Origin of the sequence: Streptomyces sp. Y1, assembly GCF_041053115.1 — a bacterium.
In the GTDB taxonomy this organism is placed as follows: domain Bacteria; phylum Actinomycetota; class Actinomycetes; order Streptomycetales; family Streptomycetaceae; genus Kitasatospora; species Kitasatospora rubellomurina.
In genome coordinates, this window is sequence record NZ_CP163445.1 from 6,468,761 (window position 1) to 6,694,887 (window position 226,127).

The 226,127-nt window shown below is 74.4% G+C and carries 191 protein-coding genes, 2 pseudogenes and 2 riboswitches (2 of these 195 running past the window's edge); of the genes and pseudogenes, 111 read left to right on the plus strand and 82 right to left on the minus strand.

The features are described from left to right. From AB2U05_RS28395 to AB2U05_RS28405, 3 genes are all read left to right on the plus strand, one after another. Positions 1-549, plus strand: partial view of an ABC transporter ATP-binding protein gene (locus AB2U05_RS28395; RefSeq protein WP_045694546.1) — the 3' portion only. 138 nt of this gene lie to the left of the window's left edge; 549 of the gene's 687 nt are visible here — the last part of the coding sequence; its start codon lies off the left edge, out of view; it ends in the stop codon at positions 547-549. After that, on the plus strand, positions 546-2,951 hold the full coding sequence (locus AB2U05_RS28400; protein WP_369184616.1) for an FtsX-like permease family protein: 2,406 nt from the start codon (positions 546-548) through the stop codon (positions 2,949-2,951). The genes AB2U05_RS28395 and AB2U05_RS28400 overlap by 4 nt, the downstream gene beginning before the upstream one ends. Before the next feature lie 149 nt (positions 2,952-3,100). Continuing rightward, entirely contained in the window at positions 3,101-3,847 is a 747-nt protein-coding gene (locus AB2U05_RS28405) for a hypothetical protein (RefSeq protein WP_369184617.1), read from the plus strand. 22 nt (positions 3,848-3,869) lie between these two features. Here the strand turns inward: AB2U05_RS28405 and AB2U05_RS28410 are convergent, their stop codons facing one another. Then, on the minus strand, positions 3,870-4,367 hold the full coding sequence (locus AB2U05_RS28410; RefSeq protein WP_052706894.1) for a hypothetical protein: 498 nt from the start codon (positions 4,365-4,367) through the stop codon (positions 3,870-3,872). A 334-nt stretch (positions 4,368-4,701) separates the two neighbouring features. Between AB2U05_RS28410 and AB2U05_RS28415 the strand changes: the two genes are divergently transcribed. Both AB2U05_RS28415 and AB2U05_RS28420 read left to right on the plus strand, forming a co-directional pair. Beyond that, complete coding sequence (locus tag AB2U05_RS28415) at positions 4,702-4,881, plus strand: hypothetical protein (protein ID WP_045694552.1); 180 nt, start codon at positions 4,702-4,704, stop codon at positions 4,879-4,881. An 85-nt stretch (positions 4,882-4,966) separates the two neighbouring features. After that, positions 4,967-8,164, plus strand: coding sequence for a type 2 lanthipeptide synthetase LanM family protein (locus AB2U05_RS28420; RefSeq protein WP_369184618.1), 3,198 nt, complete (start codon positions 4,967-4,969; stop codon positions 8,162-8,164). Here AB2U05_RS28420 and AB2U05_RS28425 read toward each other — a convergent pair. Both AB2U05_RS28425 and AB2U05_RS28430 read right to left on the minus strand, forming a co-directional pair. Beyond that, positions 8,161-8,661 (minus strand): DUF6193 family natural product biosynthesis protein, encoded by a 501-nt coding sequence (locus AB2U05_RS28425; protein WP_369184619.1) that lies wholly within the window; start codon positions 8,659-8,661, stop codon positions 8,161-8,163. The genes AB2U05_RS28420 and AB2U05_RS28425 overlap by 4 nt on opposite strands. Before the next feature lie 102 nt (positions 8,662-8,763). Further along, positions 8,764-10,995: a collagenase gene (locus tag AB2U05_RS28430; protein ID WP_369184620.1), complete on the minus strand. Its 2,232-nt coding sequence runs from the start codon at positions 10,993-10,995 to the stop codon at positions 8,764-8,766. A gap of 255 nt (positions 10,996-11,250) precedes the next feature. Here AB2U05_RS28430 and AB2U05_RS28435 point away from each other — a divergent pair, with 255 nt between their 5' ends. After that, positions 11,251-11,856 carry a superoxide dismutase gene (locus AB2U05_RS28435; RefSeq protein WP_045694558.1) on the plus strand — a complete coding sequence of 202 codons (606 nt, stop codon included), beginning with the start codon at positions 11,251-11,253 and terminating at the stop codon, positions 11,854-11,856. A gap of 54 nt (positions 11,857-11,910) precedes the next feature. Here AB2U05_RS28435 and AB2U05_RS28440 read toward each other — a convergent pair whose 3' ends face one another. Then, complete coding sequence (locus AB2U05_RS28440; protein ID WP_369184621.1) at positions 11,911-12,348, minus strand: NADAR family protein; 438 nt, start codon at positions 12,346-12,348, stop codon at positions 11,911-11,913. A 52-nt stretch (positions 12,349-12,400) separates the two neighbouring features. Then, entirely contained in the window at positions 12,401-13,420 is a 1,020-nt protein-coding gene (locus AB2U05_RS28445; RefSeq protein WP_369184622.1) for a tetratricopeptide repeat protein, read from the minus strand. A gap of 530 nt (positions 13,421-13,950) precedes the next feature. Between AB2U05_RS28445 and AB2U05_RS28450 the strand changes: the two genes are divergently transcribed. After that, entirely contained in the window at positions 13,951-14,493 is a 543-nt protein-coding gene (locus AB2U05_RS28450; RefSeq protein WP_369184623.1) for an ATP-binding protein, read from the plus strand. A gap of 115 nt (positions 14,494-14,608) precedes the next feature. Here the strand turns inward: AB2U05_RS28450 and AB2U05_RS28455 are convergent, their stop codons facing one another. Next, on the minus strand, positions 14,609-15,382 hold the full coding sequence (locus AB2U05_RS28455) for a glycosyltransferase family 2 protein (protein ID WP_369184624.1): 774 nt from the start codon (positions 15,380-15,382) through the stop codon (positions 14,609-14,611). Between the two features lie 203 nt (positions 15,383-15,585). On the opposite strand from AB2U05_RS28455, the gene AB2U05_RS28460 reads away from it, so the two are divergent. Further along, entirely contained in the window at positions 15,586-15,744 is a 159-nt protein-coding gene (locus tag AB2U05_RS28460; RefSeq protein ID WP_369184625.1) for a DUF6087 family protein, read from the plus strand. 55 nt (positions 15,745-15,799) lie between these two features. Then, positions 15,800-16,372, plus strand: coding sequence for a class IV adenylate cyclase (cyaB, locus tag AB2U05_RS28465; RefSeq protein ID WP_369184626.1), 573 nt, complete (start codon positions 15,800-15,802; stop codon positions 16,370-16,372). Positions 16,373-16,379: 7 nt separating this feature from the next. On the opposite strand, the gene AB2U05_RS28470 is transcribed toward cyaB, so the two are convergent. Both AB2U05_RS28470 and AB2U05_RS28475 read right to left on the minus strand, forming a co-directional pair. Continuing rightward, positions 16,380-16,898, minus strand: coding sequence for a hypothetical protein (locus tag AB2U05_RS28470; protein ID WP_369184627.1), 519 nt, complete (start codon positions 16,896-16,898; stop codon positions 16,380-16,382). Positions 16,899-16,932: 34 nt separating this feature from the next. Further along, the gene (locus AB2U05_RS28475; protein ID WP_045694571.1) at positions 16,933-17,712 is read right to left on the minus strand and encodes a helix-turn-helix domain-containing protein; all 780 of its coding nucleotides are present in this window, start codon (positions 17,710-17,712) and stop codon (positions 16,933-16,935) included. Between the two features lie 263 nt (positions 17,713-17,975). Between AB2U05_RS28475 and AB2U05_RS28480 the strand changes: the two genes are divergently transcribed. Further along, complete coding sequence (locus AB2U05_RS28480) at positions 17,976-18,971, plus strand: hypothetical protein (RefSeq protein ID WP_369184628.1); 996 nt, start codon at positions 17,976-17,978, stop codon at positions 18,969-18,971. On the opposite strand, the gene AB2U05_RS28485 is transcribed toward AB2U05_RS28480, so the two are convergent. Continuing rightward, positions 18,943-20,241, minus strand: a complete 1,299-nt coding sequence (locus AB2U05_RS28485; RefSeq protein WP_369184629.1) for an MFS transporter — start codon at positions 20,239-20,241, stop codon at positions 18,943-18,945. The two genes, AB2U05_RS28480 and AB2U05_RS28485, sit on opposite strands and share 29 nt — an antisense overlap. A gap of 173 nt (positions 20,242-20,414) precedes the next feature. Further along, positions 20,415-21,659 (minus strand): MFS transporter, encoded by a 1,245-nt coding sequence (locus AB2U05_RS28490; RefSeq protein ID WP_369184630.1) that lies wholly within the window; start codon positions 21,657-21,659, stop codon positions 20,415-20,417. Between the two features lie 74 nt (positions 21,660-21,733). Between AB2U05_RS28490 and AB2U05_RS28495 the strand changes: the two genes are divergently transcribed. Beyond that, positions 21,734-22,615, plus strand: coding sequence for a winged helix-turn-helix transcriptional regulator (locus AB2U05_RS28495; RefSeq protein WP_045694581.1), 882 nt, complete (start codon positions 21,734-21,736; stop codon positions 22,613-22,615). Here AB2U05_RS28495 and AB2U05_RS28500 read toward each other — a convergent pair. The 4 genes from AB2U05_RS28500 to AB2U05_RS28515 are packed head-to-tail and all read right to left on the minus strand — an operon-like array spanning position 22,605 to position 28,228. After that, positions 22,605-23,084 (minus strand): SRPBCC family protein, encoded by a 480-nt coding sequence (locus AB2U05_RS28500; RefSeq protein ID WP_369184631.1) that lies wholly within the window; start codon positions 23,082-23,084, stop codon positions 22,605-22,607. The genes AB2U05_RS28495 and AB2U05_RS28500 overlap by 11 nt on opposite strands. Before the next feature lie 25 nt (positions 23,085-23,109). Continuing rightward, positions 23,110-24,102: a methylmalonyl Co-A mutase-associated GTPase MeaB gene (gene meaB / locus AB2U05_RS28505; protein WP_045694584.1), complete on the minus strand. Its 993-nt coding sequence runs from the start codon at positions 24,100-24,102 to the stop codon at positions 23,110-23,112. A gap of 17 nt (positions 24,103-24,119) precedes the next feature. Continuing rightward, on the minus strand, positions 24,120-26,324 hold the full coding sequence (scpA, locus tag AB2U05_RS28510) for a methylmalonyl-CoA mutase (protein ID WP_045694586.1): 2,205 nt from the start codon (positions 26,322-26,324) through the stop codon (positions 24,120-24,122). Then, positions 26,321-28,228: a methylmalonyl-CoA mutase family protein gene (locus AB2U05_RS28515; RefSeq protein ID WP_369184632.1), complete on the minus strand. Its 1,908-nt coding sequence runs from the start codon at positions 28,226-28,228 to the stop codon at positions 26,321-26,323. The genes scpA and AB2U05_RS28515 overlap by 4 nt, the downstream gene beginning before the upstream one ends. Positions 28,229-28,643: 415 nt before the next feature. On the opposite strand from AB2U05_RS28515, the gene AB2U05_RS28520 reads away from it, so the two are divergent. After that, positions 28,644-29,720 (plus strand): NlpC/P60 family protein, encoded by a 1,077-nt coding sequence (locus AB2U05_RS28520; RefSeq protein WP_369184633.1) that lies wholly within the window; start codon positions 28,644-28,646, stop codon positions 29,718-29,720. Between the two features lie 22 nt (positions 29,721-29,742). Here the strand turns inward: AB2U05_RS28520 and AB2U05_RS28525 are convergent, their stop codons facing one another. Both AB2U05_RS28525 and AB2U05_RS28530 read right to left on the minus strand, forming a co-directional pair. Then, complete coding sequence (locus tag AB2U05_RS28525; RefSeq protein ID WP_045694593.1) at positions 29,743-30,072, minus strand: DHCW motif cupin fold protein; 330 nt, start codon at positions 30,070-30,072, stop codon at positions 29,743-29,745. A 47-nt stretch (positions 30,073-30,119) separates the two neighbouring features. Beyond that, entirely contained in the window at positions 30,120-31,073 is a 954-nt protein-coding gene (locus tag AB2U05_RS28530) for an NADP-dependent oxidoreductase (protein WP_045694595.1), read from the minus strand. A 113-nt stretch (positions 31,074-31,186) separates the two neighbouring features. Between AB2U05_RS28530 and AB2U05_RS28535 the strand changes: the two genes are divergently transcribed. Next, positions 31,187-32,146, plus strand: a complete 960-nt coding sequence (locus AB2U05_RS28535; protein ID WP_045694597.1) for a GlxA family transcriptional regulator — start codon at positions 31,187-31,189, stop codon at positions 32,144-32,146. Positions 32,147-32,331: 185 nt separating this feature from the next. Here AB2U05_RS28535 and AB2U05_RS28540 read toward each other — a convergent pair whose 3' ends face one another. The 4 genes from AB2U05_RS28540 to AB2U05_RS28555 form a co-directional block, all read right to left on the minus strand. After that, on the minus strand, positions 32,332-33,240 hold the full coding sequence (locus AB2U05_RS28540; protein WP_045711035.1) for a M56 family metallopeptidase: 909 nt from the start codon (positions 33,238-33,240) through the stop codon (positions 32,332-32,334). Then, a complete protein-coding gene (locus AB2U05_RS28545) occupies positions 33,237-33,617 on the minus strand; it encodes a BlaI/MecI/CopY family transcriptional regulator (RefSeq protein WP_045694698.1) in 381 nt (126 codons plus the stop codon). The genes AB2U05_RS28540 and AB2U05_RS28545 overlap by 4 nt, the downstream gene beginning before the upstream one ends. 150 nt (positions 33,618-33,767) lie before the next feature. Beyond that, positions 33,768-36,560: an FtsX-like permease family protein gene (locus AB2U05_RS28550; RefSeq protein ID WP_369184634.1), complete on the minus strand. Its 2,793-nt coding sequence runs from the start codon at positions 36,558-36,560 to the stop codon at positions 33,768-33,770. Then, complete coding sequence (locus AB2U05_RS28555; RefSeq protein WP_369184635.1) at positions 36,557-37,381, minus strand: ABC transporter ATP-binding protein; 825 nt, start codon at positions 37,379-37,381, stop codon at positions 36,557-36,559. Before AB2U05_RS28555 ends, AB2U05_RS28550 begins: the two co-directional genes overlap by 4 nt. 169 nt (positions 37,382-37,550) lie before the next feature. Then, positions 37,551-37,727, plus strand: a riboswitch (M-box (ykoK) riboswitch). Between the two features lie 366 nt (positions 37,728-38,093). On the opposite strand from AB2U05_RS28555, the gene AB2U05_RS28560 reads away from it, so the two are divergent. From AB2U05_RS28560 to AB2U05_RS28570, 3 genes are all read left to right on the plus strand, one after another. Beyond that, positions 38,094-39,749 (plus strand): NRAMP family divalent metal transporter, encoded by a 1,656-nt coding sequence (locus AB2U05_RS28560; protein ID WP_369186007.1) that lies wholly within the window; start codon positions 38,094-38,096, stop codon positions 39,747-39,749. 117 nt (positions 39,750-39,866) lie between these two features. After that, positions 39,867-40,601: an MgtC/SapB family protein gene (locus AB2U05_RS28565; RefSeq protein WP_045694605.1), complete on the plus strand. Its 735-nt coding sequence runs from the start codon at positions 39,867-39,869 to the stop codon at positions 40,599-40,601. 52 nt (positions 40,602-40,653) lie between these two features. Continuing rightward, the gene (locus tag AB2U05_RS28570; protein WP_045709692.1) at positions 40,654-41,331 is read left to right on the plus strand and encodes a YoaK family protein; all 678 of its coding nucleotides are present in this window, start codon (positions 40,654-40,656) and stop codon (positions 41,329-41,331) included. 17 nt (positions 41,332-41,348) lie between these two features. On the opposite strand, the gene AB2U05_RS28575 is transcribed toward AB2U05_RS28570, so the two are convergent. Continuing rightward, positions 41,349-42,005, minus strand: a complete 657-nt coding sequence (locus AB2U05_RS28575; protein WP_045694611.1) for a hypothetical protein — start codon at positions 42,003-42,005, stop codon at positions 41,349-41,351. Between the two features lie 275 nt (positions 42,006-42,280). Here AB2U05_RS28575 and AB2U05_RS28580 point away from each other — a divergent pair, with 275 nt between their 5' ends. Genes AB2U05_RS28580 through AB2U05_RS28590 form a run of 3 tightly spaced genes read left to right on the plus strand, consistent with a single transcriptional unit; the run spans position 42,281 to position 45,740 of the window. Then, positions 42,281-42,805: a PadR family transcriptional regulator gene (locus tag AB2U05_RS28580; protein ID WP_045694613.1), complete on the plus strand. Its 525-nt coding sequence runs from the start codon at positions 42,281-42,283 to the stop codon at positions 42,803-42,805. Continuing rightward, the gene (locus tag AB2U05_RS28585; protein ID WP_045709694.1) at positions 42,802-43,488 is read left to right on the plus strand and encodes an ABC transporter ATP-binding protein; all 687 of its coding nucleotides are present in this window, start codon (positions 42,802-42,804) and stop codon (positions 43,486-43,488) included. The genes AB2U05_RS28580 and AB2U05_RS28585 overlap by 4 nt, the downstream gene beginning before the upstream one ends. Continuing rightward, positions 43,485-45,740, plus strand: a complete 2,256-nt coding sequence (locus AB2U05_RS28590; protein ID WP_369184636.1) for an FtsX-like permease family protein — start codon at positions 43,485-43,487, stop codon at positions 45,738-45,740. The genes AB2U05_RS28585 and AB2U05_RS28590 overlap by 4 nt, the downstream gene beginning before the upstream one ends. A gap of 81 nt (positions 45,741-45,821) precedes the next feature. Here AB2U05_RS28590 and AB2U05_RS28595 read toward each other — a convergent pair whose 3' ends face one another. After that, a complete protein-coding gene (locus tag AB2U05_RS28595; RefSeq protein WP_052706476.1) occupies positions 45,822-46,274 on the minus strand; it encodes an NUDIX domain-containing protein in 453 nt (150 codons plus the stop codon). Positions 46,275-46,295: 21 nt separating this feature from the next. After that, positions 46,296-47,795, minus strand: a complete 1,500-nt coding sequence (locus AB2U05_RS28600; protein ID WP_369184637.1) for an SDR family NAD(P)-dependent oxidoreductase — start codon at positions 47,793-47,795, stop codon at positions 46,296-46,298. 309 nt (positions 47,796-48,104) lie between these two features. Here AB2U05_RS28600 and AB2U05_RS28605 point away from each other — a divergent pair, with 309 nt between their 5' ends. Continuing rightward, a complete protein-coding gene (locus AB2U05_RS28605) occupies positions 48,105-49,544 on the plus strand; it encodes a GuaB1 family IMP dehydrogenase-related protein (protein ID WP_045694618.1) in 1,440 nt (479 codons plus the stop codon). Here the strand turns inward: AB2U05_RS28605 and AB2U05_RS28610 are convergent. Beyond that, positions 49,505-50,323 (minus strand): DUF5995 family protein, encoded by an 819-nt coding sequence (locus AB2U05_RS28610; protein ID WP_063773481.1) that lies wholly within the window; start codon positions 50,321-50,323, stop codon positions 49,505-49,507. The two genes, AB2U05_RS28605 and AB2U05_RS28610, sit on opposite strands and share 40 nt — an antisense overlap. A 133-nt stretch (positions 50,324-50,456) precedes the next feature. Then, positions 50,457-50,846, minus strand: coding sequence for a DUF3224 domain-containing protein (locus tag AB2U05_RS28615; protein ID WP_369184638.1), 390 nt, complete (start codon positions 50,844-50,846; stop codon positions 50,457-50,459). 143 nt (positions 50,847-50,989) lie between these two features. On the opposite strand from AB2U05_RS28615, the gene AB2U05_RS28620 reads away from it, so the two are divergent. After that, complete coding sequence (locus AB2U05_RS28620; RefSeq protein ID WP_369184639.1) at positions 50,990-51,940, plus strand: pseudouridine synthase; 951 nt, start codon at positions 50,990-50,992, stop codon at positions 51,938-51,940. A 25-nt stretch (positions 51,941-51,965) separates the two neighbouring features. Here the strand turns inward: AB2U05_RS28620 and AB2U05_RS28625 are convergent, their stop codons facing one another. The 6 genes and pseudogenes from AB2U05_RS28625 to AB2U05_RS28650 all read right to left on the minus strand — a co-directional run bounded on the left by AB2U05_RS28625 (position 51,966) and on the right by AB2U05_RS28650 (position 56,834). Then, positions 51,966-52,451, minus strand: coding sequence for an Imm21 family immunity protein (locus AB2U05_RS28625; protein WP_045694624.1), 486 nt, complete (start codon positions 52,449-52,451; stop codon positions 51,966-51,968). Positions 52,452-52,533: 82 nt separating this feature from the next. Next, entirely contained in the window at positions 52,534-53,730 is a 1,197-nt protein-coding gene (locus AB2U05_RS28630) for an alpha/beta hydrolase family protein (protein WP_369184640.1), read from the minus strand. A gap of 152 nt (positions 53,731-53,882) precedes the next feature. Further along, on the minus strand, positions 53,883-55,067 hold the full coding sequence (locus AB2U05_RS28635; protein WP_369186008.1) for an acetyl-CoA C-acyltransferase: 1,185 nt from the start codon (positions 55,065-55,067) through the stop codon (positions 53,883-53,885). Positions 55,068-55,263: 196 nt separating this feature from the next. Beyond that, on the minus strand, positions 55,264-55,968 hold the full coding sequence (locus AB2U05_RS28640; RefSeq protein WP_369186009.1) for a serine hydrolase domain-containing protein: 705 nt from the start codon (positions 55,966-55,968) through the stop codon (positions 55,264-55,266). Further along, positions 55,968-56,345 (minus strand): annotated as a pseudogene (locus tag AB2U05_RS28645) (serine hydrolase); the annotation flags it as partial. The gene AB2U05_RS28640 and the pseudogene AB2U05_RS28645, both read right to left, overlap by 1 nt. 70 nt (positions 56,346-56,415) lie before the next feature. Then, positions 56,416-56,834, minus strand: a pseudogene (locus AB2U05_RS28650) (HIT family protein). A 95-nt stretch (positions 56,835-56,929) separates the two neighbouring features. Here AB2U05_RS28650 and AB2U05_RS28655 point away from each other — a divergent pair. After that, complete coding sequence (locus AB2U05_RS28655) at positions 56,930-57,214, plus strand: YegP family protein (protein WP_369184641.1); 285 nt, start codon at positions 56,930-56,932, stop codon at positions 57,212-57,214. 19 nt (positions 57,215-57,233) lie between these two features. Here the strand turns inward: AB2U05_RS28655 and AB2U05_RS28660 are convergent, their stop codons facing one another. Further along, a complete protein-coding gene (locus AB2U05_RS28660; RefSeq protein ID WP_369184642.1) occupies positions 57,234-57,929 on the minus strand; it encodes an MSMEG_1061 family FMN-dependent PPOX-type flavoprotein in 696 nt (231 codons plus the stop codon). A 206-nt stretch (positions 57,930-58,135) separates the two neighbouring features. Between AB2U05_RS28660 and AB2U05_RS28665 the strand changes: the two genes are divergently transcribed. Next, entirely contained in the window at positions 58,136-58,450 is a 315-nt protein-coding gene (locus AB2U05_RS28665) for an antibiotic biosynthesis monooxygenase (RefSeq protein WP_157882041.1), read from the plus strand. 68 nt (positions 58,451-58,518) lie between these two features. Here the strand turns inward: AB2U05_RS28665 and AB2U05_RS28670 are convergent, their stop codons facing one another. Further along, positions 58,519-58,764 (minus strand): SCO4226 family nickel-binding protein, encoded by a 246-nt coding sequence (locus AB2U05_RS28670; RefSeq protein ID WP_045694632.1) that lies wholly within the window; start codon positions 58,762-58,764, stop codon positions 58,519-58,521. Positions 58,765-58,971: 207 nt separating this feature from the next. After that, a riboswitch (FMN riboswitch) is annotated at positions 58,972-59,099 on the plus strand. A gap of 277 nt (positions 59,100-59,376) precedes the next feature. On the opposite strand from AB2U05_RS28670, the gene AB2U05_RS28675 reads away from it, so the two are divergent. The 10 genes from AB2U05_RS28675 to AB2U05_RS28720 all read left to right on the plus strand — a co-directional run bounded on the left by AB2U05_RS28675 (position 59,377) and on the right by AB2U05_RS28720 (position 68,058). Then, positions 59,377-60,069 (plus strand): riboflavin synthase, encoded by a 693-nt coding sequence (locus AB2U05_RS28675; RefSeq protein WP_045709701.1) that lies wholly within the window; start codon positions 59,377-59,379, stop codon positions 60,067-60,069. A gap of 56 nt (positions 60,070-60,125) precedes the next feature. Further along, positions 60,126-60,713: a nicotinamide mononucleotide transporter family protein gene (locus tag AB2U05_RS28680; RefSeq protein ID WP_078859781.1), complete on the plus strand. Its 588-nt coding sequence runs from the start codon at positions 60,126-60,128 to the stop codon at positions 60,711-60,713. After that, positions 60,710-61,990 (plus strand): bifunctional 3,4-dihydroxy-2-butanone-4-phosphate synthase/GTP cyclohydrolase II, encoded by a 1,281-nt coding sequence (locus tag AB2U05_RS28685; protein ID WP_369184643.1) that lies wholly within the window; start codon positions 60,710-60,712, stop codon positions 61,988-61,990. The genes AB2U05_RS28680 and AB2U05_RS28685 overlap by 4 nt, the downstream gene beginning before the upstream one ends. Positions 61,991-62,060: 70 nt before the next feature. Further along, positions 62,061-62,534, plus strand: a complete 474-nt coding sequence (gene ribH / locus AB2U05_RS28690; protein ID WP_045694637.1) for a 6,7-dimethyl-8-ribityllumazine synthase — start codon at positions 62,061-62,063, stop codon at positions 62,532-62,534. A 122-nt stretch (positions 62,535-62,656) separates the two neighbouring features. Next, positions 62,657-62,929 carry a phosphoribosyl-ATP diphosphatase gene (locus AB2U05_RS28695; protein ID WP_045694641.1) on the plus strand — a complete coding sequence of 91 codons (273 nt, stop codon included), beginning with the start codon at positions 62,657-62,659 and terminating at the stop codon, positions 62,927-62,929. A gap of 70 nt (positions 62,930-62,999) precedes the next feature. Beyond that, positions 63,000-63,848, plus strand: coding sequence for an ATP phosphoribosyltransferase (hisG, locus tag AB2U05_RS28700; RefSeq protein WP_045694644.1), 849 nt, complete (start codon positions 63,000-63,002; stop codon positions 63,846-63,848). Positions 63,849-63,951: 103 nt separating this feature from the next. Continuing rightward, complete coding sequence (locus AB2U05_RS28705) at positions 63,952-64,395, plus strand: PH domain-containing protein (RefSeq protein WP_045694646.1); 444 nt, start codon at positions 63,952-63,954, stop codon at positions 64,393-64,395. Positions 64,396-64,602: 207 nt separating this feature from the next. Then, positions 64,603-65,946 (plus strand): hemolysin family protein, encoded by a 1,344-nt coding sequence (locus tag AB2U05_RS28710; RefSeq protein WP_107072922.1) that lies wholly within the window; start codon positions 64,603-64,605, stop codon positions 65,944-65,946. Next, on the plus strand, positions 65,943-66,992 hold the full coding sequence (locus AB2U05_RS28715; RefSeq protein WP_045694648.1) for a hemolysin family protein: 1,050 nt from the start codon (positions 65,943-65,945) through the stop codon (positions 66,990-66,992). Before AB2U05_RS28710 ends, AB2U05_RS28715 begins: the two co-directional genes overlap by 4 nt. Before the next feature lie 82 nt (positions 66,993-67,074). Further along, positions 67,075-68,058 (plus strand): NAD-dependent epimerase/dehydratase family protein, encoded by a 984-nt coding sequence (locus AB2U05_RS28720; RefSeq protein WP_369184644.1) that lies wholly within the window; start codon positions 67,075-67,077, stop codon positions 68,056-68,058. Positions 68,059-68,079: 21 nt separating this feature from the next. Here AB2U05_RS28720 and AB2U05_RS28725 read toward each other — a convergent pair whose 3' ends face one another. Together AB2U05_RS28725 and AB2U05_RS28730 are read right to left on the minus strand one after the other, a co-directional pair. After that, positions 68,080-70,077: an AAA family ATPase gene (locus AB2U05_RS28725; RefSeq protein WP_369186010.1), complete on the minus strand. Its 1,998-nt coding sequence runs from the start codon at positions 70,075-70,077 to the stop codon at positions 68,080-68,082. Between the two features lie 415 nt (positions 70,078-70,492). After that, positions 70,493-71,071 (minus strand): uridine kinase, encoded by a 579-nt coding sequence (locus AB2U05_RS28730; protein WP_045694729.1) that lies wholly within the window; start codon positions 71,069-71,071, stop codon positions 70,493-70,495. 272 nt (positions 71,072-71,343) lie between these two features. Between AB2U05_RS28730 and AB2U05_RS28735 the strand changes: the two genes are divergently transcribed. After that, positions 71,344-72,516: an acyl-CoA dehydrogenase family protein gene (locus tag AB2U05_RS28735; RefSeq protein WP_045709705.1), complete on the plus strand. Its 1,173-nt coding sequence runs from the start codon at positions 71,344-71,346 to the stop codon at positions 72,514-72,516. 97 nt (positions 72,517-72,613) lie between these two features. Here AB2U05_RS28735 and AB2U05_RS28740 read toward each other — a convergent pair whose 3' ends face one another. Continuing rightward, positions 72,614-73,084: a hypothetical protein gene (locus AB2U05_RS28740; protein WP_157882042.1), complete on the minus strand. Its 471-nt coding sequence runs from the start codon at positions 73,082-73,084 to the stop codon at positions 72,614-72,616. Between the two features lie 238 nt (positions 73,085-73,322). On the opposite strand from AB2U05_RS28740, the gene AB2U05_RS28745 reads away from it, so the two are divergent. The 4 genes from AB2U05_RS28745 to fxsA all read left to right on the plus strand — a co-directional run bounded on the left by AB2U05_RS28745 (position 73,323) and on the right by fxsA (position 77,926). After that, positions 73,323-73,763: an Lrp/AsnC family transcriptional regulator gene (locus AB2U05_RS28745; protein WP_045694655.1), complete on the plus strand. Its 441-nt coding sequence runs from the start codon at positions 73,323-73,325 to the stop codon at positions 73,761-73,763. Positions 73,764-73,847: 84 nt separating this feature from the next. Next, complete coding sequence (locus tag AB2U05_RS28750; protein ID WP_369184645.1) at positions 73,848-75,455, plus strand: amidohydrolase; 1,608 nt, start codon at positions 73,848-73,850, stop codon at positions 75,453-75,455. A gap of 194 nt (positions 75,456-75,649) precedes the next feature. After that, positions 75,650-77,290, plus strand: coding sequence for an apolipoprotein N-acyltransferase (gene lnt / locus AB2U05_RS28755; protein WP_369186011.1), 1,641 nt, complete (start codon positions 75,650-75,652; stop codon positions 77,288-77,290). 57 nt (positions 77,291-77,347) lie between these two features. Continuing rightward, positions 77,348-77,926, plus strand: a complete 579-nt coding sequence (gene fxsA, locus AB2U05_RS28760; protein WP_369184646.1) for an FxsA family membrane protein — start codon at positions 77,348-77,350, stop codon at positions 77,924-77,926. Between the two features lie 145 nt (positions 77,927-78,071). On the opposite strand, the gene AB2U05_RS28765 is transcribed toward fxsA, so the two are convergent. The 3 genes from AB2U05_RS28765 to AB2U05_RS28775 all read right to left on the minus strand — a co-directional run bounded on the left by AB2U05_RS28765 (position 78,072) and on the right by AB2U05_RS28775 (position 80,678). After that, positions 78,072-78,446: an RNA polymerase-binding protein RbpA gene (locus AB2U05_RS28765; protein WP_045694663.1), complete on the minus strand. Its 375-nt coding sequence runs from the start codon at positions 78,444-78,446 to the stop codon at positions 78,072-78,074. 309 nt (positions 78,447-78,755) lie between these two features. Then, the gene (locus tag AB2U05_RS28770) at positions 78,756-80,372 is read right to left on the minus strand and encodes a hypothetical protein (RefSeq protein WP_369184647.1); all 1,617 of its coding nucleotides are present in this window, start codon (positions 80,370-80,372) and stop codon (positions 78,756-78,758) included. A 111-nt stretch (positions 80,373-80,483) separates the two neighbouring features. Then, positions 80,484-80,678, minus strand: a complete 195-nt coding sequence (locus AB2U05_RS28775) for a hypothetical protein (RefSeq protein WP_045702266.1) — start codon at positions 80,676-80,678, stop codon at positions 80,484-80,486. 324 nt (positions 80,679-81,002) lie between these two features. Here AB2U05_RS28775 and AB2U05_RS28780 point away from each other — a divergent pair, with 324 nt between their 5' ends. The 4 genes from AB2U05_RS28780 to AB2U05_RS28795 all read left to right on the plus strand — a co-directional run bounded on the left by AB2U05_RS28780 (position 81,003) and on the right by AB2U05_RS28795 (position 83,684). After that, positions 81,003-81,419, plus strand: a complete 417-nt coding sequence (locus AB2U05_RS28780; protein ID WP_369184648.1) for an ankyrin repeat domain-containing protein — start codon at positions 81,003-81,005, stop codon at positions 81,417-81,419. Positions 81,420-81,443: 24 nt separating this feature from the next. Further along, on the plus strand, positions 81,444-81,959 hold the full coding sequence (locus tag AB2U05_RS28785) for a GNAT family N-acetyltransferase (RefSeq protein WP_045702262.1): 516 nt from the start codon (positions 81,444-81,446) through the stop codon (positions 81,957-81,959). Positions 81,960-82,007: 48 nt separating this feature from the next. After that, positions 82,008-83,081: a serine hydrolase domain-containing protein gene (locus AB2U05_RS28790; RefSeq protein WP_369184649.1), complete on the plus strand. Its 1,074-nt coding sequence runs from the start codon at positions 82,008-82,010 to the stop codon at positions 83,079-83,081. Positions 83,082-83,159: 78 nt separating this feature from the next. Continuing rightward, on the plus strand, positions 83,160-83,684 hold the full coding sequence (locus AB2U05_RS28795; RefSeq protein ID WP_369184650.1) for an NUDIX domain-containing protein: 525 nt from the start codon (positions 83,160-83,162) through the stop codon (positions 83,682-83,684). 37 nt (positions 83,685-83,721) lie between these two features. Here the strand turns inward: AB2U05_RS28795 and AB2U05_RS28800 are convergent, their stop codons facing one another. The 3 genes from AB2U05_RS28800 to AB2U05_RS28810 form a co-directional block, all read right to left on the minus strand. Next, positions 83,722-84,369 (minus strand): vitamin K epoxide reductase family protein, encoded by a 648-nt coding sequence (locus AB2U05_RS28800; protein ID WP_369184651.1) that lies wholly within the window; start codon positions 84,367-84,369, stop codon positions 83,722-83,724. Between the two features lie 139 nt (positions 84,370-84,508). Next, the gene (locus AB2U05_RS28805) at positions 84,509-85,315 is read right to left on the minus strand and encodes a thioredoxin domain-containing protein (protein ID WP_045702257.1); all 807 of its coding nucleotides are present in this window, start codon (positions 85,313-85,315) and stop codon (positions 84,509-84,511) included. A 132-nt stretch (positions 85,316-85,447) separates the two neighbouring features. After that, positions 85,448-86,122 carry a hypothetical protein gene (locus AB2U05_RS28810; RefSeq protein ID WP_045702254.1) on the minus strand — a complete coding sequence of 225 codons (675 nt, stop codon included), beginning with the start codon at positions 86,120-86,122 and terminating at the stop codon, positions 85,448-85,450. Between the two features lie 134 nt (positions 86,123-86,256). Between AB2U05_RS28810 and AB2U05_RS28815 the strand changes: the two genes are divergently transcribed. Further along, on the plus strand, positions 86,257-87,135 hold the full coding sequence (locus AB2U05_RS28815; protein ID WP_369184652.1) for a CHAD domain-containing protein: 879 nt from the start codon (positions 86,257-86,259) through the stop codon (positions 87,133-87,135). Between the two features lie 19 nt (positions 87,136-87,154). Here AB2U05_RS28815 and AB2U05_RS28820 read toward each other — a convergent pair whose 3' ends face one another. Next, a complete protein-coding gene (locus AB2U05_RS28820; RefSeq protein ID WP_045702252.1) occupies positions 87,155-87,448 on the minus strand; it encodes a hypothetical protein in 294 nt (97 codons plus the stop codon). A 109-nt stretch (positions 87,449-87,557) separates the two neighbouring features. Beyond that, positions 87,558-88,370: a uracil-DNA glycosylase gene (locus tag AB2U05_RS28825; RefSeq protein WP_369184653.1), complete on the minus strand. Its 813-nt coding sequence runs from the start codon at positions 88,368-88,370 to the stop codon at positions 87,558-87,560. 144 nt (positions 88,371-88,514) lie between these two features. Here AB2U05_RS28825 and AB2U05_RS28830 point away from each other — a divergent pair, with 144 nt between their 5' ends. Then, positions 88,515-89,588, plus strand: a complete 1,074-nt coding sequence (locus AB2U05_RS28830) for a slipin family protein (protein ID WP_369184654.1) — start codon at positions 88,515-88,517, stop codon at positions 89,586-89,588. 132 nt (positions 89,589-89,720) lie between these two features. Next, on the plus strand, positions 89,721-90,173 hold the full coding sequence (locus tag AB2U05_RS28835) for a CBS domain-containing protein (protein ID WP_045702248.1): 453 nt from the start codon (positions 89,721-89,723) through the stop codon (positions 90,171-90,173). A 34-nt stretch (positions 90,174-90,207) separates the two neighbouring features. Here AB2U05_RS28835 and AB2U05_RS28840 read toward each other — a convergent pair whose 3' ends face one another. Next, complete coding sequence (locus AB2U05_RS28840; RefSeq protein ID WP_369184655.1) at positions 90,208-90,828, minus strand: TetR/AcrR family transcriptional regulator; 621 nt, start codon at positions 90,826-90,828, stop codon at positions 90,208-90,210. 74 nt (positions 90,829-90,902) lie between these two features. Here AB2U05_RS28840 and AB2U05_RS28845 point away from each other — a divergent pair, with 74 nt between their 5' ends. Further along, the gene (locus AB2U05_RS28845) at positions 90,903-91,415 is read left to right on the plus strand and encodes a DUF1453 domain-containing protein (protein WP_369184656.1); all 513 of its coding nucleotides are present in this window, start codon (positions 90,903-90,905) and stop codon (positions 91,413-91,415) included. A gap of 2 nt (positions 91,416-91,417) precedes the next feature. Here the strand turns inward: AB2U05_RS28845 and AB2U05_RS28850 are convergent, their stop codons facing one another. From AB2U05_RS28850 to AB2U05_RS28870, 5 genes are all read right to left on the minus strand, one after another. Then, on the minus strand, positions 91,418-91,969 hold the full coding sequence (locus AB2U05_RS28850) for a hypothetical protein (RefSeq protein ID WP_369184657.1): 552 nt from the start codon (positions 91,967-91,969) through the stop codon (positions 91,418-91,420). A gap of 145 nt (positions 91,970-92,114) precedes the next feature. Beyond that, positions 92,115-95,003 (minus strand): FAD-binding and (Fe-S)-binding domain-containing protein, encoded by a 2,889-nt coding sequence (locus tag AB2U05_RS28855; RefSeq protein ID WP_369184658.1) that lies wholly within the window; start codon positions 95,001-95,003, stop codon positions 92,115-92,117. A 160-nt stretch (positions 95,004-95,163) separates the two neighbouring features. Beyond that, positions 95,164-96,168, minus strand: a complete 1,005-nt coding sequence (locus AB2U05_RS28860; protein WP_078860710.1) for a glycosyltransferase family 2 protein — start codon at positions 96,166-96,168, stop codon at positions 95,164-95,166. 219 nt (positions 96,169-96,387) lie between these two features. Continuing rightward, entirely contained in the window at positions 96,388-97,050 is a 663-nt protein-coding gene (locus AB2U05_RS28865; protein ID WP_045702236.1) for a transglycosylase SLT domain-containing protein, read from the minus strand. 574 nt (positions 97,051-97,624) lie between these two features. Beyond that, the gene (locus tag AB2U05_RS28870; protein ID WP_369184659.1) at positions 97,625-98,689 is read right to left on the minus strand and encodes a polyprenyl synthetase family protein; all 1,065 of its coding nucleotides are present in this window, start codon (positions 98,687-98,689) and stop codon (positions 97,625-97,627) included. Positions 98,690-99,139: 450 nt separating this feature from the next. On the opposite strand from AB2U05_RS28870, the gene AB2U05_RS28875 reads away from it, so the two are divergent. The 31 genes from AB2U05_RS28875 to AB2U05_RS29025 all read left to right on the plus strand — a co-directional run bounded on the left by AB2U05_RS28875 (position 99,140) and on the right by AB2U05_RS29025 (position 150,896). Beyond that, positions 99,140-100,057 carry an alpha/beta hydrolase gene (locus AB2U05_RS28875; protein WP_369184660.1) on the plus strand — a complete coding sequence of 306 codons (918 nt, stop codon included), beginning with the start codon at positions 99,140-99,142 and terminating at the stop codon, positions 100,055-100,057. A gap of 532 nt (positions 100,058-100,589) precedes the next feature. Then, complete coding sequence (locus tag AB2U05_RS28880) at positions 100,590-101,486, plus strand: hypothetical protein (RefSeq protein WP_063773580.1); 897 nt, start codon at positions 100,590-100,592, stop codon at positions 101,484-101,486. Between the two features lie 564 nt (positions 101,487-102,050). Beyond that, the gene (locus AB2U05_RS28885; protein WP_369184661.1) at positions 102,051-102,995 is read left to right on the plus strand and encodes an ACP S-malonyltransferase; all 945 of its coding nucleotides are present in this window, start codon (positions 102,051-102,053) and stop codon (positions 102,993-102,995) included. Beyond that, positions 102,992-103,741, plus strand: a complete 750-nt coding sequence (locus tag AB2U05_RS28890; RefSeq protein WP_045710548.1) for a thioesterase II family protein — start codon at positions 102,992-102,994, stop codon at positions 103,739-103,741. Before AB2U05_RS28885 ends, AB2U05_RS28890 begins: the two co-directional genes overlap by 4 nt. A 3-nt stretch (positions 103,742-103,744) precedes the next feature. Further along, positions 103,745-104,497, plus strand: coding sequence for an IclR family transcriptional regulator (locus AB2U05_RS28895; RefSeq protein WP_045702227.1), 753 nt, complete (start codon positions 103,745-103,747; stop codon positions 104,495-104,497). A 203-nt stretch (positions 104,498-104,700) separates the two neighbouring features. Next, on the plus strand, positions 104,701-104,949 hold the full coding sequence (locus AB2U05_RS28900; RefSeq protein ID WP_045702225.1) for an acyl carrier protein: 249 nt from the start codon (positions 104,701-104,703) through the stop codon (positions 104,947-104,949). A 62-nt stretch (positions 104,950-105,011) separates the two neighbouring features. Next, the gene (locus tag AB2U05_RS28905; RefSeq protein ID WP_045702223.1) at positions 105,012-106,271 is read left to right on the plus strand and encodes a beta-ketoacyl synthase; all 1,260 of its coding nucleotides are present in this window, start codon (positions 105,012-105,014) and stop codon (positions 106,269-106,271) included. After that, on the plus strand, positions 106,268-107,407 hold the full coding sequence (locus AB2U05_RS28910) for a beta-ketoacyl synthase (RefSeq protein WP_045710549.1): 1,140 nt from the start codon (positions 106,268-106,270) through the stop codon (positions 107,405-107,407). The genes AB2U05_RS28905 and AB2U05_RS28910 overlap by 4 nt, the downstream gene beginning before the upstream one ends. Then, complete coding sequence (locus tag AB2U05_RS28915) at positions 107,404-108,351, plus strand: beta-ketoacyl synthase N-terminal-like domain-containing protein (protein WP_045702219.1); 948 nt, start codon at positions 107,404-107,406, stop codon at positions 108,349-108,351. Before AB2U05_RS28910 ends, AB2U05_RS28915 begins: the two co-directional genes overlap by 4 nt. Continuing rightward, a complete protein-coding gene (locus AB2U05_RS28920; RefSeq protein ID WP_107073127.1) occupies positions 108,351-109,205 on the plus strand; it encodes an alpha/beta fold hydrolase in 855 nt (284 codons plus the stop codon). Before AB2U05_RS28915 ends, AB2U05_RS28920 begins: the two co-directional genes overlap by 1 nt. Beyond that, positions 109,202-110,170 carry a hypothetical protein gene (locus tag AB2U05_RS28925; protein ID WP_045702217.1) on the plus strand — a complete coding sequence of 323 codons (969 nt, stop codon included), beginning with the start codon at positions 109,202-109,204 and terminating at the stop codon, positions 110,168-110,170. Before AB2U05_RS28920 ends, AB2U05_RS28925 begins: the two co-directional genes overlap by 4 nt. Next, positions 110,167-110,526, plus strand: coding sequence for a hypothetical protein (locus AB2U05_RS28930; RefSeq protein ID WP_045702215.1), 360 nt, complete (start codon positions 110,167-110,169; stop codon positions 110,524-110,526). Before AB2U05_RS28925 ends, AB2U05_RS28930 begins: the two co-directional genes overlap by 4 nt. Then, the gene (locus AB2U05_RS28935) at positions 110,526-110,933 is read left to right on the plus strand and encodes a hypothetical protein (protein ID WP_045702213.1); all 408 of its coding nucleotides are present in this window, start codon (positions 110,526-110,528) and stop codon (positions 110,931-110,933) included. Before AB2U05_RS28930 ends, AB2U05_RS28935 begins: the two co-directional genes overlap by 1 nt. Next, positions 110,933-111,346 (plus strand): hypothetical protein, encoded by a 414-nt coding sequence (locus AB2U05_RS28940; protein WP_045702211.1) that lies wholly within the window; start codon positions 110,933-110,935, stop codon positions 111,344-111,346. The genes AB2U05_RS28935 and AB2U05_RS28940 overlap by 1 nt, the downstream gene beginning before the upstream one ends. A gap of 111 nt (positions 111,347-111,457) precedes the next feature. Next, a complete protein-coding gene (locus AB2U05_RS28945; protein ID WP_045710550.1) occupies positions 111,458-112,561 on the plus strand; it encodes a beta-ketoacyl synthase N-terminal-like domain-containing protein in 1,104 nt (367 codons plus the stop codon). A gap of 81 nt (positions 112,562-112,642) precedes the next feature. Beyond that, on the plus strand, positions 112,643-112,900 hold the full coding sequence (locus AB2U05_RS28950) for an acyl carrier protein (protein WP_045702207.1): 258 nt from the start codon (positions 112,643-112,645) through the stop codon (positions 112,898-112,900). After that, on the plus strand, positions 112,900-113,310 hold the full coding sequence (locus tag AB2U05_RS28955; RefSeq protein WP_045702205.1) for a 3-hydroxyacyl-ACP dehydratase FabZ family protein: 411 nt from the start codon (positions 112,900-112,902) through the stop codon (positions 113,308-113,310). The genes AB2U05_RS28950 and AB2U05_RS28955 overlap by 1 nt, the downstream gene beginning before the upstream one ends. Continuing rightward, complete coding sequence (locus AB2U05_RS28960) at positions 113,307-113,795, plus strand: 3-hydroxyacyl-ACP dehydratase FabZ family protein (protein WP_045702203.1); 489 nt, start codon at positions 113,307-113,309, stop codon at positions 113,793-113,795. The genes AB2U05_RS28955 and AB2U05_RS28960 overlap by 4 nt, the downstream gene beginning before the upstream one ends. A 50-nt stretch (positions 113,796-113,845) precedes the next feature. Beyond that, on the plus strand, positions 113,846-114,592 hold the full coding sequence (fabG, locus tag AB2U05_RS28965; protein ID WP_045702202.1) for a 3-oxoacyl-[acyl-carrier-protein] reductase: 747 nt from the start codon (positions 113,846-113,848) through the stop codon (positions 114,590-114,592). Between the two features lie 13 nt (positions 114,593-114,605). Then, positions 114,606-115,250 (plus strand): 2-hydroxychromene-2-carboxylate isomerase, encoded by a 645-nt coding sequence (locus tag AB2U05_RS28970; RefSeq protein WP_045702200.1) that lies wholly within the window; start codon positions 114,606-114,608, stop codon positions 115,248-115,250. A gap of 33 nt (positions 115,251-115,283) precedes the next feature. Beyond that, positions 115,284-115,496 (plus strand): MbtH family protein, encoded by a 213-nt coding sequence (locus AB2U05_RS28975; RefSeq protein WP_045702199.1) that lies wholly within the window; start codon positions 115,284-115,286, stop codon positions 115,494-115,496. A gap of 339 nt (positions 115,497-115,835) precedes the next feature. Then, positions 115,836-119,774 (plus strand): amino acid adenylation domain-containing protein, encoded by a 3,939-nt coding sequence (locus AB2U05_RS28980; RefSeq protein ID WP_369184662.1) that lies wholly within the window; start codon positions 115,836-115,838, stop codon positions 119,772-119,774. A gap of 59 nt (positions 119,775-119,833) precedes the next feature. Continuing rightward, positions 119,834-132,616: an amino acid adenylation domain-containing protein gene (locus AB2U05_RS28985; RefSeq protein ID WP_369184663.1), complete on the plus strand. Its 12,783-nt coding sequence runs from the start codon at positions 119,834-119,836 to the stop codon at positions 132,614-132,616. Between the two features lie 2 nt (positions 132,617-132,618). Continuing rightward, entirely contained in the window at positions 132,619-140,499 is a 7,881-nt protein-coding gene (locus AB2U05_RS28990; protein ID WP_369184664.1) for an amino acid adenylation domain-containing protein, read from the plus strand. Then, entirely contained in the window at positions 140,496-145,910 is a 5,415-nt protein-coding gene (locus AB2U05_RS28995) for an amino acid adenylation domain-containing protein (protein ID WP_369184665.1), read from the plus strand. The genes AB2U05_RS28990 and AB2U05_RS28995 overlap by 4 nt, the downstream gene beginning before the upstream one ends. Before the next feature lie 28 nt (positions 145,911-145,938). Next, a complete protein-coding gene (locus AB2U05_RS29000) occupies positions 145,939-146,922 on the plus strand; it encodes a daunorubicin resistance protein DrrA family ABC transporter ATP-binding protein (protein ID WP_045704778.1) in 984 nt (327 codons plus the stop codon). After that, positions 146,919-147,710 carry an ABC transporter permease gene (locus AB2U05_RS29005; protein ID WP_045704781.1) on the plus strand — a complete coding sequence of 264 codons (792 nt, stop codon included), beginning with the start codon at positions 146,919-146,921 and terminating at the stop codon, positions 147,708-147,710. Before AB2U05_RS29000 ends, AB2U05_RS29005 begins: the two co-directional genes overlap by 4 nt. Positions 147,711-147,741: 31 nt before the next feature. Then, the gene (locus AB2U05_RS29010; RefSeq protein WP_052706857.1) at positions 147,742-148,599 is read left to right on the plus strand and encodes a tryptophan 2,3-dioxygenase; all 858 of its coding nucleotides are present in this window, start codon (positions 147,742-147,744) and stop codon (positions 148,597-148,599) included. Positions 148,600-148,667: 68 nt separating this feature from the next. After that, positions 148,668-149,210, plus strand: coding sequence for a hypothetical protein (locus AB2U05_RS29015; RefSeq protein ID WP_045704784.1), 543 nt, complete (start codon positions 148,668-148,670; stop codon positions 149,208-149,210). 33 nt (positions 149,211-149,243) lie between these two features. Continuing rightward, positions 149,244-150,473, plus strand: a complete 1,230-nt coding sequence (locus AB2U05_RS29020) for a cytochrome P450 (RefSeq protein WP_107073192.1) — start codon at positions 149,244-149,246, stop codon at positions 150,471-150,473. A 102-nt stretch (positions 150,474-150,575) separates the two neighbouring features. Then, positions 150,576-150,896 (plus strand): TipAS antibiotic-recognition domain-containing protein, encoded by a 321-nt coding sequence (locus tag AB2U05_RS29025; protein WP_045711526.1) that lies wholly within the window; start codon positions 150,576-150,578, stop codon positions 150,894-150,896. A gap of 88 nt (positions 150,897-150,984) precedes the next feature. On the opposite strand, the gene AB2U05_RS29030 is transcribed toward AB2U05_RS29025, so the two are convergent. Beyond that, complete coding sequence (locus AB2U05_RS29030; RefSeq protein WP_369184666.1) at positions 150,985-152,937, minus strand: ABC1 kinase family protein; 1,953 nt, start codon at positions 152,935-152,937, stop codon at positions 150,985-150,987. Positions 152,938-153,531: 594 nt separating this feature from the next. Here AB2U05_RS29030 and AB2U05_RS29035 point away from each other — a divergent pair. The 4 genes from AB2U05_RS29035 (at position 153,532) to AB2U05_RS29050 (ending at position 160,318) form a co-directional block, all read left to right on the plus strand. Continuing rightward, positions 153,532-155,073 (plus strand): acyl-CoA carboxylase subunit beta, encoded by a 1,542-nt coding sequence (locus AB2U05_RS29035; RefSeq protein ID WP_369186012.1) that lies wholly within the window; start codon positions 153,532-153,534, stop codon positions 155,071-155,073. After that, complete coding sequence (locus tag AB2U05_RS29040) at positions 155,070-155,285, plus strand: acyl-CoA carboxylase subunit epsilon (RefSeq protein ID WP_369184667.1); 216 nt, start codon at positions 155,070-155,072, stop codon at positions 155,283-155,285. Before AB2U05_RS29035 ends, AB2U05_RS29040 begins: the two co-directional genes overlap by 4 nt. 160 nt (positions 155,286-155,445) lie before the next feature. Further along, positions 155,446-158,100, plus strand: a complete 2,655-nt coding sequence (locus AB2U05_RS29045; RefSeq protein ID WP_052706154.1) for an AfsR/SARP family transcriptional regulator — start codon at positions 155,446-155,448, stop codon at positions 158,098-158,100. A gap of 244 nt (positions 158,101-158,344) precedes the next feature. Beyond that, positions 158,345-160,318: a BTAD domain-containing putative transcriptional regulator gene (locus AB2U05_RS29050; RefSeq protein WP_369184668.1), complete on the plus strand. Its 1,974-nt coding sequence runs from the start codon at positions 158,345-158,347 to the stop codon at positions 160,316-160,318. 87 nt (positions 160,319-160,405) lie between these two features. Here the strand turns inward: AB2U05_RS29050 and AB2U05_RS29055 are convergent, their stop codons facing one another. Further along, complete coding sequence (locus tag AB2U05_RS29055; protein ID WP_157882076.1) at positions 160,406-160,576, minus strand: hypothetical protein; 171 nt, start codon at positions 160,574-160,576, stop codon at positions 160,406-160,408. A 190-nt stretch (positions 160,577-160,766) separates the two neighbouring features. Between AB2U05_RS29055 and AB2U05_RS29060 the strand changes: the two genes are divergently transcribed. Then, on the plus strand, positions 160,767-162,398 hold the full coding sequence (locus AB2U05_RS29060; RefSeq protein WP_045695461.1) for a tryptophan halogenase family protein: 1,632 nt from the start codon (positions 160,767-160,769) through the stop codon (positions 162,396-162,398). A gap of 13 nt (positions 162,399-162,411) precedes the next feature. On the opposite strand, the gene AB2U05_RS29065 is transcribed toward AB2U05_RS29060, so the two are convergent. Further along, complete coding sequence (locus AB2U05_RS29065) at positions 162,412-162,618, minus strand: hypothetical protein (protein WP_369184669.1); 207 nt, start codon at positions 162,616-162,618, stop codon at positions 162,412-162,414. A gap of 148 nt (positions 162,619-162,766) precedes the next feature. Between AB2U05_RS29065 and AB2U05_RS29070 the strand changes: the two genes are divergently transcribed. Both AB2U05_RS29070 and AB2U05_RS29075 read left to right on the plus strand, forming a co-directional pair. Then, positions 162,767-163,708, plus strand: a complete 942-nt coding sequence (locus AB2U05_RS29070) for a Ku protein (protein WP_369184670.1) — start codon at positions 162,767-162,769, stop codon at positions 163,706-163,708. Between the two features lie 44 nt (positions 163,709-163,752). After that, entirely contained in the window at positions 163,753-164,040 is a 288-nt protein-coding gene (locus tag AB2U05_RS29075; protein WP_045695470.1) for a hypothetical protein, read from the plus strand. 39 nt (positions 164,041-164,079) lie between these two features. Here the strand turns inward: AB2U05_RS29075 and AB2U05_RS29080 are convergent, their stop codons facing one another. After that, complete coding sequence (locus AB2U05_RS29080; protein WP_369184671.1) at positions 164,080-165,468, minus strand: NADP-dependent succinic semialdehyde dehydrogenase; 1,389 nt, start codon at positions 165,466-165,468, stop codon at positions 164,080-164,082. Positions 165,469-165,592: 124 nt separating this feature from the next. Then, positions 165,593-165,874: a DUF6158 family protein gene (locus AB2U05_RS29085; protein ID WP_045695474.1), complete on the minus strand. Its 282-nt coding sequence runs from the start codon at positions 165,872-165,874 to the stop codon at positions 165,593-165,595. A gap of 122 nt (positions 165,875-165,996) precedes the next feature. On the opposite strand from AB2U05_RS29085, the gene AB2U05_RS29090 reads away from it, so the two are divergent. From AB2U05_RS29090 to AB2U05_RS29100, 3 genes are read left to right on the plus strand one after another with little or no spacing between them, the layout of a single operon-like run. Further along, positions 165,997-166,590, plus strand: coding sequence for an ArsR/SmtB family transcription factor (locus AB2U05_RS29090; protein WP_369184672.1), 594 nt, complete (start codon positions 165,997-165,999; stop codon positions 166,588-166,590). Continuing rightward, the gene (locus AB2U05_RS29095) at positions 166,587-167,876 is read left to right on the plus strand and encodes an MFS transporter (protein ID WP_369184673.1); all 1,290 of its coding nucleotides are present in this window, start codon (positions 166,587-166,589) and stop codon (positions 167,874-167,876) included. Before AB2U05_RS29090 ends, AB2U05_RS29095 begins: the two co-directional genes overlap by 4 nt. A 50-nt stretch (positions 167,877-167,926) precedes the next feature. Beyond that, positions 167,927-168,925 (plus strand): adenosine deaminase, encoded by a 999-nt coding sequence (locus tag AB2U05_RS29100; RefSeq protein ID WP_045695482.1) that lies wholly within the window; start codon positions 167,927-167,929, stop codon positions 168,923-168,925. A 17-nt stretch (positions 168,926-168,942) separates the two neighbouring features. Here the strand turns inward: AB2U05_RS29100 and AB2U05_RS29105 are convergent, their stop codons facing one another. The 4 genes from AB2U05_RS29105 to AB2U05_RS29120 all read right to left on the minus strand — a co-directional run bounded on the left by AB2U05_RS29105 (position 168,943) and on the right by AB2U05_RS29120 (position 171,764). Continuing rightward, positions 168,943-169,527: a dihydrofolate reductase family protein gene (locus AB2U05_RS29105; protein ID WP_045695485.1), complete on the minus strand. Its 585-nt coding sequence runs from the start codon at positions 169,525-169,527 to the stop codon at positions 168,943-168,945. Between the two features lie 65 nt (positions 169,528-169,592). Further along, positions 169,593-170,213 carry a vitamin K epoxide reductase family protein gene (locus tag AB2U05_RS29110; protein WP_045695487.1) on the minus strand — a complete coding sequence of 207 codons (621 nt, stop codon included), beginning with the start codon at positions 170,211-170,213 and terminating at the stop codon, positions 169,593-169,595. Next, the gene (locus AB2U05_RS29115; RefSeq protein ID WP_369184674.1) at positions 170,210-171,007 is read right to left on the minus strand and encodes a DsbA family protein; all 798 of its coding nucleotides are present in this window, start codon (positions 171,005-171,007) and stop codon (positions 170,210-170,212) included. Before AB2U05_RS29115 ends, AB2U05_RS29110 begins: the two co-directional genes overlap by 4 nt. A gap of 82 nt (positions 171,008-171,089) precedes the next feature. Continuing rightward, a complete protein-coding gene (locus tag AB2U05_RS29120) occupies positions 171,090-171,764 on the minus strand; it encodes a hypothetical protein (RefSeq protein ID WP_369184675.1) in 675 nt (224 codons plus the stop codon). A gap of 139 nt (positions 171,765-171,903) precedes the next feature. On the opposite strand from AB2U05_RS29120, the gene AB2U05_RS29125 reads away from it, so the two are divergent. Then, on the plus strand, positions 171,904-172,773 hold the full coding sequence (locus tag AB2U05_RS29125) for an Fpg/Nei family DNA glycosylase (RefSeq protein WP_369184676.1): 870 nt from the start codon (positions 171,904-171,906) through the stop codon (positions 172,771-172,773). A 37-nt stretch (positions 172,774-172,810) separates the two neighbouring features. On the opposite strand, the gene AB2U05_RS29130 is transcribed toward AB2U05_RS29125, so the two are convergent. Further along, positions 172,811-173,671, minus strand: a complete 861-nt coding sequence (locus tag AB2U05_RS29130; protein WP_369184677.1) for an SAM-dependent methyltransferase — start codon at positions 173,669-173,671, stop codon at positions 172,811-172,813. Between the two features lie 185 nt (positions 173,672-173,856). On the opposite strand from AB2U05_RS29130, the gene AB2U05_RS29135 reads away from it, so the two are divergent. The 5 genes from AB2U05_RS29135 (at position 173,857) to AB2U05_RS29155 (ending at position 179,172) form a co-directional block, all read left to right on the plus strand. After that, on the plus strand, positions 173,857-174,771 hold the full coding sequence (locus AB2U05_RS29135; protein WP_045695501.1) for a polysaccharide deacetylase family protein: 915 nt from the start codon (positions 173,857-173,859) through the stop codon (positions 174,769-174,771). Between the two features lie 166 nt (positions 174,772-174,937). Further along, positions 174,938-175,264 (plus strand): hypothetical protein, encoded by a 327-nt coding sequence (locus AB2U05_RS29140; protein WP_369184678.1) that lies wholly within the window; start codon positions 174,938-174,940, stop codon positions 175,262-175,264. Between the two features lie 99 nt (positions 175,265-175,363). Beyond that, positions 175,364-176,446, plus strand: coding sequence for a class I SAM-dependent methyltransferase (locus AB2U05_RS29145; RefSeq protein WP_369184679.1), 1,083 nt, complete (start codon positions 175,364-175,366; stop codon positions 176,444-176,446). 137 nt (positions 176,447-176,583) lie between these two features. Continuing rightward, entirely contained in the window at positions 176,584-177,456 is an 873-nt protein-coding gene (locus AB2U05_RS29150; RefSeq protein WP_369184680.1) for a sulfurtransferase, read from the plus strand. 207 nt (positions 177,457-177,663) lie between these two features. Continuing rightward, a complete protein-coding gene (locus tag AB2U05_RS29155; protein WP_369184681.1) occupies positions 177,664-179,172 on the plus strand; it encodes a M1 family metallopeptidase in 1,509 nt (502 codons plus the stop codon). 120 nt (positions 179,173-179,292) lie between these two features. Here AB2U05_RS29155 and AB2U05_RS29160 read toward each other — a convergent pair whose 3' ends face one another. Beyond that, complete coding sequence (locus AB2U05_RS29160) at positions 179,293-180,672, minus strand: condensation domain-containing protein (protein ID WP_369184682.1); 1,380 nt, start codon at positions 180,670-180,672, stop codon at positions 179,293-179,295. A 247-nt stretch (positions 180,673-180,919) separates the two neighbouring features. On the opposite strand from AB2U05_RS29160, the gene AB2U05_RS29165 reads away from it, so the two are divergent. After that, positions 180,920-182,218, plus strand: a complete 1,299-nt coding sequence (locus tag AB2U05_RS29165) for an MFS transporter (RefSeq protein ID WP_369184683.1) — start codon at positions 180,920-180,922, stop codon at positions 182,216-182,218. A 38-nt stretch (positions 182,219-182,256) separates the two neighbouring features. On the opposite strand, the gene AB2U05_RS29170 is transcribed toward AB2U05_RS29165, so the two are convergent. Continuing rightward, entirely contained in the window at positions 182,257-183,078 is an 822-nt protein-coding gene (locus AB2U05_RS29170) for a DUF4389 domain-containing protein (RefSeq protein WP_369184684.1), read from the minus strand. 313 nt (positions 183,079-183,391) lie between these two features. On the opposite strand from AB2U05_RS29170, the gene AB2U05_RS29175 reads away from it, so the two are divergent. Continuing rightward, positions 183,392-185,404 (plus strand): transglycosylase domain-containing protein, encoded by a 2,013-nt coding sequence (locus AB2U05_RS29175; protein WP_369184685.1) that lies wholly within the window; start codon positions 183,392-183,394, stop codon positions 185,402-185,404. A 47-nt stretch (positions 185,405-185,451) separates the two neighbouring features. Here AB2U05_RS29175 and AB2U05_RS29180 read toward each other — a convergent pair whose 3' ends face one another. Both AB2U05_RS29180 and AB2U05_RS29185 read right to left on the minus strand, forming a co-directional pair. Then, positions 185,452-186,687, minus strand: a complete 1,236-nt coding sequence (locus AB2U05_RS29180) for a hypothetical protein (RefSeq protein ID WP_244178746.1) — start codon at positions 186,685-186,687, stop codon at positions 185,452-185,454. Positions 186,688-186,923: 236 nt separating this feature from the next. Next, a complete protein-coding gene (locus AB2U05_RS29185) occupies positions 186,924-187,736 on the minus strand; it encodes a class I SAM-dependent methyltransferase (RefSeq protein WP_369184686.1) in 813 nt (270 codons plus the stop codon). Positions 187,737-187,947: 211 nt separating this feature from the next. On the opposite strand from AB2U05_RS29185, the gene AB2U05_RS29190 reads away from it, so the two are divergent. Continuing rightward, the gene (locus AB2U05_RS29190; RefSeq protein ID WP_369186013.1) at positions 187,948-188,406 is read left to right on the plus strand and encodes a DinB family protein; all 459 of its coding nucleotides are present in this window, start codon (positions 187,948-187,950) and stop codon (positions 188,404-188,406) included. A 22-nt stretch (positions 188,407-188,428) separates the two neighbouring features. Here AB2U05_RS29190 and AB2U05_RS29195 read toward each other — a convergent pair whose 3' ends face one another. Both AB2U05_RS29195 and AB2U05_RS29200 read right to left on the minus strand, forming a co-directional pair. Continuing rightward, complete coding sequence (locus AB2U05_RS29195) at positions 188,429-188,926, minus strand: hypothetical protein (protein WP_045695523.1); 498 nt, start codon at positions 188,924-188,926, stop codon at positions 188,429-188,431. Between the two features lie 181 nt (positions 188,927-189,107). Continuing rightward, positions 189,108-190,679 (minus strand): CehA/McbA family metallohydrolase, encoded by a 1,572-nt coding sequence (locus AB2U05_RS29200; RefSeq protein ID WP_369184687.1) that lies wholly within the window; start codon positions 190,677-190,679, stop codon positions 189,108-189,110. A gap of 449 nt (positions 190,680-191,128) precedes the next feature. On the opposite strand from AB2U05_RS29200, the gene AB2U05_RS29205 reads away from it, so the two are divergent. Further along, entirely contained in the window at positions 191,129-191,815 is a 687-nt protein-coding gene (locus AB2U05_RS29205) for a polysaccharide deacetylase family protein (protein ID WP_369184688.1), read from the plus strand. A gap of 37 nt (positions 191,816-191,852) precedes the next feature. Here the strand turns inward: AB2U05_RS29205 and AB2U05_RS29210 are convergent, their stop codons facing one another. The 3 genes from AB2U05_RS29210 to AB2U05_RS29220 form a co-directional block, all read right to left on the minus strand. Then, positions 191,853-192,236, minus strand: coding sequence for a barstar family protein (locus tag AB2U05_RS29210; protein ID WP_045695666.1), 384 nt, complete (start codon positions 192,234-192,236; stop codon positions 191,853-191,855). A gap of 65 nt (positions 192,237-192,301) precedes the next feature. Further along, complete coding sequence (locus AB2U05_RS29215) at positions 192,302-192,955, minus strand: 4'-phosphopantetheinyl transferase (protein WP_045695532.1); 654 nt, start codon at positions 192,953-192,955, stop codon at positions 192,302-192,304. Positions 192,956-193,032: 77 nt separating this feature from the next. Continuing rightward, the gene (locus AB2U05_RS29220; RefSeq protein WP_045695534.1) at positions 193,033-193,239 is read right to left on the minus strand and encodes a hypothetical protein; all 207 of its coding nucleotides are present in this window, start codon (positions 193,237-193,239) and stop codon (positions 193,033-193,035) included. Between the two features lie 296 nt (positions 193,240-193,535). Between AB2U05_RS29220 and AB2U05_RS29225 the strand changes: the two genes are divergently transcribed. The 5 genes from AB2U05_RS29225 (at position 193,536) to AB2U05_RS29245 (ending at position 196,974) form a co-directional block, all read left to right on the plus strand. Then, complete coding sequence (locus tag AB2U05_RS29225) at positions 193,536-194,021, plus strand: cysteine/serine endopeptidase inhibitor (RefSeq protein WP_045695537.1); 486 nt, start codon at positions 193,536-193,538, stop codon at positions 194,019-194,021. A 121-nt stretch (positions 194,022-194,142) separates the two neighbouring features. Next, a complete protein-coding gene (locus AB2U05_RS29230) occupies positions 194,143-195,105 on the plus strand; it encodes a DUF6528 family protein (RefSeq protein WP_157882078.1) in 963 nt (320 codons plus the stop codon). A gap of 333 nt (positions 195,106-195,438) precedes the next feature. Continuing rightward, positions 195,439-195,738 (plus strand): hypothetical protein, encoded by a 300-nt coding sequence (locus tag AB2U05_RS29235; protein ID WP_045695543.1) that lies wholly within the window; start codon positions 195,439-195,441, stop codon positions 195,736-195,738. Further along, complete coding sequence (locus AB2U05_RS29240) at positions 195,735-196,286, plus strand: thioesterase family protein (protein ID WP_052706161.1); 552 nt, start codon at positions 195,735-195,737, stop codon at positions 196,284-196,286. The genes AB2U05_RS29235 and AB2U05_RS29240 overlap by 4 nt, the downstream gene beginning before the upstream one ends. A gap of 292 nt (positions 196,287-196,578) precedes the next feature. Beyond that, positions 196,579-196,974 (plus strand): DUF2267 domain-containing protein, encoded by a 396-nt coding sequence (locus AB2U05_RS29245; RefSeq protein ID WP_045695544.1) that lies wholly within the window; start codon positions 196,579-196,581, stop codon positions 196,972-196,974. Positions 196,975-197,009: 35 nt separating this feature from the next. On the opposite strand, the gene AB2U05_RS29250 is transcribed toward AB2U05_RS29245, so the two are convergent. Then, complete coding sequence (locus AB2U05_RS29250) at positions 197,010-197,951, minus strand: ROK family protein (RefSeq protein ID WP_045708477.1); 942 nt, start codon at positions 197,949-197,951, stop codon at positions 197,010-197,012. Positions 197,952-198,060: 109 nt separating this feature from the next. Here AB2U05_RS29250 and AB2U05_RS29255 point away from each other — a divergent pair, with 109 nt between their 5' ends. After that, positions 198,061-198,648: a DUF1707 domain-containing protein gene (locus tag AB2U05_RS29255; RefSeq protein ID WP_369184689.1), complete on the plus strand. Its 588-nt coding sequence runs from the start codon at positions 198,061-198,063 to the stop codon at positions 198,646-198,648. Between the two features lie 6 nt (positions 198,649-198,654). Here the strand turns inward: AB2U05_RS29255 and AB2U05_RS29260 are convergent, their stop codons facing one another. Together AB2U05_RS29260 and AB2U05_RS29265 are read right to left on the minus strand one after the other, a co-directional pair. Continuing rightward, a complete protein-coding gene (locus AB2U05_RS29260) occupies positions 198,655-199,929 on the minus strand; it encodes a cytochrome P450 (protein WP_369184690.1) in 1,275 nt (424 codons plus the stop codon). Positions 199,930-200,056: 127 nt separating this feature from the next. After that, positions 200,057-203,263: a M28 family peptidase gene (locus AB2U05_RS29265; protein ID WP_369184691.1), complete on the minus strand. Its 3,207-nt coding sequence runs from the start codon at positions 203,261-203,263 to the stop codon at positions 200,057-200,059. Between the two features lie 270 nt (positions 203,264-203,533). Between AB2U05_RS29265 and AB2U05_RS29270 the strand changes: the two genes are divergently transcribed. Next, complete coding sequence (locus AB2U05_RS29270) at positions 203,534-204,937, plus strand: helix-turn-helix domain-containing protein (RefSeq protein WP_369184692.1); 1,404 nt, start codon at positions 203,534-203,536, stop codon at positions 204,935-204,937. Between the two features lie 27 nt (positions 204,938-204,964). Here AB2U05_RS29270 and AB2U05_RS29275 read toward each other — a convergent pair whose 3' ends face one another. Next, a complete protein-coding gene (locus AB2U05_RS29275) occupies positions 204,965-206,188 on the minus strand; it encodes a pyridoxal-phosphate dependent enzyme (protein ID WP_369184693.1) in 1,224 nt (407 codons plus the stop codon). A 127-nt stretch (positions 206,189-206,315) separates the two neighbouring features. Continuing rightward, positions 206,316-209,111, minus strand: coding sequence for a penicillin acylase family protein (locus AB2U05_RS29280; RefSeq protein WP_369184694.1), 2,796 nt, complete (start codon positions 209,109-209,111; stop codon positions 206,316-206,318). 211 nt (positions 209,112-209,322) lie between these two features. Here AB2U05_RS29280 and AB2U05_RS29285 point away from each other — a divergent pair, with 211 nt between their 5' ends. Both AB2U05_RS29285 and AB2U05_RS29290 read left to right on the plus strand, forming a co-directional pair. Then, positions 209,323-210,567: an SUKH-4 family immunity protein gene (locus AB2U05_RS29285; RefSeq protein ID WP_369184695.1), complete on the plus strand. Its 1,245-nt coding sequence runs from the start codon at positions 209,323-209,325 to the stop codon at positions 210,565-210,567. A 194-nt stretch (positions 210,568-210,761) separates the two neighbouring features. Beyond that, complete coding sequence (locus AB2U05_RS29290; protein WP_369184696.1) at positions 210,762-212,063, plus strand: alpha/beta hydrolase family protein; 1,302 nt, start codon at positions 210,762-210,764, stop codon at positions 212,061-212,063. A gap of 63 nt (positions 212,064-212,126) precedes the next feature. Here the strand turns inward: AB2U05_RS29290 and AB2U05_RS29295 are convergent, their stop codons facing one another. The 4 genes from AB2U05_RS29295 to AB2U05_RS29310 form a co-directional block, all read right to left on the minus strand. Then, positions 212,127-212,726 (minus strand): hypothetical protein, encoded by a 600-nt coding sequence (locus tag AB2U05_RS29295; RefSeq protein WP_369184697.1) that lies wholly within the window; start codon positions 212,724-212,726, stop codon positions 212,127-212,129. 79 nt (positions 212,727-212,805) lie between these two features. After that, a complete protein-coding gene (locus AB2U05_RS29300; RefSeq protein WP_369184698.1) occupies positions 212,806-213,495 on the minus strand; it encodes a 1,4-alpha-glucan branching protein in 690 nt (229 codons plus the stop codon). 141 nt (positions 213,496-213,636) lie between these two features. Then, on the minus strand, positions 213,637-214,506 hold the full coding sequence (locus AB2U05_RS29305; RefSeq protein WP_369184699.1) for an N-acetylglucosamine kinase: 870 nt from the start codon (positions 214,504-214,506) through the stop codon (positions 213,637-213,639). Positions 214,507-214,515: 9 nt separating this feature from the next. Beyond that, positions 214,516-214,887, minus strand: a complete 372-nt coding sequence (locus AB2U05_RS29310) for a hypothetical protein (RefSeq protein ID WP_369184700.1) — start codon at positions 214,885-214,887, stop codon at positions 214,516-214,518. Between the two features lie 443 nt (positions 214,888-215,330). On the opposite strand from AB2U05_RS29310, the gene AB2U05_RS29315 reads away from it, so the two are divergent. Both AB2U05_RS29315 and AB2U05_RS29320 read left to right on the plus strand, forming a co-directional pair. Then, entirely contained in the window at positions 215,331-218,126 is a 2,796-nt protein-coding gene (locus AB2U05_RS29315; protein ID WP_369184701.1) for an SdrD B-like domain-containing protein, read from the plus strand. A gap of 170 nt (positions 218,127-218,296) precedes the next feature. Further along, entirely contained in the window at positions 218,297-219,313 is a 1,017-nt protein-coding gene (locus AB2U05_RS29320) for a hypothetical protein (protein ID WP_369184702.1), read from the plus strand. 18 nt (positions 219,314-219,331) lie between these two features. On the opposite strand, the gene AB2U05_RS29325 is transcribed toward AB2U05_RS29320, so the two are convergent. Continuing rightward, a complete protein-coding gene (locus AB2U05_RS29325; RefSeq protein WP_369184703.1) occupies positions 219,332-219,715 on the minus strand; it encodes an ArsR/SmtB family transcription factor in 384 nt (127 codons plus the stop codon). A gap of 98 nt (positions 219,716-219,813) precedes the next feature. On the opposite strand from AB2U05_RS29325, the gene AB2U05_RS29330 reads away from it, so the two are divergent. Beyond that, a complete protein-coding gene (locus AB2U05_RS29330; protein WP_369184704.1) occupies positions 219,814-221,808 on the plus strand; it encodes a heavy metal translocating P-type ATPase in 1,995 nt (664 codons plus the stop codon). A gap of 113 nt (positions 221,809-221,921) precedes the next feature. Here the strand turns inward: AB2U05_RS29330 and AB2U05_RS29335 are convergent, their stop codons facing one another. Next, positions 221,922-222,509 (minus strand): DUF4262 domain-containing protein, encoded by a 588-nt coding sequence (locus AB2U05_RS29335; RefSeq protein WP_369184705.1) that lies wholly within the window; start codon positions 222,507-222,509, stop codon positions 221,922-221,924. Between the two features lie 97 nt (positions 222,510-222,606). Between AB2U05_RS29335 and AB2U05_RS29340 the strand changes: the two genes are divergently transcribed. After that, entirely contained in the window at positions 222,607-223,689 is a 1,083-nt protein-coding gene (locus tag AB2U05_RS29340; RefSeq protein ID WP_369184706.1) for a protein kinase family protein, read from the plus strand. After that, positions 223,686-224,405 (plus strand): DUF6193 family natural product biosynthesis protein, encoded by a 720-nt coding sequence (locus AB2U05_RS29345; RefSeq protein WP_369184707.1) that lies wholly within the window; start codon positions 223,686-223,688, stop codon positions 224,403-224,405. Before AB2U05_RS29340 ends, AB2U05_RS29345 begins: the two co-directional genes overlap by 4 nt. Positions 224,406-224,410: 5 nt before the next feature. On the opposite strand, the gene AB2U05_RS29350 is transcribed toward AB2U05_RS29345, so the two are convergent. Then, positions 224,411-224,983, minus strand: coding sequence for a cysteine hydrolase (locus AB2U05_RS29350; RefSeq protein WP_369184708.1), 573 nt, complete (start codon positions 224,981-224,983; stop codon positions 224,411-224,413). A gap of 63 nt (positions 224,984-225,046) precedes the next feature. After that, positions 225,047-226,127, minus strand: the 3' portion of a protein-coding gene (locus tag AB2U05_RS29355; RefSeq protein ID WP_369184709.1) for an MFS transporter. The gene runs 170 nt beyond the window's last position; only the last 1,081 of its 1,251 coding nucleotides appear in the window; its start codon lies beyond the right edge, outside the window; the stop codon is at positions 225,047-225,049.

A 226,127-nucleotide genomic window follows, 5' to 3' on the forward strand; every position in this document is an offset into this window, starting at 1 on the left:
ACCCTGCTCAACCTGGTCGCCGGGCTGGACCGGCCGAGTTCGGGCACGGTGACGGTGGCCGGGGTACGGGTCGACCGGCTGAACGAGACCGGCTCGGCGCGCTACCGGCGCGGCACGATCGGCATGGTGTTCCAGTTCTTCAACCTGCTGGACGACCTGACCGTCGCCGACAACGTGGTGCTGGCCGGCGAACTGGCCGGCGTCCCGCGCGGCGAGGCCCGGCGGCGGGCCGCCGAGCTGCTGGAGTCGCTCGGCATCGACCGGCACGCCCGCGCCCACCCGGGCAGGCTCTCCGGCGGTGAGCGCCAACGCGTCGCGGTGGCCCGGGCGTTGATGAACCGGCCGGCCCTGCTGCTGGCCGACGAGCCGACCGGTGCGCTGGACTCCGCCTCCGGCGAGGACGTCAAGGAGCTGTTCCGCGAGTTGCACGAGGACGGCCAGACCGTCCTGCTGGTCACCCACGACCTGACCCTCGCCCGGGACTGCGCCACCCGCACCGTCCGGATGCGGGACGGCCGGATCGAGTCGGACACGGCGGTGGCGGCATGAGCGCGCTGGGGCGAGTCGTGCGGGCGGGCGTCCGTAGGCGCCGGACGCAGTCGGTCGCGGTCGGCCTGGCCGCCCTGGTCGCCGCCACCTGCTCGGTGCTGGGCGGTTCGCTGCTGGTCGCCTCCCGGGCCCCCTTCGATCAGGCCTTCGACGGCCAGCACGGCGCCCACCTCACCGCGCGCTTCGACGGCGCCCGGACCGGCGCCGACCAGCTCGCCGCCACCGCGCACGCCGCCGGGGTGACGGCCGCCGCCGGCCCGTTCCGCACCCTCACCCTCGACCCCGAGCCGACCCCCGGCGAGCACACCCCGGCCGGGGCGCAGCTGCCGCCGATGGCTGTCACCGGGCGTGCCGAACCTGCCGGAGGTGTCGACAACGTCCAGCTGACGGAGGGGAGTTGGCCGAAGAGGCCGGGCGAGGTGGTGGTCGCCTCCGGGTACGAGACCTCGGCCGCGACGGGCGACACCCTGCGCCTGCCGGGCCTGCCCGGGGCGCCCGTGCTGAAGATCGTCGGCTTCGCCCGGTCCGTCAGCCGCACCGCCGACGCCTGGGTGACGCCCGACGCGATCGGCTCCCTCACCGCGCCCGGCAGCACCCCCGGCTACGAGATGCTGTACCGCTTCGCCGACGCCGGCAGCACCGCCGCGATGGACGCCGACCGGGCCGCCGTCGCGGCCGCCGCCCCCGCCGGGGCGCTCACCGGCGCCCAGTCCTGGCTCGCCGCCAAGGAGGGCTCGGACCGCAACACCGCGATGTTCCTGCCGTTCATGGTCGCCTTCGGCCTGCTCGGCCTGGCGATGTCGGTGCTGGTGGCGGGCAACGTGGTGGCCGGCGCGGTCGGCACCGCGACGCGGCGGATCGGCGTGCTCAAGGCGCTCGGCTGCACCCCCGCCCAGGTGGTGCGCGCGTACGTCGCCCAGGCGCTGATCCCGGCGGCCGCCGGCACCCTGCTCGGGGTCGTCGTCGGCAACCTGCTCACCGTCCCGGTGCTCGCCACCACCGGCCACGCCTACGGCACCACCGCCTCCGGCATCGCCCCCTGGGTGGACGTCGCGGTCGCGGGCGGCACCCTGCTCACCGTCGCGCTGGTCGCCTGGGCGGCCGCCGTCCGCGCCGGACGGCTGCGCACCGTCGAGGCCCTGGCCGTGGGCCGCACGTCGGGCGGCACCCGGCAGGTCGTCGCCGCCCGGATCGCCGCGCTGGCCGCCCGGCTGCCGCTGCCCCGGCCGATCGGCCTCGGTCTCGCCCAGCCGTTCGCCCGCCCGGCCCGCGCGGCCGGGATGCTCGCGGCGGTCGTGTTCGGCACGGCGGCGGCGACCTTCGCGGTCGGCATGGGCGGGACGATGAGCTGGGTGCAGGGGGCGAAGAACCACGACGCCTCGGACGTCCTCGTGCACCCGCAGCGGCCGGACCTGCCGCACGGCGCGCCCGGGTCGGCCGGGGCGGCCGGGGCGGCGGCCCCGCCGGCCCGGCCGGTCGCCGCCGACCCGGCCGCCGTCACCGCCGCCCTCGCCGCCCAGCCGGGCACCGCCGCCTACTACGGCCTCGGCGCCGTCGACGTCACCGTCCCCGGCGTCGCCGGGACGACCGCGGTGACCGCCTTCGTCGGGAACAGCGGCTGGGCCGGCTACCGGATGGTTTCCGGGCGCTGGTACCAGGGCCCCGGCGAGGCCGTCGCGCCCGCCACCTTCCTCACCGAGGCCCGGGTCGGGCTCGGCGACCGGGTGACCTTCACCAACCACGGCCGGCCGGTCACCGTCCGGATCGTCGGCGAGGTCTTCGACCCGCACATGCAGACCAACGAGCTCTTCACCGACGCCGCCACCTTCCCCGCCGGGACGGCCCCCTCGCCGGACCTCTGGTTCGTCAAGCTCGATCCCGGCACCGACCACGCCGCCTACGCCACCGCCCTCGGCGCCGCGCTCGCCCCGGTGCACATGACCGCCGAGGCCGACGCCCGGCACAGCTCCAGCGGCTCCATCGCCGCGCTGAACTCGCTCACCGCCACGCTGACCCTGCTGCTGGTCGTGGTCGCCGGGCTCGGCGTGTTCAACACCGTGGTGCTGGAGATCCGCGAGCGCACCCGCGACATGGGCGTCACCAAGGCCCTCGGCATGACCCCGGCGCAGACCGTGGGCGTGGTGCTCGCCTCGGTGCTGCTGGTCGGGGCGGTCGGCGGCGCGATCGGCCTGCCGCTGGGGCTGCTGCTGCACGGCCGGACGGTGCCCGCGATGGGCCACAGCGCCGGGCTGAACTTCCCGGACTCCGCCCTCGACGTCTTCGGCACCCCGCTGCTGCTCCTGCTCGCCCTCGGCGGGCTGCTGATCGCCCTGCTCGGCGCGCTGCTCCCGGCCGTACGGGCGGCGCGGGCGCGGACGGTGGAGGCGCTGCGGGCGGAGTGACGGCGGCTGCCCGCTGCTGTGCATGGCGGCGGCGGGGGCGGGTAGGCGGACCTGGGGGGGCCGCCTACCCGCCTACTCGCATGTCCGCCCACCGGCCTGCGCCGTCTCTCCGCTTCTCCGTCTCCCCGCCTCCCCGCCGTGGAGCGATCATGAAGTTCGAACTCCTCCACCCCAACCCGAAGTACCCCCGGGCCCGCCTGGCCGACCCGCCCCCGTACGGCTACCTGCACCTGGCCGCCGCCGTGGCGCCGCCCGGCGGGCCGCCGTTCGTGCGCACCGACGCCGTGCGCAGCGCCCTGCTCGACCGGCTCAAGCCGCTGGCCGTCGCGCTCCAGTCGGAGCCGGCCGTCCGGCGGGCCACCGTCTACCGCGCGCTCCTCGCCCCGCCGCCCGGCGGCTACGCCCGGCAGGGGCGCTTCCACCGGGCCCGCTTCGACGTCGCCGTCCTGGTGGAGACCGACACCCCCGAGGACCTCGGCCCGGTCACCGAGGGCGAGCGGTACCAGGCCCTGGCCTCGGCGCTGACCACCGCCGCCTCCGACACCCACGTGCTGCGCGCCCGCTGCACCCGCGCGCTCGCGGACGTCGACAAGAGCCGGCCCGCGCTGTTCCTGTTCAACCACTTCGTCGCCGAGGACAAGGACGTCGCCCTGGAGCTGTGGGAGCACCTGGCCGGCTGGTACGTGCGGGAGACCGGCCTGCGCGAGTCCACCCTGCTCGAACCGCTCGACGGCGCGGAGTCGGACTACGTCTTCGTCAACCACGCCCGCTGGGACAGCACGCCGCTTCGGCTGCTGCTGCGGCAGGTGAGCAAGCCGAGCTTCCGCAGCTACGTGCAGGCGAACCTGCTGGCCAACCGGGTCGGCGCGATGCCCGTCCTGTACCGGCGGACCTGAGGCGGCACGCGGACCTGAGGCGTCACGGGCGGCCCTCCGAGGCCTTCCGCTCGGCCGCCCGGACCTGTTCGGTGAAGGCCTCCGTGGCGATCCGCTCCACCGCGGCCCCGTGCCGGGCGGCCAGCTCGTCCGCCGGGCCGGGGGAGGACTCGCGGGCCTCCAGGGCGAGCAGCGCGCCGCCGTCCGGGACCCGGGGCGACAGCACGATCAGCGCGGCGCCGCCCTCCGCCGCTTGGTGTTCCTCGGCCGCGTTGCCCAGCGCCGCGCCCGCCGCGAAGCCCAGCAGCACACCGATCGGGCCGCCGAGCAGCCCGACCAGGCCGCCCAGCACGCCGGAGCCGACGGTGGCCACGCCCGCGCCCTTCGTGAAGGTGTCCCTGATCTCCAGCAGGCCCTCGGCGGTGCGCTCCATGGCCGCCGCGTAGCGCAGGCCCGGCAGGTGCTGCGCCTCCTCGAAGGCCGGGCGCCAGCCGGTGGCGTCCGGGAAGGTCAGCAGGACGACGTTGTGCTGCTCGCTCATCGCGCTCCGATCGGGTCCGGGGCCGGGGCCCGGCGGGTGGCTTCCATCCTGGCCCCCGGCGGTCGGCCCGGCCACAGGAGTCCGGGCCGGCCGCAGGGGCCCGATTCCGGCCAACCCGGCCGGCGGCCGCGCGGACGAAGCGCCCGTGACCCGCAGCCGTACGGGCCCGGCCCGCGTTCGTTCGACCGTGGCCGAAATTGCGCCCGGCGGCGGTCGGAACCCTGGTGTGCCGGGCGGGCTGTTGACAGTATCCGGACAACGGCACGACCCGTGCCGACCGAACCACAGGGATCACCGGAACCAGCTAGCACCGGACACCAGGGGAGGAACCAGCATGCCGTCCACCACCGAACAGCTCCGCGCGCTCAAGGACGAGGACTTCCGGCTCGGCCTCGTTCAGGACCACCAGCCCCACCCGGCCGGGGACCCGGCGGACGAGGTGTACACGAGCGCGAGCAAGCAGCTCAACACCTGTGAGTACATGTCCAGTTGCTGGCGAATGTGCAGCTACTGACGAACCCGCGCCACCCCCGGCGGTGCGCGTCGCGCGCCGCCGGGACCATCCCCGAGGGAACCGAGCACGAGAGGCCGTACCGCCCGTGGTAGACGCGTCCGAACTCCGCCGGGCCGCCGCCCGGGCCGTCCCGCTCGCCGACCGCGGCCGGGCCGACCCCCGCCACGACCCCGGCGCGGAGGCGAGGGCACGCGCCGGACGGATCCTCGACCGCTGGCGCGCCCAGGCGCCCTTCGACCGCCCCGGCTGGTTCGAGCGCCGCCTCGCCGCGGACGGCCTCGACCCGGACGCGCTGCACGCCCTGCTCGCCGAGGACCCGGACGCCCTCGCCGACCGCCTCGGCACCCCCGACTGGGCCGAACGCCTCGCCGCCGCCTTCGAGTCCGGGCTCACCCTGGACGTCCCCGAACGGCACGCCTTCGCCCGGCTCGCCGCCCCGGCCCTCGCCGCCGCCCGCGACCGCCTGCTCGCCGGCCTCGCCGAACTGCCGCTCGCGGAGCTCGGCACTGCGGAGGACCTGACCGCGCTCGTGCTGCCCGCGCTCACCGGGGCCGCGCACGCGAGCGCCGTCCGCACCGTCATCACCGAACTCCACGTCGCCCGGCTGAGCGGCGAGTTGACCGGCGACACCCCCGAGCAGCGCTACCGCGAGTTCCTCGACCGGCTCACCGAGCCCGCCCGGGCCGTCCGGCTGCTCGCCGAATACCCCGTCCTGGCCCGGAGGTTGAGCACCGAAGCCGAGCAGTGGGCCGACACGTGCCTCACGCTCTACCGGCGGCTCGCAGCCGATCTGCCCGAGCTCGCGGACGTGTTCGCCTCCGGTCGCCCGCTCGGTCCGCTCGGTCCGCGCGGCCGGCTCGGCCGGCTCACCGAACTCGCCACCGGGCTCGGCGACCCGCACCGCGGCGGTGCCACCGTCAGCCTGCTGCGCTTCGAGGACGGCACCCGCATCGTCTACAAGCCGCGCCCGCTCGGCGCCGAGACGCACTTCCAGCACCTGCTGCACTGGCTCAACCCGCAACTGCGGCTGCCGCTGCGCGAGCTCACCCACCTGGCCCGCGACGGCTACGGCTGGGTCGCCTTCGTCACCGCCGAACCGGCGCGCGACGCCGCCGAGTTGAGCGCCTTCTACCACCGGGCGGGCTCGCTCGCCGCGCTGCTGTACGTGCTCGACGCCGTCGACTGCCACACCCAGAACCTGCTCGCCGTCCGCGACCAGCCCGTCCTGATCGACCTGGAGGCCGTCCTCCACTCCGACCTGCCCGAGCCCGCCAAGGTCCTCTCCGAGTCCGAGCGCCTCGCCCGCCACCAGGCCCGGCACTCCGTCCTGCGCTCCGGCCTGCTGCCCGAACGGATGTGGGACGAGGGCAACGGCGGCGCCGACCTCTCCGCCCTCGGCTGGGACCCGGAGAACCTGCCGCCGCGCCCCGCTCCCGTCCTCGTCGACGAAGGCACCGACCGGCTCCGGCTGGAGTACCGGCGGATACCCGTCGCCGCCCCCGGCAGCCGACCCGTCCCGCCCGGTCAGCCGCTGCGACTCGCCGACCACGTCGACGAGTTGGAGGCCGGATTCACCGAGGCCTACCAGCTCCTCGGCGCGCGGCGCGACCAGGTCCGGGAGCTGATCCGGGCGTTCGGCGCCGACGAGACCCGGATGCTGCGCCGCGACACCCTCGAATACCGCAGCCTGCTCGCCACCGCCTGCCACCCCGACCTGCTCCGCGACGCCCTCGACCAGGACCGCCACCTCGACCGGCTCTGGGCCCTCGCCGCCTGGGAGGAACACGCCCTCGTCTACCTCGACCACGAGCGCGCCGACCTCTGGCGCGGGGACGTCCCCGTCTTCACCGTCCGCCCCGACAGCGTCGACGGCCGCTCCGCCACCGGCGCCGTCATCCCCGGCGCCACCGACCGGCCCACCCTCGAACTCGCCCTGGAGAAGGTCGACGCCCTCGGCGAGGACGACCTCGCCCGCCAACTCCAGCTGCTGCGACTCTCGGTGACCACGGCGGACGGCGCCCGCGAACCCCGCCGGGGCGAAGCCGTCGCCCCGGTCGCCGTCGCCCCGGTCGCCGCCGATCCGGTCGGCTCACTGACCGCTCGCGCCCTCGCCAAGGCCGTCGAGGCGGGCGAGCAACTGCTCCGCGAGGCCTACCGGGGCAGCGCCGACCTCGCCTGGGCCGGCCCCAACTGGACCCCGCCCGGCCGCTGGGCCCCCGCCGAACTCGGCCCCGACCTGTACAGCGGCACCGCCGGCGTCACCCTCTTCCTGCACCAACTCGCCCTCGCCACCGGCGATCCCGAGCACCGCGCGGCCGCCGGCGCGGCCGAGGCCACCCTGCGCCACCAGGTCCGGCGGCGGGCCGACCGGCTCGGCGGCGGCCTCTCCGGCACCGGCGGCGTGCTGTACGCACTCGCCCAACTCGCCGCCCACCACCCGGATCCCGAACTCGACGGGCTCGCCGCCCAGGTGCTGGCCCGGATCGCCGCCACCGCCGCCGAGGACGAGCAGCACGACGTCGTCGCCGGGAACGCCGGCACCATCGGCGGCCTGCTCGCCTGGGACGCCGTCCGCCCCGGGCCCGCCGTCACCGACGCACTCGCCCGCTGCGTCGACCGGCTGGCCGACCTCGCGGCCCCGCACCCCGAGGGAGGCGTCGGCTGGCTGCCCGCCGCGCTCGCCGGCACCGTCACCCGCCCGCTCGCCGGCTTCGCCCACGGCGGCTCCGGCATCGCCTGGGCCCTGGCCCGGGCCGGCCACCGCCTCGGCGACCCGCGCGCCGCCGAACTCGCCCTCGCCGCCGTCGCGTACGAGCGCACCCTGTACGACGCCGGGGCCGGCAACTGGCGCGACGTCCGGGAGGACGGCCCGTCCCACCCCGCGCTCTGGTGCCACGGCGCGGCCGGTGTCGCGCTCGCCCGCACCGAACTCGCCGCCCTCCTGCCGGAGGCCGCCGACGCGCTGCTCGCGGAGCGCGACACCGCGCTGGCCACCGTCCTGCGGGAGGGCTTCGGCTACAACTCCTCGCTCTGCCACGGCGATCTCGGCAACCTCGACACCCTCCGCCTGGCCGGCCCCGCCTGGCGGGACGCCGCCGACCGGCAGGCGAACGCCGCCCTCGCCGCCCTCGACACCCGCGGCTGGGCCTGCGGCCTGCCGCACGGAGTCCGCAGCCCCTCCCTGCTGGTCGGCGTCGCGGGCATCGGCCACGGCCTGCTGCGCCTGGCCGCGCCCGGGTCGACGCCCTCGGTGCTCGCCCTCCAGCCGCCGATGCTGGGCTAACGTCCCTGTTCCACAGGGTGGTTGAAGACCTCGCCGAGGTCCGCGGGCAGGCTCGCCACGATCAGCGCCACCGCCTCCTCGGCCGTCGCGGCCGGGACGGGATCCTCGTCGGTGCGGAACCGGACGAGGTAACCGCCGCCGCGCAGCGGCTCGGTGATCGTCGGCCCGGCGGCGACCGAGGGATAGGTGGTCGAGAGGCTGAACCAGAGCGAGAAGTGGCTGGTGCCCGGCATCAGCCGCCGCAGCCGCGGCTCGGCGTGGGCCGCGCGCAGCAGGCGCAGCAGTCCGGCGAGCGGGGACGCGGGGTCGCCCCCGCGCTCGCGGTGCCGCTCGCCCCAGTTCAGCATCTTCAGCTGCCAGGCGGCCTCCACGGCCGCCTCCGGCCCGCGTGCGAGGGCGGCGCGGAAGTCCGGCCGTTCGGGGGCGGGTGGTTCGGTGGTGGGTGGTTCGGGGGCGGGTGGTTCGGTGGCGGGGTTCGGTCCGGCGTCGGGTCGCATGATCGCATCCTGCCCGACCGGCCGGCGGGAGGCGAGCGGCGCAGGAGACGCCGGAGGGGCCCCGCGCCGCCGCGCTGGGCCCCTCCTCGCTGCGGGGACCTGCTAGTTGTAGCTGACGGTGACGCTCGCCCCGTCGAAGCCCTGCTGGGCGAAGAGGCTGAAGTAGACGTACCCGGCGGGCGGGTTGGCGATCGTCAGCGTCTCGCCGTTGCCGCCGTTGGTCGACTTGGCCTGGTACGAGCCGGTGGTGGCCCAGGACCCGCCGTTGTAGTACAGGTCGGCGTTGCCGGTGCCGCCGCTGCTGGTGATGGTCAGCTGCTTCACGCCGGCCGGCAGCAGGACGAAGTTGTAGCGGTAGTTGCCGGTGGTGGCGGCGAGGCCGTCGCGGCGGCAGTTCTTGTCGAACTGCCGGACGTCGGCGGCGGTGCACAGCGGGGCCTGGTTGGTAGGCAGGGAGCCGCAGTTGTCGGCGCCGCAGGCCTTCAGCCAGGTCGCGAAGTCGGCGTCGTAGCGGGTGCCGATGGTGGTCTTGAGCAGCGTGCGGGCGCCCGCCCAGTCACCGGCGCGGTACTTGGCGAGCAGCGCGTCGACGTCCTGCGGGTGCGACTGCAGCATGTAACGGACCGCCAGGTAGCCCCAGTTGTAGATCCGGGTCGAGTCGGCGTTGTCGTAGGTGCTGTCGAAGAGCGTGCTCAGCGCGTACGTGCCCAGGCCGGCCTGCTTGACGGCGTCGTCGTAGTGCACGCCCCGGTAGCTGTACGAGACGTACTCGGCCAGGCCCTCGACCCACCAGACGGTCGGGGTGGTCATGCCGGTGTCGAAGTCGCCGTACATGTCGTAGCGGCCGTCGAGGTAGTGGGTGTACTCGTGGTTGAGGTTCCAGATCTGGAAGGAGGGGCGCAGCCAGTCGGCCTGGTGGGCGATGAAGCGGGCCTGGTTGCCGGGGACGTTCGGCTTGCCCTCCTCGTACATGCCGCCGTTGTCGACGGCGATGTTGTACATCTCCCAGGCGTAGAGGCTGTAGTTGTAGTAGTCGTCGAAGACGACGACCTCCAGGCTGGTGTTGTTGTCGTTCGCCACCGGGCCGTTGTCCTTGACCAGCTTGTGGAAGAACGCGTCCTGGTTGGTCAGGCTGGTGCAGGTGTCGGCGAACTGCTGCGCCGTCATGCTCTGCGAGCGGATGCTCAGGTTGGCGCTGCAGGTGTGGTTGCTGGTGAGCACCAGCGGGACGAGCTTGGCGGGCACGTCACAGGTGCCGTAGTACGAGCAGTTGTTCGCGTCCTTCTTCTCCGCGAACCAGAGCAGGTTCATGGTGAGCGGGCCGGTGGCGCCGACCAGCGGGTAGCGGTTGATCAGGTCCTTGACCAGCGGCCGCCCCTGGGCCCGGAGGGCGTCGTTGGCGACCCAGTTGCCGAGCTCGATGCCGATCGAGGTGACCGCGTCGCCGCCGGTCATCTGGCCGGCGTTGCGGGTGACGAAGGAGACGAGCGTGGTGGCGAAGGCCGGGTCGGCCTGCAGCGCGGAGACGAAGGCCGGCAGGTCGAAGCCGCGCTCGATCACGGTCTTGGTGTTGGCGACGGCGGCGGCCATCGAACCGGTCCAGGCGGAGGTGTAGTCGCCCAACAGGCGCTTCACGACACCGGTGTAGCGGGCGTTCTCCTGCGCGCTGTCGATCAGCGTGACGGCCTCGGCGAGGGTCGCGCCGTTCGCCTCGGTGACGTCCTTGCTGTGCGGGGCGGCGAAGAAGCCGTCCAGCGCGCCGCGGATCGCGGTCTGCAGGGTGGTGCCGTACGGGCCGACGACGTCCGAGTGGTTCCACTGCACGTAGTAGCCGGCGCGCAGGAACAGCACCAACTGCCCGGCGGAGGTGGAGTCGTCGCCCGGGTAGGCGGCGGCGGTGTCACGCAGGGCGTTCGCGACGGTGGCCATCTGGGCCTCGTTGAACGCGGCCTTGGCGTTGTCGCCGGTGAGGGTGAACAGGGTGTTGACGCAGTCCGGGCTCGCGGCCTTGACCTGCTGCACCAGCGCGGCACCGGAGTTGCTGGTGAAGGCGCTCACGTCGCAGGCGGTGGCGGCGAGTTGGCGCGGCGCCTTGGCCTGACCGGTGGCGCTGCCCGCCGCCGGGGAGGTGGCCTTCGCTTGCGGGTCCGAGGCGAGCGGACGGGGGTCGCGCGGGGTGTCGGGGGACTTGGGGACGGGGATCGCGTGCGGGGCGGTTCTGGCGGCTGTGGGCGCGGGGGTGATGGGGGCCGCGTGGGCGGCCTGGGGTGCGTACAGGCCGAGCGCGAGGAAGCAGGCAGCACCGAGCGCGGGCAGTTTCCGCGCACGGGCCATCGATATCCGGGAGGGACGCATCTGTGGGGGCCTCCGGGGCCGTTGAGGGTCGCCGCGTGGTTGGGGGCACGCGGGTCCTGATGTGTGACATGTAAAATGCCACACTTTACGTAGCGGCGGGAAGCCCTTGAGACTGAATTGGTCGGAGCGTCAGGAATAAGCAGGAGCCCAGTGATCGCTGTTGCAACTCATACGCAATAGTGTTGTCCCGGCACGATCAGCACTGACCAACCCGCCGAAAGGGGCCGTGTCCTGATGGGCACCTACACGCTTCCCGACCTGCCGTACGACTACTCCGCCCTCGAGCGCGCCATGTCCGCCGAGATCCTGGAGCTGCACCACTCCAAGCACCACGCCGCCTACGTCAAGGGCGCCAACGACACCCTGGAGCAGCTCGCCGAGGCCCGCGACAAGGAGCAGTTCGGCGGCCTGGTGGGCCTGCAGAAGACCTTCGCCTTCCACCTGTCCGGCCACGTCCTGCACTCGCTGTTCTGGCAGAACCTCTCGCCCGAGGGCGGCGACCGCCCCGAGGGCGAGCTGGCGGATGCGATCACCGAGCACTTCGGCAGCTTCGACGCCTTCAAGAAGCAGCTGACGAACGCGACGACCGGCGTCCAGGGCTCCGGCTGGGGCATCCTCTCCTGGGAGCCGCTGGGCGGCCGGCTGATCGTCGAGCAGGTCTACGACCACCACGGCAACGTCGGCCAGAACACCACGCCGCTGCTGGCCTTCGACGCCTGGGAGCACGCCTACTACCTGCAGTACCGCAACGTCCGCCCGGACTACGTCACCCGCCTGTGGGATGTCGTCAACTGGCAGGACGTCTCGGCCCGCTTCGCGGCCGCCACCAAGACCGTCTGAGCACGAGCTGAGACGCGAACGGCCCCGGACCTGGTCGGGCAGGCCCGGGGCCGTTCAGCCGCGCAGTTGGCTGCGGGTGCGCATCAGGATCCGGCCGAGCATGTTCCTGCCGGTGCCGGTACGTCCGCGCCCCCAGTAGTGGTCGGTCGAGGTGTCCTCCACGATCTCCTCGTCCCCGGTGGCGAGGAGGATCTCCCGGATGTCGTCATGGGCCCGGAACTTGGCCCCGACCGCGCGCCGCATCACATCATCCTTGACCCGCTCCCAGTCCCTGCGGAGTGGCTTCGACGAATCCCGCCCCAACTCCGCTGCCCGCAGTGGTGTACCGGCCCGGCGGATGAGTTCGGCCTGCCGCGTCCCGAGGAATTTCTGGGCCTGGTAGTAGTGCTCCGACGTCGGCCAGAGAAGACCGTCGAGCACCACCTCATGCGCCGAGAAGTTCGAGAAGCACCCGTACGGCACTTCGTCGGCCCCGTAGAAGTAGATCGTCATCCCCTGCACGCTCCCAGCCACGAACCCGCGCCCGCAACCGATTTCGCCGTCACTACCCCGCGTCGCCCTGCCCCGGCGACGGCAGCAGGCTCGCCGCCCGCTCGTCCAGTTCGTCGACTCCCGGCACGTCACGGAGGCGGTAGAGGCGTGCCCGCAGATCGTCGACAGCGTCCTGGACCTTGATCGAGCGGATGCCGTCCGCGCAGTCGAGGAAGTCGTGCCACGCGGCGAGAGCGCCGTCGACGTCGTCCTGACGGAGCCGGACGGTGCCCAGGTCCGCGAGGACGATCGCGCGGGTGCGGCGCCGGTCGAGGCCGTGGATGTCGAGCGCGTGCCGGAGATGGTCCTGCGCACCGGCGTAGTCGCCGAGCCGGGCAAGGATCATGCCGGACTCATGGGCCCATCGGCCGATGCTGTAGTGCGAGGCCCAGGACCCGCCCGGCGCGTCGGTGGCGCGTTCGATCGCCGTCTGCGAGGCCGAGAGCGCGGCAGTGGCGGTGCGACGGTCGCCGTCGAGCGCGGCGGCGTTGGCGAGGGTGGCCTGGTAGTAGGCCAGAGCGCGCGGGGCATCGAGGGACTTGGCCTGGTCGACGCACTCCTCCGCTATCCGGACGGCGGTGGGTCGGAACCCGAGGTCGATGGCCTGTACGGCGAGGCCCCGGAGAGCGGTGGCGGCCAGCTCGGCGTCGCCGGCCTCGGAGGCGAGCCGGAAGGAGTGGGCGTAGTACTGCTGGGCGGCGTCCTGGTTGCCCTCGTCCTGGGCCATCCACCCTGCCAGGTGCACGAGTTGAGCGGTGGCGGCGAACAACTCCCGGCCGATCGCCTGACTCCACGTCCCGTCCAGCCAGGGCGCCACGTCGTGATGGAGGTAGCGGACTGCGAGATGCCGAGCGTGCCCGCCACCAAGCTCCGCCGCCGCATCGCCGAGCGACTTCGTCATCTGCCGGACGGCCGCAACCTCCCCCCGCCCGACCTGCACCTTGCCCCCGGCCTTCAGCCGCACCCGCCGCAACACGGCATCCGGGTCAGGCAGCCCCAGCGCCGCGAGCGCGTACGCGCCAGAGGCGGCCACGAATCCCCGGCGATCCACCACGTCCCTCCGGCTCAGCTCGATGACGGAATCCACGGTATCGCCAGTTCCGCTCTCGTCCTGACGAGCTGGCGGGCTGCTAACCGTTTCTGCTAGGTCAATGCCCAGAACCGAGATCAGGTACGGCATCCAGTACTTCGGGACGCGGCCGCCGCGCTCCCAGCGGGAGACCTGGCCCCGATCAGGTCCCGAGCCACCCTTGCCCTCGGCCTCCCCCAGCTCGCGGCCGAGTCGCGCCTGCGACCAGCCCTTCCTTTCCCGCGCAGCCCTGATCAGCTGTGCGACCGTCGCGGGTCCCCCTGGCACGGCGCCCTCCCTCGGGCCGAGAGCTGGCCCACAGTGGCCGACAACTGGCCGACATCTGGTCCACACTCTGGCACCTTATCTCTCTGCGTGCACAGCGGTTGACTGAGAGTCAACTGCCTGGACGTCATCGGATTCGTGCTCCGGGCGGCTCGTCCAGCCGATCGGCGCCCCTCTGTGGAGCGCCGCGACCAGGAACGGAGACTGCGGTGACCGCCGTCGACAATCGACCTCAACAGCGGCCGTGTGGCTTGACCGGAGTGGAAGCCCCCTTGATCGTCAGCCCGCTCGACACCGCGCGCTTCCCGGTTCCGCTGGAGTGGGGTGTGCCGCCGGGGGCCGACGACGTGCCGGCGGCGCGGCGGCTCGTGGTGGCGATCGTGCGGGAGTGGGGTGTGCCGTTCTCGGAAGATGCCCTCCAGGAACTGGAGCTCTGCGCGAGCGAGGTGATCGCCAACGCGCTGCTGCACACCAGGGCCCGCTGCGCCGTCACCGTCCGGCGCCGTGCCGACCGCGTGCGGGTGGAGGTGGCCGACCGGTGCCCGGAGCTTCCGCGACCCGAGCGCGATGACGAATCGCCCGGCGGCCGCGGCCTCCTGCTCGTCGACGCCCTGGCGCACGCCTGGGGCTGGCACCCCACCGGCGAGGGCAAGGTGGTCTGGTTCGACTACCAGGAAACCCCCGAATCGCCGTGCCCCACCCACGGCTGGGGCACGGCCCACACCCTCAACTCCCTTTCGGACGTGGCCTGATGCCGTCCCGGCTCGCCGAATCCCCGCCCCGTGGGTCCAGCCGCTGAGCACCCGGCACAGCCACGGGGCGGACCGGCCCGGTCGCGCACCAGGATCTCCGGCTCGTGACCGGGCGCTAGATGCGCGCCTTGCGGACCGAGTGCAGGGTCGCCCCGGCCAGCGCCATCGTCGACCGGACGAGCGACAGCCGCTCGTGCCGGCGGTACAGCGCCCAGTTGTGTTCCACCAGCGCCAGCTTGTTCGACGACAGGGACCCGGCCCGGCCGGACCGGTAGACCGCCAGCGGTTCCCGCAGCCCCCGGGCGGGGTGCCCGTCCCTCATGATCGACAGCCACAGCGCGTAGTCCTGCCGCTTCGGCATGTCCGGCATCAGCCGCGTCCCCAGCACCTTCCGGTCGTACATGGCCGTCAGGGCCCCGATGTGGTCCTGCACCAGCATGTCGCGGTACGTCACCCGCTCCCGCGCCTCGACCACCCGCCCGTTCGGCACGAAGTCGGCGGCCTCGCCGACGTGGTCGCCGTCGACCTTGAAGTAGGAGGTGAACGTCAGTGGCGCATCACCGCCGGCGGCGAACGCGAGCTGCCGCTCCAGCTTCTCCGGCAGCCACATGTCGTCGCTGTCCAGCAGCGCCACGTACTCCCCCCGGGCCCGCGCCATGGCGAGGTTGCGGGCCCTGGCCGCACCGCCCTGCTCGGGTGCCGCCTGCGGGAGTACACGCTCGTCCGCGCGGGCCAGCTCCTGCAGCAGGTCCATGGAGCCGTCGGTGGACGCGTCGTCGGTGACCAGCAGCTCCACATCGGCGTGGGTCTGCGCGAGCACGGAGCGCACCGACGCGCCGAGCGTGGCAGCCGAGTTGTGGACCGGCATCACCACAGAGACCAGGGGCACGGCGCTGCTCCTCACCCGGATGGGAGTCGTCATGGACGTTCTTGTCGCCGGTCAAGGGTACGTGGGTCTTGTAATCTTCCTGGCCGGAGACCACCGAGGCGAGGTGCCTCACCGGGTGGGGCACGGCGCACAACCGCAACTCGTCTCGATGACCCGGCGAACGATTGGCTCCTTCGGCGGGGGACACCCTCTGTCTTTCCGAGGTGAGGAGCGGGCGCGAGGCAGCTGCCCACGCCGAACCTAAGGAACCGAGGCTGATTCTGCGCTGGGATGGCGTGCAGTGGGTGCCCGAGACGATCGCGCCCGACTATGCGGCAGCCCAACGGCTCGTCCACGGCATCCGGGGCGACGGCTCGTTCTGACCGTCCGCCTCCTGGCGGACGGCGCCGAGCCTGTGATCTGACGGAGGGAAGCGACATGGCGATCGAAGCGGAGCTCAAGGCAGCGGTGCGCGACCCGGAGGGTGTGCTGGCCCAGCTGGAGGAGCGGCACGGTGCCGGTCGGGCCGAGGTGTACCGGGACACGTACTACGACGCGCCGGACGGCAGCCTGATGGAGGCCGACCGCGAGCTCCGCATCCGTACCGTGCACGGGCCGGACGACGACACGCGCACCATGCTCACCTACAAGGGCGCCCGGGTGGATGCGGCCTCCGGCTCGAAGCCGGAGGCCGAGACCCGGGTGGAGGACGCCGAGGCGATGCACGAGATCGTCCGGGGCCTGGGTTTCGTCCCGCGCCTCGCGTTCGAGAAGCGGTGCCGCAACTACTCCTTCGAGCGCGACGGGCGGCGCATGCTGGCCACGCTCGTCCGTGTTCCGGAGCTGGGGGACGCGACGTTCATCGAGGTGGAGACGGTGGCCGACACCGAGGTCGAGGTCGCGCCGGCGCTCGCCTCGGTCCGGGCCGTTCTGCGTGAACTCGGCATCGGTGAGGAGGAATTGACCGCCGAGCTGTACACCGATGCGGTCGCGGCGGCCCGGCGGCCATGAGGGAACGTCAGGTGGCGCCCCCGCCGTCCTGGTCGAGTTCCTCCAGGTCGCGCAGCAGCCGCTTGACCAGGTAGCGCCCGGCCTCGACGTTGAGCCTGGGGAACTCGACGCCGAGGACGCCCTCGTCGGCTATGCCGATCCGGACCCGGAGCGCCTGCGCCATGCCGGGGACGAGCTCGGGCTCGCTGATCCAGGCGATCCGGTCCAGCGGCCACGAGTGCACCAGCTTCCCCGGTGCGGCCTTCACGATCCCGCCGAGGGTGAACACGGCGACCCGCCGGGAGCTCGACGCGAGGAAGAAGCGGCTCGGCGTGCCGATCGGGACGGACGGCGCCTCGGGCCGGCCCTGCCGTGTGGCGAGCGCGAACCCCGCCGCCGCGGCGAGCCCGCCGATCCCGGCCGCGCCGACGGTCATCACCTTGCGCACCCCGCCGATGCGGAAGGCGGGCACGGCCTCGCGCACGACCTCGCCGGGCAGGAGTTCTCCCGCGAGTCGGCTTTCGACCTTCTCCCTGTACGTGCTCATGCGCGCCTCTCCCCGGGTCGTCGGTACCGGAACCCTACGGGGTGTCAGAATCGCGGTCCAGGCCCGCGCTGGCCGGAGGACGGCCGCCGCCCGGTGGGTGCGCGGAGGTGTCACCGACCACGTCACGCCAGTGCTTCTCGGCGGACCGGATGAGGTCGTCGCCGAGGCGTTCGAGGAATCGGCCTGCCAGGGCGAGCCGGGATCCGGCGGCGGTCTCGGCTCCGAAGAGTTCGGCGCCGCGCAGCGCGGTGGCGGCGAACCGCTGGTTGGCGGCGACGCTGGCCGCGACCGTCCGCAGGCCCGCCTTGTCGTCGAGGACGTACCGGTGGCGGCGGCCGCCGTCGTCGCGACCGCGGCGGATCAGTTCCTGCCCCTCCAGCAGGCGAACCGCGTGCGAGACGGTCGCCGCGCTGACTCGCAGGTGCTGCGCCATCTCGGTGGCGGTGCGACTGCCGGTCTCGGAGGTGAAGAGGCAGGCCATCACGCGGGCGGCGGTGCGCGGGAGGCCGGTTTCGACGAGCGCTGTGGTGAGGTCGGTGACGAACGCGGCCGTTGCGGCGGGGTCGGGGCCGAGTTGCTCGACGGTCCGCCGCACCGGGGCGGGGGGCTGTGGCCGGCGCCGGGCTCGGCGGGTGGTCGCGAGCTGTGCCAGTTCCGCGCGGTACCGGGCGGGTCCGCCGTTGCGCGTGACCTCGCGGCTCACCGTCGAGGCGGGGCGCTTCAGGCGTCTGGCGATGTCGGCGTAGCTCAGGCGCTGCGCCAGCCCCGCGGCGATCTGTTGCCGGTCGGCTCTGGTCAGCCTGCGTCCTGGCATCGGGTCGGTCCTCTGACTCGGTCGTCTCGGCACCCAGTGTGCGCACTGGTCGCCGATCGTTGCAACACCCGTTCCTCCGGCGTGCGTTGACCATCACTGTCATTGCACTCGACGGTTGCGTGGCTGACCAGGGCAAAGAGTCCGGTTCCGAGGAGCTGGCCGTTGACCGGCCTTTCGACTCGTGCCTAACGTTCGGCTCCGATCGGCGAACACGACTATCGCCGAACACGACTATCGCCGAACACGACTGTCGGGAGCATCCCATGCGAGCCAGAGGCATCACCTACGACACGGGCTTCACTCCGGGCGGGAGGAGTTCGCGGCCCGTCTTCGACGCCGACGCGGTGCGACGCGAGATCCGCGTCATCGCGGACGAGCTGCACTGCGACGCCGTGCGGATCACCGGCGGCGACCCCGGGCGACTGGCCCTCGCGGCCCGGCATGCCGCCGATGCCGGGCTGGAGGTGTGGTTCTCCCCGTTCCCCTGCGAGCTGTCCGCCGAGGAGCTGCTGCCCTACTTCGCCACCTGTGCCGACCACGCCCAGGAGGTGGGCGCGGAGGTCTTCGTCACCGGCTGCGAACTGAGCCTGTTCGCCGCCGGCATCCTCCCCGGAGCCGACAGCCTCGCCAGGATCGACGCCCTGGCCGGCGGTGACCCCGAGGCGCTGGCCGGGCTCGCCGAGGTGCCTGCCCGGCTGAACCCCCTGCTGGCCGACATCGCGGCGACGGTGCGCGCACGGTTCCGCGGACGGATCACCTACGCCTCCGGAACGTGGGAGCAGGTCGACTGGGCGCCCTTCGACATCGTGAGTGCGGACGCGTACGGCGATTCCAGCGACGCCTTCCGGCAGGGCCTGCGCGAGTACTTCCGGTACGGCAAGCCGCTCGCGGCGACCGAGTTCGGCTGCTGCACCTACCGGGGCGCGGCCGAGCGCGGCGGCATGGGATGGGTGGACGTCGTCGATCACGACGCCGATCCGCCCCGCGTCAACGGCGACTACGTCCGCGACGAGGAGGAACAGGCCCGCTATCTGCGCGAGATGCTCGCGGTCTTCGACGAGGAAGGCGTGGACACCGCCTTCTGGTTCACCTTCGCCGGCTACGAGTACCCGCACCACGCCGACCCGCGCTTCGACCTCGACCTGGCCTCCTACGGGGTGTGCAAGGTGATGCCGGACGGCGAGCTCGCCCCCAAGCGGTCCTTCCGCGCGATGGCCGAGGCGTACGGCGCTACCGGTGTTCCGGTACGCCGTCCGTAGTCGTCTCCAGCGGCGGGGACTCATCCGGCCGCTCCTGCACGGGAGTTCGCGCCGGCCTGGTCCGCGCGGCCCAGGCGGCGACCGGCGGCCCCGCCGCGCCCACGGTCGCGAAGAAGACGCCGAGGAGCAGCCAGCCCGCGTGCCCGAGCCCGAGGACCAGGCCCGTCAGGACGACCGGCGCCAGCGCCTGGCCCGCGTCGAAGCCGATGCCGAAGAGGCCCTGGTACTGCCCCTGGGCGTGGTCGGGCGCGAGGCCGAACGCGAGCGCGTAGCCGCCCGAGGACTCCCACACCTCGCCGACGCTGTGGACGCACACCGCGGCGGCGGCGAGCGCCGGAGCGACCCACGCCGGAACGTCGGCGCTCAGGGCCATCAGCGGGCAGCTCAACAGGAACAGCAGCCCGGCGAGCCGGAACGCGCGGCCGCCCTGGCACGGGGTCTCCACCCGTGAACCGAGCCGGCTCTGCAACAGCGCGCAGACGCCGCTGTTGATCGCGTAGACGGCGGCCACCGTCCAGCGCGGCGCGTCGGTGTGGGCGCTGAGCCAGATCGGCAGCAGCAGCGAAACCGTCTGGTACTGCAGGCCCATGGCGCTGTAGAGCGCGACGAAGGCGACGTACGGCCGGTCGGCCAGGACGGCCAGCCGGCTGTGGCCCGGGGGCCGGGGCAGCGGCCGGTGGGCGGGGATGCGGAGGAGCCCGATCAGTGCGGCGACGGCGAAGCTGGCGGCGTTGGCGAGGATCAGCGCAGTGTAGGCGGGCCGGGTGTCGATCTGGACGGCGAAGGCCGCGCCCAGGGTGCCCAGGACGACGCCGAGGTTGACGTAGGTCCGCAGCCTGGCCCGGAACGCGGCCGGCCGTTCACCGCCGATCCGCGAGACGATCGCCCCGCCCGCCGCGCCGGCGGCCGTGCCGGCCAGCCGGTCCAGGGTGGCGACGAGCGTGAACGCGAGCCAGCTGTCGATGAGGACGAACGTCGCCATGGCGACGGTCTGGACGGCGAGCGCCGTCAGCCAGACCGGCCGCGGCCCGTACCGGTCGGCCAGGTTCCCCGCCGGGATGCCGGCCGCCAGCCCGCACAGGCCGGCGATCGTCAGCCCCACCCCCACCTGGGTGGCGGGCAGGTGCACCACGAGCGTGAAGTAGAGGGCGGCCGCGGTGTTGAACAGCCCGTTCCCGACCCGGCTGACGAAACTGGCGGCGATCAGCGCCCGTTGCGGCCCGAAGTCCGGCCCACCGCGCGCCCGTTGGCTGGATCGCATCCTGATCATGTCACGCAGGCTAACAGCGGCACTTCACCGGGCTCGAACAACTGGACGGTCAAGGCGGCGAATTGGCGACGGCGCAAGCCCACGCGCGGGGTGGTGGGTGACGGCCCACCACCCCGCGCGAGCCTCCGGCCGCCGGGCCGGCCTGCCCCCCGTGCGGGCCGGTCCGGCAGCCGTCAGGCGAGCTCGCGCACCCGGCGGACCGGGCTCGCGAGCAGGATCGCGGGAGCTGCCACGCAGGCGAGCGCGAAGGCCAGCAGGGCGGTGCGCGTGCCCCAGGCCGAGGCGGCGGCGCCGGCGGCGAGGGCGCCGACCGGGATGGCGCCCCAGGAGACGAAGCGGACGGTGGCCATCACCCGGGGCAGCAGCTCCGGCGGGGTGTGGGTCTGGCGGTGGGTGCGGGTGACGATGCTGAAGATCACGACGCCGCCGGAGAACCCGGCGTTGCCGACCGCGAAGACCAGCGTCGCCCAGCCGGATCCGGCCAGCGGGAGCAGGACGGCGAAGGCGGCGGCGGCCGCGGCGCCCCAGCGGACCGCCCCGGCGCCGCCGAGCCGGGAGACGACGCGCGGGGTGAGGGCGGCGCCGAGCAGGCTGCCGAGGCCGCTGGTGGCCATCAGGGCGCCGACCGCGGCGGCGGGCGCGTCGAGGGTGCGGACCAGGAACACCGGGGTGAGGGCCATCTGCGCGCCGCAGACGAAGTTGACGGCGGTGGCGGAGGCGACGCACGGCCGGATCAGCGGGTGTCGGGCGACGAACCGCCAGCCCTCGCGGATCTGTTCGCGCATGCCGGCGCCGCCCGCGCGCGGGCCGGGGGTGCGTTCGCCGCGCGGCAGGCTGCGCAGCAGGGCGGCCGAGGCCAGGTAGCTGACCACGTCCAGCAGCATCGCGGCGGCGCCGCCGAGGAGTTGGACGAGCACGCCGCCCAGGGACGGCCCGGCGAGGTCGGTCGCCGCGTGGCTGGCGGAGTCCAGGCTGTTGCGGGAGGTGAGCTGTTCCTTGGGGACGACGGCGGGCAGGAAGGCGGAGTTGCCGACGTCGAAGACGACGTTGGCGAGGCCGACGACCAGCGCCACCGCCACGAGCTGCGGCATGCGCAGCGCGCCGAACGCGGCCGCGAGCGGCACCGAGGCGACGGCGGCGGCGCGGAGCAGGTCCATCGCGACCTGGAGGCCGCGCAGCGGCAGCCGCTGGACCAGGACGCCGGCCGGCAGGCCGATCAGCAGCCAGGCGACGAAGGAGGCGCCGGTGAGCAGGCCGACCTCGAACGCCGAGGCGTGCAGGACGACCACGGCGATCAGCGGCAGGGCGACGGTCGTCACCTGGCTGCCGAGCCGGCTGATCGTCGAGGCCGTCCAGTAGCGCCAGAACAGCCCGGCGCCGTCCGGCCGTACCGCTTCCGCCCTTGGTCTGGTCGCCACGTCTGCCACGTCCACCCCCATGTCAGCGAACTCCCGAGTGAGTTCCTTTAGGGAACTCACTATAATCGATACCCATGCGGCACAATCAAGCGGCGGACCCGGACTGCGCCATCTCCCAGGCCCTGGCCGTCGTCGGGGACGCCTGGACCCTGCTCCTGATCAGGGACGTCGCCGGCGGCATGCACCGCTTCGACGAGCTGCAGAACGCGCTCGGCATCAGCCGCAAGGTGCTCACCGAACGCCTGAAGGCCCTGGTCGCCGACGAGGTGCTGGAGAAGCGGCTCTACCACCCGCACCCGCCGCGCTACGAGTACCACCTCACCGAGCGCGGGCGCGCGCTGCTGCCCGTCCTGGTCGCCCTGCAGGACTGGGGCGGCCGCTACGTGCTCGGCGACGGCACGCTCTCGGCCACCAGCACCGCCGACTCCGCCGAGACCCGCCGGGTGTCGGCGCTGGTCGGCCACCGGCTGCCGGAGCTCGACCTCGCCGCCGCCTCCGGCGGCCGGGCCGATCCGGTCGCGGCGGGCCGCGCCTGGACGGTGCTCTACTGCTACCCCGGCGCCTACGCCCCGGGCGCCATGGGCCACCCGCCCGGCTGGGGCGAGATCCCCGGCGCGGTCGGCTGCACGCTGGAGTCCTGCACCTACCGCGACCGGATGGGGGAGTTCACCGCCCGGGACGCGGCCGTGTACGGCGTCAGCACCCAACGCCCGGACCAGCTCGCGGCGTTCGGCGAGCACGCGCGGATCCCGTTCCCGCTGCTGTCGGACGCCGAACTGCAGCTGGCGGCGGCCCTGCGGCTGCCCACCTTCCGGGCGGCGGGCGCCGAGCGCCTCAAGCGGCTCACCCTCGTCCTCGACGCCGGCCGCACCGTCCGGGGCGTCCTCTACCCGGTCACCGACCCGGCGGGCTCGGTCGAGGACGCCCTCGCGATCCTCGACGGCCTCACGCCGTAGAGTCCCGGCGCGCCGCCCGCTCCAGCGTCTCCTTCATCACCTGCGCACCCCGCTCGACCCGCAACCGCACCTGCTCCGCCATCGCGTGCGGCAGCACGTCGGTGGTCCACACCAGCCGGCAGCGGCCCGGGCCCTCGGGCACGACCTGGAACGCGGCGTGGTGGTGGGTGAGCGGGAGCCTGAACCCCTCGACGGCCGAGTACGCGAGCCGCCGCAGCCCGCCGTCGACGCCGACGATCAGCTCCCGGATGACGGCCCCGCCGGGGACGGTCAGGTAACGGACGTCGCCGTCCATCCGGGTGTCCAGCACGTATCCGGGGATCAGCCGCTCGTGCACCGCCCCGACGTCCCGTACGGCCGCCCACACCTCGTCCGCGTCGGCCTCGATCACGACGTCCTGCACGATGGTGGCGATGGTGTCCTCCGCGTGGTGGTAGCCGAAAAGGGCGGCCCGGGCGCGCAGCCGCACCCGAACCGCCCGCCGGGGCGCGCGCTCAGCCCGCCCCGAAGAACCCGTCCAGCAGCTGCTGCGCCGCCAGCCCGGCCGGCAGCGTGCCGGCCCGCACCTGGGCCTCCAACTCGGGTGCCAGCCGCCGCACTTCGGGGTGCTCGTGCAGCCGCGCGTACAGCTGGTCGTGGACCATCGACCAGGTCCACTCCACCTGCTGGTCGCGCCGCTTCGCCGCCAGCGCGCCGGTGGCGTCCAGCACCTTGCGGTGCTGCTGCAGCCGCTCCCACAGCACGTCCAGCCCGGCGCCGTCGCGCCCGCTGCAGGTCAGCACCGGCGGCGTCCAGGCCGCGTCCGGCGCCTGCAACAGCCGCAGCGCGCCCGCGAGTTCACGGGCGGCCGCCTTGGCGTCGCGCTCGTGCGGGCCGTCCGCCTTGTTGACGGCGATGACGTCGGCGAGCTCCAGCACGCCCTTCTTGATGCCCTGCAGCTGGTCGCCGGTGCGCGCCAGGCTGAGCAGCAGGAAGGTGTCGACCATCCCGGCGACGGTCGTCTCGGACTGCCCGACGCCGACCGTCTCGATGAGCACCACGTCGTACCCGGCGGCCTCCATCACCACCATCGACTCCCGGGTGGCCTTGGCGACCCCGCCCAGCGTCCCCGAGGTCGGGGACGGCCGGACGAACGCGGCCGGGTCGACGGCCAGCCGCTCCATCCGGGTCTTGTCGCCGAGGATCGACCCGCCCGTCCGGCTGGACGTCGGGTCGACGGCGAGCACCGCGACCCGGTGCCCGAGGCCCGTCAGCATGGTGCCGAAGGAGTCGATGAAGGTCGACTTGCCGACACCGGGCACCCCGGTGATGCCCACCCGGACCGCCCCGCCCGCGTGCGGCAGCAGCCGGACGAGCAGCTGCTGCGCGAGCGCGCGGTGGTCGGGCCGGGTGGACTCGACGAGGGTGACGGCCCGCGCGATCCAGGCGCGCGAGCCGTCGAGGACACCCGTCACGTAGCTGTCGAGGTCTATCGTCCGCGGTGGCATGCCCTAGAGACTCCGGCTCACAGCTCGTGGCCGAGGCCGGCCGCCAGCGACTTCAGCAGGTCGTAGGCCGCCTCCGGGATCACCGTGCCGGGCGGGAAGACCGCGGCCGCGCCCGCCTCGTACAGGGCGTCGAAGTCCTGCGGCGGGATGACGCCGCCGACCACGATGGTGATGTCCTCGCGGCCCGCCTCGGCGAGCTCGGCGCGCAGCGCGGGCACCAGGGTGAGGTGTCCGGCGGCCAGCGAGGAGACGCCGACGATGTGCACGTCCGCCTCGACGGCCTGCCGGGCGACCTCGGCCGGGGTCTGGAACAGCGGGCCGACGTCGACGGTGAAGCCGAGGTCGGCGAAGGCGGTGGCGATCACCTTCTGGCCGCGGTCGTGGCCGTCCTGGCCCATCTTGGCGACCAGGATGCGCGGGCGCCGGCCCTCGGCCTGCTCGAACCGCTCGACCAGGTCGCGGGTGCGCTGGAGGGGGACGGAGGGTCCCGCTTCGTCTCGGTACACACCGGAAATGGTACGGATCTGGCCGGAGTGGCGGCCGTACACCTTTTCGAGGGCGTCCGAGATCTCGCCGACGGTGGCCTTCGCCCGGGCCGCGTTGACGGCCAGGTGCAGCAGGTTGCCGTCCAGCGAGCCGCCGCGCTGCGGGCCGGCCTCGGCGGCGCGGGTCAGCGCGTGCAGGGCGTCCTGGCACGCGGCCTCGTCGCGCTCCGCGCGCAGCCGGCGCAGCTTCTCGATCTGCCGGGCGCGCACCGAGGAGTTGTCGACCTTGAGCACGTCGATCTGCTCGTCGCTCTCCACCCGGTACTTGTTGACGCCGATGACCGGCTGGCGGCCGGAGTCGATCCGCGCCTGGGTGCGGGCGGCGGCCTCCTCGACGCGCATCTTCGGGATGCCCGCGTCGATGGCCTTGGCCATGCCGCCGGCCGCCTCGACCTCCTGGATGTGCTGCCAGGCGCGGGCCGCGAGGTCGTTGGTCAGCTTCTCGACGTACGCCGAGCCGCCCCACGGGTCGATGACCCGGCAGGTGCCCGACTCCTGCTGCAGCAGCAGCTGGGTGTTGCGGGCGATGCGGGCGGAGAAGTCGGTGGGCAGCGCCAGCGCCTCGTCGAGCGCGTTGGTGTGCAGCGACTGGGTGTGGCCCTGGGTCGCGGCCATCGCCTCCACGCAGGTGCGGGTGACGTTGTTGAACACGTCCTGCGCGGTCAGCGACCAGCCCGAGGTCTGCGAATGGGTGCGCAGCGACAGGGACTTGGGGTTCTTCGGGTCGAACTGCTTGACCAGCTTGGCCCACAGCAGGCGGGCCGCGCGCAGCTTGGCGACCTCCATGAAGAAGTTCATGCCGATCGCCCAGAAGAACGACAGCCGCGGCGCGAAGGCGTCCACGTCCAGGCCCACGTCCAGGCCCGCGCGCAGGTACTCCACCCCGTCCGCCAGGGTGTAGGCCAGCTCCAGGTCGGCCGTCGCGCCGGCCTCCTGGATGTGGTAGCCGGAGATGGAGATCGAGTTGTACCGGGGCATCTTCTGCGAGGTGTACGCGAAGATGTCCGAGATGATCCGCATCGACGGCTGCGGCGGGTAGATGTAGGTGTTGCGGACCATGAACTCCTTGAGGATGTCGTTCTGGATGGTCCCCGCCAGCTTCTCCGGCGGCACCCCCTGCTCCTCGGCCGCGACGATGTACAGCGCCAGGACGGGCAGCACCGCGCCGTTCATGGTCATCGACACCGACATCCGGTCCAGCGGGATGCCGTCGAACAGCTGGCGCATGTCGTAGATCGAGTCGATGGCGACGCCCGCCATGCCGACGTCGCCGGTGACGCGCGGGTGGTCGCTGTCGTAGCCGCGGTGGGTCGGCAGGTCGAAGGCGACCGACAGGCCCTTCTGGCCGGCCGCGAGGTTGCGGCGGTAGAAGGCGTTGGACTCCTCGGCGGTGGAGAAGCCCGCGTACTGGCGGACGGTCCACGGCTGGTTGACGTACATGGTCGGGTACGGCCCGCGCAGGTACGGGGCGACGCCGGGGTAGGTCTCCAGGAAGTCCAGGCCGGCCAGGTCGGCGGGCGTGTACAGCGGCTTGACGCCGATGCCCTCGGGGGTCTCCCAGACCTGCTCGTCGGCGTCCTTGCCGGTGGACTCGCGCCAGGCGGCCCGCCACTGGGCCTCGGTGACGTCCGAGGGGGCGTCGCCGGTCAGCCCGATTCCGGTGAAGTCGGGGATCATCGCGCCACCTCGGTGTCGTCGGCGTTCTCGTCGGCGCCGTCCGCGCCGGTGATCTGGTCGAGCAGGGAGCCGAGGACGGCGACGGCGTCGCCGCCCGCGAAGATGAACTCGTCCACCCCTGCGGGGACTTCGCCGAGCCGGCCGGCCAGCAGGACGCGCCGCGCGCCGGCCGCCTTCAGCGCCCCGGCGATCGACGCGGCGTGCTCGCCGTACAGGGCGTCGCTGGAGCACAGGCAGGCGACGGTCGCGCCGGACTCCCGGAACGCCGCGGCGAACGCGGCGGGGTCGGTGCCCTCGGCGGCGACGGTCGCGATGCCGCCGGCCTGGAACAGGTTGGCCGCGAAGGTGGTGCGCGCGGTGTGCGCGGCGGCGGTGCCGATCGAGGCGAGGAACAGCTTGGGCCGTTCGCCCGTCGCCGCGAGGACGGCGTCCGAGCGGTCGCGCAGCGCCTCGTACGCCTCGGCCCGGCGCACCCGCGGCAGCCCGCCGCCGAGCCCGGCCGGGGCCGGCTCGCGGACCAGCGGCTGCTCGTCCAGGTGCGGGAACTCGCTGACGCCGGTGACGGGTTCGCGCCGCTTGGCGAGCTTCACGGACCGCTCGGCCCAGGTCGCGGCGATCCGCTCGCCGACCAACCCGGCGGCCAGCGCGGCCTGTTGGCCGCCAGCTCGCTCGATCTCCTGGAACCAGGCCCAGCCGGCCTGCGCCAGCTCCTCGCTCAACTGCTCGACGTACCAGGAGCCGCCGGCCGGGTCGATGACCCGGGCCAGGTGCGACTCCTCCAGCAGCACCGACTGGGTGTTGCGGGCGATCCGGCGGGCGAAGGCGTCGGGGAGGCCGAGCGCGGAGTCGAACGGCAGCACGGTGACGGCGTCGGCGCCGCCGACCCCGGCGGCGAGGCAGGCCACCGTGGTGCGCAGCATGTTCACCCACGGGTCGCGGGCGGTCATCATCACCTGGGAGGTGACGGCGTGCTGACGCTGCGCCGAGGCCTCCGGGGAGGCGCCCGACACCTCGGCGACGCGGGCCCAGAGGCGGCGCGCGGCACGGAACTTGGCGATCGTCAGGAACTGGTCGGCGTCCGCCGCGTAGCGGAACTCCAGCTGGCCGAGGGCGGCGTCCACCGACAGCCCGGCGGCGGTCAGCGCGCGCAGGTAGGCGACGCCGGTGGCCAGCGAGCAGCCCAACTCCTGGGCGGGGGAGGCGCCGGCCTCGTGGTACGGCAGCGCGTCGACGGTGAGGGCGCGCAGCTGCGGGTACTCGGCGGTGCAGCGGGCGGCGAGTTCGACGGCCGCGGCGAGCAGCGTGTCGGTGCGGTCGGTGTCGCCGGTGCGGGCCTGCAGGCCCAGCGGGTCGGCGCCGAGGTTGCCGGCGGCGGAGGCGGGGGAGACCGCGCGCTCCTCGTAGAGCTTGAACAACCGCTGGGCGGCGTCGGCGAATTCGGGTCCGGCGTCGAGGGTGACGGCGGCGAGGTCCAGGTACACCCCGGTGAGCGCCTCGGACAGCGCGGCGACGGGCAGGCCGTCCCCGCCGAGCTCCAGCCAGAGCGAGGAGACGCCGTGCTCCAGGTCGGCCAGGACGGCTTCGTTGGTGCGGGCGCGGTCCGGGTCGTTGTGGCGCTGGCGGACGTCCCACCCGGTGGCGGCGGACCCCTGGGGGCGGCCGCCACGGACGAACGGCGGGAAGCCGGGCAGGCCCGGTTCGGCCGCGGTGTCCTCGGCGGTGTACAGCGGGCGGGCGCGCAGGCCGTCCGGCAGGGTCGTGCTGAGTGCCTGCTCGGCGGCGGCGCCGTCCTCGGGTTGGGCGCCGGACTTGCGCAGCACACCCTGGACGAGCTGCTGCCACTGCTCACGATGCGCGGCCGGGAATTCGGCGGCGAGGGGGAGCCCTTCGGGCGGGACCTTCATGTGCGCAGGGTAGCGAACGCGTGTGGCGGGTTTGGAGGGGAACCCCGTGTGACCTTGCCCTCGCCACTTTCCCGGCCCGAGGTGTATCCGGCGGAACTGCCGCCCGTCGCGGGCAGCGGTCGGGCGTGGGCGAACGGGTGACACCCGAGGTCAACGGCAGTGCCACCGCGCGGGATCGGTCGTCGACGCAGGATCGGACGCGGGGCGGGGCAGGTCTGGACCAGGTCTGGACCAGGTCTGGACCGAGCCCGGATCGATCCCGGACCGGGCCCGGATCGAGGGGGATTGCGGAACCCCGCCACCCATCTATTAAGTTACTTCGAAGAAGGTGGGTCGGGGACGTCCTCCCCCCGTGCGTCTCCGCCCGCCTTCGTCGTGCCCCGTCATGCCCCGTTCCGCGAAGGAGCCCGCCGCCATGGGAAAGCGCCGCAAGCCCAGCACCCCGAGCCGGGCCCGCCTGGCGGTCCTCACCACGGCCGTGGCCGGCGGCGCCGTGCTCGCCGCCGGCACCGCCCACGCCGAGCCCGCGCCCAGCCTCGCCACCGTCAAGGAGCAGGTGGACAAGCTCAACGAGGAGGCCGAGCAGGCGATCGAGCGCTTCAACGGCTTCCAGGAGAAGCAACGCAAGCTCCAGGGCGAGGCCAACCAGATCCAGGAGAAGGTCGTCCGCGGCCAGGCCGCGATGAACGAACTGCGCACCCGGCTCGGCGCGGTGGCCGCCGACCAGTACCGCAGCAACGGCATCGACCCGTCCGTCCAGCTGATGCTCGACTCCGACCCGGCCTCCTACCTGGAGCGCGCCTCGGCGCAGAACCAGGCGGCCGGCAGCCAGGCCGCCCTGCTCAAGGAGGCCCAGGGCGAACAGCGCAAGCTCGACCAGGACCGCGCCGAGGCCACCCGCACGCTCGCCGAACTCGAAACGGTCGGCGGGCAGTTGGCGGGGGAGAAGCAGCAGGTCCAGGGCAAGCTCGCGCAGGCCCAGGCGCTGCTCAACAAGCTCAGCGCCGAGGAGCGCGCCAAGATCAACGCCCAGGAGTCCGCCGACAAGGCCCGGGCCGCCGCCAAGCAGGCCGGCGACGCCGACCGCGCCTCCCGCTCCACCCAGCGCACCGACCTCAACGCCCCGCCGCCGCCCGCCGCGAGCGGCCGCGCCGCCACCATCGTCCAGTTCGCCTACGCGCAGCTCGGCAAGCCCTACGAGTGGAGCGCCACCGGCCCCAACAGCTTCGACTGCTCCGGCCTCACCGGTGCCGCCTACCGCGCCGCGGGCGTCAAGCTCTCCCGGATGTCCCAGGACCAGTGGAACGACGGCCCCCGCGTCGCCCGCTCCGACCTCCAGGCCGGTGACCTGGTCTTCTTCTACGGCGACATCCATCACGTCGGCATCTACATCGGCGACGGCAAGATGATCCACGCGCCCCGCACCGGCAAGAACGTCGAGGTCCTCCCCATCGACGCCATGCCCTACGTCGGCGCCGTCCGCCCGGCCTGAACCAGCGCGGCCCGCCCGGGCGTCAGTCGACGATCAGCAGGCTGGCGCCGTCCGGCGCGCTGGAGCGGTGGGCCTCGGCGTCGTCGGCCACCTGGTAGCTGCCGCCCGCGCCGGTGACCACCACGCGGCCGTCGTCGAGCGTGGTGACGAGCTCGCCCGCCAGGACGTACAGCACGTGCCCCTTGCGGCACCAGTGGTCCGCGACGTACCCCGGGCTGTAGTCCACCCGGCGGACCCGGACCTCGCCGAACTGCCGCACCCGACTGGTCACCTCGCCGGCCTCGCCGGGCTTGCGCTCCTCGTCGACCTGGCTCCAGTCGGTGGCGGTGAAGGGAAAGCCGCTGAGATTCATGCGGTCACCCTACTCCCGGAAGGCCCGGGCGAGTTGGGCTCCGAGAGTCAGTCCGTGACGGACAGGACGATCTTCCCGGTGGTGCGGCCCAGCTCGCCCAGGCGGTGGGCGTCGGCGGCCCGCTCCAGCGGCAGGACGGTGTCGACCAGCACCCGCAGCCGGCCCGAGCCGACCAGGCGGGAGATCTCGCGCAGGCCCTGCTGGTCCGGTTCGACCAGCACGAAGACGGCACGGACCCCCGCGGCCTCCGCCTCCGCGAGCGGAAAGGCCTCGGTCGGCGGCTCGATGGAGACGAGCGTGCCGCCGGGGCGCAGGGAGCGCAGCGAACGGGCCCAGCTGGGGCCGCCGATCGGGTCCAGCACGACGTCCACGCCCTGCACGGCCTCGGCGACGTCGACCGTCCGGTAGTCGACGGTCTCGTCCGCCCCGAGCTCGCGCAGCAGCCCGTGCTTGGCGCCGCTCGCCGTGCCGATCACGTACGCGCCGCGGGCCTTGGCGATCTGGACGGCCAGGTGGCCGACCCCGCCCGCGGCGGCGTGGACGAGGACGCGCTGCCCGGGGCGCACGTCGGCGGTGTCCACCAGCGCCTGCCAGGCGGTGAGCGCGGCGAGCGGCAGCCCGGCCGCCTCGACGTGGCTCAGGCCCTCCGGGCGGGGCGCGAAGTGCCGGGCGGGGGCCGTGACGTACTCGGCGTAGCCGCCCGCCGGGTGCGGGAAGCGGGGCATCCCGTACACCTCGTCGCCGGGGCGGTGGATCGCCACGCCGGGGCCGACCGCCTCGACCACGCCGGAGACGTCCCAGCCGAGGGTGAACGGGGGCGTGGCGCCGTTGGCGAAGACGCCGCGCGAACGGGTCTTCCAGTCCGCCGGGTTGACCCCGGCGGCGTGCACCCGGACCAGGACCTCGCCCCGGCCCGGCTCGGGGCGGGCCGCGTCCACGAGCCGGAGGACCTCGGGGCCTCCGGCGGTGTCCTGCGAGATCGCGCGCATGGTGTCGGGCATGTCGTCCTCCTCCGATGGTCGGCCCGGTCGGTCGATCGGGCACGTCGTCAGAGTGCCGGTGCGCGCGGGCCCCTGGTGGTGGCGGGACGGCCAGGTGGTGAAAGGATCCGGCCATGCACCACGTCGGCGTACTCGCCCTGGACGGCGTCTTCCCGTTCGAGCTCGGCATCCCGGCCCGGATCTTCGGCGCCGCCCGGGACGAGGCCGGCGCCCCGCTCTACACCGTCACCACCTGCGGCCTGGACGGCGGACCGGTCCGCAGCGCCGCCGACTTCGACCTCGCGGTCTCCCGGGACGCCGGGCTGCTCGCCGCCGTCGACACCGTCGTCATCCCACCCTCGGACTCCCTCGGCGACATCCGCGAACACGGCACCCTGCCCGAGGCCCTGCGCGCCGCGCTGGCCGGGATCCGGCCCGGCACCCGCATCGTGGGCATCTGCACGGCCAGCTACGTGCTGGCCGCCGCCGGCCTGCTCGACGGGCGCCGCGCCACCACCCACTGGCGGGAGGCCGACCGGCTGCAGCGGATGTCCACCACCGCCCGGATCGACCCGGACGTCCTGTTCGTCGACGACGGCGACGTCCTCACCTCGGCCGGGGTCGCCGCCGGGATCGACCTGTGCCTCCACCTGGTCCGGCGGGATCACGGCAGCCGGGTCGCCAACGAGGTGGCCCGCTCCTGCATCGTCCCGCCCTGGCGGGAGGGCGGCCAGGCCCAGTACATCCGCCGCCCCGTCCCCGAGCCCTCCGCCACCGGCACCGCCGTCACCCAGGCCTGGGCCCTGGACCGGCTCGCCGAACCGCTGTCGGTCGCCGACCTCGCCGCCCACGCCCACACCAGCGTGCGCAGCTTCGCCCGCCGCTTCCGAGAGGAGACCGGCACCACCCCCGCCCAGTGGCTCACCGGCCAGCGCCTCGACCTCGCCCGGCACTACCTGGAGACGACGGACTGGCCCGTCCCGCTGGTCGCCCAGCGCTCCGGGCTCGGCACCGGCGCCTCGCTGCGCAAACACCTGCACGATGCCACCGGCGTGAGCCCCCAGGCCTACCGGAAGACCTTCGGCCCGAGCTGAGACCGGGCCGGGCCCGACCGGCTCGGCCAGGCCCGCCGTCGCGCCCGCGCGGAGCAGGAGGTCGGACCGGCCGACTTCCTGCTCCTCTCAGCTGCCGTCCGAGCCCGGTACGGCGATCACGGCTCACACGGTCCACAGCACGGTCCTGGCGAGCCGGGCCCCCGAGGAAGCCCCGGAGACAGGCCTCAGTACGGCTGCGGCGCGCAGGCCAGCAGGTACGGCAGCACGGGCAGTGCCGACACGGCGACCCAGGAGGCGAGTCGGCGCCGCCGCCCGCCGCCCGGCCGGGCCAGCCGGCGGACCCGGGCCAGCACCCCGGTGGCGGCCGCCGCGAGCGACCCTTCCGGGCCCGGGCCGGAGGCCAACGCGCAGAGCGCGGAGGCGAGTTCGCCCCGCGAGACCTCCGCCAGCGCGGCGTCGTCCGCCGCCATCTCCAGCAGCAGCGCCACCTCCGCGCGCCCGACCCGGGCGAGCGGCAGCGGCCCGAGCAGCAGCGCGAAGGTGTCGGCGGGCAGCCGGAACAGGTGGTGGCGGCCGCGGATGTGCCCGTGTTCGTGGGCGACGGCGGCGGCGAGCTGCCGCTCGTCCAGCAGCCGCAGCGCGCCGCGCGACAGCACGACGCGGGAGCGGCGGCCGGGGAGGCAGTAGACGGTCGGGCGGGCGTGGTCGAGCACGAGCGCGCCCCAGCGCCGGTCCCGTACGGCGACCAGGTCGAGCAGCGCCCGGTGCCGCCGCCGGGCCCGGCCGGTCCGGAGGCCGACCGCGCCGATCGCGGCGGCGAGCGCCGTGCCGGCGGCGGCCAGCTGCCACCAGTCGTGGGTGTGCGGCAGGACCGGCCCGGTGGGCGCGGCGCGGGGGAGCAGGAGCCCGGCCAGGCCGACCAGCCCGGCCGGCTCGTGGGCGAAGGGCTCGACGGCGTGGTGGACGGTGAGTAGCACGGCGACGGTGAAGGAGGCCATCAGCGACAGCCACAGCGCCGCGCCGAGCACCGGCCGGGCCTGCAGCCGGGCCTGGATCCGGGGGGAGCGTGCGAGGCGCCGGGGCAGCAGGACGCCGGTGAGCGCCAGGTAGAGGCCCAGCAGCGCGAGCGTCACTCCTCGTCCCGGGCCTTCACCTGGGCGAGTGCGCTGTCGAGGGCGGCGCGCAGCGCGGAGGCCTCGTCGCCGCTCATCCCGTCGACGAAGTGCAGCAGCGCGCCGGCCCGGTCGGGGGTGGTCTCCAGCGCCTGGTGCATCAGCTGGGCGGTGTACGCCTCGCGGGAGCAGGTCGGCTCGTACACCCAGGCGCGGCCGACCTTGTCGCGGCGCAGCCAGCCCTTGGTGTGCAGGATGTCGGCGACGGTGGTGACGGTGGTGTACGCGACGGGCCGGTGCCGCTGGAGGTCGTCGACGACCTCGCGGACGGTGGCCGGGCGGCCCCAGCCCCAGAGCCGGTCCATGATCTCGGCCTCCAGCTCGCCGAACCCGCGCAGTACCACCCTGTCTCCCTCGCCGGCCGCGGGCACCCGACCGCCCGCGGAACCCGCCCATGGTACGGCCCGCGCCGGGTGTCCGCCCCCGTCTCCGAGGGGGGCACCCGGCGCGGGCCGGGGCGGCGGGGGTTTACCGGACAGGCGGGGGTTTCAGGACAGGCGCCGGGCCAGCGCCACCCGGGAGCGGGTGAACAGCGCGGCGAGCAGTCCGGCGAGCACCGGCAGCACCAGCACGATCAGCAGTAGCTCGCCCCAGGGCGCGGTGATCAGCGCCGGCCTGGCGCCGAACCCGCTGGCCCGGGACTTCAGCAGCCCGACCGCCGGCACGAAGCCGTTGACCGCCCCGAGCAGCGCCCCGAGCAGGGCGATCAGCGCGCACTGCAGGCCGGCCATGGTGCGCCGGATGCCGGGCGGGGCGCCGACCGCGGCCAGGGTGGCCTGGTCCTGCCGGGAGTCGGCGGCGGCGAGGCCGGTGGCGATGCCGGCCGCGCCGAGCACGACCAGGGCGGCGAAGCCGCTGAGCGCCAGGGTGAGCGCGTCGCCCTTGGACTGGTAGCCGCGCTCGACCTCCAGCCGCCCGTGGTGGTCGAGCCGGACGGCGGCGGCCTCGGCGCGCTGCTGCGCCTTGCGGTCGGGCGGGGTGGCGGGCCGCCAGACGGCGCCGGTGGGCTCGGTGGTCAGGCCGAGTGCGGGCAGCGCGGTGGGCGCCATCAGGCCCTGGGCGAACCGCGCGGCGGCCGGGTTGTCGACCAGCACCGCGTCGACCGGCACTTCCTGCAGGTCCGGCTTGGGGACCTCGCCGGGCTTGAGCGGCGCGCCGCCGCCTCCGCGCAGCTGGAGCACGGCCTTGCCGTCTGCGCCGATCAGCGCCCGGTCGAAGACCAGCAACTTGCCGGCTGCCAGCGCCTGTTCGGCCGCCGGGTCGCGCAGGTCGAACAGGTTGTGCAGCAGCGTGGCGTCACCGGCGGCGAGGTGCGGCATCGCGGACAGCGTGCGCCAGTTCACCTGCCCCTTGAGCTGGACGACGCTGGAGCAGTTCGGGCAGAACTTGTAGGTCACCTCGGCGAGGTCCGCGCGCGGCCCGAGCCCGGTCAGTTGCTTCTCCAATTCGCCGCGCAGCTGGTCGAGTTGGCCGCCGTTCAGGCGGCTGTACAGCTGGACGGCGCCGTACGGGGCCTGCGGCCGGTAGTCGCGCCGGTTCTCGGCGTCGGTGCTGGTGCTGTACACCCCGATGGCGACGGCGCCGGCGACGGCGGCCAGCACCGCGGCGACGGCGGGCGCGGTGCGCGAGCGGTGCCGGGCGGAGTCCCGCAGGGCGAGCCGGGGGCCGAGCGGCAGGAGCCGGGCCGTGCGGCCGAGCAGGGCGACCAGCACCGGGGTGCAGGCGAGCATGCCGAGTTCGGCGACCACGGAGCCGCCGAGCACGGCGAGCGTGCGGGCGTCGTAGCTGCTGACCACCGGCTGACCGTGCGACAGCGCGCCGGCCCCGTACACCGCGAGGGCGCCGCCGGCCAGCACCAGCAGCAGGCCGAGCAGGGTGACCTTGCGGCTGGGCGCGCGGACGGTGTCGCGGTCGGCGAGCCCGGCGGTCACGCTGCGCCGGGCGGCCTGGAGGGCGGGCAGGGCGGCCGCGAGCAGGGCGGTGAGCAGGCCGATCCCGGCGATCGCGAGCAGGTCCAGCGGGGGCAGCGCGAAGTGTCCGAAGCGTTCGCCGCCGGCCTGTTCGATCCACGGCCGCAGGGCGGCGACCAGCCCGGTGCCGAGCGCCACGCCGAGCACCGCCCCGGCGATGCCGAGGACGACGCCGCCGCCGAGCACCACCGCGCCGACGTGGCCGCGCCGGCCGCCGGCCGCGCCGAGCAGGGCGAGCTGGCGGCGGGAGCGGCGGGCGCCGACCGCGAAGGCGGGCCCGGCCAGCAGGGCGACCTCCAGCAGGGCCATGCCGGTGACGGTGGCGACGACCACCTTGGTGCTGTTGCCGGTGGCGGGGTCGGAGTAGGTGAAGGAGTCCCGGTAGTAGGGGACGGCCCGCTCCGGCGGCGGGGCGAGCACGACGGAGCGCGCGGTGAGCGTGTAGCCGTACCGGTTGACCTCCTGGACCTTCGCCCAGTCGAGCGCGGCCCCGGCCGGGAGCTTGACCAGCCAGGCGCCGTGCTCGATGCCGGTGGCCTCGGCGGTGCCGCCGCCCGGCCGGCTGCCGCCGGACGCGCCGCCGGACGTGCTGCCCGGCTTGCCGCCGGTCCTGTCGGCGGCGGCCAGCGGGTCGAGCAACTCGCCCGGCCGGGCGACGAGTTCGGCCCGGCCGAGCTCGCCGGGGTGTTCGACGACGCCGGTGACGGTGAAGGTGGTGCCCTCCAGCCCCTGGACGGTGGTGGTGCCGCCGACCGCGAGGCCGGCGTGGTCCAGGAAGGCCCGGGTGGCGGCCACTTCGTGCGCGGCGCGCGGCGCGCGGCCCTCGACCAGGTTCAGCCGCCCGCGCCAGATCGGGTCGCCGAGGTCGGCCTCGGTGGTGAGGGTGCGGACCAGCCCTTCGGGGGAGGTCGCGCCGGTCTCCGGCCCGGGCCGGGCCGGGGTGAGCACGCTGCCGGGCGGCAGCAGGGAGCTGATCAGGGCGGCCGGGTCGGTGGAGCCGGCCTTGACCTGCTCGGGGGTGGGCTGCTCGTCGGGCTTCGACGGAGTGACGAAGGCCCCGTCCTCGGCGAGCGGTGCCTGTTCGACGGTCCGTCCGGGGGCGAGCCCGGTGACCAGCGCGTCCGCTCCGCCCACCACCCGCTCGACGCGTTCCGCGGGGGTGAGTTCGCCGCCGCGGTGGACGATGTCGGCGCCGGTGACGCCGAGGACGGGCAGGGCGATCATGGCGACGATCAGGGCGCTGCGGCCCTTGGCGCGCAGGGCGTCGCGGCGGGCGATGCGCAGGGCGACCCGCCAGGCTCCGAGCTTCACCAGGCCACCTCGCCGCTCTCGGACCCGACCGGGAAGCCGGACCCGGCCGAGAAGCCGCTCTCGGCGGCGGCCGGTCCGGGCCGGTGGACGGCGGCCGGGCAGGCGGCGGCGCGCTGCCCGCGGCTCTCCGAGGCGACCGCGCCGTCCCGCAGGTGGACCACCCGGTCCGCCCAGGAGGCGTGCGCGGCCTCGTGGGTGACCATCACGGCGGCCGCGCCGGCGTCGCAGCGGGCGCGCAGCACGGCGAGCACGGCCTCGCCGGTGGCCGAGTCGAGCGCGCCGGTCGGCTCGTCGGCGAGCACCAGCCGGCGCTCGCCGATCAGGGCGCGGGCGATGGCGACGCGCTGCTGCTGGCCGCCGGACATGTCGTCGGGGAAGCGGTCGGCGAGTTCGCCGATGCCGAGCTCCTCCAGCGCGGCCAGCGCCTCGCGGCGGGCCCGGCGGCCCGGGACGCCGTCGAGTTCGCGCGGCAGGGCGATGTTCTCGGCGGCGGTGAGCGCCGGGATCAGGTTGTAGTCCTGGAAGACGTACCCGATGGAGCGCCGCCGCAGGTCGGCGAGCCGGCGCCGGCTGAGCGTGCCGAGCGTGACGCCCTCGACCAGCACCTCGCCCCCGGTGGGGGTGTCCAGGCCGCCGGCCAGGGTCAGCAGGGTGGACTTGCCGGAGCCGGAGGGCCCCATGACGGCGACGAACTCGCCGGGACGGACGGCCAGTTCGATGCCGCGCAGGGCGTGGACCTCGGTCTCGCCGCGCCCGTGCACCCGGGTGACGCCGGAAAGGTGCAGGACGGGGCGGGGCCCGGTCGGATCGGTGAAGGACACACTTCCCCCTCGTGAGCTGTTCAGCTGCATATGTCGGTGAACTATATATGCAGAGCGGGAGGGCATCCAGGGGGCTCGGGTTCGGTCAAGGTTCTACAAAGCTGTAGAGGATCAGTCGGAAACACCGCTCGGCCCGGCCGCGGAGGGGCTATCCTGTTCGAGGTTTGAAAAGGCACCTCGTTCGGTGAGGCGTCTTCACGGACACAGGCCACTGACCCGACGACGTCGAGAGACGCCCAGGTTCAGGACAGGTCTTCCCGAGTTAAGGGTTGACCCCAAGTGGCTTCCGGCCGGCAAGGCTGGACACGCCGTGGAGTGCCAAAGCTCTGACGAGTTGGGGTGGACCGGTCCCGTCGGACCGGTGTGCTCCTTGCCGTGTCGCGATGCGGCGCACAGCGTGTGCGCCCCCGACCGGGAGGAGGCGAGAGACATGGACTGCAATAGTCCGGGCCACAGTAGCCCCTACCCCCGCATGCTCTCGATCACCTCCGGCACGCGGTAACAACCTTCCCTGCGCGTTCGCCCAGGCGCTTCGTCCCGCGCTCGACCATGCCCGGACGCAAGCCGCCTGACGCATCGTCATGCCCGTACGGCCGCCGCCGCTCAGCGCCGTCGTGCGGAGCCGATGCCGTGCTGCCCGCAGGGGGGAGCGCTGCTGCGTGCCCCCTGTCGCCCCGCCCGGGGCAAGGGAGGCCCCGCCATGACCAACGTGATGCTGGACCCGAAGGTCCCCGCCGACGCCACCACCGTTCCCGCCGCCCGCAGCGCCGTCCTCGACGACGCCCACGTGGGCGACATCAAGGGCGCGCTCGGCACCATCCGCCTCGACGACACCACCCCCCGCCACGGCCTCTCCGCCCGGCTCAGGACGCTGCTCGCGATCATCGGCCCCGGCCTGATCGTGATGGTCGGCGACAACGACGCCGGCGCGTTCTCCACCTACGGCCAGGCCGGGCAGAACTACGGCACCCAGCTGCTCTGGACGCTGCTGATGCTGATCCCCGTGCTGTACGTGAACCAGGAGATGGTGCTGCGCCTGGGCGCCGTGACCGGCGTCGGCCACGCCCGCCTGATCCTGGAGCGGTTCGGCAGGTTCTGGGGCGCGTTCAGCGTCATCGACCTGTTCCTGCTCAACGCGCTCACCCTGGTCACCGAGTTCATCGGCGTCACGCTCGCCGCGGGCTACCTCGGCCTGCCCAAGGCCGCCGCGGTGGTGCTGGCGGCCGCGATCATCATCGCCTCGGCCTTCACCGGCTCCTTCCAGCGCTTCGAGCGCGTCGCCATCGCGCTGTGCGTCGGCTCGCTGCTGCTGGTGCCGATCTACTTCCTGGTCCACCCGAAGACCTCGCAGATGGCGCACGACTTCGTGGTGCCCGGCATGCCCGGCGGCGCCGGCCAGCTGGCCGCCGTCATGATGGTCATCATCTCGATCGTCGGCACCACCGTCGCCCCGTGGCAGCTGTTCTTCCAGCAGTCGTACGTCATCGACAAGCGGATCACCCCGCGCTTCATGAAGTACGAGAAGGTCGACCTGTGGATCGGCATCGCGGTGGTCGTCGTCGGCGCCGCCGCGATGATGGGCCTCACCGCCGCGGCCTTCGCGGGCACCGATGGCTTCGGCCAGTTCTCCGACGCCGCCGCGATCGCCCAGGGCCTGGAGGACAAGGCCGGCCGCCTGGTGGGCGTGCTGTTCGCGATCGCCCTGCTGGACGCCTCGATCATCGGCGCCTTCGCCGTCTCCCTGTCCACCGCCTACGCGATCGGCGACGTCTTCGGCATCAAGCACTCGCTGCACCGCGGGGTCAAGGGCGCCAAGGGCTTCTACGCCGTGTACGCCGGCCTGGTCGTGGTCGCCGCCGCGATCACCCTGCTGTCCAACGGCTACACCCAGGGCCTGATGACGCAGTTCGTGCAGGTGCTCGCCGGGGTGCTGCTGCCCTCCGCCACGGTCTTCCTGCTGCTGCTCTGCAACGACAGGGCCGTGCTCGGCCCGTGGGTCAACGGCCCGCGGACCAACGCCTTCACCTCGGCGGTCGTCGGCGTCCTGGTGACGCTGTCGCTGATCCTGACCGCCGCCGTCGTGTGGCCGGGCATCACCTCGGACGCCATCCTGTGGATCATGGCCGGCTGCGGTGTCGCGGGCGTCCTGGTCGCCGGCTACTTCTTCCTCTTCGGCCGCCAGGGCACCAAGGAGGACCCCATCGACCGCACCGGCCGCGAGGACTGGCGGATGCCCCCGCTGGAGACGCTGGCCAAGCCGGCCATGTCGACCGCCCGCAAGGTCGGCATGGGCGCCCTGCGCGCCTACCTGCTGATCGCGATGGTCATGGTCATCATCAAGATCGTGCAGACCGCCCTCCACCACTGAGCCACCGACCGCAGCCCGTACGGACGGGCGGTGGGCCGAGTCTCACCGCCCGTCCGTACGGCTTCCCGCAGTCCCTCCGCCCGCGCGGACGGACGTTCCCGTGAAGGAGGTGCCGTCGTGCACACCCTGACCACCGTCGAATTCCTGGTCCGGCTCGCCACCGGCGTCGCCTGCGGCGCGCTGATCGGCATCGAGCGCCAGTGGCGCGCCCGGATGGCCGGTCTGCGCACCAACGCCCTGGTCGCCGCCGGGGCCACCCTGTTCGTGCTGTACAGCGAGGCCGTCGGCGACACCGGCAGCCCCACCCGGGTCGCCTCCTACGTCGTCTCCGGCATCGGCTTCCTCGGCGGTGGCGTGATCCTGCGCGACGGCGCCGGCGTCCGTGGCCTCAACACCGCTGCCACGCTGTGGTGTTCGGCTGCGGTCGGGGTGCTGGCCGCCTCCGGCAAGCTGGAGCTCGCCGTCCTCGGCACGCTCGCCGTGCTCGCCGTCCACCTGGTGCTGCGCCCGGCCGGCCGGCTGCTCGACCGGGCCCCGCAGTCCGGCAGCGACCCGGACTCCACCAGCCGCGCCACCGTCCACCTCGAGTGCGACCGCAAGTCCGAGACCCACATCCGGGCCCTGCTGCTGCAGGCCCTCACCGCCTCCGGACTGGCCCCCACCGGCCTGCGGGCCCGCCGCACCGACAGCGGCGACGCCACCAACCTGCGGGCCACCGTCGCCATCACCGGGCAGGTCGCCCCCGCCCTCGAACTGGTCGTCACCCGGCTCTCGCTGGAACCCGGCGTCCGCGACCTGCACTGGCACCTGGACGACGCGTCCGACGATCCCGGCAGCCCGGCCCTGGCCTGAGGCGGTAGAACGGAGAGGCTGCCGAACCGTCACCAGGCCCCCGGGAGGCCCGATGCTCACGCCCGACCCCAGGCACGGGCCGCTCGTGCCGATGCTGCTGGCGCTCACCGTGGTGACCGGGGTGGTGGACGCGGTCAGCTACCTCGAACTCGGGCACGTCTTCGTCGCCAACATGACCGGCAACGTGGTGTTCCTCGGGTTCGCCCTGGCCGGGGCGGCCGGCCTGTCCGCGACCGCCTCGCTCGCCGCGCTCGCGGCCTTCCTGCTCGGCGCCCTCGCCGGCGGGCACCTGGCCCGCCGGCTGCCGGGCCACCGGGGGCGCCTGCTGACCGCCGCCGTCACCGCCCAGGCCGTGCTCGTCGCGGCGAGCACGGTGCTCGCGGCCGTCGCCGGGCACAGCGCCGAAGGGGTGCGCTACACCCTGATCGGGCTGCTCGGCTTCGCGATGGGCGGGCAGAACGCGGTGGTCCGCGCACTGAAGGTGCCCGACCTGACCACCACCGTGCTCACCATGACCATCACCGCCCTGGCCGCCGACCGCACCGGCGTCCGCCGACTCGCCTCCGCCGTCTGGATGTTCGCGGGCGCGCTGCTCGGCGCCCTCCTGGTCCTGCACACCTCGGTGCCGGTCGCCCTGGCGCTCGCCCTGGCCCTGCTGACCGGCGTCGCCGCCCTCACCCGCCGGGCGTCCAGGCCCTTCCCGGCACCGGCCTGGACCGACCCGGTCTGAGGCCCTCCGCCCCCGGGTCAGTCCTCCCGGTGACGGCTGGCGCGCCCGCTCCAGAGCGGTTCGAGGCGCGCCCAGCCGGCGGCCCAGAGCTGGTCGGCGCGCCGGTCGAGGGCGCGCAGGCGCAGCCGCAACCCGACCACCAGCAGGGCGAGCAGGACGAGCAGGCCGCCGACGCCGGTGCAGCCGGCCGAGACGGCGAGGGCGGTGTGTTCGAGCGGCGGCTCGACGGCGTTGCCGGAGCCGTCGACCCAGACCGGGAGGGTGCTGCCGTCCGCGACCGGGCGCGGGGCGTCGACGACGCCGGTGTGCCGGGTGCCCCGCGGGTCCGTCCAGGCGGCCCGGACGCCCGCCCGGCCGCTGAAGCCCTCGGTGAACCGGCCGCCGCCGGCCGCCGGGTGGTCGGCCGCGCCGAGCACGAGGGCGTCGACCCGGTGCAGGCGGGCCCGGTCCGCGTCGGCCTGCGCGGTGGAGGCTTGGTAGGCGAGCAGCGCGCCGCCGGTGGCGAGGGCGGCGGCGAGCACCGCCCCGAGGAGGGTGAGCAGCCAGGCCCGGGACCGGGAGCGGTCGAGGCCGCGGGCGAGCGGTTCGTGCCGGGCACCGCAGGCCCGCCGCAGCGCGCGGCCGATTCGCCGCGGGGGCGAGGCGGGCCGGCCCGGGCCGGGGGTGGTGGACACGTCGAGGGCTCCTCAGGATGCGGGGTGCGTGCGGGAGTTCCGCCGCCGTCCGGCGCGGAAGCTCCACCAATTTCCACCCGATGACCGTCCCCGCACAAGAGCACGGTGGCCGCGCCGTTACCCCCGGGTACGACCGACCCTCCCCGCCCGGGCCCTTCGGCCCTCGGCGGGGGCCGCCGCCCGCCTGTGTCGATCCGTCAACTGTCCTCCCAGGTCAGAGCCTTCTTCTTCCCGTATATACACTCAGTATCTACTCCGGGTGTATGGTCCTCCTCATGAGTGTTCCTCTGACCCTGTTGGGGCTGCTGGAGCGGGAGCCGAGTCACGGCTACGACCTCAAGCGCGACTACGACACCTTCTTCAGCCGGGGAAAGCCCCTCCCGTACGGCCAGGTGTACTCCACGCTCGGCCGGCTGGCCCGGGACGGCAAGATCGTCGCCGGCGAGGCCGAGCCCGGCGACGGGCCCGACCGCAAGCGCTACGTGATCACCGAGACCGGGGCCACCGAGTTCGAGACCTGGCTCCAGGAGCCGGTCGCGCCCGAACCCACCCTGCAGTCCGTCCTGTTCACCAAGGTCGTGCTGGCCCTGATGCTCGGCCGCGACGCCGAGCTGTACCTGGACACCCAGCGCGCCGCCCACCTGCGCCGGATGCGCGAACTCACCGAACTGCGCCGCTCCGGACCGCTGGTGGACGCCCTGCTCGCCGACCACGGCCTGTTCCACCTGGAGGCGGACCTGCGCTGGATCGACCTGACCGTCGCCCGACTCGACGTGCTCGCCGCGGAGGTGCGCTCATGACCACCGTCATCGAGGCCCGCGACCTCGCCCTCGCCTTCGGCGAGACGCCCGCCCTGCGCGGGGCGAGCCTGTCCGTCGAGGCCGGCGAGGTGCTGGCCGTGATGGGCCCCAGCGGCTCCGGCAAGTCGACGCTGCTGCACTGCCTGGCCGGCATCCTGGTGCCCGACGCGGGCGAGGTGCTGTTCAACGGGCAGCGCATCGACACCCTGCCGGAGGCCCGGCGCAGCGCCCTGCGCCGCGACAAGTTCGGCTTCGTGTTCCAGTTCGGCCAGCTGGTGCCGGAGTTGACGGCCGAGGAGAACGTCGCCCTGCCGCTGCTGCTGAACGGAGTGCGCCGCTCCGCCGCCCTCGCCGAGGCCCGGCCCTGGTTCGCCCGGCTCGGCCTGGACGGCATGCAGGGCCGCCGCTCCGGTGAACTGTCCGGCGGTCAGGCCCAACGCGTGGCGCTCGCCCGCGGCCTGGTGGCCCGCCCGCAGGTGTTGTTCGCCGACGAGCCGACCGGCGCGCTGGACTCGCTGACCGGCGAGCAGGTGATGGAGCTGATGGTCGGCGCGGCCCGCGAGCAGGGCACCACGGTCGTCCTGGTCACCCACGAGGCCCGGGTCGCCGCCTACGCGGACCGCGAGGCGATCGTGCGCGACGGCCGGGCCCGTACGCTGCGGGCCGGATCGGTGGCCCCGTGATCCCCTTCTCGCTGCGCCTGACCGTCAGCGGCGGCCGGGAGGCCCTGGCCCGGCTGGTCACGATCACGGCGGCGGTGGCGATCGGCGTGGGGCTGCTGCTCTCCACGTTCGCCGCCGTCAACGCGCTGGACCGGGTCAACGACCGCCAGCGCTGGATGAACACGGGCGCCGCCGGCGCGACGGCCACGGCCCCGGTGGACCGCCTGTGGTGGGAAGCCCGGGAGGACTACCACGACGGCAGGTCCGTCTTCCGGGTCGAGGTCGCCGCCGAGGGGCCCACCGCGCCGGTGCCGCCGGGCCTGACCGGGCTGCCGGCCCCGGGCGAGTACGCCGCCTCGCCCGCGCTGCAGAAGCTGATGCGCGACACCCCGGCCGCCGAACTGGCGGACCGCTTCCCGGGCCGCCTGGCCGGCACCGTCGGCGACGCGGCGCTGCCCTCCCCGGACAGCCTGACGGTCGTCGTGGGCGGCACGGTCGACGAGGTGCGGGCGCTGCCCGGGGCCACGGCCGTGACCTCCATCGCGACCACGGTCCCGGCCGAGTGCGACCACGCCTGCTTCGGCGCGGGCGTGCACGGCGACTCGATGCTGCTGATCCTCACCGTGGTGGCGGGTGCGCTGATCTTCCCGGTGCTGGTCTTCATCGGCACCGCCACCCGGCTCTCCGCCGCCTCCCGCGAGCAGCGCTTCGCCGCGATGCGGCTGGTCGGGGCGACGCCGGGGCAGATCTCGGTGGTCTCGGCGGTGGAGTCCGCGGTCGCGGCGGTGGCCGGCACCCTGGCCGGCTTCGGCGTGTACTTCGCGCTGCGGCCGCTGGTCGCGGACGTGCCGTTCACCGGCGACCGGTTCTTCGTGACGGACCTCGGCCTGAGCCCCGCCCAGGCGGCCGGGGTGGCGCTGGGCGTGCCGCTCGCGGCGGCGGCGGCCGCCCGGCTGGCGCTGCGCCGGGTGGTGGTCTCCCCGCTCGGGGTGTCGCGCCGGGTGACGCCGAAGCCGCCGCGCGCCTGGCGGCTGATCCCGCTGGTGGCGGGCCTGGCCGAGCTGGGCTACCTGGTCGTCCGGCACCCGTCGACGACCAGCGGCCAGTCGGCGGGCTACCTGAGCGGCTTCGTGCTGGTGATGCTGGGCCTGGTGATCGGCGGGCCGTGGCTGACGATGGCCGCCGCCCGGGCCGTCGCCCGGCGGACCGGCCGGCCGGCCTCGCTGATCGCGATGCGGCGGCTGGCGGACGACCCGAAGACGGGGTTCCGCGCGGTGGCCGGCCTGGTGCTGGCGCTGTTCGTGACCACGGCGACGGTCGGGATCATCGGCACGATCAACGCCGAGCGGGGAACCGCCCTTGGCGGTGACGCGCTGGTACGCAAGGCGATCGTGGACGACCCGCTGCTGGCCGGGGACAGCGTGATCAACGGGGACGTCGCGGGCACGATCCCCGCGGTCTCCGCCGACGTCGCGGCGCAGGCCCGGGCCGTGCCCGGTTTCGAGGGGATGGCGCTGGCGCACGAGAACCCGGCGCGCCTGGGCGCGGTGCGCCGCGGCGACCGCCCGCTCGTCCCGGTCCTGGTGCGCTGCTCGGAGCTGGCGCAGATCCCGATGGTCGGCCACTGCGCGCCCGGCGCCGCCGTCGCGGCCGTCGACCGCTTCCAGTTCGTGGACCTCCAGTCGGACTCGGGCCACGAGTGGCCGGCGGTGCCGATCTCCCCCGAGGAGGTCGACAAGCTGCCGGTCCGGCTGATCTACGCGACCACGGACGGCTCCACGCCGGCCATGGAGCGGCTGCGGACGATCTTCAGCCGCAACTACCCGACGCACGTGGCCCGGGTGGCCGACGACTGGGCCTCCGAGGCGCAGAAGAAGCTCCAGGGCTGGCGCCAGCTGGCGAACGTCGTGCTGCTGACCACCCTGCCGATCGCCGGCTGCGGCCTCGCGGTGAGCGTGGTCGCCGGACTGTCCGACCGCCGCCGCCCGTTCGCGATGCTGCGGCTGACCGGGGCGCCGCTGCGGCTGCTGCAACGGGTGGTCGGGCTGGAGAGCGCACTGCCGCTGCTGGTGGTGGCGGCGCTCGCGATCGGGACGGGCTTCGCGTCGGCGGCGCTGTTCCTCAGGTCGCAGATGGGGTACGACCTGGCGTCGCCCGGCGCGCTGTACTACGGGCTGACGTCCTTCGGGATCGTCGCCTCGCTGGGGATCATCGCCTCGACGCTGCCGCTGCTGCGCCGGATCACCGGGCCGGAAGCGGCCCGCAACGGCTGAGCACCGTAAGGGAGGTGCCCCGCGGGGGAGTTGCCCCGTTGCCCTGTTGCCCTGTTGCCCTGTTGCCCCGTCGCCCGCCGATCAGCGGGCGACGGGGTAGCCGTGCGTGGCGGCCCGGCGTTCGACGACCGGCTCGGACAGCCAGCTGCCGAGCACCAGCGCGGACGGGTAGAACATCGGCCGCGGCAGCGCGTCCACCGGCACGCGCTCCCAGCCGGCGCAGGCGTGCGGCTCGGTGACCACCGCCTCCGCCAGGCTCGGCGGCGCGAGCACGGCGGCGGTCAGCCGGGGCCGGCCGAGCTCGTGGTCGAGGTGGACGGCGAGCACCCGCATCCGCTCGGCGGGCAGCACGATGCCGGTCTCCTCGGCGAGTTCGCGCGCCGCCGTCTGCTCGAAGGACTCGCCCGGGTCGACCTTGCCGCCGGGCAGGCTCCAGGTGGGCGGCTCGCCGGCGGTGGTGCGGCGGCCGATCAGCACCCGGCCGTCGCCGGTGGGCACGATGATCCCGGCGCCGAGCATCGGAGCGGTGGTCAACTCGGGTCCTCCTTCAGCTGGTTACCAGTTGGCGCGCTCGTAGTCCTTGAGGAAGCAGCCGTACAGGTCCTCGCCGGCCTCGCCGCGCACGATCGGGTCGTACACCCGGGCGGCGCCGTCGACCAGGTCGAGCGGGGCGTGGAAGCCCTCGTCGGCGAGGCGCATCTTGTCCGGGTGCGGGCGCTCGTCGGTGATCCAGCCGGTGTCGACGGCGGTCATCAGGATGCCGTCGGTCTGGAACATCTCCTGCGCGCTGGTGCGGGTGAGCATGTTGAGCGCGGCCTTGGCCATGTTGGTGTGCGGGTGGCCGGCGCCCTTGTAGCCGCGCGAGAACACGCCCTCCATCGCGGACACGTTCACCACGTACTTGCGGCGCGAGGCGGAGGCCGCCATCGCCGGGCGCAGCCGGCTGATCAGGATGAACGGCGCGGTGGAGTTGCAGAGCTGGACCTCCAGCAGCTCGACCGGGCCGACCTCCTGGACGGTCTGCACCCAGCTGTTGGTGTCGGCGAGGTCGGGCACCAGGCCGCCGGCGTCGATCGCGGTGCCGGCCGCGATCCGGGCGGGCGTGGCGGAGCCGGTGACCAGGGCGAGCGAGGTGACGTCCTCGGCGGCGAGGCGCTGCCCGTCGCCGCCCGCCTGGTGGGGGAGGGCGGGCAGGTCGACGCTGCCGCTGCCGAAGCGGCCGATGGTGGTGGACTGCGGCAGCTCGCCGGCCGGCAGCGGGGCGGACTCGGCGTTGACCAGCTCGCGGTAGGACTCCGGCGGGCGGCGCACGGTCTGCGCGGCGTTGTTGATCAGGATGTCCAGCGGGCCGTCCGCGGCGACCTCGTCGGCGAGCGCCAGCACCTGGGCGGGGTCGCGCAGGTCGATGCCGACGATCTTGAGGCGGTGGATCCACTCGGCGCTGTCCGGCATCGCCGTGAAGCGGCGGATCGCGTCGTTCGGGAAGCGGGTGGTGATGGTGGTGTGGGCGCCGTCGCGCAGCAGCATCAGCGCGATGTACATCCCGATCTTGGCCCGGCCGCCGGTGAGCAGCGCGCGCTTGCCGGTCAGGTCGGCCCGGGCGTCGCGGCGGGCCCGGTTGATCGCGGCGCAGCGCTGGCAGAGGTTGTGGTAGAACGCGTCGACCTCGACGTACCGCTGCTTGCAGGTGTAGCAGGAGCGGGGCCGCTCCAGGATGCCGGCGATCTCGGTGGTGGTGACGGTGGTGAGGCCGAAGGCGCCGGCCGTCTCGTCGTCGATCCGGGTGGGGGCGCCGGTGGCGGTACGGGCGGTGACCGCGCGGTCGTTGGCGGTCTTCCGGGCCCGGGTCTCCTGGCGGCGGCGCTGCTTGAGGGTGCGGAATATGCCGCCGACCGCCTGCCGGACGGTGATCGCGTCCGGGTGGTCGACGTGCAGCTCGTCGAGCTCGGCGATCACTTCGAGGCAGAGCTTCAGGCGCTCCGGGTCGAGGCCGGGGCCGTAGTCGATCTCCTCCTCGGTCGGGCCCTGCTCGATGTCCTGGTGCTGGATGTCCACGCCCGCTGCTTTCCCATTCGCCTCACCGTTACCGCGTGAATGCTACGGGAGCGGCCCGGGGCGGGGCGAAAGACCGAGTTCCGGGGCGGTCCCGATGGCCCGGAGCAGGCCTTTTGGAGGATCATCCAAGTCTACGCGCGGAGCACCGAACGCGGTTTGTGCACAGCCCCAGCAATCGCTCTCGAACTGGCATTTGCCCCGCCCCTCACGGAGAATCGAATGCTGGGTGCCGGGCGCCCGAGTGCGCCCTGACGGCCTCGCCGCCACCGCACCCGAGGTGTACCTCCCCCCAGCCAGAGAGCCCCCTTCATGCGCTTCCTGAACGACCTCAAGCCCTCGTACGACTTGACGTACGACGACGTCTTCATGGTCCCCAGCCGTTCCGCCGTGGGCTCCCGGCAGGCCGTCGACCTGTCCTCCCAGGACGGCACCGGCACCACCATCCCGCTGGTCGTCGCCAACATGACCGCCATCGCCGGTCGCCGGATGGCCGAGACCGTCGCCCGCCGCGGCGGCCTGGTCGCCATCCCGCAGGACATCCCGACCGAGGTGATCGCCGAGGTCATCTCCTGGGTCAAGCAGCGCCACCTGGTGTTCGACACCCCGATCACCCTCGCCCCGGGCGCCACCGTCGCCGAGGCGCTCTCCCTGCTGCCCAAGCGCGCGCACGGCGCCCTCGTCGTGGTCGAGGACGGCAAGCCGGTCGGCGTCGTCACCGACTCCGACTGCCAGGGCGTGGACCGCTTCACCAGCCTCGCCGACATCATGTCCCGCGACCTGCTGGTGCTGGACCAGGACATCGACCCGCGCGCCGCCTTCGACAAGCTCACCGAGGCGCACCGCAAGCTCGCCCCGGTCGTCGACGGCGAGGGCCGGCTGGTCGGCCTCCTCACCCGCAAGGGCGCGCTGCGCGCCACCCTGTACACCCCGGCCGTGGACGCCGCCGGCAAGCTGCGGATCGCCGCCACCGTGGGCATCAACGGCGACGTCGCGGGCAAGGCCAAGGCCCTGCTCGACGCCGGCGCCGACGTGCTGGTCGTCGACACCGCGCACGGCCACCAGGAGAACATGATCAGCGCGCTGCGCGCCGTGCGCGGCCTGGACCCGAAGGTCCCGATCGTGGCGGGCAACGTGGTCTCCGCCGCCGGCGTCCGCGACCTGGTCGAGGCCGGTGCCGACATCCTCAAGGTCGGCGTCGGCCCGGGCGCCATGTGCACCACCCGGATGATGACCGGCGTCGGCCGGCCGCAGTTCTCCGCCGTGCTGGAGTGCGCCGCCGAGGCGCGCCGGCTCGGCAAGCACGTCTGGGCGGACGGCGGCGTGCGCCACCCGCGCGACGTCGCGATGGCGCTGGCCGCCGGCGCCTCCAACGTGATGATCGGCTCCTGGTTCGCCGGCACCTACGAGTCCCCGGGCGACCTGCAGACCGCCGCGGACGGCCGCCAGTACAAGGAGAGCTTCGGCATGGCCTCGGCGCGCGCGGTCAGCAACCGCACCGCCCAGGACTCCTCGTACGACCGGGCCCGCAAGGCGCTGTTCGAGGAGGGCATCTCGCACTCCCGGATGTTCCTGGACCCGGCCCGCCCGGGCGTCGAGGACCTGATCGACTCCATCGTGGCCGGGGTGCGCAGCTCCTGCACCTACGCGGGCGCGGGCACCCTGGAGGAGTTCCACGAGAAGGCGATCGTCGGTGTGCAGAGCGCGGCCGGCTACGCCGAGGGCAAGCCGCTGCACTCCAGCTGGGCCTGATCGAGCCGGGCCTGATCGCCCGGCTCCGCCACCGCACCGCCGTCCGGCCGGTTCCTCGCCTCGGGGAGCCGGCCGGCGGCCGTTCCGGCCGGGCCGAGCGGGAGCAGCAGGGCGCGGCCGAGCAGCCCGACCGAGCCGTCCAGCGCGGCGGCGAACACCCGCGCCGCGCCCGGCAGGTCGCGCAGCTCCCACAGCGCCTCCACGGCCGCCCAGGCACCCTCCCGGGCCGCTTCCACCGACCAGGTGCCCAGCAGGTGGGTGAGCGGTTCGGCGCGCTCCAGCAGGTCGGGCCCGGGCATCAGCTGCTCCCGGACGGCGGCCTCCACCTCGGCCAGCACCCCGTTGATCCGGTGGTAGTCCTCCTGGACGTCGGCCGGCGCGCAGCCCCGGCGGCGGCAGGTGTCGACGACGGCGAGCGGCAGGTCGTGCTGGATGTGGGCGCCCATCCCGGCCAGGCCGAACTGCAGCGGGTGCACGCCCGGGTGGGCGCGCAGTGCGAACAGCGGCCGCCAGCAGGCGGGCGGCTCCTGCCCGGCCGCGTCGGCGGCCACGGCCAGCAGGTACCGCCCGGCGAAGACCACGTCCAGCTCCGCCACCGCCGGCGGGTCGGCGAAGTACCCGCCGCCGAGCCGGTCGCGGACGGCCTCCGTCACGGTGAGGTAGAGCCGGTTGAACACCGCCACCCCGTCCGTCGGCGGCAGCGCCGCCCCGATCCCGCGCAGCCGGTCGACCACCTCGTCGACCGTGACCGGTTCGTGCTCCACCGTCGTCCCGGGCATGTGCCACCCTCCGATGCCGATCGTGCACTGATCGCATCATCGTGACAGCGCGCTCGGGCGCTCGGCGGGTGCGGCGCCACGGCCGTCGAGGTGACGTCCGGGCCCGCGGGCCCCGCGTGGTGTCGTGTCGTCGTCAGCCCAGCTCGTACTCCAGGACGTAGGTGTGGGCACCGGTCTCGTCGACGGTCAGGTGGAACTCCCCGGTGATCCCGGCCAGCTCGCCCGAGCCCGTGCCCGGGACCACGCGGATCGTCGTCCCCGCGGTGTCCCAGGCCGTGTGCTGGAGCACGAACCCGCCCGTGCGCCCGTCCAGTTCACCCGTCACGTGCTCCACGGCGACGTAGGAGGCGGGGGCGCCGTCCGGCCCGCCCACCGACAGCATCCGCACCTCGCTCGTGCCGCTCAGGCCGCCCGTGAACGTCTTGGCGATCCTGATCCGCCCGAACGAGGCGCCCTCCCGCTCCTCCGTCTCCACCGGCTCGAACGCGGTCAGCTCGAACGACCCCGCAGTCCTGAACCCCATGGCACTGTCCCCTCGTCACCCGCGCCGTCACCCGCGCACGGCCGTCTCCCGCGCACGGCCGGGCCCCTCGCCGACCGTGGGGGAAGCCTTGCACACGGCACTGACATTGATGCCCAGCCCGGCGCACTAGGCTGGGCCGGGAGATGAGACGCAAGAGCCGCCGCCCGACCTCCCCCCTCCCGCAGCGCCACGGCGTGGACCCGGCGCACCTGCGCCTGCCGATCGAGGGCGACTGGCCCACCGTCCGGGCGTACCTGGTGGAGCGGCTGCCCGCGGTCGGCGCCGAGCGGATCGACGAGGCGCTGGCCGGGCGGGAGATCGTCGGCGAGCACGGCCCGATCGCCCCCGAGGAACCGTTCCTGCCCGGCGCGCACCTGTGGTTCTACCGGGACCTCCCCGAGGAGGTGCACGTCCCGTTCGAACTGGTCGTGCTGCACCGCGACGAGCACCTGGTCGTCGTCGACAAACCGCACTTCCTGGCCACCACCCCGCGCGGGCGGCACGTCGCCGAGACGGCGCTCTCCCGGCTGCGGCACGGCCTCGACCTGCCCGCGCTCAGCCCCGCGCACCGCCTGGACCGGCTCACCGCCGGGCTCGCCATGTTCGTGGTCCGCCCCGAGGACCGCGGCGCGTACCAGACGCTGTTCCGCGACCGGCGGGTGCGCAAGGAGTACCGGGCCGTCGCCGGGTACGACCCGGCGCTGGAACTGCCGCGCACCGTGCGCAGCCACATCGTCAAGGAGCGCGGGGTCATCGCCGCCCGGGAGATCGACGCGCCGCCGAACAGCGAGAGCCGGATCGAACTGCTGGAGCGGCGCGCCGGCCTCGCCCACTACCGCCTGCTGCCGCACAGCGGCCGCACCCACCAGCTGCGGCTGCACATGAGCGGCCTAGGCCTGCCGATCCTCGGCGACCCGGTGTATCCCGAGGTGCTGCCCGAACCCGCCCCGGACGACTTCCGCCGGCCGCTGCAACTCCTCGCCTCCGCCGTCGAGTTCACCGACCCGCTGACGGGCCGGGAGCGCCGCTTCGAGTCCCGCCGCAGCCTCGCCGCCTGGACCGACCCGCGGGCCTGGGCGGCCGGCCCGGCCTGATCTGCGGTTCGGCCCGATCGGCAGCTCAAGCGAGCGGGACGAGGCGCTCCAGGTAGCAGGGCGCGGGCCGGTCCGGCGTGATGAGCAGCGACTGCACCCGGTAGCGGCCGGGCGGGAGGTCGACGGTCAGGTACTCGCCGAGCTCGATCGCCTCCGCGCCGCCGCCCACGGTGTCGATGAGCAGGTACCGCCCGGCCGTCAACTCGGCCACCGGGCCGTCCTCCCAGACGCCGGCGCGCAGTGCCTCCGCCACCGGCGGCCGGAGGTCGTCGTCGAGGTCGAGGTCGACGGGGCGGACGAAGATCCGCTCCTGCGCCAGCCAGCGGACGGGCAGCGGCTCCGCGCCCAGGACGAGCAGGTCGCCGTGCCCGGCCACCCGGTGGACGGCCGCGTAGCCGCCCTCGAACACGTCGGCCTCCTCGCCGGTCCACCCGGCGGCGGTCGCTTCGGGGCACAGCACGTACCAACCGCTGTCCGTGCCGTCGAGCCAGGCCTGCTTCGTGTGCGTCATGAGGGCGATCCTCGCACGCGGGAGCGGGAAGTCGGCATCGTCGACCTCCCGCTCCCGCGCCCGCTCCGCTCGGGCGGGCCGGTCAGGAGTGGAACGTCACCTCCGGGTTGGCCGGCGTCGGCCCGTCCAGCAGCGGCTGGTCGATCCCCTTGAGCTGGAGGTCGAAGAAGGCCGCGACGTACGCGCGGGTGAGCTCCACGCCGCGCTGCGCGGACATCGTGCTGCCGGGCGGCGTCGGCAGGCCGAACTTCTCGGAGAACAGCATCAGGTCGGTGAAGCTGAGGTGGTTGGCGCCGTGGAAGGTGATCCACCGCTTCCAGCCGTCGAGCCGGGCCCAGGCGTCGGTCCAGGACTTGTCCTCGGGACCGTCCAGCGCGCGCCCGAGCATCAGGTACGGCTTGCCGCCGATCCCGGAGTCCGGCACCGCGTAGTCCAGGGAGCCGTCGAGGTCGGCCCCGGCCTTGATGCGGTCGTCGGTGAGCAGCGCGGGGACGGTCGCGGCGCCGCCGGCCGAGTGCCCGGCCATGCCGATGCGGTCGCGGTCGATCAGGCGGGCGTAGCGCCAGGCCGGGTGGGGGCGGTCGGTGAGCCGGTCGAGGACGAAGGAGACGTCCTTCGCCCGGCTCGCGTCCAGGCCCGCCCACGCCTTGTCGTCGTGCAGCGTGCCGCAGACGGTGCACGGCAGCGTCGTCCCGTCCGGGAAGGTGGTGCCGGAGTTCTCGTAGGTGTGGTCGACCAGGGCGACGACGTACCCGCGGCTGGTCAGGTCCTCGGCGAGGCCGGTCAGTTCGGTGCGCGGTGCGGTGAAGCCGGGGGAGAGGACGATCAGCGGGTAGTGGCCGCCCTGCGGTCGGGCGTCGGCCCGCGCCCAGGTCCGGGTGCCGGTCAGCGCCTCGGTGGGGAGGTGGTTGCCGGGGACCTTGGCGTCCAGCAGCAGCCGCGCCGCCTCGGGCGTCATGTACGGCGCGGGGCTGCCCGTGCCGGGGTGCGCGGGGTAGTACATCGAGACCATCAGCTGGCGCGGCCCGGCGGAGGGGACCCACGGGTCCGGCCGGTCCTCGTCGACGAGGTGCAGGACGTCCAACCCGACGGCGAACGGCCCGGTCGGGCGGGGGAGTTCGACGGGGGTGGTCGCCGGCGCCGCGTCGGCGACGGTGACGGTGACGGGGGCGGGGCGGCCCGGCGAGGGTGCGGCCAGGGCCGGTACGGCGGTGGCGACGGACAGCGGCAGCGCGAGCAGCAGGGCTGCCGCGGCGGCGGTGCGACGAAGTCGGCTCATGTCAGCACCGTAGGTGCGCCGCGCGGGAGTTGACGTCACCTCGGGGATGTAGTGATCCCCTCCGGGGGGTGGCCACCGGCCCCCTAGGGGCACCGGTGGCCGGGGACGGCGGGGGTCGGTGCGGGTCGGTGCGGGTCGGCGCGGGGCGGCGCTCAGGCCAGCGCCTCCAGGATCGTGGCGTTGGCCAGGCCGCCCGCCTCGCACATGGTCTGCAGCGCGTACCGCCCGCCGCGGCGGCGCAGTTCGTGGACCAGGGTGGTCATCAGCCGGGTGCCGCTGGCGCCCAGCGGGTGGCCGAGCGCGATCGCGCCGCCGTTGACGTTGAGCCGGGCCGGATCCGCGCCGGTCTCCTGGAGCCAGGCCAGGACGACGCTGGCGAAGGCCTCGTTCACCTCGAACAGGTCGATGTCCGAGAGCGACAGGCCCGCCCGCCGCAGCACCTTCTCGGTCGCGGGCAGCACGCCGGTGAGCATCATCAGCGGGTCCGAGCCGGTGACCGCGAAGGAGTGCAGCCGTGCCAGCGGGCGCAGCCCGAGCCGGGCGGCGGTCTCGCTGCTCGTGATCAGCACGGCCGAGGCGCCGTCGTTGATCGGGCTGCTGTTGCCGGCCGTCACCGACCAGTCGATCTGCGGGAAGCGCTCCGCGTAGGCCGGGTCGGTGAAGGACGGCCGCAGGCCGGCCAGCACCTCGGGCGTGGTGCCGGGGCGCACCGACTCGTCCATGGTCACCAGCCCGCCGGGGGTGCCCACGGGGACCAGCTCGTCCGCGAACCGGCCCTGCGCGTGGGCCCGCGCGGCCTTGGCGTGCGAACCGGTCGCGAACTCGTCCATCGCCTCCCGCGAGATCGACCACTTGGCGGCGATCAGCTCGGCGCTGACGCCCTGCGGGACGAGCCCGCCCGGGTACCGGGCCGCGATCTGTGCGCCGAACGGGTCGGCGCCCGGCGGCACGTTGGACCACATCGGCACCCGGCTCATCGACTCGACCCCGCAGGCCACCACCAGGTCGTACGCCCCGGCCATCACCCCCTGGGCGGCGAAGTGCACGGCCTGCTGGGAGGAGCCGCACTGCCGGTCGACGGTGGTCGCCGGGACGGACTCCGGCAGCCCGGCCGCCAGCCACGCGTACCGGGTGGTGTTCATCGCCTGCTCGGCGACCTGGTCGACGCAGCCGCCGATCACGTCGTCGACCAGGGCGGGGTCGATGCGGCTGCGGTCGACCAGGGCCCGCAGTGCGCGGCCGAGCAGTTCCACCGGGTGGACGGACGAGAGCGCGCCTCCCGGCTTGCCCTTGCCGACCGGTGTGCGGACGGCTTCGACGATCACGGCGTCGCGCATGGCGGGCCGCCTTTCCTGAGAGGGTGGTTGGAAAAGCAAACTCACTATAGGACTCGCGAGTTCGATAATCCAACCTTCTTGGGGGTGGTCGGGCTCGGAGAGGGCGCCGCCCTGCAATCCGTATACGAAGGGTCGGTGTCGCGTAGGCCACCGGCCTCGGCGCAGTGGGTGCGGCGACCCCGGCCGCCGCCTGCCCCTACGCCCCGAGCCCGTTCTGCAGGCGGCGCAGCAGGGTGGTTCCGGCCGCGTCGACCGGGCGGCGGGTGTTGGCGAGGACCACGACCCCGACCTGCTTGTCCGGGTCGAAGGCGACGAACGAGGCGAACCCGCCCGTCCCGCCGTTGTGCCAGATCTGCAGGTGTCCGCCCTGCTGGCTGTGCAGGCGGTGGCCGAGCCAGCCGAGGTGGGCCCACGCGAAGGGGTTGACGCGGTGCCGGGTCTCGCGGGTGAGCGCGACGGCCGCCGCCAGGGGGCCGTCCGGTGCGTGGCCGGCGGCCAGTTGGGCGCGGAGCAGCACGACGAGGTCGGCGGCGGTGGAGCGCAGTCCGCCCATGCCGGGCAGGGCGGCGAGGTCCCAGTAGGGCACCGGGCGCCCGCCCGGCGTGTGGCCGCGGGCGAGCCGTCCGGCCTGCTCCTCGTTCTCCCGCACGCAGGTGTCGGCCAGCCCCAGCGGTGCGCAGACCTCGCGGGCGACCAGGTCTCCGTACCCGGTGCCGGCCCGGTGGGCGAGGGCGAGACCGAGCAGTCCGGCGCCGAGGTTGGAGTAGCGGAAGGCGTGCCCGGGCTTGGCGCGCAGTCGGGTCCTGGCGAGCCCGGCCAGCACGTACTCGGTGGTGCAACGGGCGTACGGGTCGGGCCGGTTGGGGCCGATGAGGGCGCCGGCCGCGAGGCCCCGGGGCAGCCGGGGAGGCCGGAGGTGTGGGTGGCGAGCTGCCGGAGGGTGACGGGCCGTCCGTTCCTGGTCGGCACCGGGGTGGCCCCGCGCCCGGAGCCGGCCGGCAGGTCGGCGAGCGCCCCGGCGAGCACGTCGGCGAGCGGGTCGTCCAGCCCGACCGTGCCGTCCAGCGCGAGCCGCGCGAGGACCAGGGAGGTGAACACCTTGGTGACGGAGCCGATTTCGAACAGCGTGTCCGGGCCGGGCGCCGCGCCGTCCGGCCCGGTGCGCCCGGCGCCGCGGATCTCGACCTCCCCGCCGGCGAGCCCGGCGACGACCGCTCCGACGTGCCGGTCCGCGAGCCGGTCGGCGGTCTTCTGCACCAGGCGGAGGAGATCGTTCATACCGGCGAGCCTATGCACCCCACCAGCGAACTCGTCGTCCGGGTGCACGATTTCGGCCCATCGGGACGGCTCAGGCCCCGAGCGCGGCCCGCAGCCTGGCCGCGACCGCCGCCGCCTCGGCCTCGTCCGGGTACGGACGTCGTGGCCAGAAGAAGCCGCGCAGCCCGTCCTTGGGATTGCGCGGCACCACGTGGACGTGCAGGTGGGGCACCGACTGGCTGATCCGGTTGTTCGCTGCGACGAAGCTGCCCGCCGCGCCCAGCCCGTCCGCCGACTCCACCGCCGCCGCGACGCGCTGCACCGCCAGGAAGAACGGGCCCACCTCGGCGGCCGGCAGGTCGGCCAGGGTGCGGTGGTGGGCCCGCGGCACGACGAGGACGTGGCCCGGAACAGCGGTCGGCGGTCCAGGAAGGCGACCGCCGCCCCGTCGTCCAGCACCCGGTGGGCGGGTTCCCGGCCGGCCACCACCGCACAGAACACGCAGTCCATCCGTCCATTGAAGCCACCGCCGCCCGCTCCGGCACCTCCGCAAACCTCCCGCGCCCCGACGTCACCCGGACGTCACCCGGACGGCCCTCGGCCGGGTGCGTCCGCCCGGGGCCGGGCGCACGGTGCTGGCGGGGGAGGTACCCGAGCGCGCCGTCGAGCGGCGGCGCGGCCCCACCGAGGAGGTGGCCCGGATGGCGGGCAAGTTCGAGGTCTACGAGGACGCCGGCGGCAAGTTCCGGTTCCGGCTGAAGGCGGGCAACGGCGAGATCGTCGCCACCGGCCAGGGCTACTCCAGCAAGGAGGCCGCGCACAAGGGCGTCGACGCGGTCCAGCGGGCGGCCGTCGACGCCTCGGTGGTGGACCTGCCCAAGGCCGCGTGAGATCCGCTGTACCGGTGCGTCACTCGTACCGGTACAGCAGCGCCTCCCGCTCGGTCTGCTCGATCATCTCGATGGTCAGCGAGTCGTCCCGCAGGTGCGAGAGGGTGACCTCGGCGGAGCTCGGCTGGGCGTCCTTGGCGAGCCAGCGGTCCGGCTGCCACGCCGAGCCGCGCAGGAAGGCCTTCGGGCAGTGCGCGTACACCTCCTCGACGGCCACCACGATCGCGCTGCGCGGCGGCTTGCCCACGGCGGTGAGCTGCCGCAGCAGCTCCGGGTCGGCGGACACGCAGGCCCGGCCGTTGACCCGCAGCGTGGTGTCCCGGCCGGGGACGGTGAAGAGCAGCCCGACCCGGCCGTTCTCCAGGATGTTCCGCAGGGTGTCCAGGCGCTTGTTGCCGGTGGCGTCCGGTATCGCCAGGGTGTGGTCGTCGAGCACGGACACCAGGCCGGCCGGGCCGCCGCGCGGCGAGACGTCGCAGTTGCCGTCCGCGTCGGCGCTGGCCACGAACACCAGCGAGGAGCAGGCGATCAGCCGCTTCGCCACGTCGTGGAGCCGGTCCACCTGCTTGCGCCGCGCGTGGTCGCCGGGCTGCTCGTAGATCTCGCGCAGCTGCGCGGGGTCGGTGAGGGCGCCCGCGCTGAGGGCGGCGAACAGGTCGGCCGGGCGGCTCTGGGCGGCGGCTGACGGAACAGAGGATTCCGGTTCGATGGTCATGGCGGGAATGTACGGGATGCCGCCCCGCGTGCCCCAGGGCCCGCCCCGCCGTCCCGGCCGCGCACCCCGCCGTCCCGGGCGCCCGCCCGGCCGGCCGGGCCCGTCCGTCGCCCTCCGTGAAACCCTGGCCGAACCCCTCGCCACCAGCGGTTTTCCGCTGATAATGGGGCCAGGGACTCACCTGGGACCGCACGGAGGTGGTGGTCGTGATCATCAGGATCTGGGCCGGGCAGGTTGTCGCCGGCCGCCTGGAGGAGTTCTGCGCGCACCTGGCGGCCCAGGTGCTTCCGCAGCTCGGGCGGACGGACGGCTGCCTCGGCGGTGAGCTGCTGCGCTCGGTGACCGAGGACGGGCACCGGGTGCTCGTGCTGAGCCGCTGGCGCGACGAGGAGGCCCTGCGCGGGTACGCCGGGCCGATGTGGCGGATCCGGCCGGTCTGGTCGGAGGGCGAGCTGAGCTATCTCGCGCACCCCCCGGAGGTCACCCACTTCACGTCCGTCGCCACCCCCGTCACCCTCTGAGCCGCGGGCTGTCCGGCGCCCGGCGCGCGACCCACGGTCACGCGCCCCGCGCCCCGCCACCACGCGCCTCACACCGACAGCGGCACCGGATGGATCTCGTCCGCCGGGTGCCCGGTCCGGTCGTGGATCCGCTGCACCGCCTCCTTGGACGGCGCCTCGGAAAGGCAGTACACCGTGCCCGAGTCCGGGTCGGCCCAGGCCTGTTCGAACCGCACGCCCTCGTCGCCCTGGATCTCCAGGTCGGCCTGGTGGGCCTGCCGCAACTGCTCCGCCGTGATCCCGGCCATCCCGTGGTGGACGTCCATGAACTTCATGGTCCTCGCCTCCGTGCCTGCCGAAGCGTGCCTGCCGGGGCGCTGTCGGAGCCCGTGAGCGGGCCGCCGCCGACGCCCCTGCTACCAGCGTCACCCCCGGCGACCGGCTCCGCCATTCCCGCCCCGGCCGTGAAACAGGCCACAGCCGCGGCCCCTCCCTGCGCCCGCGCCGCGCGTGGCACAATGTTGCCAACAGCAGTGACGTTCAGCGCACTCCGGGGTCGGTGAAAATCCGAACCGGCGGTTACAGTCCGCGACCCGTCCGCAGCCAGCGGCCGGTTGACCAGGTGAAATTCCTGGACCGACGGTTAAAGTCCGGATGGGAGGCGTGCGCGGGCGGACGATGAGCAGTACCCGTGGTCCAGCTCCGAGAACAACGGGCGGCGAGCCTCGAAGCGAGAAGCTTCGAAGACCGGCGCACGAGGGATCGACGAGCGGCGGCCGCGGTCAGGTGAGCGGCGGGAGCGGGTCTCCCGGGCCGGGAGAGCGATCCCCCGGCGGCCTCGGCACCCCGGCGACGGGTCGTACCGGCGGCTTCGCGCACCGGTGCCCGTCCGTGTCATCTCCCTTCTGCCGCCCCGGAGTCCGCGCCCCAAGCGCGAGGAGACCCGGGTGTTCACCGGCATCATCGAAGAGCTCGGCGAGGTCGTGTCGATCGAGGAGATCGGCGACTCCTCGCGGATCCGCCTGCGCGGCCCGGTGGTCTGTACGGACGCGCGGCACGGCGACTCCATCGCGGTGAACGGCGTGTGCCTGACCGTGGTCGACACTCCCGACGAACTGGCCGCCGGCACCGGCGAGTTCAGCGCCGACGTGATGGCCGAGACGCTGCACCGCTCCAGCCTGGGCGAGCTGAAGCCAGGGTCCCGGGTGAACCTGGAGCGCGCCATGGCGCTCGGCGCCCGGCTCGGCGGCCACCTCGTGCAGGGCCATGTCGACGCCACCGGGCGGCTGCTCGCCCGCGAGCCCGGCGAGCGCGACGCGGCCGGCGAACTCCGTTGGGAGGTCCTGCGGTTCAGCCTCCCGGAGAGCATCTCCCGCTACCTGGTGGAGAAGGGCTCGATCACGGTCGACGGCGTCAGCCTGACCGTGGTGGAGGCCGCCCGGGACAGCTTCACCGTGAGCCTGATCCCGGCCACCCTCGCGCTGACCACGCTCGGCGCCAAGACGGTCGGCGAGAGCGTCAACCTGGAGGTGGACGTGCTCGCGAAGTACGTCGAGCGCCTGCTCGAGTCGCGCACCCTCCCCGCCCTGCCCGGCCTCCCGCCCCTGCCCGACGCGAACACCCCGGGGGAGACCAAGTGAACTGGCTCAGCGCGGAAGCCTTCACCGCCTTCGGCCAGCCGGTGAAGTGGGCCGACATGATCGGCAACCTGCTCGGCTTCGCCGGCCTCGCCCTCGGCTGGCGCCGCTCGGTGTGGAGCTGGCCGGTCCAGCTCCTGTCCGGCGCGGTGCTGATCGCCGCCTACCTCGGCGGGCACGTCCCGGGCCTGATCGGCAAGCAGCTGATCGTCATCGCCACCGCCGCCTGGGGCTGGTCGCAGTGGCGGCGCGGCCGCCGGGACACCGGCACGATCGCCGTCCGGTTCGCCGGCTGGTCCGAGCGGGCGGCCCTGGTCGGCGGCACCGCGGCCGGCACCGTCGCCCTGGGGCTGCTGTTCGAGGCCTACCCCAGCCTGTCCTGGAGCCCCTGGTCGGACGCCTACATCTTCGTCGGCACCCTGGCCGCGATGGTCGCCCAGGCGCGCGGCTGGCTGGAGTTCTGGTTCGCCTGGATCGCCGTCGACGTGGTCGGCGTCCCGCTCGCCTTCGACAGCGGCTACACCTTCTCCGGCCTGACCTACTCCGTCTACTTCGTCCTGGTGCTGCTCGGCCTGCGCTCCTGGTGGCTGAGCACCCGTGAGCCGCGAGTCACCTCCGCCAACGTCCCGCAGGGAGTCCCGGCATGACCGAGAACCAGACGTACGACAGCACCCCCGGCACGGAGGGGGAGGACCTCGTCCTCGACCCGGTCGAGCGGGCGATCGCCGACATCGCCCTCGGCCGCGCCGTGATCGTGGTCGACGACGAGGACCGCGAGAACGAGGGCGACATCGTCTTCGCCGCCGCCGCGGCCACCCCCGAGCTGATGGCCTTCACCATCCGCTACAGCTCCGGCGTGATCTGCGCCCCGATGACCGGGGAGGAGCTGGACCGGCTCAAGCTCCCGCCGATGACCCAGGTCAACGAGGACCGCAAGGGCACCGCCTACACCGTCTCGGTGGACGCCCGCGATGGCGTGGACACCGGCATCTCGGCCGCCGACCGCGCCCGCACCGTCCGGCTGCTGGCCTCGGCCGGCACCGAGCCCGGCGACCTCACCCGCCCCGGGCACGTCTTCCCGCTGCGCGCCGTCGAGGGCGGCGTGCTGGTCCGCCCCGGGCACACCGAGGCCGCCGTCGACCTGGCCCGGCTCGCCGGGCTCCCGCCGGCCGGCGCGATCGCCGAGGTGGTGAACGACGACGGCACCATGGCCCGGCTGCCCGAGCTGGTCGCCTTCGCCCGCGAGCACGGCCTGGCGGTCATCTCCATCGAGGACCTGATCGCCTACCGCCGGCGCACCGAGCTGCACGTGGACCGGGCCGCGACCACCTCGCTGCCCACCGCGCACGGCGACTTCACCGCGGTCGGCTACAGGGGCACCATCGACGGCGTCGAGCACCTCGCCCTGGTGGCCGGCGGCCTCGGCCCGGACGGGCGGCTGCCGGACGGCGAGGACGTCCTGGTGCGGGTCCACTCCGAGTGCCTGACCGGCGACGTCTTCGGCTCGCTGCGCTGCGACTGCGGCCCGCAGCTGGAGGCCTCGCTGAAGCGGGTCGCCGAGGCCGGCCGCGGCGTGGTGCTCTACCTGCGCGGCCACGAGGGCCGGGGGATCGGCCTGACCCACAAGCTGCGCGCCTACGAGCTGCAGGAGCAGGGGCGCGACACCGTCGACGCCAACCTGGACCTCGGACTGCCCGCCGACGCCCGCGACTACAGCATCGCCGGGCAGATGCTGGCGGACCTCGGCGTCCGCTCGCTCACCCTGCTGACCAACAACCCGCAGAAGCTCACCGCGCTGACCGACCACGGCCTCAAGGTCGAGGGGCGCGAGGCCGTGGCCACCACGCCCGGCGAGCACAACCTGCGCTACCTGCGCACCAAGCGCGACCGGATGGGCCACGACCTGCCCGGCCTCGGCTCCTGAAGCAGCCGAAGCGCCCGAAGCGCCCGAAGCACCCCAGCACCTCGACCGACAGACACAGGAAGCAGGAACCATGAGCGGCCACGGAGCCCCCGAGCTGACCATCGACCACGCCGCCGACCTCAAGGTCGCCGTCGTCGCCGCCCAGTGGCACGACACCGTGATGAACGGCCTGCTGGACGGCGCCCACCGCGCACTCAAGGAGCTCGGCGTCGCCGAGCCGACCGTGCTGCGCGTCCCCGGCACCTTCGAGCTGCCGGTCGCCGCCAAGCGCCTCGCCGAGCGCGGCTACGACGCCGTGATCGCCCTCGGCGTGGTGATCCGCGGCGGCACCCCGCACTTCGACTACGTCTGCCAGGCGGCCACCGCCGGCCTCACCCAGGTCAGCGTCGACACCGGCGTCCCGGTCGGCTTCGGCGTGCTGACCTGCGACAACGAGGAGCAGGCGCTGGACCGTGCGGGCCTGCCGGGCTCCGCCGAGGACAAGGGCCACGAGGCCGTCACCGCCGCCGTCGCCACCGCGGTCACCCTGCGCGACGTCCGCTGACCACCCGCGACCACCAGCGGCCACCCCGCGCACGCCTCCGGGCCGTGGACGTCCACCGGACCGTCCACGGTCCGGAACCGTTTACCGCCCGTCCGCCGGCACGCCGTAAGGTGAGTCCCATCATGGCTTCGAAGACATTCGAGGAGCTCTTCGCCGAGCTCCAGCAGAAGGCCGCCTCCGGCGACCCCGCGACCTCCCGTACCGCCCAGCTCGTCGAGCAGGGCGTCCATGCGATCGGCAAGAAGGTCGTCGAGGAGGCCGCCGAGGTCTGGATGGCCGCCGAGTTCCAGTCGGACGAGCAGACGGCGGAGGAGATCTCGCAGCTCCTCTACCACGTTCAGGTGATGATGATCGCCCGCGGGCTGACGCTCGACGACGTCTACAAGTACCTCTGAGCCCACCCCCCGCTCCACGTCCGAGCACACCCCTCCCCAACAGGTCCAACAGGTAAGGAAGCAACCTCCCATGCTGCGCATCGCCGTCCCCAACAAGGGTTCTCTCTCGGGTCCCGCGGCGGAGATGCTCCATGAGGCCGGCTACCGCCAGCGGAAGGACCCGAAGGAACTCGTCCTGGTCGACCCGAACAACGAGGTCGAGTTCTTCTTCCTGCGCCCGCGCGACATCGCCGTCTACGTCGGCTCCGGCCGCCTGGATGTCGGCATCACCGGCCGCGACCTGCTGCTCGACTCGCACTCCAACGCGGAGGAGGTGCTCGCCCTCGGCTTCGCCGGGTCGACCTTCCGCTTCGCCCGCCCCGAGGGCGTGGACGTGCAGGACGTCAAGGGCCTGGAGGGCCTGCGGATCGCCACCTCGTACACCGGCCTGGTCGAGCAGCACCTCGCCGACCACGGCGTGAAGGCGACCGTCACCAAGCTGGACGGCGCGGTCGAGACCGCGGTGCAGCTGGGCGTCGCCGACGTGATCGCCGACGTGGTGGAGACCGGCACCAGCCTGCGCAACGCCGGTCTGGAGGTGTTCGGCGACCCGATCCTGATCTCGGACGCCGTCGTGATCCGCCCCAAGGGCGCCGGCGAGGACGCGGGCGTCGACCAGTTCCTGCGCCGCCTGCAGGGCGTCCTGGTGGCCCGCCGCTACGTGCTGATGGACTACGACATCCGCGCCGAGAAGGTCGGCGCCGCCGTGGCGCTCACCCCCGGCCTGGAGTCGCCGACCGTCTCCCCGCTGCACACCGAGGGCTGGGTGGCCGTCCGCGCGATGGTGCTCCGCAAGGAGGCCCAGCGGATCATGGACGACCTGTGGAGCATCGGGGCCCGGGCCATCCTGGTCACCAACATCCACGCCTGCCGCCTCTGACCTGCTCGCGGGTCGGAGAGTAAAGAACGGTTCAATGGGGCGGGGACGCCGGCCGGCGTCCCCGCCCCAGCGCTGCCGAGACCAGAACCACCGGAGACCGAACGTGTCCACCCCGCCGCCCGTCGAGTACCCCGTCACCTGGGCGCCGCGCCGTACCCGCGCCGTGCTGCTGCCGGTCTGCGCGCTGCTGGTGGTGCTGTTCGCGGTGCTCGCCGTGCTGCTCCCGGCGAACTGGCAGCTCAACGACCGGATCATGATGACGGCCAGCGGCCTGCTGTTCGCCGGCGTCGGCCTGATGCTGGCCCGCCCCCGGGTGCGCGCCGACGCGGACGGCGTGACGGTGGTCAACTTCGTGCGCAGCCGCCGGCTGGCCTGGGCGGAGATCGTCCGGGTCAACTTCCGCCAGGGCGACCCGTGGGCCACCCTCGACCTCGCGGACGGCACCTCGCTCGCCGCGGTCGGCATCCAGTCCGGCGTCGGCAAGGACCAGGCGATCGCGAACGCCCGCGCGCTGCGTGACCTGGTCGAACACCACGCCGCCGGCTGACCCTCCCGGCCCGGTGGGCCGCCGGTCGGGGCCCCGAACACGTTTCCCGTCCCGGCCCCGTTATCGTCTACGCTGGTAAAAACAGGGCAAAGCCTTCCGTCGCCCTGCCCACCTTCGACCTGAGGAGTGACACACCCCCTCGATGGACGATCCGTCCGGTAGTACCTGCGCCGCCTCACTTCCGACCACCGGAAGGCGGGCGGCACTGTGATCACCGCCTGGCTGCTGTTGCTGGCGGCCCTCCTGCTGATCCTCGCCAACGGCCTGTTCGTCGCCGCCGAGTTCGCCTTCGTGACCGTCGAGCGCGGGGCCGTGGACCGCGCCGCCGAGGCGGGCGACGTCAAGGCCGGCCGGGTCTCCCGGGCCGTGCGGCACCTCTCCTTCGAACTCTCCGGCGCCCAACTGGGCATCACCGTCACCTCGCTGGTGGTCGGCATGCTCGCCGAGCCGGCGCTGTCCACGTTGCTGTCGCCCGTCATGTCGGGCCTCGGCGTGCCCGACTCGGCCGCCCGCGGCGTCGCCGTGGTCGTCGGCATGGTGGTGGCCACCGTCGTCCAGATGGTGATCGGCGAGCTGGTGCCGAAGAACTGGGCGATCTCCCGCCCGCTCCAGGTGGCCCGCGCGGTCGCCGCCCCGCACATGGCCTTCTCCTTCGTCTGCCGCCCGCTGATCAGCGCCCTGAACGGCGCCGCCGACCGTACGGTCCGGGCCTTCGGCATCGAGCCGCAGGAGGAGCTGGGGCACGCCCGCACCCCGGCCGAACTGGTCTCGCTGGCCCGCCACTCGGCGAAGGCCGGGGCGATAGACGAGGAATCGGCGACGCTGTTCGTCCGCACCCTGGGCCTGGGCGAGCTGACCGCCGAGTCCGTGATGACCCCGCGGATCGACGTCGCCGCGCTGCAGCGCCACGCCACCGCCTCGGACGTGATCAACCTGACCCGGGCCACCGGCCTGTCCCGCTTCCCGGTCTACGCCGACAGCCTGGACGAGGTCACCGGCATCGTCACGCTCAAGGACGCGCTCGCCGTCCCGGCCGCCCGGCGCGGCCTGGTCCGGGTGGCCGAACTGGCCGCGCCGCCGCTGCTGGTGCCCGAGACGCTGCCCGCCGAGCGGCTGCTGGAGCGGCTGCGCAAGCTCCAGCCGATGGCCATCGTGGTCGACGAGTACGGCGGCACCGCCGGCGTCGTCACCGTCGAGGACATCGTCGAGGAGATCGTCGGCGAGGTGCAGGACGAGCACGACCCGGACGACCACCCCGACCTGCTCCCGCTGCCCCCGGTGAACGGCCTGCCCGCCTGGGAGGCGGACGGCCGCACCCGGCTCGACCAGCTGGAGCGGATCGGCCTGAGCGCCCCGGACGGCCCGTACGAGACGCTGGCCGGCCTGGTCGCCGACCTGCTCGGCAAGCTCCCCGAGGTGGGCGAGCAGGCCGGGCTGCCCGGTTGGCGGTTCACCGTGACCGGTGTCGACCGGCACCGCACCAGCCAGGTCCGGGTGGAGCGCACCGCCGTGCCCTCCCCGTTCGGCGATGCCGGGAGGGACGCCCGATGACCGCGCTCCAACTGGCCGTCGCGCTGCTGCTCCTGCTCGGCAACGCCTTCTTCGTCGGCGCCGAGTTCGCCGTCGTCTCGGTCCGCCGCAGCCAGATCGAACCGCTCGCCGAGGCGGGCAACAAGCGCGCCCGCACCGTGCTGCACGCGCTGTCGAACGTCTCCGCGATGCTGGCCGCCGCCCAACTCGGCATCACCGTCTGCTCGCTGGGCCTCGGCGCGCTCGCCGAGCCGACCATCGCCGCGCTGCTGGAGGGGCCGTTCCACGCGATCGGCGTCCCGGCCGGCCTGATGCACCCGCTCTCGTACGGGATCTCGCTCGCCCTCGTGGTGTTCCTGCACATGGTGATGGGCGAGATGGTGCCGAAGAACATGGCCATGGCCGGCCCGGAGCGGGCCGCGCTGTGGCTCGGCCCGCCGCTGGACCGGCTGGCGCGCTGGCTCGCCCCGGTGATCCGGCTGCTGAACGCCTGCGCCAACGGCGTGCTGAAGCTGTTCCGGGTGGAGGCCAGGGACGAGGTCGAGTCGGTGTTCACCACCGAGCAGCTGCTGTACCTGCTGGCCGACTCCCGGGACGCCGGCCTGCTCGACGAGGACCGCCAGGAACGCCTGGAGGACGCCCTGGAGCTGGGCCACCGCCCGGTCACCGAGGTGCTGCTCAGGCCCGAGCAGCTGGTCACCGTGGACACCAAGGTGACCGCTGCCCAGGTCGAGGAACTGGCGCTGCGCACCGGCTTCTCGCGCTTCCCGGTCACCGACGGTGACCCGGCCGGCCAGGGCTACCTGGGCTACCTGCACCTCAAGGACATCCTCGACGTGGACGACCCGTCCGCGCCCGTCCCGGCCCGGCTGTGGCGGCCGATCACCGTGCTGCGCGGCAGCCTCCCGCTGGACGACGCGCTCGGCGCGATGCGCCGCGCCGCCTGCCACCTGGCCGCCGTGCTCGACCAGGACGGCCGCACGCTCGGCGTGGTCATGCTGGAGGACGTGTTGGAGGAGCTGGTCGGCGAGATGCACGACCCGGACCACCGGTCGACCTCCGGGTAGCCCCCCGGTTTCGCCGACGGCGATTCTGCCGACAGCAGGCAACGGTTCCCGTGCCGGCCATCCTCGGAGCAGGGTGGTCGGCATGAGACTTCTGCTGCTGGGTGGGACCGAGTTCGTCGGCCGGGCCGTCGCCGAGGCGGCGCTGGCCAGGGGCTGGGAGGTGACGGCCCTCAACCGCGGCACGCGGCCCGCCCCCGAGGGCGTGCGCGTGCTGCACGGGGACCGCACCGCCGAGGGCGGCCTCGCGGCGCTGGCCACGGGGGAGTGGGACGCGGTGGCGGACACCTGGTCCTGGGCCCCGGCGGCGGTGCGCGACAGCGCCCGGCTGCTCAACGGCCGGATCGGCCACTACGCGTACGTCTCCAGCCGCTCGGTGTACGACTACCCGCTGACCTCCGGGGCGGGCGAGGCGGCCGCCGTCGTCGACTCCTCGCCCGACCTGACCCGCGAGGTGCCGTACGCCGAGGCCAAGCGCGGCGCCGAACTGGCGCTGGAGGCGGAGTTCGGCGGCAGCGCGCTGCTGGCCCGCGCCGGGCTGATCCTCGGCCCGTACGAGGACATCGGCCGGCTGCCCTGGTGGCTGAACCGGATCGCCCGCGGCGGCCCGGTGCTCGCCCCCGGCCCGCGCGACCTGCCGCTGCAGTACATCGACGTCCGCGACCTCGCGGGCTGGCTGCTGGACGCGGTCGCCGCGCGCCTGGCCGGCCCGTACAACGTGGTCAGCCCGTCCGGCCACGCCACCATGGGCGAGCTGCTGGACGCCTGCGTACGGGCCGCCGGCCCGGCCGCCGAGCTGCGCTGGACCGACCCGGAGAAGATCCTGGCGGCGGGCGTCGCGCCGTGGACGGAGCTGCCGATCTGGCTGGCGCCCGGCGAGCTGTACGACTTCCTGCACACCGGCTCGGTCGAGCGCGCGCTCGCCGCCGGGCTGCGCTGCCGGCCGGTCGCCGAGACGGTCGAGGACACCTGGGCCTGGCTGCGCTCGATCGGCGGCGAGGCCCCGCAGCGGGCCGACCGGCCGCCTGTCGGGCTCGACCCGGAGCGGGAGGCGGAGCTGCTGAAGTAGCCTCGACGGCCGGGGAGTTGGTCAGGTGCGGCCGTCGATCAGCTCCCCGTACGCCTGCACCAGGTCCGGCAGCCGCAGCGTCGCCAGGTCCTCCCGGCCCGGCGGCTCGCGCAGCAGCGAGAGCCGCAGGTCCCGGTAGGCGCAGGACTTCTCGTACAGGGTGCGGATGAACCGGCCGTTGCCCAGCTCGTCGATCCAGCCCTCGCGGACCACGTGGGTGCAGATGCTGGCCAGCTCCTCGGCCGCGTCCTCGTCCCAGCCGTCGCCGTCCCGGCCGGCCAGCGCCGCGCCGATGGCGGTCAGCTCGTTCGGGCGGTAGCTCGGGAAGTCCACCCGGGTGGTGAAGCGGGAGTTGAGGCCGGGGTTGGTGGCCAGCAGCCGGTTCATGCCCTCGGGGTAGCCGGCCAGGATCACCACCAGCCGGTCCCGGTTGTCCTCGGCGCGCTTGAGCAGCACCTGCAGCGCCTCGTCGCCGTACGCGTCGCCCTTGGTGTAGCCGGAGTTGGAGAGGCTGTACGCCTCGTCGATGAACAGCACGCCGTCCATCGCCGAGTCGATCAGTTCGTTCGCCTTCACCGCCGTCTGGCCGAGGAACTCGCCGACCAGGTCGGCCCGTTGGGCCTCCACCAGGTGGTCGCCGGAGAGCAGGCCGAGGGCGTGGAAGACCCGGCCGAGGATGCGGGCCACGGTGGTCTTGCCGGTGCCGGACGGCCCGGAGAAGACGAAGTGCCGCTTCGGCGGCTGGACCGGCAGGCCCTGCTCGGCGCGCAGCCGGGACATCCGCAACTGGGCGGACAGTGCCCGCACTTGGCGCTTGACCGGCTCCAGGCCCACCATCAGCGAGAGTTCGGCCAGGGCGGCGTCCAACTCCCGGTCGTCACCCGCCGGTTGGGCGGACGGCCCGGGGGCGGAGCGGAGCTGCGCGGCGCCGCGGACGGGCAGCGGCCCGGCGGGGCCGGCCGGGCCCGCGGCGGGGCCCGAGCCGGAGCGCTCCCCGGCGGCCTGCGGCGCGGCGGCGCCGGCGGCGTCGACGGCCGTCCCGTCCGCCCCGGCGGGCTCCGGCGCGCCGTTCGGCAGCACGTTGTTCGGCTGGGCCGCGTTCGATTGGGCCGCGTTCGGCTGGGTGCCGTTGGGCTGCGGGGCCGGCTCCGGGAACCCGTAGCCCAGCAGGGCCTCGTCCGGGAAGCCCAGGTCCGGGTACGCCCCGTCCGGGCAGGCCGGGTCCTGGTAGCCGGCCGGCTCCGGCCCGCAGTCCTCGGCGCCGCCCGGGCGCCCGCCGGCCGGCAGCCGGTCCGTCAGCCCGTCCGCCAGCCCGTCCTCGGCGGCGATCGCCGCCAGCCGCGCCTCGGTGTCCATGAACGCCGGGTCGGCCCGGTGCACCGCCCGGTACAGCGGCAGCGCCGCCGCGCTGCGCCCGGCGCCCTCGTAGGCGCGCGCCAGCCAGTACCGCAGCTCCTTGCGCTGCGGCTGCTCGGAGCGGCAGCGGGCCAGCGAGGCGGCCAGCGGGGCCTGCGCCTGGGCGCACATGTCGAGGCGGACCCGGGCCATGCCGGCGAACAGCCCGGCCTCGATGCCGAGCATCGGGTCGTCCAGCAGCCGGTCGGTGTCCCGGATCAGCTGCTCCCAGTCCTTGAGCAGGTAGGAGCGGCAGGCGTGCAGGAACTGCACGGACGGGTCCTCGCCGGGCGGCGGGCACTGCTCCAACGCGCGGTCCAGCTCGGCCAGGTGGCGGCCGTCCAGCCAGTGCGAGGCGTGCGCGAGCGCGAGGTCGCGGGTGGTCTCCAGCACGGGCTGCACCCACCAGCCCAGCCAGTACCAGGAGCTGAGCGGGCGTCGGTGCAGCTGCCGCTGCTCGCCGAACCGCTTCTGGTTGCGGTACATGGCCAGCAGCGCGGCGGAGGTGTCGCTGCGCAGGGCGTGCAGGCCGAGCCAGGCGTCGGCCATCCCGGGGTCGAGTCTGACGGCGGAGCGGAACTCCTCCTCGGCGCGGGTGTAGGCGCCGGCCGTGTAGGCGTCCATGGCACGCTGCCAGGCGCGGTCGGCGAGCCGGTCCGGGCCGCCCGCCGTGCTGTCGGAACTGTCCACCGTCGTCACTCACGCCCCCCGCCGTGTGGCCCGGGGCCCCGGCCCTGGGGGTCGGCTGCGCGCCGCCGGGCCGGTGGTCGTGGTGCCCCCGGGGCGCATCCGCGCCTGTCAGGAATCGTACCGGCGCGGGGCTGATCCGGAAGGGTGTCGAACAGGGTCAAATGCGATCGCGCCAGCGGCCGTTGAGCGGGCGGGCGGCGGGCCGGGCGGTGCGGGGGGCGAGTTTCGGAAGGGCGGGGGACGGCGCCCCCGACTCACGGGGGAACAAGCCGGGGGCGCCGGGTCCGCAGCGGCCGGAATCTCGCGTTCCGGCGGCTGAGGAGAACCTAGATCCTGGCAACGCCGCAGGTCAAGAGCTTGTTGAAGTTTCACCCAGGGTGCTCGGCAAGATCCGCCCGGTCACCCCGTCGACCCTGGTCGCCGCGTACGGGCGGCTCGGGTCCGCGGCGAAATGCGCCGATTCGGCCCGTGCCCAGCCCGCCCAGAACTCGGCCAGTTCCGGCCCGTCCCGCAGCTCCCCGCGCCGCCGGGCGGCCGCCGCGTCCAGCTCCATCCAGATCACCCGGGCCAGCCGCGGCCGCACCGCCCGCCGCCCCGCGCCGACCCCCTCCACGAGCACCACCGGGGCGGCCGGCACCGCGGCCGAGCCGGCGAAGCGGCGCAGCGTCCAGTCGTACACCCGGTACGCCGTGTCCCGCCCGGCCGCCAGCGGCTCCAGCACCTGGGTGCGCAGCCGGTCGGTCCACTCGAAGGGCTCGCTGTGGGTCGCCAGGTCGTCGAGGTGGACCACCGGGGCGCCGCCGAGCGCCGCCGCCAGCCGGGCGGCGAAGGTGGTCTTGCCGGATCCGGCGTGCCCGTCCACCGCCACCAGCCGCACCGGCCCGCAGGAGGGCGGCAGCGCGCGCAGCTCGGCCGCGAGCGCGCCCAGCTCGTCGGCGGGCGCGGTCGAGGGCGTCGAAGGGGTGGAAAAGGGTCCGGAAGCAGCCACATCGGCAACCCTACGGTGCCGTATCCCGCCACTGCGGACAGTTGATCCGTGCTGGTCGTGACGGCAGCCCGGGTTTCCGGCATACTCGCCTTCGCCACGCCTGTGAACGGCCGTTCACCGCAACCCGGTGACGGTCGGGCCGACCTGCCACACCCGCGCCGGACCACGCCGACACCGAGGCGCGGCGCCCGATCGAGGAGGCGACCGCCGCCATGACCCCCTCCCCTGTGAAAGCCGTGGAGCGCCAGCTGCCGACCGAGGAGGCCCGCGAGCTGCTGAGCCTCACCCGGGAGCTGGTCCAGCGCGAGCTGCAGCCCCGCGCGGCGGAGGACGAGGCCGCCGGCCGCTTCCCCCGGGAGGTCTTCCGCACCCTCGGTGAGGCCGGCCTGCTGTCCCTGCCGTACGACGAGAAGTACGGCGGCGGCGAGCAGCCCTACGAGGTGTACCTGCAGGTCCTGGAGGAGCTCGCGGCCGGCTGGCTCGCGATCGGCCTCGGCGTCAGCGTGCACACCCTCTCCTGCCACGCGCTGGCCACCTTCGGCACCGAGGAGCAGCGCGAGAAGTGGCTGCCCGGGATGCTCTCCGGCGAGCAGCTCGGCGCCTACTGCCTCTCCGAGCCGCAGTCCGGTTCGGACGCGGCCGCGCTGCGCACCCGCGCCGAGCTCGACGGCGACGCGTACGTGGTGAACGGCACCAAGGCGTGGATCACCCACGGCGGGCAGGCCGACTTCTACAGCGCCCTGGTGCGCACCGGCGTCGACGGGCCGAAGGGCATCAGCTGCCTGCTCGTGCCCGGGGTCACCGAGGGGCTGTCGGCCGCGCAGCCGGAGCACAAGATGGGCATGCGCTCCTCGCCGACCGCGCAGCTGAACTTCGACGGCGCCCGGATCTCCCGCGAGCGGCTGATCGGCGAGGAGGGCCAGGGCTTCCAGATCGCGCTCGGCGCGCTGGACTCGGGCCGCCTCGGCATCGCCGCGTGCGCGATCGGCGTCGCCCAGGCCGCGCTCGACCTCGCCGTCGACTACGCCGCCACCCGGCGCCAGTTCGGCCGGGCGATCGGCGACTTCCAGGGCCTGTCGTTCATGCTCGCCGACATGGCGACGCAGATCGAGGCCGGGCGCGCGCTGTACCTGTCCGCCGCCCGCCTGCGGGACGCCGGCCGGCCGTTCTCCAAGGAGGCGGCGATGGCCAAGCTGTTCTGCACCGACACGGTGATGCGGGTGACCACCGACGCCGTCCAGGTGCTCGGCGGCTACGGCTACACGCAGGACTTCCCGGCCGAGCGCTACATGCGCGAGGCGAAGGTGCTGCAGATCGTCGAGGGCACCAACCAGATCCAGCGCCTGGTCATCGGTCGCCACCTCGCCAAGGGCGCCAAGGGCTGACCGCTCCCCGTACGGCCTCCGGCCGCCACTCCAGGGTGCGGAGTGGCGGCCGGAGGCTTCTCTGGCAGTGCGTCAAGTCGCCCGCGCGGGGCGGGAGTCAGCGCCGGACGAGACGGCGGCGCTGCTCCGGGATGGCCGCCAGCTGCGGTCGCGCGGGAGCGGGCTGGGCGGCGGCGCGCACCGGCCGGTGCAGCACCGCGTGGGAGAACGGCTGGGTGCGCCAGTCGAGTTGGCTCGGGAGCTTGAACAGCCCGGCCAGCCCGCTCTGTTCGGCGTCCGCCGGGGCCTCGACCTCGGCCAGGTCGTCCGTGGGCGTGCCCGAGCCCGGGCAGATCGCCGGGGCGAACGGGTTCCACGCGGTCGGGAGCAGCGCGTGCTGCGGCAGCCGCTCCTCGTCCGCCACCAGGGCGATCGGGCGCCGGCACTCGGGGCAGTTGACCCGGAAGATGTCCCAGGTCTCGGCCTCGCCGGGGTCGGTGCCGGGCGTGTGCTCGGCCGCGAGGCCATCGCGGCCGGTCATATCGTCGGTCTCGTCGGCGCCCAGCGCGCGCTGGTCAGTAGCAGGCATGAGGATCCCCCTAGGATCGGGCCCGGCGTTGTCATCCAGGGCCACAACCAGCACTTCCCTGCGACTCGGACTCATAACCCTGCGGCCCGGCGCACCGTGATGCACCAGGTGTGTCCTTCGCCACACCGGCCGCCCCGCCGGCTGCCATGGTCGCCCGGCATGTGCCCCGGCACCTGCGGCGGCACCGGGTGCCACCGCGTGCGCCCCCCCGTGCGCCGGAGCCGGTAGGTTGGCCGCTGTGGAGGATCTCGACCAACGCATCGTCCAGCTGCTCCTTGAGGACGGCCGGATGAGCTACACGGACCTGGGCAAGGCCACCGGCCTGTCCACCTCGGCGGTGCACCAGCGGGTGCGCCGCCTCGAACAGCGCGGGGTGATCCGCGGCTACACCGCGATCATCGACCCGGACGCCGTCGACCTGGCGCTGACCGCGTTCATCTCGGTCAAGCCCTTCGACCCCAGCGCCCCGGACGACACCCCGGAACGGCTGGCCGGCCTGCCCGAGATCGAGGCCTGCCACAGCGTCGCCGGCGACGAGAACTACATCCTCAAGGTCCGCGTCGGCGCCCCCGGCGACCTGGAGGACCTGCTCGCCCGCATCCGCAGCGCCGCCGGGGTCTCCACCCGCACCACCGTCGTCCTCTCCACCCCGTACGAGGCGCGACCCCCGAAGCTCTGACCCGGCATCCGGGCCCAGGGCTCTGGCCTGGCATCCAGGCCCCAGGGCTCTGACCTGGCATCCGAGGGGTGCAGACTTAGCCGCATGACCGAACGCACCTCCCGGACCGTCCTGCTGCGCGGCGGCGCCGTCTACAGCCCCGCCGACCCCTTCGCCACCGCGATGCTCGTCGAGGGCGAGCACGTCGCCTGGGTCGGCAGCGACGGCGCCGCCGAGGCGTACGCCGCGACCGCGGACGAGATCGTCGAGCTGGACGGCGCCCTGGTCACCCCCGCCTTCGTCGACGCCCACGTGCACGCCACCGCCACCGGGCTGGCGCTCACCGGCCTCGACCTCACCGGCAGCCCCTCGCTGGCCGCCGCGCTGGCCGCCGTCACCGCCTTCGTCGACGGCCAGGACGAGCCCGGCGGCGTGCTGATCGGCCACGGCTGGGACGAGTCCGGCTGGCCCGAGGGCCGCCCGCCCACGCTCGCCGAACTCGACGCCGCCGCCCGCGGCGCGGCCCTCTACCTCTCCCGCACCGATGTGCACTCCGCGGTCGCCACCAGCGCGCTGCGCTCCCTCACCGAGGGCCTGCCCGAGCGCGCCGGCTTCGACCCCGAGGGCCCGCTCACCAAGGACGCCCACCACGCCGTCCGGCAGACCGCGCTCGCCCGCCTCACCCCCGAGCAGCGCCGCCGCGCCCAGCGCGCCGCGCTGGCCCGCGCCGCCGAACTCGGCATCGGCGCCGTTCACGAGTGCGCCGGCCCGGAGATCTCCTCGGAGGCGGACCTGACCGCCCTGCTGGCCCTCGCCGCCGAGGGCGACGTCCCTGAAGTCTTCGGCTACTGGGGCGAGTTGGGCGGCGTCGAGACCGCCCGCCGGCTCGGCGCGACGGGCGCCGGCGGGGACCTCTTCGTCGACGGCGCGCTCGGCTCGCGCACCGCCTGCCTGCACACCCCGTACGCCGACGCCGCGCACACCGGCACCGCCTACCTGACCGCCGAGCAGGTCGCCGACCACGTCGCCGCCTGCACCGAGGCCGGGCTGCAGGCCGGCTTCCACGCCATCGGCGACGCGGCCGTCGCGGCCGTCATCGAGGGCGTCCGGGCGGCCGGCGAGCGGGTCGGCGCCGCCCGGGTCCGGGCGCTGCGCCACCGCGTCGAGCACGCCGAGGCACTGGACGACGCGTCCATCGCCGCCTTCGCCGAGCTGGGCCTGACCGCCTCCGTCCAGCCCGCCTTCGACGCCGCCTGGGGCGGCCCGGACGGCATGTACGTGCGGCGCCTGGGCGCCGAGCGGGCCGCCGCCCTCAACCCGTACGCGGCGCTGCTGCGGGCCGGCGTCCCGCTGGCCTTCGGCTCGGACGCCCCGGTCACCCCGCTCGACCCGTGGGGCACCGTCCGCGCCGCCGCCTTCCACCGGACCCTGGACCACCGGATCTCGGTCCGCGCCGCCTTCACCGCGCACACCCGCGGCGGCTGGCGCGCGATCGGCCGCGACCAGGACGGCGTCCTGGTGCCGGGCGCGGTCGCCAGCTACGCGATCTGGGCCGCCGACGACCTGGTCGTCCAGGCCCCCGACTCCCGGGTCGCCGGCTGGTCCACCGACCCGCGCTCCGGCACCCCCGGCCTGCCGGACCTCACCCCGGGCCGCGACCTGCCGGTCTGCCTGCGCACCGTGGTCCGCGGCCGCACGGTGCACCAGCGCTGAACCGGATGGAGGCGGCGGGCACCGGACCGTAGGTTGAACTGGCATGACTGCGCTGGTCCCCGCCGACTTCACCGTCCCGCGCCAACTGCTCGCCACCTACCACCCTCAGCGCACGGCGGCCTGACGTTCCGGGGTACCTTCTTCGGACAGCGTCCGAACAAGCAAGCCCCCAGGAAGATGGTGCGCCGGTGACCATGCCCGTCACCCAGGAGCGGTCCGGTCCGGCCGCCGAGCCGCAGGAGCCGGCGCACCGGCCGGGCCGGGTGGCCCGCGCGCTCGCCAAGGTCCGGGCCGGGCTGCCCCGGACCGGCCTCGCCGCCCTGGCCGGCCTGCTGCTCGCCCTCGCCTTCCCGCCGTACGACCTGTGGCCGCTGTCGCTGCTCGGGGTGGCCGCGCTCTCGCTGCTCACCCGGGGCCGTACCGTCCGGCAGGGCGCCTGGACGGGCTTCGCGTTCGGCCTGCCGTTCTTCCTGATGCTGCTGAGCTGGCTGCGGGTGGTCGGCTGGGACGCCACCGTCGGCCTGTCGATCGTCGAGGCGCTGTTCCTGGCCGCGCTCGGCGGCGCCCTCGCGCTCACTGCCCGGCTGCCCGGCTGGCCGCTCTGGGCGGCCTGCCTGTGGATCACCCAGGAGTGGGCGCGCGACCGGCTGCCGCTCGGCGGCTTCCCCTGGGGCCGGCTGGCCTTCGCCAACACCGCCACCCCGTACACCCCGCTGGCCGCGCTCGGCGGCGCGCCGCTGGTGACCTTCGCGGTCGCCCTCTCCGGCGCCCTGCTGGCCTGGGCGGCGCTGCGGGTGCGCGGGCCGCGGCGGGCGCCGATGGCAGCCGCGCTGGCGGCGCTCGGCGCGGTGGCCGCGCTGCTGGCCGGCTACGCCGTGCCGGTGCCGACCGCGGCGGACGACACCGTGAAGGTCGCCATCGTCCAGGGCAACGTGCCGAACCCGGGCATGGACTTCCTCGGCCGCCCGATGATGGTCCTCAACAACCACGCCGCGGCCACCGAGCGCCTCGCCCTCGACATCGCGAACGGCAAGGTCCAGCGCCCGGACGTGGTGATCTGGCCGGAGAACTCCTCCGACCTGGATCCGTTCAGCGACCCGCTGGCCCGCGAGCGCATCGACGAGGCCGTCAAGGCGATCGGCGTGCCCACCCTGGTCGGCACCCTGGTGGACGGCCCGGACGCGCAGCACGTCCAGAACGAGGGCATCGTCTGGGACCCGGTCACCGGCCCGGGCGCCTCCTACACCAAGCAGCACCCCGTCCCGTTCGGCGAGTACGTGCCGTTCCGCGCCCAGCTGATGAAGGTGATCACCCGCCTCCAGCGGGTCGCCCGGGACTTCTACCCCGGCGACCACAACGGCGTGATGCAGCTCGGCCCGGCGCGGATCGGCGACGTGATCTGCTTCGAGGTCGCCTACGACGAGATCGTCCGCGACACCGTGGACAGCGGCGCCCGCGTCCTGGTGGTCCAGACCAACAACGCGACCTACGCCAAGACCGGGCAGCCCGAGCAGCAGCTCGCGATGAGCCGGCTGCGCGCCGTCGAGCACGGCCGGTCGGTGCTGATCGCCGCCACCAGCGGCATCAGCGCGGTGATCGGCCCGGACGGCACCGTCCAGCAGCGCACCGAGGAGCTGACCGCCGCCGAGCTGTCGGCGGTCGTCCCGCTGCGCGACGGCACCACGGTCGCCGACCGGGTGGGCGCCGCGCCGGAGTGGACGCTGGCCGTCGCGGGCCTGCTGGCCTGCGGCGCGGCGGTCCTGATCGGCCGGGCCCGGAGGAAGGCGGCTGGAACACCGGCCGAGGGGGAATCGTTGGACCAGGTGGTGCCGTAGCCGGCCCGGACCTCCCGTGCGGCGCGCCCTAGCACCGCTTTGGAGTGGATCCGTACCGTGACGCAGCAAGCTACCCCCACCCGTCCGGCTCCGCGCGGCAGGCTCCGCCGGGCACTGCCGCTGCTGGTGACCGCCTGGCTGGTGCTGGAGATCTGGCTGCTGGTCCAGGTGGGCTCCTGGCTGGGCGGCTTCACCGTCCTGCTGCTGCTCGTCGCCGGCGCGCTGATCGGCGGCTCGCTGATCAAGCGGGCCGGGCTGAAGGCGCTGTCGGCGGCGCTCGAACAGAGCCGCAACCCGCAGTCGCAGCAGCCGCAGACCGGCACCAGCCTGACCGTGCTGGCCGGCCTGCTGCTCATCCTCCCCGGTTTCCTGTCCGACCTGGTCGCGCTGACCCTGCTGTTCCCGCCCACCCGGGCGCTCTGGCGGGCGGCCGGGCGCCGGGCCGCGGACCGGGCGCTGCGCGCCGCCGGCCCGGTCGGCGCCGCCCCGTTCGCGGACGCGATGCGGCTGCAGGAGCAGCTGCGCATCCACCGCCCGGACGGCAAGGTGATCCAGGGCGAGGTGGTCGACCCGGCCGCCGGCCCGCGCGACCCGCAGGACCCGGACACCGGCTACCGCCCGCCGCTCGCCGGCTGAACGAACGGGGCCGCGGCGGCCCGCCGTCCGCCGCGGCCCGAGAACTCCTCGCGCGGAACTCCGGAAACCGTCTCCGGGCAACGCGAAAGGGACCCTGGTGACCAGGGTCCCTTTTCGATTGCTCCCGCGCGGGGCGGGAGCGGTGTCAGGCGCTCTTGCGGGTGTCCCGCGGGTGCACCGCGAGGTTCATCCCGCCGGAGCGGAGCACGGCCAGCCGCTCGGCCAGCACCTCCTCCAGCTCCTCGCGCGTCCGGCGCTCCATCAGCATGTCCCAATGGGTGCGCGTCGGCTTGGCCTTCTTCTCCTCGGGCTCGTCGCCGTCGAGGAGAGCCGCCTCCTGGCCGCAGAAGCGGCATTCCCAGGTCGACGGGATCTCCGCCTCGACCGAGAAGGGAACCTCGAAGCGGTGTCCGTTCTGACATGCGTACTCGACGGTCTGGCGGGGCGCCAGGTCAATGCCACGGTCGGTCTCGTAGCTAGTGGCCCCGAGTCGCGTGCCGCGGAGAGCTCGCTCGCTCATGAATCGTGCCTCCCGGGCTCATGGCCCACAGGACTAGTGGTCGCTGTTCTTCGTCGTTCGGTCAACGCTCGGCTTCCGACGAAGATTCCCGTCCCGGGACATGCGTCGTCTGTCGTGCCGCCCCTGTTTGTACCCACCGGCGCCCGATTTGTCACATCTGGCCGGTGATATCACCCCAGGTGTCACCTATTTCACATCTGGCGATCGTGCGTACTTTCTGTGACGAGCGTACCGGGACGGGATCCGACGCGCCTCGCCGCCCCCGAATCATCAAGGAACCTGCCCCGGATCGCCTTCGAAATGCGGGGATCAGGAGATCGGTCGGGAACGGATCATCGGCTCGCTCTTGCCGAGGTCGACGGGCCGGGCCGCGGCGGCCGGATCGGTGGCCGGGACGACCGGCGGGCGGTCCGGGCGGGGCGGCACCGCGGCGGCGGCCTCGGTGCGGGTGTCCCGGTGCGGCAGCAGGGCGATCACCGCGTCCCGCAGCTGGGCCGGCGCCTCCTCGTCGAGCGGGTCGACGGTGGCCGGAACCTGCAGCCGGACGGGCGCGGCGTTGCCGATCCGGGCGTAGCCGCGGCCGAGCGGCGCGTGTGCGGCCGGCACGATGTCCAGCGGCGCGCCGAGCGCGGCGTAGGCGTCCTCGGGGCCGGTGGGGCCGAGCAGCACCCGGGCCCGGGTGGTCGCCCGGACGGTCGGGGTGAGCCGCTCCAGCGCCTCGACGGCGTCGGCGACCACCACCGTGACCCGGGCGGCCCGGCCGTGCCGCAGTGGCAGCTCCAGCAGGTCCTGCGGGTCCGGCCGGCCCTCGGCCTGGGCCAGTTCGCTCAGCTCGGTCGGGTGGTCCAGCAGCAGCCACAGCGGCCGGGTGGCGTCCTCCGGCGGAGCGGCGCCGGCGTGCCGGGCGGCGTTCAGCGCGGTGAGCCGCCGCTCGGTCTCCTGGGCGGCCCACTGCAGCGCGGCCAGCGCGCCGTGCAGGCTGGTCTCCACGGTGTGCACGCCCGGGCGGTTCACCAGGCAGGCGTGTTCACCGGTGCCGGCGCCGTCGACCACCACCAGGTCGGCGTACGGCAGGGCCTGCAGGGCGATCGAGCGGAGCAGGCTGGAGGTGCCGTAGCCGGTCGCGCCGAGGGCCAGCAGGTGCGGCTCGGAGGAGCGCGGGCCGGTGCGCCAGACGACCGGCGGCTGCTGGACGGTCGCGCCGCCCCGGCCGACCGGGATGGTCCGGGCGCTGCCGTCCTCGTCGGTGAAGCCGAGCACGATCTCGCCGGGGGCGGCGACGAAGCGCTGGGCGGCGATGTCGGTGGGCAGCGGGGTCAGTGCGGCGATCCGCAGCCGGTTGGACTCCTCGTCCCAGTCGAAGCGGTACTCCCGGGCCCGGCCGGCCTTGCCCTGCACGACCTGCTCGATCCGGGCCCGGGCGGCGGGCTCGGTGTCGGTGAAGTAGGCCGGGTAGTTCAGCTCCAGGCGGCTGAGCCGGCCCTCGCCGTCGAACTCCCAGGAGCCGAAGGCGTTCTTGTAGTCACCCTCGAAGTGGTAGAGCGGGTTGGCGTCCTCGGGGCCGCACAGGTACGGGGTGAGCGCCGAGTAGAGGGCGCCCAGCTTGATGTCCGCGACGTCGGGCCCGGGCGGGGCCGACGTCGCCTTGGGGGCCCGGCCGGACCAGGCGGCGGTGGCCATCAGGGCGATCAGCGCGAACAGCAGGCCGTGCGGCAGCAGGTAGATGCCGACCAGCATCGCGGCGGTGAGGAACAGCGTCGGGCCGCGGCGGTCCTTCGGGGTGGCCTGCCAGCGGCCCTTGGCCCAGTCGGCGTGGTGGCGCAGCCCGCGGCCGATCACGGTGAGCGGGGCGAACATGTCGGAGGCGTGGTCCCCGGCGGTTCGGGCGATCTCGCGGCCCTTGCTGAGATGGCGGTGCAGCGGCATTCCTTGACTCCCCGGGCGGGTGGGACGGGTGGGGGTGGGGGCTCTTCTGACGTACGACGGAGCCCGGGGCGGTGGGAATCCGCGCCCGGGCCCGTACGGGAGGAGTGGCGGCTAGAAGCGGATGCCGCCGAGCAGGCTCGCCAGGCTGGCGCCGCCCGCGGTGATGCTCGGGGCGATCGAGGATCCGGCGATGTAGAAGCCGAACAGGGCGCAGACGATGGCGTGGGAGACCTTCAGTCCGTCCCTGCGGAAGAACAGGAAGGCGATGGTGCCGAACAGGACGATGCCGGAAATCGAGAGGATCACGTTCTGCTCCTCGGGGAGGGAGGGGGGACGGGGCAGTGTCACGCAAAGTGCACTAATCGTGACAAATAGTCATAGATGATGGAACGGCGCGAACGGGTGGTTCTGCCGTGCGGTTCCGCCCCGGGAGTCGGTCAGGGGTATGCGAACCGGCCCGGGGCGGACGCCTGGTCCCGCACGGTTTCGGTGCGGTTCCGGCGCGCCGAGGCATTCCCGGTCGGTGGGCGGGAAGTTTCCGGGGGGTCGGGGAAGTTCGCTCCAATGGCCGCGCAACCGGTGCGGCCGCATGTCGTAACCGTCCGACCAGCACCGCGAGAGGCCGCCCCGATGACCGACGCCGCCAGCCCGCAGCCCGCCGACGCCCCCGACGCCGAGGTGATCGCGCTCGCCGGGAGGCTCTTCGACGCCGCCCGCACCGGGGACACCGCCACTCTGGCCGCCGCCCTCGCCGCCGGGGCCCCGGCCGACCTCACCAACGACCGCGGCGACACCCTGCTCATGCTCGCCGCCTACCACGGCCACGCCCCCGCCGTCGAAGCCCTGCTCGCGGGCGGCGCCGACCCGGACCGCGCCAACGACCGCGGCCAGACCCCGCTCGCCGGCGCCGTCTTCAAGGGCGCCGAGGAGGTCGTCGAGGCGCTGCTGGCCGGCGGCGCCGACCCGGCGGCCGGCACCCCGAGCGCGCTGGACACGGCCCGGATGTTCGGCAAGGACGCCCTGGTCGCCCGCTTCGAGGCGCGCTGAGCAGGGGCCGTAGGCTCTTTCGTCATGGAGACCACCGCCCCCGAGGCCACCGGCACCGTCGAGTTCCGCATCACCGGCTACGCCCACCCCGACGCCCAGGCGCTGACCGAGGAGGTGCAGCAGGAGTACGTCCGCCGCTACGGCGACCCGGACGAGACCGTCCTGCACCCCGAGGACTTCGAGGGCGCGGCCGGGCTGTTCCTGGTCGCCTACCTCGACGGCCGGCCGGTCGCGTGCGGCGGCTGGCGGGCCAAGAGCGCCGGCCCGTACGGGCTGCGCGACGGCGACGCCGAGCTCAAGCGGATGTTCGTCGTCCCGGCCGCCCGCGGCCGCGGCCTCGCCCGGGCGGTGCTGCGCCGCCTGGAGGAGACCGCCGTCGAGGCCGGCCGCACCCGCTTCGTCCTGGAGACCGGCACCGAGCAGCCCGAGGCCGTGGCGCTGTACGAGTCCGAGGGCTACGCCACGATCGAGCAGTTCGGGATCTACCGCGGCAGCGAGCTGTGCATCTGCCTCGGCAAGGAGCTGGTGGCGGCGGTCTGAGCGGCCGCCCCGCCGGGTAGGGTCCGGTCAGCCTGAGGGGGTGACGGGATGGATCCGCGAGCGCCCGGAGCCGAGCGGCTCCGCGCCCTGGCCGCGCCCGGCGGGGAGTGGGAGCGGCTGGTCCGCGACGGCCTGCGGACGGTCGGGGCGGGCGCCGTCTGGGCGGTCGGCGACGCCGGCGGCACGCTCGGCGGGGGCAGTCACGGCGTGCTCGGGCAGGGCCCGTACGCGGAACTCGCGCCCGGGCCGGACACCCGCTACGACCTGGCGAGCCTCACCAAGATCGTCGCGCTCTGGCCCTGCGCCGGGGCGCTGTGGCGGGCCGGGCGGCTGCCGCTGGACGAACCCCTCGGCTCCTGGTGGCGGCCCGCCGCCGGGCGGCCGGTGGGTGGCGTGACCGCCCGGCAACTCCTCGCGCACACCGCCGGGATGCTCCCGTACACCCGCTTCGCGCAGCTCTACGGGCGGGAGCGCGCGGCCGTCCTGGCCGGGGTGGTCGGCGCGCCGCTGCACCGCCCGCCCGGGACGGCCGTCGAGTACACCGACCGGGCCGCCGTACTGCTCGGCCACGTCGTCGAGGACCTCGGCGGGGCCGGGTTGGACGAGCTAGCCGCGCGCTGGGCCTGGGCGCCGCTCGGCATGGCCGACACCCGCTACGGGCCGCTGCCCGAGGGCGAGTCGGCGCGCACCGCGCCCACCGAGTGGGACGGCGACACCGGCGCCTTCCTGCGCGGCGTCGTGCACGACCCCTCCGCCCGGCTGCTCGGCGGCGTCTCCGGCAACGCCGGGGCCTTCTCCACCGCCCGCGACCTGGCCCGCTTCCTCACCGCCCTGCTCGACCCGCCGCCCGAACTCCCGTGGGGCGAACCGTGGATCGCCGCATCGCTGCGCGAGCAGACCGGTGGGCTCGCCCCCGCCCGCGGCCTGTCCTGGCTGTTCGCCCCGGGCACCACGACCGCCGAGGGGACCTTCGTCCACTACGGCTTCACCGGCACCGGCATCTGGATCTCCCGCCGGCTCGGCCGCTGGGCGCTGCTGCTCACCAACAAGGTGCACTACGACCGGGGCGTCCAGCCGCTCACCGACCTGCGCAACGCCTTCCGGCGGGCCGTCTTCGGCTGAGCGCCGAAGGCCACCCGATCGGGTGGATTCGGCACGAACCACCTTTGGCCGGAGCCGGATCGCGGCACAGTGGCCACGGTGGGTGAGGCAGTGGAGGCGGCGGCGGTGGAGACCTGGGCACTCCCGGAGGGGGAATGGCTGGCGGGGATGGTCCGGGCCTACGTCGGCAGCAGCGTGCTGCTCACCGGCGAGGCCGGCGAGGTGCTGCTGCTGAAGGCGAGTTACCGCCCGCAGTGGGAGTTCCCCGGTGGCGGGATGGACCCGGGGGAGGGCCCGGCCCAGTGCGCCGCGCGGGAGTTGGCGGAGGAGACCGGGCTGGCCGCCGGCGAGCTGCGGCTGCTCGTCGTCGAATGGCGCGACCCGATCCCCGACCAGGGCGAACACGCCCACCCCGCCGTGCACTTCATGTTCGACGGCGGCACGGCCCCGGCCGGCGCCGAACTCCGGCTGCAGGCCGAGGAGATCGCCGACCACGGCTGGTACACCCCCGCCCGGGCCGCCGCCCTGCTGCACCCCTGCGCGGCGCGCCGGCTCACCGCCGCCCTGGAGGCGCGGCGCACCGGCGTGCCCGTACTCCTGCACTCCACCGGATACCTGGGCTGAGCCGGATAGCCGGGCCGAGCCGGACGCTCGGGCCGGCTCAGAGCAGGGTGCTCCAGTAGGACCAGAACCGGTTGAGGATCATCAGCGCGATCACCGCGGCCCACAGCACCGGCAACGCCCAGTGGTAGCGCGCCGCCTCCCGGACGACCGTCCGCATCCGCCCGCCCACCGGGATCACCCCGCTGGTCAGGTTGTGCAGCGTCGTGTACCAGAACAGCAGCACCACCGTCAGCCACACCACCATGCAGTACGGGCAGAGCGCGCCGATCTCGTACAGCGCCTGGACGATCAGCCAGTGGGTGAAGCCCAGCCCCAGCAGGATGCCGCCGTGCAGGCCCAGCCAGAACCAGCGCCGGTACGCCGCCCCGGCGAGCAGCCCCGCGCCGACCGCCGTCACCACGCCGAACGCGGCCAGCCCGAGCAGCGGGTTCGGGAAGCCGAACACCGACGCCTGCTCGGTGCGCATCACCGAGCCGCAGCTGATCACCGGGTTGATGTTGCAGCTCGGGACGTAGGACGGGTTCTCCAGGATGCGGAGCTTGTCGAAGGTCAGGACGGCCGAGGCGGCCAGGCCGACCAGCCCGCCGAGGAACAGCAGCAGGGCCAGGGCCCGGCCGGCGCCGATCGGGCCGCCGGCGGAGTCGGGAGCGGGACGGGACAGGGGCACGGTGGTGGCGGCGGACATGGCTGCACTCCGGAAACTGGGAGGAGCCGGCCCGGCCGGGAAGTCGGCCGGACCGGTGGTGCCGTGCTGGTCGGACAAGCCTCGGAGCCCCCGGGGCCCGCGCCTCGTCGGGCGGACGGGCCCCGGGGCGGTGCCGTGCCTACTGCAGGCCGGCGGCCTGCTTCACCCGGGTGGTGAACTCCTCCGGGGTGACCATGGTCTTGTCGCCGAACAGGTCGACCGTTTTGCCGTCCACCTTGACGGTCGGGGTGCCCGTCACCCCGCTGTCGTTGAACGCCGCCGAGACCTTGGCGGCCCAGGGCGCGTAGGTGCCCTCCTGGACGGCCTTCACGAAGGCGTCCGTCTTCAGGCCGGGCACCTGGCCGGCCAGGTCCAGGAGGTGGTTGACGTCGCCGAAGCCGTCCTCGCGCTCGTCCGGCTGGTTGGCGTACAGCACGTCGTGGAACTGCTTGAACTTGTCCGTGCCCTCGTTCAGCGCGGCGCCGGCCGCGGCCAGCGCGGTGCGCGAGCCCTTGCCGGTCAGGTTCTTGTCCAGGAACGCCGCCAGGTGGTACTCCACCTTGACCTGGCCGTCCTCCGTGAGCTTCGCGACGGCCGGGCCGTTCGCCGCCTCGAAGTGCTTGCACACCGGGCAGCGGAAGTCCTCGTACACCTCCATGGTGTGCGGGGCGTCCGCCTTGCCGTAGGTGATCACCAGGCCGTCCTTGCCGGTGGCGTTGGCCGGGACGACCACCCCGCTCGACGCCTTGGCCTTGTCGTCCTTGTCCGAGGCCGAGGTGATCGCCAGCGTCACCCCACCCGCCAGGGCCAGCACGGCCACGGCCGACACGGCCATGACGATCCGCTGACGACGCTTGGCGGCCTGCTGCTCGCGCAGCTGCGCGGCCTGGATCCGTTCGCGGGCGCTGACGCGCTTGTCCTGCTGCTTGTTGCCGGTCTGAGCCATGGGAGTCAACTCCTGTACGCGGCGCGCGTGGATGCGCGCGGGAGACCGCACCGGGTGCGGCCGGGTTCGGTGGACGCGGGAGTCGGGCGCACTGCCTGCGGGGGCCGGCCGTGGAAGGCCGTACGGAGGAACTCAGCAGGCAGGCGCGAAGGCCGGCGGACCACGCCGGGGCGCCGGGCTCAGCACCACGTCCGCGACGCGCGGCCGCTCGTGGTCCGACACCGGCAGCGGCACCCGCAGCACCGGGCGCACCGGAGCCGGGAGCAGCAGCAGGACCAGGGCGCGCAGCGGGCCCGCCAGCGACTCGCCCAGCGCACGCAGCGCCCGGGCCAGGCCGGTCAGCGCGGCGTCGCCCAGCCGCAGCCAGGCCGCGGCCGCCAGGGCGATCACCAGGTGCGCCAGCAGGAGCAGGAGTTGGGTCACGGCCGGCGCCAACTGCCCGGCGTGGCCCAGCTGGCCGCCCAGTAGCGAACCGTCCATCGAACCGCCGCCACAGACCAGCAGGTTCACCCCGCGGGTCGGGACCTGTTCGGACAGCGCCGGCCCACAGCCGGTCTGGCCCAGGTTGAACGTGGTGTTCAGCAGCAGCTCGACCGGCACCATCACGCCGGTGATGTGCAGCAGCCGCCGCTCCCCGCCGGCCAGCGCGGCCGAGACCAGGAAGACGACGGCGGTCGCGGCCGCCACCAGGGACAGCGGCAGCGGACGACCCGTGATGACGACCTGGCCCAGTGCGGACAGCGGCACGGCGAGCGCGGTGAACACCGCGGCCCGCAGGGCCCTGATCGCATGGCTGGAGGTCGTCACGCTCCGGAGTATGCCATGGGCCTCACGGCGCGCACGAGGCCGCGTACGGGATTGCGTTCGGGAAAGGCCCGGTGGCCGGGCGCGGGCTAGCCTGGAACTCGTTCCCGGCGGCCCCGACGAGCGGGTGAGCGTGCATGGCGAAGCGCAGGGTCACGGTGGGGCAGGTGGTGCTGGCCCGGGTAGAGGCGCAGGCGGTGGTGCTGGCCGGGCTGGACGAGGCCGTGCGGGCGGACGAGCCGGACGCGGTGCACCGGATGCGGGTCGCCTGTCGGCGGCTGCGCAGCGCGCTGCGCACCTTCCGCCGCTACCTCGCCCCCGGGGCCGCCGACCACCTGGTCGGCGAGCTGCGCTGGCTGGCCGCCGCCCTCGGCGGGGCGCGGGACCGCGAGGTGCTGGCCGGGCGGCTGGTCGGCCGGGCGCGGGAGCTGCCCGCCGCGTGCGAGCCGGAGCGGGTCGCGGCCGCGCTGGAGCGGTGGGGGCGGGCGGAGTACCGCGCGCTGTGGCCCGAGGTGGTGGCCGCCCTGGACAGTCCGCGCCGCCGGGCGCTCGGCGCCGACCTCGGCGCGCTGCTCGCCGATCCGCCGCTGCGCCGCCGGGCCGGCCGGGCGGCGGCCCCCGAACTGGCCCGGGTCGCCGCCCGCGAGCAGCGGCGGGTGCGCGAGCGGGTGCGGGCGGCGCTGGCGGCGCCCGCCGGGGAGCGGGACGCCGCGCTGCACGAGGCCCGCAAGGCGGCCAAGCGCGCGCGGTACGCGGGGGAGGCCGCGGCCCCGGTGGTCGGCGGGCGGGCCGAGCGGTACGCGGAGCGGATGAAGGCGGTGCAGGAGGTGCTGGGCGAGCACCAGGACGCGGTGGTCGCGGCGGCGGCCCTGGTCGGGCAGGGCGCGGCCGGCGGCGAACCCTTCGGCTACGGCGCGCTGTACGCCCGCGAGCTCGCCGCGGCGCGGGCGGCGCGCGACCGGCTGCCGCAGGTGTGGAAGCGGGCGCGGAAGCGGAAGCTGGCGCGGTTCGGGTAGCCGCGGGCGCCCGGTCCGGTCAGCCGCGGGCGCCCGGTTCGGCCAGCCAGCGGTCGTCCTCGAACTCGGGCGGGACGTCGTCCTCCCAGGGGTCGATGCCGCGGCGTTCGAGCTCCTCGAACCAGCGGTCCCGCTGGGACTCGGGCAGCCGGTGGCCGCACCAGGGGCAGTAGTCGATGACGGACACCGAGGCGCCGCCGTCGTGGATGACGATCCCGTACTCCTGGAACTTCGGGGAGAAGTGGATCAGCGCGTCGGGGCAGTCGAGGGGGTCGTCGTGCCGGCCGCAGGGCCGGTCGAGCACGGCGGTCATCTGCTCGCAGCAGTGCCGGGCCGGGGACGGCTGGGACGGCTGGGACGTCGGCGGCGTCGGGGACGGGGTCAAGGCTTCGGCCTTCCGGAGGGCGATCGGGCGGAGCCGATCAAAGCACGGGGCCGGGCCGCCCCGGCTTCGGGGTGAGCCCCGCGGAGCGGGCCGCGTCCCTGAGCAGGTCGTGGAGCATCGCGGTGGTGAGGCGTCCGGTGTTCGTGTTGCGCGGGCTCACGTGGTAGCAGCCGTACAGGTGCAGGGCGGGGCCGCCGTCGCGGGCGGGGAAGGTGGCGCGGGCGGCGTGGCCGAAGGCGGGGCGGGGGCGGGGGACCTGCCAGCCGGCGTCGGTGATCACCGGGAGCACGGCCTGCCAGGCGAAGCCGCCGAGGGCGACGACCGTCCGGACGGTGGGGCGCAGCAGTTGCAGTTCGCGGCTGATCCACGGGCGGCAGGTGTCGCGTTCGGCGGTGCTGGGCTTGTTGTCGGGCGGGGCGCAGCGGACCGGGTCGGTGATGCGGACGCCGGACAGCTCCAGGCCGTCGCCGTGGCGGACGGATTCGGGGCGGTTGGCGAGTCCGAGCTCGTACAGGGCGGCGTAGAGCAGGTCGCCGGAGGGGTCACCGGTGAAGATCCGGCCGGTGCGGTTGGCGCCGTGCGCGGCGGGCGCGAGGCCGACCAGGACGAGCGGGGCGTCGGGCGGGCCGAAGCCGGGGATGGGGCGGGCCCAGTAGTCCCAGTCCTGGTAGGCGCGGCGTTTGGTGCGGGCGGTCTGCTCGCGCCACTCGACGAGCCGGGGGCAGGCCCGGCAGTGGGTGACGACGCGGTCGAGCTCGGCCAGGCCGGCGGCGCGGGCGGCGGCCTCGGCCGGGTGGCGCGGGTGGCCGGGGTCGTCGGCCGGATCGTCGGCGGGGGACTGCGGCGGCATGGCGACGATGGTAGGGGCTCCGGGCGTTCGTTCCGGCTCCTTCCGGGCAGGCGTAGCGTGGAATCAGTCGTTCCGGCGGCGCCGGCCCGGTGGGTCGGCGGTGGCCGGGCGGGCGGGTGTGCGCGGAGCCGCGAGGAGGCCGCGATGATCGTCGATGCGGTGCTGGGGGCTCTCGGAGGGCTGGTCGGGCTGGGGGCGATCTGGGCGGGGCTGAGCATCCGGGTCGTCCAGCAGTTCCAGAAGGGCGTGGTGTTCCGCTTCGGCAGGGTGCGCGAGGAGATCCGCGAGCCGGGGCTGGTCGCGCTGATGCCGATCGCGGACCGGCTGCGCAGGGTGAACGTGCAGATCGTGACGATGCCGATCCCGGCGCAGGAGGGCATCACCCGGGACAACGTGACCGTGCGGGTGGACGCGGTGGTCTACTTCCAGGTGCAGGACCCGGTGAAGGCGACGGTCAACGTGCAGGACTACAACTTCGCGATCTCCCAGGTCGCGCAGACCTCGCTGCGGTCGATCATCGGCAAGAGCGAGCTGGACGACCTGCTGGCCAACCGCGAACCGATCAACCAGGGGCTGGAGTTGATGATCGACAGCCCGGCGCTGGGCTGGGGCATCCAGATCGACCGGGTGGAGATCAAGGACGTCGCCCTGCCGGAGTCGATGAAGCGCTCGATCGCCCGGCAGGCGGAGGCCGAGCGGGAGCGGCGGGCGCGGATCATCACGGCGGACGGCGAGTACCAGGCCTCGGCCCGGCTGTCGGAGGCGGCCGCGGTGATGAGCGAGACCCCGGCGGCGCTGCAACTGCGGCTGCTGCAGACCGTGGTGGAGGTGGCGGCGGAGAAGAACTCGACGCTGGTGCTGCCGTTCCCTGTGGAGCTGCTGCGGTTCCTGGACAGCGCGACCGAGTCCCAGCAGCGCGACCTGCTGGCGGCCGCCGCGGTCGCCGCCGCCGCGAAGTCCGCGGAGCAGGCGGTGGGCGACGGCGGGATGCCCGCCGCGGCCCGGGTCGACCACGAGCCGGCGCAGCGCGAACTCCCGCCGCTGGACGATCTGTTGTCCCACTCGCCGCTGGCGGGCGCGGACCTGGAGGGCGGGCCGGCGCAGCCGGACGGCCGAGCCGGCCCGGACCGGAGCGCGGACGAGCGCCCGGAGGACCGTACGGAGGGCGGGGCGGAGGGCCGTACTGAGGGCCGCGCCGAGCCGGAGGCCGCGTCCTGACGTCCCGGCCGGAGCCCGGTGACCGGCGCCCGGTGCCCGGCGCCCGGAGCCCGGCGCCCGGTGCCCGGTGGCGTCGGCCGTCGGCCCGGACCAGGATGGACGAGGGGGCGAAGCCAGGTCAGGAGGCGGACCATGACCAGAGCCAGCGACATCATGCACCCGGGCGCGGAGTGCATCCGCGAGCACGAGACGCTCGCCGCCGCCGCCCGGATCATGCGGGAACGGCACGTGGGCGCCCTGCCCATCTGCGGGGAGAACGACAAGCTGCTGGGCATCGTGACCGACCGCGACATCGTGCTGCGCTGCGTCGCCGAGGGGCGCGACCCGGCGCAGGTGACGGCGGGCGAACTGGCGCTGGGGCGGCCGATGACGGTGGAGGCGGACGAGGACTGCGAGCAGGTGCTGCGCGTGATGGAGCAGTACCAGGTCCGCCGGCTGCCGGTGATCAACCACCCGGAGCACAAGCTGGTCGGCATGATCAGCGAGGCGGACATCGCGCGCGGGCTGCCGCAGTCGCGGCTCGCGGAGTTCGTGGCGGCGGTGACGGCGGAGCAGCCGCCGAAGAAGGAGGCCCTGCAGGCCTGAGCGGGGCGTACGGGAGGCCTCCCCGCCGGTCCGTTCAGCGGGCCGGCGGGGCGAGGCCGTCCAGGTGCGCGGCGAGGGCGGCGCGCAGGTCGTCGGGGCCGACCAGGTCGGGGTGCTGGACGGCCTGCAGGGTGAGGCCGTCCAGGAGGGCGGAGAGCCGGCGGGTCTCGACGGCGAGGTCGAGGCCGGGGGCGATGCCGCCGGCGCGCCGGGCCTCGGTGAGGACGTGCCGGACGAGTTCGTCCAGCCCGGCCTGCATCTCGGCGGAGCGGGCCCGCAGTTCGGGCCGGGTGCGGGCGGCGGTGACGAAGGAGAGCCAGAGCGCGGACTCCTCGCGGCGCTCGGCGTCCAGGGGCAGGACCTCGGCGAGGAGTTCGCGGGTCCGGGCGTGCCGGTCGGTTCCGGCGGCCGGGTCGAGCAGCGCGCGGGCGTGGGTGCGGATGCGGTCGTCGATCCGCCGGGCCAGCTCGCCCATGGCGAAGAGCATCAGCTCGGAGCTGCCGGCGAAGTAGTGCCGCACCGAGCCGATGGCCAGCCCGGCCTCCTCGGCGACATTGCGCAGGGAGGCGTGCTCCAGGCCCTCCCGGGCGGCGACGCGCAGGACGGCGTCGGCGACGGCCTGGCGGCGTTCGACGGGGTCGACGATCTTCGGCATGTTGCTGTTATAGCACGGGCGAGCTAAATTGCTGATTTAGCACGGTCAAGCTATAAAAACTCGGGGAGTGGGACATGAACGGCTGGGTGCACGCGGGACTGATCGCCGCCGTGGTGGTCGTGGTGGTGATCCGGCGGCTGCGCGGCGAACCGCTGAACGCCCGGGACCTCTTCGCGCCGCCGGTGGTGCTCACCGGGCTCGGCGTGTGGGCGCTGGCGCAGCACCACGGCCTCGGGGTCGGCGACTACGCCTGGATCGGCGCGGGCGCCGTCCTCGGCACGGCCTTCGGCGCGTGCCGCGGCGCCACCATCCGCGTCCACGAGCGGGACGGCGTGCTGTGGCAGCGCTACACCGGCTGGACCCTGCTGGTGGCGGCGGTCTCGCTCGCCGCGATGGCCGGCTTCGCCGTCCTGGCCGAGCACCACGGCCTGGCCCCGGACGCCCGGCCGGTCCAACTGTCCATCGGCGTGGGCTTCCTGGGGGAGGCCCTGGTGGTCGGCGCCCGGGCACTCGCCTCCGGCACCCCGTTCGCGCCCGAGTCGCGCGACTCGCACCCGTCATTCGGTTCGGACCGCTTCCGCCGGTGATGTCAGAAGGCCCAACTCCGGCCGAGGGGCGAAGTGTTCACCGGCCGCCGGTGGCGGAGGTAGTAGTTGACGGTCACGGCGCCGAGCAGGGGGCCCCAGAGGACCAGGGGCTGGTAGCAGACGCCGACGATGTCGCCCCACGGCCCCTCGAAGGCCGGGCGGTGCTCGACGCTCCACCAGGTCAGGAAGCCGCTCCAGAGGACGGTGAGGGCGATCGCGCCGAGGCCGGCCGGGATGACGGCGGCGAGCGGGTGGACCCGGCGGCCGCCGATGAAGGGGATCCAGCGCGGCACCACCTCGCCCCAGGGCCGGACCAGACCGATCGTCAGCAGGGCCAGGGCCTCGCAGACCACGCTGAGCCCGGCCACGTAGACGACGCCCACGCCGGGGATGTGGAAGTCCTGGCGGAGCACCTCGTCGCTGTAGCCCACCGGGAGGCCGAAGGCCATCGCGATCCGCCACAGCCCCGAGGGAATGGTGGTGAGGGCCGCGGCGTGCGCGCAGCGGACCGCCCAACGAGGGGCCGGGGCAGGAGCGTTCGGGACACTGGTCATGCTTCCATGATCACCGCCGGACGGCCGCGACAAGTCCTCCCTGGGGGTCGGAGGCCTCCTCCTGTGGGGGGAGTCCGGGGGCCCGCGCGTCATTCGCAAGCCTGGTGGGGGGCGTGCGCTCGATCACACGGGCCCGGTCCGGGGGTCACGTCGTGCGCAACGCCCGGGCGATCAGCTCGGCCAGGTGCAGGGCCTCCCGGCCGTCCGCGAGTTGGGCGATCTGGGTGCGGCAGCTGAAGCCGTCCGCCAGGACGACGGTGCCTGGCTCGGCGGCGCGGACCGCGGGGAGCAGGACGCGTTCGGCGATCGTCCGGGACACCTCGAAGTGCCCCCGCTCGAAGCCGAAGTTCCCGGCCAGGCCGCAACACCCGGCGGGCAGCACCCGGTTGTGCAGGCCGAGGCGGGCCTCGACCCGGCGGTCGGCGGCGCTGCCGAGTACGGCGTGCTGGTGGCAGTGGGTCTGGGTGACGGCGTCCAGCGGGACGCGGGGGAGCGGGGCGTCCGGGGCGTACTCGTCGAGGAACTCGGCGAAGGTGCGGGTGCGTTCGGCGAGCGGGCGGCCGTCCGCGCCGAGCAGCCGGGGCAGGTCCTCGCGCAGGGTGGCTGTGCAGCTCGGGTCCAGGCCGACCACGGGGGTGTCGGCGGGCAGCCCGGCGGCCGCCAGCGCGGCCAGGCTGCGCCGCAACACCCGGCGGGCGGTGCCGAGTTGGCCGGTGGAGTACCAGGTGAGGCCGCAGCAGACCGGGCCGGCCGGCAGCCGGACGTCGAAGCCCAGGTGCTCCAGCACCTCGACGGCCGAGCGGGCCACCCCGGGCTGGAGCAGGTCGGAGAAGGTGTCCGGCCACAGCAGGACCGGCCGGGCGCCCGCCGGCGCCGGGTGCGCGGCGCGGCGGCGCCGGTACCAGCGGGTGAAGGTCTCGGTCGGGAACAGCGGCAGCACCCGGCGCCGGTCGATCCCGCCGAGCAGCTTGACCAGCGCGCCGGCCCGGGAGCGGGCCACCGCGTTGGCGGCGCCGGGCGCGAGCGCGACGGCCCGCAGCCACAGCGGCAGCCAGCCCATCGAGTAGTGGGCGAGCGGACGCGGCCGGTGCCGGTGGTGCTGGTAGAGGAACTCGGCCTTGTAGGTCGCCATGTCGACGTGCACCGGGCAGTCGCTCGCGCAGCCCTTGCAGCTCAGGCAGAGGTCCAGCGCCTCCCGCACCTCCGGCGAGCGCCAGCCGTCCGTGATCACCTCGCCGCGCAGCAGCTCGGCGAGCAGCCGGGCCCGGCCGCGGGTGGAGTGCCGTTCCTCGCCGGTGGCCAGGTAGCTGGGGCACATCACCCCGCTGTCCGGGGCCACGCACTTGGCCACGCCCACGCAGCGGTGCACCGCCCTGGCCAGGCTGCCCCCGTCCCGCTCGTACGGCAGGGCGAGCGGCAGCGGGCGGCGCGGGGCGGTGACGAAGCGCAGGTCGGCGTCGAGCGGGCGCGGGTCGACCAGCGCGCCCGGGTTGAGCAGGTTCCCCTCGTCCCAGATCCGCTTGAACTCGCCGAACAGGGCGATGATCTCCGGGCCGTACATCCGCGGCAGCAGCTCGGCGCGGGCCTGCCCGTCGCCGTGCTCGCCGGAGAGCGAACCGCCGTACGAGGCGACCAGGTCGGCGGCCTGCTCCAGGAAGTCCCGGAGGACCAGCACCCCGGTCGGCCGGTCGAGCGGGAAGTCGATCCGCAGGTGCACGCAGCCGTCGCCGAAGTGCCCGTACGGGACGCCGCGCAGGCTGTGCCGGCGCAGCAGGCCGCGCAGGTCCCGCAGGTAGTCGCCGAGCCGCTCGGGCGGGACGGCGGAGTCCTCCCAGCCGGGCCAGGCCTCGCCGCCCCCGGGCAGCCGGGTGACGATGCCCGCGCCGGCCTCCCGGACGGCCCACAGCTGGCGCTGCTCCTCCGGGTCGGTGATCAGGGCGACGGTGGCGGAGCGTTCGCGGCGCACCGCGTCGGCGAGCGCGCGGGCGGCCTGGTAGGCGGCCAGCGGGGTGTCGCCGGCGGTCTCCAGGAAGAGCCAGCACGCGCCGGCGGGTAGCCGGTCCAGGGCGCGCGGGCGGGGGCCGGCCGCGAGCAGCGCGGCGATCAGGTCGGCGGCCAGGCCCTCGGCGGTCAGCGGCCGGTGCGGCAGCAGGGCGGGGACGGCGTCGGCGGCGGCGCCCTCGTCGGGGTAGCCGGCCACCACCAGGGCGCGGGCGGGCGGCTCCTCGACCAGCCGGACGGTGGCGCCGAGCAGCACCGCGCAGGTGCCCTCGGTGCCGGTGAGCGCCCGGGCCAGGTCGTGGCCGCGCTCGGGCAGCAGCGCGTCCAGCGGGTAGCCGGAGGTGCGGCGGGGCAGCCGGGGCATGCCCTGGCGGATGGTGGCGAGGTTGCGCTCGGTGAACTCCTGCAGCCGGGTGTGGAGTTGACCGACCCGGCCGGGCAGCTCGCGGAGCGCGGCGCGTTCGGCGGCGGTGAGCGGGCCGCCCACGGTCAGCTCGGTGCCGTCGGCGAGCAGCAACTCCAGCCGTTCGACGTTGTCGGAGGTGCGCCCCCAGACGAGCGAGCGCGAGCCGCAGGCGTCGTTGCCGATCATGCCGCCGAGAGTGCAGCGGCTGTGGGTGGACGGGTCCGGCCCGAAGCGCAGCCCGTACGGGCGGGCGGCGCGCTGCAGGTCGTCCAGGACGGTGCCGGGCTGGACGCGCGCGGTGCGGGCGTCCGGGTCGACGGCCAGCACGGCGCCCAGGTGGCGGCGGAAGTCCAGCACCACCGCGCCCGGGCCGATCGCCTGCCCGCCGATGCTGGTGCCGGAGCCGCGCAGCACCACCGGCACCCCGTACCGGCGGCACAGCGCCACCGCGGTGCGCACGTCGTCCAGGTCGGCGGGCTTGACCACGCCGAGCGGCGGGTGCCGGTAGTTCGAGGCGTCGTGGCCGTAGACGGCCCGCTCGGCGGCGCCGAAGCGCACCTCGCCGCGCAGCACGGCGGCCAGCTCGCGGGCCAACTCGGCCCCGGGGACGGCGTTCGGACGGCTCACCAGGGACCTCCAGCGGGTCGGCGACAGCCTCCCGAGCATGGCAGCCGGGGCGCCCGCGCGGCACCGGGCACGACGGGGGTACCGCCGAGGGGGTGTCCTGTGGCACCCTCAGCCGATGTGATCATCGACTCCACGGCCGGCACCGCGCACCGGTGAGGCCCTACTTCCGCCCGGTGAGCGTGCCGCGGGCGATGTGGGAGAGCTTCGCCATCTCGAACGCGGGGTAGGCGCCGCCGGCCAGCAGGGCGAACTTGATGCCCTCGCGTCCGCCCGGCTTGCGGTGGCCGGGCGGCAGGAAGCGGCGGTGGTGCTCGGCGGCGCGGTGGAAGAACTGCGGCCGCTCGGCCCGGGTGACGCAGCCGGCCAGGTCGAAGACGAACAGGTAGTGCCGGATCATCCGGACGAACAGGGCGTCCCGCACCGCGTACAGGTGCGGCTGGTCGGCCAGCAGGGCGAAGCTGCGCTCGTACTGGTCGAACAGGTCGAAGACGCTGCTGCCCGGGCCGCTCGCGGGGTGGACGGTCTCCCGGCGGCGCAGCTGGACGCACTCGCGCGGCAGGACGGCGGCCTTGCGCGCGCCGGCCAGCGCGGCGTGCACGACCGGGACCTCCTCGTAGCGGCCGTCCGGGAAGGCCAGCGCCAGCTCGTCCCAGTGGCCGCGCCGGATCAGGCGGTCCCAGATCAGCGGCGGCGCGCCGAACAGCTCGGGCCGGTCGAAGGGCTCGAACGGGTCGGGGCCGACCTCGGCGAGCAGCGCTTCGGCGCCGCCCGGCCAGATCCGGTCGTTGTGCTGCCGGGAGTGGCCGAACAGCAGGACGTCCACCGGGCCGGTCGCCCGGAGCCGGTCGGCGAGGGCCTGCAGCGCGTCCCGGGGGACCAGGTGGTCGGCGTCCAGGAACAGCAGGTAGTCGCCGCGCGCCCGGGCGGCCCCGGCGTTGCGGCTCACCCCGACCCCGACCGCCGCGTTCAGCCGCAGCACCGACACCCGGGGGTGGCGCGCCGCGTACGTGTCGGCGAGGTCGCCGGCGGCCTCGGGCGAGCGGTCGGCGACCACGATCACCTCGACCTCGGCCAGGGACTGCGCGAGCAGCGAGTCCAGGCAGGCGGCGAGCTGTTCGTGCGGGTCGTAGGCGGGGACGACGACGCTGATCAAGGGTGAGGGCATGACGCCGGAGCGTAAGAGGGAGCGCGAACCGTGGCAAAGCCTTGACGCGGGGTAATTACTGGCAAGTCGTGGCAAATCGTACGACCGTGCGCCATATCTTCACGTCGCCTTTGCCGGACCGTATCCATGCCGTGTGCCCACGACCCGTTGTGCGCCCGTGTCGCGGGCCCGCGACGCGCAGGTGCGTCGCGGGCCCGCGGGGGAGCGGCCGGGGTCGGCCTAGTACCAGTGGTGGGACTGCCAGAACGACCACGCGGCGCAGGGGCTGCCGTAGCGGGAGTTCATGTAGTCGAGGCCCCACTTGATCTGGGTGGCCGGGTTGGTGCGCCAGTCGGCGCCGGCGGAGGCCATCTTGGAGCCGGGCAGGGCCTGGACCAGGCCGTAGGCGCCGGAGGAGGCGTTGACGGCGAGCGGGTTCCAGCTGCTCTCGTGGAAGACGATGTTGCTGAAGCACTGCAGCTGGCCGGCCGGGACGATCTGGGCGGCGATCTGCTGCGGGGTGCCGGAGAAGCCAGTGTTCAGGTTCCGGCGCTCCTGGGAGCGGGAGGCGGCGGCGTCGGCGTCCGCCTTGGCCTTGGCGTCGGCCTGGGCCTTCGCCTCGGCCTCGGCCTGCGCGGCCTGCGCGGCGGCGTCGGCCTGGGCCTTGGCCTCGGCGGCCTGCGCGTCCTGGGCGGCCTGCTGGGCGGCGGCAGCGGCAGCGGTGTCGGCCGGGGCCTGGTCGGCGGCCGGCTTGCCGTCCACCGAGACGGCGGCCACGGGGGCGGCGTCGACGGTGGTGTTCCCGACCTGCGGGATGGCGAGGGCGGCCGTGGCGGCGCTGGCGACCACGAGGGTGGCGACGCCGGTGATCAGGGAGTTGCGGCGGGCATGGCTGAGCTGCATGGAGCGGTCGATCCTTTTCCGTCGTGGGGCCGGGCGGGCCGGCGGGCCGTCGGCGCCGTGCCGGTGGCACCGGGCGCGGGGCATCGCACGGGCTCCGGGTGAGCGGGGCCCGCGCGGCCGTCCGGGACGGCCGTGGCGCCCCGGCGGATGGCGGCGGGGCGGGCGGGCTGCGCGGCGGTCGGACCGGCCGCGCTGCCTGGCGACGGACCATTCTTGGCAGGCCCCGGAACGCGTCGCAAAGACGCTCGCTACTACGGGGGATCGTGGCCGGCGGGCTCCCGCGCGGCGGCCTGTGAGGTGCTTTGTGGTGAAATGTCCGACTTGTGCATGTGCGGTCCGGGAGCGCGGCGCACCGGGCGGATCGGAGGCCGGTACGGGCGGTGGCCTGGCTTCTTCAGGCCCGGCGCGGCCGCCCGGCGGCGCGCCGGAGCCCGGTCGGGGCGGCCGCGCGGCGCCCGGCCGCGGCCCGTCCACTATCGGGAGCAGTAGACGCCCGGGGCCCTGTGCGCGGCCTCACACGCGGGCCGGCCGGACTTCGGCGCAGCGTGACCGGGCCGTCACTGCTGGGCGGTGCTCACCCCGTGCGGTCGGTGATCAGGTCGCACAGGGCGGCGAGGGCCGGGACGGCCGGCCCGGGCGGCAGCTCGGCCAGCGCGGCGCGGGCCCGGTCGAGGTGGTCGTTGAGCACGGCCCGGGCCTGGTCCAGTGCGGGGGAGGAGCGGAGCAGGTCGAGGGCCCGGCCGCGCAGCGCCTCGTCGCCCAGGGCGCCGTCCTCCAGCAGCTCGCGCAGTTCGCGGCCCTCGGCGCTGGTGTCGTTGAGGGCGAAGATGACGGGCAGCGTCGGGATGCCGAGCGCCAGGTCGGTGCCGGGCTGCTTGCCGGACTGGCTGCGCTCCGAGGTGATGTCGATCAGGTCGTCGGAGATCTGGAAGGCGGTGCCCAGGTACTCGCCGAACTCGGCGAGGGCCAGTTCGGCCGAGTGCGGCGCGCCGGCCTGGCGGGCGCCGAGGCGCACCGAGGCGGAGATCAGTGAGCCGGACTTGTCGGCGATCACCGCGAAGTAGTGGGCCGGCTGGTCGTCGGGGCCGGCCGGGCCGGACAGCTCGCGGAGCTGGCCGCGGACCAGCCGGTTGGCGGTGTCCGCGTAGAGCCGCAGGGCGCCGTCGCCGAGACCGGCGGCGAGCTTGGCGATCCGGGCGAGCAGGCGGTCCCCGGTGAGGACGGCGATGGTGTTGCCCCAGCGGGCGTTCACGCTCGGGGCGCCGTGCCGGGTCGGGGCCGCGTCCATCACGTCGTCGTGGTGCAGCGAGGCGACGTGGACCAGTTCGGTGATGACGGCGGCGTCGACGATGCCGGCCGCGCCCGGATCGCCGAACTCGGCGCCCAGCAGGGCGAGCAGCGGGCGCATCCGCTTGCCGCCGGCGGCGACCAGGTGGCTGGTCGCGTCCGCGGCCGGGGCGGTGCCGTCGCCGTGGGTGCACTCCAGCAGGCGCTGCTCGACCTCGGCGAGGCGGCGGCGCAGCCGGGCCTCCAGCTCCGGGTCGGCGATCGTGATCGCGTCCACCAGGCGGTCCGGCTGCTGCGCCGAACGGCCGTGCGGGGGAAGGGACTTCGCGTCGCCTGTGGTGAGGCTGGTCATCGGGCCCTCCCGGCGGTCCGCGTGCTGGGGCCCGCGTTGCTCGTGGTTCTGTGCGCGGGGGCTCTGCACCCCCGGCCTTCGACCCTACGGAGGGCCGCGGCAACGGGCGGGCAAGTCTGTTCGATTGACAGGAAGGTGACGGCGGCGCCGACCCTGTGGCAGCCAGCTGTCGCATTCCGACAGTCCGTATCGAAACGGTCCGTACGGGATGCGGGCCCAGGTTTCGTGTCAGCTTCATGTCCCGTTCCCCGCCGCGCGACGACGCGGAGGCCGCGGCGCTGCTGTACTGGGGCCCGTTCGAACTGCCGGCCCCATGCCGGACGGTCCGTCACCGCCGGGCGCGGTGGCGTCGACCGCCCCGCGGCGCACCCCTCCCACCGCTGCCGCGCGCACTCCTGCGCGGTGGCGGGCACTCTCCGCGACCAGCCGAGGACTCCGAGGATCCAGTCGATGGCCACCACCCACCCCGCCCGCGTCTACCGCGAGTTCGACCACGCCGAGCTGGCCGTGGCGTACTCGCCGAGCTCCTGCATCGAGGACCTGTCCGGCGAACTCGCCGGCTACGCCCGGCACAGCGCCGCGTCCCGGGCCCGGCTGACCGTCCACCGGGACCTCCGGTACGGGCCCGAGGAGCCCGAACTGCTGGACTTCTTCCCGGCGCCCGGGCCGGACGCGCCGCTGCAGGTCTTCGTCCACGGCGGGTACTGGCAGGAGCTCGGCAAGTCGGACTCGGCGTTCGCCGCCCCGGACTTCGTCGACCGCGGCGCGGCCTTCGCCGCCGTGGGCTACGGGCTCGCCCCGGCCCACACGCTGGACGACATCGTCGCCATGGTGCGCCGGGCGGTGCGCTGGCTGGCCGCCAACGCCGCCTCCCTCGGGGTGGATCCGGACCGCATCCACCTCAGCGGCAGCTCGGCCGGGGCGCACCTGGCCGTCATGGCGCTGCTGGACCCGGAGGGCGCCGCGGCGGGGCGGATCGCCGGCGCGGCCCTGCTCAGCGGCGTGTACGACCTGGAGCCGATCCGGCTGACGTACGTCAACGACGCCCTCGGCCTGGACGCGGCCGGCGCGTACCGCAACAGCCCGCTGCACCACCTGCGGCCCGACCTGCCGCCGCTGGTCATCGCGCGCGGCGGGAACGAGACCGGGGAGTACGGTCGCCAGCACGAGGACTTCGCGGAGGTGGCGCGCCGGATGGGCGCGCCGGTGGTCAGCCTGGTGGAGCCGGAGCGCCACCACTTCGACCTGCCCTACGACCTGGGCCGGCCCGAATCGCGGCTGGGGGCGGCGGTGCTGACGCAGATGGGGCTGCCGCTGCGTGCGCCCGGCCGGTCGTCGGTGGCGTCGGCAATCGGCCACGGTGGCTGAAACGCATTCCCCGGCGGAGTCGCCCGGCTTGATCGAAAACGGCGACTATGACGCAGCGTCACATTCCCTTTGTTACAGCCAGTTTGGTTGATCGATCACCTATCTGATCTGCGTTGACGGAGCATCGGCGACCGGGTTAGCGTTCGGCTCGGTTCTGGATCATCGCGCCTCGGGCCCTTTCGTGCGGCTACGGCCCCAGGTCGCGGGCTCGCCGACCGCGAAAAGAGCCCGGCGGGGAGCCCGTGGTCCATTTGATCAGTTGGACCCACTCGACCGGATCGGGGCCGGGTTTTCCGGCGTGACCGGCTCGGTCCTGGTGGTACGTTCGCCGGGCCGGGCACGTCTGAAATATGCCCGGACGTGACCATGACGGGGGAGTCATGAGAACAGTGATTGTTGTTGTGTCCGGAATGCCATGCGGGGGCCGATCGGGCGGCCTCGAACGGGCGTGGAGGCTGGACCGTTGACGGATTCGATACTGGCAGGGGACGGGCTCCAGGCGACGGCCGGAGCGCCAGCGGGTGGGGACGAGGTGGTCCAGGCTCTCCTGGAGGTCCGCACCCTGATCGAGGCGAGTGTGGCGAAGCACCGTGACCGCAGGTCGCGGCAGGCGCCCGTCGCCATGGTGCCGGCGGACGACGGCACCGTGCTGGGGACGATAGAGGAGATGATCGCGGGGGCCAGGTCCTCGGTCGACGTGGTGTTCGCGTCGGACGCGCTGCACGCCAAGGCGATCCACCTGGCGCTGCACGGGCTGCTGGCGGCCAGGGGCGGTGACGTGCGGGTCCGGCTGCTCTGTCCGCCCTCGATGTTCGACCGGGAGTTCCTGCGGGTGCAGGCGGCGCGCGGTCGGCAGGTGGAGGTCCGGCTGGCCCGGATGCCGATGCTGGAGGCGGTGCTGGTCGACGAGACCTCCGCGCTGGTGTGCGTGGAGTCGTCGGCGGCGGTGCGCGAGGCCTCACTGGTCCGCGTCCCCTCGGTGCTGCGGACGCTGTACACGCTGTTCGGCGGGGTGTGGCGGCACGCGGTGCCGGCCAGCGAGCACGTCGACTTCGGCGACCGGGCCCGGACCGAGTTCGCGGTGCGGATCCTGGGCTGGCTGAACGCGGGGGTCACCGACGAGGTCGCGGCCCGCGAGCTGTCGGTGTCGGTGCGCACGTACCGCCGGTACGTGGCCGAGATCATGGAGCTGCTGCGCGCCAACTCCCGCTTCCAGGCCGGGGCGCGGGCCTTCGAGCTGGGCCTGCTCCCGACCGCCTCGCCGAGCCCGGCCGCCGCCCTGCCGAGCCCGGCCGCGGCGCAGCCGAACCCGGTCGCCGCCGGGTCGGCCGGGCGGGGCGCGGACACCGGCTGGGTGTACCCGCAGCGGACGGCCGAGGACTCCGGCGCCGTCCCGGGCGGCCGCTCCCCGGCGCCGCGCCGCGGCTGACTCTCCGTATTCTCCGCACGATCGGCCCGTGATTTGGGCCACACCCCATCGCGATCCCCGGTGGCGGGCTGTGACGGCCCGCCACCGGGGATCGTCGTCTGTTCGCCACCGAAGTGAATGAATCCGGCCAGGGCGTCAGGGCGGACATTCCGAGCGGAAGGCATACCGGTCGGCCGGTCTCGGAACCGCCTCCGACCGGCCGGGACTTTCGTCCCTTGCGGCTGGCAGGTTCCTGTAGCAGTTGTTGCGGGCCGCCCCCGGCGGCGGTTAGACATGTTCCGGGAATTGCGCCCGGCGAGGCGCCCCCGGTGAATTCCGGGGGTACGGGCGCTGAATTCCCCGTCGGAGTCGTTCGGCGTCCGGGAGCCTCACCTCTCGGTCCCGGCCGGACCGCCGGCACCCGCGCGGGCCCTTCCCCCGGCCCCGGCGCAGGGAGGCAGGCGCTCCGACGACCGATGACGGAGGCCCGGATCCCCGTCTTCCCCCGAACGGGGTCCGGTCCTCCGCCCGGAGTTCTCGCCGGCGCCGTCCGGCATCGACACATGATGGGTGGAGGGTGGGTCCGTGACGATCGGTCTGGTGTTTCCCGGGCAGGGGACGCAGAAGCAGGAGATGGGCGCTCCGTGGCGCGACACCGAGGCCTGGGGCCTGGTGGAGGAGATCTCGCGGCACGCCGGCGAGGACGTCGAGGAGCTGCTGCTGCGCACCGACGCCGACCTGCTGCGGCGCACCGACCTCGCCCAGCTGGCGGTGTTCGCCGTCTCGGTGATGGCCCACGACGAGGCCCGCCGGGCCGGCCTGGTGGCGGAGGTGGCCGGCTACGCCGGGCACAGCCTCGGCGAGTACACCGCCCTGGTGGCCGCCGGCGCGCTCGGTCTCGCGGACGGCGCCCGGCTGGTGGCCGCCCGCGGGCGGGCGATGCGCGCCGCCGCCGAGGCGGTGGACGGCACCATGGGCGTCCTGGTGGCGGCCCCGCTGGAGAAGGTCTCGGAGCTGGTCGAGTCGATGCGCGCGGACGGCGTCGAGGTCTGGGTGGCGAACATGAACGCCCCCGGCCAGGTGGTGCTCTCCGGCTCGCGCGACGGCATCGAGCAGGCCGGGAAGCGGGCCCCGGAGATCGGCGCCAAGCTGATCAACCTGGCGGTCGGCGGCGCCTTCCACAGCCCGTACATGGCGCCCGCCGCCGAGCAGCTGGCCGCCGCGCTGGCCGAGGCCCGGTTCGCGCCGGAGCACCCGCCGGTGGTCGCCAACACCGACGCCCGCGCCTACCGCGGGGACTGCGACTGGCCCGCCCTGGCGGTCAGCCAGCTGACCTCCCCGGTGCGCTGGGAGGAGAGCGTCCACACCCTCACCGAGGAACTCGGCTGCACCCGGCTGATCGAGCTCGGCCCGGGCAAGACGCTGAACGGGCTGATCCGCCGGATCTCGCCCGGCACGGCACTGGCGGCCGTCGACGGCCCGGACGCCCTCCGGAAGCTGGTCGAGGCCGCGCAGGAGCAGCCCGCATGACCGTCACCACCGTCGACAGCGCCTGGTTCCGGCGCTACCCCGCCCCCGCCGGGCGGCCGACCGGGCGGCTGGTGTGCCTGCCGCACGCGGGCGGGACGGCCTCCGTCTTCCACCCCTGGGCGCAGCAACTCGGCCCGGGCGTCGAGCTGTTGGCGGCGCGCTACCCCGGCCGCCAGGAGCGGATCGCCGAGCCGTGCATCGAGAGCATGCCGGCGCTGGCCGACGCGGTGACCGCCGCGCTGCTGCCGCTGGTCGACGTGCCGGTCGCGCTGTTCGGGCACAGCATGGGCGCCTCGCTGGCCTACGAGGTCGCGCTGCGGCTGGAGAACCTGCACGGCGTCCGGCTTTCCGGCCTGTACGTCTCGTCCCGGATGGCGCCGCACCGGGTCCAGCCCAAGGAGGCGTACCTGGGCGGCGACCCGGCGATCGTCGAGGAGGTCCGCCGGCTCGGCGGCACCGACGCCGACCTGCTGGCCGACCCGGACCTGTACGACCTGGTGATGCCCGCGATCCGGGCCGACTTCCGGATCGTCGGCACCTACCACCCGCGGCCCGCCCACCCGGTGCACTGCCCGGTGGCGGCCTACACGGGGGACCGCGACCCCGGCATCCGACCGGAGGACATGCGGGCCTGGGCGGACGTCACCACCGAGGGGTTCGAGCTGTCGGTGCTCCCCGGCGACCACTTCTACCTGAACGGGCAGCGGGACGCGCTGGTGCGCGACCTGGCTGCCAGACTGGCCTGACCGATGCGGTCCACGGGGGGAACGAGGACGGTCGGCCGCGCGGCTGCGGACAGCAGCGGGGTCGGCGTGCTCGACAAGGCCGACCAACTGCTCGGCGTGCTGGCCCGCGGGCCGGCCTCGCTGCGCACCCTGACCGAGGTCACCGGGCTCGCCCGGCCGACCGTGCACCGGCTCGCGGTGGCGCTGGAGAACCTGCGGCTGCTCACCCGGGACCGGCAGGGCCGGTTCGTCCTCGGGCCCCGGCTGGGCGAGTTGGCGGTGGAGGCCGGCCGGGACCGGCTGGTGATCGGGGCCGGTCCCGTCCTGGAGGCGCTGCGCGACCGCACCGGCGCCAGCGCCCGGCTCTACCGCCGGCAGGGCGACCTGCGGGTCTGCGTGTTCTCGGCGGAGGCCGCCGAGCGCCGCGGGCCGGCCCGGTCGGTGGTCGGCGCGGCGCTGCCGATGAAGGTCGGCGCCGCCGCGCAGGTGCTGCTGGCCTGGGAGGATCCGGACGTCCTGCACCAGGGGCTGCGCGGGGCCGGGTTCGGCGCCGCGACCCTGGCCGGGGTGCGCCGGCAGGGCTGGGCGCAGAGCCTGGGCGCGGGCGAGGCGGGGGTGGCCTCGCTGGCCGTGCCGGTGCGCGGGTACGGGAACCGGGTCGTCGCCGCCGTCACCCTGGACGGACCGGTGGCGACCCTGACCAGGACGCCGGCCCGCCGCTTCGCCAACGAGCTGGTCGATGCGGCGGTTCAGCTCTCCGAAGGTCTGATCAGGTAACAACCGGACGCATCCGAAGGGTTACCGGCTGCTCTGGCAGCTTGCTGCAGCGGTTCTTGCGGGCACCCGAACGGAATTGTTAGAAACTGTCATGAAGCGCCACGGGGAATATGCCCGGGTGTCAATTCGCCGGCGCCGTCCGGCGCAACCGGTGAATTCCAATTCACTGGTTCATCCGATTTCTTTCGAGAGGTAGATCCATCATGACTGCTCGCGCCGAGCGTATCGAGACCATCAAGGAAATCGTCTGCGACATTCTGGAGATCGAGGAGGACGAGGTCACCGAGACCAGCCTCTTCAAGGAGGACCACGGCGCCGACTCGCTGCGCGCCATCGAGATCCTCGCCGCGCTGGAGAAGGAGTTCGGCGTGGTCATCAACCAGACCGAGCTGCCCCGCATGGTCAACCTCGAGGGCGTCTACGCCGTCGTGGCGGAGCCGGCCGGCTGGTAGTCGCAGCCCCGTGGCCACACCACGGGTGACAGGCCAGCAGGCAGGCGGATCGGGAGGTCGGAATGTCGGCACAACACGGCACTGACCCGGCAGGGGCAGGGCAGCACCGGGTGGTCCTCACCGGGCTCGGTGTGGTCTCCAGCATCGGGCTGGGGGCGGAGGAGTTCCTGCAGGGGCTCCGTGAGGGACGGAGCGGGGCCAGGCCCATCTCGGTGTTCGAGACCGAGGGCTACGCCCACGCCAACGGTTGCGAGGTGGTGGGCTTCGATCCGAACGACTGGATCAGCCGCCTCGACGCGCAACAGCTCGGCCGGGCCACGCAGTTCTCGGTGGCGGCGGCCCGGATGGCGCTGAAGGACGCCGGCCTGGACGTCGGCGAGCTGCGCGACCAGCGCGGGCTGATCTCCATCGGCACCACCGACGGCGAGTCGTACGACCTGGACCACCTCGTCCAGGCGGAGCTGGAGACGGGACCGGAGAAGCTCGACCCGGTCGCCACCCGGCGGGTGCCGGCCGGCCGCCTCTCGGCCGCCATCGCCCAGGAACTGGGCCTGGAGAACGTGGAGGCGGTGACCGTCCCCACCGCCTGCGGGGCAGGCAACTACGCGATCGGCACCGGCTTCGACGCCGTCCGCTCGGGCGAGGCGGAGTTCGCGTTCTGCGGCGGCGCCGACGCGATGTGCCGCAAGACCTTCACCGGTTTCTACCGGCTGGGCACCATCGCGCCGGACCGCTGTCAGCCCTTCGACATCGACCGCAAGGGCATCCTCACCGGTGAGGGCGCGGGCGTGCTCGTCCTGGAGCGCCTGGAGTCCGCGCTCGCCCGCGGGGCGCGCATCTACGCCGAGGTGCTGGGCTACGGCCTCAACTGCGACGCGTACCACCCGGTCGCGCCGAACCAGGCCAGCCTCGCCCGCTGCATGGAGCTCGCCCTGGAGAACGCCGGGGTCTCGCGCGACCAGGTCGACCTGATCTCGGCGCACGGCACCGGCACCAAGGCGAACGACTCGACCGAGGTCGCCGCCATCCGGGAGGTGTTCGGCGAGCCGCCGCGCACCGTCTCGATGAAGTCGATGCTCGGCCACTCGATGGGCGCGGCCAGTGCGCTGGCCGCGATCGGCTGCGCGCTGGCGATCGCCAACCGCTTCATCCCGCCGACCATCAACCACGTCACCACCGACCCGGAGTGCGACGTGGACTGCGTGCCAAACGACGCGGTCGAGGCCGATCTGCGGATCGTCCAGAACAACGGCCTGGCGTTCGGCGGCAACAACGCGGTGGTGCTCCTCGGGAAGTACGACGGACAGGAGGAGACCGCATGATCAGCCGCCCGATCGTCGGGATGGGCGCGGTGGCCAGCATCGGCACGGGCGTCGACGAGGTCTTCGACAGCCTCTGCGCCGGCCGCACCGGCCACCACGAGCTGCGGGGCTTCGACAGCACCCGGTTCCGCGCCAAGTACGCCTACGAGGTGGACGACCGCCCCGCGCCCGGCCAGGACGTGCCGGCCCGGGCGACCCGCCTGCTGACCGAGGCGATCGCCCAGGCGGTCGCCGACGCCGGCATCGGCGAGGACCTGAGCGGCATCCCCGTGCTCATCGGCACCGGCCTGCGCGAGCTGCGCTCGGCCGAGCTGTGGTGGCGCGAGGGCACCCCGTTCACCGACGCCGGGCTGCACTTCGGCACCGCGCTGCGCGAGCGGTTCGGCGCCGACGTGACCCACACCTTCTCCAACGCCTGCTCGGCCTCGCTGTACGCGCTGGCGCTCGGCTCCGACCTGCTGGAGCAGGGCGAGACGGACACCGTCATCGTGGCCGGCGTGGACGTGCTCACCGAGAGCATGTTCGGCCTGCTGGAGCGCGTCCACCCGGTCGCGCCGGACCGGGTGCGGCCGTTCGACCGCAACCGCACCGGCGTGCTGATGGGCGACGGCGCCGGCGCCGTGGTGCTGCGCCGCGAGGACGGCGGGCGCAAGGCGCACGGCCGGCTGCGCGGCGTGGCGGTCAACTGCGACGCCTACCACGTCACCGCCCCGCACCCGGAGGGCATCGCCGAGGCGATGCGCACCGCGTACGGCCTGGCCGGCATCAAGCCCGCCGACGTGGACCTGGTGATGACGCACGGCACCGGCACCCTGCTGAACGACGAGGCCGAGGCGACCGCCCTGGCCGAGGTGTTCGGCGCGGACGCCGGCCGTCCGCTGCTGACCGCGGTCAAGTCGATGACCGGCCACACCTCGGGTGCCTCCGGTCTGCTGAATCTGATCGTCGGCCTGCGGGCCATGAACGAGGGTCGGGTTCCGCCGACCGTGGGACTGGAGGACCCGGTGGACGAGGCCGCGAAGTTCCGCTGGGTGACCGGCGAGGCGGCGACCGACCAGTCGATGCGGGTCGCGCAGCTCAACGCCTTCGGCTTCGGCGGCATCAACGCCGTCGCGATCGTGGAGGCGGACAAGTGAGCGCGACCATCGTGGTGAGCGGCGCCGCCGTCCTGGTGCCCGGCGCGGACTCCGCGCGGGCGCTGGCCGCCGGCCCCGAGAGCGGCGCGGCCGCCGTCGACCCGGCCGCCATCGTCGGCAAGAAGGGCCTGCGCTACAAGGACCGCGCCACCCAGCTGGGTTACGCGCTGGCCGCCCGCGCGCTGGCCGACGCCGGGCTCGTCGGGGAGGAGGGGACGACCGTGCCGGCGAGCAGCATCGGCGTGGTCGCCAGCTCCAACTACGGCAACCTGGACACCGTCACCCGGGCCCTGGACACGATCCGCGAGGAGACGGTCAACGGGACCAGCCCGATGGACCTGCCGAACGCCTCCAGCAACGTCATCGCCTCCTCGGTGGCGATCCGGTTCGGCCTGCGCGGCCCGAACCTGATGGTCTGCAACGGCCCGACCTCCGGCCTGGACGCCGTCCACTGGGCGATCACCATGATCCAGGCCGGCCGGGTGGACCGCGTGCTGGTGCTCGGCGTCGAGCCCGACAACGAGGTCGTCCGCAAGCTGACCGGCGGCCGCCCCTCGGTCGACGGCGGCGCGGCGATCGTGGTCGAGCGCGCCGAGGCCGTCCAGGAGCGCTCCGGCACCGTCAAGGCGGTGCTCGGCGGCTACGTCCGCACCGCGGCCGTCCGCGACGTGCTGGACCGCCTCGCGGCGTCCGGGCAGCCCGCCCGCTGGGAGGTCCCCGGCGGTGCCGCCGCCGCGCTCGACGCGGAGCTGCTGCCCGGCGTGCCCCGGGTCGGCCTGCCGGAGTCCGCCGGCGAGCCCTCGGGTGCGCTCGGGGTGCTGCAGTGCGCGGCCGCGGTCGGCTGGTTCGAGGACGGCGGCGCGGGCGCGGTGTACGCGCTGGCCGGCGGCGAGAGCGCCGACGCCAGTGCCGGCCTGGTGCTGCTGGCGCCCGGAGCCGCGTGATGGCGGCTCGCTCGTCGAAGCCCGAGGACTCCGCCCCGGTGCAGGTGCACCGGGTCGGAGGATCCGGGCGGCGCACCCTGCTGATCCACGGGCTCGGTGCCAACGCGGGCGTCTGGGACAAGTGCACCGGCCTGATGGCCGACGGCCACGAGCTGTGGGCGGCCCAACTGCCCTGGCGCGACGGCGAGCTGGGCGACTGGACGCACGGGCCCGCGCTCGGCGGCTGGATCGCCGAGGCGCTGCGGCTCGTCCCCGGCGGGGCCGAGGTGCTGGTCGTCCACTCGATGGCGGTCAACGTCCTGATGGAACTGATCGACCAGGAACTCCAGCGCGGGGTCGACCCGTTCGAGGAGTTCGGGATCCGCGCCCTGGTGCTGGTCTCGCCGTTCTACCGGTCCTCCACCGAGGACTTCGACTGGGACGCGCTCACCTACTACGTGACCGACTTCCACCTGATCCTGGAGGAAGGCCTCCACCTCGCCTCGGAGGGCCGGCTCGACCCGGACATCCAGCGCGCGATGGCGTACCGGGTGCGCGACCGGATCGGCCCCTACGGCTGGATGCGCTTCTTCGGGCTCTACCTCGCCACCCCGCTCCTGCAGACCGGCAGGATCACCGTGCCGACGCTGCTGGTCAGCGGCGAGCACGACATCGGCGCGCCGCCGCGCGAGGGCCGGGCCCTGGCCGCGGACCTGCCGGACGCCCGCCACCTGGTCTACCCGACCGGACACTTCCCGATGATCGAGCGGCCGGAGCAGTTCGCCGCCGACATCCGTGAGTTCGTCAACTCCACCCTGGCCGACGACCCGCAGCCCGGGTCCGGCCCCCGGACAGTCTTGGAGCACCACTCGTGACCACTGTGACCGATACCAACGTCAAGGCGCTCCTGGAGAGCCCGACCACCACCATCGTGCGCCCCCGCTACGAGGGCTCCAACATCTGCACCTGGATCGGCTTCAAGCACGTCAACTACATGGTCGAGGAAGCCGTCCTGGACCACTTCCGCCAGGTCGGCCTGCCCGCCCGCGGCCTGTACGAGACCCACGGCCTGGGCCTGGACCTCGTCGACATCGACACCCGCATCCTGCACGCCTTCCACATGGACGACCAGGCCGAGGCCATCGTCTCCCCGTGGACCAAGGACGAGGACGGGACGATCGGCTTCAAGGTCGTCATCAACGTCGAGCGCGACGGCGAGGTCCTGAAGGCCGTCACCTCCAAGGTCCGCGTCTCGCTGCGGATCGACACCTACCTGGAGGCGGCCGGCGCCGTTCCGGAGCAGCTCGCCCGCTTCGCCGTCGCCAAGCTCGGCGACGACCTGGAGCGCGCCGAGGGCACCACCGCCCCGACCGAGGAGGAGATCCTCGCGTCGCTCACCGCCGGCAAGAACGCGTACGCCTGGAAGTGGAACATCCCGTACCCGTACTGCCACTTCACCGAGCGCATCCAGATGTCCGGCTACCTGCGCCTGATGGAGGAGGGCAAGGACCGGTTCGTCATGGACCGCGGCATCTCGATCAAGACCCTGCTGGACGACCGCAAGTGGATCCCGGTCGTGCCGCGCTCCAACATCCGCATCCTCGACGAGGCGCTGATGGAGGAGGACCTCTACACGGTGTACACCGTCGAGGAGGTCTTCAAGGAGTTCACCTACACCTCGCGGATGGACTTCTACGTCCTGCGCGACGGCAAGCTGGTCAAGGCCGCCACCGGCAGCATCGTGCACGGCTACGCGGTGATCGGCAACCGCCGTGACTGGAGCCTGGTCAACTTCGACCAGCGCGTCCTGGACGCGATCAACGGGGTGCAGTCCGCGTGACGAACGACGACTGGGCCGCCCGGCCCGCGGGTGAGCCGTGGTTCCTCCTGATCGAGAGCCAGGGACACTGCGCGCCGCAGGAGGCGGGATTCCGCCGCGACGCGGTCGCGCAGGCCCGGGCCGGGCGCCCGGTCGTGATGTTCCTCGTCCAGGACGCGGTCGCGCTCGCCTTCCCGGGCAGCGACGCCGAACTGGACGTCTTCCAGGAGGCCGGCGGCCTCCTGGCGGCGGACGGGTTCTCGCTGACCCAGCGGGGGCTTGAGCAGAACACGCTGCGCGACGGCGTGAAGGTCACCGGGATGGACGAAGTGGCGAGCTGGGTGCTGGACCCCGACGCGAACGTGGTGTGGCACTGATGGCCCGCCGGATACCGCCGACCGACGTGCTCATCACCCTGATGGGCTCGCCGAACGAGGACGACCGCACGACCACCGCGCTGCGCCTGGCGCAGGCCCTGCTGGAACGCGGCGCCAGCGTCCAGATCTGGACCTGCGGCAACGCGACCCTGCTCACCCAGCGCGGCCTGACCGACGACAAGCCGCGCAACCTCGCGTCGTGGAACAGCGCGTACCCGACCACGGCGGCGCTGGCCCAGCGGATGCTCAAGGCGTTCCCGGACCAGCTGTACTGGTACGGCTGCCGGTTCTGCAGCGACGACCGCGGCGCCGTCGACCACCTGCCGGAGGTCGTCATGCGGCCGCCGGCGGGCTACGCCGCGAACGTGGCCGCGGCCACCCGGAACCTCATGGTCGGAGTCATCTGATGAGTGATCAGGACCGGGTCGAGAAGCCCGCCCTGGGCATCATGGAACGCGGCTACCGGGGCGCCGTCGAGAAGCAGTTCTTCGACGCCTTCTACCTGGCCGCCGAACTGCACCGGCACCCCGGCGGGCTGGACCTGCTGCTGCGCGGCCAGGCCGCCACCCACGCGGTGCGGGCCCGGCCGACGCCGTCGCTGCGCCTGGGCGACACCGAGCTGGACACCGTCACCGACTCCCGGGTCAACCTGCGGAACCTGATCGAGGCCGGCGTGCGGGTCTGGGTCGAGGAGTCGGCGCTGGCCGCCTTCGGCTTCGCGGCGCCGCTGGACGACGTCCTGATGGACGGCATCCGGGTCGCGGCGGACGGCGAACTCGCGCTGCGCTGGCCCGAGTACCGCGCGGTCTACTTCCTGTGAGCCGGGCCGCCGGCCACCGGGCCGCCACCCGCAGAGCCGCCACCCACTGAACCGTTCCCACCACTGCGCCGGGGGCCACCGGCGAGGAGATCGAAAGGAGTCGGAGCAGGTATGACTACCACCCTGACCGGCACACGACGCCCGGTCATCACCGCCTGGTCGGCGGTCTCGCCGTTCGGAGTCGGCCGGGACGCCTTCGCCCAGGGCCTGCGCGAGCGGCGGACCACCCACACCGCCCTGGCGCCGGAGCTGGCGCAGACCTCGGACGGCACCGCCAGCATCGTCCCCGACTTCGACGCGCGCTCCGCGCTCGGCAAGAAGGGCACCCGCTCGATGGACCGGGTGACCGCCCTGGCCGTCACCGCGGTCGGCGCCCTGCTGGACGACGGCGACCGCAACCGCACGGTGGGCACCGGCGACCGTGCCGCGCTCGCGCTCGGCACCACCACCGGCAGCGCCCAGAGCATGATGGACTTCACCCGGGACTCGCTCACCGGCCAGGAGCCGTTCTTCGTCGACCCGGCGAAGTTCCCCAACACCGTGATGAACTGCGCCGCCGGCCAGTGCGCCATCTGGTACCAGCTCAAGGGCCCGAACGCGACCATCGCCGGCGGCCGGGTGGCCGGCCTGCACGCGCTCAGCTACTCCCGCCGGCTGCTCGCCGCCGGGCGCGCCCGCACCGTGCTGACCGGCGCGGCCGAGGAGTTCTCCTCCGCCCGCGCCTGGCTGGAGCACCACGCCACCGGCGGTGCCGCGGCGTCCCCGCTCGGCGAGGGCTGCGCGGTGCTGCTGGTCGAGCCGCCGGCGGCGGACGGCGAGGAGCAGCCGGTGCTGGCCGAGATCCTGGCCGTCGAGCTGGGCGTGGCGCTGGACGGCGACGTCCAGGGCGTCCTGGCCCGCACGGTGCGCCGGGCCCTGAAGAACGCCGGTGTCGAGGTCGCGCAGGTCTCCGCGGTCGCCCGCTCCGGCGCCCCCGGTGCCGAGGGCGAGGCCGAGATCGCCGCCGTCCAGGAGGTGCTGGGCGCCGCCGGTGCGGTGGACCTGGCCCCGGCCGAGCTGATCGGCGACACCGGCGCGGCCGCGGCCGCCTTCCAGGCCGCCGCGCTGCTCGTCCACGCCGCCGACCAGCCGGGCGGCGCCGCCGGGCAGATCGGCGTGATCACCTCGGTCGACCGGGCCGGCTCGGTCGGCTGCGCCGTGCTGGGCCTGCGCTGACCGACCCGGTGCGGAGCTGCTCCGCGCCGAACCGATGCATCACCAATCACACGTTGTCGAACGCGAAATGAGGACGGACTGATGAGCGGACAGCTCGCCGAGCTGAACCTGGAGGAGCTGCGCGAGGTGGTCGCGAAGGTCCTCGACATCGAGGCGGAGGAGCTCACCGACGACGCCGACTTCGTGGACGACCTCGAGGTCGACTCGCTGATGGCGCTCGAGGTCGTCGTCGTGCTGGAGAAGAAGTACGGCGTGAAGATCCCCGAGTCCGAGCTGAAGGAGTTCACCTGCCTGTCGCGGGCGTACGAGCTGCTGCAGGCGAAGGTGCAGGCGCGCTGATGACGGTCGACACCCCGACCCGGGCCGGCCGGCGGGCCACCCCGCTGGCCGGGCCCGTCGAGGTCACCGCGGTGGACGGGCCGCGCGGCTCGGTCCGCTTCACGGTCGCGCCCGAGGAGACGGTGCTGCCCGGCCACTACCCGGGCTTCCCGATCTTCCCCGGTGTCTGCCTGGTGGACCTGACGCACGCCGGCGCGCTCGCCACCGCCCCGGCCGAGGCCGGCGAGGTGGCGCTCGCGGAGGTCGAGTCGACCCGCTTCACCAGCCCGGTCTACCCCGGCGACGTCCTCGACGTGGACCTCGACTGGAGCCAGAAGAAGGGCAGTTGGATCTGCAAGGCGACCGTCCGCTCGGCCCGCGGCGACGCGGCCAAGCTGCGGCTGCGCTACCAGGGCGAGGTGACCGCATGACCGGGCAGGTGGAGATCCGCGGCCGACTGCCGCACCGCTTCCCGATGCTGCTGGTGGACCGGGTGCTCGACGTGGAGCCGGGGCAGCGGATCACCGCGATCAAGGCGGTGACCTGCAACGAGCCGTGGTACGCCGAACTCGGCCCGGACACCCCGCCGGAGGGCTTCGGCTACCCGCAGTCGCTGCTGGTCGAGTCCTGGTGCCAGAGCGCCGGACTGCTCGGCACCTGGGACGACCCGAACCCCGACGTGCTGTCGGGCAAGGTGATGCTGTTCGGCAGCATGTCCGGCGTGCAGTTCCACGGTCAGGTGCTGCCCGGCGACGTGCTGGAGCACCGGGTGCGGGTCTCCCGCGCCGTCGGCGACACCGTGATCTTCGAGGGCGAGAGCCTGGTCGACGGTCAGCCGGTGCTGACCGTGGCGTCCGTGGTGGTGGCCATGCGCCCCGCCGAGGTGCTGCGCCCCGGCGAGTCCGCGTCCGCGTGACCCCCCCAGGCCCGGGTCCGGGCCGAACCGACGACACTGATGGAGGACCGATGGAGGAGAAGACCTCCCGGGTGGCGCTGGTCACCGGGGGCTCGCGCGGGATCGGCCGCGCCACCGTACTGACGCTCGCCCGCGACGGCTTCGACGTGGCGTTCTGCTACCGCTCCGACGAGGAGGCCGCGCAGAACCTGGTCAAGGAGGTCGAGGCGCTCGGCGTCAAGGTGCTCGCCCGCAAGACCGACGTCACCGCCGCCGACTCGGTGCGCGAGCTGGTGGCCGAGGTCGAGGAGAAGCTCGGCGAGATCGACGCCCTGGTCACCGCCGCCGGCATCACCCGCGACAACCCGCTGGTGCTGATGACCGACGACCAGTGGCAGGACGTCATCGACACCAACCTGGGCGGCGTCTACCATGTCTGTCGCGCCGTCGTCTTCAGCATGATGAAGCGCAAGGCCGGCGCCATCGTCAACATCTCGTCGGTGGCCGGGGTCTACGGCCACGCCACGCAGTCCAACTACTCGGCGTCCAAGGCCGGCATCATCGGCTTCTCCCGCTCGTTGGCGAAGGAGACCGGCCGGTACGGCATCCGGGTCAACACCGTCGCCCCCGGGTTCATCGAGACCGACATGACCGCGGCCATCGAGGGCAAGGCCCTCAAGGAGGCCCTGAAGTCCATCCCGATGAAGCGGATGGGCCGGGCCGACGAGGTCGCCGATCTCGTCGGGTACCTGGTCTCGGACAAGGCGCAGTACATCACCGGTGCCGTCCTGCAGATCGACGGCGGCATCACCATCTGAGAAAGGCGGCACCATGGCGCGGAAACCGCCCCGCTGGTACTTCTCGTTCCGCAGCCCGTACTCCTGGATGGCCTACCGCGACCTGATCGGGCGCTACCCGGACGTGGCCGAGTCGATCGAGTGGCTGCCGTTCTGGGAGCCGGACGACCACCACAACGAGCACCTCGCGCAGAACGGCGTCCAGCTGCCGTACGTGGCGATGTCCCGCGAGAAGCACCTGTACATCCTCCAGGACGTGCGCCGGCTCGCCCGCGAGCGCGGCCTGGAGATGGTCTGGCCGCTGGACCGGGAGCCGCGCTGGGAGGTCTCCCACCTCGCGTACCTGGTGGCCGAGGAGCACGGCCGGGGCCGGGAGTTCATCGACCGGGTCTACCGCGCCCGGTGGCAGGACGGCCTGGACATCTCCGACCCCGAGGTGATCGCCGGCTTCGGCCCGGAGCTGGGGCTCGACCCCGAGCTGCTGGGCGGCGCCGCCGCGGACCCGGCGGTGCGCGAGCGCGGACTCGCCGCGCTGGCCGCGCTGCACCGGGACGGCGTGTTCGGCGTGCCGTACTTCATCGACGGCTTCGAAAAGTTCTGGGGCGTCGACCGGCTGCCCGGTTTCGTCGCCTCCATCCGGGGGCGTGCCGCGGCCAGGACCGCCGGCGTCGCCGGGTAACCCCGTCAGCCCATCAGGAAGAGGAGCACAGCAATGGCCACCAACCCGTTCGAGGACGACAGCGCCTCGTACTACGTCCTGGTCAACGAGGAGAACCAGCACTCGCTCTGGCCCGTGTTCGCCGAGGTGCCGGCCGGCTGGACGGTCGCCCACGGCCAGGCGGCCCGCCAGGAGTGCCTGGATTACATCAACGAGAACTGGGTCGACATGCGCCCGCGCAGTCTGGTCACCGCCATGGGCGCCTGACCTCCCCTTTTCCGCGCACCCAGCCCGGTCCGTGCCACTGGCACGGGCCGGGCTTCGGTGTGCATGGGGATGCCGAGTTTCGGCGGAGCCCCTTCTTCCGCTCACCCCCGGTGGCAGCTTGATGCACCGAGCATTGTGACCCAGACCGCATCCGGTGCAAGATTTGCGGCGTCGGCCTCGGACACCTGACAGATTCCTGCGAACCTGCGATCGGTGTCGCCGGATCCCGTCCTGAGGCCCCCAGCAATTCACCTCCTGAGAATTTCGCTTTCCAGGAATCCCGCCGCCGAGTCGCGCGCCGGTGCCGTTCCCATCGAACGCTAGGGGTGGAAGACAAGCATGCACGGGGGAGACAGGGCTGCCCTGACGGCCGCTCAATCGGGTATTTGGTTCGCCCAGCAGCTGGAACCAGCCAATCCGATCTTCAATGCCGCGGAATACCTGGAAATCCAGGGCGAGTTGGACCCTGCACTACTGGAGGCCGCGCTGCGGCAGGTCGTCACCGAGGCCGAGACCCTCCGGGTGCGCATCGCGCAGGACGGCGACGAGCTGTGGCAGCACGTCCAGCCCGTCCCCGACCGGCTGTTGGAGGTCGTCGACCTCACCGCCGAGGCCGACCCGGAGGCCGTCGCCGTCGCCCGGATGCGGCGGACCATGGCCGTCGCCCTCGACCCCGGTCGCGACCGGCTCTACCGCTTCGAACTGCTGAAAGTCGCCCCCGGGCGCCACCTGTGGTTCTACTGCTACCACCACGTGGTGGTGGACGGCTTCACCGTCGCCCTGCTCGCCCAGCGCACGGCGGAGGTCTATACCGCGCTCGCCGCCGGCGAGCCGGCCCCGGCCAACCCGTTCGGCCCGCTGGCCGCCCTGGTCGCCGCCGACCAGGAGTACCGGGCCTCCGAACGGTTCACCGAGGACCGCGACTACTGGGCCGGCAGACTCGCCGACTGCCCCGAACCGGTCGGCCTCGCCGCCCGCAAGCCGGTCCTGGCGCACGGGCTGGTCCGCCGCACCGCCTTCCTGCCCGTCGAGCACCTGGACGCGCTGCGCGACACCGCCCGCGAGGCCGGCGCGACCTGGCCGGCCGTCGTCGCCACCGCCTCCGCCCTCTACCTGCAGCGCGCCACCGGCGCCGCCGAGGTCGTGCTCGGCCTGCCGGTCGCCACCCGGCTCGGCAAGGCCGCCCGCAGCCTGCCCGGCATGGTCTCCAACGTCGTCCCGGTCCGGGTCGCGATCGACCCGTCCGCCACCCTCGCCGAGGCCCTGCGCCTGGTTACCGTCGAACTGCGCGGCGCCCTCAAGCACCAGCGCTACCGCTACGAGGACCTGCGCCGCGACCGCGGCCTGCTCGCCGGGGACCAGCGGCTCACCGGGCCCGAGATCAACATCATGATGTTCGACTACGGCCTGAGCTTCGGGCCGCACCGCGCCGTCGTGCACAACCTGTCGATCGGGCCGTCCGACGACCTCTCGGTGATCTTCTACGACCGCTCGGACGGCCGCGGCCTGCAGGTCGACTTCGACGCCAACCCCGAGCTGTACTCCGAGGCCGAACTCGCCGCCCACCAGGACCGGTTCCTCGGCTTCCTGGCCAACCTCGCCGCCACCGGCCCCGACCAGCCGGTCGGCCGGGTCGACCTGCTCGGCGAGGCCGAGCGCGAGCTCGTCCTGCACACCCTCAACGACACCGGGCACCCGCTGCCGCCCACCACCCTCACCCAGCTGCTGGCCGGCCGGGCCGCCGCCGCGCCGGACGCGCAAGCGCTCGACTTCGAGGGCCGGAGCCTCAGTTACCGCGAACTGCACGAGCGCGCCGACCGGCTCGCCCACCTGCTGGTCGAGCGCGGCGCCGGCCCCGAGCGGATCGTCGCGCTCGCCGTGCCCCGCTCGGTCGAGCTGGTGGTCGGCCTGCTCGCCGTGCTCAAGTCCGGGGCCGCCTACCTGCCGATCGACCCGGACTACCCGGCCGAGCGGATCTCCTTCCTGCTGGCGGACGCGAACCCGGCCCTGCTGCTCACCACCGAGCCCGCCCGCGACCGGCTGCCCGCCGAACTGCCCGTCCCACAGCTCCAGTTGGACGGCCCGGAGCTGGCCGGCCTGCTCGCCGACCGCCCGGCCGGCCCGCCCGCCGTGCGGCAGCGCCCGGACCACCCCGCGTACGTCATCTACACCTCCGGCTCCACCGGCCGCCCCAAGGGCGTCCTGGTGCCGCACCGCGGCATCGTCAACCGGCTGCTCTGGATGCAGGACGCCTACCGCCTCGGCGACGACGACCGGGTGCTGCAGAAGACCCCGTCCGGCTTCGACGTCTCGGTCTGGGAGTTCTTCTGGCCGCTGATCCAGGGCGCCACCCTGGTGCTCGCCCGGCCCGAGGGGCACAAGGACCCGGCCTACCTCGCCGCCCTGATCCGCGACCGGGGCGTCACCACCGCGCACTTCGTGCCGTCCATGCTCCAGGTCTTCCTCCAGGAACCCGCCGCCGAGCAGTGCACCGGCCTGCGCCGGGTGATCACCAGCGGCGAGGCACTGCCCGAGGAGACCCAGGGCCGGCTGCTGCGCACCCTCCCCGGCACCGGGCTGCACAACCTGTACGGCCCCACCGAGGCCTCCGTCGACGTCACCTCCTGGGCCTGCCGCGACGAACCCGGCGCGGTGCCGATCGGCCGTCCGGTCTGGAACACCCGCGCCTACGTGCTGGACGCCGGACTGCGCCCGGTCGCCCCCGGCGCGCCGGGCGAACTGTACCTGGCCGGCGTCCAGTTGGCGCGCGGCTACCTCAACCGGCAGGGCCTGACGGCGGAGCGCTTCGTCGCCGACCCGTACGGCCCGCCCGGCTCGCGGATGTACCGCACCGGCGACCTCGCCGCCTGGGGCCCGGACGGCGCGCTGCGCTACCTCGGCCGCACCGACGACCAGGTGAAGATCCGCGGCTTCCGGATCGAGCTCGGCGAGATCGAGGCCGCGCTCGCCCAGCACCCCGAACTGGCCGCCGTCGCCGTGCTCGCCCGCGAGGACCGCCCCGGCGACCGCCGGCTGGTCGGCTACGTGGTGCCCGCCGCCGGCGCGCAGCCCGACCCCGCGCAGCTGCGCGCCCACCTGGCCGCGCGGATGCCCGAACACCAGGTGCCCGCCGCCTTCGTCACCCTCGACCGGCTGCCGGTCACCCCCAACGGCAAGCTCGACCGCAAGGCGCTGCCCGCCCCGGACTTCGCCGCCGCCGTCTCCGGCGGCCGGGCCCCGAACGGCCCGCGCGAGGAGATCGTCATCGAGCTGTTCGCCGAGGTGCTCGGCCTGCCCCGGATCGGCGTCGACGACAACTTCTTCGAGCTCGGCGGCCACTCGCTGCTGGCCACCCGCCTGGTCAACCGCGTCCGGGAGACCTTCGGCGTCGAACACACCATCCGCAGCCTCTTCGAGGCCCCCACCCCCGCGCTGTACGCGGCCCGGCTGGACGACGGCGGCAGCGACGACCCGCTGGACGTCGTGCTGCCGCTGCGCCCGTACGGCGACCGCCCCGCGGTGTTCTGCGTGCACCCGGCGGGCGGACTCTCCTGGGTCTACGCCGGCCTGATCAAGAACCTCGACGCCGACCGCCCGGTCTACGGGCTGCAGGCGCGCGGCCTCGACGGCGAGGGCGAACTGCCCGGCAGCTTCGAGGAGATGGCCGAGGACTACGTCGAGCAGATCCGCAAGGTCCAGCCGACCGGGCCGTACCACCTGCTCGGCTACTCCGCCGGCGGCGTCGTGGCGCACGTGATCGCCTCCCGGCTGGAGCGTGAGGGCGAGCAGGTCGGTCTGCTCGCGATCCTCGACACCTACCCCGGCCAGAAGATCGCCGAACTGGGCGAGCAGGACATCCTCGCCGACCTGCTGCGCTGGGTCGGCTTCGACCGGCGCCGACTGGGCCGCAAGCCGCTGGAGTTCGACCAGGTGGTCAACCTCCTGCGCAAGCTGGGCAGTTCGATGGCCAGCCTGGAGCGGCACCACATCGCGGCGATCGGCCGGGTCTACGCCAACTGCCGCAGCCTGGTCAACGAGTACGAGCCGACCCGGTACGGCGGGGACGCCGTGGTCATCGTGGCCTCGCTCGACAAGGTCGACATCTCGCCGACCCCGGCCACCTGGAGCCCGTACGTGGCCGGCCGGATCACCCCGTACTACCTGGACCGCAACCACAACGACCTGATGAAGCCCGGCGCGCTCGCCGAGATGGGGCGGATCCTCGAGGACGAGCTGCGCGCGATCGACGCCGCGGCCGAGGTGCGCCGCCCCTCCTGACGGGCCGTGCTCGTCCCTCCTTCTGACGCAACACCGATTCGTGTGAGGGTGGATCAACCATGTCCGAAACCGGAAACACCGGTCTGCCCGTGGCGGCCGCCGGCGCCGCAGCCGGCACCGAACCGGCTGCGTCGGCCGTCGAGGAGCTGACCGCGGCGGAGCTGTTCGCGGCCCGGGTGGCGGCGGCGCCGGACGCGCCGGCCCTGGTGTTCGAGGGCGGCGAGCTGTCGGCGGCCGAACTCGACGCGCGGGCAGGCAAGTTGGCCCGCCACCTGGTCGGGATGGGGGTCGGGCCGGAGTCGTTCGTGGCGCTCGCCCTGCCGCGCTCGGTGGAGCTCGTGGTCGCCGTGCTCGCGGTGTGGAAGGCGGGCGGGGCGTACCTTCCGGTCGACCCGGTGTACCCGGCGGACCGGATCTCGTACATGCTGGAGGACGCCGAGCCGCCGCTGGTGCTCACCCGCTCCGACGTCGCGGACCGCGTCCCGGCGGGGCGCCCGGTCGTGGTGTTGGACGACCCGGCCGTGCTCGCGGCCGTCGAGGCGCAGTCCCCGGCCGGGCGCCCGGTCACCGTGCGCCCGTCGAACCCGGCGTACCTGATCTACACCTCCGGCTCGACCGGCCGTCCCAAGGGCGTCGTGGTCTCGCACGCCGGTGTGGCGGGCCTGCTGGCCACCCAGCGGGACCGGCTGGAGGCGGGCCCCGGCAAGCGGGTCCTGCAGTTCGCCTCGCCGAGCTTCGACGCGGCCTTCTGGGAACTGTGCCTGGGCCTGTTCTCCGGCGCGGCGCTGGTCGTGGCGCCCGCCGAGAAGCTGCTCCCGGGCGAGGGACTGGCGCAGGTGCTGACCGGCTTCGGGGTGACCCACGTGCTGCTGCCGCCGGTGGTGCTGGCGGCGATGGAGCCGGGCGAGGACCTGCTGCCGGGCGGCTGGCTGGTTTCGGGCGGCGAGGCGCTGTCGGGCGAGGTCGCCGGCCGGTGGTCGACGGGCCGCCACCTGGTGAACGCGTACGGCCCGACCGAGGCGACCGTCGCCGTCACGCTCAGCGGGGCGCTCAGCGGCACCGCGACCCCGCCGATCGGCTTCCCGGTGCTCAACGCCCGGCTGTACGTGCTGGATCCGGACCTGCGGCCGGTGGCGCCGGGCGTGGTCGGCGAGCTGTACGTCGCCGGGCCCGGCCTGGCGCGCGGCTACCTCAAGCGTCCCGGGATGACGGCCGAGCGGTTCCTCGCCGACCCGTACGGCCCGGCGGGCTCGCGGATGTACCGCACCGGTGACCTGGTGCGGCAGACGGCCGGTGGTGAGCTCGACTACCACGGCCGGGTCGACGACCAGGTGAAGATCCGTGGTTTCCGGATCGAGCTGGGCGAGGTCGAAGCGACGCTGGCCGGGCAGCCCGGCGTCGGCCAGGCCGCCGTGCTGGCCCGCGAGGACCAGCCCGGTGCCCGGCAGCTCGTCGGCTACGTCGTCCCCCGGGACGGTGCCCAGCTCGACCCGGCCGCGCTGCGCGCCGGCGTCGGCGAGTCGCTGCCGGACCACATGGTCCCGGCCGCGTTCGTGGTGCTGGACGCGTTCCCGGTGACGCCGAACGGGAAGCTGGACCGCAAGGCGTTGCCCGCCCCGGACTTCAGCGCCCTGGGTGGTGGCCGGCGGCCTCGGACGGCGCAGGAGGAGCTGCTCTGCGCGGTGTTCGCGGAGCTGCTGGGGGTGCCGGACGTCGGCATCGACGACGACTTCTTCCACCTCGGGGGGCACTCGCTGCTGGCCACCCGGCTGGTCGGCCGGATCCGGTCGGCGCTCGGTGTCGAACTGGCCGTGCGCGCCGTGTTCGAGGCGCCGACCGTCGCGGCGCTGGCCGCCCGGCTGGCGGACGCCGGGCAGGCCCGTCCGGCGCTGCTGCCGGCGGTGCGACCCGAGCGGGTGCCGCTGTCGTTCGCGCAGCGGCGGCTGTGGTTCCTGCACCGGTTGGAGGGGCCGAGCGCGACCTACAACCTTCCGATGGCGCTGCGGCTTTCGGGTGCGCTGGACCGGGAGGCGCTGGCGGAGGCGCTGGCGGATGTGGTGGGCCGGCACGAGAGCCTGCGCACGGTGTTCCCCGAGGATGAGGGGGTGCCGTACCAGCGGGTGCTCGAAGGTGTGGCGCCGGAGCTGGCCGTGCGCGAGGTGACGGCGGGCGAGGTGGAAGGCGCGCTGTCGGCGGCCGCGGCGGTGGGTTTCGCGCTGGAGTCCGAGATCCCGCTGCGGGCCGAGCTGTTCGTCCTCGGCGCCGACGAGTGCGTGTTGTTGTTGACGCTGCATCACATCGCCGGTGACGGCTGGTCCTTGGTGCCGTTGAGTACGGACCTGGCGACGGCCTACGCGGCGCGGGTGCGCGGCGAGGCGCCGCAGTGGAAGCCGCTGGCGGTGCAGTACGCCGACTTCGCGCTGTGGCAGCAGGGGCTGCTCGGTGAGGAGGGCGACCCGGAGAGCGTCATCTCCCGGCAGTTGGACTTCTGGAAGGCCGAACTCGCCGGTGTTCCGGAAGAGTTGAACATTCCGACCGACCGGCGGCGGCCGGCGGCGGCGAGTCACCGGGGCGCGAGTCTCACCTTCACCGTCCCGCCGGAGGTGCACTCCGGCCTGCTCGCGCTCGCCCGGGAGTCCGGGGCGACGCTGTACATGGTGGCCCAGGCCGCGATGGCGGCTCTGCTGACCCGGCTGGGTGCGGGGGAGGACGTCCCGATCGGCGGTGTCGTGGCCGGGCGTACGGACGAGGCGCTGGACGAGCTGGTCGGCTTCTTCGTCAACACGGTGGTGCTGCGCAGCGACACCTCGGGCGATCCGACGTTCCGCGAACTGCTGGGCCGGGTGCGGGAGTCGGATCTGGCGGCGTTCGCGCACCAGGACGTGCCGTTCGAGCGGCTGGTGGACGCGGTCGGCGTGAACCGTTCGCTGGCGCGGCACCCGCTGTTCCAGGTGATGCTCGTCCTGCAGAACAACGAGCGGGCCCGGTTCACGTTCGCTGACCTGAACGCCGACCTGCACCGGGTGGACGCGGGCGTGGCCAAGTTCGACCTCTTCTTCGAGCTGATCGAGCAGGCGGAGGGCGGTCTGGCGGGTCTGCTGGAGTACTCCTGCGACCTCTTCGACCCGGAGACGGCCGAGCGGATCTGCGAGCGTTTCGTCCGGGTGCTGACGGCGGCCGCCGCGGAGCCGGACGAGCGGATCGGGCGGATCGAGGTGCTGGACGCCGATGAGCGCCGGCGGGTGCTGGAGGAGTGGAGCAGCGCTCCCTGCGCCGTCGAGGCGTTGACCGCGGCGGAGCTGTTCGCGGCCCGGGTGGCGGCGGCGCCGGACGCGCCGGCGCTGCTGTTCGAGGGCGGTGAGCTGTCGGCGGCCGAACTCGACGCGCGGGTCACGAAGTTGGCCCGCTACCTGGTCGGGAGGGGCGTCGGGCCGGAGTCGTTCGTGGCGCTGGCCCTGCCGCGCTCGGTGGAGCTCGTGGTCGCCGTGCTCGCGGTGTGGAAGGCGGGCGGCGCGTACCTTCCGGTCGACCCGGCCTACCCGGCCGAGCGGATCTCGTACATGCTCGATGACGCCCGGCCGCAGCTCGTGCTGACCCGCTCGGACGTGGCCGACCGGGTGCCGGACGGCCGTCCGGCGACGGTCCTGGACGACCCGGCCGTGATCGCGGCCGTGGAGGCGCAGTCCGCGGCGGAACTCGTCAGTCCGGCGCGGTTGTCGAACCCGGCCTACGTGATCTACACCTCCGGTTCGACCGGCCGCCCCAAGGGCGTCGTGGTCTCGCACGCGGGTGTGGCGGGCATGCTGGCCACCCAGGTCGAGCGGGCGCCGGTGGGCCCCGGTTCGCGGGTGCTGCAGTTCGCCTCGCCGAGCTTCGACGTCGCCTTCTGGGATCTCGCCATGGGACTGTTCACCGGCGCGGCCCTGGTGGTGGCGCCCGCCGAGAAGCTGGTCCCGGGCGAGGGGCTGGCGCAGGTGCTGACCGGATTCGGGGTGACCCATGCGCTGCTGCCGCCGGTCGTCCTGGCGGCGATGGAGCCGAGTGACGAGCTGCTGCCGGGCGGCTTCCTGATGGCGGCCGGTGAGGCGCTGCCGGGTGAGGTCGTCGGCCGGTGGTCGCCGGGGCGCACCCTGCTGAACGTGTACGGCCCGACGGAGTCGACGGTCGCCGCGACGGTGAGTGGCAGCGGGCTGAGCGGTTCGGCGACGCCGTCGCTCGGCAAGGCCGTGGTGGGTTCCCGGCTGTACGTGCTGGACTCCGGCCTGCGGCCGGTGGTGCCGGGTGTGGTCGGCGAGCTGTACATCGCCGGCGACGGTCTGGCCCGTGGTTACCTGGGCCGCTCCGACCTGACCGGTGAGCGGTTCACCGCGGACCCGTTCGGCCCGGCGGGTTCGCGGATGTACCGCTCCGGTGACCTGGTGCGGCAGTCGGCCGGTGGTGAGCTCGACTACCTCGGCCGGGTCGACCACCAGGTGAAGATCCGTGGTTTCCGGATCGAGCTGGGCGAGATCGAGTCCGTGCTCGCCGCTCATCCGGCGGTGGGGCAGGTCGCGGTGCTGGCGCGCGAGGACCAGCAGGGCGGCCGGCAGGTGGTCGCGTACCTGGTCGCCGCGCCGGGTGCCGAGCTGCCGGACACGGCCGAGCTGCGCGCGTACGTGGGTGGGATGCTGCCGGACTACATGGTCCCGGCCGCGTTCGTGGTGCTGGACGCGTTCCCGGTGACGCCGAACGGGAAGCTGGACCGCAAGGCCCTGCCCGCTCCGGACTTCAGTGCGGCGCGCAGCGGCCGCAGGCCCCGGACGGCGCAGGAGGAGCTGCTCTGCGCGGTGTTCGCGGAGCTGCTGGGGGTGCCGGACGTCGGCATCGACGACGACTTCTTCCACCTCGGTGGGCACTCGCTGTTGGCCACCCGGCTGGTCGGCCGGATCCGTTCGGCGCTCGGCGTCGAACTGGCCGTGCGCGCCGTGTTCGAGGCGCCGACCGTCGCGGCGCTGGCCGCCCAGTTGGCGGACGCCGGGCAGGCCCGTCCGGCGCTGCTGCCGGCGGTGCGCCCGGACAGGGTGCCGTTGTCCTTCGCGCAGCGGCGGCTGTGGTTCCTGCACCGCCTGGAGGGCCCGAGCGCGACCTACAACCTTCCGATGGCGCTGCGGCTTTCCGGCGCGCTGGACCGGGAAGCGCTGGCGGCCGCGCTGGCCGACGTGGTCGGGCGGCACGAGAGCCTGCGCACGGTCTTCCCCGAGGACGACGGCGTGCCGTACCAGGAGGTGCTGGCGGACGCGGTGCCCGAGCTGCTGGTCCGGCGGACGACCGAATCCGCCCTGGCGGACGCGCTGGTGGCCGCCGCCGCGACCGGCTTCGAGCTGGAGCGCGAACTCCCGCTGCGGGCCGAGCTGTTCGTGCTGGGCGAGGAGGACCACGCCCTGCTGCTGACGCTTCACCACATCGCCGGTGACGGCTGGTCGATGGCTCCGCTCGGCGCCGACCTGGCGACGGCCTACGCGGCGCGGGTGCGTGGCGAGGCGCCGGCCTGGAAGCCGCTGGCGGTGCAGTATGCCGACTACGCGCTGTGGCAGCAGGGGCTGCTCGGCGAGGAGGGCGACCCGGACAGCGTCATCTCCCGGCAGCTCGCGTTCTGGAAGTCCGAACTCGCGGACGCCCCGGAAGAGTTGAACATTCCGACCGACCGGCAGCGACCGGCGGCCGCGAGCTACCGGGGCGCGAGCCTCCGGTTCACCGTCCCGCCGGAGGTGCACGCCGGCCTGCTCGCGCTCGCCCGGGAGTCCAGGGCGACCCTGTACATGGTGGCCCAGGCCGGCCTGGCCGCGCTGCTGACCCGGCTCGGCGCGGGGGAGGACGTGCCGATCGGCGGTGTCGTGGCCGGCCGCACCGACGAGGCGCTGGACGAGCTGGTCGGCTTCTTCGTCAACACGGTGGTGCTGCGCACCGACACCTCCGGTGACCCGACCTTCCGCGAACTGCTCGGCCGCGTCCGGGAGTCGGACCTCGCGGCGTTCGCGCACCAGGACGTGCCGTTCGAGCGCCTGGTCGACGCCGTCAGCTCGAACCGCTCCCTGGCCCGGCACCCGCTGTTCCAGGTGATGCTCGTCCTGCAGAACAACGCGACCGCCGAGCTCGGCCTGCCCGGCCTCACCGGCCGTGAACTGCGGGTCGACCCGGGCGTGGCCAAGTTCGACCTCGCCTTCGAGCTGATCGAGCAGGCGGAGGGCGGTCTGGCGGGCCTGCTGGAGTACTCCTGCGACCTCTTCGACCCGGAGACGGCCGAGCGGATCTGCGAGCGCTTCGTCCGGGTGCTGACGGCGGCCGCCGCGGAGCCTGACCTGCGGATCGGGCGGATCGAGGTGCTGGACGCCGATGAGCGCCGGCGGGTGCTGGAGGGCTGGAGCAGCGCTCCCTGCGCCGTCGAGGCGTTGACCGCGGCGGAGCTGTTCGCGGCCCGGGTGGCGGCGGCGCCGGACGCGCCGGCCCTGCTGTTCGAGGGCGGATCCTACTCGGCGGCCGAACTGGACGCCCGTGTCACCAAGTTGGCCCGCCACCTGGTCGAACTCGGCGTCGGCCCGGAGACCTTCGTCGCGCTCGCCCTGCCCCGCTCGGTGGAGCTGGTCGTCGCCGTGCTCGCGGTGTGGAAGGCGGGCGGGGCGTACCTGCCCGTCGACCCGGCGTACCCGGCGGACCGGATCTCGTACATGCTGGAGGACGCCGAGCCGCCGCTGGTGCTCACCCGTTCCGACGTCGCGGACCGCGTCCCGGCGGGGCGCCCGGTCGTGGTGTTGGACGACCCGGCCGTGATCGCGGCCGTGGAGGCGCAGTCCGCGGCGGAACTCGTCAGTCCGGCGCGGTTGTCGAACCCGGCGTACCTGATCTACACCTCCGGTTCGACCGGCCGCCCCAAGGGTGTCGTGGTCTCGCACGCGGGTGTGGCGGGCATGCTCGCCACCCAGGTCGAGCGGGCGCCGGTGGACGCCGACTCGCGCGTCCTGCAGTTCGCCTCGCCGAGCTTCGACGTCGCCTTCTGGGATCTCGCCATGGGCCTGTTCTCGGTCGGCACCCTGGTGGTGGCTCCGGCCGAGCGGCTGCAGGCGGGGGAGGAGCTGCGGCGGACCCTCGTCGAGTTCGGGGTGACCCACGTGCTGCTGCCGCCGGTGGTCCTGGCGGCGATGGAGCCGAGCGACGAGCTGCTGTCGGACGGGTTCCTGATGGCGGCCGGTGAGGCGCTGCCGGGCGAGGTCGTCGGGCGCTGGTCGCCGGGGCGCACCCTGCTGAACGTGTACGGCCCGACGGAGTCGACGGTCGCCGCCACGGTCAGTGGCAGCGGGCTGAGCGGTTCGGCGACGCCGTCGCTCGGCCGGGCGGTGCTCGGCACTCGGCTGTACGTGCTGGATCCGGGTCTGCGGCCGGTGGTGCCGGGTGTGGTCGGCGAGCTGTACATCGCCGGCGACGGTCTGGCGCGCGGCTACCTCAAGCGCCCCGGGATGACGGCCGAGCGGTTCGTCGCCGACGCGTACGGCCCGGTCGGCTCGCGGATGTACCGCACGGGTGACCTGGTGCGGCAGTCGGCCGGTGGTGAGCTCGACTACCTCGGCCGGGTCGACCACCAGGTGAAGATCCGCGGTTTCCGGATCGAGCTGGGCGAGATCGAGTCCGTGCTCGCCGCTCACCCGGCGGTGGGGCAGGTCGCGGTGCTGGCGCGCGAGGACCAGCAGGGCGGCCGGCAGGTGGTCGCGTACCTGGTCGCCGCGCCGGGCGGCGAACTGCCGGACACGGCCGAGCTGCGCGCGTACGTCGGCGGGACGCTGCCGGACTACATGGTCCCGGCCGCGTTCGTCGCGCTGGATGCGTTCCCGGTGACGCCGAACGGGAAGCTGGACCGCAAGGCCCTGCCCGCTCCGGACTTCAGTGCGGCGCGCAGCGGCCGCAGGCCCCGGACGGCGCAGGAGGAGCTGCTCTGCGCGGTGTTCGCGGAGCTGCTGGGGGTGCCGGACGTCGGCATCGACGACGACTTCTTCCACCTCGGTGGGCACTCGCTGTTGGCCACCCGGCTGGTCGGCCGGATCCGGTCGGCGCTCGGCGTCGAACTGGCCGTGCGCGCCGTGTTCGAGGCCCCCACGGTCGCCGGCCTCGCCGCCCGGCTCGCCCAGGAGACCGGGCAGGCCCGTCCGGCGCTGCTGCCGGCGGTGCGACCCGAGCGGGTGCCGCTGTCGTTCGCACAGCGGCGGCTGTGGTTCCTGCACCGCCTGGAGGGACCGAGCGGCACCTACAACATCCCGATGGCGCTGCGGCTTTCCGGCGCGCTGGACCGGGAGGCGCTGGCGGCCGCGCTGGCCGACGTGGTCGGGCGGCACGAGAGCCTGCGCACGGTGTTCCCCGAGGACGAGGGGGTGCCGTACCAGCGGGTGCTCGAAGGTGTGGCGCCGGAGCTGGCCGTGCGCGAGGTGACGGCGGGCGAGGTGGAGGGCGCGCTGTCGGCGGCCGCGGCGGTGGGTTTCGCGCTGGAGTCCGAGATCCCGCTGCGGGCCGAGCTGTTCGTGCTGGGCGAGGACGACCACGCCCTGCTGCTGACGATCCACCACATTGCCGGTGACGGCTGGTCGTTGGCGCCGCTGAGTGAGGACCTGGCGACGGCCTACGCGGCGCGGGTGCGCGGCGAGGCACCGCAGTGGAAGCCGCTGCCCGTGCAGTACGCCGACTACACGCTGTGGCAGCAGGGACTGCTCGGCGATGAGGACGACCCGGACAGCGTCATCTCCCGCCAGCTCGCGTTCTGGAAGGCCGAACTCGCGGACGCCCCGGAAGAGTTGAACATTCCGACCGACCGGCAGCGGCCGGCGGCGTCGAGCTACCGGGGCGCGAGTCTCACCTTCACCGTCCCGCCCGAGGTGCACTCCGGCCTGCTCGCGCTCGCCCACGAGTCCCGCTCCACCCTGTACATGGTGGCCCAGGCCGGCCTGGCCGCGCTGCTGACCCGGCTTGGCGCGGGGGAGGACCTGCCGATCGGCGGCGTCGTCGCCTGCCGCACCGACGAGGCACTGGACGAGCTGGTCGGCTTCTTCATCAACACCGTGGTGCTGCGCACCGACACCTCCGGTGACCCGACCTTCCGCGAACTGCTGGGCCGGGTGCGGGAGTCGGACCTCGCGGCGTTCGCACACCAGGACGTGCCCTTCGAGCGGCTGGTCGACGCGGTCGGCGCGAACCGCTCGCTGGCGCGGCACCCGCTCTTCCAGGTGATGCTCGTCCTGCAGAACACCGAGCAGGCCCGGTTCGCCTTCGCGGACCTGAGCGCCGACTGGCGCTGGGTGGACGCGGGCGTGGCCAAGTTCGACCTCTCCTTCGAGCTGACCGAGCAGGCGGAGGGCGGTCTGGCGGGCCTGCTGGAGTACTCCAGCGACCTCTTCGACCCGGAGACGGCCGAGCGGATCTGCGAGCGCTTCGTGCGGGTGCTGGCCGCCGTGGCCGCCGAACCGGACCAGCGGATCGGGCGGATCGATGTGCTGGGCGCGGCCGAGCGCCGGCGGGTGCTGGAGGAGTGGAGCAGCGCGCCGCGCGCCGTCGAGGAGCTGACCGCGGCGGAGCTGTTCGCGGCCCGGGTGGCGGCGGCGCCGGACGCGCCGGCCGTGCTGTTCGAGGGCGGTGAGCTGTCGGCGGCCGAACTCGACGTGCGGGCGACGAAGTTGGCCCGGCGCCTGGTCGACCTGGGCGTCGGCCCGGAGACCTTCGTGGCGCTGGCCCTGCCGCGCTCGGTGGACGTGGTCGTCGCCGTCCTCGCCGTGTGGAAGGCGGGCGGCGCCTACCTGCCCGTCGACCCGGCGTACCCGGCCGAGCGGATCTCCTACATGCTGGAGGACGCCCGGCCGCGGCTCGTCCTGACCCGCTCGGACGTGGCCGACCGGGTGCCGGCCGGCCGCCCGGTCGTGGTCCTGGACGACCCGGCCGTGATCGCGGCCGTGGAGGCGCAGTCCGCGGCCGAACTCGTCAGTCCGGCGCGGTTGTCGAACCCGGCGTACCTGATCTACACCTCCGGTTCGACCGGCCGCCCCAAGGGTGTCGTGGTCTCGCACACCGGGGTGGCGAGCATGCTCGCCGGCCAGGTGGACCGGCTGGAGGCGGGCCCCGGCAAGCGGGTCCTGCAGTTCGCCTCGCCGAGCTTCGACGCCGCCTTCTGGGAGCTGAGCCTGGGCCTGTTCTCCGGCGCGGCCCTGGTCGTGGCGCCCGCCGACAAGCTGCTCCCGGGCGAGGAGCTGGCACAGGCGCTGACCGGATTCGGGGTGACCCACGTGCTGCTGCCGCCGGTGGTCCTGGCGGCGATGGAGCCGGCCGAGGACCTGCTGCCGGGCGGCTGGCTGGTCTCCGGCGGCGAGGCGCTGTCGGGCGAGGCCGCCGGCCGCTGGGCGACGGGCCGCCACCTGGTCAACGCGTACGGCCCGACCGAGGCGACCGTCGCCGTCACGCTCAGCGCGGCGCTCAGCGGCACCGCGACCCCGCCGATCGGCACGCCGCTGGCGAACGCCCGGCTGTACGTGCTGGATTCCGGGCTCCAGCCGGTGGCGCCGGGCGTGGTCGGCGAGCTGTACATCGCCGGGCCCGCGCTGGCCCGGGGCTACCTGGGCCGCCCCGACCTGACCGGTGAGCGCTTCGTCGCCGACCCGCACGGCCCGGCCGGCTCGCGGATGTACCGCACCGGTGACCTGGCCCGCTGGGGCGCGGACGGCCAGCTCCGGTACGCCGGCCGCGCCGACCACCAGGTCCAGCTGCGCGGCTTCCGGATCGAGCTGGGCGAGGTCGAGGCGGCCCTCGCCGGGCAGCCCGGCGTCGGGCAGGCCGCCGTCCTGATCCGGGAGGACCAGCCCGGCGTCCGGCAGCTCGTCGGCTACGCGGTGGCCGCGGACGGCGCCGGGCTCGACCCGGCCGGACTGCGCGCCGGCGTCGGCGAGGCGCTGCCCGACTACATGGTCCCGGTCGCCGTCGTGGTCCTCGACGCGTTCCCGGTGACGCCGAACGGCAAGCTGGACCGCAAGGCCCTGCCCGCCCCGGACCTGTCCGCGGGGACCACCGGGACGGCCGCCCGCGACGGGCGCGAGGAGGTGCTCTGCGGCCTGTTCGCCGAGCTCCTCGGCCTGGCGGCGGTCGGCGTCCACGACAGCTTCTTCGACCTCGGCGGCGACAGCATCGTCTCCATCCAGCTGGTCAGCCGCGCCCGCAAGGCCGGTCTGGTGATCACCCCGCGCCAGGTCTTCGAGCACAAGACCGTCGCCGCCCTCGCCGCCGTCGCCGAGGACCTGGCGTCCGGCGCGGCCGCCGCGGTCGCGGACAGCGGCCTCGGCCGCATCCCGGCCACGCCGGTGATGCGCTGGCTGTTCGGGCGCGGCGGCCCGCTCGGCCGGTTCAACCAGTCGATGCTGCTCAACGCCCCCGCGGCCCTGACCGAGGAGCACCTGGCCGCCGCCCTCCAGGCCGTCCTCGACCACCACGACGTCCTGCGCGCCCGGCTCGTCCCGGCGGGGGCGCAGGAGGCGGCGGGGGCGCCGGGCGCCGCGGACGGACCGGAACTGGACGTCCCGCCGCCCGGCAGCGTCCGGGCCGCCGAGCTGGTCAGCCGGATCGACCTGACCGCCGCCGGCGCCCTCGGCCTGCGCGAGCTGGTGGCGCGCGAGGGCGAGGCCGCGGCCGGCCGGCTGGACCCGGAGCGCGGCGTCATGGTCCAGGCGGTCTGGTTCGACGCCGGGCCGGACGCACCGGGCCGGCTGCTGCTGGTCGTCCAGCACCTGGCGGTCGACGGCGTCTCCTGGCGCATCCTGGTCCCCGACCTGGCCGCCGCCTGGGAGGCGGTCGCGGCCGGCCGGGAGCCCGTCCTCGACCCGGTGGCCACCTCTTTCCGGAGCTGGTCCCGGGGCCTGGCCGAGGCCGCCGAGGCCCCTGCCCGTCGCGGCGAACTGTCACTGTGGGAACGTCAGTTGGACGTCATCGACCCGCCGGTCGGGGACCGCCCGTTCGACCCCGCCGAGGACCTGACGGGCACCGCGCGGACCCTGGTCCGCACCCTGCCGAGCGACCTCACCGCGGAACTGCTGACCAGCGTCCCGGCCGCGTACCACGCGGGCGTCAACGACGTGCTGCTCACCGCCTTCGCGCTGGCCGTGGCGGATCACCGCCGCCGGCACGACCGGGCCGGCGACGGCTCCGTCCTGGTCGACCTGGAGGGCCACGGCCGCGAGGACGTCGTCGGCGGCGCCGACGTCTCCCGCACGGTCGGCTGGTTCACCAGCGTGCACCCCGTCCGGCTCGCCCCGGCCGTCCGCGACTGGGCCGGCCTCTGGGCCGGCGGCGCACCGGTCGGCCAGGCGCTCAAGCTGGTCAAGGAGCAGCTGCGCGCCCTGCCCGACCGCGGCCTCGGCTACGGCCTGCTGCGCCACCTCAACCCGGACACCGGGCCGCAGCTGGAGGCCTTCGGCGAGCCGCAGTTCGGCTTCAACTACCTGGGCCGCTTCCCGGCCGCCGGCGGCGAGCCGTGGTCGACCGCCGCCGAGGCCGAGGCGCTCGGCGGCGGGACCGACCCGGCGATGCCGATGACCCACCTGGTGGAGCTGGAGGTCCTGACCGAGGACCACCCCACCGGCCCCCGGCTGGTGGCCACCTGGTCCTGGGCGGGCCTGGCCGTCCCCGAGGCGACCGTGGCCGAACTGGCCGACCTGTGGTTCCGCGCCCTGCGTGTGACGGCCGAGCACGCGCGCACCGCCGGCAGCGGCGGCCACACCCCCTCTGACCTCTCTCTCGTGTCCTTGTCCCAGGCCGAGATCGACCTGCTCGAAGCTGACTGGAGGCTCTGAAAGTGACGAAGCCCGGCCTCGCGGACGTACTCCCGCTCTCCCCGCTGCAGGAAGGCCTGCTGTTCCACTCGCTCTACGACGAGCAGGCCGCCGACGTCTACACCGTGCAGGTGGTCCTCGACGTCGAGGGCCCGCTCGACCCGGCCCGGATGCGCACCGCCGCCGAGGGCCTGCTGCGCCGGCACCCCAACCTGCGGGCCGCGTTCCGGCACGAGGGCCTGGCCCGGCCGGTCCAGCTGATCCCGCACGAGGTCGAACTGCCCTGGAGCGAGACGGACCTGTCCGGGCACACCGACCCGGCCGGCCAGGAGGCCGAGCTGGACGGCCTGCTGGCCGCCGACCGGGCCCGCCGCTTCGACCTGTCCCGCCCGCCGCTGCTGCGCTTCGCGCTGCACCGGCTCGCCGAGCAGCGGCACCTCCTGGTGGTGACCAAGCACCACATCCTGGTCGACGGCTGGTCGATGCCCGTCATGGTGCGCGAGCTGTTCGAGCTGTACGCGGCCGGGGGCGACGAGACGGCGCTGCCCGCCGTCACGCCGTTCCGGCAGTACCTGGCCTGGCTGGCCGGGCAGGACGCGGAGGCGGCCCGGGCGGCCTGGCGCGAGGCGCTGGCCGGGCTGGAGGAGCCGACCCTGCTGGCCGGCGCCGACGCCGAGGAGGCCGTCCTCCCGCCGGCGCACCGGGTCGTCGAGCTGTCCGCCGAGCTGACCACCCGGCTGCGCGGGCAGGCCCGCAAGCACGGGCTGACCTTCAACACCGTGGTGCAGGGCGCCTGGGCGCTGCTGCTCGCCAAGCTGACCGGGCGCGAGGACGTGGTGTTCGGCGCGACCGTCTCGGGCCGCCCGCCGGAGATCCCGGGCGTCGAGACGATGGTCGGCCTGTTCATCAACACCCTGCCGGTGCGGACCCGACTGCGGCCCGCCGAGCGGCTGGTGGACGTCCTGACCCGGCTGCAGGGGGAGCAGGCGGGCCTGATGGCGCACCAGCACCTGGGCCTGACCGAGGTGCAGCGGCTGGCCGGCCACGGCAAGCTCTTCGACACCATCGCGGTGTTCGAGAACTACCCGATGGACCCGCAGTCGCTCGGCCCGGCCGACGGCCCGCTGAAGCTGACCGACCTGCGGGGGACCGACGGCACCCACTACCCGCTCGGCCTGATCGCCCAGGTGGCGGACGGCCGGCTGCACCTGCGCCTGGACCACCGGAGGGAGCTGTTCGACGACGAGGCCGTCCGGCTGATCGGCGAGCGGCTGGTCCGGCTCTTCGAGGCGATCGCCGCCGACCTCACCCGGCCGGTCGGCCGGATCGACCTGCTCGGCCCGGAGGAGCTGCGCCGCGTCCTGGTCGAGTGGAACGGCGACGGCGCCGAGGTCGCCCCGGCGACCGTCCCCGAGCTGTTCGCCGCCCAGGCCGCGCGCACCCCGGAGGCCGTCGCGGTGAGCTGCGAGGGCACCGAGCTGACGTACCGGCAGCTGGACGCCGCCGCCAACCGGCTGGCCCACCTGCTGGTCGAGCGCGGCGTCGGCCCCGAGGACTTCGTGGCGCTCGCGCTGCCCCGCTCGGCCGACCTGGTGGTCGCCGTGCTCGGCGTGCTCAAGGCCGGCGCCGCCTACGTGCCGCTCGACCCGGCGTACCCGGCCGACCGGCTCGCCTACACCCTCCAGGACGCCGGGCCGGCCCTGCTGCTGACCGCCGGCGCCGACGTCCTGGCGCTCGACGGCGCGCCCGCCCGGATCGTCCTGGACGACCCGCAGGTCCGCGCCGACCTGGCCGCCCGGCCGGAGAGCGCCCCGGCGGTGGCACTGCACCCGGAGCACCCCGCGTACGTCATCTACACCTCGGGCTCCACCGGCCGCCCCAAGGGCGTGGTCGTCCCGCACCGGAACGTGGTCCGCCTGTTCGGCGCCACCGAGCGGTTCTTCCACTTCGGCCCGGACGACGTGTGGACGCTGTTCCACTCCTACGCCTTCGACTTCTCGGTCTGGGAGCTGTGGGGCCCGCTGCTGCACGGCGGCCGCCTGGTGGTCGTCCCGTACTCGGTCAGCCGCTCCCCGGAGGAGTTCCTGCGGCTGCTCGCCGACGAGCGGGTCACGGTGCTCAACCAGACGCCGTCGGCGTTCTACCAGCTGATGCGCGCGGACCGCGAGGACCCGGAGACCGGGCGCCGGCTCGCCCTGCGGCACGTGGTGTTCGGCGGCGAGGCGCTGGACCTGTGGCGGCTCGCCGACTGGTACGAGCGGCACGACGACCACGCGCCCGTCCTGGTCAACATGTACGGCATCACCGAGACCACGGTGCACGTCAGCCACCTCGCGCTGGATGCCCCGAGCGCGGCCGCCGGGCCGGGCAGCATGATCGGCGGCGCCATCCCCGACCTGCGGATCCAGATCCTGGACGGCGGCCTGCGGCCGGTCGCGCCCGGCGTCGCGGGCGAGATCTACGTCGGCGGGGCCGGCCTGGCCCGCGGCTACCTGGGCCGGCCCGACCTGACCGCCGGGCGGTTCGTCGCCGACCCGTTCGGCCCGCCCGGGGCGCGGATGTACCGCACCGGCGACGTGGCCCGCTGGACGGAGACCGGCGCACTGGAGTTCGCCGGCCGGGCCGACGACCAGGTGAAGATCCGCGGCTTCCGGATCGAGCTGGGCGAGATCGAGTCCGTGCTCGCCGCCCACCCGGCGGTCGCGCAGACCGCCGTGACGGTCCGCGAGGACCAGCCGGGCGACCTGCGGCTGGCCGCCTACCTGGTGCCCGCGGCCGGGGCGGACCTCGACCTCGGCGCGCTGCGCGCGCACGCCGCCCGGGCGCTGCCCGACCACATGGTGCCCGCGGCCCTCGTCGCCGTGGACGCCCTCCCGCTCACCCCCAACGGCAAGCTCGACCGCAAGGCGCTGCCCGCGCCCGAGTTCGCCGCCGGCGGCGTCGGCCGCGGCCCGCGCACGCCGCAGGAGGAGATCCTGGCCGGGATCTTCGCCGAGGTGCTGGGCGTGCCCGCGGTCGGCGTCGACGACGACTTCTTCGCCCTGGGCGGGCACTCGCTGCTGGCCACCCGGCTGGTCGGGCGGGTCCGCTCGGCGCTCGGCGTCGAGGTGTCGATCCGCGCCCTGTTCGAGGCCCCCACGGTCGCCGGTCTCGCCGAGCGGCTCGCCGAGGAGACCGGCCGGGCCCGTCCGGCGCTGCTGCCGGCGGTGCGCCCGGACAGGGTGCCGCTGTCCTTCGCGCAGCGGCGGCTGTGGTTCCTGCACCGCCTGGAGGGCCCGAGCGGCACCTACAACATCCCGATGGCGCTGCGGCTTTCCGGCGCGCTCGACCGGGAGGCGCTGGCGGCCGCGCTGGCCGACGTGGCCGGCCGGCACGAGAGCCTGCGCACGGTCTTCCCCGAGGACGGCGGCGTGCCGTACCAGGAGGTGCTGGCGGACGCGGCGCCCGAGCTGCTGGTCCGGGAGACGACCGAGGCCGCGCTGGCGGACGCGCTGGCGGACGCCGCCGCGACCGGCTTCGCGCTGGAGCGCGAGATCCCGCTGCGGGCCGAGCTGTTCGTGCTGGGCGAGGAGGACCACGCCCTGCTGCTGACGCTCCATCACATCGCGGGTGACGGCTGGTCGATGGCTCCGCTCGGCGCCGACCTGGCGGCCGCCTACGCGGCGCGGCTGCGCGGCGAGGCGCCGCAGTGGAGGCCGCTGCCCGTGCAGTACGCCGACTTCACGCTGTGGCAGCGCGACGCGCTCGGCGAGGAGAGCGACCCGGACAGCCTCATCGGCCGCCAGCTCGACTTCTGGAAGAGCGAACTCGCCGGCCTCCCCGAGCAGTTGGAGCTGCCGACCGACCGCTCCCGGCCGGCCGTGGCGAGCCGCCGCGGCGAGATGGTGACCTTCGAGCTCGACGGCGCCCTGCACGACGGCCTGCTCGCGCTCGCCCGGGAGTCCCGCTCCACCCTGTACATGGTCCTGCAGGCCGGTCTGGCCGCGCTGCTGACCCGGCTCGGCGCGGGGGAGGACCTGCCGATCGGCGGCGCCACGGCCGGGCGTACCGACGAGGCGCTGGACGAGCTGGTCGGCTTCTTCGTCAACACCGTGGTGCTGCGCACGGACACCTCGGGCGATCCGACCTTCCGCGAACTGCTCGGCCGGGTGCGGGAGTCGGACCTGGCGGCGTTCGCGCACCAGGACGTCCCGTTCGAGCGCCTGGTCGACGCCGTCAGCCCGGACCGCTCGCTGGCCCGGCACCCGCTGTTCCAGGTGATGTTCGTCCTGCAGAACAACGCGACCGCCGAGCTCGGCCTGCCCGGCCTGACCGGCCGCGAGCTGCGGGTTGGCGTCGCCGGCGCCAAGTTCGACCTCGACTTCGACCTGGCCGAGCGGCCCGGCGGCGGCATCGACGGCCTGGTCATGTACTCCTGCGACCTCTTCGACCGCGGCACGGTCGAGCGGATCGTCGAGCGGTACCTCCGGGTGCTGGCCGCCGTGGCCGCCGATCCGGACCTGCGGATCGGCCAGATCGAGGTGCTGGACGCGGCCGAGCGCCGGCAGGTGCTGGAGGAGTGGAGCAGCGCCCCGCGCGCCCTGGAGGAGCTGACCACGGCGGAGCTGTTCGCCGCCCGGGTCGCGGCGGCGCCGGACGCGCCGGCCCTGCTGTTCGAGGGCGGGTCCTACTCGGCGGCCGAACTGGACGCCCGCGCCGCCAAGTTGGCCCGCCACCTGGTCGAACTCGGCGTCGGCCCGGAGACCTTCGTGGCGCTCGCCCTGCCCCGCTCGGTGGAATTCGTGGTCGCCGTGCTCGCCGTGTGGAAGGCGGGCGGGGCGTACCTGCCCGTCGACCCGGCCTACCCGGCCGAGCGGATCTCGTACATGCTGGAGGACGCCGAGCCGCCGCTGGTGCTCACCCGCTCCGACGTCGCGGACCGCGTCCCGGCGGGCCGCCCGGTCGTGGTCCTGGACGACCCGGCCGTCATCGCGGCCGTCGAGGCGCAGTCCCCGGCCGAACTCGTCAGTCCGGCCCGGCCGTCGAACCCGGCCTACGTGATCTACACCTCCGGCTCGACCGGCCGCCCCAAGGGCGTCGTGGTCTCGCACGCGGGTGTGGCGAGCGTGGTCGCCACCCAGGTCGAGCGGCTGGCGGCGGGCCCCGGCTCGCGCGTCCTGCAGTTCACCTCGCCCAGCTTCGACGCCACCTTCTGGGAACTGAGCATGGGCCTGTTCTCCGGCGCGGCCCTGGTGGTCGTGCCCGCCGAGCGGCTGCAGATCGGCGAGGAACTGGAGCGCACGCTCGTCGGGTTCGGCATCACCCACGCCATGCTGCCGCCCGTCCTGCTGACCGCGATGGAGCCGAACGAGCGGATCCTGCCGGGCGGCACCATCGTCAGCGGCAGCGAGGCCGTCCCGGGCGAGGCGGTGGCCCGCTGGTCGCCGGGCCGCCGGATGGTGGACGCCTACGGCCCGACCGAGGCGACGGTCGTCTCCTCGTTCAGCGCCCCGCTGAGCGGCTCGGCGGCCCCGCCGATCGGCTACCCGGTGCTCAACGCCCGGCTGTACGTGCTGGACTCCGGCCTGCGGCCGGTCGCCCCGGGGGTGGTCGGCGAGCTGTACATCGCCGGCGCCGGCCTGGCCCGCGGCTACCTGGGCCGCCCCGACCTCACCGGTGAGCGCTTCGTCGCCGACCCGTACGGCCCGGCCGGTTCGCGGATGTACCGCAGCGGCGACCTGGCCCGCTGGGGTGCGGACGGCCAGCTCCGGTACGCCGGCCGGGCGGACCACCAGGTCCAGCTGCGCGGCTTCCGGATCGAGCTGGGCGAGGTCGAGGCGGCCCTGGCCGGGCAGCCCGGCGTCGGCCAGGCCGCCGTCCTGGTCCGCGAGGACCAGCCCGGCGCCCGCCAGCTCGTCGCCTACGTCGTCCCCCGGGACGGCGCCGAGCTCGACCCGGCCGGACTGCGCGCCGGCGTCGGCGAGGCGCTGCCCGACTACATGGTCCCGGCCGCCGTCGTGGTGATCGACACCCTGCCGATGACCCCGAACGGCAAGCTGGACCGCAAGGCGCTGCCCGCCCCGGACTTCCACCCCGCCGGCACCGGCGGCGACGCCCGCGACGGGCGCGAGGAGGTGCTCTGCGGCCTGTTCGCCGAGCTCCTCGGCCTGGCGGCGGTGGGTGTCCACGACAGCTTCTTCGACCTCGGCGGCGACAGCATCGTCTCCATCCAGCTGGTCAGCCGCGCCCGCAAGGCCGGTCTGGTGATCACCCCGCGCCAGGTCTTCGAGCACAAGACCGTCGCCGCCCTCGCCGCCGTCGCGGGCAGCCTCGACCAGGTGGTGAGCGAGGGGCCGGACGAGGGCATCGGCGAGGTGCCGCTCACCCCGGCCGTCCACGCGCTGCGCGAACGCGGCGGCCCGATCCGCCAGTTCAACCAGTCCACCCTGCTGAATGCCCCGGCCGGCCTGACCGAGGAGCACCTGACCGCCGCCGTCCAGGCCCTGCTCGACCACCACGACGCGCTGCGGATGCGGCTGACCCGCGAAGCCGGCGGCTGGCGGACGACCGTGCCCGAGCGCGGCGCCGTCGACGCGGCCGACTGCGTCCTGCGGGTCGACACGGCGGGCCTCGACCCGGCCGCGCTGCGCGCCGTCAGCTCCGCGCAGGACGTGGCGGCCTGGGCCCGGATGGACCCGGACGCCGGCGTCCTGCTGCAGGTGGTCTGGTTCGACGCCGGACCGGACACCCCCGGCCGCGTGCTGCTGGTCGTGCACCACCTCGCGGTGGACACCGTCTCCTGGCAGGTCCTGGTCCCCGACCTGGCCGCCGCCTGCGAGGCGCTGGCCGCCGGCCGCGAGCCGGAGCTGCAGCCCACCGGGACGTCCGTGCGCCGCTGGGCCGAGCAGCTGGTCGCGCTCGCCCACAAGCCCGAGCGGGTCGCCGAACTCGCCCTCTGGGAGGAGATGCTGGACGTGCCCGACGCCCTGCTGGGCGAGCGGCCGTTCGACCCGAACACGGACGTGCTGGGCACCATGCGCTACCTGACCCGCACCGAGCCGGCCGAGCACGTCGCCCCGCTGCTGACCACGCTCCCCGCCGCCTACCACGCCGGCGTCAACGACGTGCTGCTCACCGCCCTCGCCCTCGCCGTCGCCGAGTGGCGGGCCGGCCGGGGCGAGGAGGAGGAGACGGCCGTCCTGGTCGAACTGGAGGGCCACGGCCGCGAGGACGTCGTCGAGGGCGTGGACCTGTCCCGCACGGTCGGCTGGTTCACCAGCGTGCACCCCGTCCGGCTCGACGTCGCCGGGGTGGACCGGACCCAGGTCGCGGACGGCGGCGTGGGCGTCGGCCAGGCGCTCAAGCTGGTCAAGGAGCAGCTGCGCGCCGTGCCCGACCACGGCCTCGGCTACGGCCTGCTGCGCCACCTCAACCACGACACCCGGGCGGTGCTGGCCGACCTCCTGGGCCCGCAGGTCAGCTTCAACTACCTCGGCCGCAGCTCGGCCGCCGGCGGCGCGACCGCCGAGCCGTGGACCCCGGTCGTCGACGAGGGCGTGCTCTCCGGCGCGGCACTGGAAGGCGGCCGGCCCGAGCCGGAGACGCCGATGAGCCACGCGCTGGGCGTCACCGCGCTGACCGAGGACCACCCGGACGGGCCGCGCCTGCTGCTCGTCTGGTCCTGGCCGCAGACGCTGCTGCGCGAGCGGGAGATCGAGGACCTGGCCGACTGCTTCAGCCGTGCCGTCCGGGCGTTGGCGGCACATGCCGACCGCCCCGACAGCGGCGGCTTCACCCCGTCCGACCTGTCCCTGGTCTCGCTGAGCCAGGACGAACTGGACGGCTTCGCGGCGGAGATCGGCGACGACCTCGCCGACGAGCTGGACGAGGACGACTTCGAGGACGAATGGGAGACCGCAAAGTGACCGATTCCGGCGCGCAGAAGCCCGGCACCACCGCCGGCCCGCAGACCGCCACGGCCCGGAGCACCGAAGCGCCGGGCACCAGGGCCCAGGGCGCGAAGAAGTCCGCCGTCGAGGACATCCTCCCGCTCTCGCCGCTCCAGGAGGGCATGCTCTTCCAGGCCCTCTACGACGAGGACGGCCCCGACCTCTACGTCCACCAGATGCTGCTCGACCTGGAGGGCCCGCTGGACACCCGCGCCCTGCGGGTCGCCGCCCGCGCCCTGCTGGAGCGGCACGCCAACCTGCGGGTCGGCTTCCGCCACGACAAGGCGAGCAAGCCCGTCCAGCTGGTGCACCGCAAGGTCGCCGTGCCGTGGGAGCAGATCGACCTCAGTGGCCTGGACGCCGAACGGCAGCAGGCCGAGCTCACCCGGCTCGCCGACGAGGACCAGGCCCGCCCGTTCGACCTCACCCGCCCGCCGCTGATCCGCTTCACCGTCCTGCGGCTGGCGCCCGAGCGGTTCCGGCTGATGATGACCAAGCACCACATCCTGATGGACGGCTGGTCGATCCCCATCCTGGTCCGCGAGCTGTTCGAGCTGTACGCGAGCAAGGGCGACGCCTCCGTGCTGCGCCCGGTCACCCCGTACCGCGACTACCTCGCCTGGCTCGCCGAGCAGGACGCCGACGCCGCCGAGCAGGCCTGGCGGCAGGCGCTGGCCGGGATCGACGACCCGACGCTGGTCGTCCCGTCCAGCCGCGGCCGGGCGCTGGTGCGGCCCGGCTGGCTGCACCGGGAGGTGCCCGCCGAGGTCACCGCCGCCCTCCAGGCGCTGGCCCGCAGCCGCGGACTCACCGTCAACACCGTCATCCAGGGCGCCTGGGGCCTGCTGCTGAGCGCCCTGACCGGGCGCGAGGACGTGGTGTTCGGCGCGATCGTCTCCGGCCGCCCGCCGGAGATCCCGGACGTCGACACCATGGTCGGCCTGTTCATCAACACCCTGCCGGTCCGGGTCCGGCTGCGCGCCGGCGACTCGCTCGCGAGCGCGCTCGGCCGCCTGCAGCAGGAGCAGACCGAACTGCTCGCCTACCAGCACGTCAGCCTCACCGACGCGCAGCAGCTCTCCGGCCACGGCGAGCTGTTCGACACCACGCTGGTCTACCAGAACTACCCGGTGGACCCGGCCACCGAGCGGATGGAGGTCGGCGGCGTCCGGTTCTCCGGCGTGGACGGCCGCGACGGCGCCCACTACCCGCTGAACCTCGCCGCCGGCCTGATGGGCGAGGACCTGCACCTGCGGCTGTGCTACGCCCCCGACCTGTACGAGGAGGACGCCGCCACGGCCGTGCTGGACCGGCTGGTCCGGCTGCTCACCGCCGTCGCCGCCGACCCGGACCAGCTGATCGGCCGGCTGGACGTGCTCTCCGCCGACGAGCGCCGCAAGCTCCTCACGGACTGGAACGACAGCGCCCGCGAGGTCGCCCCGGCCACCCTGCCCGAGCTGTTCCAGGCCCGCGTCGCCGCCGACCCGGACGCGCCCGCCCTGCTCTTCCGGGACACCGTGGTCTCCTACGGAGAGCTGAACGCCCGCGCCAACCGGCTGGCCCACCACCTGATCGCGGCGGGCGTCGGCCCCGAGCAGTTCGTCGCCGTCTCGGTGCCCCGCTCGGTCGAGCTGATCGTCGCGCTCTGGGCCGTCAGCAAGGCCGGCGCCGCGTACCTGCCGCTCGACCCGGAGTACCCGGCCGACCGGCTCGACTTCATGATCGCCGACGCCCGTCCGGTGGTCGGCCTGGCCACCGCCGCCACCGCCGAACTGCTCGACGCGGCCGGCGCGGAGATGCCGCGCGTGGTGCTGGACGACCCGGCCGTGCTCGCCGCCCTGGCCGAGCGCCCCGACACCGACCCCACCGACGCGCAGCGCACCGCCCCGCTGCGGCCGGCCAACCCGGTGTACGTCATCTACACCTCCGGCTCCACCGGCCGCCCCAAGGGCGTCGTGGTCCCGCACCGCGGCCTCGCCAGCCTGGTCGCCACCCAGGCCGAGACCGTCCAGGCCGGGCCCGGCAGCCGGGTGCTGCAGTTCGCCTCGGTCAGCTTCGACGCCGGCTTCTGGGACATCGCGATGGGCCTGCTCTCCGGCGCCGCCCTGGTCCTCGGCACCGCCGACGACCTGCTGCCCGGCGAGCCGCTCGCCGAGGTCGTCCGCCGGCACGGCGTCACCCACGCCACCCTGCCGCCGGTCGCCCTGGCCGCGCTGCCCACCGGCGACGAGGTGCTGGCCGGCGCCACCCTGGTCTCCACCGGCGACGCCTGCACCCCCGAACTGGTCGCCCGCTGGTCGCCCGGCCGCCGCCTGCTCAACGGCTACGGCCCCACCGAGACCACCGTCGGCGCCACCATGAGCGGGGCCCTCACCCCCGGCGGCACCCCGCCGATCGGCCGGCCGTTCGCCAACTCCCGGGTGTACGTGCTGGACAAGGCGCTGCGCCCGGTGCCGCCCGGCGTCGCCGGCGAGATGTACATCTCCGGCGAGGGCCTGGCCCGCGGCTACCACCAGCGGCCCGGCCTGACCGCCGAGCGCTTCGTCGCCAACCCCTACGGCCCGGCCGGCTCCCGGCTCTACCGCTCCGGCGACCTCGGCCGCTGGCGCGCCGACGGCACGCTGGAGTTCGCCGGGCGCGCCGACGACCAGGTGAAGGTGCGCGGCTTCCGGATCGAGCTCGGCGAGATCGAGTCCGTCGTCGGCCTGCACCCCGCGGTCGGCCACGCCAGCGTGATCGTCCGCGAGGACGAGCCCGGCGACAAGCGCGTGGTCGCCTACCTGGTCGCCGCCGCCGACCGGACCGTCGCGGTGGACGAGCTGCGCGCGTACCTGGCCGCCAAGCTGCCCGAGTTCATGGTCCCGTCCGCGTTCGTGGTGCTCGACGCCTTCCCGCTGCTGCCCAACGGCAAGGTGGACCGCAAGGCCCTGCCCGTGCCCGGCGCCGACGCCGGCAGCCTCGGCCGGGCCCCCGAGGGCCCCGAGGAGGAGGCGCTCGCCGCCGTCTTCGCCTCGATCCTGGAGCGCGACGCGGTAAACGTCGAGGAGAGCTTCTTCGAGATGGGCGGGCACTCGCTGCTCGCCGCCCGGCTGATCAGCCGGATCCGCTCGGAGCTCGGTGTGGCGCTCCCGATCCGCGCCCTGTTCGAGGCGCCCTCGGTGGCCCAGCTCGCCGAGCGGCTCGTCGAGGCCGGCGGCATCAAGGTCGTCCTGAAGGCCGAGGAGCGGCCCGAGGTCGTGCCGCCGTCCGTCGCCCAGCGCCGGATCTGGGCGGACAGCCGGGAGCCGGGGCGCGCCGCGCAGCGGATCCCGCTGGCCGTCCGGCTGCACGGCGCCCTCGACCGGGACGCGCTGCGCGCCGCCCTGGCCGACCTCGTCGAACGGCACGAGATCCTGCGGACGGTCTTCCCCGAGCACGGCGGCGAGCCGCGCCAGCTGGTCCTCGACCCGGCCGCCGCCCGGCCCGCCCTGGCCGTCACCGACACCACCGAGGACGCCCTCGCCGGCCTCGTCGAGCAGGCCGCCGCCCGCGGCTTCGACCTGACCGCCGACCAGCCGCTGCGTGCCGAGTTGTTCGCGCTCGGCGCCGAGGAGCACGTGCTGCTGCTCACCCTGCACCCCGTCGCCGCCGACGCCGGATCGGTCGCGCCGCTCGCCCGCGACCTGGCCACCGCCTACGCGGCCCGCGCCCGCGGCGAGGCGCCCGCCTTCCGCCCGCTGCCGGTGCAGTACGCCGACTACGCGCTCTGGCAGCGCCGCTCCCTCGGCGCCGAGGACGACCCGAAGAGCCGCGCCGGCCGCCAGCTCGGCTACTGGCGCGAGGCCCTGGCCGGCCTGCCCGACCAGCTCTCGCTGCCCGCCGACCGCCCGGAGCCCGCCCACCGTGCCGAGGCCGTGGCCGTGAGCCTCGACGCCAGGCTGCACGCCCGCCTCGCCGGGCTCGCCCGGGACGGCCAGGCGAGCATGCCGATGGTGCTCCGGGCCGGCCTCGCCGCCCTGCTGAGCGCCCTCGGCGCCGGCCCGGACGTGCCGATCGGCAGCCCCGTCCCCGGCCGCACCGAGGACGCGCTGAGCGACCTGGTCGGCCGGTTCGCCAACACCCTGGTGCTGCGCACCGACACCTCCGGCGACCCGACCTTCCGCGAGCTGATCGCCCGCGTCCGGGAGACCGACCTGGCGGCCCGCGCGCAGCAGGACCTGCCGTTCGACCGGCTGGCCGACACCCTGCGGCCCGGGCGCCCGCTCGTCCAGGTGCTGCTGACCGTGCGCGACGGCGCCGAGCCGGGCCTGGACCTGCCCGGCCTGCGCACCGAGCCGTACGCCGTCGCCGAGCCCGCCGCCGAGGCCGACCTGGCCGCCCGCCTGGGCGAGCGCTTCGACGCCGCCGGCGCGCCGGCCGGCATCGACGGCGAGCTGCGGTACGACACCGGGCGCTACGACCGGGCCACCGCCGAGCGGCTGGTCGAGCGCCTGATCGCGCTGCTGACCGCCGCCGGCGAGGCGCCCGACCGGCCGATCAGCGCCATCGGCGGTGCCCAGCCCGCCGCCCGCCGGGCCGCCCCGAGCCCGCTCGGGGCGCTCACCCCGGGCCGGAGCGCGGACGCCTTCGACGACTCCCTGGACGTGCTGCTGCCGCTGCGCGCCGAGGGCACCCTGGCCCCGCTGTTCTGCGTCCACCCCGGCCTGGGCCTGGGCTGGATCTACTCCGGTCTGCTGCAGACCCTTGAGGCCGACCGCCCGCTCTACGCGCTGCAGGCCCGCGGCCTGCGCGGCGAGGGCGAACTGCCCGGCAGCGTCGAGGAGATGGCCGCCGACTACCTGGCCCGGATCCGTGAGGTGCAGCCCGAGGGCCCGTACCACCTGCTCGGCTGGTCCCTCGGCGGCCTGGTCGCCCAGGCGATCGCCACCGAGCTGGAGGCGGCCGGGCAGCAGGTCGCGCTGCTCACCCTGCTGGACGCCTTCCCGCACGCGGTCCGCGTCTCGACGGACGAGGCGGCGTTCCAGCGCGAACTGTTCGAGCTGGTCGGCCCGGCCGCCGCCGACCTGCGGGCCGGGAAGCTGAGTCACGCCGACGCGGCGGCCCTGCTGACCGAGGCGATCCTGCCCGGCATCCAGGCCCGGCACGTCGGGGCGATCGAGCGGGTCGTGCTGAACAACGGCCGGATCGCGGAGGCGGCGCGCCCCGGGGTCTTCCGGGGTGAGGTGCTGTTCTTCCACGCCACCGAGGGCCGGACCGCCGAGTCGCCCCGGATCGAGGACTGGAAGCCGTACCTGACCGGCGGCTTCGAGCAACACGACCTGGCCTGCACGCACGGCGGGATCGCGGCGACGGCCGTGCTCGCCGAGATCGGCCGCCTGCTCGTCGAGCGCCTGCACCGCGGCAACTGAACGTCCCGACGATCCACTGGAGGAGAGCATGGAGACAGCGATCAGGGCGGTCGGCCTGCGGAAGCGCTACGGCGACCACGAGGCGCTGCGCGGCGTCGACCTGACCGTCCCGGCCGGGACCGTGCTCGGCGTCCTCGGGCCGAACGGGGCGGGCAAGACCACCACCGTCCGGATCCTGGCGACCCTGCTGGACGCGGACGAGGGCACCGCCGAGGTGGCCGGCTACGACGTGCGCACCCAGCGCCGGGACGTCCAGCGCAGCATCGGCCTGACCGGCCAGTACGCGGCCGTCGACGAGCTGCTGACCGGGCGGGAGAACCTGCAGATGGTCGGCCGGCTGCAGGGGCTCGGCCGGGCCGCCGCGGGCCGGCGCGCGGACGACCTGCTGGAGCGCTTCGAACTGACCGAGGCCGCCGGCCGCCGGACCGGCACCTACTCCGGCGGCATGCGCCGCCGGCTCGACCTGGCCGCCAGCCTGGTCGCCGACCCGAAGGTGCTCTTCCTCGACGAGCCGACCACCGGCCTCGACCCGGCCAGCCGGCTCGTGCTCTGGGCGATGATCCGGGAGCAGGTGGCGGCCGGAGTCACCATCCTGCTCACCACCCAGTACCTGGAGGAGGCCGACCAACTGGCCGACCGGATCGTGGTGGTGGACACCGGGCAGGTGATCGCCGAGGGCACCTCCGACGAGTTGAAGCAGAAGGTCGGCGGCGAGCGGCTGGACGTGCGGCCGGTCGACCCGGACCACCTGCCGGCCGTCCTGGCGGCGCTGGCCGGGCTGTCCGGCGAGGCGCCGACGTCCTCCGAGGACGGCCGCGCCGCGTCCGTCCGGATCACCGGCGGAACGGACGACCTGGCCGTCGTCGCGGCCGAGTTGGCCCGCCAGGGGGTGGCGCTGGCGGACTTCGCCCTGCGCCGGCCCTCGCTGGACGAGGTGTTCCTCACGCTCACCGGCCAGGTCGGCCGGCCGGCGGACGAGGGCGCGGACCACAAGGAACGGAGCCTGGCATGACCGACGTACTCGCCCACGGCGCGATCTGCGTCGAGCGGCACCTGAAGCACCTGATGCGCAAGCCCGACAAGCTGGTCGAGGCGACCGTGGTGCCGATGATCTTCGTGCTGCTGTTCGGGCTGCTGTTCGGCAGCGTGATCGACGTCCCGAACGGCGGCTACCACGAGTACATCATGGCGGGCATCTTCGCCATGGGCGTCATGACGGCCGTCCAAGGCACCGCGGTCGGCGCCGTCGAGGACATGCGCAACGGCATCACCGACCGGTTCCGCTCGCTGCCGATGTCCAGCGCGGCGGTGCTGCTCGGCAGGACGGTCGGGGACACCGTGATGCGCGCGGTCAGCTGCCTGGCGATGGCGGCGGTCGGCCTGGCGATCGGCTGGCGGACCCACACCGGCGTGCTGTCGGTGCTGGCCGGCTTCGGACTGCTGCTGCTCTTCGGCTTCGTGATGGCCTGGCTCGGCGCGTGGGTCGGGCTGGCGACGGGAAGCGCGGAGACCGCCTCCTCGGTGCCGAACGTGCTGCTGATGCCGATGATGTTCCTGTCGAACGCCTACATCCCGCTCACCGGCCTGCCGCACTGGCTGGCCGTGATCGCCGAGTGGAACCCGCTGAGCGCGGTCATCGGGGGGTGCCGTGACCTGTGGGGCAACCCGCAGGCCGCGCCCAACGCCGATGCCTTCCCCGCCCAGCACCCGGTCCTGCTGAGCCTGGTCTGGATGGTCCTGCTGTTCGCCCTGGTGGCGCCACTGGCCGTCCGCAAGTACCGGACAGCCGTGGCGCGTTGACGAAATCTTGAGGCTCGATGGGGGAGACCCGATGTCCGAGATGATGACCGAACCGAAACCCGGCCCGGCGGGCGGCGCCGCCGTCGCCCCGGAGGCCCCGCTCAGCTACGGGAGCTACCTGGAGGTGGCGGGACTGCTGGAGCTGCAGCGCCCGCGCACCGAGGCCCACGACGAGCTCCTGTTCATCGTCACCCACCAGGCCTTCGAGGTCTGGTTCGCCTGCGCGCTGCACGAGTTGGAACAGGTGCGGGCCGCCATGGACGAGGGCCGCACCGGCCCGGCCCGGTGGGGCCTGCGCCGGGTGCGGGAGATGGTCCGGCTCTGGATCGTCCAGATGGACGTGCTCGGCACGATGACCCCCGAGGGGTTCAACGAGTTCCGGGGCGCGCTGGGGGAGTCCAGTGGCTTCCAGTCGGTGCAGTTCCGCGAGCTGGAGATGATCTCCGGGCTGCGCGACCGCCGCCACCTGCGGCTGCCGGGCTCCACGGAGGCCGAACGCGAGCGGATGAACCGGCGCTTCACCGAACCGTCGCTGCGGGAGGCCTTCGCCGCACTGCTGGAGCGTCAGGGGCTGGGCGCCGACGAGCTGTTCGTCCCCGGCCTGGCCCCGGACGAGCTGCGCGAGCTGGCGGAGGACCTGCTGGACTTCGACGCGGCCTTCCACCAGTGGCGTTACCGTCACTGGCTGCTGGTGGTACGGGTGTTGGGCGCCAAGCCCGGCACCGGCGGCAGTGCCGGCGCGGAGTTCCTGCGGCAGACTCTGGGGCAGTGGTTCTTCCCGGAGCTGCACGACGCCAGGGCCGGCGCCGTGCCGGACGTCCTCGCGGACGCCGGGTCCGAGCCGGACGCGACCGGTTGCCCGCTCGGCTACGGCGCCGCGGCGTCCTAGGCAGGGGCCGGCGACCACCGGGCGCCGCGGCGATCCCGCGGCGCCCGTCACAGAACAGGAGTGGGAACATGGAGTTGGACCGTCTGCTACCCCAGTGGGATCACCGCGAGCGCCACCGGCTGGCCGTCCGGACGGCCCCGGCGCCGGACGCCACTGCGGCCATCGCGGCCGTCGAGGCGGTCCAGTGGCGGGACGTCCCGGTGTTCCGCCTGCTCATGAACTTCGGCTCGATCAACGCCAAGCGCGGCGAGACCGCGCGCCCGTTCCTGGACGCCATGATCACCGGCGGCTTCAGCGTGCTGCACCGCTCGCCCGACGAGCTGGTCGTCGGTGCGGCCGCGAAGGTCACCGGCCCCGGCAACGGGATCGCCGATCTGGGCGAGGACCCCCACCGCGGCTTCCGCGACTTCGACCGGCCGGGCCACTACAAGGTGGCCTTCAACTTCCGCTGCGTGGACGGCGAACTGCTCACCGAGACCCGGGTGGTGAGCACCGACCCGGTCACCCGCCGCCGCTTCCGCCGCTACTGGACGGTGATCCGGCTGCCCAGCGGGATCATCCGCAAGGAGTGGCTGCGCGCGGCCCGCCGCCGTCTGGCCGCCGCCGGGTAGCCCGGCGCCCGACTCTCCGGAAAGACACCTCTGATGACCGCACTCAGCACCGAGTCCGGGTTCGACCTGGACGCCGTCGACCTCACCGATCCACGGACCTTCGTCGACACCGACCTGTTCGCCCTCTGGCAGCGCTTCCGCACCGAGCGCCCGGTCCACCTGCACCGGGCGACCGCGCAGCTGCCCGCCTTCTGGGCGCTGACCCGCTACCACGACGTGATGTCCGTCTACAAGGACAACCAGCGCTTCACCTCCGAGCGCGGCAACGTGCTCTCCACCCTGCTCCAGGGCGGCGACTCGGCCGGCGGCAAGATGCTCGCCGTCACCGACGGCCCGCGCCACCGGGAGATCCGCAACCTGATGCTGCGCTCGTTCTCGCCGCGGGCGCTCTCGCACGTGGTGGAGCAGGTGCGGATCCGGACCACCGACCTGCTGGCCCGGGCGCTCGCCAAGGGGACCTTCGACTACGCCGCCGAGGTCGCCGAGCACATCCCGATGGGGACCATCTGCGACCTGATGGCGGTGCCGCCGCAGGACCGTCAGATGCTGCTGGACTGGAACAAGCAGGTGCTCAGCGCGGACAGCGCTGACGGCACCGACGACGAGGCCTGGCTGGCCCGCAACGAGATCCTGCTGTACTTCTCCGACCTCGCCAAGGCCCGCCGCCGCAACCCCGGCGACGACGTGATCAGCGCGCTCGCCACCGGGTCGGTGGGCGGCGTGCCGCTCACCGAGGACGAGATCGTCTTCAACTGCTACAGCCTCATCCTGGGCGGCGACGAGTCGAGCCGGATGGCCTCGATCGGCGCCGTCCTCGCCTTCATCCAACACCCGGACCAGTGGCGGGCGTTCAAGAGCGGCGCGGTCGGTGTGGAGAGCACCGCGGAGGAGATCCTGCGCTGGACGACCCCCGCGATGCACTTCGGCCGCCGCGCCCTGGTCGACCTGGAGATCGGCGGCCACCGGATCGCCGCCGGGGACATCGTCACGCTCTGGAACACCTCGGCCAACTTCGACGAGCAGGTCTTCACCGACCCGCGGGCCTTCGACCTCGCCCGCACCCCCAACAAGCACGTCACCTTCGGCTACGGCCCGCACTTCTGCCTGGGCGCCTTCCTCGGCCGCGAGGAGCTGAAGGCCCTGCTGGACGGGCTGCGCGCGCAGGTCGCCGAGGTCGAGCAGGCCGGGCCGGCCGGCCGGGTCTACTCCAACTTCCTGTTCGGCTACAGCACCCTGCCGGTGACCTTCCGCCCGGAGCGCTGAGCCCGTCAGCCGTCAGCCGTCAGCCGTCAGCCGTCAGCCGTCAGCCGTCAGCCGTCCGTCGTCCGCCGTCAACGAGCACCGCACCGAGGAGAGGAACACCGCATGAGCACCGAGGAGAGGCAGTTCACCCCGGAGGAGGAGGAGTACATCCGGGGGTGCTGGGACCGCACCATCACCAAGCTGGTCGAGCTCTTCGACGAGAAGACGGCGACGGACGACCCGCGCGCGCTGGACACCCTCGCCGAGCACCACGGCTGGATCATGGAGTACTGGCCGATCGACTTCGACATGTACATCGAGCTGGGCCGGTTCTACGTCGCCTTCCCGGAGCCGTACGCCCGCTTCGAGGCCTTCCGCACGGGTCTGGCCGACTACGTCGCCGAGATCGTGGAGGCCTACGCCCGGGAGCGCAGGCCGCAGTAGCGGCAGGAGCACCGCACCGCGGCGCGGCCGCCCGTCCCCCCGGGGCGGGCGGCCGCCCGCTGCCGCCGGGCCGGTCTCCCGCGGGCCGTCAGCGGTCGGCGCGGAAGATCGAGAACACCACCCGCAGGGCCAGCACGCTGGCGACCACCAGCAGGTTGTAGCCGAGGAGTTGGAACAGCTGCAGCGAGTGCCCGAGCACCGGGCCGCCCTTGGTGCCGAGCAGCAGCACCCCGATCAGGCCGAGCACGGCGCCGATGAAGGTGAGCAGCACCTCGTGCACCAGCGTGCGGACGAAGCGGCGGTCCCGCTCGTCGGCGAGGAAGCGGACCTGCACGCCGAGCCGGCCGTGCTCCAGCGAGCTGGTGATCCGCTCCACCCGGCGCGGCAGCCGGCGCAGCATCGGGGCCATCGCCAGCGCCTCCTCGACCACGGACTCGGCCATCGAGGCGGGGGTGAGCTTGCGCTGCACCTGGGTCTTCGCGAAGCCCTTGGCCCGGGAGACGATGTCGAACCCGGGCACCAGCAGCTCCATCGAGCCCTCGAGGGTGGCCAGCGAGCGGAAGGCGGCGGCGATCTCCGGCGGGCAGGTGAGGCCGTGCTTGGCGACCAGCAGGAAGAGGTCGGCGAACATCTCTCGGTCCGGCCGCACACCGGGCGTCAGGTGCCGGGCCATGAACCGGCCGAGCGCCCGCTCCAGCTTCGTCTCGTCGATCTCCTCGGCGTGCTCGACGAGTTCGAGCAGCGCGTCGCACAGCGCCACCGGGTCGGTGCGGTGGATGGCCAGCAGCAGGTTGCGCAGCGAGGTCCGCAGCACCCGGTCGACCCGCCCGACCGAGCCGAAGTCGAGCAGGGCGAGCCGGCCGTCGGTGAGCAGCATGATGTTGCCGGGGTGCGGGTCGGAGTGGAACACCCCGCCGAACATGATCTGTTCGAACATGCACTCCAGCAGTTGCTGGGCCAGTTCCTCGCGCGCGGCCTCCTCGCCCGGCTGCGGGGCCCCGGCGCCGCCCAGGGTCAGGCCGTCCATCCAGCTGAGTATCAGGACCCGCTGGGTGGAGAACTCCTCGTGCACGTCCGGCAGCACCACGGCGGAGGCGGTGGCCGAGCCCGCGACCCCGGCCCGGACGGCGGTGGTGTTACGGGCTTCCACCCGGAAGTCCAACTCCTCGTGCAGCGACCGGGCGAAGCCCTCGGCGAGCTCCATGGCGCCGACCGTGCGGCCCCACTCGGTGTGCTCCGCGAGCTTGCGGCTGATCCGGAACAGGATGTCCAGGTCCCGCTGCACGGTGGCCCGGGCGCCGGGCCGCTGCACCTTCACGACCACCTGCTCGCCGGAGTGCAGCCGGGCCCGGTGCACCTGCGCGATCGAGGCGGCGGCCAGTGGCTCCGGGTCGAACTCGGCGAACACCTCGCCGGGCGCCCGGCCCAGCTCCTCGGTCAGCACCTGCTCGATCTCCAGCCACGGCTCGGGCGGGACCTGGTGCTGGAGCCGGGTCAGCTCCTCGACGAACTCCGGCGGCAGCAGGTCGTACCGGGTGGACAGCAGCTGGCCCATCTTGATGAAGGTCGCCCCGGCCTCCTCCAGCGCCATCCGCAGCGACACCGCCAGCGCGGCCCGCTCCACCGCGGCCTGCGGCCCGGTGCGGCTGCGCGCGCGCAGCCAGCGGCCGAGCCCGTGCCGCATCGCGATCCGGCTCAGCTCGGTGTAGCGCCGGGTGCGGGACAGCCGGCGGCGGAAGGCCTGCGGCCAGCGGACCACGCCGGAGATCGAGCCGCTGGGCAGGACCACCTCGGAGAGCGCGAGGAACATCATCGCGGCCAGGACGGCGAGGCTGATCTGGACGGTCACCATCGGGCCGCGCCGGGAGTCGCCCATCGCCGCGCCGATCACCGCCGCCGCCGCGAGGCCGACCAGGGCGGTCAGGATCGCGCGGGTACGGCCGATCCGCAGCCCCAGCAGGCGCCGGACCCCGGTGGCGAGCGCCGCGATGCAGACCAGCGGGACGACGATGGACAGGACCAGGAGCAGAGCGAGCTGCATGGGCGACGTACGGCCTGCCCCCGGGTGGCGGGGCGGGCCGTACCTCCTTTCTCTCGAACGGTCGGGCCGTGGCCGGCGGCGCGGGAGCGGCCGGCCGCCTGGGCGGTGCACGGGGGAGCGGACACCCCGCGACGCACCTCCCCCCGGGGCCATCATCACCGAATCCCGGGCCGGGCGGGCCGGGTGTCCCGATTGTCGGCTTGTGCTCCGAGCGGGCCCAGCCGGTCGCGGCCGCCGCCCGGACGGTCGCTCAGGGGCGGTGTTCCGTCGCGCCTTTCCCACCGGCCCCACGCAATCCCGGGGCGGGGGCGGCGATCGGCCGTGGAATCCGGTCCGGTTCGCCAGTTTCGCACCTCGCGAGGGGTGTCGGGAGGCCGCCGGGAATCGGATTCGACGCTGTCCGGTAGCTGACACGGGGGCGATCGGGGCCTGCGGCGGCCCCTGACGGAATTGCGACAATGGCACGATCGGGACATATCCGGGTCCGATTCCTCGCGGTGACCGCCGACGCGTTCCTAGAGTCGGCCGGTGAGCCCCCGCCGGGGGGCGCTCAACCGGAGGGAGTGGATGTCCGTGTCGAATTCAGCGTCCACCATGCAGGACCGGGTCGCCGAGCTGCGCAACCTCAAGGACGGCGTCCTCAGCGGCCAGGAGCGCGCGACCGAAGCGCAGCACGGCAAGGGCAAGCTGACCGTCCGTGAACGGCTCGACCTGCTGTTCGACGAGGGCTCGTTCCGCGAGGTCGAGCAGCTGCGCCGGCACCGGGCCACCGGCTTCGGCCTGGAGGCCAAGAAGCCGCACACCGACGGCGTGGTGACCGGCTGGGGCACCGTGCACGGCCGGCGGGTCTTCGCGTACGCGCACGACTTCCGGATCTTCGGCGGCGCGCTGGGCGAGGCCCACGCGCAGAAGATCCACAAGCTGATGGACCTGGCGATCGCGGCCGGCGCGCCCCTGGTGTCGCTCAACGACGGTGCGGGCGCCCGGATCCAGGAGGGCGTCTCGGCGCTGGCCGGCTACGGCGGCATCTTCCAGCGCAACACCAGGGCCTCCGGCGTCATCCCGCAGATCTCGGTGATGCTCGGCCCGTGCGCCGGTGGCGCCGCGTACTCGCCGGCGCTGACCGACTTCGTGTTCATGGTCCGCGAGACCTCGCAGATGTTCATCACCGGCCCGGACGTCGTCCAGGCCGTGACCGGCGAGAAGATCAGCCAGAACGGCCTCGGCGGCGCGGACGTGCACGCCGGCGTCTCCGGCGTCTCGCACTTCGTCTACGACGACGAGCAGTCCTGCATCGAGGAGGTCCGCTACCTCCTCTCGCTGCTGCCGCAGAACAACCGCGAGGCGCCGCCCGTCGTCCCGACCGGGGACCCGGCCGACCGGCGCTGCGAGGCGCTGCTGGACCTGGTGCCGGTCGACGGCAACCGCCCGTACGACATGCGCAAGGTGATCGAGGAGGTCGTCGACCTCGGCGAGTACCTGGAGGTCCACGAGCGCTGGGCGACCAGCGTGATCTGCGCGCTGGCCCGGCTGGACGGGCGGCTGGTGGGCATCATCGCCAACCAGCCGCAGTCGCTGGCCGGCGTGCTGGACATCCACTCCTCGGAGAAGGCCGCGCGCTTCGTCCAGATGTGCGACGCCTTCAACGTCCCGCTGGTGACGCTGGTCGACGTGCCGGGCTTCCTGCCCGGCGTCGACCAGGAGCACAACGGCATCATCCGGCACGGCGCCAAGCTGCTGTACGCGTACTGCAACGCCACCGTGCCGCGCATCTCGCTGATCCTGCGCAAGGCCTACGGCGGCGCCTACATCGTGATGGACTCCCGCTCCATCGGCGCCGACCTGTCCTTCGCCTGGCCGACCAACGAGATCGCCGTGATGGGCGCCGAGGGCGCCGCCAACGTGGTGTTCCGCCGCGAGATCGCCGCCTCGGACACCCCCGAGACGACCCGTGCGCAGCTGGTCAAGGAGTACACGGCCGAGCTGATGCACCCGTACTACGCGGCCGAGCGCGGCCTCGTGGACGACGTCATCGACCCGGCCGACACCCGCCGGGTGCTGATCGACGCGGTCGCCATGCTGAGCGCCAAGCACGCGCTGCTGCCGGCCCGCAAGCACGGCAACCCGCCGCTGTGACCGGCGGCCGGGGCCGCGCGGTGCCGCCCCCGCTGAAGGTCCTGCGGGGCGCCCCCTCGCCGGAGGAACTCGCCGCGCTGACCGGCGTGCTGGCCGCCCTCGCCGCCCGCGGGGGCGGCCGGGCCGCCGTGCCGGACGCCGGCCGCACGGCGGCGTGGCAGCGGGTGCGCGCCGAGGAGATCAGACCGGGTTCGTGGATGGCGCCGAGCTGATAGCCGACCCGGGCTCACCGGGCAAGAGGACAGCGGCCGCTTGTCATGGCAGCTTCCTGAAACGTGACTTGTGACGCCCGTCAGGAATCTGTTACGAACGACGGCGATGGCGAGATCGCCGCTCGATTGTGATAAAGCTGCGCCCGGAGGGAGGCTGCTGGTGCTGCAGGTGGTGTTCCGGATCCTGGGCGCTCTGGACGTCCGGGCGAACGGAACCCCCGTGCCCGTGGCGGGGGCTCGTCAGCGCACCATCCTCTCGATGCTGCTGCTCTTCGCGAACCGGGTGGTCTCGGTCGACGCGCTGGCCGACGCGGTGTGGCACGGCAACCCGCCGAACACCTTCGTCAACCAGATCGCGATCTGCGTCTCCGGCCTGCGCAAGACCTTCAAGGCGGCGGTCGGCCGGGACGACCTGATCGTCACCATGCACCCCGGCTACATGCTGTTCGTCGGCGAACACCGCATCGACGCCGTCGAGTTCGAGGAGTGCACGGCCCGGGCCCGGGAGGCCGCCCGGGTCGGCGACGCCGCCGGGGCGGTCGCCCTCCTCGAGACGGCCCTCGGGATGTGGCGCGGCCCCGCCCTGGAGGGCGTCGCCGGCGAACGGGTCGAGGCCGGGGCCGCCCGGCTCGCCGAACTGCGCCTGGACGCCTACGAGGAGCTGACCGCGCTGCGCCTGGAGCTGGGCCAGCACCGGGAACTGGTCGGCGAGCTGTCGGCCTTCATCCGGGAGAACGGGCTGCGCGAGCAGGCCCGCGCCCACCTGATGCTCGCCCAGTACCGCTGCGGCCGACGGGCCGAGGCGCTGGAGACCTTCCGGGAGGGCCGCCGACTGCTGATCGAGGAGCTCGGCATCGAACCCGGCCCGGCGCTGCGGGAGCTGCACGAGGCGGTGCTGGCCGACTCGCCCCGCCTCGGCCCGCCCGGCGAGCCGGCGGCGGCCCCGCCCCCGCCCCCGCCGCGCGTTCCCGCCCAGCTGCCCTCCGACGTCGCCGCGTTCACCGGCCACGAGGACGAACTCTCCTTCCTGGACCGGCTGCTGGACGGGCGCGACGGCCACGACGCCGTCCCGGTCGGTCTGCTCACCGGCCTCGGCGGGGTCGGCAAGACGGCGCTGGCCGTGCACTGCGCCCACCGGGTCGCCGCCCGCTTCCCGGACGGCCAGCTCTTCGCCGACCTGCGCGGCTACCACCAGAGCGACCAGCCCGCCGCGCCGGGCGTGGTGCTGGAGCGCTTCCTGCTCGCCCTCGGGGTGCCCGCCGAGCGGATCCCCGCCGACCTGGCCGACCGCGGTGCGCTGTTCCGCAGCGTGCTGGGCGGGCGCCGGGTGCTGGTGGTGCTCGACAACGCCCGCTCCTTCGCCCAGGTCCGCCAGCTGCTGCCGGGCAGCGGCCGCTGCGGCGTCCTGATCACCAGCCGCGCGCCGATGGGCGGCCTGGCCGGCGACTACGACTTCGTCCACCTCCCGCTCGACACGCTGCGGCCCGACGAGGCCGTCACCCTGCTCGACCGGGTGGTCGGCGACGGCCGGATCGCGGCCGAGCCGGGTGAGGCCGCCCGGCTCGCCGAGCTGTGCGACCGGCTGCCGCTCGCCCTGCGGATCGCGGCCGCCCGGCTCGCCGCCAGGCCGCACTGGCCGGTGCGCACCCTGGTGGCCCGGCTGGAGGACCGGCAGCGCCGGCTCGACGAACTCGGCCCGGACGAGTGCGGGGTGCGGGCCGCCCTCCGGCTCAGCTACCGCGACCTGCCCGAGCGGGCCGCCCGGATGTACCGGCTGCTCGGCCTGCTGAACGTGCCCGACTTCGCCGCCTGGGCCGGCGCCGCGCTGCTCGACACCGGGGTGTTAGAGGCCGAGGACCTGATCGAGGAGCTGGTCGACGCCCAGCTCCTCGACGTGCTTCCGGGCTCCGTCGCCGGCCGGGTCCGCTACCGCTTCAAGGGCCTGCTGCGGCTGTTCGCCCACGAGTGCGCCGAGGAGCGGGTGGGCGAGGCCGAGCGCCGCGCGAGCCTGCGCCGCGCCTTCGGCGGCTGGCTGTCCCTGGCCGGGGAGGCGCACCGGCGCCTCCACGGCGGCGACCAGGCCGTGGTCGAAGGCCCCGACCACCGGCACCACCTGCCCGAGCAGCTGGTCGCCGACCTGCTGGCCGACCCGGTGGGCTGGTTCGAGGCCGAGCGCGCCGCGATCGTCGGCGCCGTCGAGCAGGCCGCCCGCTCCGGCGAGGCCGCCCTCGCCTGGGACCTGGCGATGACCGGCGCCGCCCTCGACCGCGAGCGCGAACACCCGCTGGAGCGCCGCCTGTACGGCGAACGCCTCCCGGCCGCCGCGTTGCGCACCGGCGACGAGCTCGCGGAGACCGCGGCGCCGCACGCGCTCGGCACGCTGGAGATCGTCCAGTGGCGCTACCACGAGGAGGAGACCGAGCGCCTGGACGTCGCCCTGCGGCTGTTCGAGCACTGCGGCCGGGCCCTGGTGCGGCACAACCAGGCGATGCACCCGCGGTCGTACGACGTGCCGAGCGCCCGCGGCGGCCGCCGGCTGGCCCTGGACGGCGCCGGCCCGGCGGGCGACCGCCTGGCGGCCACCCGCTCGGTGCCGGGCCGGTTCCTGGTCGCCCGGGCCGGGCTGGCGATGGCCTGTGTGACGGCGCTGAGCGGCGACCGGTTGGCCGCCGCCGGCTGCCTGACCGAGGCGGAACGGCTGTTCGAGGAGGTCGGCGCGTCCTTCTGGAGCGCCAAGGCGAGACGGCTGGACGAACTCCTGCGCGGCGCCGAGACGGTGAGCGCCGAAGCGCTGTGGCGGTTGCTCGAACTATGAGGCCGGCCGTCCGCCGACCCGTCACCGCGACCCGCCGGGGCCGCGGTGACGGCGAGGGAACCGTGCGGGCCGATCTGGGCCTCTTTCATTTCAGTTTCGCCGAGGGCGAGTTGGATCCAGCGCAGCGAAATCAGGCCGACATCGCAGGGAAAACCCTGATCGGTAACGTCGGCGTCATCTGGGGGACAAGGTCCGGGTGCGGCCCCGCTCGTCGAGGCCGCCACACCCGGGGTGGGGGTGTCACATGGAGTTCCGGATCCTCGGTCCGGTGGACGTCGTGGACGACGGCCGGGCGATACCGCTCGACGGCGCGAAGCAGCGGACCGTGCTCGCGGCCCTGCTGCTCGCCGGCGGCCGGCTGATGCCGGACGACCGGCTCAGCGCGCTGCTGTGGGGCTGGGAGCCGCCCGCGACCCGCAACGCCCAGCTGTACACCTACGTGTCCCGGCTGCGCGGCCGGCTCGGCCCGCAGGTCGCCCTGGTCCGCAAGGCCCCGGGCTACCGGCTGGACCTCGGCCCGGCCACCCTCGACCTGCACGCGTTCGAGCGCACCGCCGAGGAGGGCCACGCGGAACTGGCCGCCGGTCGCCACGACCGCGCCGCCGTGCTGCTGCGCACCGCGCTCTCGCACTGGCGCGGCACCCCGCTCGCCGGCACCACCGAGCACCTGGCCGACCGCGAGGCGCCCCGGCTGGAGGAGCTGCGGCTGGCCGCCCTGGAACACCGGGTCGAGGCCGACCTCGAACTCGGCCGGCACGACGAGCTGGTGCCCGAACTCCTGCGGCTGGTGGCCGAGTTCCCGGTGCGCGAGCGGCTGCGGGGCCAGCTGATGACGGCCCTGCACCGCTGCGGGCGGCAGGCCGACGCCCTCGGCGTGTACGACCACGGGCGGCTGCTGCTGGCCGAGGACCTGGGCGTGGACCCGGGCGCCGGCCTGCAGGCGATCCACCGGGCGATCCTGCGCGACGAACTGCCCGGCCCGGCGGCCGCCCAGCCGCCGGCGGTCGTCACCCCGGCCCCGCCGGACCCGGCCGCGCCGGCCTCCGTCTGGACGGCGCTGCGCCCCGCGATGCTGCCCGCCGACACCCCGGACTTCACCGGCCGGGCCGACGAACTCGCCGTGCTGGCGGCCCGGTTGAGAGTGCCCGCCGAGCGGGTCGAGGGCCTGCCGCGCCCGGCGGCCCCGGTCACCGTGGTGACCGGCCCGGCCGGGACGGGCAAGTCGGCGCTCGTCGTCCGGGCGGCCCGGCTGGCCCGGGCGGAGTTCCCGGACGGCCAGCTGTACGCCGACCTGCGCGGCCGCGACGAACGGCCCAAGAGCCCGGCGGACGTGCTGGGTTGGCTGCTGCGGGCGCTCGGCGCGGACGGTCGGGAGATCCCGGACGGCCTGGACGAGCGGGCGCAGCTGTTCCGCAGCCGGCTGGCCGGCCGCCGGATGCTGCTGGTCCTGGACGACGCGGCCGACGACGGGCAGGTCCGCCCGCTGCTGCCGGGCGCGGAGCGATGTCGCACGGTGGTCACCTCGCGCGATCCGCTGGCCGGTCTGGAGGGCAGCCGGGCACTGACGCTCGGTCCGCTGGACTTCCCCGACGCCTACCAGCTGCTGTCGGCCGTCACCGGCCCGGACCGGGTGTCCGCCGACCCGGCGTCGGCGGCCCGGATCGTCGAGCTGTGCGACCGGCTGCCGCTGGCGCTGCGGATCTGCGCGGCCCGGCTGGCCGCCCACCCGCACTGGACGCCCGCCACGCTCGCGGACCGGCTGACCCCGGTCGAGCGGCGGCTGGACGAACTGCGGCTCGGCGCGCTGGACGTGCGGCAGAGCCTGGTCCCGAGCCACCGCGGGCTGGCCCCGGCCGCCCGGTCCGCGCTGCGCCGGCTCGCGCTGGCGGAGGCCGCGTCGTTCACCGCGCGGGAGGCGGCGCTGCTGCTGGAGGCCGGGGAGGAGGCGGCCGAGGAGGTGTTGGAGGCGCTGGCCGAGGCGCGCCTGCTGACCGTGGCGGAGGAGCCGAGGCCGCGGTTCCGGTTCGCCCCGCTGGTCCGGCTGTTCGCCCGGGAGGCCACCGAAGCCGTGGAGGCCGCCGAGGCCGGTGGAACCGCGGGAGCCGATGGGACCGATGGGGCGGAGGGAGCCGATGGGCCGGCGGCCGTCCGGGCCGCGGGCGCGGTGGGCGCGGTCGCCACCGCGGCGGAGGCGCGGGTCAGGGCCTACGCGCTCTGAGGAGCGCCCGGCCGCGGCCGGGCGCCGTGGTGGTGCGCACCCCCTCGGGGCCCGGTCCGTGACCCGGCCGCCGAGGGGGCCCTCCGATCAGCCGCAGCCGCCGGCGTGGCCGCCGTCCAGGCTGCGCAGCGCGCTGAGCTCACCCGGATCGTTCTGCTCCAGCCACTCTCGGAACTCCAGCTCCAGGCTGTCCATGGCTTCCACGGTGCCGTCCTGCTCCGTCGGCCGCAGGCAGCTCGGGGCGGTGTTCTGGTTCATCTCGACCTCCCGGCTCGGATTGCGCAACGGTGTTCCCCGTCCGCCTCGCGAGCGTCCGTCCGAGCGCTATGAAATTCATATATTTCGACGTCAGGGCGGCGCCACCGATATAGGCACGGCTATAGCCCCGCTATAGGTCCGTCCCGCACGATGAGTGGGGCATCGGCGTCGGCGGACAAGGGGAGCACAGATGCATGCCCGTATTTCGAGCGTGGTCGTCCTCGGCGGCGGCCCGGCCGGCTGGATGACCGCGGCCTACCTCCGCAAGGCCCTGCAGGGCACCGTGTCGGTGACCGTCCTGGAGGAACCGGAGACGGCCGGCGACGCCGGCATCGAGGCCGCCCTGCCGACCCTCCAGCGCTCGTTCTTCCACACCCTCGGCATCGCCGAGGACGAGTGGATGCGGGAGTCCGAGGCGACCTTCGGCACGGCCGTGCGGTTCGTCAACTGGCGCACCCCCGGCCCGGGCGACCCGGCCCCGCGCGCCCTGCCGGAGGGCGGCACCGACGCCTTCTACCACTCGTACGGCCTGCTGCCCGAGCACGACGAGATCCCGCTGTCGCACTACTGGTACCACCGCCGCCACCACGGCGGGGCCACCGAGCCCTTCGACTACGCCTGCTTCCGCGAACCTCCGCTGCTGGACGCCCGGCGCTCCCCCCGCTGGATGGACGGGCGGCCCGCGACCCGCTACGGCTGGCACCTCGACCGGGCGAGCTTCACCGACTTCCTGCGCCGCCACGCCACCCTGCGGCTGGGCGCGCAGCGGGTGCCGGGCACCCTGGCCCGGGTCGAGCTGGACGCCAACGGCTTCCTGGAGACGCTGTACACCACGGCCGGCGAGGCCCTGAGCGGGGACCTCTTCGTCGACTGTTCCGGCCCCCGCTCCCGGCTGCTGCGCCAGGTGATGGCCGAGCCGTACCTCGACCTCGGCGACCAGCTGCTCTGCGACCGCGCGGTGACGGTGCGCCTGCCGCACGACGACTACGCCCACGGCATCGAGCCGTACAGCACGGCGGTCGCGATGCCGGCCGGCTGGGCCGGGAAGGTCCCGCTGCTCGGCCGGTTCGAGTCCAGCTACGTCTACGCCAGCGCCTTCGTGGACGCCGGGTCGGCCACCGAGCAGCTCTGCCGCCTCTGGGGGGTCGACCCGGCCCAGGCCGAGGTCGGCGAGACGGCCTTCCGGGCCGGCCGCACCCGCCGCGCCTGGGTGCGCAACTGCGTGGGCATCGGCGCCAGCGCCGGCCTGCTGGAGCCGCTGGAGCCGACCGCGCTGCACTTCATCGCCGGCGCGCTGCGCCAACTGGTGCGCCACTTCCCGGCGGACGCCTTCCACCCGGCCGTGCTGGACGGCTTCAACCGGGAGGTGGCCACCGAGTTCGACGAGTCCCGGGACTTCGTCCAGGCCCACTTCGCCTGCTCCCGGCGCACCGACACCCCGTTCTGGCGCGCCCACCGCGACGTCGTCCTCCCGGACAGCCTGCGGGCCAAGACCGTCGCCTACCGGGCCGGCCTGCCGTTCGGCGCCCCGCAGGCCGAGGGGCGGCCGCACCACGGCGGCGCCCCCGAGCCGGGCCGGCTCTGGTCGGCCGCCAGCTACTGCGCCGTGCTCGCCGGGCTCGGCCTGGAGCCGGACGCGCCGCTGCCGGTGCTGGCCCACCGGCCGGAGTCGGTGCGCGGCGCCGAACCGCTCTTCGAGCGGATCAAGCGCCAGCAGCAGAACCTGGTCGAGACCCTGCCGGACGCCCACGACTACCTGCGCCACCTGCACGGCCGTTCGGTGGCCGACCACCCGCAGTCCGCGCTGCGCCCGGGGGCGTGAGGCGGCGCGGGCCCTACTCCTCGCGCAGGTCGAGCACGGTGATCCGGGCGGCGTCCGCGGGCCGCCCGGTCAGCCGCGCCGCCAGGATCCGCGGCAGGTCGGCCTCCCCCGAGTACCCGGGCAGCACCGCGACCCGGGCCAGCCGCACCCCGGCCTCGCCCCGTACCGCGTACACCACCAGGTAGCCGGTCCACTCCGGCGGTGGCTCCTGCTCCGTCACGGACATCGACCTCCACGGTCCATTGTCGGACGGCCGCCCGCCCGCCGGCCGATCCGGCCGGCGACCCGGTGGCCGATCCGGGCGAACCCGGGCACAGTGGGACTCTCGGGGCGTTGTCGGTGACCGGCGCTTTCCCAGGAGCGGCCCCATGCAGACCACCTGGAAGGGGACGATCAGCTTCGGGCTGGTCAGCATCCCCGTCCACCTCTACTCCGCGACCCAGGAGCACGACGTCCCGCTGCACCAGGTGCACGCCAAGGACGGCGGGCGCGTGCGGATGAAGCGGTACTGCGAGCGGGAGGAGACGGAGATCCCCTACGCGGAGATCGCCAAGGGCTACGAGTCGCCGGACGGCCGCACCGTCACCCTCACCGACGAGGACCTGGCCGACCTGCCGCTGCCCAGCAAGAAGGTCATCGACGTGCTGGCCTTCGTGGAGGAGCGCGAGATCGACCCGCTGATGTTCTCCAAGGCCTACTACGTGGGCGTGGCCGACAAGGCCGCCGCCAAGCCGTACGCCCTGCTGCGCGACGCCCTGGTCGAGTCCGGGCGGATCGCCGTCACCAAGATCGCGCTGCGCACCCGGGAGTCCCCGGCCGTGCTGCGGGTGCACGAGGGCACGCTGGTGCTGCAGACCTGCATCTGGCCGGACGAGGTGCGCCCGGCGGCCGGCATCGCCCCGGAGGAGGACGTCGAGGTCCGGCCGCAGGAGCTGAAGATGGCGCGCTCGCTGATGGACACGCTGTCCGAGGACTTCGACCTCTCCCAGCTGCACGACGACTACCAGGAGGCGCTGCAGCAGGTCGTCAGCGCCCGGCTGGAGGGCGTCGAGCTGCCGCACGAGGAGGAGGCCGGCGAGGCGCCCGACAACGTGATCGACCTGATGGAGGCGCTGCGCAGCAGCCTCCGGCAGGCCAAGGGCGGGCGGACCGGCGCGGCCGCCGAGCCGGAGCCCGAGCCCGCCCCCGCGAAGAAGGCCACGGCCGCGAAGAAGACCGCGAGCGCGAAGAAGACCGCGGCCGCGAAGCGGACGACGACCGCGAAGAAGGCCACGACCAGGAAGTCCACGGCCCCGCGCAAGGCCTCCTGACCCGCGCGGAAACGCCGTTCCCCCGACCCCCGGAGGCGATCCCGATGGACCTGCTGACCTACAAGGAACTCGACACCGGCCCCGAGGCGCCCGCGCACCGGAGCCCCGCGCAGCGCGCCTGGCACTGGCTGCTCAGCCTCAGTCCCACCGTCGTGACCCTCATGCTCGCGCTCTCGATCGGCCTGGCCATGGTCGCCGTCCAGGTGGACTGGGATCCGATGATCGGCCTGATGGCCTTCTTCTGGTTCCTGACGTTCCTCGCCCTGGTCGGCGTGGTCGCCCGCTGGGCGACGACGCCCGGCCGGGGCAGGCACCGGATGGCGGCGTCCTGACCCCGGCCCGGCCGGCCGCGCACGGGCGTCCGGGAGGGCTCAGCCGATCCACACCGTGGTGACGTTGCAGAACTCCCGGATGCCGTGCCCGGACAGCTCCCGGCCGAACCCGGAGCGCTTGACCCCGCCGAACGGCAGCGCCGGGTGCGAGGCGGTCATCCCGTTGAAGAACACCCCGCCGGCCTGGACGTCGCGCACGAAGCGCTCCTGCTCGGCCCCGTCCGTGGTCCAGACGTTGGAACTGAGCCCGAACGGCGTGTCGTTGGCGAGTGCCACGGCCTCGTCCAGGTCGGCGACCCGGTAGACGGTGGCGACCGGCCCGAAGGTCTCCTCCTGGTGGATCCGCATCGCCGGGGTGATGCCGGTGAGCACGGTCGGCTCGAAGAACCAGCCGTCGTCCCAGCCGGTCGGCCGGCCGCCGCCGCACTCCACCCGGGCGCCGTGCGTGCGGGCGTCCTCGACCAGTTCCTCCAGGTCGTCCCGGCCCTGCCGGCTGGCCAGCGGGCCGATGTCGGTCGCCTCGTCCATCGGGTCGCCGATCCGCAGCGCCCGCATCGCCTCGGTGAACGCGCCGACGAACGCGTCGTAGACGTCGGTATGCACGATGAACCGCTTGGCGGCGATGCAGGACTGGCCGTTGTTCTGCGTCCGGGCCGTGACGGCCGTGCGCACCGCCGCGGCCACGTCGGCGCTCGGCAGCACCACGAACGGGTCGCTGCCGCCCAGTTCCAGCACCGCCTTCTTGACCTCGTCGGCCGCGGTGGCGGCGACCGCCCGGCCGGCCGGCTCGCTGCCGGTGAGGGTGACGGCGGCGACCCGGCGGTCCCGGATCACGCCCTCGACGGCGCCGGAGCCGATCAGCAGGGTCTGGAAGCAGCCGTCCGGGAAACCGGCCCGGCGGAACAGGTCCTCGATCGCCAGCGCGGTGCGCGGCACGTTGGAGGCGTGCTTGAGCAGGCCGACGTTGCCCGCCATCAGGGCCGGCGCGGCGAACCGGATCACCTGCCAGAACGGGAAGTTCCACGGCATCACGGCCAGCACCGGCCCGATCGGACGGTAGCGGACGTAGGCCCGCGAGGCTCCGGAGTCGGCGACGTCGGCGGCGGCCGGGTGCTCGTCGGCGAGCAGGTCCTCGGCGTGGTCGGCGTACCAGCGCATCGCCTTGGCGCACTTGGCGGCCTCGGCGCGGGCGGCGGCGAGCGGCTTGCCCATCTCCTCGGTCATGGTGCGGGCGAGCGCCTCGCGGTCCTGGTCGAGCAGGTCGGCGGCGCGGTGCAGCAGTTCGGCGCGGGCGGCGAACGGGGTGGTGCGCCAGCCGTGGAAGGCGGCCTCGGCACGGGCCAGGCGCTGCTCGGTGCCGGTGGCGTCGAGCGGTTCGAAGGTCTGCAGGATCTCGCCGGTCGCGGGGTTGACGCTGGCGATGGGCATGCGGGGCTCCCGTGGGCTGAGGGCTGAGGGGCGGCGGTGCTGCCCTCACACCCTCCCCGACGCCCCGCGTCCGGGCACGCCCATGCGGCCCGGCGTGTCCCGGCCGGCCGCCCGCGCCCGCCCGCTACTCGGGCAGCGACTCGGCCCGCGCCGCCGCCTCGCGCGCCCGCGCCCCGGCCCTGGTCCGCCCGGCCGTGACCAGCCGGCCCGGGAACCGGTGCAGGTACTCGGCCTCCAGCTGCCCGGTGCGCAGGGTGTGCCGCTTCAGCGCCTCCTCGGAGCCGTACAGGAAGGTCTCGTGCCGCGTGCGGTGCAGCTGCTCCAGCTCGTGCAGGAGGACGTCGTTGCCCAGCGCGTGCGGGGAGACGCCCTCGGGCCGGATGTGCGGGTCGTCGACGTGCCGCATCTCGGGTACCTCCTCGGCTCGGGCCCCCTCCACCTTGGTACACCCGGACGGGCCCGGGCGCTCGGACAAGAAAAGTTGTACAAGGGATTTCGTACAAGAGCTCTTGTGTATATTCTCGCGGCATGACCGGAACCCCGCACCAGGACCACGGCACCCGGGAGATCTCCGACTCCCGGGTCCTCGCCGCCCTCACCCACCCGCTGCGCCGCCGCCTGATCGACCTCCTCAAGGTGGACGGCCCGGCCACCGTCGGGCAGCTCGCCGAGCGCACCGAGCAGGCGGTCGGCAACGTCAGCCACCACCTGAAGGTGCTCGCCGAGAGCGGGCTGATCGTCGAGGCGCCCGAGCTCGCCCGCGACCGCCGGGAGCGCTGGTGGCGGCTGGCCGACCGGCAACTCTCCTGGACCCGGGCCGACTTCGACGGCGACCCGGTCGCCGAGGCGGTCGCCGACGCGGCCGGCTCGATCATGCTGGAGCGCCAGGTCGAGCTGGTCCGCGAGTGGGCCGCGCGGCGCAGCGGCTACCCGGCCGACTGGCAGGACGGCTGCGCCATGGCCTCGCAGAGCTGGCTGCGGCTCACCCCGGAGGAGGCCCGGCAGTTCGCCGCCGACCTGCACGGGGTGATCCAGCGCTGGGCCGACCGCCCGGTGCCCGAGGACGGCCGCGAGCGCGAGACCGTCCTGGCCTTCGCCCACAGCGTCCCGGCGCGGCCGTGAGCGCCACCCTCCGGGCGGCTCCGGCCGGTTCGCGCTGGGGCCTGTTCGCCGCGCGCGACTTCCGGCTGCTGTGGGCGGGCGAGACCGTCAGCAAGCTCGGCAGCAGCATCACCTCGATCGCGCTGCCGCTGGTCGCGGTGCTGAGCCTGGACGCCGGGCCGCTCGCGGTCGGCGTGCTGACCGGCGCGGTCTGGCTGCCCTGGCTGTTCTTCGGCCTGCCCGCCGGGGTGTGGATCGGCCGGGTGCCCAGGCGGGCCGTGCTGATCGCCTGCAACCTGGTCTCGGCGGCGCTGTTCGCGAGCGTCCCGCTGGCCGCCCTGTGCGGGGTGCTCACCCTGGCCCAGCTGCTGGCCGTCGCCTTCCTGACCGGCACGGCGGCGGTCTTCTTCGACGCCGCCTTCCACGCCTACCTGCCCGAACTCGTCCCGGCCGAGGACCTGGTCGAGGGCAACGCCAAGCTGGAGGGCAGCGCCTCGGCGGCCCAGGTCGCCGGGCGCGGCCTGGCCGGCCTGACCGTCCAACTGCTCGGCGCGACGGCCGGGTTGCTCCTCGACGCGGTCAGCTTCCTGATCGCGGCCGGCACCCTGCTGCGGATCAGGACGCAGCCGGCCGCGCCGCCCGCCGCGCCCGGGCCGGGCAGCCTGCGCCGCGAGGTCCGCGAGGGCCTGGCCTTCCTGCTGCGCGACCCCTACCTGCGCTCCTTCACGCTCTACGGCGCGGCCGCGAACTTCGCCCTCACCGGCTACCAGTCGATCGTGGTGCCCTTCCTGGTCCGGGACGCCGGGATCGCCCCCGGCTGGGTCGGCGGCCTCGCCGCGGCCGGCTCGGTCGGCGGCGTCCTCGGCGCGCTCGCGGCCCGGCCGCTCTGCCGGCGCCTGGGCACCGCGCGCGGGGTGCGGACCGTGCTGCTCGCCGCCTCGCCGTTCGGCCTGCTGATGCCGCTGGCCGGTCCCGGCCCGCGGGCCGCGCTCTACGTGCTCGGCCTGTTCGTGGTGATCGCCGCCGTGGTGCTGGTCAACATCGTGCTCGGCAGCTTCCGGCAGACCTACACCCCGCCCGCGCTGCTCGGCCGGGTCACGGCCAGCGCGATGTTCGCGAGCTACACCACGATCCCGCTCGGCGCCCTGACCGGCGGCGCGCTGGGCGACACCCTCGGCCCGCGCGCCACGATGTGGGTGATGACCGGCCTGCTCACGCTCTGCGGGGCGCTGCCGCTGCTCTCCCCGCTGCGCACCCTGCGCGAGCTGCCCGGGCGACCCGCCGGGACGCCCCGGACCCTAGGATGAATCCCCCCGCACCATCAGATTCCGCCCCCGACAGCTCGGACAGATCGCAGATGCCGCTTCCCAAGGCCGAACTCCACCTGCACATCGAAGGCACTCTGGAGCCCGAACTCGCCTTCGCCCTCGCCGCCCGCAACGGCGTCGAGCTGCCCCACGCCGACACCGAGGCGCTGCGCGCCGCGTACTCCTTCAGCGACCTGCAGTCCTTCCTGGACCTGTACTACGCGCTGATGGCCGTGCTGCGCACCGAGCAGGACTTCGCCGACCTCGCCGACGCCTACCTCGCCCGGGCCGCCGAGCAGGGCGTGCGGCACGCGGAGATCTTCTTCGACCCGCAGGCGCACACCGCCCGCGGCGTGCCGCTCGGCACCGTCGTGGACGGGCTGGGCGCCGCGCTGGCGCGCAGCGAGGAGCGCTACGGCATCAGCACCCGGCTGATCATGTGCTTCCTGCGGGACGAGTCCGCCGAGTCCGCGCTGGAGACCTTCGAGGCCGCCCGCCCGTACTTCGACCGGATCACCGGCATCGGCCTGGACTCGGCCGAGGTCGGCAACCCGCCCGCGAAGTTCCGCGAGGTCTACCGCCGCGCCGCCGAGGCCGGCCTGCGCCGGGTCGCCCACGCGGGCGAGGAGGGCCCGGCCTCGTACATCACCGAGGCGCTGGACGTGCTCGGCGTCGAGCGGATCGACCACGGCCTGCGCTGCCTGGAGGACGGCGAGCTCGTCGCCCGCCTCGTCCGCGAGCAGATCCCGCTGACCCTGTGCCCGCTGTCCAACGTGCGCCTGCGCTGCGTCGACACCCTCGCCGACCACCCGCTGCGCGAGATGCTGGACGCCGGGCTGCTGGTGACCGTCAACTCCGACGACCCGTCGTACTTCGGCGGCTACGTCGAGGACAACTTCCGCGCCGTCCGGGCGGCCCTGGCCCTCGACCAGGAGACGCTGCGCCGACTGGCCGCGAACTCCTTCCGCGCCTCCTTCCTCGACGACCGGCGCCGGGCCGAACTCCTCGCCGAGGTCGCGGAGTTCAGGTTCGAGCCGAGCGAGGACTGACGGGATCCGGCGGGCCGTCACCCGTCCAGCGGTGACGGCCCGCTGCGCGCGTAGTGCAGCAGGGTGACGCCGTTGGTGAAGCGGTGGGTGCCGGTCAGGGTGAGCGGGACGGGCTGCTCGGTGGGGCGGAACAGCAGGGTGCCGCGGCCGAGGATCACCGGTGCGACGTAGAGCCGGATCTCGTCGATCAGGTCCTGGGCGAGGAAGGACGCGGCCAGCTCGCCGCCACTGAGGGCGAGGTCCCCGCCCGGGCCGCGGGTGAGGGCGGCGACCGTCCGGGGGGTGACCTCGCGGACGACGGTGGTGTTCCAGTCGGCGTGGTGGAGCGTGCGGGAGAAGACGGTCTTCGGCATCGCACGCCAGATGTCCGCGAACTCCAGCATCGGGGCGGTGGCGGCCGGGTCGCGGTCGGCCGTGGGCCAGTAGGCGGCCATCAGCTCGTGGGTCCGTCGGCCGGAGACGAAACCACCCATTCGGGCGAGTTCCCGGTTGAAGTGCAGGTGCAACTCGTCGTCGACGTGCTGCCAGCCGAGGTCGTGGTCCGGGCCCTCGAAGTAGCCGTCCAGGGAGACGTTGGAGAAGAGGACGATCCTGCGTCGCATGACGACCTCACGGGGAGGAGGGTCCGCCGCCCGCCCTCGGGGCGGGAGCGGGCGGCGGACGGGGATCAGATCAGGGTGCTCCAGTAGTACCAGAACCGGTTGAGCACCAGCAGCGCGATCACCGCGTACCAGAGCGCCGGGACGGCCCCGTGGTAGCGGGCCGCCTCCCGGACCACCGGCCGCAGCCGGCGGCCGACCGGGATCACGCCGGAGCGCAGGTTGTGCAGCGTGGTGTACCAGAACAGCGGGATCATCGCCGCCCACACCACCAGGCAGTACGGGCAGAGCGCGCCGATCCGGTAGAGCGCCTGGTACATCAGCCAGCTCACGAAGCCGATCCCGAACACCGTCCCGGCCTGCAGGCCCAGCCAGAACCAGCGCCGGTACGCCGCGCCGGCCAGCAGCCCGGCGCCGACCGCGATCACCACGCCGAAACCGACCAGGCCCAGCAGCGAGTTGGGGAAGCCGAAGGCCTCGGCCTGGTCGCTGCGCATGACCGAGCCGCAGCTGATGATCGGGTTGATGTTGCAACTGGGGACGTACGACGGGTCCTTGAGCAGCCGCAGCTTGTCCAGGGTGAGGACGGCCGAGGCGAACAGGCCGAGCGCGCCGCCGATCAGCAGCAGCCAGGCGAACGGGCGGCTCGCGCCGTACGTCCGGGCGGCGGGCGCGGGGGCGGCCGTCATCCGCCGACCTGCTGCTTGACCATCGCGGTGAACTGCTCGGGCGACACGGCGTTGCCGCCGGTGAGGACGTCCAGCTTCTTCCCGTCCAGCTCGACGGTCGGGGTGCCGGTGACGTCGCTCTTGTTGAACTCCTCGTTCACCGTGGCCGCCCACGGCTTGTAGGTGCCCTCCTGGACGGCCTTCACGAAGGCGTCCGTCTTCAGGCCGGGCACCTTGCCCGCCAGGTCCAGGAGGTGGTTGACGTCGCCGAAGGCGTCGCTGCGTTCGTCCGGCTGGTTGGCGTAGAGCACGTCGTGGAAGGCCTTGAACTTGTCCACGCCCTCGTTCAGCGCGGCCCCGGCCGCCGCCAGCGCGGTGCGCGAGCCCTTGCCGCCGAGGTTGTCGTCCAGGAACGTCGCCAGGTGGTACTCGATCTTGTACGTGCCGTCGTCGGCGAGCTGCTGGATCGCCTTGCCGGTGGTGGTCTCCAGCTTCTCGCAGAACGGGCAGCGGAAGTCCTCGTACACCGTGAGGGTGTGCGGGGCGTCGGCCTTTCCGTAGGTGATCACGGTGCCGTCGGTGCCGGTGGCGTTGGCGGGGACCACCAGCGGGCCCGTGGCGGCGGCGCCGGACCCGGAGCCGGCGGAGCCGCCGACCGCGACGGCCACCCCGGCCGCGAGGGCCAGCACGGCGGCCGAGGCGACGCCGACCACCACCCGGCGGCGGACGCGCTCGGATCGGTCGGCCTGCTCCCGGGCGACGCGCATGCGCTCGGTGGCGGAGGTCTGCTTGGCGGTCTTGCGGGTGTTGCTCATGGGATGTCGTCCTGTGCTCTCGAAAGGTGCGGTCGCGCGGCGGGGCGCGCGGATGAGAGGAACGACCGCCGACGGCGTGCCGTCAGGCGGCCGGGACGAACACCGGCGGACCGCGCCGCACGGCCGGACGGACGACGACGTCCTCGGCGGGGACCAGCACCCGGCTGGCGCGCGGGAACGGCACCCGGGCCACCGGACGGTCCGGGACGGGCGCGGCGAGCAGCCGCAGCCAGCGGGCGGCGGCCGGCAGGTGCCGGTGCAGGAACGCGCCCAGCGTCCGGACGGCCCGGGCGAGCCCGGCCAGCGCCGCGTCCGCGCGGCGCAGCGCGTAGGCGCCGGTCAGGGCGAGCCCGGTGTGCAGCAGCAGGAGCAGCAGGACGCCGGCCTGCGCGGGGAGGCCGTGGCCCGCCGGGAGGTGGTCCAGCAGGTACCCGCCGAGCGAGCCGCCGCCGCACAGCAGCGGCTGGAGGCCGTGGCCGGCCCCCGGCGGCAGCGAGGGGCAGCTGGCCTGGGCGTAGTCGAACAGCGCGCCCGCGCCCAGCTCCAGCGGCAGGAACACCGCCGCGACGGCCGGGTAGCCGCGCTCCCGGCCGGCCAGGGCGAACGCCGCCGCGAAGACGGCGAGCGCGGCCGGGCCCATCGTGCCGAGCGGCAGCGTCCGCCCGGTGACCAGCACCTGGCCGAGCCCGGCGAGCAGCACGAGCAGCGCGGCGAAGACCGCCGCGCGCAGCGTCCTGGTGACCGGGCCGATGTCCATGGCAGTCGAGTCTGCCACAGGTTGAAACCGAAACTGTCGGCCGAGCGGCCCGCTGTGAAGAGCCTCACCACCGGCGCTGAGCTGGGCTTATCCGCTGCTTACGGGTGCGGCCGCGGCGGCGCTGCGGCAGACTGGGCGCATGCCGGAGCTGCCCGAGGTCGAGGCGCTGAGCGCCTTCCTGTCCGAACGGCTGACCGGGCGCGTGATCGCCCGGGTGCAGCCGGTGGCGATCAGCGCGCTGAAGACGTACGACCCGCCGGTGACCGCCCTGGAGGGGCGCACCGTCGGCCCGGTGACCAGGCGCGGCAAGTTCCTGGACATCGAGGCCGGCGGGCTCCACCTGGTGGTGCACCTGGCCCGGGCCGGCTGGCTGCGCTGGAAGGACGCCCTGCCCGCCGAGCCGCCGCGCCCGAGCCCGCGCAACCCGCTGGCGCTGCGGCTGCGCCTGGCGGGGGAGGAGGGCGCCGGCTTCGACCTCACCGAGGCGGGGACGAAGAAGGGCCTCGCGGTCTACGTGGTGCACGACCCGGCCGAGGTGCCCGGGGTGGCCCGGCTGGGCCCGGACCCGCTGGACCCGGCCCTCACCCTGGAGGCCTTCACCGCCCTGCTCGCGGGCGAGCGGCGCCGGATCAAGGGCGTGCTGCGGGATCAGAGCGTGCTGGCGGGGGTGGGCAACGCCTACTCCGACGAGGTGCTGCACGCGGCCCGGATGTCGCCGTACAAGACGGCCGGGAGCCTGACGGCGGAGGAGACGGCACGGCTGTACGCGGCGCTCGGCAGCACGCTGCGCGAGGCGGTGGAGCGCTCGCGCGGGCTGGCGGCGGGGGAGCTGAAGGCGGAGAAGAAGATCGGCCTGCGGGTGCACGGCCGCACCGGGCAGCCCTGCCCGGTCTGCGGGGACACCGTGGGGGAGGTGTCCTTCGCGGACTCCTCGCTGCAGTACTGCCCGACCTGCCAGACCGGCGGCAAGCCGCTCGCGGACCGGCGGATGTCGCGGCTGCTGAAGTGATCCCCGGCGGCCCGGGCCGCGCCGCCGGGGAGCGGTTTCACCGTTTGATCGCGACGCCGCCCCAGTAGTAGGCGGCCCTCGGGTCGGCCGGCGGCTCGCCGTCCGGGCGCCATGCCAGCACCGGGGTCAGGCCCGGCTCGACCAGCTCCCAGCCGTCGAAGAAGCGCAGCACCTCGTCGTGGCCGCGCGGCACCAGCGTCATCCCGCCGGCCCGGGCGGCCGCGGCGACCCTGCCGACCGCCTCCGGGTCGAAGTCCTGGGTGGGCGTGGTGAGCGCCAGGCAGCTGCCGGCCGGCAGGGCGTCGCGCAGCGCGGCGACCCGCCCCCACGGGTCGTCCTCGTCGGCGATCAGCATCAGCACGGCGATCATCAGCAGGCCGACCGGCCGGGTGAGGTCCAGGGTGGAGGTGAGCGCCGGGTCGGCGAACAGCTTCTCGGGTTCGCGCAGGTCGGCGTGGATGTAGGTGGTGCGGCTGCCCGGGGTGGAGACCATCAGGGCGCGGGCGTGGGCGAGCACGATCGGGTCGTTGTCGACGTAGACCACCCGGGTGCCGGGGCTGACCGACTCGGCGATCTCGTGGGTGTTCGGCGAGGTGGGGATGCCGGTGCCGAGGTCGAGGAACTGGCGGATGCCGTGCTCGCGGGCGAGGTGGCGCACGGCCCGGCCCTGGAAGGCGCGGTTGGCCTTGGCCATCTCCCGGACGCTCGGCACGGCCTCCTCGATGGCCTCGGCCATCGCGCGGTCCGGCGGGAAGTTGGTCTTGCCGCCGAGCCAGTGGTCGTAGACGCGGGCCGAGTGCGGGGTGCTGGTGTCGACGCCGTAGCGCTCCCACTCGCTCGGTTCGACGGCGTCCTCGTCCTGCGGGGCCCGGTGGGGGAGTTCCTGACCTGTCGTCATGGCCGCGTCCTCTGATGGCTCATCATCACGCTGGGGAGCACAGCGTAGCGGGGCCGTGCGGGGGCGGTGGTTTCCGGTCGGCGAAGCCTCGGCGGGGATCCGGTGGTTGGTCCGTCGGAGTGGTGATCGGGTCTGTCGGGGTCACCGCCGGTCAGGGGCGGTGACGACCGGGGGAAGCATCAAGAATGCTGTCTGATCGTCAGATTACTTCGCGAAGATTGCTGCTGGTCGCGGCCGGGATGTCGCTGCTCGGCGCGGCCACCGGCTGCCGGAACCCCTTCGGCGGTGGCGACGGCGCCGCCGCCTCGCCCAGTCCGGAGGCCGCGGCGGCGGGCGCGGTCGGGGCCGCGCCGGTCGGCTCGCCCTCGCAGTGGGCCGGGCCGTCCGGCTCGCCCCCGGGCTCGCCGGGGGCGACCCCCTCCCCGGCGCCGCCGTCCGCGTCCGCGGCGCCGTCCCCCTCGGCCGCGCCCTCCGTGGAGCCCGTCCACAAGGCGCTCAGCGCGGCGGAGAGCAAGCCGGTGTACGAGCTGGACGCGGAGCGCCGGGTGGTGGCGCTGACCCTGGACGACGGCCCGGACCCCCGGCACACCCCGACCGTGCTGGCGCTGCTGCAGCAGTACGGCATCCGGGCGACCTTCTTCCTGATCGGCGAGAACGCCGTCGAACACCCGGCCCTGGTGCGGGAGATCGCCGACCACGGCCACCACATCGCCAACCACACCTGGACCCACCCGGACCTGCGGCAGCTGTCCGAGGGCAAGGTGCGGGACGAGCTGGAGCGCACCTCCGACCTGCTGCACCGCACCACCGGGCGGCTGCCCACCTGGTTCCGGGCGCCCGGCGGCGACTGGTCCCCGGTGTCGCTCAAGGTGGCCGCCGACCTCGGGCTGCGGAACATGGGCTGGTCGGTGGACCCGCGCGACTGGGCCCGGCCGGGCACCTCGGTGATCACCGACCGGATCCTCAAGGACGTCCGCCCCGGCGCGATCGTGCTCAACCACGACGGCGGCGGGGACCGCTCGCAGACGGTGGCGGCGCTGAAGGCGTACCTGCCGGTGCTGGTCGACTCGGGGTACTACTTCACGGCGCCGCCGAACTGAGGGCACCGAACCGGGAGGGGCGGCGGGGTGGCGGGTAGCGGCTTTGAAGTTCAAACCACCCGAAAGAGTGGATTGGGAGAACCGTTTCTGCGGATTTTGGGCCTCTAGGGTGATCTCGCACCAATTCCCCAGGTACCACCGGGTACCACCTGAAAGGCCCTCACCCATGCGTCTCCGCAACGCCGTTCTCGCTGCCACCAGCGCCGTCGCCCTCGTCCTCGCCGTCCCCGTCCAGGCCAACGCGGCCACCGGGGACTTCCTCTACAAGGTCGGCCCGGGCGTCCCGGCCGGGATCGCCGACCCGGAGAGCCGCCACTGCATCAACCTCTTCGGGGCCACCGAGGATGACCCGGCCTTCGCGCCGGAGAACTTCACCAACTCCACGGCCACGGTCTTCCTCGACTTCGACTGCGGCGGCGACGTCTTCTACGTGATGAACCCCGGCAAGCGGCTCGGCGACCGGCTGAAGCTGCGCTCGGTGATCTTCTCCTGAGCCCCCGCCCGGGCCCCGCACCGCCGTCGGCTGGGGCGGTGCGGGGCCGTGGCGTAGCGTGACAGCGAGGGGGGTGCCGTCCCGAGCGGAGGAGGAGTGATGTCCGTACGGGAGCTGGACACGGAGAAGCAGGAGGCCTTCGCCGGCCACGTGGTGGAGGTGCTCAACGACGCGTGCGTGGGGCTGATGGCCAGCATCGGCCACCAGACCGGGCTCTTCGACCGGATGGCCGGGCTCGCCCCCTCGACCGCCGGGGAGATCGCCCGCGCCGCCGGGTTGAACGAGCGCTACGTGCGCGAGTGGCTGGGCTGCATGGTGGTCGCCGGGTTCGTCGAGTACGACCCGGAGCGGGGCACCTACACGCTGCCGCCCGAGCACGCGGCGTCACTGACCCGGGCGGCCGGGCCGGAGAACATGGCGGCGATGATGCCGTTCCTCGCCATGATGGGCGAGGTCGAGCAGGAGCTGCTCGGCCACTTCCGCACCGGCGGCGGGATGCCGTACTCGGCCTACCCGCGCTTCCAGCGGCTGCAGGCCGAGGAGACCGCCCGGGTGTACGACCTGGCGCTGGTGGACGCGATCGTGCCGCTGGTGCCCGGCCTGACCGAGCGGTTGCGGGCCGGGGCCGACGCGCTGGACGTCGGCACCGGGCAGGGGCACGCCGTCACCGTCCTCGCGAAGGCGTTCCCGGAGAGCCGGTTCACCGGCATCGACATCTCCACCGAGGGCATCGCCGCCGCCCGCGAGTCCGCGGCCGGACTCGGCCTGCGCAACGCCCGGTTCGAGGTCGCCGACTCCGCCGAGCTGACCGGGGCGTACGACCTGGTCACCGCCTTCGACGTGATCCACGACCTGGCCCGCCCGACCCGCACGCTGGCCGCGATCGCCGGCGCGCTGCGGCCGGACGGCGTCTTCCTGATGGGCGACGTCGCCGCCAGCAGCAGGCTGGAGGAGAACGTCGATCACCCGCTGGCGCCCGCGCTCTACACCTTCTCGACCTTCTACTGCATGACGGTCTCGCTCGGCGAGGGCGGGGAGGGGCTGGGGACGGTCTGGGGCGAGCAGACGGCCCGCCGGATGCTGGCCGAGGCGGGGTTCGGCTCGGTCGACGTGGAGCAGGTCGAGGGGGACGTGCTGAACCTGTACTACGTGGCGCGGCCGGACGGCGCCGCCGGGCGCTGAGGCTTCCGGGGGCTGAGCTCGGGGTGGCCCGGGCCGGGCGGGCGGCGTACGTTCGAACTGTCCGGCCCGGTCGCCGGCGCCCCGCCGTGCCCGTCATCGGGCGCCGCCGCCCGGGCAGAGCCGAAGGAGGGCCTGGGATGACCGGCAACGGCTACGCGCACCCCGAGGCGCTGGTGAGCACCGAGTGGCTGGCCCGCCACCTGGACGACGGGACGATCCGGGTCGTCGAGGTGGACGAGGACACCACGGCCTACGACCGGGACCACATCCCCGGCGCGGTCGGCTGGGCCTGGAACACCGACCTGCACAGCCGGGTCGGCCGCGACTACGCGGACCGCGACGGCGTCCAGCACCTGCTGCGGGCGGCCGGGGTGGAGGAGGACACCACCGTCGTGCTGTACGGGGGGAACAACAACTGGTTCGCCGCGTACGGCTACTGGCTGCTGCGGCTGCGCGGCTTCCGGCCGGTGCGGCTGCTGGACGGCGGGCGCAAGAAGTGGGAGCTGGAGGGGCGGGAGCTCACCCAGGAGGTGATGGACTACCAGCACACCTCCTACCGGCTGACCGGGCCGGAGCGCCCGGAGCTGCGGGCGATGCGCGACGAGGTGCTGGCCAAGGCGGAGGTGTTCGCCAAGCCCGGCGCCGACTCGGTGCTGGTGGACGTCCGCTCGCCGGCCGAGTTCCGGGGCGAGCTGATCGCCCCGCCGCACCTGCCGCAGGAGCAGGCCCAGGTGCCCGGGCACATCCCCGGCGCGATCAACGTCCCCTGGTCGCAGGCGGCCCGGGACGACGGCTCGTTCCGCCCGGCCGAGGAACTGCGGGCGCTGTACGGGGGCAAGGGCGTCGAGCCGGAGCGCGAGGTGATCGCGTACTGCCGGATCGGCGAGCGCTCGGCGCACACCTGGTTCGCGCTGACCGAGCTGCTCGGCTACCCGCACGTCAAGAACTACGACGGCTCGTGGACGGAGTACGGCTCGCTGGTGCGGGCGCCGGTCGCGCTGGGGGCCTGAGCCGGGGGCGGGCCCGAGCCGGCGGTCCGAGCGGTCGGAGTGACGTGAACCGGTGGGTGGGGCCGGTGACGGTCGTGCGGCGCCGCGATTTCGGCCTGTTTCTTATCATGAACATCTCACAATAAGGGAGTGGTTCGGGGTTCACCGGGACATGGATCGATCCAACATCGCTCCATCCCCTCGTTCCGGTGATCCTGGAGGACCACGTTGCGCAAGAGACTGATCGTCTCCGCCGCCGCCGGCGCCCTGAGCCTGCTGCTGGCCGTCCCCGCCTCGGCCGCCGACTTCCAACCCGGCGCCGCCGGGGCCGGCGACCCGTACTACCCGACCTACGGCAACGGCGGCTACCGCGTCTCCCACTACGACATCCGGCTGAAGTACCAGCCCGCGACCGACGAGTTGGAGGGCACCACCACCATCCTCGCCACGGCGACCCAGGACCTCTCCCGCTTCAACCTCGACTTCGGGCTCAACGTCTCCGAGGTCCGGGTCAACGGACGGCCCGCCACCTTCGCCACCAGCGGCGAGCAGGAGCTGGAGATCACCCCCGCCCGGCCGCTGCCCAAGGGCGCCCAGGCCACCGTCGTGGTCCGCTACAAGGGCGTGCCGTCCACCGTGAAGAAGTACGGCTTCACCGCCTGGCTGCGCACCCCGGACGGCGCGGTGGCGGCCGGCGAGCCCGAGTCGGCCTGGTGGTGGTTCCCGAGCAACGACCACCCGAGCGACAAGGCCACCTTCGACGTCTCGGTGCTGGTGCCGGACGGCAACCAGGTGATCAGCAACGGCGTGCTGACCGGCACCAGCTCCCAGGCCGGCTGGACCCGCTACACCTGGCGCGAGAACAAGCCGCAGGCCACCTACCTGGCCACGCTCGCGGTCGGCAAGTTCGACATCACCACCGACACCACGCCGAGCGGGCTGCCGGTCTACAACGCGTACAGCAAGGACCTCGGCGACAACGCCGACGCGGCCAAGGCCAGCGTCGAGCGCACCGGCGAGCTGGTCGACTGGCTGAGCGGCATCTTCGGCGCCTACCCGTTCAGCTCGGTCGGCGGCTACGTCCCCAACGTCCCCACCGGCTTCGCCCTGGAGGCCCAGACCCGGGTCTTCTACAGCCCCCGGCAGTTCGCCAGGGGCGCCAACACCTCGGTGGTCGTGCACGAGCTCGCCCACCAGTGGTACGGCGACAGCGTCTCGCTCTCCCGCTGGAGCGACATCTGGCTGAACGAGGGCTTCGCCCGGTACGCGCAGTTCCTCTGGTCCGAGCACGAGGACGAGGGCACGGCGCAGCAGCTCGCCGACTACGTCTACGCCTCGCACCCGGCCGACGACCCGTTCTGGACCGTCAAGCCGGGCGACCCGGGCGCGGACAAGCAGTTCGACGGCGCCGTGTACGACCGCGGCGCGGTGGCCATCCAGGCGCTGCGCAACAAGGTCGGGGACGACAAGTTCTTCCAGATCCTCAAGGGCTGGCCGACCGAGCGCAAGTACGGCAACGCGACCATCCCGGAGTTCCAGGCGTACGCGGAGAAGGTGTCCGGGCAGAAGCTCGGCGACCTGTTCACCACCTGGCTGTTCACCGCGTCCAAGCCGGCCGTCGGGCCGGTGGCCGCGGGTGCGCCGGCGGCCTCGCTGGCGCCCGGGGCGAAGGCGCTCGTGGAGCCGAAGTCGTGGAAGAAGATCCAGGAGAGCAACTCGGTGCACGAGGCGCACTGACCCCCGAGTCGCACTGACCTCCGAGTCGCACTGACCTCGGAGGCGCACTGACCCGAGGGGTCGACGGCCCGGCCGCCCGCGCGTGCTCCCGAGCGCGCGGGCGGCCGGGCCGTCCGTCGTTCAGGCGTTCCGGCGGCGGTCCTCGGCGAGGATCAACTCCTCGACGCCGTACAGGAACCGGGCCATCTCCGGGCGCGGGAGCACGGCCGGGTCGGCCGTCATCGCGAGGCTCAGCGCCGCGGCGGAGTGCCGCACGTCCAGGGCGTAGCTGAGGCCGGGGCGCGGCTCGAACTCGACCGGCCAGGTGAGGGTGGTCGGCTCGCCCGCCGGCTCGCCCGCCGGGTCCGGCCCGCCGGCGGGGAGCACGGTGCGGACGTCGTTGAAGACGCAGGACCGGTCGGCGAGCGGGACGCCTTCGGCCGTCAGCCGTTCGATCTCGGCGGCGAGCGCGAGCCCGTCGTAGTAGGCGTGCCGGTAGGCGCCGAGCGCGGCGGCGTGGGTGCGGCGCACCAGATCGCCGAACTCGGCGGTGGCGTCCGGGAGGTGGAGCAGCGCCTGGCCCGCGACGGCGCTCACCGCGTCGGCCAGGTCGGGCAGGAAGCGGTTGTTGACCACGACGCTCAGCACCGCGTCGGGCGTGCCGGCCGCGCGGGCCGTCAGCGCGGCCGTCGCCGCCAGCAGCACCGAGGAGGAGCTGGCCCGGTGCGCGGCGGCGACCCGTTCGACGGCGCCGGGCAGGGCGGGGGAGCGCAGCACGGCGTTCGGGAACGGCTCGGCGGCGCCCGTCGCGTGCTCGGCCCCGGGGAAGAGCCGGGCGGGGCCGGAGCGGAGCTTGCGCAGGAACTGCGCACGGGCGGCGGCGTCCCGCTTCCGGCCCCGCTCCGAGGCCTGGAACCCGGCCTCCTCCAGCGGCTGCCGGGCCGGGCTGCGGCCCGCGGTGAGCTCGGCGGCCGGGGTGCCCAGGCAGAGCGCGGTGAGGTCGGCGACCAGGCGGTTCAGCCCTGCGCCGTCGACCGCCGTGTGGGAGAGCACCAGGGTGATGTGCCGGGCCAGCCCGCCGCTCTCCACCACGCCGACCCGGATCGGCCACTCGGTGGCGGTGTCGAAGGTGCGGGCCGCGAGCTCCCGGTGCAGCCGCTCGCCGGCCCCGGCCGGGTCGGCGCCCGCCGGGCAGTGCTCCACCTCCAGGGTCAACGCCCCTGTCGGGTCGACGACTTGGCGCAGCGGAAGGTCCGCTTCGGCGGTGGGCGGAAGTCGGGTGGGCAGCAGCCGGGTGTGCAGCGAGTCGTGCAGGTGGAGGAGCCGGCCGAGGGCGTCGAGCAGGACGGGCAGCGGCAGCCCGGGGTCGAGCGGCGCGGCGGTGGCGAGGTTGTAGCGCGGCGCGTCGGCCGGGTCGAGGCGGCGGACGGTGTCCCAGAAGGCCCGTTGGCCCCAGGTGGCCGGGCCGGATCCGGCCCGGCCGGACGAGAAGGGGATCTCCAGCAGTTGGCGGTGCGTCACCGGTGGCTCTCCAATGCGGCGGTGGCGGTGGGGTGTTGATGCGTCGTGCCGGTGCGTGGGGAGCGCGGGTGCTGCGGGAGTCGCGGCGTGTGGTGCTGCGGAGAGTGTGGCGCACCGGCGGCGCGGGAGTCGAGGGGCGAAACCGGGGGCGAAATCGGGGGTTCCGTAAGTCTCTCGACATGAAGTATCTTGACGTCGAGATTGACGTTCGAGGAACAAGCCGGAAGAGCAAGCAGGGGGAACGGCCATGCGGGACAACGGGCTGATCGCACAGCTGAGGAGGCCGCCGGGCGGGCGGGACGCGCGCATGATGCTGTTCGCGCAGGGTGTCGACCGGACCGGCACCGGCGTCTGGGCGGCGGCCTCGGTGCTCTACTTCACCTTCGTCTGCGGGCTCGACGAGAAGCAGCTCGGCCTGCTGCTCGGCGTGGCGGCGGTGGCCGGGATCGCCGGATCGCCGCTGGCCGGGCGGGCCGCCGAGCGCTTCCCGGTGCGCGGCCTGCTCATCGCCAGCCACCTGCTGCGCCTGGGCACGATGGGCCTGATGCTGGTCGTCCACGACTTCGTCGCCCTGCTGCTCGTGGTCGCCGTCACCTGCCTCGCCGAGCGCTCCGCCAAGACCCTGGAGATGCTGTTCGCCACCCGCGTCGCGGGCGAGCAGCGCGGCACCTACCAGGCGCTGTTCCGCAGCATCGCCAACGCCGGCTACGGGCTCGGCGCCGGGATCGCGGCGCTCGGCCTCGCGTTCGGCACCACCACCGCCTACCAGGTGCTGATCCTCGGCAACGCGCTCTCGTACGTGCTCGCCGCCGAACTCGTGCGGCGCACCCGGGAGCCGGCCGGGCGCGGCCTGGTCGTGGCGGCCCCGGCCGGTGCCGAGGAGGAGCCGGCCAGGGCGGGCCGCAGCCCCTGGCGCGACCGCGGCTACCTGCTGTTCGTGCTGATGGACATGCCGCTGAGCCTGGACGACTCGGTCCTCAACGTCGGCCTGCCGGTCTGGCTGGTCCACCACACCCAGGCGCCGCACGCCGTCGTCCCGGTCTTCCTGGTGCTCAACACGGTGCTCGTCGTCGCGCTCCAACTGCGCGTCTCCGCCTGGGCGGACGGCCCGCGCGGGGCCGTCCGGGCGGTCCGCTGGTACGGCTTCACCGTCCTCGCGAGCTGCCTGCTGATCGCGCTCGCCACCGGCGCCGGGCCCTGGACGGCCTCGCTCACGCTGCTGGCCGCGGGGACGCTGGTCACCCTGGCCGAGCTGATGCGCTCGGTGACCTCCTGGGAGCTGGCCGTCAGCCTCGCCCCGGCGGGGGCCGGCGCCTCCTACCTGGGCGTGGCCGGGATGTCCCAGTCGGTGCAGAAGGCGGCCGGGCCGCTGCTGCTGACGGGCGTGGTGATGGCCGCCGGCCCGGTCGGCTGGCTGGCCCTCGGCGGCGCGGCGAGCGGCCTCGGGCTGCTCCAGCGCCGGGCCAGCCTCCGCCGGCTCGCCGCCCTGGACGCGGCGGCCGGACGGGCCGCCGCCCAGCCGGCCGGCGTGCCGGTCGCCGGGTAGGGGGAGCGGGGTAGGGGGTGCGCCGCCGGTGCGCGGGCTCAGGCGCGGTCGGCCGGGCCCGGCACCAGCGGCGCCATGACGTGTTGGCCCGGGTTGAAGCCGTTGTCGTCCTCGTTGTCGTCGTCCGAGTTCACCGACGCGGTGACCGAGCCCGTCGTCCAGGAGACCAGGCCGAGCAGCAGGAAGAGGACCAGCAGGCCGCGCCCGGCGCCGCTCAGGACCAGCGGACGGGTCGCCGACGCCGGGCCCTGCGGCTCGCTGCCCGGCTCCTCGCCGAACAGGCGCTTCGGGTAGGCCGAGGACAGCATCACCAGGTAGGCGGTGAAGCGCAGCCGGTAGCGCAGGATCGCCGCCGTCGCCTCGAACAGCGGCTGCGGCATCCGGCCGAGCACCAGCACCACCAGCCAGCTGACGAACGCCACCATCCACCACCCCGCGTTCAGCAGGCCCTGCACGATCGCGGCCGGGATCACCAGGACGATGCGGAACAGGACGGCCAGCCGGTTCAGCTCCCCGGGCCGCAGCTCGACCCGCACCGGGTACTCGGGGGCGTCGAAGCGGAACGGCGGGTAGCGGTCCACGGTGAGCATCAGGTACGCCGTCACCCTGGTCTCGTACGGCACGTACCCGCCCAGGTAGTCCGCCACCAGGCCGGGCAGCCGGCCGAGCAGCAGGGCGCCGAACCAGCCGACGACGGTGACGAAGAACGCCACCACCGACAGCACCCACACCACCACGGCCTGGGGGATCACCAGCAGCATGCGCAGCAGCACCGTCCAGCGGTTCTGCGGGCCGGGCTCCGGCATGTCCAGCACCGGGAGCCACTCACGGCTGACGGGGGCGGGGGGAGCCTGCCACATCCGGGCCTCCACGGTCTGGGGACGACGCGACGACTCGACGGCGCGACGACTGGACGACGACGCCCGGCGGCCGGTGGTCGGGCGCGGCCGGGTGCCCTCCGAAGATCGCAGCACCGGGCCGGGCCCGCGCGCCGTGCTGCGCCGGACGGGTCACCCGTCCGATGGCCCGTCACCCCTGCGATCCGGCGTCGCCCGGGTTCCCCGGCCCGCCGTGAGAATGATCACGCCAACCCGGGGCTGTCCGGTCGCCGCGCCATCGCATCTATCCGTTCGAGGGGGATTGTCTGCCCACGAGCGGAACGGAGACCGGACTGTGCGTGCCGACCAAGGCGGCGGGGCCGAGGACGAGAAGGAGCGCCGGCGGCGGCGCCCGCTGCGGTGGATCGACTACCCGCGCAGAGGCCGGCGCGGGGTCCGCCGCTGGCTCCCGTCCTGGCGCCAGCTGCTCCTGGCGGTCGGGCTCGGGGTGACGGCGCTGACGGGGTGGCTGGCCTGGTTCTACGCGACCACCGAGGTCCCGGACGACCTGAACGCCTTCGCCACCCAGCAGAACAACGTGTACTTCTGGGCGGACGGCACCGAGATGGCGCGGGTCGGCCAGGTCAACCGGCAGGAGGTGCCGCTCGGCCAGGTGCCGGAGCCGGTGCAGTGGGCGGTGCTCGCCGCCGAGAACGAGACCTTCTACTCGGACCCGGGCATATCGTTCTCCGGCATGGGCCGCGCCGTCTACCAGATGGCCGTGGGCGGCGACACCCAGGGCGGCTCGACCATCACCCAGCAGTACGTCAAGAACATCTACCTGAACCAGCGGCAGACCATGTCGCGCAAGCTCAGCGAGATGGTCATCGCGATGAAGCTCGACGAGCGGATGAGCAAGCAGGACATCCTGGCCGGCTACCTGAACACCAGCTGGTTCGGCCGCGGCAGCTACGGCATCGAGCGGGCCGCGGCGGCGTACTACGGCAAGGACGTCTCGGAGCTCAACCCGAGCGAAGGCGCCTTCCTGGCCGCCCTGTTGAAGGGTGCCGGGCAGTTCGACCCGGCGCTGAGCCCGGAGAACCGCGAGCGGGCCGAGGACCGGTGGTCCTGGATCCTCGACCGGATGGTGAAGACCGGCAGGCTCTCCGCCGCCGAGCGCGCCACGTACACGGTGTTCCCCGAGCCCGGGCCGCAGCCGAAGTCGGCGGGGCTGAGCGGCCAGGTCGGGTACCTGGTGGACATGGCCAGGAACTACGTGGAGAGCCACAGCGACATCACCGCGGCCCAGTTCGACCTCGGCGGCTACCAGGTCTTCACCACCTTCGAGAAGCCGAAGGTCACCGCCCTGGCCGCCGCGGTGCAGGACGCCACCAAGGGGGTCGACCCCGACCACCGGGAGGCCGACAAGCTGCTGCGGGTCGGCGCCGCCTCCGTCGCCCTCGACGGCAGGATCGTCGCGCTCTACGGCGGCCCCGACTACCTCAAGCAGGGCTTCGACAACGCCAACACCTCGACCGTGCCGCTCGGTTCGGCCTTCACCCCGCTGGTGTACGCCGCCGGGCTCGGCCAGGGCGTCCAGCGCCGGCGCGGCGGCGACCGGACGCCGGTCCAGCCCACCACCACCTACGACGGCGACAACGGCGTCAACGTGATGACCCCGGAGGGGCCGTACTGGGGGCGGGACGGGAAGATCGTGAAGACCGCCAACGAGGGCAAGCGGGACTGGGGCCGGATCTCCCTGCGCGGCGCAATCGAGCAGTCCGTCAACGGGCCGATGATGCAGCTCGCCATGGACGTCGGCCTGGACCAGGTGCGCAGGACCGCCGCGGACCTCGGCCTGGCCCCCGCCAGCATGGGCGAACTGGTGCCGGCCTTCGGCACCGGCAACTCCACGCCGAGCGCGATCCGGGCCGCCGACGCCTACACCGCCTTCGCCGCGGGCGGCCGCCGCACGGACCCGTACTCGGTGCTCAGGATCACCCGCAACGGCGCGCCGGTCGACCTGCGGCTGCCGACCGCCGTCCAGGCGCTGACCCCCGCGGTCGCCGCGGACGTGGACGCGGCGCTCAAGGGCGCGGTGCGCGCCGGGAGCGCCGGCTCGGTGGCCGAGGCCGGCCCGGACCTGGCCGCGAAGCCCGGCATCACGCCGGACCGCCGGGCGGGCTGGATGGTCGGCTACGACGGGCAGCAGTCCACGGCGGTCACGGTCTTCCGGGCGGACCTGAAGGACATGAAGCTGCTCCCGCTGGAGGGGGTGGGCGGCGCGGCCCCGGAGACCTCGGACTCCGCGCTGCCCGGCCGGATCTGGACGTCGTACATGAAGACGGCGGCCGGCGGGCGGCGGTAGGGCGCGCGGGTCGGCCGTGGGGCCCGGGCCCCACGGCCGACCGCCCGTCAGTCGACCAGGCGCGACCAGTCGGCCGGCTGCCCCGGGTCCAGCGCGCGCAGCTTGTCGAGGACCTTCGGGTCCTGGACGTCCAGCCAGTCGGCGACCTGCCGGAAGGAGACGCAGCGGACGCCGTCGCGGCGGCAGACGCTCTTCATCACGTCCTCGACGGCCTGCATGTAGATGCCGCCGTTCCAGTCCTCGAAGTGGTTCCCGATGAACAGCGGGGCCCGGCTGCCGTTGTAGACCCGCTCGAAGCCGGCCAGGTAGCTGTCCCGGGCCTCCTTCTCCCAGGCGGCGTACTTCTTCGGATCACCCTTGACGCTGCTCCCGGACTGGCCGGCCAGGAAGTTGAAGTCCATCGACAGGCCCTGGGTCTCCCGCCCGGGGAAGGGCAGCAGCTGCAGCGGGAAGTTCCACATGCCCTCCTTCCTGGCCGGCCACACCTGGAACTCGCCCGGTGAGCTGGCGTCGTACCGGAAGCCGGTCGCCTTCTCGGCCGGGAGCAGCGCCTTCTGGCCCTCCAGGCAGGGCGCGCGGCCGCCGACCAGCTCCTTGGTGTAGTCGAAGGGCAGCGGCGGGAGGTCCTTGAAGCCGGTGTTGGTCTTCCAGTTGGTGACGAAGGAGACCGCCTGGTCGAGCTCGCTCTTCCACTCCTCGGTGCTCCAGTTGCCGCCGCCCTTGGCGTTGCAGAAGTGCCCGTTGAAGTGGGTGCCGATCTCGTTCCCGTCCTGCCAGGCGAGGCGCAGCTGCTCCAGGGTGTCCTTGATGTGGGCGTCGGTGGCGTAGTCGATGGCGGCGTCGCCGACCTTGTGTTGCGGCGGGTGGTAGAGCGAGGCCTTGGACTTGGGCAGGGTGTAGAGGCCGCTCAGGAAGAACGTCATCTGGGCGTTGTTCTCCACGCCGAGCTTGCGGAAGCGCGAGAACAGGTGGTCGTCGCCCTCCAGGGCCCCGTCCCAGGAGAACACCACGAACTGCGGCGGCTTCTCGCCGGGTTTCAGCTTCTCGGGCTTGGCCTGCTTGGGCTGCGGGCCGGTGAAGGAGGTGGAGCCGTCGCCGAGCACCTTGACCTGGCCGTCCCAGGTCGGCGTGGGGGTGGGCGTGGGGAGCGGGGCCGCCGCGGTAGGCGGCGGGGTGGCACCCGCCCCGGTGGCGGCGTCGGAGGGCGCGGGGTCGGCGGCCGCCGGTCTCTCCTGCGAGGCGGAGTCCCCCGTGGCCACGGTGCAGGTCGCGACGACACCTATGGTCAACAGAACGGCCACACCTCGCGCAGTCCGCACGTTCCCTCCGGTCCTTGATGATCCCTACGGTGTGATCATCAGACCATTTTCGACCGGTTTGTGTCGAGATGGGCCCGAGTGGGACGCGATGACCGAACGTCCGTGCCACACACAGTGTTTGATGCGGTGGGCCACGGTTGAGGTTGCACGGGAAGTCGACCCGGCCGACTTCCCGTGCGGCGGGGGCGGGGGTTGCGGGGTCAGGCGCGGGTGGCGGTGAGGAGGTGGTAGTCGAGGAGGCCGTCGCGCCAGGCGGGGAGGAAGTTGCGGGACCAGTGGGCGGTCGGGACGGTGTCGGTGAGGTAGCGGTCGAAGCCGGGCCAGACGTCGGAGCCGATGGCGGTGGTGTCGACGGTGGTGAAGCCGGCGGCGGCGAGATCGGCGGTGAAGGCGTCGAGGGAGTGCGGGACGTCGAGGCCGTCGGCGAAGCTGGCGAGGAGGATCTTGAGGCGTTCGGCGACCTCGGGGCCGGCGGCGGCGAAGAAGGTGGTGACGACCAGGCGGCCGCCGGGGCGCAGCACCCGGGCGGCCTCCCGGGCGAAGCCGGACAGTTCGCGGAAGTGCTGGGCGGCCTCGACGGAGTAGACGCCGTCCAGGGAGGCGTCGGGGAAGGGGAGTTCGTCGGCCGAGCCGAGGGTGTAGGCGAGCCGGTCCGGGTAGGTGGCGAGGGCGCGGGCGTTGACGGCGCGGGCGCGCTCGATCTGGTCGGGGTGGATGTCGATCCCGGTGACGGAGGCGAAGCGGAACTCGCGCAGCGCGAGGGCGGCGCCCAGGCCCCGCCCGCAGCCGACCTCGGCCAGCCGGAGCTGTTCGCGCGGTTCGGGGAAGGCCCGTAGCGTCCGCCGGTACAGCTGTTCCTGGCTGTGCACCCGGTCCTCCTGGGTGGGTGCGGTGAGGTCGATCCCCTGCCAGTCGCCGAAGTTGATGAAGCCGCCGGCGAACGACGGTGCTGCCGACAGGTCGTCCGTGCCGTAGGTGCGGCGTACGGTCGGCGGGATGTGGTGGTGGTCCATGGGGCGTCGGGTCTCCGTGGTCGGTCGGCGCCCGGCCCTCGGGCGCGCCGGGGTACGTACCCAAACCTGTACCCGCTCGAACACGGAACGTGACGATCTGGTGGAGCGCGGAAAAGGTTTCGTGCCGGGGCGGCCCGGTCCGCTACCGTCCGGTTCCGTGAACACTCCCGACGACCGCCCCGTCCCGCCGCTGATCGGCGGCGAGCGCGAGATGCTGCGCGGCTTCCTGGACTTCCACCGCGCGACGCTCGCCATGAAGTGCGCGGGCCTGACCGACGAGCAGCTGCGCCGGCGCTCCAGCCCGCCGTCCACGCTCACCCTGCTCGGTCTCGTCCGGCACCTGGCCGAAGTGGAGCGCACCTGGTTCCGCAGGGTCATCAACGGCGAGGACCTGCCGCTGGTCTGGTCCGAGGACGGCGACTACCAGGCCGCCTTCGACCTCACCGACGCCAGCTCGTCCGCGGCCTTCGCCGCCTGGCAGGCCGAGGTCGAGCACGCGCGCCGGATCGAGCGCGAGGCGCCGTCCCTCGACGTCATCGGCCACCAGCCCCGCTGGAACGCCGACGTCTCCCTGCGCCTGGTCATGCTCCACCTCATCCACGACTACGCCCGCCACAACGGGCACGCCGACCTCCTGCGGGAGGGCATCGACGGCACGGTGGGCGCGTAGGCCCCCGCGCGGACGGCGCCGGTCACCAGCCGAGCAGGTGGGTGCGGTCGGCGAGCGCGGTGAGGACGGCGTCGGCGGTGGCGTCCGGGGTGAGGGCGGCGGCGTCGAGGCTGTGCCGGGCGAGCGGGGAGCCGGCGGCGGCGGGCCGCAGGACGACGTAGTGCAGGGCGGCGCCGGTGGTGCGGCTCTCGCGGCGGAAGGTGTCGAGGGTGGGCGGGACGTCCGGGGCCTCGACGACGACCTGGTAGCCGCCGGTCGCGTAGGCGAAGGCGGCCTGGGCGGCGGCCGCGAGGGCAGTGGCGCTGCGGCGGCGGGCCTCGGGCGGGTGGGGCGGGACCTGGCCGGTCCGGATGACCTTCAGGAAGTCGTCCGTCCGCAGGTGGACGCTCGGGTCCAGCCGCGCCGCCAGCAGCTCCGCGACCGGGCTGTGCCCGTCCCCGGACGGGTCGACGAGGACGAGGACGCCCCCGGCTCCCCGACCGCCCCCGAGTTCCGGCCCATCTACGGTCGTACGGTTCACAGCTGCTGATCCCTTCGCGGGCCGGGGACGGGGGACGGGGAGCCGGGGCGAGGCGGTCGGAGCACGGGGGGACGGCCGGTCCGCCCGGATACGGACAACCGACCGCCTCGTCCCTACGACTGAGGCGTTCGGGGATCAACCTAGTCCAACCGGGTGCCCCGAGTCGTCCCCGGGACGCCGGTCAGCGGTCCTCGGCGCGCAGCACCACCGGGTTGGTGAGCGCCGCCATCGGGCCCCACGGCAGGTCCGGCCCCATCGCGTTGCCCCGGCCCGGCGTGCCGTCCGCCCTCGGGTGGCGCACCTCGGCACGGACGTACGCGGCCAGCGAGGCGGTGGTGCGCCACACCACCGTGCCGGAGCCGTCCGCGGCCAGCGGCTCCTGGTGCATCTGCCCCTCGTCGGTGAGCAGGCGGACGGTGCCGCCCGGCACCCCGGAGACGGTCAGCCGGACGTCCAGCGGGGCGTCGGCGGGGACGGTCAGCTCCTCGCCGATGCCGGCCCGGCGGCCGTGGCCGGTGACGGTGAGGTCCAGCCGGACGGCCGCGGACTCGGCGAGCCAGCTGCGCCCGGCGCGCAGCCCGTCGAGCAGCGCGTCCCGGGTCAGGTCCTCGGCGAGGACCACGTTGTGCGGGGAGCCGATCACCTGCGGGGCGCTGTGCGCGTCGCTGTTGCCCATCGCGGGCGTCCAGGACCGGCCGTGCCGCAGGGCGACGGCGAGCTGCGCGTCCCAGGTGTCGACGGCCGACTCGTCGTCGTACGTCCAGGGCCCGTTCCACACCTCGACGGCGTCGGCCTGCTCGTAGCCGAACTTCCACTGGCAGGCGACGTACGGGCAGTACGGGTGCGCGGGCACCACCAGGCCGCCGGAGCGGTGGACCTGGCGGACGAAGCGCGGGTACTCCTCGTCGCGGGAGCGGTAGCGCCAGTCGACGAACTCGCCCGCCGGCAGGCCGAGGGCGAGCCAGTGGCCGTTGCGGGTGGTGACCTCCTCGCCGGTCAGGATCAGCAGGTCCGGGCCGGCCAGCGGGCCCCAGACGGCGTGCGAGGAACTGGTGTTGTGGTCGGTCGAGACGATGAAGTCCAGGCCGGCCTCGCGGGCCCCGGCGGCCACCTCCGCCGGGAGCCGCCGGCCGTCCGAGTGCACGGTGTGCAGGTGGCAGTCGCCGCGGTACCAGGCCCGGCCGCGGCCGCGGGCGCGCTCCGGCGGGTAGTGCGGGGTGAACTCCGGGCCGGGCTCGCCGAACCGGAGGGTGACCTGGACGCGGTAGTCCAGGCCCTGCGGGGCCACCTGGTAGGGGCCGAGCACGATGTGCCAGGTCCCCGGGTTGATCGGGCCGGGCAGGTAGCCGGGGGTCGCGGCGTCGCGGGCCACGCTGAACTCGGTGCGGAAGCCGCCGGACCAGCCGCGGAAGCCGTCGCCGCCGAGGTCGGTGCCGCGCTCGTCGAAGATGCCGATGTCGCAGGAGTTGCCGGGGGTGCCGGCCGGGACGGGCGGCTTGTCGTAGCCGTAGGAGACGGCGATCTCCCGGACGCCGTCCGGGACTTCTACCGGGAGGTGGACGAAGTCGGGGGCGCCGGTGGGGAGATGGCCGGTGAGGGTGAAGGTCCGGTCGGCGGGGGCGTCGGCGGCCGCCGCGGTGGTGGCGGCGAGCGAGAGAGCGGTGGCGGCACCGGTGGCGAGGGTGCCGCGCAGGACGGTCCGGCGGTCGGGGCGTGGCGCGGGCGCGGGTGCGGGTGCGGGATCGGTGGGCATCGGGGCCTCCGGGGTGGCGGCGGGCGGGTCGCTCGCGGACCTACCCCGGGGGGTGAACCGGCGGTGAGGCGCGGCCCACCGGGGCGGGGCGAGCCGGTGAAGGGGGGCCGGACGGGGGTGGGCCGGGGGTGGGCCGGGGGAGTGGAGTTGCGGGGTGTGACGATTCATCGGTACATGGTTCGTGGGTACGGGAAGCCGGGCGTGGAGCGGAGGCGGGTGTGGGGCTGAGTCGGCGGGCACTGCTGGCGGCGGTGGCCGGGGGTGCGCTGGCCGGGTGCCGGGCCTCGGGCGGGGCGGGGCCGGCGGCGGCTCCGGGGAGCCCGTCCGCGACCGCTCCCGCTGCGCCGACGCCGGCGCTGACGCCGACACCGACGCCGGATGCGACGCCCACCGCAACGCCGTCCGCGCCGTCCGCGTCCTCCGCTCCGAAGGAGCCGAGCCGGGCGGAGGTGGTCCGGCGCTACGGCGGCGCCGCCCCGGCCGACTGGGGGCTGGAGGTCCCCGGGGTGATCACCGAACTGCCGGACGGGCAGCGGGCGACGGCGCTCACCTTCGACGCCTGCGGCGGCCCGGGCGGCAACGGCTACGACGCCGCCCTGATCGACTTCCTGCGCGCGCACGCCGTCCCGGCCACCCTGTTCCTGAACGCCCGCTGGATCGACGCCAACCCGGACGCCTTCGACCAGCTCGCCGCCGACCCGCTGTTCGAGATCGGCAACCACGGCACCGTCCACCGCCCGCTCTCGGTCACCGGCCGCTCCGCGTACGGCATCGCCGGCACCCGCGACGTGGGCGAGGCGTACGACGAGGTCGCGGGCAACGCGCAGAAGCTCGCCGGGCTGCTCGGACGCCCGCCCCGGCTCTTCCGCTCCGGCACCGCGCACTACGACGACGTGGCCACCAAGGTGGTCGCCGACCTGGGCGAGCGGGTGGTCGGCTTCTCCGTCAACGGGGACGGCGGCGCCACGCTGAGCGCCGCCGAGGTGCGGCGGGAGGTGGCGGCGGCCCCGGCCGGCGCGATCGTGATCGGGCACCTGAACCACCCGGGCGGCGGCACCGCCCCCGGGGTGGCGGCGGCGGTGCCGGGGATGCTGGCGGCGGGGCGGCGGTTCGTCCGGCTGTCGGACGTGCTCTGAGCACCCGCCGCGAGCGGCGGGGTCGGCCGGACCGGGCCTACGCGAGGCGCAGGCCGCCCGGGTGCTCCTCCTCGATGATCCGGACCAGCCAGTCGAAGACGGTCGGCCCCTTCCCGGCCCGGGCGGCGGCCAGGTCGGCGGCGACCTGCTCGCGGTTGGCCGGGTGGCAGCGGGTCTGCCGCAGCTCCAGCTGGCGGACGGTCTCCGGGTAGCCGAGCCTGCGCCGGGAGGTCTCGTGGTCGCGCCACTCGATGACCCAGTCGCCGTCGTCGGGCGTGCCGTAGCCGCCGCGCAGGCAGTCGGCGAAGGAGTCGAGGTTGCGGCCGAAGTAGCCGTCCACGCCGATCGTCCGCCCGACCGCGTCCCAGAACTCCTCCAGGCTGCCGATCCCGCTGCCGTCGATCACATAAGTCACCGTCACGGGACCGAGCATATGCCGCCCGCCCGTCCGTCGAACGCTTGAACGGCGGAGGGTGACGGGCGGCGTTACGGGGTGACGGCGATGGCGGTGGCGAGCAGGCCGTCGCGCACCGCCCAGCGGCCGTCGAAGCCGTCCAGCCGCCGCCCGCCGACCTCCGGGCCGGGGACCAGCAGGCGGGCCGTGAAGGTGCCGTCCGGGGCGAGGGTCAGCTCGGCCTCGCTGAACTCCAGGAACTTCAGGGTCAGCGGGAACCAGGCCTTGTAGACGGCCTCCTTGGCGCTGAACAGGATGCGGTCCCACGGGACGTCCGGCCGCGCGGCGCTCAGTTCGGCGAGCCGGCGCTGTTCGGCCGGCAGCGCGATCACCTCCTGGACGCCCTCGGGCAGCGGCAGCGCCGGCTCGGCGTCGATGCCGATCGAGGCCAGCTCGCCGGCCCGGGCGACGGCGGCGGCGCGGAAGCCGTCGCAGTGGGTGAGGCTGCCGACCACGCCGTCCGGCCAGCTCGGGGTGCCGCGCAGACCGGGGACGAGCGGCTGGTACGGGACGCCGATCCGGGTGAGGGCGGCGCGGGCGCAGTGCCGGACGGTGGTGAACTCGCGGCGGCGCTTGTCCACGGCCCGGGCGACCACGGCCTCCTCGGCGGGTTCCAGCCGGGCCTCCGGCGGGTCGTCGTAGGCCACCTCGGTCGCGACGACGTCCGGCAGCAGGTCCCCGATCATGCGTTCCCCCCTCGGGCTCGCGCGCGGGTGGGTCGCCGCGCGGGACGAGCCTAACCCCAGACGGACCGCCGCTGCCGCTACTGCCCGAGAAGCCGGGCGAAGTCCAGGCCGAGGCTGCCCAGGACGGGGAGCGCGCCGAGGTCGGTGACGCCGCCGACCGGGATGCTGTAGCCCTGGTTGACCTCGCGGGGCCGGGCGTCGGCGGCCGCGGCGGGTGCGGCGGAAGCGGCGGCGGCCGGGAGCAGGACGGTGCCGAGGAGCAGGGCGGCGAGTGCGGTGCGCATCTGGCGGGGCCTCCGGGGCGGGCGGTGGTGCCGGTCGTGCCGGTGGTGACGTGCCCTCAACTCCCTTGGCGGCCATTCGGTCACGCATCTTCGCCTCTTCGGCGGCATTGGTAAAGATCTCTCCCTTGTGTTCATGCCAACACGGCAGAGGCCTGGACCGTGCCCGCATCGATTGCCTACGTTCGGTTGGTCCGATAGCGCATCGAGCCGGCCCGGGGTCGGTGGCACCCCCGTGCGCTATCGGCGTCTCTCTCTGTCATGAGCACGTCATTCGACTGATCGACCGGAGGGGAACCATGCGTGCCGTCAGCAAGAACCTCAGGATCCTCGTGGGCGCACCGCTCGCCGCCGCCGCCCTGCTCGCCCTGACCGCGGGCAGCGCGAGCGCGGCCATCCCGATCAACAAGCCGATGACCGGCAAGGCGACGTACTACACCGACGCGGGCTACGGCGCCTGCGGCACCCAGATCAACGCCTCCAGTCAGCTGCTGGTCGCCGTTCCGCGCAGCTGGTGGACCTCCGCCAACCCCAACAACGACCCGCTCTGCCAGGGCATTTCGGTCAAGGTGACGTACCAGGGCAAGACCGTCACCGTTCCGGTCAAGGACCAGTGCCCCTCCTGCGACGCCACGCACATCGACCTCAGCAAGCCCGCCTTCGCCCGGCTCGCCCCGCTCGACAAGGGCGTCATCAGCGGGCTCACCTGGCAGTTCGTCAGGACCGGCGTGAACGGGAAGACCGTCGAGCTCTCCGCCCCGGTCACCGCCGACACCCTCGGCTGACCCGGGGCCGACGAGCCCGGCGCCCGCCCGCCCCCGCAGCGCCGCGGGGGCGGGCGGGCGTCCGGCCGTTCGGCGGCGCTCCGTGGTGCGCGGAAGGTGCCGAGGCGGCAGCGTGGTGCGCGTGTACGGAAGAGCCCTGGCGGCCGTGGGGGCCGCGTTGCTGCTGTGCGCGCCCGGCGGGCAGGCCACCGGGAAGTCGCCCGGATGGGCCATCGCGGCCGTCGACCAGGGCTCCCGGCGGGTGCTGGTGCTGCAGAGCGCCGAGGAGCTGATGCCCTACCAGGGGCCGGACCGGCTGCCCGTGTGGTGGAGCTGGAGCGCCGACCGGGAGCCCGAGCTGGCCGACCTGCGGCCGGCCCGGAGCTGGACCGACCCGGACGAGGCCAAGAGCCGGGTCCGGCAGGGCCGCCGGCACCTGATCGCCACCGCCTCCGGCGGCCTCGCCGTCGTCGTCGACACCGCCACCCGCCGGGTCCGCTGGGCGGCGGACCTCGGCGCCGCCGCCAACCCGCACAGCATCGAGCTGCTGCCGGACGGCAACGTCGCGGTCGCGGCGAGCACCGGCGGCTGGGTCCGGCTGTACGCGGCCTCGCAGGGCCCGCGCGCCGCCCGGTACGCCGACCACCCGCTGCCGGGCGCGCACGGCGTGCAGTGGGACGAGCGGACCGGGCTGCTCTGGGCGCTCGGCGAGGACGCGCTGGTCGCACTGCGGGTCGGCGGCACCCCGGCCGAGCCCGCCCTGACCCCGGTCCGCCGGGTGCCGCTGCCGGACCGGGGCGGGCACGACCTGGCGCCGGTGCTCGCCGAACCCGGCCGGTTCTGGGTGAGCACCCTGCGGCACCTGTACCGGTACGACCCGGCCGCCGACACCTTCGCCCCCGTCCGGCTGGCCGATCCGGCCGCCGAGCGGGACGTCAAGAGCATCGGCGACGAGCCCTTCACCGGCCGGCTGCTGACCGTCGCGCCCGATCACCAGGGGTCGTGCGACTGGTGCACCTCGGTGATCACCCTGCACCGGCCCGAGGGCGTACGGGTGCTGCGCGGCGCGCGGCTGTACAAGGCGAGGTGGTGGAGTGCTCTTTAGCATACCGGTGACGCTCGGTAGTCGTTTTTCCGGCCCGGGTCGGCGATACCACCCGATTCGGCGAAGGCATTCGGCTGATGGGGCATATTGTGTACCCCGGCAAACTACTCCAATGGAAGTCAGTTTCCGGTCCACCTCCGGAAACCATCTGCCGACCCGCGTCGACTGGGATAGCGTCGAAGGCGTCGGGGGGTCGACACCGAGTCCGGTGCATTCGTACACCAGCCAGCAGGCCGTCATGGCAGTCACGGCCGGAATACCGTCATGGAGAAAAGCATGTCGAAGATGCGGGACAGGCAGAACGCACAAGCAGAACGGCGCACCGGGAATTCCGTGGCGGAAAGCCGGTCGGAGGTCATCGACGACCTGCAGCTCGCGGTGGACTCGCTCGCCGCGTTCCCGGCGCGCACCGCCGCCGGCGGCGCGGACGTCACCGAACGGCTCGCGGCCGTCGCCGACCTGTGCCGCTCGGTGGACGCCGTGCTCGACAGCCTGGTCGTGCAGGCCGCCGCCGAGGCCGCCGAGGAGGGCTGGACCGCCGCCCGGATGGCGGCCGAACACTCCGGCTACTACGCCCGGTTGCGGCGCGCCCTGCTCCCGGCCGGGGCCGGCGCCGGGCTGACGGAGCAGTGAGCGCGTCGAGCCCGGTCGGGCACGTGCTGTCCTGCTCCACCCGCTGGAGCGACGTCGACGAGAACGGGCACATCAACAACGCCCGGCTGGTCGGCTACATCCAGGAGGGGATTTACGACCTGTTCCGCCACCACGCGACCGCCGTCCGGGAATCCCTGTTCCCGTCCGGATTCATTATCGCGCGGCACGAGATCGATTATCTAGAGCAGTTGCACCACCAGCCCGAGCCGTTGTCCGTGCGGTTGACGGTCGAACGGCTCGGCCGGAGTTCCGCGCACGTCGAGGTGAATGTCCTCCGCGAACCGCGCACCTTTATGCGGGCGCGCACCGTCGTGGTCGCCCGGGACCGCGAATCCGGCCGGTCGCGCAAACTCAGCCCGGGCGAGCGGCGCTTTCTCGCGGGCTTTATGCCGGAGGACGCGCGGGCCGCCGAGGCCGCGGCGACCGCCCCGGCCGGCATGCCGGCCCAGCGGGGCCCGGCCCGCAGCGGTGGCAGAGTGTCATCGCCGCTGCGCCCGCGCCGGCGCTGCCGCACCTCGGCCGGCTGAGCCGCCCCCAGGGCCCCTCGGGCCCCGGGCCCGGCGGCGTCCCGTGCCGGCCACGGCACGGACCGGCGGCGTGATCGACAACGGCGTCGATCCGCCCGTCCGGTCCTCCTCCCGGCCCTCCCTCCCGGCTCCCCTTCCGTTTCCCTCCCCGGTCCCGCTTCCCGGGCCGCTCACCAGGGCCCGGCGGCGGCGGGCCGCAGTACGCTGAGCAGGACGGGCCCCGGAGCGTCCCACGGGGGTCGGGCACGCGGGGGTCCCGCCGGTCGCCCTCGACCGGAAGGAGGAGGACGCGATGACCATCAGCCGGGAGGACTTCCTCGCCCGCGTCGTCGAACGCGGCGAGTACCGGGGCGAGGCCGAGGCGGACCACGCGGCCCGGGTGGTGCTCGGGCTGCTCGGCGAGCACCTGGTGGGCGCCGAGCGCGCCGAGCTCGCCGACGCCCTGCCGGAGGCCTACGCCGGACCGCTGCGCGACGCCGGGCCCGCCTGCGAACCGCTGACCGCCGAACGCTTCGTCCAGGCCGTGGTCGGCTGGATCGACGGCGCGACGGCGGCCACCGCGCAGTGGGACATCGGGGCGGTGCTCAGCACCCTCGCGGACCTGGTGCCCGGGCAGCTGGTCGACCGGGTGGTCGAGCAGCTGCCGGACGGCTACGACCTGCTGTTCGGGCACCCGCTGCCGGCCTGAGGGACCCGCGCGGGGGCCTGCCCGGGATCCCCTCCTCAGCGGCAGAGCGCCGCCGCGCCGATCAGCCCCGCGTCGGTGCCCAGCTCGGCGCGGCGCACGTCCAGGCCGCGCACGTACGGCAGGGCCGCGTAGCGGTCCAGGTGGCGGGCGAGCGGCGCGAACAGCACGTCCCCGGCCTCGGCGACCCCGCCGCCGACGACCACCCGGCCGAGGTCGACCAGCGCGGCCGTGGCGGCGATCCCGGCGGCCAGCGCCTGCGCGGCGCGGTCGAAGGCGGCCAGCGCGACCGGGTCGCCACCCGCCGCCGCGGCCGCCACCGCCCGGGCCGAGCGGTCCGCGCCGTCCGGCCGCCAGCCCGCGGCGAGGGCCCGGCGGGCGATCGCGGTGCCGCTGGCGATGCCCTCCAGGCAGCCGCGCGAACCGCACGGGCACGGCTCGCCGTCCAACTCGACGGTGATGTGGCCGAGATGGCCCGCGTTGCCGCTGCGCCCGGGCCGCACCGCGCCGTCCAGCACCAGCCCGGCGCCGACGCCCGTCGACACCACCAGGCAGAGCGCGTCCGCGGCGCCCCGGGCCGCGCCCCGCCAGTGCTCGGCGGCGGCCATCGCCACGCCGTCCCCGGCCAGCCGGACGGGCAGCGCGCGGGCGGCCACCGCCGGGTGCGCGGCGGCCTCGGCGACCAGCGGGAAGTCGCGCCAGCCGGGGATGTTGACCGGGCTGACGGTGCCGCCGACGAGGTCGACCGGGCCGGCGCTGCCGATCCCGAGGGCCTTCACGGCGGGCCAGTCGGCCGTGGCCGCGAGGTGGTCCAGGACCTGGTGCACGACGGCGAGCACGTCCGTGCCCGCGGCCCGGGCGGGGGTGGGCAGTTGGCGGCGGTGCCGGAGCCGTCCGGCGCCGTCGACCAGCGCGCCGGCGATCTTGGTGCCGCCGATGTCGACGGCGGCGAACAGCGGGCCGGCGGGGGTGAGGGTCATCGCGGCGGGCTCCAGGGTCTCGAACGGCGGTCAGGGGGCTCAAGGGGCGGCGCCGCACAGCGTAGATCAGGCCGGTGATCGCGTCGGTGCCGTGCCGTACAGTCGGCGCATGAGCGATGAGCAGTTGCCGATCGTCCGGACGGCGCCGCAGGCCGCGCCCGAGGCCCGGGCCGGGGACCTGGACCGCGAGGCGGTGGCCGACCGGCTGCGGATCGCGGCCGGGGAGGGCCGGATCGACCTCGCCGAGCTGGAGGAGCGGCTGGAGCTCGCCTTCGCGGCCCGGACGTACCGCCAACTCGACGTGCTGGTGGCCGACCTGGGGCCGCGCTCGGCGCCGGTGGGTGCGGACGACGAGCCCCTGGTGCTGCGGACCAGGATGCGGCACATCCTGCAGAAGGGCGTGTGGGAGGTGCCGCGCCGGATCGTCGCCGAGACCGGGATGGGCCTGATCGTGCTCGACTTCACCTCGGCCGTCTGCCCGCACCGCGAGGTCACCGTCGAGGTCACCTGCGGCGCGGGCCAGGTCAAGCTGGTCGTCCCCCAGGGCTGGGGCGTCCGGATCGACCGGTCGAGCACCAACACCGGGCAGATCGTCAGCAAGGCCCGGACGGAGGCCGAGCCGGGCTCCCCGCTCGTCACCCTGATCGGGCACCCGCGCTCCGGCTACGTCCGGATCAAGCAGGCCCGCCGAGGATGAGGCCGGTCAGCGCAGGACGGCCGGGGTCGGGCCGTCCGGGCGGACGGTGATGCTGTAGGCGTTGCCCCGCGGCACCGACCGGAACTCCAAGCGGCCGAGCGGCAGCAGGAGTTCGAGCAGTGCGGTGGTCTCGCGCAGCGCGAACTGGGTGCCCAGGCAGGCGCGGGCGCCGAGGCCGAACGGGACGTACGCGCCGACGTGGGCGGGGCGGGCGGCGCCGGGGGCGAATCGGGCCGGGTCGAAGCGCAGCGGGTCGGGCCACAGCTCCGGGTCGCGCTGCATCAGGTACGGGCAGACCAGTACGTCGGTGTCGGCGGCGATCCGGTGGCCCTCGACCACGTCGTCCTCGACGGCGTACCGGGGCAGGATCCAGGCGGACGGGTAGAGCCGCAGGGTCTCCTCGACCAGCGCCCTGGGGTCGGCCGTGCGGGCCTCGGGGAAGCGGTCGAGCAGCAGGAACAGCCAGGTGAGGGTGCTGGCGGTGGTCTCGTGCCCGGCGACCAGCAGGGTGACCAGCTCGTCCCGGATCAGCGTGTCGGTGTACTCCGGGTACTGGTCGCCCGCGTCGAGCAGGGTGCGCAGCACGCCGGGTTCGGGGGCGTCGGCGGTGCGGGCGGTCTCGATCGCGGCCTGCGCGACGCGGTCGATCAGCGCGAGGTCGGCCGCGACCGCCCGGCGGGCGTCCGCCGCGTCGCCGGGCAGGGTCGGCATCGCGGCCACCACCCGTTCCACCGCCCGCAGTTCGGCGTCGGTGCGGTCGTCCAGCGGCAGCCCGGTGAGGGCGCGCCACACGGTGTCCAGGGCGAAGCCGCGCATCTCCTCGGCGACGTCGAAGGTCTCGCCGGTGCGCCGGTAGCCCGCCCAGCGCTCGGCGGTGCGGCGGGCGGCGGAGGCGATCCGCTGCTCGTAGCGGCGCATCCCGGTGCCGGTGAACTGGGACTGCAGGAGCCGCCGTTGGCGCTTCCAGGCGTCCCCGGTGGCGGACAGGACGCCGTCGCCGACCAGCATCCGGGCGCGGTGCGGGCGCTTGACGTACCGGTCCGGGTGGCGGCCGAGCACGTGCTGGACGGCGGCCGGGTCGGTGACCAGGACCGTCGGGTGCGGGCCGATCCGGAAGCCGGCCAGGCCGCCGTGGGTGCGCCGGGCGAGGGTCAGCAGGTCGAGCAGGTCGGTGCCGGCGGCGCGCCACCGCTCGACCGCCTCGGGGGCCAACTCGGGTACGGCGCGGGTCTGCTGGATCACCTGGGGCTCCTCGGCTCGGTCGAGTCGACCGTCGGTCACGTCACGGAGCAGGGTAGACGGCTGCGCCGCGATCCGTCCCCTCAAACGGATCGCGGCGCAGCGGCTCGGGTGGTGTCAGGTGTCAGGTGTCAGGTGTCGGGCGTCGGGCGTCAGCCGGTGGGGCCGGTCAGATCGGCTGCCACAGGGCGGGGACGATCGGCGGCTCCCAGCCGACCTGGGCGGTGTGGCCCTGGACGCAGCGGTAGCTGACCCCGTTGTAGGTCACCACGTCGCCCGCCTGGTAGGTGGTGCCGGGCGTCCAGGTGCCGCCCGGGTTGGGCGTCCCGTTGCCCACGACCAGGGAGAAGCTGGTGCTGTGGGTGGCGGAGCCGGCGCCGGTGACGGTGATGCTGTAGGTGCCGGCGGCGGTGGTGGCGGAGGTGCTGATGGCCAGCGTGGACGAGCCGCCGGACTGCACCGAGGACGGGCTCAGCGAGACCGTGACGCCGGCGGGGGCGCCGGTGGCCGTCAGGGTGACGGTCTGGGCGGAGCCGGAGGTGGTGGCGGTGGAGACGGTGGCGCTGGTGGAGTCACCGGGCTTGACGGTGGCGGTGGCCGGGTTCACCGCGAGGGAGAAGTCGTTGGCGGGCGCGGTGCCGCCGACCGAGGTCTTCCAGATGGTGGCGGCCACGCCGTTGGCGCTGCGCTTGAGCGCGGTGGCGTCGATGTTGCCGCTGGTGTCGCAGGACTGGTGGTAGCAGGAGTCGTAGGACTGGCCGGCCTGGCCGCCCCACTTGGCCGCCTGGGCCGAGGTCTTGACGGCGTCCGCGCCGGCCGCGTAACCGGAGGTCGGGATGCCGGCCTGCTGGAAGGAGTAGTCGTCCGAGCGGCCCTGGCCCTCGGTGTTCTCCTCCGGCTGGAGGTTCAGCGAGTCCCAGTACGCCTTCATCGGCGCGGCGGCGCCGGAGGAGATGTTGTTGATGAAGTAGCCGGCGTTGGGCGAGCCGACCATGTCGAAGTTGTAGTAGGCCTTGATCGCGGAGCGCTGGGCGGAGCCGAGCTGGCCGACGTAGAAGTTCGAGCCCTGCAGGCCCTGCTCCTCGCCGGTCCACCAGGCGAACCGGACGTGCCGGCTCATGGTCGGGTTCTGCTGGGCGAGCGCGAGGGCGTTCTCCAGCAGGGTGGCCGAGCCGGAGCCGTTGTCGTTGATGCCGGGGCCGGCCCCGACGCTGTCCAGGTGCGCGCCGAACATGGTGACCTGGTCGGACGGGCCGCCCGGCCAGTCGGCGATCAGGTTGTTGGAGCGGTAGGTGCAGGAGGTGCAGGTCTGCTCGGCGACGGTGTAGCCGGCCGCCTGCAGCTTGGCCTTGAGGTACGCGACCGACTGGGTGTGCCCGGCGCTACCGGCCCGGCGGTTGCCGCCGTTCTGGTCGGCGATGGTGTTCAGCTGGGCCAGGTCGGCCTGGACCTTCGCGACGTCGACGACGGGCGGGGTCCCGGGGTTGGGCGCGCCGCCGCCGACCGTCAGGGTGTACTGGGCGGTGTGGGTGGCCGCGCCGGCGGTGCCGGTGACGGTGATCACGTAGGTGCCCGCGGTGGCCGAGCCGGAGGCCGCGAGGGTCAGCGTGGCCGAGGAGCCGGTCTGCACCGAGGAGGGGGTGATCGTCGCGGTGACCCCGGTCGGGGCGCCCGAGGCGGTCAGGTTGACGGTCTGTGCGGTGCCCGAGGTCACCGCGGTGGAGACCGTCGTGGTGGTCGAGGCGCCGGGCTGGACGGAGCCGGCGGCCGGGCCCAGGTTGAGCGAGAAGTCGTTGGTGCCGGACGGCGTGCAGGTCGGGTCGCCGCTCTGCGCGGGGACGCTGACGGCGTCCCAGGCCGCCTTGGTGCGGTTGTAGAAGGTGCAGCTCGGGTCGAGGTTCTTGGCGGCGGTCAGGGTGGTGGTGCGGTACCGCTTGTAGGTCATGCCGCTGGTCTTGAGCAGCATGCCGCCGTACCAGACCTGGCCGGCCTGCTTCATGCCGATGCCGGTGACCGAGGAGCCGTTGCAGGTCGGGCTGGTCGGCTTGCCGCCGGCGCCGGTGGAGCCGTTGGCCAGCAGGTAGAACCAGTGGTTCAGCGGGCCGGCCGCGGCGTGCACCTCGGTGCTGGGGATGGCGGAGGAGTAGCAGTCCGGGTCGTTGTTGACCAGCGAGGGCTGGTACAGGTTGCGGATCGGGCCCTGGCCGACCAGGTTGATCACCCGGCCGACCTGGTAGTCCGGGTAGTCGTACCCGGCGGGCTCGTTGTTGTACTCCTTGGTGAGCGCGCCGAAGATGTCGCCGGTGCCCTCGCCGAGGCCGTTCTCGTTGTTGGCGCCGCCGGGGGTGTACTGGTCGATGCCGTGGCCGAACTCGTGGCCGACGACGTCCTGGGAGCCGATCCACTCGCCGGCCTGGCTGTGGCCGATCGAGACGGAGCTGCCGTCCCAGTACGCGTTGACGTCGTTCAGGCCGACCTTGATGGGCCAGCTGCGGCCGTTGCCGTCGTGCCCGTTGCGACCGAGCCAGTCGCGGAGCATGTCCCATTCCTTCTGGGCCGCCCACATGGCGTCGGCGCAGCCGGTCTCCTTGGTGGAGGGGTCGCCGTTGCCCCAGGAGTCGGAGGACTTGCGGAACACCTGGCCGGAGCTGTAGTCGGAACAGCTCAGGCCGGGCCGGTTCGGGTCGGAAAGCGAGTACGAGCCGCCGGAGTTGGTGGTGCTGATGGTGAGCGGCGCCGGGCCGTTCCACTTGCTGTTGACGGTGCCGGCCTCGACGTCGTCGTAGCTGTCGACGACCTCGCCGGTGGCGGCGTCCACGAAGACGTGCAGGGTGCTCGGCGCTTTCGCGGTGCGGCCGTTGAGCACCGTCTCCCAGGAGAGCCGGCCGGTGCCGTCCTTGACCCGGACGACCAGGCGGCGCTGGGCCACCGAGTCGACCACGGGCAGCTTGGTGCGGGCGGTCTTCTCCGCGTCGGCGGCGCTGACCTTCGGGGTGGTCGACCCGCCGACCGGCCCGGGGGCGGCCGACTGGGAGGCGTGGACCTTGCCCTGGCCGTCCGCGAGCACCACCGCGTCGCCGCCGACCACCGGGAGGCCGTGGTAACTGCGCTCGTAGGAGACGGAGTAGAGGCCGCCGAGCCACGGGGTGACGGATCGGCGCTCGTAGGTCTCGTCGGGGCCCTTGGCCAGCGAGTCCAGGCCGGCCGCGGTGGCCGCGTCGGCGGCGTTCACGGCGGCGGCGAGGGCGCTGGGCGGGGCCGGTGCGGGTGGGGGCGCGGCGGTGGCCGGCCCGGCGGTGGCGGCTATGGTGCCGACCAGAAGCGTCAGGGTGGTCGCCGTGGTGAGCAACCGTCCCGCGGAAACTCTGCGTTGCATCGAGGCTCCTCGAACGTGGGGGTCCTCGACCGCGGACGGCATGCCGGAGCCACCGCGGGCCGCTCAGGGGGACGGCCGTGCGGGCCGTCCGCGCTCGGGTGCCCGAACCCTCACATGGCGTCATGCCCGGGTCAATGGCTGGTGCGGGCGATGCATAGGGTTGGCAAATTCCGTCAAGCTGCGCTTTTGTCCGAGTGGTTGAGACCTGATCAAGAATTGGTCGAGACCATGTCATGTACGGATCGCGCGCCATCCAGTACCGTCCTGATCGTGGAGCGGAACCGAACGGGCCCCGGGTCGCGGGCGCCCCGGCCGGGCGGCCGGGAGGCGGACGCCTGGCGGGAGTTCGGCGCCCTGCTGCGGCACTGGCGGCGCCGGGCCGGACTGACCCAGGCCCAGCTGGGCGCCGGCCTCGGCTACGACCACACCGCGGTCAGCAAGATCGAGCACGGCGCCCGCCGGGTCACCCCGAGGACCGCCGACCGGGCCGAGGAACTGCTGCGCGCGGGCGGTGAGTTGCGGGCCGCCTGCCTGCGGGCGGAACGGGCCGGGCTGCCCGCGCTGGACCCGCTCGCCCCCGGACTGCTGCGGGCCCCGCTGCCGGACGGGCCGCTGCCGCCCGCCGGCTCCGGCGCCGCCCAGGACACCGGCCGGGCCGCGCCGCTCCACCCGCCGGGCCGACTGCCGGACTACGGACTGCTCTGCCCGCTGCACGACGCCGAGGGCTGCGACGTCCCCGGTCCGGCCGAAGTCGCCGCCCTGCACGCCGAGTTCTGCGAGGCCGACCCGGACGCCGCGGCGCCGCTGGACGCCGACACGGCGCACGCCCTGGCCGCCCGGCTCGCCGCCCAGCTGCGGGCCGGCGAGACCGGCGGCCGGCCCGGGCTGGTGGTCGCCGTCGAACGCACCCTGCGCGCGGTGCTCGCCCGGCTCGCCGTCGCCCCCGCCGCGCAGCGCCGCCCGCTGGCCCGGCTGGCCGCCGAACACGCCCACGCGGCCGGCGCGCTGCGGATGCAGGACGGCCGCAACGCCACCGCGATGGCCTGCTTCGACCGCGCCCTCAGCTGGGCCGAACTCGCCGGGGACCAGGCCACCTCGGTCGGCACGCTCAGCGACCTCAGCACCCTGGCCCGGCTCGACGGCGACCCGGCCACCGCCCTCGGCTACGCCCGCGAGATCGCCCGGGCGGCGCCGGGCCGGCACTGGGCCGGCGCGATGGGGCGGATCGGCCGGGCCCGCGCGCACGCGCTGACCGGGGACGTCCGGGGCACCCTGCGGCACATCGACCGGGCCCGGCAGCACGTGGAGCACATCGGCACCCGGGACGAGGCGGACGCGCCCTGGCTGACCATCGCCTCGATGCGGATGCGGGTCGAGGCCGCGGCCGCCGCCGCCCTGCGCGACCTCGCCGCCGCGGTGGACGACCCACGGCTGGCCCGGCGCGCCCTGGCCGCCGCCGAGACCGCGCTGGAGCTGCTCGGCCCGGCCCAACTCCCGGCCAGCCGCCTGCTGTTCACCGTCCGGGTGGCCGACTGCCACGCCTGCGCGCACGATCCGCAGGCGGCCCTCGACCTGCTCCGCCCCGCCCTGGAGGCCGGGCCGGTGACCGGCCTGCCCGCGCTGGTCGGGTACGAGCTGCGCGGCCTGCGCGAGCGGCTGGCCGCCGCCCGCTGAGCTCCGATTTCCCGACGGCCGGTCGGCTCAGTCGGCGAGCCCGGCGGCCCGCAGCCGGCGCTCCACCTCCGGCCACTCCGGGGCGACCGGTGCGGTGGCCCGCCGGCCGACCTCCCTGTCCTTGAAGCCGCTGGACGTCGAGATGCACACCAGCGGTCCGTCGTCCGGGAGTTCCGCCGCGTCGAGGCTGCGCAGACCGGCCAGTCCGGCAGCGGCGGACAGCTCCGCCCACAGGCCGTTGCGGGCCAGCTCCGCACGGGCCTCGGCGAGCTGCCGGTCGGACAGGGTGAGCGCCCGGCCGCCGCTCTCGCGCAGCGCGACCACGCCCCGGTAGCCGCCCACCGGCGAGGCGATCGAGTACGCCGAGGTCGCCCCGACCTCCACCCGGGCGGCCGGTACCCCGCGGCCGATCGCGGTGGCCAGCGGCGCGCCCGCCGCCGACTCGCAGGAGTGGATCCGCGGCACCCGGTCCGCCAGGCCCAGGCGGTGCAGCTCGGTGAAGCCCTTCCACACGCCGTACAGCAGCTCGCCGTAGCCGGTCGGCACGAACACCGCGGCCGGCGTGCCCACGTCCTGGAAGATCTCGTACGCCACCGTCTTGTAGCCCTCGGGCCCGTACGGGTGCCCGGTGTGGGTGGCGGTCAGGTTGCTGACCGGGTGCAGCCCGTACCGCTCGACGGCCTGGCGCATCAGCGGCCAGCGCGCCTCCCACGGCACCGGGAGCACCACCGCGCCGTAGGCGGTGAGGAAGGAGTCGACGGCGGGCGGCAGGTCGGGCCCGGCGAAGACCACGCAGCGCAGCCCGGCGCGGGCCGCGTAGGCGGCCGCCGAGGCGCCGTGGTTGCCGGAGGAGGCCACCGCGATGCCGCGGGCGCCGACCGCCAGGGCGGCGCTGGTGGTGCAGCGGTTGAGCCGGTCCTTGTGGCTCCAGGTCGGGTTGCGGGACTCGTCCTTGACGTGGACGCCCGGCGCGATCTCGACCAGCGGGGTGGCGCCCTCGCCGAGGCCGGGGGCGAGCAGCGGCGGCAGCAGCGGGGCCCAGCGCTCCAGGCCGGTGCGGGCGGCGGCCGGGGCGAACAGGGCGGCGGTGTCCACCTTGTCGTAGGCGTAGTCGAGTTCGAGCGGGTAGGCGACGTCCTCGGTGCCGGTGCGCGGGCAGCCGGTGGTCAGCGGGGGCAGCAGCGGGTAGTCGAGGGCGGGGTCGCCGAGCGAACGCTGGGCGGTGGCGAGGGAGTCCGGCGTGAGCAGCATGTAAGGATCGTAGTGCTAGGGAGGGTGCTACCTGAAGGGCTTTCCGCGAATGATCGCCGGTGCCCCGCCCGGGTCGGACGGGGCACCGGCGCCGTCGCGTCAGCGCTGTCGGGTCACGGCTGCCGCGTCACCGGTGGGACGGGAACTGCACCACCTGCTGGTAGGTCGGGCGGTTCTGCCAGGTGCTCGCCGCGTCCGTGACGCCGCCCAGCGGGCGCTGGACGATCGAGTCGGCGCACCACTGGTCGCCCGCCCCGCACCCCGCGTCGCCCGGGTAGACCTGGGCGGAGGTCTGGGCGGCCGCCTTCGTGAGGGTGTCCAGCAGGACGCCCCGGCAGGCCGCCAGGTCGCCGCCGCCGCAGAACGGGCGGGCCGGCGGCCCCGCCACCGGATCGCCGAGCACGCCGCGCAGGTCCTTGTCGAGGTAGCTCCACCAGCCGTACTGGAAGGCCGAACCCCGGTGCGGCGACGACTCGTTGACGCTCACCGGGCCGCCGGAGACCGGGCCGCTCTGCCCGCCCGAGGGGGACTCGTTGATCTGCAGCGCGCCGGTCAGCGCGGTGAACAGCGGATCACCGAGCCCCGGCCGCATCACGCCCTCGGCCACCAGCGGCCACCAGGCGTCCATCACCCGGATCGCGTCCGCGTCCGCGTAGGCGTGGCTGCCGGGCGAGGTCTCCTTCCGCTGGGCGCCGTCCGCCAGCCAGCCCTCCAGCCGCTGCAGGGCGGCGAGCGCGCCCGGGTCGGTGACCGGGGCGCTGCGCAGCACCCGGATCAGGTCGGGCAGCACGTCCTCGGCCCGCAGGTCGGCCAGCGCCGCGCCCTCCATGGCCTGGGTCAGCGAGACCCGGCTCGCCTTCCCGCCGTTCCTGAGCAGCGCCTTGACCCGGTCGTCCAGCAGGTTCGCGCGGTGCACCGAGCCGTTGCCGAAGCCGGCCGAGGTGAACCCGGCGGCCTGCTTGTTGTTCCACGAGACGTAGTAGTCCTGGTCGACGGACTGCGGGTGCTCGGCGGCCGGGGTGTACCGGGCGGTGTTCGTCGCCGGGTCGAAGTCGGCCCACTCGTAGGCGGGCCGGGCCAGGACCGGCAGCCCGCCGTCGACCCCGGCGGCGCGCACCGGGTTGGTGCCGGAGTTGTAGTAGGCGATGTGGGCGGAGTCGGCGTAGAACCAGTTGAAGGTGTAGTTGATGTCCTGCGCCGCCTGCTGGAAGCTCGCCGGATCGTGCACCGCGCCCGGGTCGTTCAACTCCTGGAAGCCGATGATGGAGTCGGCCTCGTGCCGGTAGGTCGAGCGCAGCGAGGTGAACGCGACGGGCGCGCCGCCGACCGTGCCGCGGGCCGTCACCAGGCCGTAGTTGGAGCGGCGCATCACCAGGGTGTAGGAGCCGGCCGGGGTGTTGTCGGCGGTGGTCGGCGCCCACGCGTCCTTGCGTTCCAGCCGGTCGAAGGGCAGGCAACTGCCGTGCCAGAGGTAGAAGTCGGCGGCGGTGGTGACCGGCGAGCCGTCCGTGGTGCACAGCGGGACGGCGTAGGTGTCGGTGATGTCCTGCCCGGCCGAGGTGGCGCTCCACGCGTAGTCCTGGCCGCGGCCGAGCTGCACGTAGAAGCTGAGCCCGGCGAAGGCGGCGCCGCGGGCGCTGATCCCGGGCCCCTGGATCTCCTCCAGCATCAGCAGCTGCGGGGCGAAGTAGCCGGTCTGCGGGCCGAACACGGCCACCGGGTGGCCGTCGTCGGTGTGCGCGCCCGACACCAGCAGGGCGTTGGACATGCCGTGCTTCGCGGTGAGCAGGTTCCCGGGCAGCACGCCGGGCGCGGCGGTGGCCGCCGTGCCGGCCGAGCCGGTGGCGTCGTACACCAGGCGCTCGGGGACGACCGAGCCCGGGTCGGGCACCGCCTCGCCCTGCGGGTGGTCCGGCACGGTCCCGTACGGGAACTGCTGGCCGTCGTGCAGGGTCCGCACGGCCTCCGGGTCGTCGGCCTCGCGCAGCGACTTCCACAGCGCGTCCCCGGCGTCCTTGCCGTAGGCGGCCTCGGCCGCCGACTTGACCTGGGCGGAGGCGAGTTCACCGCCGCCGCCGGCGCCGAACAGCGCGCCGACCACCGAGGCGAGGGCGACCAGGTCGGTCAGCTTGAACGGCTCGATCGACCCGGCGTTGGTGATCGCGTCGATGTGCCCGGTGAGGTCGTACTCGCCGGGGAACGTCCGGGCGTTGTAGGCCTGTTGGGCGTACTGGTTGACGCCGTCGAGGTAGGCGTTCGCGTCCGCGAGCGCCTGGGTGGCCCGGCCGCCGCGCGCCGCCAGGACGTCGATCTGCTGCTGCAGCTCGGCCTCGGTGTACGGCGCGGTCTGCCAGAAGCTCTGCTCCAGCTGCCGGTTGGCGCCCGCGCCGCCCGCGAAGCCGGACAGCTGGCCGCGGCCGACGTGCCGGAACAGGTCCATCACCCACAGCCGGTCCTGCGCGGCGGCGTAGCCCGCGCCGAACTCGGTGCCGTAGCGGGTGGTGCCGGTGATGTGCGGGATGCCGGCGGCCTTGTCGCGCACGATGGTGACGTCCGGGCGCGGGCTGGTGGTGCCGGCCACCTGGTCGGCGGGGACGCCGAAGGACGCGTCGTTGAAGAAGCCGCGCAGCCCGGCCTCGGTCAGCCCCGGGTAGCCGGAGGCGAGGGCGGCGTACGGGCCGAGCTGGTCGTCGGTGTGGGCGGGGCGGGAGCCGAACATCCGGTTCAGCAGGATCTCGGCGAGGGTGGCGTTGCCGTTCTCGCCGGGCGGCAGGATGTCGGCGCAGCGGGCGGCGCAGTAGTCGGGGGCGGCGGTCGTGGTGGTCGCGCTCGGCGCGGCGGCGGCGGTGGGGGCCGCGGTCGCGAACAGGGCCGCCGCGAGGGCGGCGGCCGGGAACCGGAGGGGGTGGGGGCGTAGGCGCATGGCGTGCTCCTCCGTCGAAGCCACGGGGGACCCGACGGTAGGGGCGCTACTGGCCGGTTGGCTAGTGGCGTGCATGCCATTGCCGCCCCGGGGGACCCGGACTGACGGACCGTGGTGGCCGGTGGGGCGGGCGGTGTCAGTGGGGTCGGCTATGGTCGGCCGCGTCGATGGAGGATCACCTGCCGGACGGCGGGGGGAGGAGGGCGCGGCCATGGGGACCGACACGAAGACGACGACGGGTGCGGCGGGCACCGGCGGGCGGCCGCTGCCCGCCGGGCTCACCCACGAGCCCAGCCGGGAGTTCCTGGCCGAGCGCTACACGCTGGAGGGCAGCGTCCTCGCGTACCTGGACTTCGAGGCGCTGCGGGCCGAGGAGCTGCGCACCGTCGCGTCCTGGTACGAGGACGTCACGGTCGAGGGCGCCGACCGCCTGTTCGTGCTCGGCGAGACGTGCTACGACGCCGCGGACTGCTGGGCCCCCGCCGCGGTGGTGCTGGACGGCGCGGACGGGCAGGTGTACCTCGGCTGCCCGGACGGCTCCGGCGGGCTCGACCGGGAGCCGCTCGCCAGCAGCCTGCCGATGCTGTTCGAGCTGTGCGGCTTCGTCGAGGGCGTCTCCGGCCTGGCCGAGCAGACCCGGGACCCGGAGGCCGAGAACCACATCCGGCGCGGGCCGCTCACCCACCCGGTCATCGCCCGGCTCGTCGGCGAGCAGATGCGCGAGACCGACCCGGACCTGTTCCGGCGCACGGACGACCGGCCCGCGCACTGGGAGACGGCGCTGCTGGTGCGCACGCTCGCCTTCGGCGCCAGGCCGGGCGGCCCGGACGGCCTCGCGTACGTCATCGACCCGCTGCTGGTCGAGGACCTGGCCGAGCTGACCGGCGGCGAGGTGCGCCGCTTCACGGAGGACGAGCTGCCCGCCCGGCTCAGCCACCCGGCGACGCGTCGGCTGCTGCTCACCTGCGGGCTGCCCGTCGCCCCGCGCTGCATGCTCGACGTCGACCCGGAGGGCCCGCTCACCACCATGGCGGAGGACTACCCGGAGGGCTACCCGGCGGACGGCGACGGGGAGGAGGCCAGCGTGCGCCCCCACCAGGCGGGCTTCCTGAACCTCGCCGGCTGGACGTACGACCTCGTGGTGGCCCTCGACGGCGCCACCGGGCGGGTCGAACTGCCCGACTGGGCCGACGAGGAGGAGCCCACCGCCTACCTGCACCGCGACCTCTCCGCGCTGCTCTACACGCTGTGGACGTACGAGCGGCTGCGCGCCGAGCGCAGGCGGTGGGACGAGGAGGAGGACACGGCGGGCTGGACGCTCTTCGACCCGACCGAACTCCTCGACGGCGTGGCCGAGGAGACGCTGCGCGAGCTCGACCCGGAGGCCTGGGACACCGACGCCCACTTCTGGCCGATGCTCGCCGACGACGGCCACATGGGCCGCCTGCTGGAGTGACCCCGGCGGGGGAGCGGGTGGGCCCGGCGATGTACATCCCTGGGCCCACCACCCCGGCGGAGTGCATCCGGTGGGTGGATGATCCGGAGCCCCGGCGCGTGACAGCGTTCCGGGTGGGCCGCCGCACGAGCCCGACCCCGGCCGGGGGTCGGTCGGTGCGGCCCGGTTCCGTTCAGCAGACCCAGGGAGGGGCCGTGACGAGCACACCGTTCACCGACCGGCGGAGCACCATGACGCGACGTCGGATGCTGGGAGCCGGCGTCAGAGTCGGAGCCGGAGCCGCGTTGGCGGCCGGCGCGGCCGGGGCGGCCCTGCCGCTCGGCCTCGCGGCGCCGGCCCGGGCGGACTCGGCCGGCACCGGAGCCGCGGGCACGGCGGGCTCGGCGGGCTCGGCGGGCTCGACCGGCCCGGTGCGGCCCACGCTGCCCGCGCCGACCGGGCCGTACCCGGTGGGCACGGTCGAGCTGCACCTGGTCGACACCACCCGGCCGGACCCGGTCGCGGGCCCCGGCAAGCACCGCGAGCTGATGGCGAGCGTCTGGTACCCCGCCCGGGAGGTCGAGCGCGACGCCGCCGAGCGCTACCCGGTGGCGCCCTGGGTGCCCGCCGGCACGATGGCCGCGCTGATGGCCTCGCTGGGTGTTCCGGCGGGCCTCGTCGAGGCGCCGCTCACGGCGGGCCGCCAGGGCGCCCCGGTCCGCCGGTCGGGCCGGCCGCGGCCGGTCGTCCTGTACTCGCACGGCGCGCACAGCTACCGCGCCGACCACACCGTCATGGTGCAGGAACTCGCCAGCCACGGCTACGTGGTGGTGACGCTGGACCACACCTACGACGCCGTCACCGAGTTCCCGGACGGCCGGGTGCTCACCCCGCTGCACGACCGGAACCACCAGATGGGCCCGGCCGACTTCGCCGACGACATCCGCTACCTCCTCGACCGGATCGAGGAGTTGGCCGCCGGACACAACCCCGACGCGGACGGCCGACCGCTGCCCGAGGGCCTGAGCGAGGCGATCGACCCGCGCCGGATCGGCATGTTCGGCTGGTCCAAGGGCGGGACGGCCACCGCCCGCCTGATGCTCGCCGACCGGCGGGTGCTGGCCGGGCTGAGCCTCGACGGCCCGATGCTGCCCGACATCACCGACGACCTCGACCGGCCGTTCATGCTGATGACGGCCGTGAACACCCCCGCCGCCTCGCCCAGCGTGGCCGGCTTCTGGTCCCACCTGCGCGGCTGGCGGCTCGCCGTCCAGGCCGAGGGCGCGGCCCACCCGTCCTACGGCGACACCCAGGTGCTGGTCCCGCAGCTGGCCAAGGTGGTCGGGATGAGCGACGAGGACCTGCGCGACTGGACCGGCACCCTGGACCCGGCCCGCGCCGTCCGCATCCAGCAGGCCTACCCGCTCGCCTTCTTCGACCTCCACCTCCGGCACCGCCGAGGCCACCTGCTGGACGGCCCGTCCCGGGCCTTCCCGGAGGTGCGCTTCCTGCCGTGACGGCGGGGGCCTGCCGGTGCGGCCGCGCGCCACGAGGGGTGCGCGCGGCCGCGCCGACCGGCTTCAGTGTGGCTGGTCGGCGGCGGCCCGACGCAGGGACTTGACGAGCAGACTGCCCGGGTAGGCCGCGAACTCCGGGTACCGGCGCCGGTAGTAGCAGGCCCAGTAGCTCACCACGCGGCGCTCGGTCCGGCCGAAGAAGCGCGGGTTGCGGGCGATGAAGTCCCCGTAGAGCCGCCGGTGGGCGGAGGCCGGGTCGGCGAGGCCGGGCAGGCCACCCCGGACGGCTTCCAGGATCTCCAGGACGTACTCGCCGACCAGCTGGAGCACGAACGGGACGACCCAGGGCTCGGTGGAGCCGAGCACCTGCTCCAGGTGGCGCTGGCGGACCCGCCCGTCACTGTTCCGGGTGTACAGGCAGTGCAGGATCGCCCGCTGTGTCCCGGTGAGGGACCGCTCCGGGGCGCCGGGCGGCTCGGGGAGGTGGATCCGGTACGGGATGGCGACGCGCTCGCCGCACACCTCGACCGAGAACGGCTCCATGGACGCGTACGTGGGGCTCGGGATCCTGGCGGCGACCGCCCGCACGTCCTCCGCGAGGTGGGCCGGGAACGCCGCCACCAGCTCGGCGAAGGCCTCGGGCGCGGTGGGGGGATTCTGCACAGCGGGAGCGTAGAGGACGTGGCCTCCGCCCGTGGGAGCGGCCCCGGCGCCGGGGCCGCTCCCACGGCAGGGGCCGGTCCTACGCGGTGGCCGGGGTGAGGACCGCGAACAGGCCCCGGGCGCGGGTGCCGTCCGGGAGCTGCCAGGCGCCGGCGAGGTGGCCGGTGGCGTGCGACGGCGGGAGCGCGTCGCCGTCCTCGGCGGGGCGCAGGACACGGCGCAGGCGCAGGGTGCCGCCGTCCGGGGCGGTCAGCGCGGTGCCGTCCCGGTCGTCGGTGGCCCGCGTGGCCCCGATGGCCCCGGCGGCCCCGGCGGTCGGGGTGCCGGTGAGGCCGCGGCCGCGGTAGGAGCGGGTGACCTCGCGGCACGGGGTGTCGGAGGCGTTCTGGTCCTGGGCCGGCGCCCGGCCCTCGATCAGGGCGAGCAACTCGGCGACCAGCACCGGGTCCTGGCAGCCGTCGTAGGCCCAGCGCCGCCCGAGCACCCCGTGCTCCATGGTGCCGACGAGGGCGTGCTCCGCGCCGTCCAGCGGGGCGCCGCGGTAGCTGAACGGCACCAGGTAGGTGACCGGCTCGGCGCCGGAGCCGTCGGTGACCGCCAGGAACTCGATCCCGACCTCGCCCTGCGGGTCGTCCAGCCGGAAGCCGCCGGCCTTGGCGAGCTCCGGCCCGCCCGCGCCGCCGCCGACGTACCAGCGGCGGGTGGGCAGCCAGGCGGTGAGCAACTCGAGCTTGGTGGGCCTGAGTTCGGTCTGGTGGATGACGGCCATGCCGGGGGTTCTCCTCCGTTGAGCTGGAGCTGCGGGTCGGGCGGTGCAGCTGATCGGGCGGTGCAGCTGATCAGGCGGTGCAGCTGACACCCTCTCATCGGCGCGCGCGGCCCCGGTCGTCCGGGGCGTCCGGGGGCCGTCTCACGGCAGGCGGCGGCCGAGCCGTGCCGCGGCCGCGGCGGCGTCGGTGCGGGGCGCCCGCGGGGCCAGGTCGGCGAGCAGGTGCCGCAGCCGGTCGCGGATCGGGCCCGGGCTGTCGGCCACCGAGCCGGTGAGGACCAGCGGCCGGCCGGGTACGGCGGTGGCGCGGACCAGGGCCGCCAGGTGGTCGGCGGCGGCGTGCGCCACGGCGAGCGCGGCGGGGTCGCCGCCGGCCGCGAGCCGGGAGACCAGCGGGGCGAGCGCGGCGAGTCGGCGTGGGGGCCCGGCGTAGGCCCAGCGGAGCAGGTCCTCGGGCGAGTCGGCGGCGCAGTGCGCGCGGACGGCGGCGCCGAGTGCGCCGCCCGGGTCGGCGTGGGCGTGCCGGAGGGCCTCGCGGCCGAGCCAGAAGCCGCCGCCCTCGTCGCCGAGCAGCCAGCCGAGTCCGCCGCTGCGCGCCGTCGTGCGCCAGCCGTCGAGGCGGACGCAGATCGTGCCCGTGCCGGCGATCAGCACCGTGCCGCAGCCGTCGTCGACGCCGCCGGAGGCGAGGGCGGGCACGGCGTCGGGCACCAGGCGCACCGGGCAGCGGAGCCGGCAGGCCGTCCGGAAGCGCGCGGCGAAGGCGTCCGGATCGGCGAGGGCGGGGAGCCCGGCGAGCCCGACCAGGCAGGAGGCGACCGCGCCGGGCCCGTACGGTCCGAGCGCGGCCGCGACGGCCTCGGCCAGCCGGGCCTGCGCGTGCTCGGCGCCCTCCCCGGCGGGGTTGGCGCCGGGGGCCTCGCCGCGCCCGAGGACGGTGCCCGCGGCGTCGACGACGGCGGCGCGGGTGAGGCTGCCGCCCGCGTCGACGCCGAGGTGGAGCGCGCTCATCGGCAGGCCCTACGCGGGGTCGGACGCGGCCTGGCAGGAGCGCAGGTCGGCCAGGGCCTCGGCGGCCGTCGCCGGGGCGAAGGGCCGGAGGACGGTCGAGACGAAGGAGCGGAGGCGGGGGAACCTCGTGCCGTCCTCGGTCAGCGACCACGCGTGGTGGGTACGGGCGGTCATCGGCCGGTCCGTGGGGCTGATGCCCTGCCAGGCGAAGTCGATCGCGAGGTCGTAGCGGTCCGCAACGGGCCGGGAGAGCTTCCAGCCGGTGATGGTGTGGGAGGTGACGTCCATGGCGCGGGCCGTGGCGTCGTGCCCGGCGCCGGACTCGGTCAGGGCCGCCCGCAGTTCGGCGAGGGCTCGGGCTTCCGGGGCGGCGTCGGACACGGAGTGCTCCACGAGGATCGGGGACCGGGGATCGGGGACCGGGGCCGGCGGCCGGGCGTCGGCGCGGCCGCTTCCCGGGAGCCTACGGCGCCGAGGAGCGATCGGTGCGGAGGCACCCGGACGGCCCGGTCGGTCGTCCAGGTGCGGCCCCGGTGTCAGCCGGTCCCCGGGGCGAAGCGGGTGACGAGCGGGTGCGCCATCGGCGGTCCGTGCGGCCGCTGCTGGTGCGGAAGGGGGCGCACGGACCGGCGCGCGTTCTCGGCGCGCGTGATCGGAACGCGCCCTTCCGTGCTACGTCCGACAATCCGTCAAAGTTCCCGATTCGGGCGCGAAGTTGTGTGACGTGCCTTTAAGATTCCGTTAATCAACGGCGGCTTTCCGCCACTTCGCGAACTCCTTTGCGGGATCCGGGCGGTAGGCCCAACGCGGTCATGAGAGCAGGGATGACGACTACGGACGAACAGGAGAACGGCGCCGCGCGCCGGCCGGAGCGGCGGGCGGGCTTACCCGGCCGTCGCGCCGCGGCCCGGGTGGCGGCGCTCGCGGTCGGCATAGCCGGCTGCTCGCTCGCGGCGGCCCCGGCGGCCTTCCCGCAGAGCGGCGACGGGTCGGTCACGGTCAAGGTGGTGCGGGCCGTGGACGCGAGCGGGGTGTGGACGCCCGGACTGGAGCCGGGCATGGGGGGCGTGGAGGTGGCCCTCACGGACGACGCCGGGGCGGGGATCGAGGGGGTGACGGCGGCCGATGGCACGGTGACGCTGTCGCCGGCCGGATCGAAGCTCACCGGCGGCAAGTACCGGGTGCAGGTCATGAACCCGAAGCCGGGGGTGCTGTTCCCGGCCTTCGCCTCCCGCCAGGGGCTGGCCGGAAAGCCCTACCAGCTGTCCAGCAACGAGGAGTTCGTCGACCTCTCCGGCGGCAAGGACGAGAAGTACACCACCGGCCTGTGGAACCCGGGGGACTACTGCCAGAAGAACGCGACCCTGGTGACGACCTGCCAGCACCCTCCCCGCGAGGGCAAGTCGGCGCGCTCGCTGGTCTCGTTCCCGTACGACACGCGCGGCCAGGACGGTGTCGACGCCCACGTCACGAACATCGCGACGGACGCGGAGACCGGCAACCTCTACGGCATCGCCTGGAACCGGGCCGACAAGCGGGTGTTCTCCGCCGCCGAGGCCAAGCGCACCACCGACTACGGCCCGGGCGGGCCCGGTGGGATCTACGTCACCGACCCGGCGACGAAGACCACCGCGCTGTGGACGACCGTCCCCAACGCCGGTGACACGAAGCACGGTTCGGGCACCGACGAGGGCTTCCTGGCGGCGCCCGGCAAGGAGAGCCTGGGCGGGATCAAGGTCACCGACGACGGCAAGGACCTGTTCGTCGTCAACCTCAACGACCGGAAGCTGTACCGGTACGACGCGAGCGCGGCGACCGCGGCCGCGCCGAAGGCCGCGTACCCGATCCCCGACCCGGGCTGCCCGGCGGCCGGGGACTGGCGGCCGTTCGGCCTCGGACTGCAGGACGGCGTCGGCTACTTGGGCGGCGTGTGCTCGGGCGAGTCGACGGGCAAGGCGGCCGACCTGCGGGCGGTCGTGCTGCCCTTCGACCTGGGCACCGGCGCGTTCCAGAAGCCGGTGCTGGACCAGCGCCTGGACTACAAGCGCGGCTCCACGACCGGCGCCGGCAACCCCTGCGACGGCGCCGGCTGGTTCCCCTGGCAGGACACCTTCCCGGCCACCCAGAACGGCACCAGCTGCGCCACCGGCTACATCGCCAACCCGGAACCGCAGATCGGCGAGATCGGCTTCGAGACCGACGGCTCGATGCTGGTCGCCTTCCGCGACCGCTTCGGCGACATGTCGGCGGCCGACCCGACCGGTGCCTCGATGGCCCGGGTGCTGCCCGGCGGCGACCTCGACAAGGCCTGCCTGTCGGGCGGTTCGTACGTGCTGGACACCAACGGCGGCTGCGCGCTGCCCGGTGGGCCCGGCCGGTTCTTCGACACCAGCAGCCTGGTCGGGCACCGCAACGCCGGTATGGCCGGGATGGCGCTCTCGAGGGTCGAGAACACCATCGCGCTCTCCGGGTTCGACCCGAACAACGCGGCGTTCGGCTACGGCACGATGTTCGTCCAGCGGGACGGCAAGCGCGACCCGAAGTACGGGCTGCAGCTGAACCCGCCGTACCAGACGGGGACGTACCCGCCGTTCGGCAAGGGCGCCTCGATGGGCGACCTCGAAGCGCTGTGCGACCAGGCGCCGCTGCAGATCGGCAACCGGGTCTGGTACGACCCGGAGCGCAAGGGCCTGCAGAGCCCGAGCCAGCGTCCGGTGGAGGGTGCGACCGTCCACCTCTACGACGAGTCGGGCAAGCTGGTCGGCACGACGAAGACGACGGCCCGCGGCGAGTACTACTTCGACGACTCGAACGTCGACGGCGGACTCAAGCCGAGGGCCAAGTACACCGTCAAGCTGGACAATCCGGCGGACTACGCCAAGGGCGGGCCGCTCTACCAGTGGGTGCCCACGGAGGCGAACGTCGGCGAGAACCACTTCGTCGACTCCAAGGGCGTCGTACCGGCCGGCGGGAAGTACCCGGAGAAGGCGCTGACCACCGGCGGGCCGGGCGAGAACAACCACACCTACGACTTCGGCTTCCGCCAGCAGGAGGGCGTCCTCCGGCTGCTGAAGCACGACCAGGACGGCAAGCCGCTGGCCGGCGCGAAGTTCCAGCTGTGGAAGGACTCCAACGGGACGGACGGCCTCCAGCCGACCGGCGACAAACCCGACACCAAGGTCGGCGACCCCTGCACCACCGGGGCGGACGGCCTCTGCCGGGGCAGCGGACTGCCGGGGACGTACTACTGGCAGGAGCTGAGCCCGCCCGCGGGTTACGCGGCGCCGGACTCCACGGTCTTCGGGCCGCTGGTGCTGACGCCGGACAACCTGGAGGCGGGGGCCGAGGTGACGGCCGTCAACCGGCTGATCCCGACGCCCACTCCCACTCCCACGCCCACCCCGACGCCGACGCCGACCCCGACGCCGGAACCGACCACCCCGACCACCCCGGCACCCCCGGTCGAACCGGCTCCGCAGGCGCCCGCGCCCGGCGGTCGCCTGCCTAACACCGGGGCGGGCGAGGGGGTTCCGATGGCGCTGGCGGGTGCCGTGGCCTTCACCGGCCTCGGCACGGTCCTGCTGGCCGTGTCCCGCAGGCGCCGCTCCCAGCGCCGCTGAACGGGCGGACGGCCGGACCCGGTGCAAGCTGATCGGGTCTGACCGAGGCCGACCGACCCCGCTCGGGCGGGTTCCCGGACCACCGGTCCGGGAACCCGCCCGAGTGCTGTGCGCGCCCGTGCCCCGCCCGAACGTCGAGACCCGTACGACCCCTGAGGAAAGGCACGTCCATGGCCAAGCCCCCGAAGCCGAGCGCGAAGCAGGATCCGAAGCCCCGCGCGACGCCGAGTGCTGCGCCGAAGCCGAAGCCGAAGTCCAGCGCGACGCCGAAGCCGGGCGCTGCGCCGAAGCCGGGCGCGGCGTCGGCGCCGACGAAGAAGTCGGCCGCCGACCGGGCCCGGCCGCGCCGGCGCCGCCGCTGGCTCGGGGCGCTGGTCGCGGTCGCGGTGTGCGGCGGCGCGGCGGGCGGGCTGGCCGTCTACCGGACGGTCTCCGACGAGGCGGGTGAGCGCCCGGTGACGGTCGACGAGGCCTCCCGGCTCGCGCTGTCCCGGCTGAACCTCTACCAGGCCAGCCCGGTGGCCGTCACCCTCACCGCCGACGAGGGCAGCGGGGTGCGGATCCAGGTGACGGGCGTCCTGGACTACCGCACCCACCACGGCGTCGGCAGCTACCGGATCACCGGCCCCGGTGGCGCGACCCCGCCCGCCCGGCAGGCCGGGCCGGCCGTCGAGCCATCGACCGGGAGCACGGCCGGAACCACGGCCGGAACCACGCCCGGCCCGCGCACCGACGAGGGTCTGATCGTCTGGGACACCGGCGGCCTCGGCCTGGCCCCCGCGCCGGCCGGGGTGCCGGGGCAGCCCTGGGAGCAGGCCGAGCACGTGCCCCGGCCCGGCTGGTCCCCGCGCTCCTACACCACGGACCCGCTCGACGCCGGCCTCCAACTGCTCGTCCAGCTCGGCGCGGACCGGCCCGACAACCCGCTGCTGCTGGCCCAGTCCGGCGCCCGCTGGCTCGGCCGGGACCGGATCGACGGGCGCGACTACGACCGCTTCGCGGGCCCGCGCGCCCAGGGCTCGGCCCCGGACGGCGGCCGCTCCCCGCTCACCTACTGGCTGGACGGCGACGGCGGCCTGCGCCGGGTCACCATGCGGATGGCGGGCCTGGGCACCCCGACCTCGATCGACTTCGGCGGGCGCGACGCCGCCGCGAAGCTCCCGGAGGCGCCGTGGGTGGCGGGCTGACCCTCCGTCGGTCCGGGCTCAGTCGGCGGCGGCGTCCGCGTCCGCCTCGTCGGGGGCGTCGCTGAGCCCCAGCCGCAGGTGCTCGATGTGGTAGACGGCCTGGTCGAGCAGCGCCGCCACGTGGTTGTCGTACAGCGCGTAGACGACCGAGCGGCCGTTGCGCTGCCCGACGACCAGGCCGAGGTTGCGCAGCAGCCGCAGCTGGTGCGAGCAGGCGGACTGCTCCAGGCCGACCTCGGCTGCCAGTTCGGTGGCGGCGCAGGGCCCTTCGCGCAGTCGGGAGAGGATCAGCAGGCGCGAGGGGGTGGCCAGGGCCTGCAGGGTGGTGGCCACCCGGGCGGCGCTGACGGCGTCCAGGCGGGTGTGCGGGACGGCGATCGAGGGGGCGGCTCCATGACCCATGTCGCCAATACTACAACTCATGCATGAAGGAGCGTTCATATGTTCATGTATGGTGGGTGGGTCGTCGGCCCCGCCGTGCCCCGAAGGGTTCCCCGCTCATGTCCTCCTCCACGCTGGCCGTGCTCCCCGCACCCCCGGCCCCGCCCCGCCCGGACGCCGCACCCCGCCGCCGCACCCGGGTGTTCGCCCTGCCCGAAGCCCGCTGGGCCGCCGCCGCGACCGCGCTGTTCCTGCTCGCCCTGCCGCTCCAGCTCACCGGCGCCCCCGGCTGGGCCTGGGGCCCGCTCTACGCCCTCGCGTACGCCGCCGGCGGCTGGGAGCCCGCCTGGGCCGGCCTGCGGGCGCTGCGCGAGAGGACCCTCGACGTCGACCTGCTGATGATCGTCGCCGCGCTCGGCGCCGCCGCGGTCGGCCAGCTCATGGACGGCGCGCTGCTGATCGTCATCTTCGCCACCTCCGGCGCGCTGGAGGCGCTGGCCACCGCCCGTACCGCCGACTCGGTGCGCGGCCTGCTCGACCTCGCCCCGGCCACCGCCACCCGGCTGCTGGACGACGGCACCGAGGAGAGCGTGCCGACCGGGCGGCTGGCCGTCGGCGACACGCTCCTGGTCCGGCCCGGCGAACGGATCGGCGCGGACGGCCGGGTGCTGGACGGCGCCGGCGAGGTCGACCAGGCCACCATCACCGGCGAACCGCTGCCCGTCGCCAAGCGGGCCGGCGACGAGGTCTTCGCCGGCACCCTCAACGGCACCGGCGCCCTGCGGGTCAAGGTCGAACGGGACGCCTCGGACTCGGTGATCGCCCGGATCGTGGCGATGGTCGAGGAGGCGTCCGAGACCAAGGCGCCCACCCAGCTGTTCATCGAGAAGGTCGAGCAGCGCTACTCGCTCGGCATGGTCGCCGCGACCCTCGCCGTGTTCGCCGTGCCGCTGGCCTTCGGCGCCGCGTTCACCGGCTCGCTGCTGCGCGCCATGACCTTCATGATCGTCGCCTCGCCGTGCGCCGTCGTGCTCGCCACCATGCCGCCGCTGCTCTCCGCCATCGCCAACGCCGGGCGGCACGGCGTACTGGTCAAGTCCGCCGTGGTGATGGAACGCCTCGGCCGGACCGACGCCGTCGCGCTCGACAAGACCGGCACCCTCACCGAGGGCACCCCGCGCGTCACCGACCTGCGCCCCCTCGCGGGCTCCGGCTTCTCCGAGGACGACCTGCTCGCCCTGGCCGCGGCCGCCGAGCACCCCAGCGAGCACCCGCTCGCCCGCGCCGTCGTGGACGCCGCCCGCACCCGCGGCCTCGCCCTGGCCGCGGCCGAGGACTTCGCCTCCACCCCCGGCGTCGGCGTCACCGCCGCCGTCGACGGCCGGATCGTCGCGGTCGGCACCCCGGCCCGGCTGATCAACGGCCGCGCCGACTCCGCCGCCGCCCGCGCCGCCGTCATCGCCGCCGAACTGGAGGAGGCCGGCCGCACCGCCGTCCTGGTCGAGGCGGACGGCGTCCCGGTCGGCGTGCTCGGCATCGCCGACCGGCTGCGGCCCGACGCCGCCGCGACCGTCGCCGCCCTGGCCCGCCTCACCGGCCGCACCCCCGCGCTGCTCACCGGCGACAACCCGCGCGCCGCCGCCCACCTCGCGGCCGAGGTCGGCATCACCGACGTGCGCGCCGGGCTGCTGCCGAAGGACAAGGTCGACGCCGTCCGCGAGCAGGAGGCCGCCGGCCGCAGGGTGCTGGTCGTCGGCGACGGCGTCAACGACGCGCCCGCCCTCGCCGCCGCCCACACCGGCATCGCGATGGGCCGGGCCGGCTCCGACCTCGCCCTGGAGACCGCCGACGCCGTCATCGTGCGCGACGAACTCGCCACCGTCCCGGCCGTCGTGGCGCTCTCCCGGCGGGCCCGCTCCTTCGTCGTGCAGAACCTGGCCATCGCCTCGGTGTTCATCACCACCCTGATCGTCTGGGACCTGGTCGCCACCCTGCCGCTGCCGCTCGGCGTCCTCGGCCACGAGGGCTCCACCGTCCTCGTCGGCCTCAACGGGCTGCGCCTGCTGCGCGAATCCGCCTGGCGACGGGCCCGCGCCGACGCCGCGGCCGGGTGACCGGGGAGGTCTGCGGCCGACCGGGCAGTGCGACGAGGGCGAGCGCGGCCGCTTCGAGCGCGGCCGGCAGGCCGACGCCGCTGAACGCGTTGCTCGCCGGGCTGTGAGGGGGCCTATACCCGGGCGGCCTCCTCGGTCCAGGCGCCCTCGGGGTGGTCGGTGACCGGCAGGTGCAGGCTCGGCTGCGCGCGGCAGCCCGGGGTGGCCCGCTCGTCGGCGGGCCAGCGGTGCTCGCGGTCCGGCCAGACCAGCTGGACGAACGGGACCGGCGCGTGCCGGTAGAAGCCGACCGCCGTGCCGAACAGCGGCCCGTGCCAGCTCGGGTCCACCGGCTCGATCCGCAGCCGGTAGCCCTCGATGACGTCGGGCAGCAGCGTGCCCGGTGCGGTCGGCGCGCCGTCCCGCAGCAGCGCGGCGGCGTCGTTGAGCCAGTGCATCATCCCCTGCAGCTCCAGGCCGGCCATGACCACCTCCGGGAGCCGGAAGGAGTGCCACAGGCCCACCGTGAAGGCCCAGTCCGGCACCTCCCCGCCGCCGCCCACGCCGACCACGTGCCAGCCGTACTCACGCACGTGCGCCGTCCGCGTGGCCCAGCGCCGCCGCAGGCGCGCCCGTGCGAGCACGGTCGCGGAGGCGGCGGGGTCGCAGAGCACGCAGGGGCAGGGCGGCGAGGCGGTCGTGGTGGTGGTCTCGTCGGTCACCCGGGAATCCCAGCAGACGCCGTGGGCGGGCCCGTCACCTGGGTGGATAGGGTTTCGGGCGGTCCGCGTTCGTCCGAACACCAGCCGAGAGGCACCGATGCGCCAGCTCCTCCTCGACCATGCCGAGCGGGTCGCCGCCCACGCCGGGGTGGCCACCCGGCTCGCCCTGCTCAGCGACCGCCGGCTCGCCGAGCTGGTGGCCGCCGCCGCCCCGGCCGGCTCGGGGGTCGGCGGCCGGTGCGCGGAGCTGGAGGTCGACGGCACGCCGGTCTTCGTCAAGCGGGTGCCGCTGACGGACCTCGAACTGCGCCCCGAGCACGTCCGGTCGACGGCCAACCTGTTCGGCCTGCCGATGTTCTACCAGTACGGCCTGGGCTCGGCCGGGTTCGGCGCCTGGCGGGAGCTGGCCGTGCACGCCATGACCACCCACTGGGTGCTGGCGCGCGCCTACGAGGGCTTCCCGCTGACGCACCACTGGCGCGTCCTGCCCGACACCCCGCCGGAGGACTTCGCGGACGAGTTCGGCGGCGTGGACGGCGCGGTCGCGCACTGGGACGGCTCGCCCGCCGTGCGCGCCCGGCTGGAGGCGATCGGGCGGTCCACCCACAGCCTGGTGCTCTTCCTGGAGCACGTGCCGCACACCCTCGGCGCCTGGCTGTACGAGCACCGCGAGGCCGCGGCGCCGGACGGCCGGGGCACCGTGTCCACCTGGGCGGCGGACGAACTGGCGCGCGGCGCCGCCTTCATGAGGGCCCACGGCCTCGTCCACTTCGACGCCCACCTGCGCAACCTGCTCACCGACGGCCGGCGGATCCACTTCGCGGACTTCGGCCTCGCCCTCAGCGCGGACTTCGAACTCGCGCGGGACGAACGGCGGTTCCTCGCCGACCACCTCGGCTACGACCACCACCACACCGCGAGCCACCTGATCCGCCACCACCTGCTCGACCGGCTGCCGCCCGGCACCGACCCGGACGGGCTGCTGCGCGCCTGGGCGGCCGGCCGCGGGCCCGCCGGCGTCCCGTCCGACCTCGCCGCGATCCTCGACCGGCACGCCCGGTCCGCCCTCGTCCTGGACGAGTTCCACCGCCGGCTGCTGACCGGGACCAAGCGGGTTCCGTACCCGGCCGCCACCCTTTCCCTTTCCCCGTCCGACGTTGAGGAACTGACCCCGCGATGAACGAAGCCCCCGATCCGGCCGTCCTGTACCCGGAGATCGCGCGGCACGGCAGCCTCGCCGCCGCGCTGCGGGCCCTGGCGGCGGAGCAGGGCCTGGTGCTCGACGCCGAGGCCCACGACGGCGATCCGCTACGGCGCGCCGCGGCCGCCTCCGTGCTGCCGCACCGGGAAGCGGTGGCCGTCTCCGGCTGGGTGCACGAACGGCGCTGGTGGGTCAGCGCGTCGGCGACCAACGGGATGGTGCTCTCGGGGGTCACCGACGAGCTCGGCCAGGTCCCCGCGGTGATGGCGGCGTGGGCCCGTGGGGCGTCGGTCGACGAGATCGGGCGGATCGCCGGCTTCGACGTGCTGACCGGCCGCTTCGAGGTGCCGGACGGCAACGCCGTCGACGTGATCGCCGCGGAGTGGCAGTACCGGCTGAAGGAGGCGCGGGACACCGACTGGCCCGAGCACCTGGCACTCGTCGAAGCCGCCTACGCGGAACCGCGGTTGCGGCGGTTCTACCCCTTCACCAGCCACTGGGCGCTGCGCTTCTCCCGGCTGCCGCGCCCGTTCGTCCCGAGCTTCGCCACCCTGTCGGCGCCGCAGGGAGGCGGCACGTTCCGCGTGTCGGAGTGGGGCGCGGAGGGCTCGGCGGAGACCCGTGTGGCCACGGCGGCGGAGGCGGTCGCGATCGCCGCCGACCGCATCCCGGCGGAGTTCGACGCGGCCGGCTGACCCGCTCAGCCGCCGCCGAGCAGGGCGGCCAGGCCGGCGGTCCCGACGACCTGCGCCCGGGTGGGGAGCACCCGGCGGAGCAGCACCTCGTGGGCCTGCGCGTCCGGGTCGGCGACGCCGTCCGACAGCACGGCCAGCCGGTAGTCGCGGTCCGCCGCGTCGAGGACGGTGGACAGCACGGCGCCGCTGGTGGTGAGCCCGGCGACGACCAGGGCGCTGACGCCGCGCTCGCGCAGCCTCCGGTCCAGGCCGGTGGTGGACAGCGCTCCGAAGCGGGTCTTGCGCACGACCAGGTCGCCTTCCCGGGGCGCCAGCCGCTCGTGGACGGCGGTGGCCGGGTCCTCGTGGTGCAGGGCCCGGTACTCGGCGATCGGGGCGAAGGCCCGGTTGGCGGCCGGGACGGCGTCCCAGTCGGCCTCGGTGAAGCCGACGCGCACGTGGACGACGGTGCCGCCGGCCGCGCGGACCTCGGCGGCGGCCCGGGCGAGCCGGTCGAGCAGGGCCTCCCGGTCGGCGTCGGCGGGGAGGGCGGCCAGCACGGCGGGCTGGCAGTCCAGGACGAGGAGGGCGGTGCTCATGCGGGGTGTCTCCTTCGTGTGGCGTGGGTGTGCGGGCGGGTGTGCGGGTGGCTGTGCGGGTGGTCAGGCGCGGTGGCCGGCCGGTTCGCGCTCCGGTGTTGACGCCAGGTCGTCGCCGCGCGGGAGCAGCAGCGGACTGGCCAGGATGAGCAGCCCGGCGGCCAGCAGCGCGGTGCGCGGGCCGGTGGCGGCGGCGAGCAGCCCGCCCAGGGCGGTGCAGACGGCGATGGACGCCTGCGAGCCGATCGACCAGGCCGTGAGGGTGCGGGCGAGGAGGTGGGCGGGGGTGCGTTCGAGCCGGTAGGTGGCGACCACCGGGGTGTGCAGGCTCATGTGCACGATGATCGCGAGCTCTACGGCCATCACGGTGGCCAGGCCGACCACGCCCGGCCGGACGAAGGCCAGGCCGATCAGCCAGACGGCGCGCAGCGTGCCGACCGTCCGGAACACCCACCGGCGGCCGTAGCGGGCCACGGCGCGCGGGGCGAGCCGGGAGCCGACCAGTCCGCCGAGGCAGGGGAGGGCGAAGGCCAGGCCGTACTGCCAGGGCGGGAAGTGGAGGTCGCGCAGCAGGAGGACGGCGAGCGGCGGTTCGGTGGCCATGATCAGGCCGGAGACCAGCAGCTGGTTGAGGTAGAGCGGCCGCAGGCCGGGATCGCCGAGGATGTGCCGCCAGCCGTCCAGCAGGCTGGCGGCCCGGACGCCCGGCCTGGTGGACGGGCGCGGCGGGGGCTCCTCCCGGCCACGGATCGCGGTGATGCCGAGTGCGGACAGCAGGTAGCTGAGCGCGTCGGCGATCACGGTGGTGACCGGCCCGAGCAGGCCGATCGCCGCGCCGCCGAGCGGCGGGCCGATCGCGATCGAGCTCCAGTTGGTGGACTCGAAGCGGGAGTTGGCGACCAGCAGGTCCGCCGGGGGGACGAGGGCCTTGAGGTGCGCGCCGGAGGCCGCGCCGAACGCGATCCTGGCGGCGGCGACCACCGCCGAGACCGCCAGCAGCTGGGCGAAGCCGAGCAGGCCGAGGGCGTACGCGAGGGGGATCGACGCCATGGCGGCGAACCGGACCAGGTCCATCGCGATCATCACCGGGCGCTTGCGCCGGAACTCCACCCACGGCGCCAGCGGCACCGCGATCAGCGCGCCG

Bases quoted from the DNA above. Each gene is read 5' to 3' on its own strand.
- AB2U05_RS28975 (WP_045702199.1), top strand. From the start codon at position 115,284: ATGGCCACCAACCCGTTCGAGGACGACAGCGCCTCGTACTACGTCCTG.
- AB2U05_RS28685 (WP_369184643.1), top strand. From the start codon at position 60,710: ATGACCGAGAACCAGACGTACGACAGCACCCCCGGCACGGAGGGGGAG.
- AB2U05_RS28845 (WP_369184656.1), top strand. From the start codon at position 90,903: ATGAACGGCTGGGTGCACGCGGGACTGATCGCCGCCGTGGTGGTCGTG.
- AB2U05_RS29025 (WP_045711526.1), top strand. From the start codon at position 150,576: ATGAGCACCGAGGAGAGGCAGTTCACCCCGGAGGAGGAGGAGTACATC.
- AB2U05_RS28415 (WP_045694552.1), top strand. From the start codon at position 4,702: ATGCCGTCCACCACCGAACAGCTCCGCGCGCTCAAGGACGAGGACTTC.
- AB2U05_RS29185 (WP_369184686.1), bottom strand. From the start codon at position 187,736: ATGGACCACCACCACATCCCGCCGACCGTACGCCGCACCTACGGCACG.
- AB2U05_RS29320 (WP_369184702.1), top strand. From the start codon at position 218,297: ATGGCCAAGCCCCCGAAGCCGAGCGCGAAGCAGGATCCGAAGCCCCGC.
- AB2U05_RS28520 (WP_369184633.1), top strand. From the start codon at position 28,644: ATGGGAAAGCGCCGCAAGCCCAGCACCCCGAGCCGGGCCCGCCTGGCG.
- cyaB (WP_369184626.1), top strand. From the start codon at position 15,800: ATGGCGATCGAAGCGGAGCTCAAGGCAGCGGTGCGCGACCCGGAGGGT.
- AB2U05_RS28890 (WP_045710548.1), top strand. From the start codon at position 102,992: ATGACCGTCACCACCGTCGACAGCGCCTGGTTCCGGCGCTACCCCGCC.
- AB2U05_RS28735 (WP_045709705.1), top strand. From the start codon at position 71,344: ATGACCCCCTCCCCTGTGAAAGCCGTGGAGCGCCAGCTGCCGACCGAG.
- AB2U05_RS28805 (WP_045702257.1), bottom strand. From the start codon at position 85,315: ATGGCTCAGACCGGCAACAAGCAGCAGGACAAGCGCGTCAGCGCCCGC.
- AB2U05_RS29225 (WP_045695537.1), top strand. From the start codon at position 193,536: ATGCGTGCCGTCAGCAAGAACCTCAGGATCCTCGTGGGCGCACCGCTC.
- AB2U05_RS28720 (WP_369184644.1), top strand. From the start codon at position 67,075: ATGAGACTTCTGCTGCTGGGTGGGACCGAGTTCGTCGGCCGGGCCGTC.
- AB2U05_RS29060 (WP_045695461.1), top strand. From the start codon at position 160,767: ATGCATGCCCGTATTTCGAGCGTGGTCGTCCTCGGCGGCGGCCCGGCC.
- AB2U05_RS28780 (WP_369184648.1), top strand. From the start codon at position 81,003: ATGACCGACGCCGCCAGCCCGCAGCCCGCCGACGCCCCCGACGCCGAG.
- AB2U05_RS28470 (WP_369184627.1), bottom strand. From the start codon at position 16,898: ATGAGCACGTACAGGGAGAAGGTCGAAAGCCGACTCGCGGGAGAACTC.
- AB2U05_RS28920 (WP_107073127.1), top strand. From the start codon at position 108,351: ATGGCGGCTCGCTCGTCGAAGCCCGAGGACTCCGCCCCGGTGCAGGTG.
- AB2U05_RS28615 (WP_369184638.1), bottom strand. From the start codon at position 50,846: ATGGGGTTCAGGACTGCGGGGTCGTTCGAGCTGACCGCGTTCGAGCCG.
- AB2U05_RS28820 (WP_045702252.1), bottom strand. From the start codon at position 87,448: ATGACCGCCGTGCTCGACCGGCCCTGCGGCCGGCACGACGACCCCCTC.
- AB2U05_RS29345 (WP_369184707.1), top strand. From the start codon at position 223,686: ATGAACGAAGCCCCCGATCCGGCCGTCCTGTACCCGGAGATCGCGCGG.
- AB2U05_RS29150 (WP_369184680.1), top strand. From the start codon at position 176,584: ATGACCGGCAACGGCTACGCGCACCCCGAGGCGCTGGTGAGCACCGAG.
- AB2U05_RS28800 (WP_369184651.1), bottom strand. From the start codon at position 84,369: ATGTCCGCCGCCACCACCGTGCCCCTGTCCCGTCCCGCTCCCGACTCC.
- AB2U05_RS29070 (WP_369184670.1), top strand. From the start codon at position 162,767: ATGCAGACCACCTGGAAGGGGACGATCAGCTTCGGGCTGGTCAGCATC.
- AB2U05_RS28955 (WP_045702205.1), top strand. From the start codon at position 112,900: ATGACGGTCGACACCCCGACCCGGGCCGGCCGGCGGGCCACCCCGCTG.
- AB2U05_RS28585 (WP_045709694.1), top strand. From the start codon at position 42,802: ATGACCACCGTCATCGAGGCCCGCGACCTCGCCCTCGCCTTCGGCGAG.
- AB2U05_RS28905 (WP_045702223.1), top strand. From the start codon at position 105,012: ATGTCGGCACAACACGGCACTGACCCGGCAGGGGCAGGGCAGCACCGG.
- AB2U05_RS28960 (WP_045702203.1), top strand. From the start codon at position 113,307: ATGACCGGGCAGGTGGAGATCCGCGGCCGACTGCCGCACCGCTTCCCG.
- AB2U05_RS29145 (WP_369184679.1), top strand. From the start codon at position 175,364: ATGTCCGTACGGGAGCTGGACACGGAGAAGCAGGAGGCCTTCGCCGGC.
- AB2U05_RS29220 (WP_045695534.1), bottom strand. From the start codon at position 193,239: ATGCGCACCGCACTCGCCGCCCTGCTCCTCGGCACCGTCCTGCTCCCG.
- AB2U05_RS28410 (WP_052706894.1), bottom strand. From the start codon at position 4,367: ATGAGCGAGCAGCACAACGTCGTCCTGCTGACCTTCCCGGACGCCACC.
- AB2U05_RS28815 (WP_369184652.1), top strand. From the start codon at position 86,257: ATGGCGAAGCGCAGGGTCACGGTGGGGCAGGTGGTGCTGGCCCGGGTA.
- AB2U05_RS29120 (WP_369184675.1), bottom strand. From the start codon at position 171,764: ATGGACATCGGCCCGGTCACCAGGACGCTGCGCGCGGCGGTCTTCGCC.
- AB2U05_RS28970 (WP_045702200.1), top strand. From the start codon at position 114,606: ATGGCGCGGAAACCGCCCCGCTGGTACTTCTCGTTCCGCAGCCCGTAC.
- AB2U05_RS29130 (WP_369184677.1), bottom strand. From the start codon at position 173,671: ATGACGACAGGTCAGGAACTCCCCCACCGGGCCCCGCAGGACGAGGAC.
- AB2U05_RS28485 (WP_369184629.1), bottom strand. From the start codon at position 20,241: ATGATCAGGATGCGATCCAGCCAACGGGCGCGCGGTGGGCCGGACTTC.
- AB2U05_RS28430 (WP_369184620.1), bottom strand. From the start codon at position 10,995: ATGGCCCGTGCGCGGAAACTGCCCGCGCTCGGTGCTGCCTGCTTCCTC.
- AB2U05_RS28435 (WP_045694558.1), top strand. From the start codon at position 11,251: ATGGGCACCTACACGCTTCCCGACCTGCCGTACGACTACTCCGCCCTC.
- AB2U05_RS28425 (WP_369184619.1), bottom strand. From the start codon at position 8,661: ATGCGACCCGACGCCGGACCGAACCCCGCCACCGAACCACCCGCCCCC.
- AB2U05_RS28560 (WP_369186007.1), top strand. From the start codon at position 38,094: ATGCTGGACCCGAAGGTCCCCGCCGACGCCACCACCGTTCCCGCCGCC.
- AB2U05_RS28725 (WP_369186010.1), bottom strand. From the start codon at position 70,077: ATGGACGCCTACACGGCCGGCGCCTACACCCGCGCCGAGGAGGAGTTC.
- AB2U05_RS28830 (WP_369184654.1), top strand. From the start codon at position 88,515: ATGATCGTCGATGCGGTGCTGGGGGCTCTCGGAGGGCTGGTCGGGCTG.
- AB2U05_RS28770 (WP_369184647.1), bottom strand. From the start codon at position 80,372: ATGCCGCTGCACCGCCATCTCAGCAAGGGCCGCGAGATCGCCCGAACC.
- AB2U05_RS29170 (WP_369184684.1), bottom strand. From the start codon at position 183,078: ATGTGGCAGGCTCCCCCCGCCCCCGTCAGCCGTGAGTGGCTCCCGGTG.
- AB2U05_RS28715 (WP_045694648.1), top strand. From the start codon at position 65,943: ATGACCGCGCTCCAACTGGCCGTCGCGCTGCTGCTCCTGCTCGGCAAC.
- AB2U05_RS29280 (WP_369184694.1), bottom strand. From the start codon at position 209,111: ATGCGCCTACGCCCCCACCCCCTCCGGTTCCCGGCCGCCGCCCTCGCG.
- AB2U05_RS28695 (WP_045694641.1), top strand. From the start codon at position 62,657: ATGGCTTCGAAGACATTCGAGGAGCTCTTCGCCGAGCTCCAGCAGAAG.
- AB2U05_RS28580 (WP_045694613.1), top strand. From the start codon at position 42,281: ATGAGTGTTCCTCTGACCCTGTTGGGGCTGCTGGAGCGGGAGCCGAGT.
- AB2U05_RS29330 (WP_369184704.1), top strand. From the start codon at position 219,814: ATGTCCTCCTCCACGCTGGCCGTGCTCCCCGCACCCCCGGCCCCGCCC.
- AB2U05_RS29050 (WP_369184668.1), top strand. From the start codon at position 158,345: ATGGAGTTCCGGATCCTCGGTCCGGTGGACGTCGTGGACGACGGCCGG.
- lnt (WP_369186011.1), top strand. From the start codon at position 75,650: ATGCCCGTCACCCAGGAGCGGTCCGGTCCGGCCGCCGAGCCGCAGGAG.
- AB2U05_RS29165 (WP_369184683.1), top strand. From the start codon at position 180,920: ATGCGGGACAACGGGCTGATCGCACAGCTGAGGAGGCCGCCGGGCGGG.
- AB2U05_RS28840 (WP_369184655.1), bottom strand. From the start codon at position 90,828: ATGCCGAAGATCGTCGACCCCGTCGAACGCCGCCAGGCCGTCGCCGAC.
- AB2U05_RS29325 (WP_369184703.1), bottom strand. From the start codon at position 219,715: ATGGGTCATGGAGCCGCCCCCTCGATCGCCGTCCCGCACACCCGCCTG.
- AB2U05_RS29035 (WP_369186012.1), top strand. From the start codon at position 153,532: ATGCAGGACCGGGTCGCCGAGCTGCGCAACCTCAAGGACGGCGTCCTC.
- AB2U05_RS28620 (WP_369184639.1), top strand. From the start codon at position 50,990: ATGAGACGCAAGAGCCGCCGCCCGACCTCCCCCCTCCCGCAGCGCCAC.
- AB2U05_RS28630 (WP_369184640.1), bottom strand. From the start codon at position 53,730: ATGAGCCGACTTCGTCGCACCGCCGCCGCGGCAGCCCTGCTGCTCGCG.
- meaB (WP_045694584.1), bottom strand. From the start codon at position 24,102: ATGCCACCGCGGACGATAGACCTCGACAGCTACGTGACGGGTGTCCTC.
- AB2U05_RS28935 (WP_045702213.1), top strand. From the start codon at position 110,526: ATGGCCCGCCGGATACCGCCGACCGACGTGCTCATCACCCTGATGGGC.
- AB2U05_RS28515 (WP_369184632.1), bottom strand. From the start codon at position 28,228: ATGAAGGTCCCGCCCGAAGGGCTCCCCCTCGCCGCCGAATTCCCGGCC.
- AB2U05_RS28475 (WP_045694571.1), bottom strand. From the start codon at position 17,712: ATGCCAGGACGCAGGCTGACCAGAGCCGACCGGCAACAGATCGCCGCG.
- AB2U05_RS28910 (WP_045710549.1), top strand. From the start codon at position 106,268: ATGATCAGCCGCCCGATCGTCGGGATGGGCGCGGTGGCCAGCATCGGC.
- AB2U05_RS28625 (WP_045694624.1), bottom strand. From the start codon at position 52,451: ATGACGCACACGAAGCAGGCCTGGCTCGACGGCACGGACAGCGGTTGG.
- AB2U05_RS29190 (WP_369186013.1), top strand. From the start codon at position 187,948: ATGCTGCGCGGCTTCCTGGACTTCCACCGCGCGACGCTCGCCATGAAG.
- AB2U05_RS28765 (WP_045694663.1), bottom strand. From the start codon at position 78,446: ATGAGCGAGCGAGCTCTCCGCGGCACGCGACTCGGGGCCACTAGCTAC.
- AB2U05_RS28825 (WP_369184653.1), bottom strand. From the start codon at position 88,370: ATGCCGCCGCAGTCCCCCGCCGACGATCCGGCCGACGACCCCGGCCAC.
- AB2U05_RS29340 (WP_369184706.1), top strand. From the start codon at position 222,607: ATGCGCCAGCTCCTCCTCGACCATGCCGAGCGGGTCGCCGCCCACGCC.
- AB2U05_RS28670 (WP_045694632.1), bottom strand. From the start codon at position 58,764: ATGAAGTTCATGGACGTCCACCACGGGATGGCCGGGATCACGGCGGAG.
- AB2U05_RS28865 (WP_045702236.1), bottom strand. From the start codon at position 97,050: ATGCAGCTCAGCCATGCCCGCCGCAACTCCCTGATCACCGGCGTCGCC.
- AB2U05_RS29255 (WP_369184689.1), top strand. From the start codon at position 198,061: ATGAGCGATGAGCAGTTGCCGATCGTCCGGACGGCGCCGCAGGCCGCG.
- AB2U05_RS29090 (WP_369184672.1), top strand. From the start codon at position 165,997: ATGACCGGAACCCCGCACCAGGACCACGGCACCCGGGAGATCTCCGAC.
- AB2U05_RS28525 (WP_045694593.1), bottom strand. From the start codon at position 30,072: ATGAATCTCAGCGGCTTTCCCTTCACCGCCACCGACTGGAGCCAGGTC.
- AB2U05_RS29110 (WP_045695487.1), bottom strand. From the start codon at position 170,213: ATGACGGCCGCCCCCGCGCCCGCCGCCCGGACGTACGGCGCGAGCCGC.
- AB2U05_RS28900 (WP_045702225.1), top strand. From the start codon at position 104,701: ATGACTGCTCGCGCCGAGCGTATCGAGACCATCAAGGAAATCGTCTGC.
- AB2U05_RS29200 (WP_369184687.1), bottom strand. From the start codon at position 190,679: ATGCCCACCGATCCCGCACCCGCACCCGCGCCCGCGCCACGCCCCGAC.
- AB2U05_RS29305 (WP_369184699.1), bottom strand. From the start codon at position 214,506: ATGAGCGCGCTCCACCTCGGCGTCGACGCGGGCGGCAGCCTCACCCGC.
- AB2U05_RS28850 (WP_369184657.1), bottom strand. From the start codon at position 91,969: ATGACCAGTGTCCCGAACGCTCCTGCCCCGGCCCCTCGTTGGGCGGTC.
- AB2U05_RS28950 (WP_045702207.1), top strand. From the start codon at position 112,643: ATGAGCGGACAGCTCGCCGAGCTGAACCTGGAGGAGCTGCGCGAGGTG.
- AB2U05_RS29085 (WP_045695474.1), bottom strand. From the start codon at position 165,874: ATGCGGCACGTCGACGACCCGCACATCCGGCCCGAGGGCGTCTCCCCG.
- AB2U05_RS29275 (WP_369184693.1), bottom strand. From the start codon at position 206,188: ATGCTGCTCACGCCGGACTCCCTCGCCACCGCCCAGCGTTCGCTCGGC.
- AB2U05_RS28610 (WP_063773481.1), bottom strand. From the start codon at position 50,323: ATGCCCGGGACGACGGTGGAGCACGAACCGGTCACGGTCGACGAGGTG.
- AB2U05_RS28895 (WP_045702227.1), top strand. From the start codon at position 103,745: ATGCGGTCCACGGGGGGAACGAGGACGGTCGGCCGCGCGGCTGCGGAC.
- AB2U05_RS29055 (WP_157882076.1), bottom strand. From the start codon at position 160,576: ATGAACCAGAACACCGCCCCGAGCTGCCTGCGGCCGACGGAGCAGGAC.
- AB2U05_RS28440 (WP_369184621.1), bottom strand. From the start codon at position 12,348: ATGACGATCTACTTCTACGGGGCCGACGAAGTGCCGTACGGGTGCTTC.
- AB2U05_RS29010 (WP_052706857.1), top strand. From the start codon at position 147,742: ATGTCCGAGATGATGACCGAACCGAAACCCGGCCCGGCGGGCGGCGCC.
- AB2U05_RS29105 (WP_045695485.1), bottom strand. From the start codon at position 169,527: ATGCGACGCAGGATCGTCCTCTTCTCCAACGTCTCCCTGGACGGCTAC.
- AB2U05_RS29315 (WP_369184701.1), top strand. From the start codon at position 215,331: ATGACGACTACGGACGAACAGGAGAACGGCGCCGCGCGCCGGCCGGAG.
- AB2U05_RS28570 (WP_045709692.1), top strand. From the start codon at position 40,654: ATGCTCACGCCCGACCCCAGGCACGGGCCGCTCGTGCCGATGCTGCTG.
- AB2U05_RS29300 (WP_369184698.1), bottom strand. From the start codon at position 213,495: ATGGCCGTCATCCACCAGACCGAACTCAGGCCCACCAAGCTCGAGTTG.
- AB2U05_RS28495 (WP_045694581.1), top strand. From the start codon at position 21,734: ATGCGGCACAATCAAGCGGCGGACCCGGACTGCGCCATCTCCCAGGCC.
- AB2U05_RS28480 (WP_369184628.1), top strand. From the start codon at position 17,976: ATGCGAGCCAGAGGCATCACCTACGACACGGGCTTCACTCCGGGCGGG.
- ribH (WP_045694637.1), top strand. From the start codon at position 62,061: ATGAGCGGCCACGGAGCCCCCGAGCTGACCATCGACCACGCCGCCGAC.
- AB2U05_RS29000 (WP_045704778.1), top strand. From the start codon at position 145,939: ATGGAGACAGCGATCAGGGCGGTCGGCCTGCGGAAGCGCTACGGCGAC.
- AB2U05_RS28680 (WP_078859781.1), top strand. From the start codon at position 60,126: ATGATCGGCAACCTGCTCGGCTTCGCCGGCCTCGCCCTCGGCTGGCGC.
- AB2U05_RS29135 (WP_045695501.1), top strand. From the start codon at position 173,857: ATGCTGTCTGATCGTCAGATTACTTCGCGAAGATTGCTGCTGGTCGCG.
- AB2U05_RS28940 (WP_045702211.1), top strand. From the start codon at position 110,933: ATGAGTGATCAGGACCGGGTCGAGAAGCCCGCCCTGGGCATCATGGAA.
- AB2U05_RS28405 (WP_369184617.1), top strand. From the start codon at position 3,101: ATGAAGTTCGAACTCCTCCACCCCAACCCGAAGTACCCCCGGGCCCGC.
- AB2U05_RS29215 (WP_045695532.1), bottom strand. From the start codon at position 192,955: ATGATCGGGGACCTGCTGCCGGACGTCGTCGCGACCGAGGTGGCCTAC.
- AB2U05_RS29020 (WP_107073192.1), top strand. From the start codon at position 149,244: ATGACCGCACTCAGCACCGAGTCCGGGTTCGACCTGGACGCCGTCGAC.
- AB2U05_RS28750 (WP_369184645.1), top strand. From the start codon at position 73,848: ATGACCGAACGCACCTCCCGGACCGTCCTGCTGCGCGGCGGCGCCGTC.
- AB2U05_RS29100 (WP_045695482.1), top strand. From the start codon at position 167,927: ATGCCGCTTCCCAAGGCCGAACTCCACCTGCACATCGAAGGCACTCTG.
- fabG (WP_045702202.1), top strand. From the start codon at position 113,846: ATGGAGGAGAAGACCTCCCGGGTGGCGCTGGTCACCGGGGGCTCGCGC.
- AB2U05_RS29125 (WP_369184676.1), top strand. From the start codon at position 171,904: ATGCCGGAGCTGCCCGAGGTCGAGGCGCTGAGCGCCTTCCTGTCCGAA.
- AB2U05_RS28535 (WP_045694597.1), top strand. From the start codon at position 31,187: ATGCACCACGTCGGCGTACTCGCCCTGGACGGCGTCTTCCCGTTCGAG.
- AB2U05_RS28635 (WP_369186008.1), bottom strand. From the start codon at position 55,067: ATGCGCGACGCCGTGATCGTCGAAGCCGTCCGCACACCGGTCGGCAAG.
- AB2U05_RS29075 (WP_045695470.1), top strand. From the start codon at position 163,753: ATGGACCTGCTGACCTACAAGGAACTCGACACCGGCCCCGAGGCGCCC.
- AB2U05_RS28980 (WP_369184662.1), top strand. From the start codon at position 115,836: ATGCACGGGGGAGACAGGGCTGCCCTGACGGCCGCTCAATCGGGTATT.
- AB2U05_RS28985 (WP_369184663.1), top strand. From the start codon at position 119,834: ATGTCCGAAACCGGAAACACCGGTCTGCCCGTGGCGGCCGCCGGCGCC.
- scpA (WP_045694586.1), bottom strand. From the start codon at position 26,324: ATGATCCCCGACTTCACCGGAATCGGGCTGACCGGCGACGCCCCCTCG.
- AB2U05_RS29140 (WP_369184678.1), top strand. From the start codon at position 174,938: ATGCGTCTCCGCAACGCCGTTCTCGCTGCCACCAGCGCCGTCGCCCTC.
- AB2U05_RS28870 (WP_369184659.1), bottom strand. From the start codon at position 98,689: ATGACCAGCCTCACCACAGGCGACGCGAAGTCCCTTCCCCCGCACGGC.
- AB2U05_RS29115 (WP_369184674.1), bottom strand. From the start codon at position 171,007: ATGAGCAACACCCGCAAGACCGCCAAGCAGACCTCCGCCACCGAGCGC.
- AB2U05_RS29030 (WP_369184666.1), bottom strand. From the start codon at position 152,937: ATGCAGCTCGCTCTGCTCCTGGTCCTGTCCATCGTCGTCCCGCTGGTC.
- AB2U05_RS28860 (WP_078860710.1), bottom strand. From the start codon at position 96,168: ATGCCCTCACCCTTGATCAGCGTCGTCGTCCCCGCCTACGACCCGCAC.
- AB2U05_RS29245 (WP_045695544.1), top strand. From the start codon at position 196,579: ATGACCATCAGCCGGGAGGACTTCCTCGCCCGCGTCGTCGAACGCGGC.
- AB2U05_RS28605 (WP_045694618.1), top strand. From the start codon at position 48,105: ATGCGCTTCCTGAACGACCTCAAGCCCTCGTACGACTTGACGTACGAC.
- AB2U05_RS29285 (WP_369184695.1), top strand. From the start codon at position 209,323: ATGGGGACCGACACGAAGACGACGACGGGTGCGGCGGGCACCGGCGGG.
- AB2U05_RS28785 (WP_045702262.1), top strand. From the start codon at position 81,444: ATGGAGACCACCGCCCCCGAGGCCACCGGCACCGTCGAGTTCCGCATC.
- AB2U05_RS28530 (WP_045694595.1), bottom strand. From the start codon at position 31,073: ATGCCCGACACCATGCGCGCGATCTCGCAGGACACCGCCGGAGGCCCC.
- AB2U05_RS29250 (WP_045708477.1), bottom strand. From the start codon at position 197,951: ATGACCCTCACCCCCGCCGGCCCGCTGTTCGCCGCCGTCGACATCGGC.
- AB2U05_RS29015 (WP_045704784.1), top strand. From the start codon at position 148,668: ATGGAGTTGGACCGTCTGCTACCCCAGTGGGATCACCGCGAGCGCCAC.
- AB2U05_RS29350 (WP_369184708.1), bottom strand. From the start codon at position 224,983: ATGAGCACCGCCCTCCTCGTCCTGGACTGCCAGCCCGCCGTGCTGGCC.
- AB2U05_RS28835 (WP_045702248.1), top strand. From the start codon at position 89,721: ATGACCAGAGCCAGCGACATCATGCACCCGGGCGCGGAGTGCATCCGC.
- AB2U05_RS29265 (WP_369184691.1), bottom strand. From the start codon at position 203,263: ATGCAACGCAGAGTTTCCGCGGGACGGTTGCTCACCACGGCGACCACC.
- AB2U05_RS29080 (WP_369184671.1), bottom strand. From the start codon at position 165,468: ATGCCCATCGCCAGCGTCAACCCCGCGACCGGCGAGATCCTGCAGACC.
- AB2U05_RS28945 (WP_045710550.1), top strand. From the start codon at position 111,458: ATGACTACCACCCTGACCGGCACACGACGCCCGGTCATCACCGCCTGG.
- AB2U05_RS28790 (WP_369184649.1), top strand. From the start codon at position 82,008: ATGGATCCGCGAGCGCCCGGAGCCGAGCGGCTCCGCGCCCTGGCCGCG.
- AB2U05_RS28875 (WP_369184660.1), top strand. From the start codon at position 99,140: ATGGCCACCACCCACCCCGCCCGCGTCTACCGCGAGTTCGACCACGCC.
- hisG (WP_045694644.1), top strand. From the start codon at position 63,000: ATGCTGCGCATCGCCGTCCCCAACAAGGGTTCTCTCTCGGGTCCCGCG.
- AB2U05_RS28400 (WP_369184616.1), top strand. From the start codon at position 546: ATGAGCGCGCTGGGGCGAGTCGTGCGGGCGGGCGTCCGTAGGCGCCGG.
- AB2U05_RS28740 (WP_157882042.1), bottom strand. From the start codon at position 73,084: ATGCCTGCTACTGACCAGCGCGCGCTGGGCGCCGACGAGACCGACGAT.
- AB2U05_RS28660 (WP_369184642.1), bottom strand. From the start codon at position 57,929: ATGACCATCGAACCGGAATCCTCTGTTCCGTCAGCCGCCGCCCAGAGC.
- AB2U05_RS29005 (WP_045704781.1), top strand. From the start codon at position 146,919: ATGACCGACGTACTCGCCCACGGCGCGATCTGCGTCGAGCGGCACCTG.